Source organism: Desulfuromonas sp., assembly GCF_002868845.1.
In the GTDB taxonomy this organism is placed as follows: Bacteria; Desulfobacterota; Desulfuromonadia; order Desulfuromonadales; family BM501; genus BM501.
In genome coordinates this window covers 3,483-189,011 of sequence record NZ_PKUB01000018.1, presented here as the reverse complement: position 1 = coordinate 189,011, position 185,529 = coordinate 3,483, and the positions used below count along the sequence as shown (strand labels likewise).

The window sequence follows — 185,529 nt, the reverse complement described above, 5'->3', positions numbered from 1 at the left end:
TTGAGTTCTCTCACAGAGAGGCCGGATATACGGCAGCAATCCTGTCCCTGTCATTCAGTTCACAAGCCCTTGCAAAGCGGGGGGAGACCATATATGAGCAAAGCGAACGGGCGTGAGAAAAGAGTCCGTGACAAGTGACGCGTGACGGGTAACGAGAAAGAAAAGTGCGCCATTCCGGTTCACGGGTCGCGGCCACCGGTTTTCGACTGTCCCTTTGCGTCCTCAGCGACCTTGAGAGAGCGCAAGCGAACGGGCGTGAGGCCGATCTTGACTTTCCCGAGCCCCCTTCCCCGCCTCGCCTTGCGCCCCCGCTCCCCTCATCTACAATAAAAGCATCCCGGGCCACGATACCACTGCGGCCCGCAGCCAGGAGGGAACCGTGCTCGACGCGCTTGCGGGAATCAAGGGGCTCTACCGCGACTTCGCGGTCATCGGCGGCGAGCTGGCGATCGTCGTGGTCGCCCTGCTGCTGCTCGACGCCGTCGTCCGGCTCGCCTTTCGCCGCCTCGACGCGATCCCGCCCCTGCGCCGGTTTCAGGGCCGGGCCAAGGCGCTGCGCCGATCGGTGCGCTGGGCCCTGTTCGGAGCCGGGCTGTTGCTGTGCGCCGCAGTCGCCGCCTACAACGGCCTCCTGATCTACCGCGGGGTCGACGTCTTCACCGCCACCCGGGACCAGTTCGCCCGCATCCCACCCGATTTCTGGAAGCAGCTGGGGATCGGGGCGGCCAAGGTCGTCGCCCTGGTGATCGCCGCCCGCCTGATCGTCCGCTGGCTCCGGAAACTGATCGGCGTCCTCGAAGGGCGGGCCATGGCCTTCGAGCAGCTGCGGGCCAACGACGAGGCGATCACCGCCTTTTTCGCGGCGCTGCGGCGCATCGTCAGCAACGCCATCTGGCTGAGCCTGCTCATCGTCGCCAGCGGCCTCCTCCCCTTCCCCGCCGCGGTCCCCGGCTACCTGACCATCGCCCTGAACATCTACCTGGCAGTCGCCCTCGGCCTCCTTCTGGTCCACACCATGGCGGTGATCATCGACAGCCTCGAGGCGCTGAGCAAGAAGTACTGGTACCGCGAGGGCTACCTCGGCTGGTACGAGCGGCTGAGCGCCCTCGTCCCCCTGCTGCGCCGCTGCCTCGAATACGTCATCTACGTCGCGGTGGCGACGGTGGTCCTGAGTCAATTGCAGTTCATCGCACACCTGGCGGTCTACGGGCCGAAGGTTGTCAAGGCGATCGGCATCGTCTTTCTCGCCAAGGTGGCGGTGGAGATCGCCAACCTCCTCGTCGACCGCTCCCTGTCCGGCGAGGACGACGCCTCGGAGGTGGAGCGGCAGCGGCGTCTGACCATCGGGCCGATCGTCAAGAGCCTGCTCGGGACCACGGTCTACTTCGTCGCCTTCGTCCTCATCCTCCGAGCCTTCGACCTCAACCCCCTGCCGATCCTCGCCGGGGCGGGGATCCTCGGGGTGGTCATCGGCTTCGGGGCGCAGCCCCTGATCAACGACGTCGTCTCGGGATTCTTCATCCTCTTCGAGAACCTCTACCTGGTCGGCGACTACATGGAGACCGGCAACGCCCGCGGCACGGTCGAGTCCATCGCCCTGCGCACCACGCGCATCCGCGACCCCAACGGGCAGGTCCACATCCTGCGCAACGGACTGATCGGCGAGGTGGTGAACTTTTCCAAGGAGTACACCCACGCGGTGGTCGAGGTGGGGGTGGCCTACGAGTCGGACCTGAACCAGGTCTACCGGGTCCTCGGCGAGGTGGGCAGCCAGTTCCAGAAGGAATGCGCCGACGTCCTCGAACCGACCCAGATCAGGGGGCTGAAAGACTTCGGCGACTCGGCCCTGCTGGTGCGCACCGTGACCCGGGTGAAACCGGGCCGCCACCGCCAGGCCGGGTTCGCCCTGCGAAAACTGATCAAGGAGGCCTTCGACCGCGAAGGGATCGAGATCCCCTTCGCCCAGCGGGTGGTGTCTTTCAAGGAGGCCGGGGGCAGGGAAACCTTCGAGGAAGAAGGGTCCGCCCCGCAGCCGGAAGATGGATGAAAAAGGCCCTGCCCTTCGAATCCCGTTAATGCAAAACGATGAAAGGGGTAGACCGCAGATGTGATCTATCCGAACCGGTGGCGGGAGATCGCCAACTACGGATCGGGCATCCCGCCCTCCCCTGCGCAGGCCCCCCTCCGCTCGCTGACGCGGCCGTCCCTGGCCGCTCTTCTGACATTAAGTCAGCGCTCGCTTCGCTTCGATTCCCGCCCTTTGCAAAACGGTGAAAGGGGTAGACCGCAGATGCAGTCTACCCCTTTCAAAATGGTGGAGGTGGCGGGAATCGAACCCGCGTCCGAAAATCTTTCACGTAAGGCTTCTACATGCTTAGTTCGTGTATTGAATTAACCCTTGAAACTCCCACGAACAGGATTTCCTTCGGGCGAGCCTGCTTGATTTCGCCCCAGTGCCGCAGACACTCACTGAAACTATCCCGCTGAATAACGTTTCAAGTCCCACACGGGCGATGGGTCAAGAAACGTGGTCGCTTATTTAAGCGGCCAGTGCGTAACGAACGTCAGTATCGGCGTTTGTATGTGTTGGGCTTTTTTACGGAGCCTGCCCACTCCGGCATGCAACCTTCGCTTCCAATCCCCGTCGAAACCTTGGCACCCCCATTCTGTTGGTTAAAAAAATGGTGAGGGTGTGGAAGGAACGATGGAAAATATGCTCGTCTGATTCGCTCGATTTTTCGAGTCACAGAGGATGTCTTTTCCACTCAATTCCTTCCGCCTTCTCACATGTCCATTATGGCACAACCTGACCGAAAAACCAACCCTAGCGGTGGTGCTCGCGAATGGCGCGGGCGGTCTCGCGGTCGTGCTGTTTGCGCTTTAGGGTCTCGCGCTTGTCATGCAGTTTCTTGCCTCGGCCGACGCCGATCTCGATCTTGGCGCGGCTGTTCTTGAAGTAGATCTTTGTCGGCACCATGGCGAGGCCCCGCTCATCGACCTGCTTGGTCAGCTTGAGGATCTCCTCCTTGTGCAACAGCAGCTTGCGGACCCGTGTTGGATCGGGGTTTTCCCGATTGCCGAACTCGTAGGGGGTGATGTTCATGTTGTTGATAAAGACCTCCCCCCCCTTGATGCGGCAGAAGGACTCCTTGATGTTGACCTGACCGAGACGCAGCGACTTGACCTCGGTGCCGGTGAGGACAAGTCCCGCCTCGTAGACGTCCTCGATGAAATACTCGTGGTAGGCCTTTTTGTTGGTGGCGATGATCTTAATGCCCATGCGTTTCTTCCTCGGCGGTCAGGATCTGGATAATGCGGGGCATGAAGGTCTCCTCGGGGATGGCCCTGCTGCCGACGCGAATGACAAGAAACGTCCCCACCAGGAAGGCGGTGCCGATGAGCGCCGCGAGCAGATTGGGGTCGGGGCCGTTTTCCAGCTGCATGCCGATGACCTGGCCGAGGCCGGCGCCGACGATGAGGCCGATCAGGGGCACGATGTAGAGGAAGAAGGACGACTGAAGAAAGTTCTTGGTGGTCGTGGCGATCTTGACCCGGTCGCCGACCCGGGCGCCGATCTGGTTCTGCGCCTGGACCAGCATCGACTTTTCGTCGTCCCCCATCCGGCACAACCCCGAAGAGGCGCAGTGTTCGCAGAAGCTGCCCCTTTTGCAGAGCACCACCGCCCGCTGCTTCCCCTTCAGTTCGACGACGGTTCCGATCTCTTCGAGCATGGGACACCTCTCCCCCTGCGGGTCTTTTTCCTCCAGTCTATCACCGGGCGGAAATCGGGGGGCATTATAGGGGGAGATCACCCCTTTGGCAAGACCTCCCTCCCGTCCAGGACCAGGGCCGCCACCTCGGCGCCGCGCCCCGGGGCGCAGAGGAAAGAAAATAACTCGTCAAGGGGAGGAAGGACTTTCGGCCTCAGCACCTGAAAATGCCCCCCCCAGCCGGGCTGCAGGGCGCCCATCTCCCCGTCGAGGCCGAGGGCGCGGGCGCCGCCGAGGGTCGCCGCTTGCAGCAGTGCCTCGGGAGGGGCCTCCTCCAGCCAGGAGGCGGCGAAGGCGAGCTCGTCCCAGACAGACAGGGAGTCGTTGCTGGCCAGGCTGTCGGTGCCGAGGGCGAGGGGGATCCCGGATTTCAGGTAGCGGGCCGCGGGGGGCCTGCCGACCTTGAGACGGGCGTTGGAGCGGGGACAGAGAACGACCGGTGAGCCGGCCGAGGCCAGCGCCTCGAAGTCGGATCCTTCGACCTGGACGCCGTGGGCGAGAAGGTTCCAGGGGACCAGCCCTCCCCTTTCGGCGAGGTAGGGGGCCGGCCGGCGCCGGGCAGGGGGCGGGAGCATGTCCCCCCAGCCGACAAAGGGGTAGAGAACCCGGGCGAGGTCCCCCTCCGATTCAAGCAGGAAGGCGACCTCCTCGGGGGATTCGGCGAAGTGCATGCTCGCAGGCAGGCTGCGGCGCCGAACGAAGTCGAGGACGTCTTCGAGATACTCGGCCGAAAGGGTGTAGGGGGAATGGGGAGAGACCCCGAACTGGAGGCGCCATGCGCCGCCCTTGTCGAGAATCCTTCCGATGGTGCCGAGAACCCTGCGGCCGATCTCCGGGTCGCGGCCGAGTGTTTCGAGAAAGAGTCGGCCGTAGAGAGGGGAGTCTTGGTAGGCCTCGCGGGCGGGAAACCAGGAGAGGACATCCCCGACCGCCCCGGTCCCGGCCAGCAGAGAACGGCGGATGCCCTCCTCCAGGGACGGCCGGTAGCGTTCGGGATCGATGCCGCGCTTGACCCGGATGACCCGCAGGACCCAGTCGGTGAAGCTGCCCGGCTCCCCGGTCTCGCCCAACTCCTTCGCCCAGCGGGGGAAATCGGTCAGTTCAAGGTGGGTGTGGGCGTTGACCATCGGGGGAAGAAGAACGGCATCCCCGAAATCGTGCACCGCAGCCCCGGCCGATGCGGGTGGCAGGTCTTGCCGGCGGCCGACGGAAACGATGCGGCCGCCGCGGATAGAGACGGCACCGTCCTCGATCGGCGCGCCGACCATGGGCAGGAGATAACGGGCAGTGTAGACCATGTCCATCGGTGATCGATCCATGGGTCCGCCATCGGAAATTCCGGTCGTGCCGGCATATTCCGGCGCTGCCCCCGGAGGAAAACGGGCGGGATAGAAGGGATATGACGGAGAGCTTAACGGCCCGCGGCGGCGAAACGGGGGGAGGAACCCGCTGCATCGATCTCCGCGCAGAGAGCCTCGAGTTCCTTCATCAGGGAGGGAATCTCGGGCTGCTGGACGATCGCGGACTGCTCGGCAAGAACCTCGGACAGGATCTCGTCAGTCGTCAACGGGTTGGCAAGGACCACCCGCAGGACGGTAATGACCTTGGATCCATAGGCGTTCGCCCGCAAGCGGGTCCGGGAGACAAACGTTTTGCCGGCTTCGCGCTGATATTTCTGCAAAAGCTGGTTGACTTCGTCGAGAACCGCGTTGATGCGGCAGCTCTGTTTCACCGTCGCGTGCGCCAGCCCCTGCTGAACCGCGGCCGGGCAGTAGCGATAGGTCAGGATGTTCAGTTCCGGGTCGCTGGTCAGTTCGAAGTCGGGGTGCTGCCTCACCATCCCGGCGAAAGTCCGGGCTTTCTCTATCCCCATGTCGATCAGCAGTTCGTACCCCTTGCGCCCCATGATCGACAGCCCGGCGTGGACCAGCATCGCTTTTCCGGGACGGGATCCCTCCAGGGTGTGGCTGCCGAGGTCCTTGGAGCCGTGGCGCAGGATATAGGCGGCGTGATGTTCGATGGCTGAAAGGGCCGTGGGGTCTTTGAAGACGACCATCCCCGCCCCCATCGGCACGTAGAGCTGCTTGTGGGCGTCGAGGGTGACCGAGTCGGCCCGGGCGATCCCGCCCAGCAGGTGGCGGAAGCGGTCCGAAAAGAGGGTCGGCCCGCCCCAGGCGGCGTCGACATGAAAATGGCAGCCAATCTCGCCGGCGAGGGCGGCCATCGCCTCGAGGGGGTCGACGTTGCCGGTTTCGGTCGTCCCGGCGATGCCGACGAGCGCCAGCGGACGGATGTTCTCGTCCTGCAGACGGCGACACTCCTGCCTCAGATGATTCAAATCGATGCGGTTGTTCTGGTCGGTTTCGATCAGCACGAGGTTGTCCCGCCCGATGCCGAGCAGATCGGCCGCCTTGCCGAGAGAGTAATGCCCCCGCCGGGAGGTCAGAACGGCAATCCCGTCGCAGTCGAGGTGTTTCAAGGACCGGGCAAGCCCCTCCTGGGCGATTCCGCGGAACTGCCCGTCAGGGGCGAAAAGACGGTTGCGCGCGACCCACAACGCGGTCACGTTGGCGATGGTGCCGCCGGAGCAGAAGGCGCCCAGAGCATGCCGGCTGTCGTGAATCCATTCCCCGTAGAAGGCGTCGTCGCCCCGGTAGACAAGGTGGTGGAGCATGGCGAGGACCTGGCGCTCCATCGGCGTAAAAGCCTTCGAGGTCTCGACCTTGACCAGGTTCTGGTTGAGGGCGGTCATGATCCTCGAGAGCGGCAGCATGAAATAGGGAAGCGCCGAGGTCATGTGACCGATGAATCCGGGGGCCGCGGTATGCACCGACTGGGCCACCAGCTTTTCCTTGACGAACTCGGTGTATTCGGAGACGTAGGTCGGCTCTTCGGGGATGGCCGAGGTCGAAAAATCGGCCTCGATCTCCTCGATGGTGCGCTCGAGGGCGACGATGTGGGTCTGCAGAAACCCGGCGACATCGTCGGAGATCGCATGGTCGATGGCGCCGAGGGTCGAATCGGGCGCCTCGGGGACGGTGAAGATCCGGTAAAGATTTTCAAGATTTGCGCGTGCAGCTTCTCTGTTCTTGGGCATCGTTGTATCCCACTCGTCGCAGCGGCCGGCGAAACGGCCGCCGTGCGATCGCTAAAGCAGAAAACTGTTGTCGATCAGCCTCGTTTTCCCGACAAATACCGCCATCAGCAGGACCGAATCGCCGTCGATCCGCGCCTGCTCCTGCAGCGTCAACTGGTGACAGATCTGCAGGTAATCGATCCGCGCGTCCTTTTCCCCGTCGATCAGGGCGCGCAGGGCCGCGAGGATTTCACCGCCGTCCTCCACCCCGTCGCGGGCCATCTGCCGCGCCAGCGCGATCGCCCGCGACAGGGCCAGCCCCTGACGCCTCTCGTCGTCGGAGAGGTAGACGTTGCGGGAGCTCATCGCCAGACCGTCGGCTTCCCGCACGATCGGCATGCCGACGACCTCCACCGGCAGGTTGAGATCGAGGGTCATACGGCGGATGACGGCGAGCTGCTGAAAGTCCTTCTGGCCGAAGAAGGCCAGGTGCGGCTGGACAATGGCGAAGAGCTTGGCCACCACCGTCGTCACCCCCCGGAAGTGGCCAGGGCGGCTCGCGCCGCAGAGGGTGTCGGTGATCCCTTCCACGTCCACGTAGGTGGCGTACCCGCCCGGGTACATCGACTGCGCCTCCGGCGCGAAGATCAGATCCGTGCCGGCGGACTCGGCCATCTCCGCGTCCCGGGTCAGGTCCCGGGGGTAGGCGTCCAGGTCCTCCCCGGCGCCGAACTGGGTCGGGTTGACGAAGATGGAGAGGACGAGCAGGTCGCCCCTCCGGCGTCCCTCGCGCAGCAGGGAGATGTGCCCTTCGTGGAGGTAGCCCATGGTCGGCACGAAGGCGATGCGCCTCCCGGCCTCGCGGGCCGCGAGGCAGCGCTGCTGCATCTCGTTGACGTCGGTGATGATATGCATGTTAAGCAGTATCCAGTATCCAGGAAATCAAACCTTCAATCCACCTGCTTTCACAGCTTAAACTTTCAGCTGACAGCTTCCAGCTTACAGCTATGTTTAAAAACTGTGTTCTTCCCCCGGGAACTGACCGCCCTTCACTTCGCGGATGTAATCGGAGATGCCGCCGCTGATGGTGCCGGAGACGTCGGCGTAGCGCTTGACGAACTTGGGCGAGTACTTCTCGCACAGCCCGAGGATATCGTGGATAACCAGCACCTGGCCGTCGCAGTCGATCCCGGCGCCGATGCCGATGGTGGGAATGCTGACGGCTGCGGTGATCTCCCGGGCGAGGGCCGCGGGGATTCCCTCCAGGACGAGGGCGAAGGCCCCGGCCTCTTCGACCGCACGGGCGTCGGCCAGCAGCTGCCGGGCCTGCTCCTCCTGCTTGCCCTGGACCCGGTACCCCCCCATGCGGTGGATCGACTGGGGGGTCAGACCGATGTGCGCAACGACGGGCACGTCCATGGCGACGATGGCCCGAATGGTCTCGGCGACGTTCTCGCCGCCCTCGAGCTTCACCGCCTGTGCGCCCCCCTCCTTGACGAGTCGCCCTGCGTTGCGGCGGGCCTCGACGGGGTCGACCTGGTAGGAGAGGAAAGGCATGTCGGCGACGACGAGGGCGTTCCGGGTCCCCCGCACCACGGCCCGGGTGTGGTAGACCATCTCGTCCATGGTGACAGGCAGGGTGGTCTCGTAGCCAGAGACGACCGACACGACGCTGTCGCCCACGAGGATCACGTCGATGCCGACCTGGTCCATCAGCCGGGCGAAGGGATAGTCGTAGGCCGTCAGGACGGCGATCTTCTCCCCTTCGGCCTTCATCCGCTGGATATCGATAACTGTTTTCGGTTTATTCACTCGGTTCGCGCTCCGTAAAAACCGCCGGGCCGAAAAGCAAAAATGCCCTCCGGACGAGGTCCGAAAGGCATGCATTGATCCATGAAGGGCAAGCCCCCCAACGGTCGCTATCGCCTTCCGTCCCGGTCCGTCAGATCCAGGCGGTATGGGTTTAAAAAACGCTCGGCAACGGTACTGGCTCCGGCACTCGTTCCGGGCCGGCTGCCGAGGTTTTTCAAAAAGCGTTCTATGCTATAGCATAGCCTTTTTAAGGGTGTCCAGAAGAAATTTTCATTTTAAATTAAATTTTTTCCCGAGACCAAAATAAAACGGGCCTGCAACCGTAAACAAGAGGGATCAACCAAAACCGAGAAGGATGCGTCGGCGGCGCGAAGACAAAAGGAACCCTGATTTTGAGTCCCCTTTTTTTTCTTGCATGCCGGAAGATATCGCCCGGGACCACGATCCTAGCGAAACAGCTTCGTCCCGTCCCGGTAGGCGTCGGCCTTCTTCTGCCCCAGGTTCCAGTACTCCCGGATTCCCCCCAGGTAGACGAGAGGGTCGAAGGTTCCCGCGTCCATTGTACCCGATTCCCCGAAGGCCGCCTCGTCGGCATGGATTTCGAGTATCTCCCCGAGCACGAGACGGTATTCCCCGAGCGCCACCTCGCCGGTCACCCGGCACTCGACGTTCAGAGGCGACTCGGCGATGAGAGGCGCCGCCACGTGGGCCGCTTCGACGGCGGTCAGGCCTGTCCGCGCCAGCTTGTCCTCGTCCCGGCCGGATTTCAGGCCGCAGTAATCGGCTTCCACGGCAAGGGATGCGGGCACCATGTTCACCACGAAACACCCCGTCTCCTTCAGTTGCGCGTAGGTCAGGCGCCCGTGGTGAAGGGATATGCCCATGGTCGGGGGGGTCTTGCTGACAACCCCGGCCCAGGACGCGGTCATCAGGTCGATGCGCCCGTCGGTGCCGACCGTGGTGACGAGAGTGGTCGGCTGGGGGAAAAAGGTGACGCAGGGTCCGAGGGTTCGTTTTTTCATATCTTTCTCCTGAGAACAGTATAGAGATTAATAATCGCCCAAATCGGCTTTCCCCGTCAAGTTTCCCCTTCCCCTCCCCCCTTGCAGGGCAGGCCTTGCCAACGGGATTCCAAGGGATAGAATTTCAGGAGAGGAAAGATTTTCAACAGAGGGGAGGTGCCCCATGAAAGGGTTGCTCATTGAGGACGAATTCCACTGGCACGACAGGTGGTCATCGGAACTCGGCCAACGCCTGAGCATAACGGACAGTTCCAACAACCTGTTCATCTTCGACGAAGCCTGCACCCGGGAGGAAATCCTGTCGGTCATCCGAGACGTGCCCCGGGACCTGTACCGCATTTTTGATCTGCAGGAGACGAGCGAAGAGTACTGCGACTTCATGGCCGACTCCGGCACATGCTATCGAAAAATCGGAACCCTGCACTGATACGGCATCCTGAGCGGATGCGTGGGAACGGGGCGCCAGTGGCGCCCCGTTTTTTTACCGCGAAAACCACAACAAATAGTTTTTGGATTACAGGTCCGTTTTATCTATCTTAACGTAATGAACTTCAGCGAAGCAGGCCGCCGAGGGCGTCGGCGAGGACCGAGAAGGGATGCAGGTTCGGCGGCACGTTCTCCCCCAGCCGCTCCCGCATCCGGCGGTAAAGGTTCACCTTGTGCCGCCGGGGGGCGATAAACCCTTCAAGGTTCCCACCCGCTTCGGTGAGAACCGCGCGTGTCAGGTCAAGGGCGGTGGCGCTGAAGGCATCTTTAAGCGCCCTTTGTGCCTGGCGGTCCCAGCGATCGCGGACTTGAACCTGTCCCAGCAAATTGACGACCTGCCGCGTACCGAAAGACTCCCCGACCTCGCGCAGGGCCGACATGGTCGAATAAAGGTCCACCCCGGCATTTTCCGCCAGAGAGACGGCCGGCAGAAAGTCCTCCATGAAGGGCAGGAGGGTGATCCACCGCGCCAACTCGGGGTCGAGGCCGGCCTCCTCCAACTGCGAAGCCTCCTGCTGGCACCCCTGCCACCTTTGCTCCGGCACGATCCCGCCCAGGTTCTTCTCGAAGACCCTCAGACTCTCCCGCAGGGCGCCGATCGCCTTGTCCTCCAGGGCGACGGGCATTCCCTGAAGAAGGGCCCACTCGCACAACCCGACGAGAGTTCCTTCGAGAAGGCGCAGGCAGCGATGCTGCTCCGCCGCCGCCATCCTGTTGTCCAGGTCGAACACCCCCTGCCGGATCTCGGCCCCGCCCAGGATCCGGTCGAACGCAAGGTAGGTGCGGGTGACCTCCACGATGGAGCGGCCCGTCCTGCGGGACGCCTGGTGGGCGAAGGAACAGCCGGCCTGGTTCACCAGGGCGTTGGTGATGACGGTGGCGGTGATTTCCCGGGCCAGGGGATGGTCTCCGAGTTGCTCGAAGAACGCCTCCCGCACCCCGTCGGGAAAATAAGACTCCAGGTATCCCCGGGCGCCCTCCCCCTGGGGAAGGTCGCTCTCGAGCAGGGCCTGGTAAAGCTGCATCTTTGCGTAGGCGAGCAGGATCGCAAGCTCCGGCCGGGTAAGGCAGTGCCCGGCGCGGGCCGAGACTTCCTTGACAGTCGGCAGAAACTCGCCGCGGCGATCGAGCAGCCCGACGCTCCCGAGGCGGTCGGCGAGGTCGAGGAAGGGCTCGACGTCTTCGGCGCACCGCAGCAGGTCGAGGGAGAGGCAGAGGCTCTGGCCGTAGTTGTTGCGCAGGACGTCGGCGCAGACCTCTTCAGCCATGGAGTCGAGAAGCCGGTTGCGCTCCCCGGCACCGGAGAGCCGCCCCTGCTCGGCGAGTTTGGCCATGAAGATCTTGAGATTGACCTCATGGTCCGAGCAGTCAACCCCCGCCGAGTTGTCGATGGCGTCGGTGTTGATCCCTCCGCCGCCGAGGGCGTACTCGATCCGGGCCCGCTGGGTGAAACCGAGGTTCCCCCCCTCCCCCACGACCCGGGCCCGGAGCTGGTTGGCGTCGATCCGCACCGCGTCGTTGGCCCGGTCGTCGGCGTCCTCGTCCTTCTCCGAACTCGCTTTGACGTAGGTTCCGATGCCGCCGTTCCAGAGCAGGTCGACTTCGGCGCAGAGCAGCAGGCGGATGAGCCCCGGCCCGTCGATCGACGCGTGCCGCACCCCGAGCCACTTGCGGATCTCCGCCGAGAGGGGGATGTCCTTGGCGTTGCGGGGGAAAAGGCCTCCCCCGGGGGAGATCAGGTCCTTGGCGTAGTCGTCCCAGCTGGAACGGGGCAACCCGAAGAGCCTCTTCCTCTCCCGGTAGGAGATCGCCGGATCGGGATCGGGGTCGAGAAAGATGTGCCGGTGGTCGAAAGCGGCGAGCAGCCGGATCTGCTCCGACAGGAGCATGCCGTTTCCGAAGACGTCACCGCTCATGTCCCCGATGCCCACGGCCGTGAACGGTTCTTTCTGGATATCGCGGCCGAGTTCCCGGAAATGGCGCTTGACGCATTCCCAGGCCCCCCGGGCGGTGATGGCGAGTTCCTTGTGATCGTAGCCCTGGGAGCCTCCGCTGGCGAAGGCGTCCCCGAGCCAGAATCCGTACTCGGCGCTCACCGCGTTGGCCGTGTCGGGCAGGTGGGCGGTTCCCTTGTCGGCCGCCACCACAAGGTAGGGGTCCTCCTCGTCGTAGGCTACGACGCCCACCGGACGCACGACCCTCCCCTCGACCAGGTTGTCGGTCAGATCGAGAAGTCCCCGGATGAACATCTGGTAGGCGGCTTTGGACAGGGCCGCCCCCTCTTCCCGGTCGGCGAAGGGCGTCTTGACCACGAAACCGCCCTTGGAGCCGACGGGGACGATAAGGGCGTTCTTGGTCATCTGGGTCTTCATGAGGCCGAGGACCTCGGTCCGGAAGTCGTCGGGCCGGTCCGACCAGCGAAGGCCTCCGCGGGCCACCTTGCCGCCGCGCAGGTGAATCCCCTCCATCGTCGCCGAATGGACGTAGATCTCGAACATCGGCCGGGGCGCCGGCATATCGATGATGCCGAGGGCGCTGATCTTGAATGAGAAGAAATAGTCATCGCGGTCGAGACGCAGAAAAAAATTGGTGCGCACCGTGGAATCGATGAGGTTGAAGAGGGTCCTCAGGATGTTGTCTTCGTTGATGTCGGAGACCGACTCGAGGGCGGAGATGAGTTCCTGGCGGATGGGGTAGAGGGCCTCCTCCTGACGGCGCAGGAGGTCCTCCCATTCCGGCACGACCTTGAAGCGGGCCTCGAAGTAGCGGTAGAGCAGAAGCGCCACCTGGGGGTTGTGAATCAGGGCGAAGGCCACCCGGCGCTTGGTGTAGGGGGAGCCGAGCTGGAAATAATAGTTCCGGTATCCCCGGAAGATGTCGATCTCCCGCCAGGACAGCCCGGTCATCACGAGAAGGCGGTTAAGGTAGTCGTTCTCCAGTTCGCCGCTGCGCAGGGCGCCGAGGCCCTCGAGGAGAAGGTCCTTGATGGCGGAGAGGGGTCGACCCTCCTCCGGGGCGCGGCGCACCGAGAAGCTCTTGATGTACAGAACCTCCCCCCCGACGCTCAGGTTGAAATCGGCCTCCTCGATAACGCTGAGATTGAGGTTCTCGAGCAGGGGCATGAGCTCGTTGAGGTAGCTTTCCCGCTGGCTGTAGAACTGGAGGCGGTAATGACGGGGTTCTCCGCCGAAAGGGCCCCACAGGTCGAGGACCTCCTTGCCGGTGGCGCGGACCGCCTCCAGGTTGCGCACGTCCCGGATGGCGAAGCGGGGATGAACCATGGCCCGGTATTCCTGGGGGAATGCCTCCCGGTACTCTTCCCACAGGGAGGTGGCGCGGCGGCCCCTGAAGCTGCTCTCGACCAGGTCCCGCAGCTTGAAGTCCCAGGGCCGCGCGATGTGGGTCAGGCCACGCTCGAGGCGCTCGAGATCGAGCCTGACCTCCTCGCGCTCGGGCTGGACCCGGACATGAAGGCTGAGATATTCGGAGGCGATATGAATGACCCGGGATGAGACCCCGGGCACCTGGAAATGACGGCACAGGTAGGCCTCGTAGCGGTGCATGGTCTCGGGCGAGTAGAACTCCCGCGGCATGAGCACAAGGAGGGTCAGGCTCTCGCCGTCCATGCTCGGCATGGCGGCCACCTTTATCCGCCCCCGCCGCAGCAGCAGCGTGAAGGAGCGCACGGCCTCGACGAGTTCCTCCGGGGCCATGAAGAAGAGTTCGATCTTGGGGAAGTTGTTGAAGATCTCGACGGTTTTGCGCCAATCGTGGCAGCCGGGGGGCACCCAGAGGGTCTTCAGCGCCTCCTCGATGCGCCGCCTCAGGGGAGGGACGTTAAAGGCGGGCTCGTCGATGCTCTTCTCGGTGAAGAGCCCGAGGAAGGCGTGTTCCCGCCACTCCTCTCCTTCGCCCTTTTCCCGGAATCCGAGGTATACCAGGGGATCGGAGCGCAGCACGGGACTTCGCCGCTCCTCCTCGCCCACCACCACCTGCTCCCGGCGCAGAAGCCGCTTCCGGAAAGTCGGGGAAAAGTCGAGGAGAGGGCGTTCATTGCAGCAAGAGGGCTGCTGGGGATCGAAGGGGATGCCGAGGGCCGCCCCCTCCGTCTCCAGGACCGTGGCGCTGGTGGCGTCCCGGCCCCGGACCTCGAGGCCGCGGCAGCCCAGGGGAACGAAGTTGCCGTCGCGCAGCCAGCTCCAGAACTCCCGAGCGCTCTCCGTCTCGGCATCCGCCTCGAGGGCGTTGAAACGCTCCCAGATGGCGGCCTGGTCCCGTTCGACCTCGAGAGCGGTGCGCAAGGCATCCTCCACCCCTGCCGCCAGAGCCGGATCCTTGTCCCGGTCGCCCCCTTCGAGTTCGACGACCATCAGGGACTCGCGGGGCCCCTTCAGGTCGAGATCACCGATCTGAATCGCTTTGCCGGCGCTACGGTTTACGGTGAGGATGGGGTGTGTGACGATGTGAAAATGCCGTCCCTGCCTGCTTAAATAGTCCTGGACAGAATCGACCAGGAAAGGGGCGTCGGGGGCATTCGTCACGAGCAGGGCGTACCCCTCCTGCCCGAATGGCAGGAATCGCACGGCCACCTCGTCCGTTCGGGATTCGATCAGGTCGAAAAGGGCCCTCAGCCATTCGACGGCCTGGCCGGTGTCCGGGGCCAGCAGGTAGGACAGCGGAGTGTGGTCGCGAAGGGCGTCGACCAGGGATTTGAGGGACTCCAGCCTTCCCCCGTCGTACTCGGCCTCGACAAGAGCCAGCACCCGGGAGATCTTCTCCGCAAGGTCCAGACGGTCGGCCAGGTGTCGCCGAGATTCGGTGATGATTTTCATGTCTACCCTCCGCGTGGCGTGAAAACCGCCGGGGACGCGGCGACGTCAAACCCACCGGGTCGGTGAACCAGGGGATCGCCCCGTTTCCAACATTTCCATTAAACCCTAATTCATCGGAACGCACCTGACAAGCGGGTCGGCGCCACCCATTCGGCTCAAGGTTCCTCCTCGATAACGGCCCGCGACCGCAGCCCGGCCACCCAGTCTTTCAGGTGCCTGGCCCCGGCTTCGTCCTTCAGAAATTTCCTGATCTTCGGTTCGGCCTCGGCCAGGTCGAGCGGAGCCGCCTCCTGGCGGTCGATAAGCTTGACCAGGTGGAAACCGAACTGGGTCTCGACCACCGGGCCGACCTCACCGACCTTCAGGGCGAAGACCGCCTCCTCGAAGGCCTTGACCATGGTCCCCTTCTGGAAGAAGCCGAGGTCGCCCCCCCGGGCCCCGCTCGGGCACTGGGAATGCTCCTGGGCCAGCTGGGCGAAATCCTCGGACCCGAGCCGCTTCTCGATCTCCGCGATGCGCTCCAGGGCTTTGTCCCGCCCCTCCTCCCCGAACTTCGCCAGGATGTGGCAGGCGCGCACCCTGCAGGGCTTCTGCATCTTGTCCGGGTTCTCCCGGTAAACCCGCTCCACCTCTTCGGCGCTCGGCTCTTCAACCTCCGCCGCCTGTTGCTCGGTCAGCATATTCACCGAGAGGTCCTGGCGGATCATCCGGTGATAGGCCGTCCGGTCGAGTCCGGCCTTCTCCAGGGTGGCGTAGAACTCCTCCTCGGAGGGGAAGTTGCGCATGATCTTCGCCTCCTCCTTCAACACCGCCTCGTCGTCGGCGACCATGCCCCGGGCAAGGGCCTCCTGGTAGATCAGCTGGCGGGCAACGAGCTTTTCCCTGGCGAGCGCCTCGATCTCTTTGCGTTCGTCGGCGCTGAGCTGGTCCATGGTTTTGCGGTGCAGTTCCATGGCGTAGCCCTGCACGGCGTTTTCGAGGTCGGTATCGCTGATGGGGGTTCCGTTTACCCGCAGAATGGGCTTGGACATCGATTCTCTCCTCCGGGCGCCACGCGGGCGGCCCGGTTCGGGCTAGGGGGCCTCTGCCAACTCATCGGCGAGGCGGGCGAATTCCTTTAAATCGAGGGTCTCTCCGCGGCGACCCGGATCGATGCCGGCTCGAACCAGGGCGGCCTCGACCGCCTCACGCGGGAAACCGGCGGCAATCAGGGTGTTGCGCAGGGTCTTGCGGCGCTGTGCGAAGGCGGCCTTGACGACCCGGCGGAAAAAAGCCTCGTCGCCGACGGAGGCACGGGGGGTCGCAAGCGGGTCGAAGGCAAGGACCACGGAGGTCACCTTGGGCGGCGGGAAAAAGGCTCCGGGAGGGACGGTCACGACTTTGCGGATATCGAACCAGAGCTGGCAGAAGACGGAGAGCACCCCGTAGTCCTTGGTTCCCGGAAGGGCGCAGAGCCGGTCACCGACCTCTTTCTGAAACATCAGCACCAGCCGCCCGAACCGGTCCCGATGATCGAGAATCCGGAACAGGATCTGGCTCGAGATATTGTAGGGCAGGTTGGCGACGAGCTTGTAGGGGGGGTGGGGCAGCAGGGCCGCCCAGTCCATCTGAAGGGCGTCGCCGAGGTGGACGGTCAGGCGGGGGTCGGGCCGCTTCTGCAACTGCTCGGCCAGGTCCCGGTCGATCTCGAAAGCGACGACCTCGCCGGCGAGGCCGAGGAGCCGGTCGGTCAGAACGCCGAGACCGGGCCCGACCTCCAGAACCCGCTCGTCAGCGCCAAGATCGGCGGCACCGAGGATACGGTCTACAATGCGCGAATCCCGGAGGAAGTTCTGCCCGAAGCGCTTTTTCGGCCGATGGTTCATTAGCTGAGGGACCTTTGCCATCCGTTGGCGTGGGGCGCCGGGCCGCTTATCCCTTGCGGGGCCTGCGGGGCCAGCGCGGAATGCGCATCGCCCGCACCGAGGGGATCGTGCGCAGGGTCAGGGCGAAGCACAGGGCCCCACAGATGAGGCCGCAGACGAGACTTCCGATCCAGAGGGGCGCGAGCACGTCCCAGCCGAGGGTTTTCAGCGCACTGAATGTGAACTCGTCGGGCAGGCGGACCCGCTCGAGGCCGAGCATGCTGCGACCGGCCTCGTATTCCAGGGCGTAGATAAAGGGAGCGGTCACCGGGTTGGAGATCCAGACCCCGAGAATCGCGGCGAGCTTGTTCTCGCGCAGCAGCATGGCGAAGAAGACGGCGAGGACCATCTGGATGCCGAACGTGGTGGTCATGCCGATGAAAATCCCCAGGGCCAGCCCCTTGGCGATTTCTTCGGGGCTCCCCCTCAGGCGCACGAAGCGCAGCAGGCCGAGTTTGCCCTGTCGAATTAAGCCGAGTCTCTTCCACATGATCGCTGCTTCGCCCGCCCCCTATCGCGCGCCCGACTCGTCCACGACTTCGTCGAGAACCCAGCTGGACAAGGCGTTGAGCTTCAGGTCGCCCCGCACTCCCCGGGACAGGTAGAAGTCCCCGCCGACGCCGAGCATGGCGGCGTTGTCCCCGCACAGGGCCGGGCTCGGGAAGTGAACCGCTAGACCCTCTTTCTCGCCGAGAGAGCGCAGGCGCGTCCTCAAGCCGCTGTTGCAGGCCACCCCGCCGGCCACCACGATCCGCTCCAGCCCCTCCTGGCGGGCGGCCCGCAGGGTCTTTTGGGACAGCACGTCGACGACCGCCTCCTGGAAGCTGGCGGCCACGTCGCGAAGCAGCTGCCCCTCGACGGGTTCTTTCTGCTTACGCACCCAGTTGAGCACCGAGGTCTTGATGCCGCTGAAGCTGAAATCGAGGTTGTCCTTGTGAAGCAGGGGGCGCGGAAAAGCGACCGCCCCGGCGTCGCCCTCGGCGGCGAGGCGATCGATGAGGATCCCGCCCGGATAGGAGAGCCCGAGAAGCTTGGCCACCTTGTCGAAAGCCTCGCCAGCGGCGTCGTCGAGGGTCCGGCCGAGGGTCCGGTAGCGCCCGATCCCCTCCACCCGGTAAAGGTGAGTGTGGCCCCCGGAGACAGCCAGGGCCAGGTAGGGGAAAGGGACTTCTTCTTCGAGGTTGACCGCGAGGATATGCCCTTCCATGTGGTGCAGCCCCACCAGGGGCAAGTCCCGGGCAAAAGCGATGGCCTTGGCGGCCGATAGCCCGACGAGGAGCGCCCCGACGAGGCCGGGCCCCCGGGTCACCGCGATCCCCTCGATGGCGTCGAGGTCGGTGCCGGCCTTCTCAAGGGCCTCCTCGACGACCACGGAGATGGCCTCCACGTGCTTGCGCGAAGCGAGCTCGGGAACCACGCCGCCGTAGCGGGCGTGGACGTCGACCTGGGAGGCGACGATGCTGGAGAGGATCTGGCGGCCGTCGCGCACCACGGCGGCGGCGGTCTCGTCACAGGAGCTTTCGATGCAGAGCAGAAGCATAAAAATCCGTAATCGGTGACAGGTGATCGGTAAAACCCGGGCAAGCTCGATAATTCCGCTTGCCGTTCACGGCCCGCGGTTTAAAGCAGGTTGGCAGCCAGTTCGGCGAGGGCCGAGCGCTCTCCCTTGGTCAGGGTCACATGGCCGGCGATATCCTGACCCTTGAATTTTTCCACCACGTAGGTCAGGCCGTTGCTCGAGGCGTCCACGTAGGGGTTGTCGATCTGGTAGGGGTCGCCGGTGAGGATGATCTTGGTCCCCTCCCCCGCCCGGGTGACGATGGTCTTGATCTCGTGGGGGGTGAGGTTCTGGGCCTCGTCGACGATGAGGTACTGCTTCGGGATGGAGCGCCCGCGAATATAGGTGAGCGCCTCGATCTCCAGGATCCCCATGTCCACAAGCTCCCGGTAGCCGCGCTTGCGCTTGCCCCTCTCCTCGACGCCGGACAGGAGCAGCTCCACGTTGTCGAAGATCGGCTGCATCCAGGGAGCGAGCTTCTCCTCCACGTCCCCGGGCAGGAAGCCGAGGTCCTTGCCGAGGGGAAAGACGGGCCGCGAGACGAGCAGGCGGCTGAAGACGGCCTCGTCGGCGACCTTGAGCAGGCCCGCCGCGATGGCGAGGAGGGTCTTGCCGGTGCCCGCCTTGCCGACCAGGGTGACGACCTGGACATCGTCGTTGAGCAGCAGGTCGAAGGCGAACTGCTGCTCCCGGTTGCGCGGCAGGATGCCCCAGACCCCCTCCTTCGGGGGGCGCACGAGGGGAATCATGCGCCTCGTCGATGCCTGGTAGCGCCCGATGGCGGTGTGGGAGGAGTTGCCCCGGTCGGTCAGGGTCATGCACTGGTTGGGATAGAAATCCCCTTCCATGTCGATGTAGCCCTGTCCGTAGAACCGGTCCACATCGTTGGCGTCCACCTCCAGCTCGGCGGTGCCGGAATAAAGTTCGTCGAGGCTGACCTTGTCCGACTCGTAGTCCTGGGCGAGCATCCCCACGGCGTCGGCCTTGATGCGCAGATTGGTGTCCTTGGTCACGAACACGACCGGGCCGTCGCAGTTGGCCTGCTTCTCCATGGCGACGGCCAGGATCCGGTTGTCCCCCCGCTCCACGGTGAGTTCGGGGGGGAGGCGCCGCAGGGTCTTTTCGGTGAAGAGCACGACCTTGAGGATTCCGCCCTTCTCCAGGGGGACGCCGTCGACCAGGGAGGCCTTCTGCCGAAAACCGTCGAGGATCCGCGAGACCTGGCGGGCGTTGCGCCCCGTCTCGCTGAGATCCTTCTTGAAGTGGTCGATCTCCTCGATCACGGTGATGGGAATGACGAGGTCGTTGTCCTCGAACTTGAAAAGGGCCTGGGGATCGTGAAGCAGGACGTTGGTATCGAGAATGTAGGTCTTTTTCATCACACCCTCCAGAAGGATTGACACATGGTGCCGGGGACGGGTCGGATCAGGACGCCTTGGACCGTGCCAGGGCGGCGAGGCCGGTCAGCGCCCGGTCGATCTCTTCGCCGGTGGTGAAGTAGCCCGGACTGAGGCGCACCGTCCCACGGGGGAAGGTGCCGATAGTGCGGTGGGCGTCGGGGGCGCAGTGCATCCCGACCCGGCACAGGATGCCGTGTTCGCGCTCCAGGCGGAAACCGGCCTCGGAGGGGTCGACTCCCTCGATATCGAGGGAGAGGGCGCCGCCGTGGCGCCCGGGGTCGAGGGGACCGTAAAGGGTCACCCCGGCGATCTGACCCAACCCGTCGATGAGCCGGCGAAGCAGTTCGGCTTCCCGGCTGCGGACGGCGTCGATCCCCTCGCCGAGGAGGAATTCCACTCCGGCCCGAAGCCCGGCCAGCCCCGGCGTGTTGAGGGTTCCGGCCTCCAGGCGCTCGGGCATCGTCTCCGGCGGCAGGTCCGAGGCGGAGTGCCCCCCCGTTCCGCCGTACATCAGCGGGGTCAGCTCCAGCCCCTCGCGCACGTAGAGCGCCCCGGTCCCCTGGGGGCCGAGCAGGCCCTTGTGCCCGGGAACGGCGAGCAGGTCGATCCCCATCGCTTCCACGTCGACGGGAAAGACCCCGGCGCTCTGGGCCGCGTCGAGCAGGAAGAGGATTCCCTCCTTGCGGCACCACGGCCCGATCTCCTCGACCGCCTGGAGCGTCCCGGTGACGTTGGAGCAGTGGCTGAGGACCACCATGCGGGTCTTCTCGGCGCAGGCCCGGCGGATCTCTTCGGGATCGACGAAACCTGTCCGGTCGGCGGGAACCTTGACCACGGTGACGCCCCGACCCTCGAGAACCCGCAGCGGGCGGGTCACGGCGTTGTGCTCCATAGTCGAGGTCACGACCCGGTCGCCGGGGAGGAGCAGGCCGAACAGAGCGGTGTTGATCGCCTCGGTCGCGTTGGAGGTGAAGGCGATTCTCGCCGAATCGGGCGCCCCGAAGAGCGCCCCGAGCAGCTCCCGGGTCTCGAAGATCAGGCGCCCGGCGGCGATGGTCATGCCGTGCCCTCCCCGCCCCGGATTGCCCGCCGAGCGCAGGGTCTTGTCGACGGCGCGATAGACGCTCTCGGGCTTGGGGAAGGAGGAGGCCGCGTTGTCAAGATAGATGGGCATAAGGTCTCTGGAAGGTGGCGGAAACATAGGGCTTCCCGGATGGTCAGAAGCTACCATCCGTCATGAGCTTTGGCAACTTAAAACTGCCTTATACTCGCTGAATTATACCCCAAGAGAGGAGGCCGGACGAGGGGGCCACGGGGTCAATGGCTCCAACCATTCACCCCCTCACCCTGACCCTCTCCCTCATGGAGAGGGAACTCTTTTCGCGGCAGTGGAATATTGATGCTGATCGGGAAATCCGATCTGATCGGATCTGATCCGTGTCCGAATGAAGTCGTCTCTGGAGAGGGGTGGTTCTCGAAAGGAGTGAAGAAGGAAGCGGGCCGGGACCACGGAGTAGGCCACGGCTGAAGGCGCCCGGAAGGGTTCAGAGCTTGATGCGCCCATTCCGGATGGGGGGCGGAAACTCCTTGGCGATGAAATTGACCCGGTTCTTCCCTCACCTTTTGGACCGGTAGAGGAGGCCGTCCACGACCCGGAGCAGCTCTTCGGGGCCCCGGGCGTCCCGGGGAAAGGACGCGACCCCGACGCTCGCGGTCAGCCCCTCGAAATCCATCCCGGCCAGGCGTTCCGCCGACATCTCCGCAAGAGCGCTCCGGCCCCGCTCGGCGGCGACCAGGGCCTCGTGGAGGCTCGTCTCGGGGAGAATCGCCATGAACTCCTCGCCGCCGTAGCGGAAGAGCAGATCGCATTCGCGCAGGGCATCCCGCAGGATCTCGGCCACGATCATCAGCGCCTTGTCTCCGCTCGGGTGCCCGTGCGCGTCGTTGAAAGCCTTGAAGTCGTCGATGTCGAACATGACCAGGGAGAGGGGCTTGCCGTAGCGAGCCGCACGGGCCGTCTCGACTCGGAGCTTTTCCTGAAAATGGCGATGGTTGAAGAGTCCGGTCAGGCCGTCGGTGTGGGCGAGCCGGCTCATTTCCTTGTGGAGCCGCGCGTTGGCGATGCTCATCGCGGCGAAGCTGGCGAGGATGGAGAGGTCGCCGCGCCTCTCCGGATCGATGGCGCGGGGCCTGAAATCGTCCAGGTAGAGAATGCCGACGATGGCGTCCTGTACTTTAAGGGGAACGGCGACGATGGAGCGGATTCCCTCGGAGCGGGTCACCGGGTCGAGGTTGAACGAGAGGCGGTCGGTGTCCTCGACGCTCAAGGGCTCACCGGAGCTCAGGATGTGGTGGGACAAGCCCCCCTCCTTGACTCTCCAGCTCTGACGCCCCGTGAACGCCCGGCTCAGTCCGTCGTGGGCGTGGAGGGAAAGCTTCTCCATTTTCGGGTCGTAGAGGGCTATGCTTCCGGCGGGCATCTCCATGATGCCCATGGCGCTGCCCAGAATGTTCTGCAGGACCTCGTCCAGGTCGAGGGAGGAGACGACCGCCTGGGCGACGCGGAGCAAGTCCTTGAGCCCGCGGACCTGCTCCTCCAAATGTCGATTTTCAGACCCTCGTCCCGCCATCGCTCTGACCCGCCCGAAATAAAAGGAAAAAATGTGAAGGGCATTTTTATCACTACGCAGGTTAATTTGTAAAGCTCAACCTTGATCTTTTTTCATCCCTGTCCGATTCCAATATTCTTTCCGATTTTCGGACCGGGGGCTCTTGACTCCCACGAGATATTGTGGTTTAAATGCCACGGTCCACACAATATTGTGCCACCGACTCATTAGAATGCATTATCTCCAAGAGGAATTCACGCCATGAACAACGCGTCCGCCGCCGAAAAGCAGGCCCCCGCCCTGCCCCTGTCTCCCAACGCCATCACCGTTCTCGAGCGCCGCTACCTGAGGCGCGACGAGGAGGGCAAGCCCCTCGAGACCCCCACGGACATGTTCCGCCGGGTGGCCGGGGCCATCGCCTCCGCCGAGACGGTCCTCAAGACCGGGGTCGATCCCGTCGCCCTCGAGGACGAGTTCTACCGCATGATGACCTCCCTGGAGTTCCTCCCCAACTCCCCGACCCTCATGAACGCCGGGCGGGAACTCGGCCAGCTCTCGGCCTGCTTCGTCCTGCCCGTCGGCGACTCCATGGAGGACATCTTCGAGGCCATCAAGAACACCGCCCTCATCCACAAGAGCGGCGGCGGCACCGGCTTCTCCTTCTCCCGCATCCGCCCGGCCAACGACGTGGTCCGCTCGACCAGCGGCGTCTCCTCGGGCCCCCTCTCCTTCATGAAGGTGTTCGACGCCGCCACCGAGACGATCAAGCAGGGCGGCACCCGGCGCGGCGCCAACATGGGGATCATGCGGGTCGATCATCCCGACATCATGGACTTCATCATGGCCAAGCGCGACCAGACCGTGCTGACCAACTTCAACATCTCCGTCGGCCTCACCGAGGCCTTCATGGAGGCCGTCGAGAGCGGCGGCGACTACGACATCATCAATCCCCGCGACGGCAAGCCCGTCAAGAAGATGCCCGCGCGCAAGGTCTATGAGCACATCGTCGACCTGGCCTGGAACAACGGCGAGCCGGGGATCATCTTCCTCGACCGGCTCAACCGCGACAACCCGACCCCCCACGTCGGCGAGTTCGAGGCCACCAACCCCTGCGGCGAGCAGCCCCTGCTCCCCTACGAGTCGTGCAACCTCGGCTCCATCAACCTCGCCGCGATGCTCACCGAGGGCGGCGATATCGACTGGGACAAGCTTCGGGAGACGGTGCGCCTGGCCACCCGCTTCCTCGACAACGTCATCGAGGTGAACAACTACCCCATCCCCCAGATCGACGAGATGACCCGCTCCAACCGCAAGATCGGCCTCGGGGTCATGGGCTGGGCCGACCTGCTCATCCTCCTCGGCCTCCCCTACAACTCGGCCGAGGGCGTGGCCCTGGGCGAGAAGGTCATGAAGTTCGTCACCGACGAATCCCGGGAGATGTCCTACGAGCTGGCCGCCGAGCGCGGCGCCTTCCCCAACTTCAAGGGGAGCGTCTTCGACACCAAGGGCGGCAAGAAGATCCGCAACGCCACCTGCTCCACCATCGCCCCGACCGGCACCATCTCCATCATCGCCAGCTCCTCCAGCGGCATCGAGCCCCTCTTCGCCGTCTCCTACGTGCGCCAGGTGCTCGACGACGACATCCTCGTCGAGGTCCATCCCCTCTTCGAGAAGATCGCCCGCGACCGCGGCTTCTACTCCAAGGAGCTGATGAAGAAGATCGCCGAGCACGGCACCGTCAAGGACATCCCCGAGGTCCCCGAGGACCTGCGCAAGATCTTCGTCACCTCCCACGACATCACCCCCGAAGACCACATCCGCATGCAGGCCGCCTTCCAGAACCACACCGACAACGCGGTCAGCAAGACGGTCAACTTCTGCAACGACGCCACCAAGGACGACGTCTCCACCGTCTACCGCCTCGCCTACAAGCAGGGTTGCAAGGGGATCACCATCTACCGCGACGGCTCCCGCGACAACCAGGTCCTCTCCGTGGCCAAGGAGAAGGAGACCGAGAAGGTCGTGCCGATGGAGAGCCGCAAGCCGGCCCGCAAGCGCGACCGGCCCCGGGCACTCAAGGGCGCCACCTACCAGATGGAAACCGGCTGCGGCCCCCTCTACGTCACCGTCAACGAGGACACCAGCGGCCTCTTCGAGCTCTTCACCACCATGGGCAAGGCCGGCGGCTGCGCCGCCAGCCAGTGCGAGGCCATCGGCCGCCTCGTCTCCATCGCCTGGCGGACCGGCGTGCAGGCCCGCCAGGTCGTCAAGCAGCTCATCGGCATCACCTGCCACAAGCCCTCGGGCTTCGGCGACAACCGCGTCCTGTCCTGCGCCGACGCCGTGGCCAAGGCGATCCAGATGCACATGGCCGAGAGCGTCGATGCCGACGCCCACACCCAGAACGGCGGGGCCTGCCCCGAGTGCGGCGGCGCCGTCGAGCACGAGGGCGGCTGCTGCGTGTGCCACGCCTGCGGCTACTCCGAGTGCGCCTAGACTTAACTCGTTGAACTTTTCGCTGATCGGTGCTATACAAATGAACGGTTTTAAATGTTTTTATTGATCGACCGGAGGGAAGAGTGATCTGACTCGCACCATGACCTGCCAAGGCCGCCGGGAGCAACCACTGCTCCCCGGCGGCCTTTTTCTTTGTGTGCGCTGCACTAAAGACACCAAGAGAATTGCATTATTGTAGGCCTGACCCTCGACACTCCACTCGACACTCCAGATGGCTATTTGAGACTTTTGTTGTAATTTCGGACACTTGCCTGAGTCCGTTTTCTCTTGATTTTCTTTCACTTTAAGAGTAAAAAGAAACACTCTTTTGCCATGGTACCGCATGTGGTACAATATGGGAGTAAAATGTGGCACCTGATGCACTTGCACTATACATGGCTTTTAAGGCTTCACCGAACAACGTGAAGTTCTCGGACTTGTGCAGATTAGCTGTTCTGGTAGGGTTTCAGTTCGCCCGCCAACAAGGCACCTCTCACAAGATATATAAACACGATATTTACACTGGAACACCGATGAACTTTCAAAGCGTCAAAGGCAAAGGGAAGCCCTATCAGGTCAGACAATTGATTGAATTCATAGACAGGTATGACCTGCTTAGCCTTGGAGAATGAGGATGCCAGAATACGGTTTTAATGTTTTTTGGAGCGATGAAGATGAAGGGTTTATTGCAACCTGCCCAGACTTTCCTGGCCTCTCTGCTTTTGGAGAAACGCAAGAAGAAGCATTGGTTGAGGCGAAAGTCGCACTAGAGGGGTTTATTGAAATTTCAAAAGAATCAGGAAATGCCCTGCCTGAGCCTACACAAATCTCATCCTATAGTGGTCAAACTCGATTGAGAATGCCAAAATCTCTACATGCCCATCTTGCCCAAAATGCACAAACTGAAGGCATGTCTCTGAACGCTCAAATAGTTTGGCTTCTTACTGAGGGGCTTTCTCAAAAGCATTCTTCTCAGCGCCTTGAGAAAAGAATATCAACAATCGAAAACCAAGTCGGACAAGTTCTTGACATCCTCCTCACTGAAAAAGCGAAAAAAGCAAAAATGACGAGTGTTTCATCTTGGAAAAACAGTATGGTTTTCGATACAGAGGGAGTGACCAGCTATGATTTCGACCAAACTTACAAAAGGACCATTCCTCAAACATTGTCACTTCACGAGGAAGGATTTAAAGGAACAAGGAACTAATAAAATAAAATTGCCAATATCATTTGAACTTGAACACTCTAACACCATAAATAGAGACAAGCTTAAGGTTTGTCTTCATATACTTATATCAAACGGGGATTCTCCTTTTTAACTCGATATGGCAGTAGATGCCGAATTTGAGATTAAAGGGGAAGCATCGGACGACAAGATTAAAGAGTTATCATTCCTTGAGGCCCTACCCGTAATTTACACTCTTGCAAAAGATATGGTCTCTACCTTTACAGGAAAATCATTCACAACCCCAGTGACCTTGCCACAACTAGACTATAATGCTTTTTGTGAGGAGGCAGAACCAAAGGAAGCACTGCCAGAAGAAGGCTCTTAATCGTCCCCCTTGGCTCAATTATTAGAAAAGTCCAGAAGCCCCTGGGGAACCGCATTCCCCAGGGGCTTCTTGCATGATGGAACTCAAGCCCGGGGTGGTGCACTTGCAATTTGAATCTACCATCTGCATGTTTCGTCGATCAGGGCTACCTCTTGCAGACATTCAAGGCCCCCGAGGGGGACAGGCACCTTTTAATGAATTATCGGCTATTTGGGTGAGAGGGACAGGCAACTTTGCAGACCGCGCAAAGTAGCCACGGGGAGTTCCGGGGACACCATACTTAATTCGACTAGGACGATCGGAACACCCACGGCACCAACCGAAAACAACTATCAGCAAATCAAGAAGTAGAGGATATACACCATGAGTGATTTACCCAATTGCCCTGAATGCAGCTCAGAATACACCTACGAAGACGGAGCCATGTACGTCTGCCCGGAATGCGCATATTAATGGTCCCAAAATGCGCCCATCGAAACCGCCGAAGCCGCGAAAGTCATCACCGACGCCCACGGGAACGTCCTCCAGGACGGCGACACGGTCACCGTGATCAAAGACCTCAAGGTCAAGGGCTCGTCATTGGTGGTCAAGGTCGGTGCCAAAGCCAAGAACATCCGCCTGGTCGACGGCGATCACGATATCGACTGTAAAATAGACGGCATCGGCGCGATGAAGCTGAAATCCCAGTTCGTCAAAAAGGCCTGAAAAGCAGGTGCGGCAGAGAATCCCCCCGACATCCCCGGAAGAGCTATCCCCTTGAACCTGATCCTCCTCTTCGAAGAAGACTTCCTCCCCGACGGCCGGCAGGTTCGCCTGACCGGCCGGCGCCTGGAGCACGTGCGCACGGTGCACCGCGCGAAGACCGGGGACGAACTCACCGTCGGCCTGCTCGGCGGCAGGATCGGCAGCGGCCGGGTTCTGCGCCTCGACAAGGAGGCGCTGGAGATGGAGGTGGCCCTCGACAGGGACCCGCCGCCGCCCCTCCCCCTGACCCTGCTCCTCGCCCTGCCCCGCCCCAAGGTTCTGCGGCGGACCCTTCAGACCGCCGCCTCCATGGGGGTGAAGCGGATCGTCCTGCTCAACGCCTACCGGGTGGAGAAGAGCTACTGGCAGAGCCCCATGCTCGGGGAGGAGGCCCTGCGTGAGCAGCTCGTCCTCGGCCTGGAGCAGGCCCGCGACACGGCCCTGCCCGAGATCGAGCTGCGGCCCCGCTTCAAGCCCTTCGTCGAAGACGAACTGCCCGCCCTGGCCGGCGGCACCCGCGCCCTCGTCGCCCACCCGGCGGCCGCGGGGCCCTGCCCCCGCGCCTCCGAAGAGCCCGTCACCCTGGCGATCGGCCCGGAGGGCGGCTTCATCCCCTACGAGGTCGAAAAGCTCTCCGAGTGCGGCTTCGCCCCCGTCACCCTCGGAGAGCGCATCCTGCGGGTCGAGGCCGCCGTCCCCGCCCTCCTCTCCCGNCCCGGTTGTTCTAAGCCCTCCCGAAAGAATTCTCCAGCGTGAGCCCCCCCTCCCCTTGATCCCCGGGAAAAACAAGGCTGGCCACGCAGGACAAGAACGTCATGACGTCGGCTTCGGGCAACGAACCGTAGATTATTGTTTTGCCTTTGCGTGGCCCAGAAGGTACATTTAATGCCACCAAAGTTGCAAACCCCGCCCATCGGGGCATCCCGGCCTGTCGGGTATCTTGGGAGAAAGGCAACAACCCAGTGGTTCCTGGCGCAAGACCCTCCATCATCGATGTCGAAGCCTCCGGGTTCGGCCCGTTCAGCTACCCCATCGAAATCGGCCTGGCCCTCTCATCCGGCGAGCGTTTCTGCACCCTCATCGCTCCCCACCCCGAGTGGACCCACTGGGACGAGGAAGCCGAGAAGGAGCACGAAGTCACGCAGGAGATCCTGACGGCCCACGGCAGACCGCTTCAGGCGGTAGCGGCCAATCTCAACGAAATACTCGAGGGCCAAACCATCTACTCAGACGGATGGGTGGTGGACAAACCCTGGGTGGACAAGCTTTTTTACATGGCGGGCGTCCCTTGCAAGTTCAGCGTCAGCGCCCTGGAGCTGATCTTGTCGGAACCCCAGATGGACATCTGGCACACGGCAAAAAACCGGGTCATCACCGACATGGACCTGAAGCGCCACAGGGCGAGTTCGGACGCCCTCATCATCCAGGAAACCTACGCCAGAACCCTCGCCCGAACGACCTCCTGAGCCCTTCCGGGACGGCCCACACCCCACGCCCCATTCCCCTCCCAAGCTTGCCGCTTCGTCCCGGCCCGCCCACGTTCGCTGGACAAAAGACCGCGACAGGGCTACCCTTTTCACCTCCTCCCGTTTTAAAATGAGCGGGTGTAACGATCGACCCCAAACCCAACACCCGTGTCTCACGCAAAGCCGCAAAGACGCCAAGAAGGGCAAAAAAGCGATTCCTCATGATTTTCTTTGCGACTTTGCGGCTTGAGTGAGCGAATGCGAACGGGCGTGAGGCCGATTTTGAGTTCAATCGCCCCTGTTGCCCTGGCAGAAGGCAACTTTCCGCAGCACATAACCTGAGAGATGCTCACAGAAAGGTATTCATGGCCTACAGTGAAGAACTCGCCGGGAGGATCCGGGTCGAACTGATCGCCCGCGAGGGATACGTTGAAAAGAAGATGTTCGGCGGGATCTGCTTCATGCTGAAGGGCAACATGGCCTGCGGCATCGTCGGCGACTTCCTCATCGCCCGGGTCGGCCCGGTGAAGTACGCCGAGGCCCTGGACGAACCCCACGCCGCATTATTCGACTTCACCGGCCGCCCGATGACCGGGTGGGTCAAGGTCGCCCCCGAGGGGTGGAACGCCGAGACCGACCTGAAGAAGTGGGTTCAGATGGGGGTGGACTACGCCCTCTCCCTGCCTCCGAAGTAGACCAGGGGGAGACAATCCCACGGACGCAGACTCAATCCCATTGCCTGCTTTGCATTCTTTTTCAAAGACTTGAAACCCAATACCTAATGGACATTATCATGCCGCGCGCCTCCTCTTTTCTCGCCCCCATCCTCCTTCTCCTCTTGTTTCTTCCCTCTCCCGCCATCGCCTGCGAAGTCGAGAACGGGAGCGGCAAAATCCAGCTTTCGGACAGTTCCGTCTACGAGGGAGAGTTCCGAAACTGCCTCTTCGAGGGCCATGGAAAACTAACCTGGCGGGACGGGTCGAGCTTCGAGGGGGAGTTCCACCGGGGCCTTCGCCACGGCTCCGGCCGCCACACCCACGCCAGGGGCTGGACCTACGAGGGCGAGTACCGCGAGGGCCTGAAGAGCGGCAGGGGCCGATTGACCTACCGCAACGGCGACCTCTACGAGGGCCAGTTCGAAGAGGGAAACTTCAACGGCACCGGGGTCTTCACGAGCGTTTTCGGGGAAGTCTACGAGGGGGAATTCAAGAACGGCCTTTACCATGGCAGGGGCATCCAGACCTACGAGGACGGCTCCAAGGTCGCCGGGGATTTCCGCGAGGGGCTCTGCAACGGCAAAGGGCTTGCGGCCTACGCCAACGGGGACCGTTTCGACGGCGAATTCCGGGACGGCTACTGGGACGGGTTCGGCCTCGCGATTTACGCCAACGGGGACACCTACGAAGGTCAGTTCAAAAAAGGGCTCTTTCACGGCTCGGGCCGCTTCACCTATGCGGACAACGGGGAGGTCCTGCGCGGGCGCTGGGAGAACGGCGAATACCTCGACCCGGCCGGGACGGCCTACCTGGACGAGTCGCCGGCCCCGATCGAGATGTAGCCCACCTTCCCCCGATGACAGAAAGCGCAAGACTCGGTATAATGGCGGGGTATCCAAAAAGAGCCTGCCAAGACGGAGAATCGCCATGGAGACGAACCATGTGTCCGGCCTTAATCCACCCGACACCTGCAAGGGGATGACCATCCGCCTCGGTTACGAACTGGTCTTCCACTTTACCGCGCCGACCCCCCTGCTCCTGATGCTCAAAACACACCCTTCCCGGGCTTCCTCCCTGCTCGAACCGGACCACCTTCACACCGACCCGTCAGTGGAGATCACCGAATTCATCGACTGCTTTGGCAACCGCTGTGGCCGCACCGTGGCCCCGGCGGGCCGCTTTCGGATATGGACCGACGCCCTCGCCAGCGACAGCGGAGAGCCGGACCCGGTCTGCGCCGAAGCCCGTCAACACCCGGTGCCGGAACTGCCGGTAGAGACGCTGCCCTTTCTTGCCGGCAGCCGCTACTGCGACACCGACCGGCTGACCGAGGCGGCCTGGGACATGTTAGGGTCGGCCCCCGAGGGATGGGGGCGCGTCCAGGCGATCTGCGACTGGGTGCATGCCAACATCCGCTTCGGCTACGAGTACGCCCGGCCTACCATGAGCGCCTGGGACACCTTCACCGAACGGGTCGGGGTCTGCCGCGACTTCATGCACCTGGCCATCTCCTTCTGCCGCTGCATGAACATCCCGGCCCGCTATGCCTGCGGCTACCTCGGCGACATCGGCGTCCCGCCGGTTCCCTACCCGATGGATTTCAGCGCCTGGTTCGAAGCCTACCTCGACGGGCGATGGCACACCTTCGACGCCCGCCACAACATCCCCCGCATCGGGCGGGTCCTGATGGCCCGGGGCCGCGACGCCGGGGACGTCGCCCTGACCACCGCTTTCGGCCTCAACACCCTGGTCGGCTTCACGGTCTGGACCGACGAGGTCCGCCACTGACCGTGGGCCGTCCCGGCCTGCGCCGCCCCATTTTCGCCCCGTTCCATTGCTCCTTCGCCGATGCGAGTTATACTAATATACTTAGGTTCGGATATCCTTTTTCATCTCCCCAAAGGAGGGGCTCGCCATGGGCATCATCGAAACCGTTCTCGCCGTCATCGCAACCGTCATTTTCGCCGTCATCGCCGTCATCCCTTTTGAAATCATTGCAAAATTAATGGAACGTCGCGAAAAGCGCGGGCCGAAGTAACCGGTCGCTGCGCCCCTGAAGTTCTCCCACCATCCACCCCGGCCATCGGCTTCCTCCCGGCCAGAAAGGCGAACCTCCATGACGACAGGCACCCAGACCCACATCAAGGCGATCGGCTACATCCTGTGGCTGTTCGGGTTCACAGGATCGCACCGCTTCTATTTCGGCAGGCCGATCTCCGGGACGATCTACTTCTTCACCCTCGGCCTGCTCGGCATCGGCTGGCTCGTCGATCTCTTCCTGATCCCTTCGATGGAACGCAGGGCGGGCCGTCGGTACAGCGCCGGCGAAATCGACTATACCGCCGCCTGGATCCTCCTGACTTTTCTCGGCCTGCTCGGCGTACACCGGATGTATATGCGCAAGTGGATCACCGGCATCCTCTACCTGGTGACCGGAGGCTTGTTCGGAGTGGGATACCTCTACGACTTCTGGACCCTCAACAGCCAGGTCGCCCTTGTCAACAAGCCCGATGCGGAGAAAGCGCCTCCCGCCATAGCAACGCCACTGTAAAGCGGCCCAGGAGACCACCATGACCAGAACCGCCGTTCCGATCCTGTTTCTGCTCTTCTGCCTCCTCCCCGCCGTCGCCTTCGCGGCCTCCTACATGAAGGTGGAAATCGACGATGGGGAGGAAGGGACGATGATCGAGGAGTTGTGGTTCGAGAAGGCCAAAATGCGCCAGGCCTTGGTCGGCCGCCCCGAATACATGCTCCTCGACAACGACCGGCGCCAATTTTTCGTGGTCAACCCGCAGGAGCGCACCGTCATGGACATGAGCGGGGCCATGGCGGGCGGGAAAGACAAGGGGAAAGGAAAACGCCTGCGGGCGACCTTCGAGAAAATCGGAAAGGGACCGAAGGTCGCTGGCCTGCCCACGACAAGGTTCCACATAAGCGCCGAGGGAGAAAGCTGCGGGGAATTCCTGCTTTCCAAAAAGGCCCGGGAGTTTGCCGAGCACATGTCCATGCTCGAAGATTTCGGCGAATCGGAACAGCAGCAGGAGATGCTCTACGGTGCGGAAGAAGACCCCTGCGACCGGGCTTTCGGAAACACCCGGGAGATCTACGAAAAGCACGGCATCCCCCTGCAGGTGGAGGACCCCCAGGGAATGGTGGTGTACCGGGTTCTGCAGCTGGAGCGGAACGCATCGACTCCGGAGGGGTGGTTCACCGTTCCGGCGGGGTATGATGTGGTCGATGTCGGGAAGACGATGCGGGAGGCCATGGAGGGGCTGAACGAGGCGATGAAGGAGGGGCTCCCCCCGATGGAGGGAATGGACGATCAGGGCTCCATGGAGGGGGTGGAAAATGTGGAAGAGATGATGCGCCGCCTTCAGGAAATGATGCAACAGGGACAGTAGCCCTCCGCGCAGTCCGCACCATTTCCCCCTTCCCCTCGGCACGGCCAGGGGGTATCATGGGCGCATGGAAACCCCGCCCCGACACGAGTCCCGGAACCGGCTCGAGATGTGCCGCCAGGCCCTGGAGGCCAACGGCTTCGAAGCCTTCGTTTCGGCCACCCCGGCCGAGGCCGGGGATCTGGTCATCGGGGAGATCCTGCCCCGCCTCGAGGCGAAGTCCTTCTCCTGGGGGGACTCCCTCACCATGCAGGCGACAGGCATCCTCGACAAACTCCTCGTCCGCCCCGGGCTGGAGGTGATCCGCACCTTCGAGCCGGGGGTGGAGCGCGGAGAGGGCATCGAGCGCCGCCGCCGAGCCCTGCTGGTCGATCTGTTCCTCACGGGCAGCAACGCCGTCACCGAGGGGGGCCAGCTGGTGAACCTGGACATGGTCGCCAACCGGGTTGCGGCCATCGCCTTCGGTCCCAAAAGGGTGATCATCTTTGCCGGGCGCAACAAGATCGTGCCGAGTCTCGAGGCGGCCATGGACCGGGTCCGCGAACTGGCCGCCCCGGCCAACGCCATGCGCCACGCCTTCGCGACCCCCTGCGCCCGCACCGGCTGCTGCCACGACTGCGACAGCCCCCAGCGCATCTGTAACACCTGGACCATCACCGAGAAATCCTTTCCCAGGGGACGGGTCACGGTGATTCTCATCGACCAGGACCTCGGGCTATGACACCTCCGGCTCCCTCCCTGGGACAGATCGCAGGAACCCTGTCCGTCCACCAACCGAAGACGCATGCACCGGCCCATCGTACCCACGCCGCGGTAGCCATGATCCTGCGCCCGGCCAAGGGCGGCCCGGAGATCCTCTTCATCGAACGGGCCCACCACGAGGGAGACCCCTGGTCCGGGGATCTCGGCTTTCCCGGGGGCCGGATCGAGCCGGAGGACGGCGGCGCCCGGGACGCATCGATGCGGGAAACCCGGGAGGAAATCGGCGTCGATCTCGCCGGCGCCCGCCTGCTCGGCCGTCTGGACGACCTGAGCGGCGCCCACCTTCCGATCGTCGTCTCCTGCTTCGTTTTCGCCCTGGAGGGGCCCGTAGACTTTTCCTTGAACGAAGAGGTGATGGACGCCTTCTGGGTCCCCCTGGAAAACCTGATCGCCCCTGAACGCCACGCGCACGCCACGGTACACTTCCGGGGGACGGCCCTGGTCCGCCCCGCCCTTCGCCTGCTGGAGCCCCCCCGCCCTGTCCTTTGGGGCATCACTTACCGCCTGGTGAGCCGTTTTCTGACCCTGCTCGGCCGCCCTCTCCCCGCCACCGGCTAGGCCGCCTCTTCACGGTAGTCGGCGACAGTCCGCAAAAAAACAAAAAAAACACCCCGAAAGTAGGAGGGAAACCTTTCGGGGCGAAAGCGGAAGCCCGCGTCCGGGCCTCCTTTGAATTCTTTAGTATATTTATAACCTATTGAGTCCCCTTTTGTCAAGCCATTCCGCAGCCCCCGACATCGCATTCCGCAGCGCTTTTCTTTTTTCCCAATTTTCTCAACCCTTAAACAAAAACAGCCAGGTCAAAGCCTGGCAATCCCGAACGCTTGCAAAGGAACAAAAAAGAGGTGCGGAAAAGAATCAAAGAAGGTCTACTGTTTAAAAGATCCCGTTCAGAAGGACCCTGCCGAGCAGGTAAGCAAGGGCCGGCCAAAAAATCACCAGCGCTGCGACCAACCCACCCAGGCAAATGAGAACATTACCGACGATCCGCAAGGTTGCCTTCAGGTATTTCTCCGAAAAGGCATCCTCGCCTACCAAGTAGCCCTTATATTCTCCAGTATTGTTCATAAGCACCTCCTTTTCCGGACGTTATCTCATTGCAACATCCAGCATGTGCTTTTTTATCGACCCCCGATGTTCTTTTGTCCGCGCCCCTAGTTTTGTTTTCACACGGCGCTTTTCTTTCTTTTCACACCTACATATTATCACCCTTCAATATTTTGCAAACAATTTAAATGCGCCATTCGCATCTCAATACAACAGCAATTTACAACATTTTCACAGATTTCCTCTATTCAATATATGGATCAAAATACTCGTTTTTTAACCTTTAGCTTGATGGCCACTCAAAAACATTTTTTGAAATAGAATGAATCTTATAGTGGGTTTAACCTAACTAGCATTATACCTGTGGCTTCACGCCCAGAAAGCCTCGAACCCCAGGCATCTACGGGAAATCAAAAACCATGTTAAAATGGTAAACAAACTGACCTTTCACCCTCGGGAGACGACATGGAACACCTGAATCAGATCTCCAACACCCTTGCCCTGACCATGGGTGTCGCCTGGGCCAGCGGCATCAACCTTTATGCCGCGATCCTGATGCTCGGCCTGCTCGGCGCCACCGGAAACATCGCCCTCCCGCCGGATCTCCTGATTCTTACTCAGCCGATCGTGATCTTTGCCGCCGGAGCCATGTACCTGGTCGAATTCGCAGCGGACAAGGTTCCCGGCGTGGACACCGGCTGGGACGGGATACAGACATTCATCCGCATTCCGATGGGGGCGCTCCTCGCCGCGGGGGCCGTCGGCGAGGTCACCCCCGCCCTCTCCCTGGCGGCCGCCCTCTTCGGCGGCGGGCTCGCAGCAGCGACTCACGCCACCAAGGCGGGAACAAGAATCATGATCAACACCTCCCCCGAACCGGTGACCAACTGGGTCGCCTCCCTCGGAGAGGACGTGGCCGTCATCGGTGGACTCTTCCTGGCCCTCAACTACCCGTGGGTTTTCCTCGCCCTGCTGGCAGGCTTCATCGTGCTGGTTGCCTGGCTCCTCCCCAAGATCTGGCGGGGGGTCCGAAGCTTTTTCGCATTTCTCGGGCGGATATTCCGTGGCCCAGCGCCTCCGCCCGCATCCGGATAACCGAACAGTCATCGATGAGGAGTAAGATCCTCCGATTTCCGCAAAAGACACTCAACAGGCTCCGGTGCCTATGAAACCTGAACTGATCGTCCTGATTATTTCCATCCTGCTGCAACTGACGGCGGCCCTCTTCGCCCTGCGACTGACCCGCCTCACCTCCCGACCTTTCGCCTGGATTCTGATCTCGACAGCCCTCGGCCTGATGGCTCTTCGAAGGGGCGTGACCCTGTACGCCGTCATATCATCCGGAGGCGGCCACTCCCACGACCTGGCGGCGGAGTTGGTTGCCGTTATCATCTCATTCCTGATGATGGCTGGCATTTTCGCCGTCGAACCGATCTTCCGTGCCCAGAGAAGGTCCGAAAAAGAGCTGAGAGAGAGCGAGGCCAAGTACCGCGACCTGTTCGAGAATGCCGAGGACGCCATTTTCATCGTCGACTCGGATTTCCGCTACCAGGACGTCAACCGAAAGGCGATCGAGACCTTCGGCTTTACCCGGGAGGAGTTTCTGCGCATGTCCATCATGGACGTTATTCCTCCGGATCAGGTTCCCGCCACCAAAGCCGAGTTTGAAAAACTTCGCGCCAAAGGATCATACGAAAAATTCACCGGCAAGATGCTCTGCAAAACAGGGAACTACCTGGATATCGAGGTGAGTTCTTCGGCGATCGTCCGGGACGGAAAGGTGGTCGGATCCAGAGATATCGTGCGTGACATCACCGAGCGCCGGCACGTCGAGGAGGAGTTGAGGCGCCTCAACAAGGTTCTCAAAAAGCAGGCCACCCACGACGGCTTGACCGGGCTGCCCAACCGCCGGTTGCTCTTCGACCGGATCAACCAGGCCATCGCCCGAAGCCGCCGATTGAACGAGAATTTTGCCGTCATGTTTATCGACCTCGACAATTTCAAGCAGATCAACGATCGTTTCAGCCACCAGGTCGGTGACGAGGCCCTGCGCCTCTTCTCCGAGCGGCTCAAGCAGGGGCTGCGCGAGGTCGATTCCATCGGCCGCCTCGGCGGCGACGAATTCGCCATGGTGATCCAGGGGATCAAGGGCCCGGAGGATGCCGAGGAGGTGATCCAGAAGGTCTTCCGTGAATTCGAACAGCCCTTGCTGGTCCAGGGGCACGAATGCTCCATGGGTTTCAGCATCGGGATCAGCATTTATCCGACCGACGGAAGAAGCCCAGAGGCCCTGATTGCCAGTTCGGACCGGGCGATGTACGAAGCCAAAAGAAACGGCAAGGGCACCTTCGGCTTTGCCTCGCCTGCCTCCTCCGATTAAATGACCTCCAAAACCCCCTTCGGGCTTCCCCGCCAGTTGTTTTTCTGCTAAGAATGGTTTTCGTTTCCACCCCCGTTCGCAGGGGGCCTCCCTCAACGGCCGCCCGAAAGCAACGGGGGCGGCCCGCAAAGGACTGGACGCAGACCATGATGGCCTGGGAAAGGCTCTGCCGCCGCTGCGGAGAGTGCTGTTTCGAAAAGTGGATCGACGATGACGGCACCATCCACCCGACCTCCATCGCCTGCCGCTATCTCGACATCGTCAGCCGCAAGTGCAAGGTCTACCCCCATCGCTTCGAAGTGGGCGAGGGGTGCCTCAAACTGACCCCGGAGGTCGTTTCCACCCTCCAGTGGCTGCCCGAGGGATGCGGCTACAGGCAGTGGTGGGAAAGCCGTTCCTCCTCTCGATGACTCCTCCCCCTCTCGGCAGGCGCCCGATGGATTCTTCCCGAAAAAATCGCTTATGGTTCGGCTGGTGCATGTACGACTGGGCCAACTCCGCCTTCGCCACAGTCATCCTCGCAGCCGTCCTTCCGGTCTACTTCGCCGCCCTGGTCCCCGCCTGGGGGGCAAGAATCACCCTGTTCGGCCTGAGCCGCACCGTCCCTGCGACCGCCCTGTGGGGCTACGCCGTCTCCCTCTCGATGCTCCTGGTCGCCCTCTGCGCCCCCTACCTCGGCGCCCTGGCCGACCGCGGGGGCAAGCGCCGCTCCTTCCTGGTCGTTTTCGCCCTGACCGGCGCCGGCGCCACCGCCGCGCTCTTTTTTGCTGGGCCGGGCAACTGGCCCCTGGCCGCCGGGCTGTTCATCCTCGCCAATATCGGCTTCGCCGGCGGCAACGTCTTCTACAACGCCTTCCTGCCGGTGCTGGCCGAAAGGGAGGAACAGGACCGGCTCTCCGCCCGCGGCTTCGCCTTCGGCTACCTCGGCGGCGGACTCGCCCTGCTTCTGGTCTTCGTCCTGATCCAGGCGCACGCTTCCTTCGGCATCGCCGACAAGGCGGTCGCGACCCGGATCGCCTTTCTCTTTACCGGCCTGTGGTGGGCGGTTTTCGCCCTGCCCGCCTTCCGTTCGCTGAAGCAGGTCCCGGCAGTCCCCCCAAAATCGCCGGGCGAATCGACCGGTTACCTGAAGGCCTTTCTCGAAATCCGAGGACGCAGGGACCTCCTCCTCTTCCTGGTCGCCTTCCTCTTCTACAACGACGGCATCCAGACCTTCATCGCCGTCTCGGCCATCTTCGGCCGGGAGGAGCTCGGCCTCTCCCAAGGGAGCATCCTCGGCTGCTTCCTGATGATCCAGTTCGTGGCCATGCCCGGCACCCTCCTTTTCGGCCGCATCGCGGAGCGCTCCGGGGCGCGGCGTTCGATCACCCTCACCCTCCTGGTCTTCATCGCCGCATCGGTCTACGCCTACTTCATGCGGGCCGGCTGGGAGTTCTGGCTCCTCGGCTTCGTCGTCGCCCTCGTCTACGGCGGCGCCCAGGCGGTCAGCCGCTCCCTCTTCAGCACCCTCATCCCCCCGGAAAAGTCGGCCGAGTTCTTCGGCTTCTACGCCATATCCGCCAAGTTCGCCTCGATTTTCGGCCCCCTGATCTTCGCCATCATCGCCGACCTGACCGGGTCGGCCCGGACAGGGATCATGGCCCTGGCGGCCTTTTTCATTGTCGGCCTGATCCTGCTGACCCTGGTCGATGTCGACCGCGGACGGGCCCAGGCCCGGGGAGAGAACCCGTGAACAGCGTCTACCTTTGCCCGCCTGCGCCGCGCCTCTTCGCCCATCGCGGCGCTTCGGCGGCCTCCCCGGAGAACACCCTGCCAGCCTTTCGGTCGGCGGTCGCAGCTGGACTGCCCTACCTGGAAATGGATGTCTGGTCGACCGCCGACGGCGTCGTGGTCGTCCATCACGACGAGACGGCCCTGAGGCTCTGCGGCGATCCCCGCCGCATCAGCGACCTGAGCCTGGCGGAATTGCAGAATCTCGACGCCGGGCACACCTTTTCCCCCGACGGCGGCCGCTCCCACCCCTTCCGGGGGCGGGGGGTCATCGTCCCCACCCTTCGGCAGGTCCTCGATGCCTTCCCGAAAGCACGGTGCAATATCGAAATCAAGCAGGCGGAGCCGGCCGCCGAGGAGTTGACGGTGGCGACGATCCGGGAGGCGGAAGCCGAAGAGAGAGTCCTTCTGGCCGCCGAGCAGGACGCGGTCATGAAGCGGATTCGGGAGTGCTGCGGGGAGATCCCGACCAGCTTCAGCCGGGGAGAGGTTGCCGCGTTCCTGGAATGGATTCAGGGGGGATGCCTCGGAAGCTACCGGCCGGAAGGGGTGGCCCTGCAGATCCCCGAGGTCTTCGGGACGACGCGCCTGGTCTCCCCGGAAACGATTCGGGCCGCCCACCGAGCGGGGCTGGAAGTCCACGTCTGGACCGTGAACGAGGCGCAGGACATGGAACGCCTGCTGGGATGGGGGGTGGACGGACTCATGAGCGACCATCCGGAGCTGTTGGCGGCGACGGCGGGGAAAATCCTCTAGCGATTCAGCACCAGGCGACCCCGAAGCCCTTCGGGGCCACATGCCTCGATCAGCACCTCTGCCAACCTTCCCGCCTGGCCCTCCCCGCCGGGAAACTTCACTGTTAGGTAGTTCCGGGTCAGGCCCGATCGCAGGACGCCTCCCTCCCCTTTCTCCACCACCACCTCCAGGATCTGACCGACATAGCGTTCGGCGAAGGCCCGGTTTTTCTCCTCCCCCATGGCCCTCAGCCGCGCCGCCCGGGACTTGGCGACATCTCCGGGGACCTGTCCGGGCATGTCCGCCGCCGGGGTCCCCGGCCTGCTACTATAGGGAAAGACGTGGAGGTGGGTCACGGGAAGAGCCCCGACCAGGGCCAGGGTCTCCGAGAACTCCTCCTCCGTCTCCCCCGGGAAGCCGGCGATGACGTCGAGACCGATGGCCGCATCGGGGAGGCTTTTGCTGATACGCAGGACCAGGTCCCGGAAAAAGGCGGTGTCGTAGTGACGGTTCATGCGGGCGAGGACCGAGTCGCTGCCGGCCTGCAGGGGGATGTGAAAATGGGGGCAGAGGATCTTCGAGGAGGCCACCGCCTCGATGAGCCGATCCGGGATCTCCGTCGGCTCCACCGACCCCAGCCGGAGCCGGGGGATGGCCGTTTCGGCCTCGATGCACCCGGCCAGCTCCAGCAGGGAGGTTTTCGGCGACAGATCGGCTCCGTAGCCGCCGATGTGGATTCCGGTGAGAACGGCCTCGGGGTATCCCCCTTCGGCCAACCGCCGGAGCTGGGCGAGAACCTGTTCGGGCGGCACGGAGCGGCTGCGCCCCCGGGCATAGGGGATGATGCAGTAGGAACAGAAGGCGTCGCACCCGTTCTGGATCTGGACAAAGGCCCGGCTGCGTTCGGCAAAGCTCGATATGGGCAGCGGCGAGGCCTCGGCGCTTTGCCGGATATCGGATACTGCGACGGGCGGCCTGCCGACTTCGTCCTGCCCCAGCTCCTGGAGATATCTGAGAAAGTCTTTCTTTTCCTCGTTCCCCAGAACAACCGCAACCCCGGGAATGGCCCGGAGCGCCTCGGGGTCGACCTGGGCGTAGCATCCGGTCACCATCACTCGCGCCTCGGCGTTGAGGCGGCGGGCGCGGCGGATGAGGTTACGCGACTGGGAGTCGGTGGCGGCGGTGACGGTGCAGGTGTTGACGAGGACGAGATCGGCCCCTTCCTCGAAGGGAACGATGCGGTAGCCGGAGGAGCGAAGGCGCTCCTCGAGGGCCGCCGACTCGAACTGGTTGGTCTTGCAGCCGAGGGTGGCAATGGACACAGTCCTGCTCATTCGATCGAGCCTCCGCCGATGACCCTGTCCCCCTCGTAAAAAACCGCCGCCTGCCCCGGAGTCACGCCCTGCTGCGGTTCATCGAACTGCACCCGGGCGCGGCCGTTTTCCAGGGGGGTGATCAGGGCGGGTTGCTCCCTGTGCCGATAGCGGATGCGGCAGAGGGCCCGCAGGGGGCCTTCAGGAACCTTCCCCGGCCAGTGGGCCTGGTGAACCGTCAACTCGGACCGTTCCAGGTGTTTCCTTTCCCCGACGATCACCCGGCGCTTTTCTGCGTCGATGCCGACCACGAACAGGGGTTCGCTCCATCCGATCCCCAGGCCGCGGCGCTGACCGACGGTATAACGGTAGGTGCCGCGGTGTGTGCCGAGCTTTTCCCCGGAGACGTGGACGATGTCCCCGTCCATCTTGCCGGCGCCGCGCTCATCTTCCAGGAACCGCACGTAATCGCCGTCGGGGACGAAGCAGATGTCCTGGCTTTCGGCCTTTTCCGCCACCCGCAGGGAGAACCGGGCGGCATGGGCCCGGACCTCGTCCTTGCTCATTCCTCCGAGGGGGAAGAGGACCCGCTTCATCTGCTCCTGACTCAGGGTATAGAGGAAGTAGCTCTGGTCTTTGCGGTCGTCGAGTCCCTTGCGCAGGGAAAAAGCGCCCCCGTCCTCGACGATGCGTGCATAGTGACCGGTCGCCAGCCAGTCCGCCTCCAACTCCCGGGCCCGGCGCAGAAGCAGTTCGAACTTGAGGACCTGGTTGCAGAGAACGCAGGGGTTAGGCGTGCGCCCGGCAAAGTAGTCGTCGCAGAAAGCGTCGATGACCTGCTGCTGGAAGTCCTTCTCGAAATTGACCACGTAAAAGGGGATGCCGAGGCCTTCGGCGACCCGGCGGGCGTCGTGGACGTCATCCAGGGAGCAGCAGGAGCCGAAGGTGTCGCCGTGTTCGGCGGTAAATCGGCCGTAGTCCCAGATCTGCATGGTCATGCCGATGACTTCGTGCCCCTGCTCTTTCAACAGGGCGGCGGTCACCGAGGAGTCGACCCCGCCGCTCATGGCGACGACGATGCGTTTTTTTTCAAAAGCCATAATATTCGTTCTGCCGCAAGGGCAGATTCATCGGTTTGCAGATGAAACAGAAGAGGGCAATCCGGACGTCCCGAAGGCCCTCTCCCTGTTAAAGCATATCCTGAACAATCATCGCCTAGGAGTGCGTTTCCTGGTAGTTTTTGATCGCCTCGTGGAGGGCGTCAGCGGCCAGGTTCGAGCAGTGCATCTTGGCCGGCGGCAGGCCGTCGAGAGCCTCGGCCACGGCCTTGTTGGAGAGCTCCATGGCCTCCTCGAGGGTCTTGCCGATGGCCATCTCGGTCACCATGGAGGAGGTGGCGATGGCGGCCCCGCAGCCGAAGGTCTTGAACTTGACGTCCTTGATGACGTTGTCCTCGACCTTGAGGAAAATCTTCATGATGTCGCCGCAGGAGGCGTTGCCGACCTCCCCGACCCCGTCGGCGTTCTCGATCTCCCCGACGTTGCGGGGGTTGGTGAAGTGGTCCATCACTTTGTCAGTGTACATTTTCGGCTCCTTTTAATGCAGATGGTTCGCCCCGGCCCGGCCGCGGGCATCGCCAACATTTCTTCGTCATTTTCGCTTGATGATCCGGCATTGCTCGCAGGTCATGCTGCCGTCGCGCTTGTAGAGAGGACTCATCTCCCGCAGGCGCTGAACGATGGGGGGCAGGACCTCGAGGACGTAGTCGACGTCCTCCTCGGTGCTGTCGGGACCGAGGCTGAAACGGGTGCTGGAGTGGGCCAGGGTGATTTCGACGCACATCGCCCCCATGACGTGGGAGGGCTCGAGCGATCCGGAGGTGCAGGCGCTGCCCGAGGAGGCCGCAATCCCCTTCATGTCGAGGTTGAGCAGCAGCGACTCCCCCTCGATCCAGGCGAAGCTGACGTTGAGGGTGTTGGGCAGGCGCAGGTCCGGATGGCCGTTGAGCTTGACGTCGGGAATCGCCTCGAAGATTCCGTCTTGTAGCTTGTCGCGCAGTCTCCTAAGCCGCGGGGCTTCCTCATCCATGTGCGCCACGGCCAGCTCGCAGGCGGCCCCGAGAGCGACGATGCTCGGCACGTTGTGGGTGCCGGCGCGCCGGTTGCGCTCCTGGTGCCCGCCGTGGATCAGCGAAGTCATCTTGGTCCCCTTGCGAATATAGAGGGCGCCGACCCCCTTGGGGGCCCCGAGCTTGTGGCCGGAGATGACCAGCAGGTCGACAGCCGCCTTCTCCATGTCGACGGGGACCCTGCCGATCGCCTGGACGGCATCGGTGTGGAAGCGGACCTTGTGCTTGCGGGCGATCCGGCCGATCTCCTCGATGGGGTAGATGTTTCCCGTCTCGTTGTTGCCCCACATGATCGAGATGAGGATCGTGCGCTCGGTGATGGCCTTTTCCAGGGCCTCCAGGTCGAGCATCCCGTCATGGTCCACGGGGAGGTAGGTGACCTCAACCCCTTGTTTTTCCAAAAACTTGCAGGTATTGAGCACCGCCGGGTGCTCCACCGTGGTGGTGATGATGTGGTTCCCCTTGCCGCGCAGCGCCTCCACAGTCCCCTTCAGGGCGTGATTGTCACCCTCGCTGCCGCAGGACGTGAAGACGATTTCCGCCGGTGAGCAATTGATGGCCTTCGCCACCTGCTCCCGGGCTTTTTCCACGGCTCCGGTCACCGCCCTGCCGGCCCAGTGGACGCTGGAGGGGTTGCCGAACTCCTCGCAGAAGAAGGGGAGCATCGCCTCGAGCACCTCCGGGCGTACCGCGGTGGTTGCGTTGTTGTCCATGTAGATCTTTTTCACCGGTGTTTCCTCCTCGTTCTCTTCATCTATTAGACATGGTCATGTCTATTCGCTGGCGGGTCCGGGCCCCGCGACAATCTTTGTCCGTAAACGGTCAGGACTGCTCCTGCCCTATTTTTCCCCGCGCCTCGCGGGTGAGGTCTTCCAGGGTGATGGAGGACAGAAAGTTGCGGATCCGCTCTCCGAGCCCCTGCCAGACACTGTGCGTGACGCACTGGGATGTGCAACTGCAGGTGCCGTCGTCGTCCATGCAGGAAACCGGCACGAGGGTTTCCTCGACGCTGTCGATGATCTGGTCGATGCGGATATCCCGTGCAGGCCTGGCCAGAACGTAGCCGCCGCCGGGACCACGCACGCTGTTGACGATGTGACCCCGGCGCAGTTTGACGAAAAGCTGCTCAAGGTAGGTCAGGGAGATCTCCTCGCGGGCCGCGATTTCCTTGATGGAAATCGGCGAGCCCTCGTCGAAGAGGTTGAGACTGACCAGGGCGCGCACCGCGTACTGTGCTTTGGTCGAAAGGCGCATGCGTCAGGCGTTCTCCTTGGCCTGCTCGGCGTCGGCCAACTGCTTCCGCAGCCGGACCTGTTCCTCGGTGAGGTCCTGCAGCTTCCCCTCGAGGGTGCGGATCTGGTCGAACAGGCAGGAAACGGCCTTGGCCACCGGGTCGGGAAGCTCTCCGTGCTCCAGGTCGGCCCTGGCGCTGTCGACCTTCTGCCCGGCCGCAAGGACCATCCGGCCGGGAACGCCGACCACCGTGCTGTTGTCAGGAACCTCCTTGACGACGACCGAGTTGGAACCGACCTTGCTGTTGTCTCCGACCCTGAAAGGCCCGAGAACTTTGGCGCCGGAACCGATAACGACGTTGTCCCCGAGGGTCGGATGCCTCTTTTCCTTGGCCCAGGAGGTGCCTCCGAGGGTCACGCCGTGGTAAAGGGTGCAGTTGTCGCCGATCTCCGCCGTCTCCCCGATCACCACTCCCATGCCGTGGTCGATGAAGAACCCCCGCCCGATCCGGGCGCCGGGGTGAATCTCGATGCCGGTAAAAAACCGCCCCATATGGGAGAGGAGGCGCCCGAGAAAGAAGAAGTTTCGCCTCCAAAGGCCGTGGGCCAGGCGATAAAAGAGCAGCGCATGAAACCCCGGATAACAGAAAAGGATTTCGAATACGCTGCGTACGGCCGGATCGCGCTCAAATACGACCTTCAAGTCCTCTTTAAGGGTCTGGATCACGGGCCATTCTCCTCTGACGTTAGAAATGCTGAAGACCGGGCTGCCTCTTGCCAAGCTGATCGGAGCAGACAGGGCCAGAACCATGATTTCCTGATATGGTTAACATACCTGAGCGATTCTGTCAATTATTTCCGCACGGGATTAAAATGGTTGCAAGGGATAGGATACACGGCGCAGAATACCAATAAAACAAGAACCGGAAAAGCTGCCTCACGCCCGTTCGCTATGCTCTCTCAAGACGCAAAGCCGCAAAAAAAATCGGGCCCTCTTGTTTTCAATCCCTCCCCCTTTTCGCCGCCGCCGAAGCGGAGTGGATGGGTGTTGACAAAAAGAGACGAGGCTGACTGAGCCCCGGCTCTTCCGAAAGACCCTCTGTTACGGTTCTCCGCCTTTCAATTAACCGCAGCCCAAATCCCTTGAGCGCTTAAAGAAAGAGCCGGTAGGCGGGGTTCTTCGTCTCGGCCTGATAGCGATAGCCGAGCCTTTCCAGAAACGCCTGAAAATCGGACTCGTCTTCGGCAGGAATCTCCAGCCCGATGAGGACCCGGCCGAAATCCCCTCCGTGGTTCCGGTAGTGAAAGAGAGAGATGTTCCAGCTCTCCCCCATGGAGGCGAGAAAGCGGGTCAGGGCGCCGGGCCGCTCCGGAAACCAGAAACGGTACAGCACCTCCCCGGAGACCTCCGAGGAGCGCCCGCCGACCATGTAGCGGACGTGAGTCTTGGCCAGGTCGTTCTCGGTCAGGTCGAGGCTCTCGAAGCCGATATTGGCCAACTGCCGCCCGAAAGAGGACCGTTCCCCCTCGTCCCCGACCGAAATCCCGACGAAAATATGGGCCTGCCGCCTCCCGGCGAGACGGTAGTTGAACTCGGTGATGTTGCGTTCCTGAAGCACCTCCGTGCAGAAGCGCCGCAGTGAGCCCGGCTCCTCCGGAAGGGTGACAGCGAACAGGGCCTCGCGGCGCTCGCCGAGGGTGGTCCGGTCAGCCACGTAGCGCAGCCTTTCGAAATTCATGTTGGCCCCGGAGTTGACGGCGACCAGGGTCTTGCCCCGCACCCCTTCGCGGCGCACGTACTTCTTCAGCCCCGCCACGCCGAGGGCCCCGGCCGGTTCGACGATGGAGCGGGTGGCATGGTAGACATCCTTGATGGCGCTGCACACTTCGTCCGTATCGACGAGGACGATCTCGTCCACGTAGCGACGGCAGAGTTCGAAGCTTGCTTTCCCGACCTCCCGCACCGCCACCCCGTCGGCGAAGATCCCCACCGAATCGAGCCGCACCCGGCGGCCTTTCTCCAGGGAGGCGGCCATGGCGGCGCTGTCGAGGGGTTCCACCCCCACGACCCTCACCTCGGGACAGAGGGCCTTCAGGTAGGCGGCCATGCCGGCGATCAGCCCTCCGCCGCCGACGGGGACGAAGACCACGTCGAACCTCCCCGCCGTCTGCCGCACCAGTTCGTCGGCCACCGTGCCCTGTCCGGCGATGACCAGCTCATCGTCGAAAGGGTGGATGAAGGCCATGCCCCTTTCGGTGACCAGGCGGTCGCAGTGATCCTGCGCCTCGGAATAGTTGTCTCCGTGGAGGACGACCTCGGCCTCCATCCTGCGTACCGCGTCGATCTTGATCTGTGGCGTGGTGGCCGGCATGACGATGACCGCCGGAATCCCCAGCATCCTGGCGGAATAGGCGACCCCCTGGGCGTGATTTCCGGCCGAGGCGGTGATGACCCCGCGCCGGAGATCTTCCCCGGGAAGGTGGGCGATCTTGTTGTAGGCCCCGCGAAGCTTGAAGGAGAAGACCGGCTGCAGATCCTCCCGTTTGAGCAGGACCTTGTTCTCCAGGGAGGCGGAGAGGGTCGGGGCCTCCTCGAGGGGGGTTTCGACGGCGGCTTCGTAGACCCGTGAGGTCAGAATCCGCTTGAGCATCTTTTGCATAAGCTAAAGCCTTGGAGAATCTGCCACAGAGACAGAGAACCACGGAAAAATACAAAGAAAAGGACCAGGATTGGTGCAAATGTGTGACTTAACATAAAAAACGGGAAACAACAACCTTGGGTGCCATTGTTTCCCGCCGACCGTTCTAAGGAGTAGATTCCCTTCGCTCCTCCAGGACTCCGTGCCCCCCCGGGATCAGGGGCTTTCGAGAATCATCGCCGCCGCCATCGCCCCGGCGGCGCAGACCGAAACGAGGCCGTAGCGGCTGCCGCGCCGTGCCATCTCCCCCGCCAGGGTGGAGACAATGCGAGCGCCGGTGGCCCCGAAGGGATGCCCGACGGCAATGGAACTGCCCAGGGGGTTGAGCCTTTCCCGGTCCACGCCGCCGATGGCCGGCTCCTTCCAGCCCTTTTCCCAGGCCGCGAGGTTGCAGGCCACCTGGGCGCCGAAGGCCTCGTGCACCTCGACGATGTCCATGTCGTCGAGGGTCAGGCCGACCCGTTGCAGCAGGCGGGGCACCGCCACCGCGGGAGCCATGAGCAGGCCTTCGGCGGGATCGATGGCGGCATATTCGACGGCTTTGACAAAGGCCAGGGGCTTCAGCCCTTCGGCGGCGGCCCGCTCCTCCGACATGAGGAGCACCGCGGCGGCCCCGTCGGTCAAGGGGCTGCTGTTACCGGCGGTGATCGTTCCTTCCTCCGAGCGATCGAAGCCCGGTCTCAGGCCCGCCAGCTTCTCCAGGCTCGTACCGCCTCGGACGATAGTGTCCTGGTCGATCCCCCGCAGAGGATGGATCTCCGCCTTCAGGCGCCCGTCGACGGTTGCCGCGGCCGCCCGGTGGTGGCTCGCGAGGGCGATTTCGTCCTGCTCTCGGCGGGAGGCATTCCACTCCTTGGCGGTGACTTCGGCGTGCTGGCCCATGGTCAGCCCCGTAGACGGCTCCTTGAAAGAGAGGGGTTCGGGGAAGAGATGGCGTGGACGCAGGCGAAGCAGACTCTTGAAACGCTCCCCTGCGCTCTTCGCCATGCCCGCCCGCAGGAAGATGGCCCCCGCCTCCTGCCCGAAAAGGACCGGGACGGTGGACATCGACTCGACCCCGCCAGCGACGCCGATGTCCGACCGCCCCTGCTCAATGGCGTCGGCCACGTCGGTAATGGCGTGAATGCTCGTGATGCAGTTGTTGGAAACCAGGTGAGCCCGAATCGAAGGAGGCAGGCCGAGGTCGAAGACGATCTCTCTAGCCAGATTGGAAATCCGCGGGTCATGAAGGACGCGGCCCCAGACGAGCAGATCGACGTCCTCCGCCCTGACCGGAAAACGATCGAGCAGCCCCCGCACCGCGTGGGATGAAAGCGTCAACTGGGACAGGTCGCTGAACGCCGTTCCGGCCTTGACAAAGGGGGTTCGCATTCCCCCGACCACCGCCACCCTCTTCCGCGCTTCAATGTCCATGGCATTCCTCCCCACCCGACAACCTCGTTAATGAGTCTCCTTCCTACAACAGTAACAGAAACGAGAAAATTTTCATTTTTGGCCTCAGCCAGGTGTCGACAAGTGTATACGCTTTCTATATAATGCTGCGCTGGAATTGATACAATTGACGGCATTTGAGCCGTCCGATGTCCATAACAATGCAAAGGAGAGAAGAGATGCCGGATTTCACGTACCAGGATCCTTTCCCGCTGGCAAAGGACGAGACCAAGTACTACAAGATCGAAGGCTCGGAGAAGTTCATTTCGGTCGCCAGCTTCGACGGCCAGGACGTCCTCAAGGTCGACCCCGAAGCCCTCACCGTCCTCGCCAACCAGGCGATGAAGGACGTCTCCTTCATGCTGCGCCCCGAGCACAACGAGCAGGTCGCGAAGATCCTGCGGGACCCCGAGTCGTCGATGAACGACAAGGGGGTAGCGATGGCTTTCCTGCGCAACGCCGAAATCTCCGCCAACTTTGAACTCCCCCTCTGCCAGGACACCGGCACCGCCACCATGGTCGCCAAGAAGGGCCAGAACGTCTGGACCGGCGCCAACGACGCCGAGTACCTCTCTCAGGGGGTCTACAAGACCTACACCGAGGAGAACCTGCGCTACTCCCAGACCGTCGCTCTGGACATGTACAAGGAAAAGAACACCGGCACCAACCTGCCGGCCCAGATCGACATCATGGCGACCGAGGGCGAGGCCTACAAGTTCCTCTTCATGGCCAATGGCGGCGGCAGCGCCAACAAGACGATGCTCTTCCAGGAGACCAAGGCGCTCCTCACGCCCGAGAAGCTTTACGACTTTCTCGTCGCCAAGATGAAGACCCTCGGCACCGCCGCCTGCCCCCCCTACCACATCGCCTTCGTCATCGGCGGCACCAGCGCCGACGCCTGCATGAAGACGGTCAAGCTCGCCACCGCCAAAGAGCTCGACGGCCTCCCCAGCGAGGGGAACGACCACGGCCGTGCCTTCCGCGACACGGCCCTCGAGGCGAAGCTCCTCGAAGCGGCCCAGAAACTCGGCATCGGCGCCCAGTTCGGCGGCAAGTACTTCGCCCACGACGTCCGCGTCATCCGCCTCCCCCGCCACGGCGCCTCCTGCCCCGTCGGCATGGCGGTCTCCTGCTCCGCCGACCGCAACATCAAGGCGAAGATCACCCGCGACGGCCTTTTCGTCGAGGAGATGGACCGCAACCCCGGCCGCTTCATCCCCGAGCAGTACCGCGGCAAGCACAGCCACGGCACCCAGATCGACCTGGACCGGCCGATGAGCGAGATCCTCGCCGACCTCACCAAGCTCGAAGTCGGCGCCCCGCTCCTGCTCAAGGGGACGATCGTCGTCGGCCGCGACATCGCCCACTCCAAGTTCAAGGAGATCCTCGACTCGGGCAAGCCCCTCCCCGACTACCTCAAGAAGCACCCGATCTACTACGCGGGACCCGCCAAGACCCCTGCAGGTAAGGCATCCGGCTCCTTCGGCCCCACGACCGCCGGGCGCATGGACTCCTACGTCGACCTGCTCCAGGCCAACGGCGGCTCGATGGTGATGATCGCCAAGGGCAACCGCTCCCAGCAGGTCACCGACGCCTGCAACAAGCACGGCGGCTTCTACCTCGGCTCCATCGGCGGCCCCGCCGCTGTCCTCGCCGAGGAGAACATCAAGAAGGTCGAATGCATCGACTTCCCCGAACTCGGCATGGAAGCCGTGTGGAAGATCGAGGTCGAGGACTTCCCCGCCTTCATCCTCGTCGATGACAAAGGGAACGACTTCTTCAAGAAACTCGGGCTGTAGGAAACAGGTCCTCCTCATCGCAAAAAGCCCCGGTTCCGCAAGGAGCCGGGGCTTTTTGTTTCCGGTTTCGGCGGAAAACAAGTTTCTTGAAAAAAATCACCCGAAAAATGCGACAATATGAACTGGGCGGTCCGGACAGCAGGAAGGACCCTCGCCTTTAATTTCCCAGGCGTCTTCGAACAGGGAGGAACCGATGGAAAGCCGCTACATCATGACCGCCTTCGGCAGGGACCGTCCGGGCATTGTTGCCGACGTGACCAAGATTCTCTACGAAAACGGCTGCAACCTTGAAGACAACACCATGACCCTGCTGGTGGACGAATTCACCCTGATCCTCCTCTTCACTTGTCCGCGAAAGGACATCGAGGAACATTTGAACAGGGAGTGCAGACGACTCGAACGGGACAATGGCATCTCGGCCTTCATCCGCCCCCTGGAAGAACGCCGGGAGGTCAGTCGGAGCAAATCCCAAGACTGTACCCTGCATGTCGAGGGGATGGACCAGGCGGGCATCGTCTACAAGATCAGCCGATACCTGGCCGACAACGCGGTCAATATCGTGGACATCAAGTCCACGGTCAAGGCTTCACCGGAAAGTGGAACCGCCGTCTACACGATGGAGATTCTGGTACAGGTCCCCGGGGGTTCCTCTCCGAGCCAGTTGGAGGACGGTCTCGCCGCTGTCGCCGAAGAAGTCCATGTGGACATTACGGTCTCCCGGTAGCGGTTCCCAATAAAATCGTTTTGTCCCATTCGAAAGCCCCGGATCGGTCGTTTCAAGTTGCAAGTGCACCACCCCGAGCGTCATCGAAGACCTCCTGGGGTGTCCGGTACCCAAGACACTTTCGAGGGCGGTTGTTGAGCCTATCGACGGCCCTGGCCAAGGCGACCCATTCAGGTGGGGTCGACTTCGACCTCGGCGGCGGCTCGGACAATCTGGACGATGAGCTCCAGAAGAGCTAGCGGAACCTCGCCCCTTTACCGCAAGAGGCGGCCCTTTCGGGTCACCAAAACGCAGAAAGCCCCGGGCCGAATGGTCCGGGGCTTTCTGCCAGAGTCTGCAGTTGACGGAAGGTTCTTACCCTTGTGCGGGGCCGCGCACCAACCTCTCCATCAGTTCGTGCCCCCGGTCGATTTTCACCCCGGTGGCCAGGGCGGCCTTTTCGCTGTAGCCCTCCACCCCGGAGGCGGGAGGGAACTCCCCCCCGGAACCGCAGAGAATATAGGGAACCGGGTCGGTGGTGTGGGTCATTTTCTTCACCGGGGTCGGGTGGTCTGGCAGGACCGCCAGGCGGTAGTCACCCAAATCTCCCAGGCCGTCGACGACAGTTCCCACCACCAGTTCATCAAAGGCCTCGATGGCCTTGATCTTTTCTTCGACGCTGCCGGCGTGGGCCGCCTCGTCGGGGGCCTCGACGTGCACATAGACGAAGTCGTGGTCCTTGAGGCAGTCCAGGGCGTACTCGGCTTTCCCCCGGTAGTTTGTGTCGAGATAGCCGGTGGCCCCGGGCACTTCGATGATGTCGAGGCCGGCATACTTGCCGATCCCCTTGATGAGATCGACGGCGGAAATCACCGCACCACCCGTGATGCCGAACTTCTCCTTCATCGTCTCCATCCGGGGAGCCCGGCCGTGGCCCCATAGCCAGATGGAGTTGGCAGTGGCCTCTCCCTGCGCCTCGCGCTTTTTGTTGACGGGGTGGTTGTGCAGCAGCAACTGGGAAGCGTTCATGAGGTGGATAAGCTGGTCGGCGCCGTCGCCCTTGGGCATATGGTCCTCGACCCCCTGCCCTGACAGGTCATGGGGCGGGGAGAAGGTCAGTTTCTCCTTGCCCCCCTTCCAGACCATGAGGTGACGGTAGGAGACCCCGGGATAGAAGCGGAACTCGCCTCCACCGTACTCCTCCTCAAGAGCCTCAACGAGCTCTCGAGCCTCGGGAGTCGTAATGTGGCCGGCGGAGAAGTCCCCCATGTAGAGCCTGCCGTAGTGGGCGACGAGGTTGACCAGGTTCATGCGAAAGGCGACGTCCTCGGGGCCGAGTTCCACGCCCATGCTGGCCGCTTCGAGAGGGGCGCGCCCGCTGTAGCAGGTTGCCGGGTCGTAGCCGAAAACCGAGAGATTGGCCACGTCGCTGCCGGGGTGATAACCCTCGGGAACGGTCTCGACCAGACCGAACTGCCCGGCGCGGGCCAGAGCGTCCATTCGAGGAATGCGGGCCGCCTCCAGAGGGGTCTTCCCGCCGAGTTCTTCGATCGGTTCGTCGGCCATGCCGTCGCCGAGGAGAACGATGTATTTCATGACTATCCTTTCAATAACGGCCCAAAGGGCTATCGACTTTCGAGTCTTTGCCGTCAGGCTGAATCTTCAACCCCGAGGATGGAACTGGCCGTGCACCTTCTTCAGCCGCTCGCGGGTGACGTGGGTGTAAATCTGGGTCGTGGAGATGTCCGCATGCCCAAGCAGGGTCTGCACCGAGCGCAGGTCGGCGCCGTTCTCCAACAAGTGGGTGGCGAAGGAATGGCGCAGGGTATGGGGGCTGACCTCCTTGACGATTCCAGCCTGTTGGGCGCGGCGCTTCATCATCTTCCAGAAGCCTTGCCGTGTCAACCCCCGGCCGGAGCGATTAAGAAAGACCGTCCCGCCGCCCACCCCCTTTTCGAGCGCAGGTCGCCCCCTCTGAAGGTAGTTCAGAAGTTCCGCACGGGCAACCTCGCCGGTGGGGACGATGCGCTGTTTTCCCCGCTTGCCGAGGGTCATCAGGTATCCGACGTCGAGCTGCAGATCCCCGAGAGCGAGCCCGACCAGCTCGGAAACCCGAAGACCGGTGGCATATAGGATCTCAAGCATGGCCCGGTCGCGCAGGGCGAGGGCCCCCTCCCCCTTCGGAGCAGCGAGCAGCCCCTCCACCTCGGCGGTGGAGAGGGTCTGAGGCAGGGCCCGCAGGCTCTTGGGAGCTTCGAGCAGGGCGGTCGGGTTGCTGCGAGCGTGCCCCTCGGCGATCAGGAACCGGTGAAACATGCGCAGGGCGACCAAAGCCCGGGCGCGGCTGCGAGAGCCGAGGCCCCGCCCTGCGAGCAGACCCAGAAAACGGAGGACGACGGCCGGCGTGACCTCGTCAGGCCCCTTCACCTTCTCGCCGTCAGTCAGGAAATCGAGATAGCGGGCCAGATCGCGCCCGTATCCGTCCAGAGTGTGGCGCGACAGCCCCCGCTCGACAGCCAGATAGTGAAGAAACAGGTCGAGGTATTGGTTCATAACCCATCTAAGTAATGGCGGTTTTGCCGCTCTTGCGATAAGCCCGGCCGGACCCCGCGAAAGACTCCGGGAGGAGACCCTCAGGGCCCTTTGCCGACGGACCATTTTGATCGATCGTACGAGCCGAAGGGAACTCTAGCTTCCGAGTTCGGCGTCGAGGCACTCGAGAAGCCGTCGGTTGAGCTCCTCGAGCTTGTCCTCAAAGGTGACCTTCTGGGCGAAAATATCCTGGATGTAGAACGTGTCGGCGATCTGGTCCACCTTGGTCGAAATCTTCGACACCCCGATGTAGTACCCAAGCTCCTTCAGCGTTCTGGTGATCTGGTAAAGGAGGCCGACCTTGTCGTGGGCGTAAATATCGACCACGGTGTACTCGTCGGAGACCTCGTTGTCGATCTCCACCCGGTTGGTGAACCGGGGTTTGGGGCGCTCACCCACGAAGGAAGGTTCCTTGCAGCGTTTGACCAGCTCTTTGACCCGGAGGCGTCCCTCCACCACTCCGACAAGGTCCTTCTGCACCCGGCGCCACTTTTCAGGGTTGACGATAATCTCGCCGGTGAGACTGCTCACCTGCAGGATGTCGAGGGCCACCCCCTGGTTCTGGGTATAGATCTGGGCACCGAGGATGTTGATGCCGTTTGCGGCCATAACTCCCGTGATCTTGGAGAAGAGCCCGGGGATGTCGACGGTGGAAATGGTGAGCTGGGTATATTCGCCCTGGGTTCCCTGCTCCACCTTCATGGCCAAAGGCTTTTCCCCCCGCCCGAGAAAAACCCTCAGGTGTTCGGCGATTTCGGCCGAGCGGTGGGAAAGGAGGTAGCGGGTGTTCATCCCGCGCAGCACCCCCTTGATGACCTTGGTGCCGAACTCCTCCTCGAGCAGGCCGACGACCTTGCGCTTGCGGTTGCGAACTTTTTCCGAGCGCTTTTCGAGGCGGAAATCGCCCCTTTCGAGAACGTCGTAGGTCTTCTCGTAGAGTTCCTGCAGGAGAAACCCCTTCCACTCGGACCAGACCTCCGGGCCGACGGCCTTGATGTCGGCAAAGGTCAGCAGGTAGAGCATCTTGAGGTTCTCGCTCATTCCCATGGTGCGGGCAAACTGAAGAATGAGCTTGTCGTCGTGCAGATCGCGGCGCTGGGCGTTGTGAGCCATGAGCAGGTGCTGACGGACCAGGAACTCGAGGCGCTGGCTGTCCTCCTTGTTGAGGCCGAGGCGCCGCGCAATGGTGGGGATCATGTCCGCGCCCTTGTTGCAGTGGTCCTTTCCCTCCCCCTTGCCGATGTCATGGAGAAGAACCGCCAGCAACAGAAGTTCACGCTTCTCGATATCGTTGGCGATTTTGGTCAGCAGGGGCTTCTTCCGGGCGTAATCGCCGCGCCACAGTTTGGCAATCTCCTCAAGGGCGAAGATGGAGTGAATGTCCACCGTGTAGATATGATAAAGATCGTGCTGGACATTGCAGTAGATGCGCTCGAACTCAGGGATGAAGCGGTTCAGAAAGCGCAGGTGATGCATGACCAGCAGGGTGTCCCCGACCCCGTGGGGCTTGCGCAGGATACCGAAAAAGTCGTCCGTCATAGCCCGGGAGCGACGCACCCGGTCGTTGATGCGGTGAAGGTTGGCGCGGATCAGCCCCTTGAGAGGAACACTCAGGCGCACTCCGTGGTTTTTTGCCAGGAGAAAGGCGCGCATCATGAGAGCGGGATCTTTTTCGAACAGGTCGTCGACGGAAACGCGCAATTCCCCCCTCAGGACATAGAACCCGTCCTCGAGGTTCCTTCGGGTGAAGTAGCCGAGAATGCGCGTGGTCTGCTCCTCCTGCTGGGTCGCCTTGGTGATAAGGGTTGAGGCGAGGTGCTCGACCTCGGTGGCGTGGGCGTAGTAGTCCTGCATGAACTGCTCGACGGCCAGGGCCCGCTTGCTGTCCCGGTAGCCGAGGAACTTGGCGATCTGCTCCTGCTGGTCGAAATGGATCTGTTCATTCTTGCGCGGGGAGATGTAGTGAAGCTCGTTGCGAATCCGCCAGAGATAGTCGAAGGCCTGCTCAAAGGCGGCCTCCTCCTGTTCGGTCAGAACGCCCTTGATGAGGAGATCGCGAAGGGAGCTCGCCTTGAACTTGACCCGGGCCATCCAGATGGCGGTGTGGAGGTCGCGCAGCCCCCCCTCCCCCTCCTGGATGTTGGGCTCCAGGAGGTAGACCGAAGAGCCGTACTTGCCCAGCCGCCTGTCATTCTCTTCGATTTTCTCGCGAAGGAAAGCCTTGGTGTTGCGCCCCATCACCGGCTTCAAGACCGATTGCTCGAACTCTCTGTACAGGGTTTCTGAACCGACCAGGTAACGGCCGTCGAGCAGGGCGGTGCGAGCGGTGATGTCTCGCTCGGCCATGTCGAGGCAATCCTTGGCCGTGCGCACGCTGTGCCCTACGTCGAAACCGAGGTCCCAGAGGAGGTAGAGCATTCGCTCGGAGACCTGCTCGGCAAAAGTGCGGTCCTTGCCCCCGTAGAAGAACATGAGGTCGATGTCTGAACCGGGGTTGAGCTCGGCCCGGCCGTAGCCGCCGAGGGCGATGAGGGCGCAATTCTCAAGGTCCTGCTCGACCAGGTCCGCGGAGAGGCTACAGTAAAGGTTTCGAAGCAGGGTGTCGGTAAAGGCGGTCAGGCGCCCGACGATCTCCCGGCCGGAGGCGCCTTGCCGGTGCTTCTCCCTGATACAGTCCCGGAAATATCCGAGGTATTTGCTGGAGGCCTCCAGCAGATTGGCCCTGCGCTCCTCGAAGGGAATGCCGGGATCGGTCAGTTCCTTCGGAGAGAAAAAAGGTTTAGCGGTCTTTTCTGGGCACTCCTGGGGGTTCTCTATAGAAGTCATTTGGCTGCGATCAGTTTAAGGGCGGTTGCGTAATTGCGGATGCCCCGCACGATGGCGGAGCCGGTCTTCTGCTGGAAGCGTCGGTCGGTGAGCCGCTTCTCCTCGCGTTTGTTGCTGATGAAGGCGGCCTCCACGAGAACCGAGGGCATGGTCGCTCCGAGCAGCACGTAGAAGGGCCCCTGTTTGACTCCCAGGTCGCGGATTTCCTTGTACTCCTTGCCCAGGTCATTGACCAGGGCCCTCTGAATCTCCGAGGCAAGCCGGCTCGACTCGTTGATCTTGGCGTTGGCCATCAGGTCGAACAGGATCAGTTCCAGATCGCCGACCTGCTTCAGGGACGTCCCGTTTTCCCGGGCGGCCACTGCGGCCGCCTTGTCGTTCTTGGAAAAGTTCAGGTAAAAGGTCTCGACACCGTAGGCCTTTCTGTTGCGGTTGGCGTTGGCGTGAACCGAGATTAACAGGTCGGCATCGACCTTGTTGGCGATGGCGGTTCGTTCCTCGAGGGGCAGGAAGACATCCCGGTCCCGGGTGAGGATCACCTCGCAGCCGAACTCCTTCTCCAGACGCTTGGCCAATTCCTTGGCCAGAGCCAGAGTCACGTCCTTTTAATAGGTTCCACTCGGGCCGACGGCCCCGGGGTCTTTTCCGCCGTGGCCGGCATCGACCACGATGCGTCGCAAGCCCCCATGGGATTGGGTTGCGGGCAGCTTGATCTTCAGGGGCCTCTCCCGGGGGCTTTGATCGAGAATCCGGTCGATCCCGTCGCTCGACGGGGGCGGGTAACTGATCTCGGGATGGGTAGCCTGGGCCTGCCGCTGCCCCTCCCCCCCGATGTCGATGACCAGGCGGTAAGGGTCCTGAAGGGGGAAGACCTTGTAGTCGTTCATGCTGACCAAATCGAGCACCACCCGCACCGTCCCGCGCTCGGGCTGGCCCGTGCGGATCCTGCGCAGGAGACCGTCGTCCACACTCATCGCCTGGGGCAATGCTTCGCCGGGGGCGATGCCATGAAGGTCGAGGAAAATCTTGGGGGGATCCCCCCGCTCGGGCTTGGCCGGCAGAACATTGGAGCTGTAGTTCGCCTCCTGGCTCAGGTCGAGAACCACTCTGGTGTAGCCGGGATTGGACCAGAAGCGCACTCCTCTCAACCGGCCTGCCTGCTTTGGCGCAGCCGGGGCCGGAGGCGCGTAGCGGGCCAGCTCCTTCTTCTTCTTCAACGCCTTGCCGGCCATATCCCCTTCGGGAAATCGGTCGGCCGCCCTTGCGAAGCGCAGGTAAGCCTGCCTGGGCTCCTTCAGGGTTTCCTGGTAAATCTCCCCGGCCAGGACCAGCGCGTCGTCTGCGAGGGAACTTGCCGGATAGGTGTCGGCGACGGCATCGAAGAGCCCCGCTGCACGACGCGCGTCTGGGGCGATGCGGGAGACGCCATAGAGGCCTCGGCACGCCTTGCCGGCCATGTAGAGTCCGGACGGGGCCAAGTCGTTGCGGGGATAGGTTTCCTTGACGGCGAGGAAGCGGTCGATGACCCGCTCCCAGTTTTCCCGGTAGAGTTGCTTCTTGGTCGAGCCGAGCAGCCGACGGTAGCTCTCCCGCGCCTTTTGGTAATCGGTTTCAGCATCCCCGGCGACGACGGCCCCTGGGATGATCAAAAACAGGGCAAAGATGAGGCTTAAAAGGCGAATTAAGGGCATCATCAGACCAGTCTTTTCAGTTCGTCGAGGATATTGAGGGCCTCAAGAGGGGTGAGCACGGAGACATCGACCTCATCCAACCGCTGTCTCAGGGAAGCGTCCCCTCCATCGAAGAGGGACAACTGGGGGACATCCCTGGCCGGAGCGGGACGGGCACTGCGGGCCAGGCGCGGCTGGCCCTCCCTCTCGAACTCACCCGACTCCAGGTTTTTCAGCACTTCCTTGGCACGGTCGATCACCTCCAGGGGCAGCCCCGCAAGACGCCCCACCTGGATTCCGTAGGAATGGCTGGTGCCCCCCTTGACGATCTTGCGAAGGAAAATGATCTGGTCGTTCCACTCCTTGACCGCGATGTTGAAGTTCTTGACCCGCTCTCGGGTCAGGGTCAGATCGGTCAGTTCGTGGTAATGGGTGGCGAAGAGAGTCTTGGCCGCCACCGGGGCATGGTCGTGCAAATACTCTGCCACCGCCCAGGCGATACTGACCCCGTCGAAGGTCGAGGTGCCACGGCCGATTTCGTCGAGTACGATCAGGCTGCGCGGGGTGGCGTTGTTGAGGATATTGGCGGTCTCGGTCATCTCGACCATGAAGGTGGACTGGCCCCGGGCGAGGTTGTCGCTGGCCCCCACTCGCGTGAAGATCCGGTCGACCGCGCCGATGCGGGCGGAGCGCGCCGGAATCAGGCTTCCCATCTGGGCCATGAGGGTGATGAGAGCCACCTGGCGCATGAAGGTCGACTTGCCGGCCATGTTGGGGCCGGTGATGATGAGGATCTGGTTCTCCACGGTATCGAGTAGCACGTCGTTCGACACGAAGCGTTCCGAGAGGCTCATCGTTTCGACCACCGGGTGGCGTCCCTCCTCGATGACCAGTTCATCGCTCTCGACGATCTCGGGGCGAACGTAGTTGCGCTCGTGCCCCACCTCGGCAAGGCAAAGGACGACGTCGAGGGTGGCGACGGCTTCGGCGGTCGCCTGGATGCGCCCCCCGTGAAGAGCGGCCTGCTGCCGGACCTGCTGGAAGAGGTCGAATTCGAGCTCGACCAACTTTTCCTCGGCCCCCAGGACCTTGCTTTCGTATTCCTTGAGGGCGGGAGTGATGTAACGCTCGGCGTTGGCCAGGGTCTGCTTGCGCTGGTAGTCCTCGGGAACCCGGTCGAGAAAGCTCTTGGTGATCTCGATGTAGTAGCCGAACACCTTGTTGAAGCGCACCTTGAGCTTGGCGATCCCGGTGCGCTCTCTCTCTTCGGTCTCCAGGCGGGCGATCCAACCCTTCCCCTCCCGGCTGATGGCCCTCAGTTCGTCCAGGGCTTGGTCGTATCCGTCCCGGATCAGTCCCCCCTCACGCAGGATGAAGGGTGGATCATCGACAATGGCACCGGCGATGAGCACCGCCACGTCCTCGAGGGGGTCGATCCCAACCCGGAGCCCGGCGAGAAAAGAGGATTCGGGGGCGCAGAGACAGTAGATAATCGCCGGCAGTCGCTCAAGGGAGCCCTTCAGGGCGACGAGGTCCTTAGCGTTCGCGGTCCCCATGGCAACCTTGGAGTGAAGCCGCTCGAGGTCGTAGACGCCGTCCAGGAGTTCGCGCAATTCGGCGCGGACCAGGCTCTTTTCGACCATCTCGGCCACCGCCTCGTGCCGGCTGCGGATCCTCTCCACGTGAACGAGCGGCTGCTGGATCCACTGGCGAAGCTTGCGCCCCCCCATGGCGGTCACCGTCCGGTCGAGAACCCCGAGCAGCGACCCGCGCTTGCGGCCGTCATAAAGGCTGGAGGTCAGCTCGAGGTTGCGCCGGGTGGCCTCGTCCAGAATCATAAACTGTTCGCTGTGATAGGTCGACAGGGGCTTCAGGTGATCGACGGCACCCTTCTGGGTCTCCTCCAGGTAGTGCAGAATGACGCCGGCGGCGCGAACCGCCCCGTCAAGACCTGAGCAGCCGAATCCGTCGAGAGACGCGCAGCCGTAAAATCCGCACAGCAACCCTTCGGCACGATCAGTTTCAAAAACCCATTCGGGAAGGCGGTTGACCATCCGTCCATCCAGGACGGGGGCGAGCGCCTTGAGCTTCCCTTCCCCCTCCTCCCCCTCTGAGAAGAGGATCTCGCTGGGAGCGAGCGAGGCGATCTGCCCGCGCACTGCGTCGAGGTCTGAAACCTGAGTGACCCGGAACTCGCCGGTGGTGATATCGACAACAGCCACTCCCAAGGCATCGGCAGCGTCCCCCGAGGCGACGGCCATGAGGTAGTTGTTTTCCTTGGGTTCGAGGGTGTCGGTGTCAACCACCAGGCCGGGGGTGACCACCCGGACCACCTCGCGCTTTACGATCCCCTTGACGGTCTTCGGGTCCTCCACCTGTTCGCAGATGGCGACCTTGTGGCCGTGCTCCACGAGACGCGCAAGATAGGGCTGACAGCTATGGTAAGGTATCCCACAGAGGGGGATTTCGTCGTCAGACCCCTTGTTGCGCGAGGTCAGGGTGATATCGAGAACCCGCGAGGCGGTCACCGCGTCGTCCAGAAACATCTCGTAGAAATCGCCGAGTCTGAAAAAAAGAATAGCGTCGGGATACTGGGACTTGATCTCCAGATACTGACGCATCATGGGGGTGGCTTGAGCCATGGGGATTTCGGGCCTCGAGGAGTTGAAAAACAGCCGTATACAGGGACGGGGAACAACCCGGCGCTGAGGGCGCCGGCCCTCCCCCGAACAGAGGATGCCATCGTATCAAACCCCCCTGTTGATGTAAATACCCTGTCCGGGCCCGGTCGCCCCGCAAAGGGCCTTGACCCGTGGTGCGCCGGATGTTAAGAAAGCCCCAGTCAAAGGAGGTATTATAATGAACAAAGACACGCAGAATGGTGACCGGGAACTCTTCGAGCAGGAGAGTTTCGAGGTTCGGGACCTTCAGGACGAGATCCGGGTGGACGGCTTATGCGAACGATTGCTGAACCTGTTCTATGCCGATCAGGTTCAGCAATCAGGCCTCCAGCCCGAAGAAGCCAGCGTCTTGGCCTACGGAGCGTCTTATTTCCTCAAGGAGTTCGTGGTCCCAGCTCTCCGCGAGAACATCTATGCCCTGAAACCGGGCCGGGTCCGCCAGTTCGCAGGGAACTGGTATATTGTCAAAAACATGGAGCCGAACATGGCGGAGTTAAAAGGAATTCTCGAGGGGGTCGAAGCCTTTTACGAATTCGCCCACCGGGCAGGCAGGGTTCCCGCCGAACTGCTCGAGGCGATCCGCCGGGACTGCGCCGACCTGGACTACTACCGGGGGCGCATCGAGGATTTCTGGAACATCGGCGACGGTGGATACCCCGAATGGGAGCGGCAGTGTTCCCTCAAAGGCTGACATCTCCGCCCCACCCCCTGGACGACCATGACCCGAACCAATCCCAAAATCAAGGCAGCACGCTTCTCAATCGTCACCGCGACCGGCCTCGCCGCCCTCAAGTTGGTCGCCGGCCTCCACACGGGATCGATGGCGGTCCTCGCCTCGGCGATCGACTCCCTTCTCGACATCCTCATGTCGGGGGTCAATTACCTGGCCATCCGCCAGGCCGAACAGCCCCCTGACGAATCCCACCCCTTCGGTCACGGCAAGTTCGAAACGGTCGCCACCCTGGTTCAATCGCTGTTCATCGCCCTCTCCGGAGGGTGGATCATCTTCGAGTCCCTCCGGCGCCTTCTGCAGGGCTCAAGCCTCGTCCACCTCGAGGGGGGCATAACCGTCCTTGCGCTGAGCGCCGCGGGTTCCTGGGCCATTTCCCGCCACCTGCGCCGGGTGGCCCGCCAGACGGACTCGACGGCCCTCCAGGCCGACGCCCTCCACTTCTCCATGGACGTCTACACCAACCTGGCCCTGCTGGTCGGCCTGGGGCTCATATCCCTGCTGAAGACCCCCTGGCTCGACCCGATCCTCTCCCTCCTGGTGGCCGGTTATATCCTCTACGAGGCCTTGCGCCTCGTGCGCCACGGCCTCAGGGACGTTCTGGACGAAGAGTTGCCCGAACAGATCCGCCAGGAGGTCGCGCGGCTCATCAAGGAACACCGGGAGCACCTGCTCGATTTCCACAACCTGCGCACCCGCCGGGCGGGATCGCAGAAAATCATGGATTTCCACCTGACCGTCTGCAAGCATCTCTCGGTGGAGGAAGCCCACGCCATCTCCGACCACCTTGAAAAAAGGATTCAGGAGGAAATCCGCGGCTCCGACGTCACCATCCACATCGAACAGTGCGTCGAAGAAAAGTGCCCGGGGCGCGAGAAATGCCCGGCGGAAAAGACCCGCGATCTGCACTCTCCCCGGCCCAAAGAGCCATAAAAAAAGGAGGGGCGAGCCCCTCCTTGTCGTTTCCGGTTTTCTGTCGCAGCTCAGGTCGCGCCGGAACTGCCCTTCTTGAGCCTTTCAAGGTTCTCCAGAACCTCCCGGCTGCCCTTCTGCCGCTCTTCCATTTCGCTGAAGATCTTCCTGGTCATTTCGCTGACCGCGGTGACCGCGAGTTCGATCTCCCGGGTGTTGCGCTGCTGTTTTTCGGTGGCATGGACCATGTCGTCGGCCATGTTTTTCACCTCCTCGACCGACTGGACGATACTGCGCGTCCCCTGGGCCTGCTCCCGGGTCGCTACCGTGACCTGTGAGGACATGTCGCCGAGGTTCTCGATCGACTCGCTGACCGACTCCACGCTGCGGGCCACCTCCTGGGTAGCCTTGCGGATCTCGTGGGTTCGTTCCATGGCGAGCACTGAACTGTCGAGAATCTGGTGCAGGCTTGCCTCCATCCCCTGCCCGAGGACGAGTCCGCCCTGAACAAGTTGCCGGGTCTGATCGATATGCTCGACCGTCTCCCGGGTGTACTGCTGAATTTCCTGGATGATCTGGGCGATGGCGCCGGTGGAGTTGGCCGCCTCCTGGGACAGGCTGCGCACCTCGTCGGCCACAACCGCGAAGGAGCGGCCGTGTTCCCCGGCCTGAGCCGCGATGATCGCCGCGTTGAGAGCAAGCAGGTTGGTCTTCTGGGTGATCTCGTTGATCACCGAGGTAACGCTGTCGACCTCCTCGCCCTTCTCCGAAAGCCGCCCGATAGCGGCAACCGCCCCGTCGACCGCCTCGGAAATGCCGTGCAGCCCGGCCATGGCGTCGCCGACCGCCCGGGATCCCTCCTCGGCCTGTTGCTTGACCTTTTCGGACATGCCGTGGGAACGAATCCCGTTCTCTTCGACCTCCTTGATGGTGTTGGAAATCTCGGTCATGGCCGAGATGGAGTTCTCCATGAACCCGCTGAGCTGGTTGAGGTTCTGGGAGACCTCCTCAATGGAGACGGAAATCTCCCCGACCGAAGAGCGGGTGACATCGACCGCCTCCCGAACCACGTCGGCGGCACTGGCGATGTCGTTGGTGGCGTCGCTGGTGGAGGCAGTGGCCTGTTTAAGGGAAAGGTCGTAACGGGAATGCTCTTCCCGGTTTCTGAGAAGTTCTTCGAAAGTGTGCTCCAACTCCTTGGTCAGAGTCTCGACCGCCTCCAGCAGGTTGATCTTGGTCAGGGTCGAGGCGACCTGGTCGGCGAAAAGCTTGACCGTATCGACATCGGTGTCGTCAAGCTCCTTGCGCTTAACCTTGTTGTCCACGCCGAATACCCCGACGACCTCGTCCCGAACGACGATCGGGCAAAGGATGAAACTCTTGGATCGCAGTTGATGAACATCGTCACAGGGAGGCTGGAGGTGGTAGTCCTCGGGCATCCTCCCGATGTCCTCTACGAGAAGGAGACGGTTCTCGTTCACCGCCTTGAAAAGAGCCCCGGCCCGGCCATCCAGAGGGATGCTGATCCCGGAGACGTCGTCATTGCCGCAACCGCGACTGGCGACGAACTCGAGGCAGTTGCGCTCCAGGTTGACCATGAGGATGTTGACCCGGTCGTAGCCGAGGATTTCGTGCAAGCCGTTCGCCGCAAGGCGCAGGACCTCCCGGAAATCGATCGATTTCTGGATGTGATTGTTGATGGCGTGAAAGTTCTTGATACCGTTGTTGAGGTCGATAAACCGGCTTTCGTAGCTTTCCTTCTGCTGGGCGATGGCCTGATTCAGCTCGTCGAGGTTACGGGCTCTCTGGTGAATCTGCTCGGCCCCTTTGCCGATGAGAAAACCGACCACGCAAAGGACCAGGGCGGTCCCGCCCCCCATGTAGGCGTAGAGGAGCATGTTCTCGCTGGAACGGACCACATCACCGAAGATCTGGCTCCACAGGGTCTCCCCCGGCTGCCAGAACAGGATCAACCGAAGCACGATCCATCCGGAAGGAGCAAGGATCCCGAGGAAAAAGCCGAACAGCGCGTAGAGCCAACTCCGACCGACGCCGCCAAAAGAAACTTCGTTATTCATTTTGCCTGGCCCCTCTTCAGCATGCCAGGGGGGAACAAGCCCCCTGGAGTCCGTTCCCGGACAGGTTGCACCTTTCTTAACTTTCCTACACTAGCGACCCCAATGCCGTTTAGTCAAGGCAAAAGTCTCATTAATTACACCGACCTAACCGTCAAAAAGAGTCCGGGCCGCCCGCCCCGTTTACCATTCCCTCACTGCCCTCGAAATCCAGCAATGCGCTCCGGAACGTTTTGGGAAGCCTTCTCGCCTTCCGGGCCCGGTAATCGAGGCAGACCAGTGACGTTGTCCCCTCTCCGCTGACCTCGCCATCCCTTTCGATCCTGTAGCGCATGACGAAGGACGAGTTGCGCACTTCCTCAACCTTGACCCCGATCTCCAAGCGGTCGCCAAGAAACATCTCCGCAAGGTAACGCACATGGGCCTCGGGAAGGATGATCCCGCAGCCCTCTCCGATATCCAACTCGTCATAGGGGCCGATTCGGGCCAGATAAGCGATGCGAGCGTCCTGGAAAAAATTGAGAACGGCCGAGTTGGCGGCATGACCGCCGTAGTTGACGTCGGCGACCCGTACGATGTAGGGCAGAGTGAAACGATACCCCTCCATAGAAAACCTCCTTTTTTATCGACCGGGCAGAACCCTCACCGCCGGCTTTTACGGTACCAGTAGGTGGGGCGCTGCCCAAGCATAGTTCGAACGACGACCCCCTCGCATCGCGCACAATCCTTCCCTTCCCTGCTGTAAACCTCTAGATCTGGGACACCGTGGCCTGGCCTCCCTTCCTGATCGGTAAAGGCCCGCAGGGTGGTTCCCCCGCGTTAACGGCCCACCGAGCACACCGCGAATGGACCGGGCCATGCCATCAACGCGATCCCCGGGGGGTCGTCTCGACCTCGGGCAATTCAGGCATGGCCGATAGCGCTTCGGGTAAGGGAGGGGGAGACGCTGCAGATGATTGAGGGAATCATTTCCTGCCTATTCAAAACACACCGATCTGATTAAGCAGGATCAACAGAACGGCAGACGGGGCGACATACCGCAGAAGAAAGTGCCAGAGGGGGAAAAGCCAAGCCCTGTGCCTTCCGCCGAGCAGTTCTTCCTTCTCCCCCTCCCCCTTCCAGAACCAGCCTGCGTAAAGAGCGACGAACAGTCCGCCCAAGGGGAACATGTAGGAGGAGACAAGGACATCCATCAGGTCAAAAAAGGTTTTGCCGAACAGGGGGGTGACCTGCGCCCAGACGTTGAAGGAAAGGGCCGAGGGCAGTCCGACCAGAAAGGCCAGGCTGCCTATCAGGAAGGTGGACCTCTTTCGGCCCCAGCCCTTCTCGTCGATGAGATAGGCCACCGAGACCTCGAGCATGGAGATGGAGGAGGACAGGGCGGCGAAGGCCAGCAGAACAAAAAATACAAAGGCCAGCAGGGAGCCGAAGGGAAGCGAGGCGAAGACGATGGGAATGGTCTGGAAGACCAGGCCCGGACCGGCGGCCGGTTCGAGGCCCGCGGCAAAGACCACGGAAAAGATGGCCAGGCCCGACAGCAGGGCCACCAGGGTGTCGAGAACGGTGATCCGAACCGAGAGGGAAAAAAGATCGGATTTGGGATGAAGGTAGGAACCGTAGGTGATCATGGTTCCCGCACCGAGGGACAGGGTGAAGAACGCGTGGCCGAGGGCGTCGAGGAGAGCCTGCGGCGTCAGCCGGCCGAAATCAGGCCGGAACATGAAGTCGAGGGCGGCGCCGGCGCCGGGGGAGAGCATGCCCCGAACAAAGAGCAACACAAGGAGCATGAAGAGGACCGGCATGAGGACCTTGCTCCAGCGCTCGATCCCCCCGCGGATGCCGCCGAGTACGATGGAGACGGTCGCTGCAACGAAGAACCCCTGCCAGAAGACAACCTGCAGGGGCGAGGAGACGAGCCCCCCGAACAGGGCGTTGATCTCCCCGGCGCTCCGTCCAGGGAAGGTCCCCATGGCCGACTTGACCACGTAGTCGAAGCTCCACCCGGCAACCACGGCATAGAAGGAGAGGACGATGAAAGAGGCTGCCACCCCCCCCCAGCCGACCAGGCACCAGGGGCTGCCTTTGCCTTCCAGGGCAACAAAGGAGCCGACGGCGTCCCGCTGGCCGTGCCGCCCGATGAGGAACTCGGCCATCATGATGGGCAGACCGACGACGACGATGCACCCGAGGTAGACGAGGACGAAGGCTCCGCCCCCGTTCTGCCCCGTGATGTAAGGGAACTTCCAGATGTTCCCGAGCCCGATGGCGCTCCCAGCCGCGGCCAGGACGAATCCGAAGCGGCTCGCCCAATGGGCGCGGCCGGCGCGTTGATCAGCCATCCTCCCACCTCTGGTAAAGTGTCATGCGCAGGAATCCGGGGCTTTCCCCGGGCCGGGCATCTCGTCGACGGCCCGCCGCATGAAGGCAAGATATTCCCCGGATTCGGGCCTCCCCTCCTCCGGCGCCCAGGGAGCGAAATCCTTGTCCGACAGGGGTTCGTAAGGCCCCGGCTTGGCCTCGAAAAAGACCGACCCCCTCTCAAGGCAGACAATGGAGTGCCAGACCCCGGGAGGGATGTCGGCACCCAGGACGGGGCCTCCGGCCCCGAACAGGACCACGTCCGCGACGGCGCCGCCTTCATCGAAAATCAGAAGTGCCATTCTCCCCCGCAGTGCGACGAAGGATTCGGGCTTGGGAGGAGTCAGGTGTCGGTGAGGCCGGACATAGGTGTCGGGCTCCAGAGCGTTCAGAAGTCGCTGGCAGGGGTCGCCGTAGCTGGTGTGCAGGTTGAGGTTCTTCCGTCTCCGGGGGGTTCGGCGGGCCTGGTCGGCCAGATCCTTCAGAAGTTGTTCATCGATGATCCGCATCAGAAAAAGACCTTGTCCTTGCCCCTGTCGAAGTCGTCCCAGCCGATGTCCTCTATCTTGCCGGGATACTCGTCCCGGGTCATCTTCTGGCTGGAATGATAGCGCCACCCCTTGCCGGTGCGAAGAAAACGGGAGAGTTCCAGGCTTTCGACCCTCTGTCCGCCATACTCGGATGCGAGAAGGAAAAGGACCCGGGCCGCATCCTCGGCAATCTCCTCGCGGAGAATGCGGCATTCAAGGATACGGTAGTCGGCCGCCAGCGAGCTTGCCCCGTAGCGCAGGTACTCCTGGCGGTCGGGGAACTGCTGACGGAACATCGAATCGGGATGATAGGTGTCGTAGATATAGGCGAAGTCCCCCCGGTCGAAGGCCTCCCGCCTCGCAAGGACAAGCTCCGAGGGGGCAAGGTCCGACCGGGTGCCGGGACTGCCGGTGAGATTCATGCAGCATTTTTTGAATTTGCGCCCGCTGCCGCAGGCGCAGGGATCGTTTCGTCCAACCTTCATCTATTCCTTCAGCCTCGGATCGAATGCGTCCCGAATCCCCTCCCCCAACAGGTTATAACCCAGCACGGTAAACAGGATCGCCAGCCCGGGAAACGCCGAAAGCCACCAGGCTGTGCCGAGGGTCTGCTTGCCGGCAATAAGCATGTTCCCCCAGGACGGGGTGGGCGGCTGAACGCCGATCCCCAGGAAGGACAATGCACTTTCGGTGAGGATGGCGCCGGCCACCCCCAGTGTCGCGGAGACCAGCACCGGAGAGAGGGCGTTGGGCAGGATGTGTTTGAAAATAACGCGGGAGTCGCGGGCGCCGAGAGCCCGGGCCGCCTGAACGAAATCGCGTTCGCGCAGGGAGAGAAACTCGGCACGGACCAGCCTGGCCACCCCCATCCAGCTCGTCAGGCCGATAATGATCATGATGTTCCAGATGGAGGGCTCCAGGAAAGCGATCACCGCCAGGATCAGAAAGAAGGTCGGAAAGCAGAGCATGATATCGACGAAACGCATAATGACGGTGTCGACCAGGCGNCCGTAGTACCCCGCCAGCGCACCGAGCACGATGCCGATGATGGACGCGATGCCGACGGCCACGAACCCCACGAGGAGGGAGATCCTCGCGCCGTAGAGAATGCGGGTCAGGACGTCCCGGCCCAGGTCGTACGTCCCCAGGGGGAAGTCCCAGCTTGGCGGGTGCAGCCGGTGGGCGATGTCGATGGCCCCCGGGTCCTTGCCCGTCAGGGGCGCCAAAAAGGCGAGCAGGAACATGGCCAGGACGATGAACGCCCCGGCGAGGGCCAGGCGGTTGTGGCGAACCCGCCCCCAAAGAATGTCGAAAAAGAAGGTGTGCAGCATGCTATGACCTTCCTACCAGAACCTCGGTTCCCGGGCACTCCGCCTGCAGGCGCGCCTTAAGGGCGGCCTTGGCCTCCTCGTCCCCGTGGATAAGGATGACCCTGCTCGGACGATGCCGTATGCGCCGTACGAAGTTGACCAGGTTCCCATGGTCGGCATGGGCCGAATAGCCGCCGATTGTATGCACCCCGGCCCGGATCGGGTAGCGATTGCGGTCAAGAACCACATATCCCCCTTCGGGACCGTAGCGCTGGATGTCCCTGCCCGGGGTCCCGAAGGCCTGGTATCCGACGAAGAGGACATCGGTGCGCGGGTCGCCGAGCAGGGCCTTGAGATAGTTCACGATGCGGCCGCCGCTGCACATGCCGCTGGCGGCCACCACGATGCAAGGATGGCCCGTCTTCTTCAGCCTCTGCACCGTGGCGAGGTGCTCGCGATGATTGCCGATGGTGGTCAACTGGGTAAAGGTGAGGGGGTGACGGCCGCTCTCTTTGCGATGACGGGCTTCCTTGTCCCAATAGGGGACAAGCTGCCGGTACACCTCGGTAAAGCGCGAAGCCAGCGGGGAGTCGACGATCACCTCCAGCTCTCCCCAGGGCAGATCCCGGGATGCGGGACGCTGCCTGTACCGGTGAATCAGATCCTCCAGCTCGTAGAGCAGTTCCTGGGTACGGCCGATGCTGAACGCGGGGACGAGAACCACGCCGCGGTCGGACAAGGCCCGCTCCACCACCGCCATGAGGCGCAAGCGTCGCTCCTTGCGGTTCTCGTGCATACGGTCGCCGTAGGTACTCTCCATGACCACCGTATCGGCCCGGTAGGGCGACCGGGGCGAGGGCAGAAGGGGGGCGTAGGGGGCTCCCAGGTCCCCGGAAAAGACGACCCGGTGTTCGCCGGCGGAACGGCCCTCCGACCGGCGCCGCAAGCGGCACTCGACATAGGCCGAGCCGAAGATGTGCCCCGCCGGCTGCAGTTTGACGTCCAGCTCCCCCCCCGCGGCCTCGGCCGCCCTCTGCCACTGTCCGTAGGGCAACCCCACGACCTGCTTTTCCAGCCTCTCCAGGACTTCTTTCGTCAGGGAGGATTTGCGTCCGAAGCCGATTTTGACGGCATCTTCCAGGACCAGGGGCAGTAGCAGGGCCGAAGGCTCGCTGCAGTAGATGGGCCCTTCGAACCCGGAGGCCAGGAGTTGGGGAAGGCGCCCCACGTGGTCGATATGAACGTGGGTCACAACAAGGGCTTTCAGGTGGGCGATGGGAAAATCGACTCCCAGCCGTGACGCGTCGGCTCCACCGGGCGACTTGTCGCCCCCCTGGAACAGGCCGCAGTCGATGAGAATCCCGGCGTCATCGTCGAGCCGCAGCTCGTGGCAGGATCCGGTCACCCCTTCGGCGCCTCCGTGGTGCAGGATTTTCGGCGATTCAATCATCCCCTGCCCTTTCGTTTTCCCTTCCGGCCCGGTTTCGGAATCTCGACCGGTCAATTCTGGCGGATGCGCGGATCGGCCAGGGCGTAGCTGACGTCGGCGATGAGATTCCCGACGAGGGTCAACCCCGCGCCCATGACCAGGATCCCCATGATCAATGGGTAGTCGCGCATCATGACCCCGTCGTAGAACAGCTTGCCCATGCCTGGAATGGCGAAAATGGTCTCGAAAATGACGCTCCCCCCGATGAGCCCCGGAACCGACAGGCCGAGAATGGTGATCACAGGCAGCAGGGCGTTGCGCAAGGCGTGCTTGTAGATGACCACCCTTTCGGAAAGGCCCTTGGCCCGGGCGGTAAGGATATAGTCCTGCCGGATCACCTCCAGCATGTTGGAACGCATGTAGCGGGAGAAGCCGGCCAGCCCTCCGAAGGCGGAGACGAAGACCGGCAGGATCAGATGGTGCAGGATGTCCCAGATTCGTCCTCCCCACCCGAGGTACTCGTGCCCGAGGGACTTGATCCCGGCGACGGGAAACATCCCGAGGCGCACCCCGAAGTAATCCATAAGGAGCAGGGCCAGCCAGAAGGAGGGCATGGCGAACCCGATAAAGACGAAAACCGTGGTGGCCCGATCGAAGAAGGAGTTCCGCCGCACCGCCGACAGGATCCCGATGGGCACCGACACCGCGAGGATCAGGGCGATCGAAAGGACATTGATGAGGATGGTGATCGGCAGGCGCTCCAGGATCTTCTCCGCCACCGGCCGACGGTCCTGAGAGAAGGAGTCCCCGAAATCGAGCCGTCCAAGGCGTCCAAGCCAGCGCAGGTACTGGACATGAAGAGGCTTGTCGAGTCCGTATTGAACCCGGAGCCGCTCCTGCAGCTCGGTGCCCGCATCGGGGTTAAGCTGGGTCTGCATATCGGTCGGCTCCCCCGGAGCCAGGTGAATGACCACGAAAGAGATCAGGGTGATCCCGAGAAGCAGGGGAATCATCAGCAGCAGACGTTTGGCGAGATAGCGCAGCATGGGCTTAAATCCCCTCAGCGGGAGTATTTCTGCTCTTTTTTGGGCACATACCACTTGATGAAGTTGTGGCGAATGCCCGCCGCCGAGGGTTCGATGCCTCGGAAACGCCGGGCCACGGCGGGCAGGCCCTCGGAAACGTAAAGAAATGTGTAGGGCTGCTCCTCGGCAAGGATGTCCTGAAAGCGGTCGTAGTACTTCTTGCGCTCGGACTGATCGAAGGTGCGCCGCCCCTTCTCCAGAAGCTCGTCCACTTCGGGGTTCTGAAAACCGATGAAGTTGAGTTCCCTCGGCCCGGTCTTGCTCGAGTGCCAGATATTGTACTGGTCGGGCTCCGGGCCCCCACTCCAACCCAGGATGGTGGCGTCGAAGTTGCCGGGGTTGATGAACTCCTTCAGGAAGGAGGCCCACTCGATGACCCGCAGGTTGACCTCCACCCCGATCTCCTTGAAGCGACGCTGGACGATCTCCCCGGTCTTCACCCGAAGGTCGTTCCCCTGGTTGGTGACGATGGTGAAGGAGAGGGGTTTTCCGTCCTTGTCCAGGATCCCGTCGCCGTCGCTGTCGCCCCAGCCCGCCTCACGAAGGAGGGCCTTGGCCTTTTCCGGGTCGTAGGGGTAGCGTTTGACCCCGGCATTGTAAACCCAGGTGTCGGGCTTGTAGGGCCCGGTGGCCGCCTGTCCCAGCCCCAACAGGACGCCGTCGATGATCTCTTCCTTGTTGATCGCATAGGTGAGGGCCTGCCGGACCCGCCGGTCCTGGAAGAGGGGGCGCTTGAAGTTGTACCCGAGATAGGTGTAGCCGAATACCAGGTAGCGGTACTTGTTGAAGCGGCGCTTGAACGCGGTGTTGTCGGTCTGGGTCTGGTACTGGATGGGGGTCAGCCCCATGAAATCGAGGCCGCCGGAGCGCAGTTCGAGGAACTGGGTGGAGAGATCGGGAATGATCCGGTAAAGGACCCGCTTGATGTAAGGCGGTCCCTCGAAATAGTCGGGGTTGGACTCCAGGACGATCTTTTCACCGCTCTTCCACTCCACGAACCGATAGGGGCCGGTCCCGACCGGCGCACGGGAGAGTGGGCTCTTGGTGACGTCGACTCCCTCGAGCAGGTGCTTGGGATGGATGGAAACACTCCAGCTGATGAGAGCGGGGGCGAAGGGCTTTTCGTAGGTGACGCGAAAGGTATAGGGATCCGGGGCCTCGGCCTTGGCGACCTGCCGGTAGCGCTCCGCGTAGGCTGTGGGGGTTTCGGGATCGATATAAAGCTGGTAGGTGAAGAGAACGTCCGCGGAAGTGAACGGGGCCCCGTCGTGCCACGTGACCCCTTTTCGCAGGTGAAAGGTGATGGTCAGGTTGTCCTCGGAGATCTCCCACGACTCGGCCAGCTCCCCCTCCATCTGGAGATCCTTGTCGTATCGGACCAAACCGTTGTAGATAAGGCCATTGATGTCCGAGGAGGCGGAGTCGGAGGCCAGCACAGGCAACAAGTTGCTGGCGTCGCCGATGGACGCCTCGATAAAGGTATCTCCGAAGGCCGGCTTGGCGTCCTCCCCCTCTGCGGGAAGAGGAATATCCTCCTGCTTGCATCCGGCCAGCAGCATCACGGCCGCCACAATGGCGATCCACTTGGTCACGCGCGTCCTCCTTCTATGCAATTCTTCGGCGGAGAAGAGTGTCAGGGTATGGGCCGCACCTCGATCCCCGCAGGGGGATCGAGGCTGAACCGGTCCCCCGGTATGACCACGTTGGTCAGCGCCTCGGAGAAGACCAAGGAAGCCACCGCTCCGTCCTGGGGGGCCGACAGGCGCTGAACCCTGGGAAACCCCGGCCGGTCTTCGCTGAACTTCTCATATACTACCTCAAGCTGGAGGTCCTTGCCGACGAAGTAGGCGCTCCCCGTGAGCCGTAGACCTGCGTCGTAAGTCAATTCCTGCCGGACCTCCCCCTCCCCGTACAGGCTCAGCCGGTAGCCCCCCTCCCCGCTGGAAAGAAGCGTCTCTTCGAAGGGGAGGACGGGGACGTCGTAAAGAATCAACCGAACGAGATCCTCGAGTTGAAGTGGAAGACGGGTAAAACGCGCCAAGTTGCCGGCTGTGGCCTGCCCTTCGTAGTACCGTCCTTCCCTCGGGACATAGACCTCAAGCTTATCACCGGATGCGGCGACCTGAAGCAACGACTGGCCGAATCCGAGGGGATTCAGGGTCTCCGCTCGAAGGCGGTCCGGTTTTTCTGCGAACAGCACCTGGGTTCCGGACAGGGTCCGGCCCCCGGAACTCACCCGGACCTTGGCCACCCCCTTCAGGGACCGGAAGGCCCTCCCGTAATCGTAAAGCCGATCGAGGAGTGTCGTCTCCATCCCCGGCACTACGACCGCGGGCGGCGGCGGGGGAGCTGGGACGCAAGCCTGGAGGAAAAAGATAAACAGGAGGAAAATCGGAAGGAGACGTCTCCACGTCCCCCCACGCTTATTCGGACCGGGTCCTCTTCGGAACCGGGCATGAAGAGCTGCTGCCGTCTCCCGATGCGCCATTCTCCCTATTCCTGCCCGCCGAGGTCGTGCAACTTCTGAAGGACCTCGCGGTCCTCCGGGGTTGCCCTCAGCACCCGTTGGTAGATCTCGCGGGCCCTTTGGCGCTCCCCCAGCATTCGGTGAGTGTCGCCGAGATGCTCCAGAACGACGGCGTCCTCGGACAACTGGTCCGCCGCACGCAGAAGTTCTTGCTTTGCCTCGGCGTAGCGGCCCATCTTGAAGTAGACCCATCCGAGGGTGTCGATGATATGGGCGGAGTCTTTCATGCTGAGCGCACGTTTCACCATCTGCAGAGCCTCGTCGAGGTTCTCACCCCGCTCGGCGTAGTAGTACGCCAGAAAGTTGAGCGCCTCGGCGTGATCGGGGGCGAGGCCGATAGCCATGCGCATGGCCTCGACGGCGGCCAGATGATCTCCACGCTTTTCCAGGAGAACCCCCCTGTGGTAGGCAAGGTTCCCGTCTTCCGGAAAGGCCGCCTGCCCCCTGACCAGTGCATCGAGGGCTTCATCGAGCTGGTCTTGCGACTCGTAGAGGGAGGCCAGGTAGGAGAAAAACTCGGAGCGCTCCTCGGCCGAACTGCTCCGCTCCTCGATCACTTCAATGGCCTCCCCGGTACGGCCAAGCATGTGGAGGAGGTAGCTGACATGGGCAATGGCGTCACTGTAAAGGTCGCTCCCTTCGGGGATGGACCAGAATGCCTCAAGAGCCTCCCCCCAGAGTTCCTTGCGTTCCAAAGCGGTCCCCAGGTAAAACCGGGCCTGGTAAAAATCGGGCTTGAACTGCAGTAGAGTGGTGAAGGTCGCGGCGGCAGCATCCCAATTCTCCTGCTCGAGATAGATCAGGCCTCGTTTTCGGTGGGCCTCAAGGTCGCGTGGATTGAGTTCAACGATGGTGTCAAGCTCCCCCAATGCCTCATCGATGCGACCTTGCCCGATGAGCAGGCGTGCGATGTGATGGCGGATCCCGAAATTCCGGGGAGCCTCCTGCAGGGCCAGGCGGTAGAGTTCGAGCGCCTTTTCCACCCCTCCCTTGCCTTCAAGCATCCCCCCCAGCTCAAGGTAAGCCGATTCGAAACCAGGTTGGCGGACGAGGACCCTTCGGTAATACTCCTCAGCCAAGTCAGAGAGATCCATCTGGCGATAGAGGCGGGCGAGGGTGAATGCCCCCATCACCGAATCGGGGTTTTTCTCGAGGAGAGACTTCAACACCTCGACGGCCTGCTGCAGATCCCCGGTCCGGGCATGGGCTACACCAAGGTGCAGGTAGGCGTTTTCCTGCTCCGGATCAAGAGCGAGCGCTTTTTCATAATGTTCCGTCGCCTTGTCGTCCTCCTGCCTTCCGAAGTAAAGATTGCCCAGAAGGAGGTGGGCCTTGACCGAATCGGGCGCCTCGATGAGAGCTTCCTCGGCGGACTCGATGGCCTCATCCTCCCGCCCTGCCTCCAGGTAGACCTCGGCCAGGGACAGACGCAGGAAAAGGGACCGTGGGTCGAGGTCGACGGCCTGCCGCAACGCCTCAACAGCCCCCTCGGGATCCTTGGCGTCAGCCAGCAGGCGGGCCCGGCCGTAATGATAAAGCGCCTTGGCACGGGCATCGTCAAGCCGGGATCGATACTCTCCTTGACGGAAATGTGCCCCTGTCCCGTCAGGGGCAAGAGCGGAGGAGTTAAACATGCACCCGAAGAGCCCGAGGCACAGAAACATAGGAAGTAGAAGCGATATGCCGTTTATGAATATTCGGAAGGTCATGGAGGTAAACCGCCCTGGGGATTATTGCCCTGCCGGACTGGATTTGGAGCGGTAAGGCCCGCCGAGGCGTCGTTGCTCCGTCGGACCTGAAGAATTAAACGGCCTCTTTATTAATAGCTCAATAATTATCATACCCTATTCGGACCGTCAATTCCTTTGCCCCCTCTTGAAAACCTTTACACCCCTCCCGGATATGGTAGTGTTTTAAAGTAATATCGTAGAGTTAGCATCGGGGGTCAGGATGGATGCCCAGCGACTGCACGAAGCCCTTCTCCAGCCGGAGAGTTACCCTGGAGTGAGCGGCCCTATCGGTTTCAGGGAGACCCACGTCTCCAGGATCTATTTCACTCCACGCCATGTCTACAAAGTCAAAAAGTCTGTCGATTTCGGTTTCCTCAACTTCACCACCCTCGACCGCCGGCGCTTCTATTGTAACGAAGAGGTGCGCCTCAACCGCCGCCTTTGCCCCGACACGTACCTGGGGGTCGTGGAGCTTCGCATGCAAGGAGATCGTTTAAGGGTCGGAGGAAAGGGAGATATCGTCGATTACGCCGTTCATATGAAAAGACTCCCCGAGGAACTCATGCTCGAGCGGTGCCTGTCCCCGGACTACCCCGCGTTGAGGGAACAAATGGGCAGGGTTAGCCGGCGAATCAGCCGGTTCCACCGGGAGGCAGAGGTCGACAACGGCGAAGGTAGCGACGATCTGGCCAATGTGGAAAGGAACTGGCGGGAGAACTTTTCCCAGACCCGTCCTTTCGTCGGCCTCACCCTGACAGAAGAGGCTTTCAATCTGTGTTTTACCTACGTGGAACGGTTCCTGAGTGCCAACGCGCCTCTTCTGCGCCAACGCCAGACCGATGGCTGGGTTCGTGACGGCCACGGGGACCTGCACGCCGAACATATTTGCCTTTCGGACCCGGTGCGCATCTTCGACTGCATCGAGTTCAATCGACGTTTCCGGGTGACCGACGTGGCGGCGGACCTCGCCTTTCTCCTCATGGATCTGGAATTCCGAAGCCGCAAAGACATGGCCGATCACCTCCTGTCTGTCTACAAAGAAAACCTCGCTCCGGGTTCGGGCCTCGACCGGGTCCTTCCCTTCTACAAACTGTACCGGGCCTACGTGCGCGGCAAGGTCGACTCCTTCCTGGCCGTGGACCCGAACGCCGCGCCTGAGACCAAGACCATGGCCGGTCAAGTGGCGCGACGGTATTTCAACCAGGCATTGGGCTACCTCTGCCCGGTCCTGCTGGTTGCAACCTGCGGCCTTATGGGTACCGGCAAGACTACTCTTGCCCAGGCCCTTGCCCCGGTCCTCGGAGCGCAACTGCTTCGCTCAGACCAGCTTCGCAAAACCCTTGCGGGACTCCCGGAGCATGCCCCCTGCAGCGCCCCCTTCGGCGGTGGTATCTACTCCCCCGAATTCAGTGCAAAAACCTACGACGACCTTCTGCAAAGAACAGTGTCGAAGCTGAAGACCGGCGGGTCGGTGATCGCCGATGCAAGTTTCATTAAGCGGGCAGACCGGGACCGTTTCCGCATGGCGGCCGAGGCCGCGGGCATTCCCTTTGTTCTCATCCAGGCTGACTGCCCCGCCGATACCGCTTTGAGCCGACTGGCCTTCCGCAGGGCTCGGGAACGGGACGCCTCCGATGGAAGGCCCGCCCTTTTCCGAAAACAGGAGGGAGCCTTTGAATACCCCGGAGAAATGGAGAAGGCCATTCATGTCGACACGACCGCAGATGTGGACTATAATGTGCAACTCATCATCTGCGAAATTCTAGAGCGCGCGGGAACAAGGTCATGAAATCCCCCCATGCCGTCCACTTCAGGGAAGTCTGGGTCATCTTTTTCATCCTGGGCGTCATCATGCTCAACTTCCCCTTTATCCATATTTTCAACAAGGGGTCCCTGTTCCTCGGCATCCCCATCCTCGTCCTCTACCTCTTTGTCGGCTGGCCCCTGTCCATCGTGGTTGTTTACTTCTTCTGCCAGGGCCTGAAAAAGGCGAATGAGGCCCGTCGGGACGACGATTCCGAAGGAGACGAGGCAGAATGATTCCGGTCGGCATCGTCGCTCTCATCTCCCTGCTCTACTTTGCCGTGCTCTTCGGGGTGGCCTACTATGCCGACCGCCGCCGGGAAAGCGGCCGCAGCATCATCTCCAACTCCTACATCTACACCCTCTCCCTCGCGGTCTACCTCACCTCCTGGACCTTCTACGGAAGCGTCGGACGGGCGGCCACCCACGGGCTCGACTTCCTCCCCGTCTACCTCGGCCCGACCTTGGTTGCTTTCACCTGGTGGTTCCTTCTGCGCAAGATGGTCCGCATCAGCAAAGAGCAGAACATCGTCAGCATCGCCGACTTCATCTCGAGCCGCTACGGCAAGTCGGCCTCCCTCGGGGCCCTCGTCACGGTCATCGCCGTGGTCGGGATCATGCCCTATATCGCCCTGCAGCTCAAGGCGGTCTCCCACACCTTCGACCTGCTCTCCTCCCCCATCGGCGTCCTTGGTTCCCAGGTCAACGAACTCCTTCCCGCCTTCCCCCTGCACCAGGAGTTCGACACCGCCTTCGCGGTCGCCATGGTCCTGGGCCTTTTCAGCGTCCTGTTCGGCGCCCGGCACCTGGACGCCTCCGAACGCCACGAAGGCCTTGTGGCCGCCATTGCCCTGGAATCCCTGGTCAAGATCCTGGCCTTCGTGGCGGTCGGCCTGTTCGTCACCTTCGGCCTGTTCGACGGCCCCGGCGACATCTTCGCCCGATTCCTCCAGCAGTTTCCCGAACGCAGCGGCCTGCTCCTTCTCGATACCGAAAAGGTCCCCTACACCCACTGGTTCACCCTGACCTTCATCTCCATGATGGCCTTCATGTTCCTGCCCCGGCAGTTTCACATCATGGTCATCGAAAATTCCGACGAAAAACACATTCAGGATGCCATGTGGCGCTTCCCCGCCTACATGTTCCTGATCAACCTTTTCGTTCTGCCCATCGCCCTTGGGGGACTGCTCCTCAACAACGGCAGCACCGCCAACGCCGACTACTTCGTCATCCACCTCCCCCTCCAGACCGGACATCCCTGGCTGGCCATGCTCGTCTTTCTCGGTGGATTCTCCGCCTCGGCCGGGATGGTCATGGTCTCTTCCGTGGCCCTCTCCACCATGATCCTCAATCACCTGATCATGCCCCTCATCCTCCGCTTCAAGATCGAGGCGGCCGACCTTTCGGGCCTCCTCATCAACCTCAAGCGGCTGGGCATCCTCGCCGTCATCTTTCTCGGCTACCTCTTCTACCGCCTCATCGGGGAGTCCTACGCCCTCGTCAACATCGGCCTTATCTCCTTCGTCGCGGCTACCCAGTTCGCCCCCGCCCTCATCGGCGGCCTGTATTGGAAACACGCCACCCGCCGCGGTGCGACAGCGGGACTGTTGCTCGGTTTCATCGTCTGGTTCTATACCCTCCTGGTTCCCTCTTTCGTCCGCTCGGGCTGGTTGGAGGCCGACATTCTGGAGAAGGGGCTGTTCGGCATTGATGTCCTGCGCCCCCTGGAGCTCTTCGGCCTGACCGGTTTCGATATCTGGACCCACTCCCTGTTCTGGACCATGTTTTTCAATCTCGGAACCTTCCTCACCCTTTCCATTCTGACCAACGCCGAGGAGGGGGAAAGGGAACAGGCCGGGAAGTTTGTGGAGGTGTTCCAACCCCAAACGGAACCGACCCGGCTGAAGAGAATCAGCAAGGCTCCGACCATCATGGAATTCGTCAACCTGATGGCCAAGTTCATCGGGGAGAAGCAGGCTCACTCAGCGATAGCCGAATACCTGGGCGACCGGGAAATCGACGAGCGGGGCAGCCTTTCAGAGTATGAAATTCCTCACCTGAAACGCTTTACGGAAAAGACCATGGCTGGCTCCGTGGGGGCTGCCCCGGCTCGAATCATCATCGAAAACTATCTCGCCACGCGGGGCAGCCAGATGGAGGATGTCTTCGACATTTTCGGTTCTGTCACCATTGCCCGCAAGGCGAGCCGCGAACAGCTGGCCGTCCTTTACGACGCAGCCCGCACGGTTGCCAGCGGGGCCGACCAGGAGAAGGTCCTCGACAATATCCTCGAACTGCTTATCCAGCAGTTCAAGTTCGACCTGGTGGTCATCCGCATTCTGGACGAAGAGAAGAACACCCTGACGGTCAGGGGCCAGAAGGGGATGACCTCCAAGCATCTGGGCGAGTCCGAACGCAAACTGACCATGAACACCTGCATCGGTTCCGCCTTCCTGACCAATTCCCCCGTAGTGGTCAACGATACCGACTTCATGGACAAGCCGATATCCGCTCAGGTCATTCACCGGGAGGGCATCAAGTCGCTGGCCCACGCCCCGATCACCATCGAGGGGCAACCCATCGGGGTCCTTTCCGCCTTTTCCCGATCGGCCAAGGGCATATTCCGGCGCGAGTTCATTGAGCTTTTCGCAAGCCTGGCAAGCCAGATCGGGGTCGCCTGGCGCAACGCGCAACAGACCCAGCGGCTCATAGAAGCCCGGCAGCACGAACGAGAGATGCAAATCGCCAAAACCATCCAGATGAGCCTCCTCCCCGCCAAGGTCCCCGAATCCGAAGGTGTAGGGCTGGCAGGGATCTGCGTCCCGGCACGCCAGGTAGGAGGCGACTATTACGATTTCTTCAGCCGTGAGGAGGGCTACCTGGACCTGGTCATCGGCGACGTTTCGGGCCACAACATCGGAGCCGCCCTGATCATGGCCGAAACCCGAACCTTCATCAAGGCCAGGGCCCAGAGCCTGCACAGCGCCAGTGACGTCCTGTGCGCTCTCAACGAATTCTTCTACGACGATCTGACCCGCTCCGAACTGTTCATCACCATGTTTTACCTGAAATACCACCTCGCCACGCGGCGCCTTCACTTCGCCAACGCTGGGCACAATCTGCCCCTTGTATTGCGGGCCCGAACCGGGGCCTGTGAACGGCTCGATGCCGAGGGCCTGATCCTGGGGGTGAAGCGGGATGTTCTTTTCGAGGAAAATGAGATCCAGCTCGATCCCTGCGACCTGCTCCTGCTGTACACGGACGGCATCACCGAAGCGATGGACAAGGAAGGGAACTTCTTCGGCGAAGACCGCCTGTTCGCCATCCTGGCGCAGCTGAAAGATGCTTCGCCGCAGCAAATCATCGACGACCTGCTTCACCAGGTCCGGCTGTTCAGCGGAGCCGAGAACTTCCAGGACGACGTCTCCCTCGTGGTCATGAGGGCACAGGATGGGCCCATCTCAGGAGATTCCGAAGAAACCGTTGATGAGCGTCGTTAGTCCGGCGGGGAATGTGCTATGTTAATAAGGCAAATCTCAGCAGATAAGGGAACCTTCAAAAAAATCCACATTTAGAAGGAGGATTCAATGATTGTGCGCATCGAAGAAAAAGGCTCTGTGGTTCTGATCGAAGTCAAGGAGGAACGGTTGGACGCCCACAACAGCGGAGAGTTGAAGGCTCAGATGCTGAACCTTTTCGAGGAAGGCAAAAACGACATCATCATCGATCTCAAGGAAGTGCGCTTCATCGACTCGTCGGGCCTGGGTGCTCTGGTTTCGGGGTTTAAAAACGCAAGCGCCCGGAGCGGAAACCTCAAGCTCTGCAACCTTCAACCTCAAGTCAAGTCAATGTTCGAACTCACGCGTTTGCACCGGGTCTTTGAAATATTTCCCGATGCCGAAGAGGCGTTTGCCAGTTTTTAGGACCTGCTGCAGACCGTTCCTGACCGGGCCGCAACCGCTTCGGCCGCTATTGTGACCACCCCAGGAATCCATCTACCCTCGGGGAGCATATGCCTGACAAGATCGAAGTGACCATCAAAGTTCCCAACCAAACCCGCTACCTGAGCCTCATCGGGAAGATCGGGGAGGATATCGCCCGGACCCTGAAGAGGTACAAGGGCGACCGGGAGGAACTGGCCTATCACATCAACCTGGTCCTGACCGAAGCCATGGCCAACGCCATCCGCCACGCCAACCTGGACGATCCGGAAAAAGAGGTCCGCATTACGATCCGCATTCTGGACAGGATTTTGAACATCAAAGTCTACGATCAGGGCCGGGGCTTCGACATCGGCACCCTGCCGGGCCCGGACATCAAGGGGCTCAACGAGAGGGGGCGCGGTGTCTATATCATCCGTTCCCTCATGGACCAGGTAAGCTATCGGAAATACAAAGGGGGGCATGTCCTGGAAATGAAAAAATCACTCCAGTAGCCCCCCGGACCCGACCCCGATTGTCAATAGACCGTTTTACCCCTCCAGCATCCTCACCAGGTCCTGGTGATGGTCTATCCTGACGTCGCCGTCCACCCCACCTTGATAGGCTGCGAAACAGATCCCTGCCTCGCCGGCGGCATCGCGGTCCAGTTCCGAATCACCGACGAACAACAGAGAACTTTCCGGAAGGCCCAGTTGCCTTGCCGCCAAGTGGAGCATGTCGGGATGCGGCTTCGGCCGGGCCACGTCGCGACTCGTCACCACGGCGCGAAAGAACCGGGTCAGGTCGAAATGGGCCAGAATTTCAGGCATGCTGGTGCCCCGGTTGGTGGCCACGGCGAGGGGCAGGAACCGTGACAGGGCGGCCAGACTCTCGACCATCCCGGGCTCTGGAGTCATGTAGGGAATAAAGGTCCGGTAATCGAGGCCCGCGGCAAAAGCCAGGGCATCCTTGCGCCGTTCCGGCCCGAGGAGAGTCTCGAAGACCTGCGGACTCGCCGCTGTGTGACAGAGATGGGCCTTCTCACGGTCCGCTGAGCGGACCGGAGCCTCGCCCAAATGCTCAAAAATGGCATTGTAATAGGCGAGGTTGGCCCGCCGGCTCTCGAAGAGAACCCCGTCGCAGTCAAAAATGACCCCGCGAATCCCTTTCATCCCTTTTTCCCCCGACGCGCGAAAACAACGATCCCCGCAATCCCGAGAAGGATCATCGGCAGCGACAGCAATTGGCCCATGGAGGCCCCGGCCCAGAGAAACCCGAGGTGGGCGTCGGGCTGACGGAAAAATTCGACGGAAAAACGGAAAACTCCGTAGAAGAGGAAAAACGCGGCCATAGGGACACCCGCGGGCACCTTGCGATGTTGAAGAATCCAGAGAATCAGGAACAGGACCCCGCCCTCGAGAAACGCCTCGTAAAGCTGGCTTGGATGCCGGGGAGCAGCCCCTGCGCCCGGGAAGACCATTCCCCAGGGAACGTCCGTTACCCGTCCCCACAACTCGCCGTTGATGAAGTTTCCAATCCGTCCGCACCCCAGTCCGATGGGTGCTGCGCTGACAAGAATGTCCCCGGTCAGCAGGATCGGCAGCCCCTTTTTCCGGCAAAAGAGAATCGTCCCCACGATGACGCCGATCAGGCCACCATGAAAACTCATCCCACCTTCCCAAACGGCGAAAATCTCCAGGGGGTGCTGAAGGTAATAAGAAAGGTTGTAGATCAGGGTATACCCCAGGCGCGCCCCGAGAATAACACCGAGTACGGCATAGAACAGCAGGTCGGACAGCTCCTCCCCCTTCAGGGGAAGATTCCTAAGGCGGGCCAGACGCCGGATAATGAAATACCCCGCCACGAAGCCCACCAGGTACATGAAACCGTACCAGCGAACGGCGAGGGGGCCGAGGTGAAAAATGACCGGATCGATCTGGGGATAAGTCAGCATGGAGATCCTCGATTGTCCATTTTAGAAAATGCAGGGAAGGCCGTCCGAAGCCCCCTGCTGAAATCGCAGTCGAATGGCTAGCCGCCCAGCGCGCGCATGAGCCTTGCCATGTCCTCCGGAGGAGATGCCTCCAGTTCTAGTTTTTCCTCCCCCACCGGGTGGCGGAAATCGAGACGCCAGGCATGGAGCATCTGCCGGGGGACCTCGTGCTCACCCAGGCGTCGAGTGCCACCGTAGCGCGTATCTCCAAGGATGGGATGGCCCGCTTCGGCGAAATGAACTCGGATCTGGTGTGAACGGCCGGTAAGGATTTCCACCTCAACCAGGGAGGCTTCGGCCCCCCCCTCGACAACCCGGTATCGTGTGATGGCCTCTTTTCCCCCTTTTTCCACGGACGTCATGAGGTTGGTCGATCGTTTACGCGCCAACAGGGATCGGAACTCCCCCTGTTTCGGTTCGGGGCATCCTGCCACCAGGGCCAGATAGACCTTGTGGACCCGCCGTTCGGAAAATGTCCCCGTCAATCCCCGATGGGCCCTGGGATGTATGGAAAAGACCATGATTCCCGAAGTCTCACGGTCGAGTCGCTGCACCATCCCGAGTTCCGGTCGGTCATGAGGACGATAGGGATTGTGCAAAAAACGCAACAGGGCCTCGTAGAGGGTACCCCGATAACGGGCCGGCGTTGGCTGGGTTTCAACTCCGGAGGGCTTGGCGAGGGCAAGGAGGTACGGGTCCCTGAATACAATGTCCTTCTCCGACAGAGAAAAGGCGTCCAAGGGACCGCTATCCAGAAAGACTTCCACCTTCTCGCCCTTTTTGACCGGGTAAGAGCAGCGCCGCAGGCGACGACCTCCCACATGCACCCCACCCAAGTCGATCACCTTTCGCAGGACGGTGCGGGAGAGGTCCTTCATGCTGAGAAAAAGGAATTGGTCGAGACGCGTCCCCGCGTCATCGTGATCTGGAAAAAATAGATAACGGCTTTTTGCCACCGATCCGTTCCTTCGAAGAAAAGTCAAGCAAAAGTCCCCCAGGGGTTCAAGCACCTCGACCAGACAAGTGGATCACGATTCCCATCGCCATGGTTGGATACGTGACATATTACTGCTGGCGGAAGGCGGGACTTCGAAAGGGACCATCAAAAAAACTCACGGGCCCCTTTGACAGAATCTGCGCATATGCTACCATGAAATCAAGTTCAATCAAAAAGCTCTTTGACATTCTCTGGGATGTTCGATTTGCGGCCTTGGGGGGTTGACCAACAGACCGCAAGCTTGAGACCTCGGCCAAAATCGCGGTGAGCCAGCCCACCTCCGAGTGGGACGCCTGAAGTGATTTTCAGAGGCAGACGATAAATTCAAGGTCAAAACCGCAAGAAGGAGAACGGCATCCCGGAGCGAAATTGAAATTGGCATTGCGTGGCCCGGCATACCTTGTAAAACCCTTCTATCCGCAGGGAGAGAGCAACATGAATCTCCCCAAGGGTCGGAAACGAAAGATACGCTACCGGAACAGATCGATCATGATCTGTTACCGGGGCCTTCGAGTAGACTCCACCACAGGATAGAAAACACTGGACCCGCAATGCCAATTGTTTTTTCAACGCAGAGGCCCCGTCCAATCGGACGGGGCCTCTGCGTTTTCCTTGGTCCTGCGAAACCGGGGGTTCTATGTAAAGGTTAAAGGAAAATCCCGCTCACTGGTCCAACACATGCCCCGGAAGGACGAAACAGGTAAACGTCCCGACAAAAACCTCCCGGTCGGAAGTCACGGAGCAGGTCACCAGGCGCTTCTTTCCGTTCTTCTCCTCGACTTGAGCTCGCGCCGTAAGGGTTTCCCCGCAACGAACAGGTGCAAGGAATTTCACCTCTGCTGCGCCGAGAACGACATGAGGGTCGTTGACTGCCAGCATGGCCGCATAGTCTGCCAGGCCAAAAGCGAACCCTCCGTGTACCAGTCCTCTGCCGTCCGCGCACATCTCCTGCCGTGTCTGAAGACGGGCCACAGCCCTCCTGGGAGCGAGTTCCACCGGTTCGCCGACCCATTGGGCCGAAATGGACGGATGGGTTTTGAGATCCATGTGGCCCTCCGAAAAGGCTGCGAGGTTCGGCCAGGAAGAACTTTAGCTGTTAACTCTTTCCCGAAGTTCTTTGCCGGTCTTGAAGAAAGGGGTTTTCTTCCTCGGGATCTTGACGACCTCCCCGCTCTTGGGGTTTCTGGCTTCCCGGGCATCCCGAAGCCGAATGCTAAAGTACCCGAAGCCCCGGATCTCGACCCGGTCCCCACCCACCAGGGCATTGCCGATACTGTCGAAGATCGTATTGACCACCAGCTCGGCCTCTTTTTTGTTTAACTCGTCATTGGATAGCGAAAGCCGCTCCACTAGTTCACTTTTCGTCATCGGACTCGATCCTCCTGCACTATTCAACTCCGGGCCAAAGAAACTGCAGACCCGTTCCCGTTCGTTCCTGAAGGCCGCGCCCGAAACCGCTGACGGCCTCCTGGATGAAATATTCCAGAACCTCCCCCTTGTCCTTCGGGGGATAGACGATTCTCGGCTCCCCGTCCAGACCGGCATACTCTGCGGCCGCCACTACGGCATCCTGCATGTTGCCAAGGTCATCGACCAGGCCAGCTTCCATCGCCTGCCTGCCGGTAAAGATGCGTCCATCGGCGAGGGATGCGACTTCCTCAACGGGAAGACCACGCCCCTCGGCGACGGCATGTACGAATTGCACATGCACGTCGTCAATGACCCCCTGAAGGATGGTGCGGTCCTCTTCAGTCATTTCTCTCAGAGGTGATCCGATGTCTTTGTGCTGGCCACTCTTGACAACCTGACTGCTCAGACCGATTTTCCCAAGGAGCTCCTGAACACTGGTGAACTCCATGATGACACCGATACTGCCTGTGATGGTCCCCGCATTGGCAAATATGCGCCGGGCGGGAACCGCTACATAGTAACCTCCCGAAGCGCCAACAGACCCCATCGAAACGACGACGGGCTTGACCTCAGCAAGCTTACGAACCTCATCGTGGATCTCCTGAGAGGGTCCGACCCCGCCGCCGGGAGATTCGATGCGCAGAACGATGGCCTTAACCGAATCGTCCTTTTTGAATTGATTCAGGTGTTCGATGGTTTTCTTCGAGGACGTAATTACCCCAAGGACCTCGACCACCCCGACTTTCTCACCCAAAGGGAAGCTCGTCGTCCGCCCCATGAAACCGGCAAGAAGGTAAATGAGAACTAGGAAAAACAAAAAGATGGCGCCAAGGAGCGCCAGGGCCATCAGGAAGGGTCTCTTTTTCATGGGGGCAAGGCCAAGAAAAAGGGCCCCCGTGGACGGTCCCACGGGGGCCCCAGAGTTAGGACAGGATTACTCTTCGTCCTTCTTGCCGCTTTCCTTATCCATGGCACCCTGCAGCAGGGCTCCAAGATTGGAGGTGGCGCTCTTCTGCGCGCCAAGGAAGGCGTCCACTTCGGCCTTCTCCTTCTGATCGGAGAGGTGCTTGATGGAAAGTGCGATCTTGCGATCAACCGTATCGACGTTCAACACGACGGCCTCGAGATCGTCCCCAACATTGGCGAAGCTCTTGGGAGTATCGATCTTCTCCTTGCTGATTTCGGAGACGTGGATCAGACCCTCGATCCCCTCCTCAACCTCGAGGAAAATCCCAAAATCGGTAACCGAGGTCACCTTGCCGCGGAGGATGGTTCCGGGTGCGAATCGGTTCGGAATCGCTTCCCAGGGATCAGGGGTCAACTGCTTGATCCCGAGGGAGAAGCGCTCGTTTTCGCGATCGATATTGAGCACGGCGGCCTTGACAAGATCCCCCTTCTTGTAGAGTTCGGAAGGGTGCTTGATCCGCTTAACCCACGAAAGGTCGGAGATGTGGACCAGACCATCGATGCCCTCGTCGACGCCGACAAAGATACCGAAATCGGTGATATTCTTGACCTGTCCCTCGATGACCGTGCCGATCGGGAACTTCTCCCCGATGACCTCCCAGGGATTGGGTTCGATCTGCTTGAGGCCGAGAGAGATGCGCCGATTGGGCACATCGAGAGCCAGCACAACGGACTCGATCTCGTCGCCGATGCTCAGGGTCTTGTTGGGATGCTTGATCCGCTTGGTCCAGCTCATTTCCGAGACGTGGATCAGGCCCTCGACACCCTCTTCGAGCTCGACGAAAGAGCCGTAATCGGTCAGACTGACGACCTTGCCATTGACCCTGGAGCCGACGGGGAACTTCGCTTCGACCTCCAGCCAAGGATCGGGCGCGATCTGTTTCAGGCCGAGGGAGACGCGCTCCTTTTCACGGTCGAACTTGAGGACCTTGACGTTGATCTTATCGCCGACGGAAAGGATATCCGAAGGATGGGTGACCCGCCCCCAGGACATATCGGTGATGTGCAGCAAGCCGTCGATCCCGCCGAGGTCGATAAACGCACCGTAGTCGGTGAGGTTTTTAACGACCCCTTCGACCGTCTGCCCCTCTTCGAGAGTCTTGAGCGTATCGGAACGCTGGCTCTCCCGCTGTTCTTCCAGAAGGATGCGCCTCGAGAGGACGATGTTTCCGCGCCGCTTGTTGAGCTTGATGATCTTGAACTCGAAATTCTGCCCCAGCATCTTCTCCAGATTGCGAACCGGGCGAAGGTCCACCTGGGAACCGGGCAGAAAAGCGTTGACGCCGATGTCGACGGAAAGCCCGCCCTTGATGCGGGAAACGATCCGGCCCTCCACGTTGGCCCCCTCCTCGAGGGTGTTCCAGACCTTTTGCCGGTCGGCCTTTTCCTTGGAGAGACTGATCAGCCCACTTTCATTCTCGGTGCGCTCGATCAGGACGTCGAATTCGTCGCCGACTTTGAGTTCCAGCTGCTTATCTTCAATGCGGAACTCATTGGAGGGGATCACCCCTTCGGATTTGCCGCCGACATCGACGACCACCGAATCGGGGTTGACCTGCACAATGGTCCCTTTGACCACGTTGCCGGCCTTGAGCTCCTTGAGACCGCTCTCAAGCATGTCCTCGAAGCTCATTTCCATCTCCTCCATGTCCATCTCTTCCATGTCCATGGATTCTTCTTCGTTTTCTTCGTTGATTGTTTCGTTGTTTTCCACCATTAAGAACCTACCCCCTAGCGATTTTCCTGCCGTGTCCCGGCAGGTTATGGCTTTTAGCCATGAAGCGGGACGATAACATAAATTTTTTAAAAAACAAACCTTTATTTTCCCCGAAAACGAACCTTTTCCAAAACCTCATCGATAATCCACAGGGGAGTGGAGGCACCGGCGGTAATTCCGACCGATTCGACCCCATGGAACCAGTCTGGATCGATCTCGGCGGCGGTCTCCACATGGTGGGTCCGCGGCTGGATATTCAGGCAGATCTCAGCAAGACGGTTGGTATTGGCACTGTTGTAGCCGCCGAGAACCAGCATGACCTCGACCTGCCGGGCGATGGCCTGGGCCTCGTCCTGCCGCAGGGCGGTGGCGTCGCAAATGGTGTTAAAAACCCTCAACTCCTGGCTTTTCTCCAAGCAGACCTCCACCACCTGCCGCAGGTTGTCGAGAGACTGGGTGGTCTGGGCAACCACCCCCAACCGTTTCTTCCGTGGAAGCCCCTCCGCCTGCTTCCGGTCGGCCACGACGAAGACCTCTCCCCCGCCTTCGGCGTAGGAGAGGATACCCTGAACCTCGGGATGCTCTTCTTCCCCGACCAGAACCACGGCGTAACCCTCGCGGTTCAAAGAGGCGGCATGTTCCTGCGCCTTCTTGACGAAGGGGCATGTGGCATCGACAATCTCCAGCTCGAAGGAGCGGGCCTTTCTCAACTCTTGTGCGGTGACCCCGTGAGAGCGCACGATGACCGCACCTTCGGTACCTTCCTCAAGAGACTCAACATCCCGCACCCCCTTCTCCCGGAGTTTTTCCACGACCTGGGGAGAGTGTATAATCGGCCCCAGAGAGCAAAGATGTTCATGCTTCTCGGTAGCCTCGTAAGCCATATTAATGGCCCTCTTGACCCCAAAGCAAAACCCGGCGCTCTTGGCAAGGAGGATCTTCAAACCGTGCTCCCCCTGGGCATATCGGGCAATCCCGAATGGCGACGCCGCGCGCGCACCACCTGCAGCATCTCCTCCAGAACCTGTTCGATACTCAGACCGGTGGAGTCGATAGCGACGGCGTCCTCGGCCTGCAGAAGAGGCGAATGCTACCGAGCTCCGTCGGCTGCATCGCGTTCTTCCACCTCGGCGATGGTCTGTTCCAGGTCGACCACCAGCCCCTTCTCCTTCAGTTCCAGGTAACGCCGGTGTCCCCGCTCCCGGGCGGAGGCGAGGAGAAAGAATTTAGCTTCGGCCCGGGGAAAGACGACCGTGCCGATATCCCTTCCCTCAAGAACCACCCCCCCCTGCTCTCCCAGGGACCGCTGGAGGCGAACGAGGGCCGTACGCACGCATGGGCAAGCCGCGACCCGGGAGGTCAGAAGGCTGACTTCGGGAGTGCGGATGGCCTCGGAAACATCCTCACCATTGAGAAGCACCCGGTCGCCCGCCTCGCTCCGTTCGAATTCGATGCGCAGGCCTTCGCAGAGACGCCCCAGCCCAGCGGCATCCTCCGGGGAAACATTCAGCCGGTGGGCCTGCAGGGCCACGGCCCGGTACATGGCGCCGGTATCGATGTTGACGTACCCCAGGATCCGTGCCAGAAGGCGACTCAGGGTACTTTTGCCTGCACCGGACGGCCCGTCGATGGCAATGATCAGTTCTCGCTGTGACACACTTCGTCCTTATCAGATCGGTTCATTCAGATACTCGGCGGTACAGGATCGGCACCTACCTCTCTGCCCTCACCCCGTCCAACAGAGACCAGAAGCTTGGAAAGGATGTGGCGGTGCATCCGGTGTCGTCGATCGTCACCTGCGCTTTGCTCCGAAGGCCGGCCACGGCCAGACTCATGGCGATGCGATGGTCTCCCCAGGAGGAGACGCTGCCGCCTTCGAGTTCTTCGACCCCGGTAATCTCCATGCCATCCTCAAGGGCCACAATCCGGCCTCCCAGCTTGCCGAGTTCCGATGTCATGGCAGCGATACGGTCGGTCTCCTTGACCTTCAGCTCACGAGCGTCCCGAATCACGGTCGTCCCCTCGGCAAAGGCGGCTGCGACGCTGATGACGGGAAATTCGTCGATGGCGCGGGGCACGAGGCTCCCGCCGATCTCGATCCCCTTGAGGGTGCTGCTTTTCACGAGAATGTCCGCGACCGGCTCCCCGGAGACCTCACGCTGGTCGAGGAGTTCCAACCGGCCACCCATCCCCTGCAGAATGTCGATGATTCCGCTGCGGGTGGGATTGACCCCCACATTGCGGATCACCAACTCGGTATCGGGACAGATCAGGGCGGCCACCATGAAAAAGGCCGCCGAGGAGATGTCACCGGGGACGGAGACCTCCCTTCCCTCAAGGCGCGGCCCGCCGTTCAAGGAGACCCCGTCGTCGAAGACCTGAAGATCAGCGCCGAAATAATCAAGCATTCTCTCGCTGTGGTCCCGGGAGAGGTGCGGCTCACGGACCGTCGTTGTGCCATCGGCATACAACCCGGCAAGGAGCAGAGCCGACTTGACCTGGGCACTGGCGATGGGCGATTCGTACTCAGCCGCCCGAAGCCCGCCGCCCCGGATAGCCAGAGGAGCGAGATCCCCCCCTCCCCGCCCCCAGATAGAAGCGCCCATGGATGCAAGGGGGGAGACCACCCTTTTCATGGGACGGCGCCGCAGATAGCGGTCCCCGGTGAGCACCGAAAAAAAGTACTGCCCTGAGAGCAAACCGGTCATGAGCCGAATGGTGGTGCCCGAATTGCCGCAGTCGATGACGTCCTCAGGTTCGGTCAACCCGTGAAGGCCCCGCCCTTCGATCCGGAGCTCCCCGCCGGCACGTTCCTCGATGGAAATCCCCATGGCGCGAAAAGCATTAAGGGTGGCCAGGTTGTCTTCTCCCCGCAAAAACCCGCGAACGATCGTGGGTCCCTCGGCGAGAGAGCCGAACATCACGGATCGATGGGAAATGGACTTGTCGCCCGGAACGGTGATCTCGCCGCCAAGGCGCTGTGCGGGGCGAACGGACTGGGTCTCTCTCTTCATAATTTCCCCCACCGGTAGAATGACCTTAAAGGATCGCGTCCCGGCTCTTCTTTGAGCGCAGGAAGAACTCGAACAGCCTGGAGCCGTCACCGCTACGGACGTCTTCCTTGAGTTCGGCAAAGGTTGTTTCAAACCGCTCCATCATCTCGACCAGTGCGTCGCGGTTGGTCATGGCGATGTCCCGCCACATCGTTGGATCCGAAGAGGCGATGCGGGTAAAGTCCCGAAACCCTCCGGCGGAATATTCGAGGATGTTCTCTTCGTAGCGATCATAAGAGCCCATGGCGTTGACCAGTGAATAAGCGACCATGTGCGGCAGGTGGCTGATGGCCGCCAGCACCCGATCGTGCTTGTCCACGTCCATCACCACAACCTCGCTCCCTGCAGTCTCCCAGACCCGGTGAACCAGGGCGAGGGCGTTCCGGTCGGTCCGCTCCGTGGGGGTCAGGATACAGCGGCGGTTTTGGTACAGGGTTGCAAAGGCGGCCTCGGCCCCGCTCTTCTCGGTGCCCGCTATGGGATGACCGGGGACGAAGTGAACCCCCTCAGGAACCAGGGGCTCGATAGCGGCCACCACCGACTTCTTGACGCTGCCGCCGTCGGTGAGAACGGCGCCGGGCTTCATCCGGGGCAGCACGGCAGCCGCCATCTCCGGAAGAGTGAGAACCGGAGTGGCGAGGAAGACCAGATCAGCGTCGCCGACGCCTTCCCCGGGGTCCCGGGTAATGCGGTCAACAACCCCCAGTTCGAGGGCTTTCTCCAGGTTGGGGAGGCCGCGGCCGATGCCGATGACTTCGCCGACGGCTCCGGCGGACTTGAGGGAGAGGGCCAGAGACCCCCCTATGAGACCGACGCCGATGACGGCCAGTTTCGGGATGAGCGGTTGGTTCATGAACGAAGTCCCTTCGCCAGCAAAAATGCCGGTATCTATTTGGCCACCGGGTAGGAGCCCAGCACCTTGAGGAATTGACAATGCCCCCTCAACTCCTCGATGGCGTCGCTGACGTTGTCTTCGGCAACGTGGCCTTCAATATCGAGAAAGAATATATATTCCCAGGCTTTTTTCTTCAGCGGCCGGCTTTCGATCTTGGACAGGTTGATGTCCCTCTTGCTGAAGGGCTCCAGCATCCTGTAAAGGATTCCCGGTTCGTCCTTTACGCTGAACATAATGGTCGTCTTGTCCCGGCCGCTGCGATCGGGCGTTTTCCGCCCGATGACCAGAAAGCGGGTAAAATTGTTGGGGTTGTCCTCGATCTTCCGCTTGGCCAGCTTGAGACCGTAGAGGGTGGCGGCCATCTCGCTGGCAATGGCCGCCGCGGTCTCGTCCTCGGCAACCATCTGAGCGGCAAGGGCGGTACTGGCCACATCGACCAGGGGCACATCGGGAAGATTCTCTTCCAGCCAATTGCGGCACTGGGCGAGAGCCTGGGGGTGGGAAATGACCTTCCGGATCACCTCGAGACTCCCGGAACGGGACAGCAGGTCGTGGGAGATTTCCAGGAGGATTTCCGCGTTGATCTGGAGGTCCGACTCCATGAACATGTCGAGAGTATGGGAGACAATCCCCTCGTTGGAGTTCTCCACCGGCACAACCCCGTAGTGGACCCGCTCCCTGGCGACCTCCTCAAAGACAGCCGAAATGCTTTTCTGCGGGACCAGTTGCGCGGAGAAACCGAACTGGCGCATGGTCGCCACATGGGTGAACGTAGCCTGGGGACCGAGGAAAGCCACCTTCATCGGCTGTTCGAGAGAAAGGCAGGCGGAGATGATCTCGCGAAACACCCTCCGGATGCCCTCGGGAGGAAAAGGGCCTGGATTGCCCGAGATGAGCCGTTCGTAAATGGCCCGCTCGCGGCTGGCAACGTAGAACTCCTTGCTCTGCCCGGCCTTGAGCTTGCCCACCTCGACCACGACGTCGCCGCGACGGTTGAGCAGGTCGAGGATCTGGTCGTCGATGCTGTCAATCTGCCTTCGGTAATCGTCAAGAATTTTCTTGGCCACCTTGTCACCCCCTGAATAAACTTTTAAGGAATCGAGAATCTAGCCTATCCTCTTAGAAAAATCAACGCCCCCAGTACAACGGCCCCCGTCCAGAAGCCCCCGCCCTTTCCCCTTGACCCGCTTTCGGTGCCCGGCTAAACTGCCAACAATTTCATGAAAGCTCGGAGGAACAGACCATGACCATTTCCGTCAAGGTAATGAACTACATCGAACGGTCCTCCTGGATCCGCAAGATGTTCGAGGAGGGTGCAGCCCTTCGCAAAATCCACGGCGCCGAAAACGTTTTCGATTTCAGCCTCGGCAACCCCTCAACGGAACCGCCCGAGGACTTCCGCCGGGAACTTCAGAGCCTGGCCCAATCCTGCGAACCGGGGATGTTCCGCTACATGGACAACGCCGGCTACCTGGAGACTAGGGCTGCGGTGGCCGAGGTCCTGACCGAGAAATCACCCCTCCCGGTAGAGGCCCGCCACGTGGTCATGACCTGCGGGGCCGGCGGGGCCCTCAACGTGGTCCTGAAGACCATTCTCAACCCCGGGGAGGAGGTCATCATCCTCGCCCCCTACTTCGTCGAGTACAAGTTCTACGCCGACAACCACGGCGGCGTCACTCGAGAAGTGCCCACCGACCCGGCAACGTTCCAGCTCGACATTGCGGCCATAGAGAAGGCCATCGGCCCCAACACCCGGGCCATCATCGTCAACTCCCCCAACAACCCCACCGGGGTTATCTATTCGCGGGAGAGACTGACTGCCCTCGGCGAAGCCGTGGAGCGCAAGGGGAAGGAACTGGAGCGGCAGATCTACGTCATCTCCGACGAGCCCTACGCCCGCCTGGCCTACGACGGCCGAGAGGTGCCGGGCATTTTCTCCTGCGTCGAGAACGCCATTGTGGTCACTTCCCACTCCAAGGACCTGGCTCTGCCCGGAGCCCGGATCGGCTACCTTGCCGTCAATCCGGCCATGGGCAACGCCGCGCAGTTCATCGAGGGGGCGGTCTTCTGCAACCGGGTGCTCGGGTTCGTCAACGCCCCCGCCCTCATGCAGCGCCTCGTTGCCAAGCTGCAGCGTTCGAGCGTGGATGTTTCCGAGTACCAGGCCAAGCGGGATCTGCTGTATGACAACCTCACCACCATGGGTTTCCGAATGGTCCGGCCCGAGGGGGGATTTTACCTCTTCCCCGAGTCCCCGCTGGCCGACGACGTGGAATTCGTCGGCCTGGCCCAGAAGCACAATATCCTCCTGGTCCCCGGAGTGGGATTCGGCGCCCCGGGTCATTTCCGCATCGCATACTGCGTGGATGCGGAAATGATCCACCGCAGCCTCCCCGCCTGGGAGCGGTTGGCCCGCGAAGTCGGGCTGGGTTGAAGGCAGGGATAGACAAGATGGAAAAACGTTTCCTCACGCCACGCGAAGCGGTTCAGGCCATTGTCGACAACGGTCAGCGGGTCATGACCCAGTCTTTTGCCCGCACCGTCGTCCTGAGCCTCCTGGCTGGCTTCTATATCGCCTTCGGGGCACAGCTGGCCACGGTGGTGACCCAGGACGCAGCGCCGTTTCTCGGCACCGGGGTGGCCCGCCTGCTTGGAGGCAGTGTCTTTTCCGTAGGACTGATGCTGGTGGTGGTCTGCGGGGCGGAACTCTTCACGGGAAACAGCCTGCTGACCAAAGCTGCCCTTCTCGGGCAGATCCCATGGTCCAAGCTCGCCGAGAACTGGATCGTGGTCATCCTCGGCAATCTGGTCGGCTCTCTCTTTTTCGCCTGGCTGATGTACCGATCGGAACTCTGGCAGGCAGGCCAGGTCGCCGAACACGCCGTCAACATCGCCTCAGCCAAGTGCCGCCTTCCCTTCGAGGTCGCCTTCATTCGCGGCATTCTCTGCAACTGGCTGGTCTGCCTGGCCGTCTTCATGGCCACGGCCGCCCGGGACGTTCCCGGAAAACTGCTGGCCTGCTATGTTCCCATCATGACCTTTGTGGCCAGCGGATTCGAACACTCGGTGGCCAACATGTACTTCATTCCCACCGGCCTGCTTCTGGCCGATGCCCGCCAACTGGTTGAACCCGGCCTATCATGGAACAATTTCTTCCTGGCCAACCTGCTGCCGGTCACCCTCGGCAACATCGTCGGCGGCGTGGTTTTCGTCGCCTTCGCCTACTGGTTCATCCACCTGCGGGGCGGGCGCAACGGCAGGCCCTAATCGCCGCACTCCCCTGGCCGCCAGTCCTTGACCTTCAGCTGAACCGAACTGCGTCCCCTCCACCGATTCAAGGATGGAGCAAAGAGCAGGTCGATCGGCCCAGACAGTTCCGCCTGCCGGTCGGCCAATCCGAAAGCGATACAGGGAAGGCTTACCCCGCCCTGCCGGACATCAAAGGCGAGGTGCTGCTGCCCGGCCTTGCGCACCCTCTCCACCTCGACCCCACGGGCCACAAAGGCCGGTTCCGGATTGCCCATTCCAAAGGGAGCGAGGCCCTGCAATTCTGAAACGGCCTCAAAACTCAAGGTATCCAACGCCACCTCCCCGTCATGAACGATCCGCTGGTGCAGGTCCTCCTCACAGAGGGCGTCTCGGGCCTCCTCCTCCAGACGATCGGCGAAAGCGCCAACCTGGCCTGACTCGATTGTCAGCCCCGCGGCATATGCATGCCCTCCGAACCCGAGCAGATGGTCGCGACATTGGTCGAATGCCCGGTAAAGGTGAAAACCGCTGATGGATCGGGCCGACCCCTTGCCCCGCCCGTTCTCCAGGGAAATCAAGACGGTAGGGCGATAGTACCTCTCCACCAACCGGCTTGCCACAATCCCGATCACCCCCGAATGCCAGCGCGCATCGGCCAGGACGATGGAACGCCCCAACCCCTCGGCTCCCTCCCCTTCCAGGCGTTCCAATGCCTGTTCCAAGGTTTGCGCCTCGATGCGCCGGCGTTCCTGGTTGAGAGCGTCCAGATCCTGCGCCGCGCTCCTGGCCTCGTCGGCCGATCGCGTGAGAAGAAGTTCGACACCCCGGCCCGCATCGACCAGACGCCCTGCTGCATTGAGCCGAGGCGCCAGCTGGAACCCGACGTTTCCACTGCTGACCTCCTTGACGCCGGAGACCTCCTTGAGGGCTTCTATTCCAACGCGTTCCCCGCCGGAGAGGACCGACAGCCCCGCCTTCACCATCGTGCGGTTGACCCCCGTCAGGGGAACGAGGTCGGCAACCGTTCCGAGGGCCACAAGGTCCAGGCAGAGACGCAGGTCCGGTTCGGGACGGGAGACAAACCACCCCCTTTCCCGCAGGACCTTGCGCAGCGCTATCAGCAGAAAAAAGGCTACTCCGACCCCTGCTAGTGCCTGAAAGGGAGTCCTCCCCTCATCCAGGTGAGGGTTCACCAAGGCGTAAGCCCGGGGCAGACCAGGAGGGGGTTGATGGTGATCTGTGATGATCAGGTCCAGCCCGAGAGAGGCTGCGAGTTCGGCCTCTTCGATCGCCGAGATACCGCAGTCAACGGAAACGACGACCCGGGTCCCTGCCATGGCGGAATCTTTCAGCGCCTGCCCAGAAAGGCCGTAACCGTCCTTGAGCCGTTCGGGAATGTGATAGTCTACCCGCCCGCCGAATGCCCGCAGAATCTCGACCAGAAGGGCGGTTCCGGTCACACCGTCCACATCATAATCGCCGTGAACAGAGATGGCCTCCTCCCCCTCGATGGCCTTCACCAACCGAGCCACGGCACGATCGATCCCGGCCAGACCTGAGGGATCCGGCAAATGGGCCAACCGGCTCTGGAGAAAAGCCCGGCCGGCCTCCGCAGTGGTGATCCCCCTGCGCAGAAGCGCTTCAGCGGTCAGGGAACCGACCTCAAGCCGCGATCGCAGCCCGGCCAGGGCCTCCTCGCCGAATCGCTCTCCCCGCGTCACCCACCTGCGTTGCGTCATCTTCTTCACTCTTTCACGTCCATCATGGCACCCGGCGTCCTTGGCCGTCCAGTCAAGGCAAGGGGATGGCCGCTCCGCCCCCAACGGTTTCGGTCATATAACCAGAAAGGCACTGGAGTCGAAACAATCAAGCATCAACCAACAGAGACAGGCGGCAAAAAAACGCTTTTCCCGATTGCCCCTGCGTCCTCTTCGCCTCTGTGTAAAGAAAAAGGATTCGATTACAGGTCAAAAAAAACGGGCCGGGGAAATCCCCGGCCCGATGTTCTCTGGCTACCGACCCGGCGGTGGAGCCGGGAGGGTCTCAAGGGCCCTGAGTTCGGCACGGACCTGGTCGGCAGTCGGACCGGTCGAAACCACGGTCAGGAATTTTTTCCAGACCTCCCTCGCCTTGGGGAAGTCCTGCAGGTCATACCGGTAAACAACCCCCAGATTGAACATGCTCTGGGGATGTGTCGGATCGACCTCCTGAGCTTTCAGGAAATTCCCCACAGCCCGATCGTACCATCCGAGCCTGCGAAACATGACCCCCTGGTCGGTCAGAACGTTGGGATTCGAGGGTTGAAGCTCCAAGGCCTTGTCGTATGCCTCGACCGCTTGCATGTGCTGCCCGAGATCGAAGTAGAGATGCCCGAGTTCCACCCAGGCGTTGCTGTTGCCGGGGTCGTCGGCGACGACCCTTTCAAGCATCTGGATCTGTTTCTGATAATCGACCTGCGGTACTGCCTGCGGAGAAGTGACAGTAGCCGGTCTGGAACGCCGCGCACTCTGGTTGACGAGGATTACGACAAGGAGCCCCACCACCAGAGTGACAACAACAAGGAGAATGGTCTCTTTTTTCATAGCCGACTCCTTTAGGCTGCGGTCGTTTCTGCCTTTTGGCTTCTGCGTTCTTCCCAGAAAATCAGCAGGGGACTGGCAACGAAGATGGAGGAGTAGGTCCCGACAACAACCCCGACCAGAAGGGCGAAGGCAAAGTTGTGAATCACCCCGCCGCCGAGGACAAAGAGGGCCAAAACAACCAGCATGGTTGTACCCGAGGTCAGGATGGTCCGGGAGAGGGTCTCGTTAATACTGCGGTTGACCACCGCCGTGAAGCCCTCTCGACCGTGCTTGCCCATGTTTTCCCTGATACGGTCGTAGACGATAATGGTGTCGTTCAGGGAATAACCGATGATCGCGAGAAAAGCGGCGATGATGGGCAGGTCGATCTCCTTGCCAAAGAGGGAAAAGACCCCGAGGGTGATGAGGACGTCGTGGACAAGGGCGATGATTGCCCCCACGGCGAAGCGGAATTCGAAACGCATGGTGATGTAGATGAGAATGCCGATCATGGCGTAGACCAGGGCCATCATCCCCTTCGCACGCAGGTCCTTTCCGACCTGGGGGCCGACCATTTCGGTGCGGCGCATCTCCACCTTTCCGTCGCCGTAGCTTTTCTCGAGAGCCCCGGAGATCCCCTGGGAAATGCCCTTGAGCTCCCCGCTGGTGTTCTGGGCGCGGATCAGGAACTCGTTGGCCTCGTCGCCGAACTGCTGAACCACGACCCCGCCGAGGTCCAGTTCTTCCAAGGCGTCCTTGATGTCGCCCGCACTGGCCTTGTCCTCGAACTTGACCTGAACGAGGGTGCCGCCGGCGAAATCGATGCCGTAATTAGGCCCGCCCTTTACCATCAGGGAGATGAGGCCGACCAGGATGAGCACCAGGGAGAAAATGGCGGCCGCCTTGCGCTTGCCGACAAAATCGACGTTGATGTCTGGCTTTACAAACTGCATGGTGCCTCCTTATATGCTCAGTCGCTTGACCTGGCGGCGTTCCAGGAAGAAGTCGAAGATGACCCGGCTGACGAAAATCGCCGTAAACAGCGAGGCGAGAATGCCGATGGACAGGGTGACGGCGAAACCTTTGACCGGACCGGTACCGAACTGGAACAGGACCAAAGCCGCGATGAGGGTTGTGACGTTGGCATCCACGATAGTCAGAAGGGCCTTGCTGTAACCTGCATCCAGGGCGATCTTGGGAGTCTTGCCGAGGCGCAGCTCCTCCCGGATGCGCTCGAAAATGAGCACATTGGCATCGACCGCCATGCCGACGGTCAGCACGATGCCGGCGATGCCCGGCAGGGTAAGAGTCGCCTTGAACAGCGACAGCATGGCCATGATGAAGATCAGGTTCAGGGCCAGGGCGATGTTGGCCACCAGGCCGGAGAGATTGTAGTAGGCGAACATGGCCAGGATCACCAGGACCCCGCCGACGACAACCGAGAGGATACCTTTGTTGATCGAATCGACCCCCAGGGAGGGACCGACGGTGCGGTTCTCGAGGATATTCACAGGTGCAGGCAGGGAACCCGCCCGAAGCACGATGGCCAGGTCGGTCGCCTCCTGCTCGGTAAAGGAGCCGCTGATCTGGGCGGATCCGCCGGAGATCCGCTCGCGGATGACGGGCGCCGAGTAGACGCTGTCATCGAGGACGATCGCCATGCGCTTGCCGACGTTGGCCGCGGTGATCTGGTCGAAGCGCTTGGCGCCGACGGAATTGAAGTCAATGGCCACGTAGGGCTCATTGAAGCGGGTGTCGATACGCACCTGGGCGTCGGCGAGGAGGTCGCCGGTCAGAGCCGTCTTGTCGTAGACCACGATGGGGGTTTCGGTCACCGCGTCGGTGGTGCTGTCTACCTTCCGCTCGTAGAGAAGCTGGGTGCCGGGTGCGAAAACGCCCTTGAGGGCGTCCTGGGGGTTGGCGTCCTCGGCGACCATCTTGAATTCCAGGCGGGCGGTCTTGCCGAGCAGTGCGATGGCCCGGTCAGGATCCTTCACGCCAGGCAACTGGATCAGGATGCGGTTGCCGCTTTGACGCTGCAGGGTCGGCTCGCTGACGCCGAACTGGTCGACCCTGTTGCGCAGGGTCTCAAGAGCCTGACGCACGGCGTAGTCCTTGATGTTGGTCACCTCCCGGTCGCTGAGGCGGTAGTTCTTCTGGATGTAGCCCCCCTCGTCAGTAAGGGTCAAGGCCTCCAGGTAGGGAAAGTTCTCCTCCATCAGGGCGTCCACCTCGGCGCCCGCCGCCTGATCGTAGACGGTAATGGCGAGGCGCTCTCCGGGCTGGCGCTCGATGCGCTTGAAGATGATGTCCTTATCGTTCAGGAGGGTCTCCCCCTGGTCGACGACGGTGTCGATGCGGCTCTCAACGGCCTTGTCCACATCGACGCCCAGAACAAGGTGCATTCCCCCCTGGAGGTCGAGCCCCAGGTGAATGGGATCAAAGGCATTTCGCCAGAATTCGGGCAGCCCCCCTTTGAACAGGGTGGGCCCCAGAGAGACGAGCGAGACCAGGATGCAGCCGAGAACCAGCACCCCCCTCAACTTGATGCTTTTGTACATGGTGCCAACCTTCTCCTTTCAGGTTCATTTTCCGGATCCGCCATGAGCGGCGTTTCCGGGGAGGTTCGCCACGAAGCGGAATTACTGCTCCTGCTTGGCGCCCACCACGGATGAGCGGTTGACCTTGATTTTCACCCCGGTCGCCACCTCCAGAGTCACGACCGTCTCCTGAACGGCCGCCACCTTGCCGTGGACCCCACCGGCGGTCACCACCTGATCGCCGACCTTGAGTGATTCGACGAGCTGCTTGTGCTGCTTGGCCCTCTTCTGCTGGGGACGGATAAGCAGGAAATAGAAAATAGCGAACATGATGACCAGCATGATGATCCCCTCGTAACCGGGACGACCCCCCTGCTGAGCGGCGGCGTTATTCGCCATGGCGTAGGCTTCTGAAACCATGAGACGTTACCTCCTTGAATGGTTTGGATCAAAATGACCGGCCGAAAAGTCGGCCGACTGAAGTTTCCTGTGATTCCGCGTCAATCCTTATCGCCGCATCCCTCGCGGCGACGGTAGAACTCCTGCTTGTACCGAATGAAAGCGCCCTCTTCGATGGCCTTTCTCGCCCCCTTCATCAACTGCAGGTAGTAATGCAGATTATGATGAGTGTTGAGAACCGAAGCGAGGATCTCGCGGCCCTGGTAAAGGTGCCGCAGGTAGGCCCGACTGTAGTTTCGACACACGTAACATGCGCAGTCGGGATCGACCGGCCGGGGGTCTTCCGCGAACCGTGCCTGCTTGATACTGACTTTACCAAAAGAAGTGAATAATACACCGTTGCGGGCGTTGCGCGTGGGCATGACGCAGTCGAACATGTCCACCCCCCGGGAAACCCCCTCCATCAGGTTCTCCGGGGTGCCGACCCCCATCACGTAGCGCGGACGGTCGGCGGGCAACAGAGGCAGGGTGCAGTCCATGACCTCGTACATGAGGCTGGCCTCCTCTCCGACCGAAAGCCCCCCTACCGCATACCCTTCGAAACCGGTCTCCAGCAGGTCCTCAACGCTGCGGGCCCGTAGGTCGGCATGCATCCCCCCCTGCACGATGCCGAACAGGGCGGCCCCGTCGCCCTCCCTGCGAGCCTCCCTGCAGCGTCGGGCCCAACGACTGGAACGCTCGGTGGATGCGGCGACGTAGTCCCGGGAGGCGGGATAAGGAATGCATTCGTCGAAAGCCATTATGATATCGGCCCCGAGCGCCTCCTGGATTGCGATCGAACTCTCCGGAGTCAGCACATGGGCCGACCCGTCCAGGTGGGATTGAAACCGGACCCCCTCTTCGCTGATCTTGCGCAGCTTCCCGAGGCTGAAGACCTGGAACCCTCCGCTGTCGGTGAGAATCGGCCGGTCCCAGTTCATGAAGGCGTGGAGCCCTCCGAGCTTACGAACCAGTTCGTGGCCCGGTCGAAGGAAGAGATGGTAGGTATTGCCCAGGATGATCTCGGCCCCCAGTTCCCGGAGGGCTTCGGGCAGCATCGCCTTGACCGTCCCCTGGGTCCCGACGGGCATGAAGACCGGCGTCTCGATCGTCCCGCGCCGGGTGGTGATTCTTCCGCGCCGGGCGGCGCAATGGTCATCGGTATTTAAAAGAGCGAAGTCAAAGCTGTTCAAAGTCGTTCGATCCTGAACCGACCTCACGAAAAAGAGAGGTCATCGTGGTGAAACGCACGCCCGTGGCAATCAGAGAATCACCATGCAGTCGCCGTAACTGAAGAACCGAAACCCCTCCTCCACGGCCCTGCGGTACCCCTCCAGGATCAGTTCTCTGCCCGCAAAGGCGGATACCAGCATCAGCAGCGTAGAACGAGGCAGGTGAAAATTTGTGATCAGCGCGTCAACGATCCGGAAGTTGAACCCGGGATAGATAAAGATATCGGTGGTGCCGCTTCCTGGAACCAGACGTCCGCTTCCGTCCACAGCATGTTCGAGGGTCCGGGTCGCCGTTGTGCCGAGCGCAAAGACTCGTCGTCCCTCCTCCTTGGCCAGGTTCACCGCCTCCGCGGTGGCCCGGGGCAGGTGGTAGGTCTCCTCGTGCATCCGGTGCTCCCGAGTGTTATCCACCCTGACGGGAAGAAAAGTGCCCAGCCCCACGTGCAGGGTCAGGGAAACGATTTCCACTCCCCGCTTCCGCAGGGCTTCGAGAATGGACGGGGTGAAGTGCAGTCCCGCGGTGGGGGCGGCCACAGCGCCCTTGGCCCTTGCGAAGACCGTCTGGTAACGGTCCCGGTCAAGGGGGCCGTCTTCCCTCCGGATATAGGGGGGAAGCGGAATTCGCCCGACCTGCTCCAGCGCGGCGTGAAATTCGCCCTCGCAGTCAAACCGGATGTGCCTGAAGGGCGCGTCCCCCCCAACCACCATAGTCCCTTCGATGCCACCGCCGAGGATCAGGCGGGATCCAGTCCGGGGCGGCTTGGAACTCTTGGTCAGACAGGCCCAGGTTTCCTCCTCGCCGACCAGCCGACGCACCAGAAAAACCTCGATTTTCCCTCCGGACTCCTTGTTCCCCAGGAGCCGGGCCGGGATGACCCGTGTATCGTTAACGACTAGGACATCGCCTTCGACGAAAAGGTCGAGAATCTCGGGAAAATCTCCCGTCCGGATCGCCCCTCCCCGGCGAGACAGGGTCATCAGCCGGGCGTCCTCGCGGGACGGTGGAGGTGTCTGGGCGATTTGTTCTTCGGGAAGTTCGAAATGGAAGTCATCAAGTCGCATGGCGGATACGTCCATCGACCTTTCCTCCCCCGAAACACAGGGTCTAACACAACCACATATGGGGGGGAAAGTCAATTATTTTCGGCAACCTAGCCGATAGTCAGGTAGACCAGAAAAAGGCCCGCCAGCATGAGAGAAAGACCCAAAAAACGAAGGACATACTCCGGGGTGGTCGCCGCCTGAAGCAAAAGCCTTTTGACTCCCCGAGGGGAGAGGAACCAGGGGACCCCCTCGACAATCATAACCACCCCGATAACTGTCAGAAAAAATTCCATAGGCTTTTTGGATACCCCAGGCGCGCCCCGTCAACGAGGGCAAAGAGGAGCGCATCTTAAACCCTACCCAGGGGACTGTCAAGCCGAAGGAACAGCCTTGAAAGCGTCCCCGAAGGTATAGCTTTTGCCCTCCGTTCCAAGGGTGAGGAGTTGCCTTGAGGGATAACAGGATGGGCTCATTTCCATTGACACCCCGGCCCGCAGACAGCTAAATTACTCGATGTCTCCGCTAATACTGAACTCAGGGCATGAATGAATTCGCTCAAAATCAAAATCCTGGGTCTGACCGCAGTCCTCCTCGTCCTCACCCTCGGCCTTTCCGCGTGGCAAAACCTTCATAGCCAAAAATCCGCCCTCTCCCAGGTCATCACCCAGGACTCCCAACTCCTGGGGGAGACCGTCCGCAATGTCATCATCGCCCACATGACCAACGGACAGAGCATAGAGGTGCCCACGATCCTGGAGAAAATCCACAAAGAACCGGCTTTCGAAACTGTGCGCATCTTCGATGAGACCGGCCGGATCCTCATCTCCGCGCAACCGGAAGAGATCGGCGACTCCGTGCCGACGGCTGAATTCCTCGGGTTCCGATCCGGAAAACCCTTTATCTCCAAAAAGATCATGGGAAAGGAATACCACGTCACCCTGCTTCCCATCCACAACACGCAGGCGTGCCACAGCTGTCACGAACCTGCCCGCCAGGTGCTCGGCGTTCTCAATATGCACCTCTCTATGAGCGCCCTCGATCCCCTGCGGGACGAAAGCCGCTCGGCAGCGCTGACATCCTCAGCCGTCATGCTCCTGGTTCTGATGCTCTCCATCACGCTGTTCATCCTCGTCTACGTGGACCTTCCCATCCGCAAACTGGTGGCGGGAATGCAGCATCTGGAACAGGGGGATTTCGAGCATGCGACCACGGCCATTGACAGCTCCGCAGAGATGTCCCTCCTCTCCTCAAAATTCAACCAGATGGTGGACCGCCTCAAGAGCCTTATCGAGACCAAGCTCCGCCAGGAAAAGGAAATCACCGTCTCCCAGGAGAAGCTCGCCTACCACGAAGAGATCCACAACATGAACCTCACCCTGGAAGAGCGCCTCCGGGAGATCGAATATCTTAATACCACCCTCGAGAGCCGAATCGAGGAGATCGAGAGCGCCAACCTCAAGATCGCCGACCTGGCCGGAGACCTGGAGGCCAAAAACACCACCCTTCGACAGGCGGTCACCCGCTTGTCGGCCCTCAACGAGATGGGTTTGACCATTAACTCGGCCCGGGAGTTGGAAACCCTCTTCCCCCTCCTGATCAAAAAAACCCTGGAAACCCTCCAGGCCCAAGCTGGCTATATCCTTCTGTTGGGCCAAAACCCGAAAGAACTCCGCCTCGTCAACGCCGTCGGCCTGCCCGAGAGGCAAAACCCCGGAGCCCATCTCCCTCCGAGGGCTGTCAACATATCCCACCGGGTGATCGAGGACCGGAAGCCCTTGCTGATCACCAGCGACGACCAACTCCAGGACGCCGCTGACGGCCCCTTCGGCTTCACCAACGAAACAGTCATCTGTGCGCCCCTGGTCATCAAGGCTGAGGTGATCGGCACCATCACCATCACCAACAAGACGGACATGTCTTCCTTCACCAACGAGGACCTGGACCTTCTTTCGACCATTTCCAACCAGGCCAGCGTGGCCATTTACAACGTCCGTCTCTACCGGGAACAGCAGAACACATACCTGAACACAGTACAGGCCCTCGTTTCGGCCATCGAGGCGAGCGACGCCTACACCAGCGGCCACTCCGAACGGGTCACCCGCTACAGCCTCGCCCTCGCCCGTCACCTCGGCATGCGGCAGGCCGCCCTGCGCCGCCTGGAACAAGCCGCCATTCTCCACGACGTCGGTAAGATCGGCATCGCCATAGAACTGCTACATAAAAAGGGCGTTCTCTCCGAGGAAGACGTTGGCCTGTTGCAGCAGCACCCGGTCATCGGGGTCCGCATCCTGGAGCCGATCGAGTTCCTGGACGGAGTTCGGGATATCATCGCCCAACATCACGAACGTTACGACGGCGCCGGCTATCCCTACGGCCTCCGGGGGGAAGAGTTGCTCATCGAGGCGCGCATTCTCGCCGTGGCCGACACCTATGACGCCATGACCTCCGACCGCCCCTATCGCAGCGCCCTCTCCCACCAAACCGCCCTCCTTGAGATCGAGAGCCAAGCCTGGGCACAGTTTGACCCCAGGGTGGCCAAGTCCTTCATCGACCTCTTCCGGGACACAGGCATGCCGAAGACGAGTCCCCACGCCTGATCCCCTCCCGACGCGCTCGCAGCCTCCCCCACCCACCCGTCCCCGGACAGATTCGTCCGGGATTGCCACATCGAAGCGGGCCGAAAGGCGAAGACACGGCCCTCCGCCCCTTCGCTTAATGAGAGGCAAGGCCGGGTATCGGAAAAAAAACCGGGCCAAGCCTTTCGACCTTGCCCGGAGAGAAAAACCAAATATTTTGGACCCATGCTTGCCCGGTTTGTACAAGCGAACCGGGTGCGGGTGCAGCCCTAAAGGGGGCGACCCGCGCCGCATTCCATGTCTCGGCCCTTCACGACACGAGTTCGTACTCGCCCGTCCGGCAGTTCTAGGGGAAAAGAGGGACAGCGGTCAAACCGGTATCCTCCTCGATGCCAAGCATGAGGTTCATGTTCTGCACCGCCTGGCCGGCAGCGCCCTTGACCAGGTTATCGATGGCGGACACCACAATCGCCCTTCCGGTCCGGGGGTCGCTCACCACCCCGACGTCGCAGTAGTTCCCCCCTTTGACAAAGGCCACATTAGGCAGACTCCCCACCGGATGCACGCGAACGAAAGGCTCGCCGCGATAGTGGTCCTGGTACAGTTCCACGAGGTCCGCGGTCTGCGCCGGTGCGCTGAGAGTCGCGTAGCAGGTGGAGAGAATGCCACGATTGACCGGAAGCAGGTGGGGGGTGAAGGTGACCGTCACATCACGGCCGGCGAGCTCCCCCAGGGTCTGTTCGATTTCCGGCGTGTGCCGATGCGCGGCGACCCCGTAGGCCTTAAATCCCTCGTTGACCTCGCAGAACAAGCTCCCCGTCTTAGCGCCCCGCCCCGCTCCGCTGGCACCCGATTTGCTGTCGATGACAAGGCTGTCGAGGACGATGCGTTTTCCCAGGAGCAGAGGCGCCAGCCCCAGGGCGACGCTGGTAGGATAACAACCGGGGTTCGCCACAAGGCGGGCAGCCCCGATCTTCTCCCTGTAGAGTTCCGGAAGGCCGTACACCGCTTCTTCCAGCAGGTGGGGGCTGCTGTGAACCTGATACCAGGCTTCGTAGAGCGAGCGGTCCTTCAAGCGATAGTCCGCCGAAAGGTCGACGACCTTCTTGCCGGCGGCCAACAAGTCAGGGACGACCTCCATGGCGGTCTTGTGGGGCAGAGCGGTAAATACGAAATCGGCCCGGTCGGCGATCTCCTCAGTTGAAACCGGCTCGCAGACCAGTTCGGCCCGATCGCGCAGGCTGGGGAAAACCGCGGCGATCTCCTCCCCGGCGTGTTGCCGCGAGGTGACGCAGGCCAACTCCACCGCGGGATGGTCACAGAGCAGGCGCACGAGCTCAACCCCCGTGTAGCCACTCGCCCCGACAACAGCGACTTTAACCATGGCAACCTCCCAAAAAACGAAAAGGGAAACCCTCGGGTTTCCCTTTTCTCGTAAAGTGCAATGCCGGAAACCGGCATTTCGAACCGATTAACGCTTGGAGAACTGGAAGCTGCGGCGGGCACCGCGGCGACCGTACTTCTTACGTTCCTTGATGCGGCTGTCGCGGGTAATGAACCCGGCCTTCTTAAGAACCGCGCGCAATTCGGGGTCGGCCTCGAGCAGGGCCTTGGTGATGCCGTGCTTGATCGCACCGGCCTGACCCGAGGGGCCGCCGCCCTGAACGTTGACGGAGACGTCGAACTTGCCGACGTTGTCGGTCAGTTCCAGGGGCTGGTTGACCACCATCTTGGACGTTTCCCGGCCGAAGAACTCGTCGAGCGGACGCTTGTTGATGATGATGCTACCGGTTCCCGGACGCATCCAGACGCGGGCAACAGAGGTCTTTTTCTTTCCAGTGGCGTAGAACTTTTCCTCAGCCATTTATATCTCCTCGTTCCCCCTAAAGGGTCTTTTCTTTGGGCTGCTGGGCGGAATGGGGATGTTCGCCGCCTGTGTAAACCTTGAGCTTCTTGAACATCTGCCGTCCCAACTTGTTCTTGGGCAGCATTCCCTTAACCGCCTTCTTGATCAACTCCTCAGGCTTTGCCTGTTGGAGTTTCTCGGCATTGACGCCTTTTATCCCCCCAGGGTAACCGGAATGACGGTAGTACATCTTGTCCGCCATCTTTTTCCCGGTCAACTTAACCTTGTCGGCATTGACAACGACGACGAAATCACCGGTGTCCACACTCGGGGTATAAATAGGCTTGTGCTTGCCTCGCAGAATGCGAGCAATTTCCGTCGCGGCCCTGCCGAGGACCTTGTCCTCCAGGTCGACAACGAACCAATTCCGTTTAACGTCTGCTTCTTTAGCTACTTGGGTACTCATGAATTTCCTCTCTCAGCCGATCTGTGAATGGGTATCGGGGCTCACAGAAGCCGTGAATGTATCGAAAAGGTTTTGCCATGTCAAGAGTTTTTTCCGGACTGACGGCACAGGATCTAACGATCGTCAATCTTCCCCGCGCAGGACCCGGGGGGTCACGCTCAAAACCGGACAGGATGCATGTTGAACCACCCTTTCGGCATTGCTTCCGAGCAGAAGATGGGGAAGACCGGTGCGACCGTGGGTCCCGAGGACAATAAGGTCGAATGACTCATCCTCGGCCAAACGGCAGATCTCCCGAAAGGGCACGCCGGCGGAGACCCGGCACACGATATCGGGCGCGCCTTCCCCTCCCGAGCGGTTCCGCGCCTCCTTTTCAAGGCGTACCAGGGCCTCCTTACGGATTTTCGAAAACCCCTCCTCCGGTCCCCCACCGAGGGATGCGAAGGTCTCCACCTCACCGCTCGGCACCACGTAGAGCAGGGTAAATTCGGCTCCGCCCAACCTCTCCCGGGACAGGGCGAAGTCCAGGATTTGCAGGCTTGACGGGGAAAGATCGATGGGCACCAGCACTTTGAAAGGTCTCATGACTCCCTCCTCCGGTTTCGGATTATACCGCAGGGGAACTATAGAACCTGCGCGGCAATTTTCAACCCTCGATACCGGGCGTCTCGTACCATACCTCCTTCAGGCACAGCCCCTGGGCCGGGGCGGTGCAGCCGGCCCCCTCCCGCCGTCCCTCCCGCAGCAATGTCTCCACATCGCGGACAGAGCGCTTCCCCATTCCGATCTCCACCAAGGTTCCGACCATGATCCGTACCATGTTCTTCAGGAATCCTGAACCTTTCACATCGACGAAGAGGAGGTCGCCATGGGGGAGGATCTCCAGGGAAAAGATCTCCCGAATCGAGGTGCGAGCCTCGCATGATGATGATCGGAAGGCGGCAAAGTCGTGGCGACCGACCATAGACCTGGCCCCCAGGGCCATGGCAGCCACGTCGAGGGCGGAGCGGATGTGCCAACTGGTCCGTTCCCGCAGCGGGGACCGGACAGGTCCCTGGTAAATGATATAACGATACCACTTGCCCCGGGCTGAAAAGCGGGCATGGAACCCTTCGGGGGCGATGGCGGCCTCGGTCACCGCCACATCCCGGGGCAGGAAACGGTTCACCCCTTCGCGATAGGCGGACAACGGAAGTGCCCTCTCGGTCTGGAAGTGGGCTACCATGCCCAGAGCATGCACCCCGGCGTCGGTACGGCCGGAGGAGTGCAGACGCACCGGCTCCCCGACCACCCGGGCCAGGGCATCCTCCACCACCTGCTGAACAGAGAGCCCGTTGGGCTGGATTTGCCAGCCGGCGTAGGCCGTCCCGTCGTATTCCAAGGTCAGGCGAACAGTTGTCATGGGAGCATCGTCCATAGGGCCGCCAGGCCGAAGCCGACGGCAATCAAAAAGAGCCATTCAAAGAGCTTCAATTCGCCCACCGCCCGCAGCCGGGGCAACTCGCCCCCGACATTCTCCCCCGCCGCTTCGGCGCGAGCCAGGGCATCGGCATGGTCCACAAGGCCGAGCACCAGGGGCGCGACGAGTCGCCCGGCAAAACGTCCACGCCCGACGAGGGTCGCGCCCCCCGGGTCGAGACCGGCGGCCCGCCCCTCCTCGGCGACCCTGAGGGCCTCGTCCCGAAGAATGGGAATAAACTGAAGGACCAGCAGAAGGAGTCTCGTGGCCTCCTGAAGGGGAAAACCGATCCGCCGCAACGGCGCGAGAAGGGCCGCGAAGGAGGCGGCCAGCTCCCGGGGCGTCGTCGTCAGGGTCAGCAGAGAGGCGAACACCACGGTCAGACCAAGCTGGGCGCAGACCAGCAGCCCCCTCAGCAGGCCGTCCCTGGAGAGCCAGGCGGTTCCGAACAGGGTATGGCCGGGAGACAGCAGCAGGTGGAGCAGGAGGGTGAAGAGAAAGAGCCAGCGAAAGACCCACAGCCCCCGCCCCCAGACCCGCCAGCCGATGCCCGAAGCGAGCAAACAGGCGAACGCCAGGACGGCCAGAACGGCCACGCGGGAGAAGCTTGTCCCCGAGAAGGAGGCCACCACCAGCAGGGGCACTCCCGCGAGCTTGATCCTCGGATCGAGCCGGTGGAGGAGAGAGTCCCCGTCGAGGTAGCGCCCAAGGGTGAGATGTTCCAATACCGCCATGGCTTATATGCGCAAAAAGGGGGCAGAGCCCCCTTCCCGCAATCGTTCGGTATTATCCGGCAAGGCTACAGGTACTTCTCCGCGAGGATTTCGGCGATCTGCACGGCGTTGGTCGCCGCCCCCTTGCGGACGTTGTCGGCCACGACCCAGAGATTGAGACCGTTGTCCACGGACTCGTCCTCGCGGATGCGCCCCACGTAGGTGAGGTCCTCCCCGGCGGAAGCGACCGGCATGGGGTAGACGCCTTTCGCCGCGTCGTCGAGAACCTCCAGGCTGGGGAAGGCGGCGAACAGTTCACGGGCCTTGACTGCGGTGATCTTCCCTGTCGTCTCCACGTTCACCGACTCGCTGTGACCGTAGAAGACCGGCACCCGCACCGCCGTCGCCGTGACCCTGATGCCATCGTCCCCCAGGATCTTCCTGGTCTCGTTGACCATCTTCATCTCTTCCTTCGTGTAGCCGTTGTCGAGGAAGGCGTCGATCTGGGGCAGACAGTTGAAGCCGATCTGGTGGGGGTAGACCTTGCACTCGATGGGCCGGCCGTTGAGCAGTTCGCCGGACTGGATGCGCAGTTCATCGACGGCCTTCTGGCCGCTGCCCGAAACCGCCTGGTAGGTCGAGACGACCACCCTCTTCACCGGGCTGAAGTCGTGCAGCGCCTTCAGCGGCAGCACCATCTGGATGGTGGAGCAGTTGGGGTTGGCGACGATCCCCTTGTTTCGGAATCGGGCGATCTCCCCGGGATTGACCTCCGGGACCACCAGCGGCACCTCAGGGTCCATGCGCCACGCGCTGGAGTTGTCCACGCAGACCGCCCCGGCGGCCGCCGCGACCGGGCAATACTCCTGACTGAGCTCCCCCCCGGCGGAGAAAAGGGCCAGATCAATTCCCCCGAAGGAATCATTGCCGAGGGCCTCGACAACGATCTCCTCCCCGCGGAATTCGAGAAACGTCCCCTCGGACCGCTCGGAGGCGAGCAGGCGCAGCTCCTTCACGGGGAACTGGCGTTCCTCGAGCACTCGCAGTATTTCGTTGCCAACCGCGCCGGTGGCGCCGACGACGGCCACGCTGAATTCCCTGGACACGTCTATCTCCTCGCCGAAAGCCTCTAAAGCTCGGCTATTTTTCCATCAGGATGCGCAGCATGCGCCGTAGCGGCTCAGCCGCGCCCCACAGCAGCTGATCGCCGCAGGTAAAGGCCGAAAGGTACTGCGGCCCCATCTTCATCTTGCGCACCCTGCCGACGGGAACGGACAGGGTTCCCGAGATGGCGGTCGGGGTGAGTCGGGCCAGGGTGTCGGCCTTGGTGTTGGGGACCAGCTCGACCCAGTCGTTGTCGTTTGCGAGCAGCGCCTCGATCTCGGCGATCGGCACGTCCCGGGTCAGCTTGATCGTCAGCGCCTGACTGTGGCAGCGCATGGCGCCGACCCGCACGCAGATCCCGTCGACGGGGATCGGGCTTGCACCGCCGAGGATCTTGTTGGTCTCGGCGAAGCCCTTCCACTCCTCCCGGCTCTGGCCGTCCTCCACCTCGCGGTCGATCCAGGGCAGCAGGCTGCCGGCCAGGGGAAAGCCGAACTCCTTCGCCGGCAGGGCGTCTCCGCGCAGGGTAGCGGTGACCTTCTGGTCGATGTCGAGGATGGCCGAGGCCGGGTCGGCGAGCAGGCCGGCCACCGAGCCCTCCAGGACGCCCATCTGGGAGAGAAGCTCGCGCATGTTTGGAGCGCCGGCTCCCGAGGCCGCCTGGTAGGTCATGGCGGAGAGCCACTCCACCAGCCCGGCGCGGAACAGCCCGCCGAGAGCCATCAGCATGAGGCTGACGGTGCAGTTGCCGCCGATGAAGTCCTTCTGCCCCTTGGCCAATGCCGCGTCGATGACACCCCGGTTGACCGGGTCAAGGATAATGACGGCGTCGGGCTCCATGCGCAGGGAGCTGGCCGCATCGATCCAGTACCCCTGCCAGCCGGCCTTGCGCAGTTCGGGGTGGACCGACTTTGTGTAGTCGCCCCCCTGGCAGGTGATGATGACGTCGAGCTTCTTGAGCTCGTCCAGGTCCGATGCGTCCTTGAGAGTCCCGGCGTTCATCGGGGCGGGATCCCCGGCCTGGGACGTAGAGAAGAAGACGGGCTCGATACCCGCGAAATCGTCCTCCTCCTGCATGCGCTGCAGGAGGACCGACCCGACCATGCCACGCCAACCGACAAGTCCGACGTTCATTCGAATGTTCCTTTTCTGCGATGGAATAAGAGAAGTCTGAGCGCCGGGCTACAGAGCCGCGACGATCGCGTCGCCCATCTCCTTCGTGTTGACTTTCTTTTCGCCGTCCAATCCCTGATAGATGTCGCCGGTTCGGTAGCCGGCGTTGAGGGTCTTCTCCACGGCGGCATCGACGGCGTCGGCCGCATCGAGCATGCCGAAGGAGTAGCGCAGCATCATCGAGGCAGAGAGGATCTGAGCGATGGGGTTGGCGATTCCCTGGCCTGCGATATCCGGAGCGCTGCCGCCGGAGGGCTCGTACATGCCGAAGCTGCCCTCGGCCAGCGACGCGGAGGGGAGCATGCCGAGGGAGCCGGTGAGCATCGCCGCCTCGTCGGAGATGATGTCGCCGAACATGTTGCCGCAGAGCATCACGTCGAACTGCTTCGGCCAGCGCACCAGCTGCATGGCGGCGTTGTCGACGTACATGTGGGAGAGCTCGACGTCGGGGTATTCCTTGGCGACCCGCTCGACCACCTCGCGCCACAGCACCGAGGTCGAGAGAACGTTGGCCTTGTCGATGGAGCAGACCTTGCTGCCGCGCTTGCGGGCGGCCTCGAAGGCGACGTGGCTGATGCGCTCGACCTCGGCGTCGGAATACTTCATGGTGTCGAAGCCGGTCCTGGCGCCGCCCTCCCCTTCGATCCCCTTCGGCTCGGCGAAGTAGATGCCGCCGGTCAGCTCGCGGACCACGAGGATGTTGAAGCCCCCCTCGATAACCTCTTCTTTCAGGCTGGAGGCGCCGGTCAGGGCGGGGAAGATGATCGCGGGGCGCAGATTGCAGAAGAGACCGAAGATCTTGCGCAGGGGCAGCAGAGCGCCGCGCTCGGGCTGCTCGTCGGGGGGAAGAGACTCCCACTTGGGTCCGCCGACGGAGCCGAACAGAATGGCGTCGGACGCCTTGCAGGTCGCGACGGTCGACTCGGGCAGCGCCTTGCCGTCCTCGTCGATAGCGATGCCGCCGACGTTGGCGAAATTCCGCTCAATCCGGACATCGAATTTCTGCTCCACCGCATCGAGAACCTTGAGGGCCTCGTCCATCACCTCGGGGCCGATGCCGTCACCCGGCAGAACGGCAATCTTGAACTGCTGCGCCATGTCTGATCGTCTCCTTTTATTGTGAAAAAAATCGATTTCAGGCGGGGAAAACACTAGAAAAACCACGAGTTTTCAAAACGGAAGTCACTATAGGAAGGGAGCAATGGTTTGTCAAATATTTTTTAGCGGGGAACGCCCCGACTGACAGCAACTGGGGCACTTCTGACCCACGGGGCGAGCCGGGCCGTACACGGCCGGTTTTCTACTCCCCGACCAGAAAAATCGTTGTCCCTGAAGGGCCCACTGGCCGGCAGAATCAGTGCAGCCCGTTCTCGTCGTAGGGAAAGGACTTCTCCACGTCCCGGCTCATCAGCTCTTTCATGCGCAGGACGGCATTGTGGCTGGCTTCGGCCCGCTGCAGCAGTTCGTTCTGCAGCGGCATGGGGAGCGCCCGGTAAAAGCGCACCAGATCCTGCTCCTCACGGCTCAGCGGTCCTAGCAGTTTTCTCAACATAGTTGGCTCCATGGGGACTCTGCATCGTTCGTTCGTGGGATTATAAGTCTACCTCAAAAGGACCCATTTTCACTCGAAAGAGTGAAATTATCGCCCCTCCTTATGCCTGCTGACAAAAGAGGAAGGCCCTCTTCTCCAGGGCGAGGGCCTTCGCTACTTCGGTGCCGGAAAGGTATCGACCCCTCTCCTACTCTGTCACCAGTTCCAGTTCGAATTCGACATCGTCGAGTTCGGCAACGAGGGGATCGAGGGCAACCACGTTTGTGGGGACGAAATCCTCGGCCGCAACCTCGTCCCCAAGTACCAGGTCGAGATCGATCGTCACCAGCTCCCCCGAGCCTAACCCCTCGAAACTGAGGAAGGTCAGATTGAGGGTCCCGGCGGCCATGTCCCAGAAGGCCCCCCAGCCCCAATCGGGGTCGATCCCCTCAGCGAGGAGGGTGACGTCGGCCTCCCCTTCTGCATCCAAAGCGACGAAGGCCTCTTCCGGAATCACCAGGTTGAGCTGCAGGGCGCCGATGCTCCCGGCCGGAAGGTCCCCCCCGACGAAGAGGGTCAGGGTCGCCGGGGTGCGTCCCACGGAGGCCAGTCCGGTGCCGGCCGTTCCCGCTAGGCCGGTGGCGTTGTCCGGGTTCTCCGGGTCGAGCAGGGCCGCCGCGGCCGCGTCGAAGGCAGCCAGGGTCGCGGCGCTCAGGACCCCGTCGACTGCCAGTTCATCGGCCAACTCGGCGAGCAGAGCGTCGAAGTCCAGGTTCCAGTCGAAAGCGAGCCGGGAGAGGGTCGCCAGGGTCAGGGCGTAGTCGACCTCGGCGTCACTGGCACCGGCCAGGGCGGCGGAGACGGGTGCGACCGGCGCCGTCGTCTCGGCCTCGAAGCCGAAGACCTCTTCGAGCTGATCGTAGGCGGCGGCGATCGTCTCGAGGGAGAGGCCTGCGGCCTCGGCGACCTGCACCGCCAGCTCGGTCAGTCCGCTCACGTGCAGGGTCACAACCCCGCTGGCCGCCGAGTGGACCGCTCGCAGTGAGGCGTCCGCCGGGATGCTCAATGTCTCGCCGCTCCCCTCGTCGAGGTAGCTGCCGCCGGTCGCCTCGGCAAGGACCGGACCCTCGTACTCGCCGAGATCGGCGAGGTATGCGCCGCTACCGTCAGTGGTCGCCTCGGCGAGCAGCTCGCCCTTCACTCCCACCTCGTCAAGGGCGTAGATGGCCACGGCCGCACCAGCCACCGGGCCCTTGGAGACGGTGCCGCCTACCTCGGTGAGAGAGCCGGAGCCATCCCCTCCCCCGCCGCCACCGCCGCAGGCGGTCAGCAGGCCGAAGCCGAGTAGGAGCAGGAGGGTCGCGATCTGTTTCAGTCCTCTGTTTCTCATCTGGTGTATTCCTTTTCGCATCGTTCAACGGGGACGCCCCCGTGATCCTGTTGTGTTTTCCGCCCCGGCTCACGGGGCGGAGCGAACGAAGGGGTCCCCTTAACCACCTGACCCGGAGTTGAGGTGATTGATGATCATCAGGGCGTCAATGGCGGTGATGTAACCGTCGTGGTTGACATCCCCTGCGGCAAACGCCTTCGGGGTCGGAGAGGATCCGTTATTGTTGAGGAAGTTGATCACGAGCAGCACGTCCAGCGGGGTGACCTTTCCGTCCCCGTTGACGTCCATGAGGATCGGCGGGTCGTAGATGACGTTGCGCACCGCGCTGACGGTCTCTCCCGAGGCGTCCGTGGCGGTAACGATCACGGAGAAGGTTCCGGCCTTCGGGAAGGTCAACTCCTGTTCGAAGGCGCCGCTCTCGCTGAGTTTCGGGGAATGGGTCGTCTCGCCGACGGTGACTGTCACCTTCTCCGGGTCGGAACTATTCACGGTCCCCTTCAGGGTCATGCTCTTGCGGTAGACCGCTCCGTCCTTGGCCGGGTCGGTGATCGCCAGGCTGAGCTGCTTTTCGCCCAGGGTGACCGAACGCTTGGCGCTGCTCGTCTTGCCCTTGGCTTGGGCGGCCACGGAGATGGTGTTCATGCCGGGCTGCAGGGTGACAGTCGCGGAGAACTTGTCCCCGACCCTCACGGCCTGCTCGGCGTCCCCGCCGTTGAGTGCGACGGTCACGGTCGCGCCCTCATCGGCGCTTCCGCTCACCGTGACCAGCTCCCTGTCGACCACGCTGCCATCGGCCGGAGCGGTAACGGTCAGTTGGGGGGCCTTGGCGTCCCGGGTCACGCTGAAGGTCTGGCTCGCCTGTCGCCCGACCTGATCGGTGGCCAGGGCGGTGACGCTGTTGGCCCCCTCCTCGAGGGCGACCGCGGCGCTGAAGCTGCCGTCGGAGCCGAGGAGAACCTCCTGCTCGTTGACGGTCAGGCCCTTCACGCCGACATCGTCGGTGACGGTGCCGGAGACGTTGAGGACCTCTTCGGCGGTGACGCTGCCATCGGCCAGGGTGGACAGGACGATGACCGGCGCCTCAAGGTCGATGGTGAAGGCCGCCTCGGCCGTCGCGCTGCGGTTGCCGTCGGCGTCCTCGGCAGCGAAGCGCAGGGTCAGGCTCTCCTCGATATGGATGGCGCCGCCGTCATAGGGAGTCGCCGGGGCGCCCCCGTCGAGGCTGTAGGTGATGGTCGGGTTGGCATCCTCGTTGTCCTCGGCCGACAGGATCACGCTCACATCGTCCTTGAAGAGCCCGCCTGCCGGGTCGGCAGTGACCGTCGGGGCGGTGCCGTCGGTGACGATGAGGGTGACGGCGAAGAATTCGCTGGCGGTAGTGCCGTCGTGGACCGCCACCGGGACTGTCAGGGTTCCTTTGGCGCCGGCTGCGGCGGTCACGGTCGTGCCGTTGACGCTGTAGCGCAGGCCGTCGCGCACCCCGAGGGTGAAGGCAGTGTCGTCGGGGTCCGTCACAAGCAGGTCGGTGACGGCCAGGGTGAGGCTGCCCCCTTGGGCGACGCTGAGTTCGAAGGCCTGCCCGGTGATCACCGGCCGGTCGTTGACCGCGGTGACGGTGACGCTCACCGTGGCGCTGTCGGTCGCCTTCCCGTCGCTGACGGTGTAGGAGAAGCTGTCCGGGCCGTTATAGTTTGCAACAGGGGCGTAGGTAACGGTTCCGTCCTGACCCATGCTGACACTGCCGTGGGCCGCCTTGGAAACACTCGCCACGGTCAGAACGGCGCTGTCCACGTCGCCGTCGTTACCCAGGGGCGAGAAGGTCACGCTGTTGTCCTCCCTGGTGGAGACCGTGTCGTCCCCAGCGACCGGCGGGTCGTTGACGTTGATCACGGTAATGACGAAGGTGTCGGAGACCGTGGCGCCCTCCCCGTCGGTGGCGGTCACCTTGACCTCCAGGATGGCGACGTCGTCGTTTGTAGGGGTGCCGGTAAAGGTGTTCTGTTCGAAGGCCAGCCACGCCGGCAGCGCTGAACCGTCGGCCAGGGTGGCGTCCAGTATCAGGGTGTCTCCTTCGTCCACGTCGGCAAAGGACCCGGCCGGCACGGTGAAGACAAAGGGCTCGTCCTCGGTCGCCGGCAGGTCAGGGATTTCCGTCTCCACGGTCGGGGCGTCGTTGACATTCGCCACGGTAATCTCGAAGGTATCGGAAACCGAAGCGCTGTTGCCGTCGGTGGCGGTCACCTTGACCTCCAGGATGCCGACGTCGTCGTTTGTAGGGGTGCCGGTAAAGGTGTTCTGTTCGAAAGCCAGCCACGCCGGCAGCGCCGAACCGTCGGCCAGGGTGGCCACCAGGGTCAGGCTGTCGCCTTCGTCCTCGTCGGCGAAGGTCCCCTCCGGCACGGCGAAGGCGAAAGGCTCGTCCTCGGTCGCCGGTTGGTCGGCGATCGGTGTCGCCACGATGGGGGCGTCGTTGACGTTGGCCACGGTGATCACGAAGGTGTCGGAGACCGAGGCATTGCTGCCGTCGGTGGCACTCACCTTCACCTCCAGGGCCCCGACATCGTCGTTGGTCGGGGTACCGCTAAAGGTGCCGTTAGCGAAACCAAGCCACGCAGGCAGCGCCGAGCCGTCGGCCAGGGCAGAGTTCAGGGTCAGGGTATCGCCTTCGTCATCGTCTGCGAAGGTCCCGGCGGGCACGATGAAGGAGAAACGCTCATCCTCGATGGCCGGCATGTCGGGAATCGGCGCCGCCACGGTCGGGGCATCGTTGACGTTCGCCACGGTAATCTCGAAGGTATCGGAAACCGAAGCGCTGTTGCCGTCGGTGGCGGTCACCTTGACCGCCAGGATGCCGACGTCGTCGTTGGCCGGGGTGCCGCTGAAGGTGTTCTGCTCGAAAGCGAGCCACGCCGGCAGCGCCCCGCCATCGGCCAGGGTGGCGCTCAAGGTCAGGCTGTCACCGGCGTCCACGTCGGCGAAGGTCCCCTGCGGAACGGCGAAGTTAAACTTCTCGTCTTCGTTCGCCGGCTGGTCGGAGATCGGCATGGCCACGGTCGGGGCGTCATTGACGTTGGCCACGGTGATCTTGAAGGTATCGGAGACCGAGGCGCTGCGGCCGTCAGTGCCGGTCACCTTGATCTCCAGAACCCCGACCTCGTCGTTGCCCGGGGTGCCGCTGAAGGCGTCGTGAGCGAAACCGAGCCACGCCGGCAGTGCCCCGCCATCGGCCAGGGTTGCGCTCAGGGTCAGGCTGTCCCCGGCGTCCTCGTCGGCGAAGGTCCCTTGCGGAACCGCGAAATGGAACTTCTGGTCCTCGACCGCAGGCTGGTCGGGGATCTCCGTTTCGAGGGTCGGGGCCTCGTTGACGTTGGTCACGGTGACGCTCAGGACGGCCTTGCTCTGGTTGCCGGCAAGGTCGGAGGCGACGACGGTGATGTCGTGGCTCGTGCTCGTCTCGTAGTCGAGCTTGTTATCGTCGACGACGGTGACCGAACCGGCAGAGTCGATGGCGAAGCGCCCATCGGCGTCGTCCGCGAGGGAGAAGCCCAAGGCCTCTTTGGCGGTCACGGTGCCGACAGCCGTTCCCTTGGCCGCGTTCTCGGCGACGCTGAGAGCCCCGGCGGGCTGCTCCGGCGAGGTCGTGTCGATGGTCACGCTGATCGACTTCGACTCGTTGCTCCCATTGCCTGCGGTGTCGACGGCGGTGGCGTAAACCGCGTAGTCGCCGCCGGCCTGCTCGGAAAGAGTCAGGGTCCATTCCCCGTCGCCGTCGGCGACGGTCGTGGGCTGCAGCTTGAACGGAACGGGACCGCCATGCTGGATGGGGGCATTGTTTGCCTGAAGCACGAAATGGACAGACACCGTGGCACCCGGTTCGGCGGTGCCGCTGAAGGTGGGGGTGTTGTCGGCGGTCACGTCGTCAGCGTTCGAAGCGCCGGTGTCGCTATCCTGCACCAGGTCGGGGACCGAAGGGGCATCGGGAGCAACGGTGTCTTTTGTCGCCGTGTCGGTGACCGGGGCGGCGACATTGTCCGCCTTGTCGGAGAGGGTCACGCTTAGGGTCAGAGTGCCGTCGGCCAATTGGGACACGTCGATCCCCTTTATGGTCTCGGTGGCTCCCTGGACCGTGCCCTTCCCGCTAACGACCGGAGCAGGGGCGTTGGCTAGATGGGCCGGGGTTTTGTTCGAACTGCCGCCGGAGGTGACCGTATAGCTGTAGATAGCGCCCACCTCGGCGCTGCTGAAGGTGAAAGACATCATCGTGGAGTTGCCGGCGTTGATCGTCTGCTGGTCGATCGCCACCGAGTGCTGGCCGGGCGCGGAGGCGTCCTTTTCGACCTGGCCGGTATACGGCTTGCTCTTGTTGCCGAACTTGTCCGCCAGGGTGACGGTCAGGGTCAGGGTGCCATCGGGAAGGCCGCTCACGTCGACCTGAGCGACCTTCTGCGGGGACATCGACACCGTGCCGCTGCCGAAGACGTCGCCGCAGGCCGGTTGGGGTTGGTGGGTGCTGGTCAGCGCGTTGTTCCCGCAGCCGCTGGATGTCATGGTGTAGTCGAAGCTGGCCCCCACCTCAGCCCCGCTGAGGGTGAAGCTCAGGGCGCGGCTCGTGGCCGCGTTGATCAGCTGCTGGTCGATGGTGACCCCTTTCATGCCCGGGGCACTGGCGTCCTTGATGACTTCGGTGACGGCCTTCTTGCTCACGTTGCCGGCCGCATCGGCCAGGATCACGACCAGGGTCAGGGTGCCGTCGCTCAGACCGCTCACGTCGATGGAACCGAGTGTTTGGTCGGCGCTTTTCAAAGGGCCCTTTCCAATTACCGGTTTTCCGCCTTTGTCAGATTCAACCGTATATACATAGGTCGTGTCGACCTCGGCCCCGCCAAAGGTGAAACTCATCGCCTTGGCGTTGGCAGCGTTGATGCGCTCCTGATCGATCGCCACGGAGAAAACGCCCGGGGCGACGGTGTCCTTGATCGCCGTGTCGGTGACCGGGTCGGCGCTGTTGCCCGCCTTGTCGGTCAGGGTCCCGCTCAGGGTCAGGGTGCCGTCGGCCAGGCCGCTCACGTCGATCGACCCGACCTGAAGAGTCCCCGAGGTCACAGTGCCGGCGCCGCTGACCTGGCAGTTCGGCAGGCCTTCGAGGGGAAGGCTGGATTGGACGTTGCTGCCGCAGTCGCCGGAGGTGATGGTGTAGCTGTAGTCGGCCTCCACCTCGGCGGCGCCGAGGGTGAAGCTGACCGCGGCGGCGCCGGCGGCGTTGATGTAATCGCTGTCGAAAGTCGCGCTCTGGATCGCCGGCGCGGCGTTGTCCACGAATACGGTGGCGCTCGGGCCGGCGGCCGCAGCGCTGTTGCCGGCCGCGTCGGCCGCGGTGTCGGCGGCGAGGCTGATCCCGAGGGTGCCGCTTCCGGTAACGGAGGTGATCTTCACGGTTCGGCTCTGTGTACCTGTGCCGGAGACCTCGACGGAGCCGCTGGCCGTCCCCGTGGTGGACAGGGTGACGTCGCCGGCGGCCAGCGAGACGCTGTCGGCCCCTGCGTAGGTGACGGTGTAGCTGACCGGCCCGCCACGGGTGAGCTGAACGTCGGGCGCACCGATGCTCGCCGTCGGGGCCTTGGTGTCGATGGTGAAGGTCGAAATGGCGAGGGCCTCGCTGGAATTGTTCGCAGCGTCGGTGACCTTCAAGGTGCAGTCGTCGTAGCTCCCGTCGGCCAAGGCGCTGTGGTTATCGGGTTTGGTCAGGGTGACGGTAACGTTCCCCGCGGCAACGGAGGTGCTGCTGCTGGTGCCGCAGCTGCCGCCGACGGCGAGGGTGCCGGCCTCGTCGGTGCTGAAGGTGTACGAAGGGGTGGTGTTCTTTGTCGGGGTGTCCACCTTGGTCACCTCGGCCAGGGTCGGGGCGGTGGAGTCGGCCGGTTTGTAGCCGAAGTCGGCGACGTTGGAATCCTCACCGGAGGCCAGGGTCACGGCCAGGGGGTCGTTGTCGGTAGTCACATTGTAGCCGTCGAGGACGCCCTCGGTGTCGGTAACGTCGACGACGTATTTGCCGGCGGGGAGATTGGTAAAGTCGTAGGCCCCGCCGACGGCGGTGGTCGCAGTATCCACGGCAGATTCTCCGCCGTCAATTCGCCCGTTTTCGTTGGCATCAGCGATGAGGTCTATCGTGACGCCGTCGATGCCGGTTTCGCCGCCGTCCCGCGCTCCGTTGCCGTTCGAGTCGTTCCAGACGAGGTCGCCGATGGAGGCGCTGCCCACGAGGACCCCGGAGGTGTCGCCGACGCTGTTCAGGGTCAGATCGGCGGCGTTGCCGGCCCCATCCACGATGGAGCCGTGGTTCAGGGCGAGGGCCCCTACGGAGATGCCGTCCCCGTCGTCGTCGCCGTCCTGCACCGTGTACCGGTAGACCACCGAGGCACCTTCGCTCGACAGGTAAGACGCCTCCTTGGAAATGCTGCCCACGGTCAGCCCGAGTTTCGAGGCCGTCCCGCTAACGGTGACCGGCTCGCCGAAGGTGACGGTGAAGTCGAGGGTGTCGAAGACGCCGTAGGTGCCGGCGGCGGGGACGCTGACCGAGGAAACGGTGGGCTTGACGCCGTCGATCACGATCGCCTTGCCGGCCCCGAGGGAGCCCGAGGCCCCCGGGGAGGCAAGGGTCAGGACCGCGTCGATGTTGCCTTCCCCCCTGATGGTGCCGGCGTTGAGGGCGAGGGCGGCGGTTCCGGTGTAGTCGAGATCAACACTGGCGTGGCCCGCCGCAACGGTGTAATTGAAGGTCAGGGTGTTCGCCCCCGAGCCGGAGGCGTAGTTCACGACCGCGTCGGTGGCGCCGGTCTCCAGGGTCAGCTGGGGCGCCCCGGTCACGGTGACCGCCTGGTCGAAGGTGACGGTCACCGCCACCGTGTCGCCGGCCTTATAGGTGCCGTCGGCAGTCGTCGAGGAGACCCCGGTGATCTTCGGGGCGGAGACGACGTCAAGGGTCATGGTATAGGTGGCGACGCTGTCGTCGGTGCCGTCGTTGACCTTGAAGGTGAAGGAGGAGTCGGTGCTCCCGCTCGGGGTGTATCTCAGGCTGCCGGCGGCGAGTTCCTCCTTGGTGACTGTCGCGCCATTGGTAAGGGTTCTCTCCCTCCCACCTTCAGCGGGTATCACCAAAGTCCCTGCAGCCGGCACGGTGACGATGGTCACCTTGGCCAGGGGGTCGCCGTCGGCGTCTTGGTACCCGAAATGGGACGCATTGAAGCCAAAGCCCTCCCCCGCGAGGGGGTAGACGGTGTTGTTGGCGGCCGTCGGGGGGGCGTTGAGATTTACTACGCCTTGCGTGACGACATTATCGATTTCCGGGTACATCCACCCATTGCCGGCTCCCGAAATTTCAAATTCCAAACGATCGACATTCTGGTTGATCGTCAAAGTGGAATAAGCGGTTTGTGTGTACGTGATTGTGGTCGAGTAGACCACGCTGCCTTGGTAAGAGACCCGCAGTGTAAAGTTATTCCCGGTACCCAGATAAGAGCGAATCTGAAGGCTCTGAATGTAGGCCGCTGCCGGGGGGGCAAGGTTGATGATAGGGGAGTTTGTGGGGGCAGAGATAGCACCATCCCACCACCCAAAACGATCACCCGTCCAGCCCTCCTTATCGGAGTCGAAGGTATAGGTCGTGGTGGATGCAACCAGGGTGTGGGAATAACGGCTCAGACCAGCGAGCACCTCACTCGTGACCCTGCCGGTGGAGAATTCCAGTACGCTATCGCCCCCCCCGTCCCGGGATCCGGTGATGTCGGTCGAAGCCGCGACGGTTGCACCGGTCGCCTCGGCCAGTGCCGAGACAAAGGACGCACCGCGCGCGCCCCTCGCCACGTTGCAGCCATAGAGCAGAATCTCGGCGTCCCCGCCTAAGGCACGGCCAACAGCCTCCAGCGCGGCAGAGTGTCCAAAGAGGTTCTTTTCGGTCAGGGTTTCTGTCCCCAGGTGGATGCCCCCTTCCGAACCGTGGGTGACGAGGTGAAGGGTGCGGATGCCGCTTTTCCCCTCCAGGATCTTCGCGACCTGCTCAAGACCTGGTAGGGTCGGATTGAGGATGAAATACTCTTTTCCAGGGGCCCTTCCTTCTACCAGACTCGGGTAGTCGGCGACGTCCCCCTCGATAAAAACCAGCTCCCTCGGCCCCTCTTCCGACCGGCCCGCGCTCGTGTTTAGGTCAAGCTGTGCCGTCGCCGCCCCGTACCGTTCATGGCCAGCGACCACGGAGTTATTGCTTCCCGGGTTTGCATCGACCCCGGATGTTCCGTAGGTCCGGTCGCAAAGCAAAGACGCGCTTGCATCAGCGGCAGTAAAAACGGAGCCCGACAGAATCATCAAGAAGACAACGCAAGTTCGCATCCAATAGTGCATGGGATTTCTCATGGTTTGGGGCACGGCTTTACCCCCCGTGGGATTACACCGCGAGGGATACTCAGACGATGTCAGGTATTTTATAAAGGACAAAAAACCGACCATCTTGAACGTCTGAAAAATATGCGACTCGAAAAAAAACCCGCCTTCGAATCCGAAGGCGGGTAGAGATACTCCCTGGCAAAAGCGGGGCAATCGACTCTCTTCGGCAGCCCGGCCGTCCCTTTCGGGACCCGTGGCATTGCGTCGCCGGGTTGCCCCGGTTTTGCTCTTATCGGAGGTATGTGGTTTATTCTTTAACGGTGTTTTAGCGCCCAATCTAAAACTAAAAAAGCCTCGATAATACTTACATTCTTCTAACACTTCCCAATTTTTGGGCGCGCCAAACCGCGTCCCCTTCGGCCAAACCCTACGACAACCCGACGGTCCCACCCCTTCCCTTCGGCCCCGTAATTCCGGCGGTGGGGAAAATCGAACCCTCTCCCCCGACCTCGGTCGGAAAGGGAGAAAAAAACGGGGGCCGGACATGGCGTCCGGCCCCCGCTTCGGTCTTCCCTGCGATCTGCCGCCGGCTAGTAACGCGCGTCGGCGAACTCCACCCAGCCGCCGGCTTCCACCAGGGCCTTGTCGAAAGGGGTGATTTCGAAAGCGAAGCTCTCCGTCTTGCCGCCGGCCTTGGCGACGACGGCCTGCTTCTCCAGATCGACGGCGATCTCCACCTCCCCTGCCCCCTCCAGAGCAAAGAGCCGGTCGAGGTCGTCTTTCGGCAGCTCGATGGCGAGCATGCCGCCGTTGAAAGTGTTCTGGCGGAAGATGCGGGCGTAGCTCTGGGCGATGATGGTATGCACCCCGTTGACCTCGAAGACCCAGGGAGCGTGCTCGCGGGAGGAGCCGCAGCCGAAATTCTCGCGGCTGACGACCACCCGGGCGTTCTTCAGTTTCTCCCCCTTGGGATCGAAGCCTTCGAGCTTGAGATCCTCGAGCATGTAGGGCTGAAGGGCCTCCTTGGTCACCTCGGTGAGGTACTTGGCGGGAATGATCTCGTCGGTGTTGATGTCGGACCGGTCGAGGAAGATCGCCGGGCCGCCGAAGGTTTTTTTCATCTGAAACTCCTTTGCAAAATCCGATCTCACGCCCGCTCGCGGCGCTCGCTCAAGCCGCAAAATCGCCAAGCAAACAAAAGCGAACCGCATTTTTTTCGGCGTTGCGTGAGACGGCCTTTTTAGATTTTTCGAGCGTCGGCGATAACCCCGGCGACGGCCGAGGCGGCGGCGGTGGCGGGGCTCATCAGGTGAACCATCCCCCCCTTGCCCATGCGGCCGTTGAAGTTGCGGTTGCTGGTGGAGGCGCAGACCTCCCCTTCGGCCATGACGCCGTTGCTCATGCCGAGGCAGGCGCCGCAGGTCGGGTTGGTGACGCAGAAGCCGGCGTCCATGAAGACCTGGATGATCCCCTCTGCAAGAGCGTCGTTGAAGATCTTGGGAGTGGCCGGCGAAACGATGCCGCGCACGCTGTCCGCGATGACCTTGCCCTTCAGCACTTCGGCGGCGACCCGCAGGTCTTCGATGCGGCCGTTAGTGCAGGTGCCGATATAAACCTGGTCGACGGGGGTGCCGGCCATCTCGCCGACGGGCTTGACGCAGTCGGGCTTGAAGCCGTAGGTCACCATCGGCTCGATGACGCTGACGTCCAGGTCGAGCACTTTCTCGTAGGCGGCGTCGGCATCCGAGTGCCATTTCTGGAAGTCGGCCAGGGCGGCTTCCCTGCTGTCGTACTCGCCCTCGATAAAGGGCCACAGGTAATCGACGGTGACGCTGTCGGGCAGGCAGATGCCGCTGGTGCCGCCGGCCTCAATGGCCATGTTGCACAGGGTCATCCGCGCCTCCATGCTCATGGCATCGACGACCTCGCCGCGGAACTCGATGACCCGGTCTGTGGCGCCGTTGACCCCTAGCTGGCCGATGACGTAGAGGATCACGTCCTTGGCGTAGACTCCCTCGGGCAGCGAGCCGTTCAGGTTGACCCGGATAGTGGCCGGTTCGCGAAAGGCGCAGACCCCCTTGAGAATTCCGACCTCGAGATCGGTGGTGCCGATGCCTGCGGCGAAGGCGCAGAAGGCCCCGTGGGTGCAGGTGTGGCTGTCGCCCATGATGACGGTGAAGCCGGGGCGGATGTAGCCCTTCTCGGGGAAGATGGCGTGACAGACGCCGTTGCGGCCGACGTCGAAGAAATCCTGGATCTCGTGGCGGCGGGCCCAGTCGCGCAGCATCTTGGCCTGAATGGCGGTCTTGCTGTCCTTCGAGGGGGTCACGTGGTCGATGACCGCCTTGATCTTCTCGCGGTTGAAGACCCGGTCCTTGCCCCGCCACTCGAGGTCGGCGATGGCCACCGGGGTGGTGATCTCGTGGCACAGGACCCGGTCGATGTCGAGAACCTTGGTCCCGGCAAAAGGCTCGTCCCGCAGGTGAGCGTCAAAAATCTTTTCGGCTATCGTCTTTCCCATGGTCACTCCTTGGCTATAAATCTTCTGAAACAACGGTCGGGATTCTAACCCAAGTCGGGAGGATCGCGCAAGGCCCCGACTCGGCGCAGGAAAAGGCCGGCGGAGAGGCGTCTGCCTCTCCGCCGGCCGGGAGCCTCGGGCGGTCCCGCCCGTTACAGGTGGATGCTGGTGCGCTGGGCCACGGTTGCCATCTTGTTCAGGGCGTTGATGTAGGCCTTGGCGCTGGCGACGATGATGTCGGGATGGGCGCCCTGCCCGAGCACCTCGCGGCCGTCGAGCTCGAGGCGCACGGTGCACTCGCCCTGCGCGTCGGTGCCGCCGGTGATGGCGCCGACGGAGAAGTTGAGCAGCCGGGCCTTGGTGCGCGAGAGCTTCTTGATCGCCTTGAAGGTTGCGTCGACGGGGCCGTCGCCCATGGTCGCGGTCTTTTTGACCTTGCCGTCCACCTCCATTTCGACGGTGGCCGTCGGTGCTGCGAAGGAGCCGGAGGAGACATTCATCTGGAGCAGCTTGTAGGTCTCGGGAACCCGGATGATCTCGTCGGCGACGATGGCGTCGAGGTCCTCGTCGAAAATCTCCTTCTTCGCGTCGGCAAGGGCCTTGAACCGCACGAACGCCTTCTCGATGTCCTCCTTGGAGAGGTCGTAGCCGAGTTCGCCGAGGCGCTGGACGAAGGCGTGGCGCCCCGAGTGCTTGCCGAGCACCAGCTTGTTCTTGCTGAGGCCGATCGACTCGGGGGTCATGATCTCGTAGGTGGACTTGTCCATCAGCATGCCGTGCTGGTGGATGCCCGCCTCGTGAGCGAAGGCGTTGGCACCGACGATGGCTTTGTTGGGCTGCACCACGATGCCAGTGATGGTCGACAGGAGCTTGCTGGCGGCGTAAATATGCTCGGTCTGGACCCCGGTCTTGAAGGGCATGATGTCGTGGCGGGTGCGCAGGGCCATGACCACCTCTTCGAGCGAGCAGTTGCCGGCCCGCTCGCCGATGCCGTTGATGGTGCACTCCACCTGCTCGGCCCCGGCCTGGACGGCGGCCAGGGAGTTGGCCACGGCGAGCCCGAGATCGTTGTGGCAGTGGACGGAAAGAACCGTTTTTTCGATATTTGGGACGTTGTCCTTCAGGTACTTTATGATGTTGAAATATTCGGAGGGGATGGTGTAACCGACCGTGTCGGGGATGTTGACCGTCTTGGCCCCGGCGTCGATGACCGCCTCGACCACCCGCGCCAGAAAAGGCAGCCGGGTGCGAACGGCGTCCTCGGCGGAGAACTCGACGTTGGGGGTGTAGCCGGCGGCGCGCTTGACCGCCTTGACCGCGGCCTCGACCACCTGCTCCTCGCTCATCTTGAGCTTGAGCTCCATGTGAATGTCGCTGGTGGCGATAAAGGTGTGGATGCGGCCCCGCTCCCCGGCGTACTGGAGTGCCTCCCAGGCGCGATCGATGTCCTTGTTGCTGGCCCGGCACAGCCCGGCGATCTGCGGCCCCTTGATGGCCTTGGCGACGCGCCGGACCGCCTCGAAGTCGCCCTCGGAGGCGATGGGAAAACCGGCCTCGATGACGTCTACATTCATCTTTTCGAGCTGGTGGGCGATGCGCAGCTTTTCCTCGATGTTCATGCTGGCGCCGGGGGACTGCTCTCCGTCTCGGAGGGTGGTGTCAAATATCGTGATGCTCTTCGCCTTGCTCATGGAGCCTCCTTTTTCGACTTCCGCCACGGCCATTCAGGCCGGATGGGGCAGCACGTGATTTATCAATGTTTCCAGTTTAACCGACTGTTTTAAGGCCATCAGGTCACCTAGGTCCGATTCCACGTCACCACCCCCTTTCGCTTGGAGAGCCGCTGACAGGAATCGACTGCCAGCGGGTTGGGTCATTCCGGAGCGCGCAAAATAAAAAACTCCCGCCCCGTACAGGGGCGAGAGCTTGCGCTTCGCGGTACCACCCTGTTTCGGCCCTGCAGGCAGGGCCCTTGTTTTGACCGTTAACGCAGGTTCACGTCGAGGGCTAGTTGGGTCCGAACGGGATCCGGCGGTTCACCCTCGCGGCTCCGAGGCGAGTTCGACCCTCTCCTGTACCGACTCGCACCAAGCGCCGGTTCTCTGAGACAGGGGGCAGGGCCTACTACTCCTCTTCACAGCCTTTAAAGAATTGTTATATTCACTAGACCAGACAAACACCCGGGATGTCAAGAAACTTTAAGCTTTCCGAGGGAAAGGGACTCGTTTTTTCGACTATGCCATACAACGTTTGGTCAGGCGGAAACCTTGCCTCCCCCCCGGGGCTTGCGGAACAGCTTGAGCAGAAACCCGAGCGGGCCGGAAACCATGTAGGCCAGAAAGAGCAGGAACAGGACGATTTCCGGCTGGGCAACGATGACGATGATAAAGATGACCGCCATCACCAGGATGCCGAAGGGCTGGCGCTTGACCAGTTCGGGGTCCTTGAAGGAGTAGTAGCGGAAGTTGCTCACCATGAGAAAGGCGAGCACATAGATAAGGATCAGGACCGAGGCCTTCTTGATCGTCCCGGAGCCGCCCAGATGGTAAAAGAGCAACACGCATGTGGCGACTATGCTCGCCGCGGCCGGAATCGGCAGGCCCAGAAAGCGCTTCGATTCGACGGTCGTGACCTGTACGTTGAAACGGGCCAGGCGCAGGGCGCCGCAAACGACGTAGACGAAGGCGGCGAGCCAGCCGAGCTTGCCGAAAGGCTTGAGGGCCCAGGTGTACATGAGAATCCCGGGGGCGACGCCGAAAGCCACCATGTCGGCCAGCGAGTCGTACTCCACGCCGAAACGACTGGTGGTGCCGGTCATCCGAGCCACCTTCCCGTCGAGGCCGTCGAAGATGGATGAGATCAGAATGAACCAGGCGGCAATGTTGTACTGGCCGTTCATGCTTGCCACGATACAGTAGAACCCGGCGAACAGGCTCCCCGTGGTAAACAGGTTGGGCAGAATGTAGACCCCTTTGCGCAGGCTCTCGCGCCGGTCTATGGGCGGACGCTCGTTGGTCATCGCAGGTACCCGAGTACGGTCTCTCCGGCGCAGGTCCGGTCGCCGACCTTGGCGGAGACCTCGGCACCGGAGGGAAAATATACATCGACGCGGGAGCCGAAGCGGATCAGGCCGTAACGTGCGCCGCGCTCGAGCAGGTCTCCGACGACGGGATAGGTAACGATACGCCGGGCCACGAGGCCGGCGATCTGGACGAAAAGAAGCCTCTGGCCCCCTTGCGTCTCGAGGAGGATCCCGCCCTGCTCATTCTGCATGCTGGCCTTGTCGAGGGAGGCGTTGAAGAACTCCCCCCGGTTGTAGAACATGTCGATCACTTTCCCGGCGGCGGGAGCGCGGTTGACGTGAACGTTGAAGACCGACATGAAGATGCTGACCTTGGTGACCTCGGCATGAAAGTAGCGGTCTTCGGGAACCTGGCCGACGAAAATGACCTTGCCGTCGGCCGGGGCGACCACGGCGCCCTCTTCGTCGGGAATGCATCGCTCGGGGTTGCGGAAGAAGTAGATGGCAAAAAGGGTCAGGGCCAGCATGACGAAGGCAAGGAAATCCCAGTCGAGCAGGCCGAAGACCAGGGTCACGAAGGCGAAGAGCCCGATAAAGGGGTACCCTTCACTGGCGACGGGCTGGTTTTGGTTTTTCATGGGGCAAACCTCTGAATGTGTAAAAAATAAACGGGGGCAGGTCACCCTGCCCCCGTCGTTGGGTAATAATTTCTAGTTGCGCTCTTTGTCGGCCATCTTGTTCTTGCCGATCCAGCTCATCTTGCCTCGCAAATCCTGGCCTACCTTGTCAATGGGGACGGTGGCAGCCTGGCGATGCAGGCGTTGACCGGAGCATTGACCTTGGCCCCGGCGCCTCGGAGACGTACTTCCCGATCCGGACCTGAATTTATATCACAACGAGGTGCCGATGCAAAAGCAATTTCCGCAGGTTGCACCCTGTTAAATCGGTTTTCCCTCAAGCACCTGCTCAGGCTGATTTCCAGCCCTTGGCGCCGCGACCAAGGACGACCGGGCCGGAGCGGACGATCTCTTTAATCCCCATGGGCCGAAGCAATTCCATGATCGCGTCGATTTTGCCCGGGGCCCCGGTGACCTCGATGGTATAGGAGCGGGGGGTGATATCGACCACCTTGGCCCGGAAGATGTCGGCGATGCGCAGGACCTCGGCGCGGGTGTTCTCCTCGGCGGCCACCTTGACCATGGCCATCTCCCGTTCCACGTAATCCTGCCCGGTGAAGTCGATGACTTTAATGGTATCGATCAGCTTGTTGAGTTGCTTGGTGATCTGCTCCAGAATCGCGTCGTCGCCGCTGGTGACAATGGTCATGCGGGAAATGGTCGGATCGAGGGTGGGGGCCACAGAGAGGCTCTCGATATTGAATCCCCTCCCCGAGAACAGCCCGGCCACCCGGGTCAGCACCCCGAACTCGTTTTCCACCAAAACCGAAATGGTATGTCTCATAGGATCATTCTCCTCGAAAAAATTTGCACTCAATCGCCCTCCTAGGAGGCCAGGACCATCTCGTTGAGGCCCGCACCGGCGGGCACCATGGGAAGGACGTTCTCCTCGCGGGCGACCTTGAACTCCATGATCACAGGCCCCGGCGTCTCGAGGCCCTGGCGGATGACAGACTCCACCTCCTCCGGCTTGGTGGCCCGGAACCCGTTTGCACCGTAGGCCTCGGCCAGCTTGATGAAGTCGATAGGCAGCTCCATGCAGGTCTGGCTGTAGCGCTTATCGAAGAAGAGCTGCTGCCACTGGCGCACCATCCCAAGGAAATTATTGTTAAGGATGACGATCTTGACCGGCAGGCGGTACTGAACGAGAGTGGCCAGTTCCTGGGAGTTCATCTGGAAGGAACCGTCGCCGGAGATGTCGATGACCTGCCGCTTGGGGAAGGCCGCCTGGGCGCCGAGGGCCGAGGGGAGCCCGTAGCCCATCGTCCCCAGTCCGCCGGAGCTGAGGAAAGTCCGCGGCTGGGTGAAGTCGAAAAACTGGGCGGTCCACATCTGGTGCTGCCCCACCTCGGTGGTGATGATGGCGTCGTCGTCGGTCAACTCCCGGATCTTCTCGATGACGAACTGGGGCTTGATGACGGTCTTGGAGGCCTTGTAGCCCATGGGGTGCTCATCTTTCCACACCTGGACCTCGTCGCGCCAGGCGGCGCCGTCGGCCACCAAGGCCTTGAGCTCGTCCTTGTGGCCTTTTACCGCCTTGGTCAACTTGCCCAGGACGTCGCACAGGTCGCCGACGATCGGCAGGTCGACCCGCACGTTCTTTTTAATGGAGGTCGGGTCGATGTCGATGTGGATGATCTTGGCGTGGGGGGCAAAAGTGGCAATCTTGCCCGTGACCCGGTCGTCGAAGCGGGCCCCGACGGCGATCAGCAGGTCCGAGTTGGTCACCGCCATGTTGGCGTAGTAGGTGCCGTGCATCCCGAGCATACCGAGGGATAGGGGGTGGCGGCGAGGGAAGGAGGCCATCCCCATCAGGGTGGTGGTCACCGGGACCTGCACCGTCTCGGCAAAGCTCAATAGTTCGGCCGGGGCGTCGGCCAGGGTCGCGCCGCCGCCGACGTAGATGACCGGCTTCTTGGCGGCCAGAATCATCTTGGCCGCCTTCTCGATCTGGCGCACGTTGCCGCTGTAGGTCGGCTTGTAGCCGCGCAACTCGACCTTGTCGGGATACTCGAACTTGATGGAATCCATCTGGACGTCCTTGGGCAGGTCAATGAGGACCGGCCCGGGACGCCCGGTGCGGGCGATGAAGAAGGCCTGCTTGACGATGCGGGCCAGGTCCTTGACGTCCTTGACCAGGTAGTTGTGTTTGGTGACGGGCCGGGTGATGCCGACCATGTCCGCCTCCTGAAAGGCGTCGTTGCCGATCAGGGGAGTGGGAACCTGCCCCGTGATAATCACCATCGGGATGGAATCCATGTAGGCGGTGGCAATGCCGGTCACCGTGTTGGTGGCGCCGGGGCCGCTTGTGGCGATCGCCACCCCGACCTTGCCGGTGGCCCGGGCGAAGCCGTCGGCGGCGTGGACCGCTGCCTGCTCATGGCGGGTGAGGACGTGAGTGATGGGAGAATCCATAAGGTCATCGTAGATATTGATAACCGTGCCCCCGGGGTAGCCGAAAACGGTCTCCACCCCTTCCAGCTGAAGGCATTCCAAGAGAATCTGCGATACGGTCTTTTTCACAAAAAGCCTCCTCCAAAAAAAGATCCGACGCCCATCGCACCGCCGGCCAATTGCGCCGGGGGCGAACCAGGGGCATCGTGTGTATGCCTACTCCTGCTCGCCCTTGCAGATGGCGCCGGTATTTGCCGAGGTCACGACCGCGGCGTAGCGAGACAGCCAACCGCCCTTGATCTTGGGCTCCGGCTTCTGCCAGCGGGACCGGCGCGCCTACAGGGTCGCCTCGTCCACCGACAGTTCGAGGCGCCGGTTGGGGATGTCGAGAACGATGGCGTCGCCGTCCTCGACCAGGGCGATGGGCCCGCCCTCGGCGGCCTCCGGGGAGATGTGCCCGATGCAGGGCCCCCGGGTTCCACCGGAGAAACGCCCGTCGGTCACCAGGGCTACGCTGTCGCCAAGACCGAGCCCCATGAGGGTGGCGGTCGGGGCGAGCATCTCGCGCATCCCTGGACCGCCCTTCGGCCCTTCATAGCGGATGACCACAACATCGCCAGGGACAACGACCCCGCCCATGAGAGCCTCCATGGCCGCCTCCTCGGAATCGAAGCAGCGGGCCCGGCCCTCGAAATTCATCATTTTCTCGGATACCCCCGACTGCTTGACGACGGCCCCGTCCGGGGCGAGGTTGCCGAAAAGAATGGCGATGCCCCCTTCGGGACGCACCGGGTCGGTGACTGGGTGGACGACGTCCTCCTCGACGGAGGCGACGCTGTCGACGATCTGCCGGACCGTGGGACCGGTCAGGGTCGGGTTGTCCTTGATCAGGTCGCGCAACTGATAGAAAACGGCAGGCACACCCCCGGCGGCATCGAGATCTTCCATGAAATGCACCCCTCCGGGGTTCATGGAGGCGAGCTGCGGGGTGGTGCGGCTCAGGCTGTCGAAGGTCTCCAGGGGCAGTTCGATGCCCGCCTCCTTGGCGATGGCCAGCAGGTGCAGGACGGTGTTGCTCGAACCGCCCAGGGCGAGATCGACCCGGATGGCGTTCTCGAAAGCTTCGCTGGTCAGGATCTGCCGGGGGGTGATCCCCTCCCGGACCAGGCCGACGATGCGCTCGCCCGAGGCGAAAGCGATGCGCCGCTTGAGAGAGGAAACGGCCAGTGCAGTGCCGCAGCGGACCATGCTCATTCCGAGGGTTTCTGTGATAATCGCCATGGTATTGGCGGTGAACAGCCCCTGACAGCTTCCGGTCGTGGGGCAGGCGTGATCTTCGCAGATCTTGAGTTCATGTTCGTCAATGACCCCGGCCTTGTACTGGGCCATGGCCTCGAAGGTGTCGGTGACGAAGGAGAAGCGGCGCCCCTTCTGACCGGCGCCGGTCATCATCGGACCGGCGGTCACAACGATGCAGGGAATGTCCAGGCGCGCGGCGGCCATCAGCATGCCGGGGGTGATCTTGTCGCAGTTGGTGAGCAGCACCAGGCCGTCGAGGCGGTGGGCCTCGGCGATCGATTCGATCATGTCGGCGATGAGCTCCCGGGTGGGCAGGGAGTAGTGCATCCCCTTGTGACCCATGGCAATGCCGTCGCAGACACCGGGGATGCCGAACAGGAAGGAGTAGCCCCCCCCAGTGTGGACCCCCTTCTCGATGTACCGCTCCAAGTCCCGCATCCCGGTATGACCGGGAATCAGGTCGGTGAAGGAGGTGGCGATACCGATGAAGGGTTTGCCCATCTCGGCCTCGGGAACTCCGGTCCCCTTGAGAAGGGCCCGGTGGGGGGTGCGTTCAAAGCCTTTGGTGATGGCGTCGCTGCGTTGGGCTGTCATGAGTTCACTGCTCCCTGATTCGTATAAAGCTGAAAATAAATGAACAGGGACCATAAGATCCCTGTTCGCCGGACAATTAAAGGACCGGCAAATTTTTGTTTAGGCCGAACAAACGGGCCTGTTTACGGAGAAAGGGTTCGAGCGCGGCCCGAACCCTTCCAGAATATCTTCAGGTCACTGGCGGAACTTGCTCAGGATTAGCTCCATCTCATCCTTGCCGGCCAGCTTCATTTTTTGCACCTTTTTTCTTTCGACTTCTTCTTCGGGCGTCAAGTAGGATCTTTGATCAAGGTCCTCCAGTTCCCTCTCGAGCAAAAGGTGTTCTTCGTAGAGCAACCGGAAGCGGGGATTATTGTCAAACAGTTGTTGAACAAAGGCCTGATCGCTTTCCTCCATCGAGCACCTCCACGAAAAAGGTTAATAAGACCCGAAACGATATTTTAAAATAACCAATGGATTTTTCCTTGTCAACCGTCAATCACCCCTTCGGCCCGACGCCTTGCCCAAGTGATTTCCGCCTCGGAGAGACGAATATAGCTGGGGGTGAGAAACTCCAGGGGAACGGAACGGCCCTCTCTCATCTCCAGAAGGGCGAGAACGGCGGCATTCGAGGCCCGGGGCGCGTGAAGGGGCCAGGGCGCGAAGTGGGCCCGATCGCCCATCTGCCGGGCGATGAGGGTCCGATAGACGGTCGCCCCGTCACCGAGAAACAGGACCTCCCCCTCGAGCGCCGAGAGAAGTTTTTCCGGGGGCAGCACGGCCTCGGGACCGAGGGGGGCGGGCAATCCGCGCTCCCAACCGTAGACCCCGGCGTAGACCTCTTTTTTCCGGGCGTCGAGCAAGGCGCAGACCGGATGTCGGGCCGCGGGGGCCTGCAGGGCCAGAGCCCTCAGCGAGGAGACCCCGAAAACCGGCTTTCCGGTGGCCAGGGCCAGCCCCTTGACGCTGGCAACCCCCACCCGGACCCCGGTGAAGGAGCCGGGCCCGAGGACCACGCCGAGGCCGTCGACATCTCCGATGCCGAGGCCAGCGTCTTCGAGAAGCCGGCCAATGGAGACAAGAACGCTGTCGGTCTGGGTGCGCGGCCCGTTGAGAAGATTTTCACCTAGGAGCACCTCTCCCCGGGACAGGGCGACGCTCCCCACCTGGGTCGAGGTGTCGATGGTCAGCAGGACTTCGTTCATCACTGGCCCCCGAAGAAAATCCGCATGATGTCATTGTAAAAGGCGAGAACCATCAGCAGCAGGATCAGGATCAGGCCGATCTGCTGGGCGACCTCTCTCGCCCGCAGGGACATGGGACGGCGAAAGACGAATTCGAAGAGGTTAAAGAACAGGTGCCCCCCATCGAGAATCGGGATGGGAAGGAGGTTGAGGATTCCCAACTGGATGCTGAGAAAGGCCAGGACGGTCAGGATGCTGGCCAGGTCGGTCTGGGCGGCCTGCCCGGCGATCTGAACAACGGTGATGGGGCCGCCGATGCTTTTGGTTGAGACGTGTCCGGCAAAGAGTTTTTGAATGAAGACGAGGGTGAGTTTGATCAGCTCGACGGAGCGATCAGCCCCGGCCTTGATGGAGTCGTAAACGCCGAAGCGTTTAAACACGGTCTGCTGCCTCGGAGCGATTCCAATAAGGAAATCGGGGCCGTTCCCCTCCTGCGTGATGGGCTGGATGGAGAGGGACAACTCCTCGCCGTTGCGATCGAGGACAAAGGTCTGCGGTTGGCCTTGAGACTCCTGGATCAACCCCCTCAGGTCATACCAGGAGCTGACTGGCTGGTTCTCGATGGCCACGATCCGGTCACCTTCAAGGAACCCGGCCGCCTGGGCCGGCATCCCCGGGGCCAGGGCCCCAACCACCGCCTCTTGGGGCGGAAGCACGCCGAGGGACTGGAGCCCCTCGATGCCGTCCTCTGATTTGGGAATGGACAGGGTCATCCCCTGCCCCCCCCGCTCAACGGCAAACTCCAGGGGAGACCCCGCGTTGGAGATCAGAGCCTGGTTGGTATCGGTCCAGGTCTCCACCGCCTCGCCGTTGATCGCAACAATGCAATCGCCAGCCGCAAAGCCGGCGGAGCCGGCTTCGGACTGGGCCACCACGTAGCCGACACAGGGGGAACCCTCGAGAAAGGCCGGCAGGTTGACCCCCACCATGTAGGCCAGCGGCAGGACCAGAAAGGGCAGGAGCAGGTTCATAAAGGGCCCGGCGGCGACGATGGCGGTGCGCTGGGACACCGCTTTTTCACCAAAGGAGCGCTTCCTCTCCTCGGGGGTCAGCTCGGCCTCTTCGCCCTCCTCGCCGGTCCCCTCCCCGAGCATCTGGACATATCCCCCGAGAGGGACGGCGCAGATCATGTACTCGGTCTCGCCCCAGGTCTTGGAAATCAGACGCGGCCCGAAACCGAGGGAGAACTTGAGAACCTTGACACCGGTCAGCTTGGCCACGCAGAAATGCCCGAATTCGTGGACGAAAACGAGGATACCGAGCATGATGATACCAACAATCACGGTGAACATGAAGCCTCCGTTCAGGCAATAAAAGTTTGAATAATCCGCCGGGCCTCGGCCCGGCCCCAGCGATCGGCCCGCTGGGCCGCCTCGATGCTGTCGAGCGGTTCGCTCCGATGACGATCGAGAGCCGCCCGGATCACCTCGGGAATCTGCAGGAACGCGACCCGCCCCTCCAAGAACGCCTCGACCGCAACTTCGTTGGCCGCGTTGACGACCGCAGGGGCCGTTCCGCCGGACTCCAGCGCCTGGTAGGCGAGGGAGAGGCAGGCGAAACGTTCGGTGTCGGGCTGGTCAAAGGTCAGGGTCCCGACGGCGCAAAGGTCGAGGGGAGGAAGTGGCAGGGAAAGTCGTTCGGGATAAGACAGGGCGTAGGCGATCGGGGTCTTCATGTCGGGAATGCCCATCTGGGCGATCACCGAGCCGTCAACGTATTCGACCATCGAGTGGACAATGCTTTGAGGGTGGATATGCACGCCGATCCGATCGGCAGGCAGGTCGAAAAGCCATCGTGCCTCGATCACCTCCAGCCCCTTGTTCATCATGGTGGCCGAGTCGATGGAGATCTTTCGCCCCATGTCCCAATTGGGATGGGCAAGGGCCTGGGCGGGGGTCACCCCCCTCAGCTCTTCCAGTGAACTGTCCCGGAACGGCCCCCCGGAGGCGGTCAGGATCAGGCGCTGCACGTCCGCTCTGCGGTGCCCGGTCAAGGACTGAAAAATGGCGGAATGCTCGCTATCGACGGGAAAGAGGTTCACCCCCCGGCGGCGCACGGCCTCCATGACGAGAGGGCCGGCTGCGACCAGGGTTTCCTTGTTGGCCAGGGCAACGTCCTTGCCCGCCTCTATGGCGGCCATTGTGGGGACCAGCCCGGCGGCGCCGACAATGGCAGAAACGACCATGTCGGCCTCCGAATGGCTTGCGCAAGCGGCCATGCCCTCAACCCCGGCAAGGATTTCGGGCGCCTGGGCCCCGAGGGATTCCTTCAGGCGAAGGGCGTCTTGCTCGGAGACGACCGCAACGACCTTGGGCGAAAAGCGCAGGGTCTGCTCCCGAAGCCGTTCCAGGTTGTTCCCCCCGGTCAGAGCCACAACCCGGTAGCGTTCTGGATGAGCGGCGACGATGTCGAGGGTGCTGACGCCGATGGAGCCTGTCGATCCGAGTATACAAAGGTTCTTCATGGCAAGCGATTCTATCCGACCATTCGCCAGAGGGCGAAATAGTAGACGGGTGCGAAGGAGAAGAGCAGGCTGTCGAGCCGATCGAGAAGCCCTCCATGCCCGGGGATCAGGGTTCCCGAGTCTTTGACTCCGAAACTGCGCTTGAGCATCGACTCAAAGAGGTCCCCGACCTGCCCGAAAAGACCGAGCAGAAGACCGAGGACAAGGCAGTCGGAGATGGCGAGAGCAGGAAAAAACAGAAACTTGGCCAACAAGACGCCACAGAGACTGCCGACCAGGCCGCCGAGGGCGCCCTCGATGCTCTTTTTGGGACTGATGGCTGGATAGAGGCGACGCCGACCGAAGGAGGTTCCGACGAAGTAGGCCATGGTGTCGCAGGCCATCACCGCGAACAGAACCAGGAAGATCCACTTTTGCCCATGAGCGAGGCCGCGCAGCAAGGACATGTGACCGAGGAGCAGGGGCAGGTAAAGAAAGCCGAACAGGACCAGCCCCAGTTGCTGGGAGACGGTGGTCAAATCCCGATAGCGCAGCAGGAAAAGGACCGCGAAAAAGAGCAGCGCCGCGGTGAGGGCGCCCTGAAAAAGGACCGGCTGCCCTGCCCCTACAAGAGCCACGAGCCCCGTCCCTGCAAGGACCGCCAGGGCCTTCTCCAGGGTGCGCCCCTCGGGCAGACTCATTTCGAGGTATTCCCAGAGAGCCAGAGAAGTGAGCACGCAAACAAAACCCAAAAAGAAGATGGAATTGGCGTAATGAATAAAGAGCAGCAGCAGGGGAAGCCCGATAATGGCCGTGATGATTCGCTGTTTAATGGTTTTTCTCCCCCTGGCGCCGGGCCGGCTTTTGGACCTGGGCGCCGGTCAGGCCGAAGCGTCTCTGTCTGCGCCCGAACTCCTCTAGGGCCCGGTGCAACTCCCGGGAGCTGAAATCGGGCCACAGGGCTTCGGTGAAGTAGAGTTCCGCATAGGCAAGTTGCCAGAGCAGGAAATTGCTGATGCGCATCTCGCCGCTGGTGCGAATAAGGAAATCCGGGTCGGGAAGCTCGGCGGTATCCAGGTGCCCGGCAAAGCAGGACTCGTCAATCGCTTCGGGCTCGACCCTCCCCGCCCGCACCTCCTCGGCGACGTCGCGCACCGCCCGGAGCAGTTCGTTCCGGGCCCCGTAGGAAAGGGCGAGGGTCAAGACCATTCCAGAGTTGGCGGCGGTGCGGGAGACGGTCTGCTCCAGAATTTCGCGAACCTTGCCGGGCAGTCGCCCGACCTCGCCGATGACCTTCAGCCGGATGTCGTTGGCGAGCATAGTCTGCAATTCCCTCTTCAGGAAGAGGCCGAGCAGTTCCATGAGGGCTCCCACCTCATCATGCGGACGCCCCCAGTTCTCCGAACTGAAAGCGTAGAGGGTCAGGTGGGGGATGCCAAGAGAACGGCATTCCTTAACGATTTCCTGAACGGTCTCCACACCCCTGCGATGCCCGGCAATCCGGGGCAACCGGCGTTGTTCGGCCCAGCGGCCGTTCCCATCCATAATAATGGCCAGGTGCTGTGGGTAAGACATGTGCAACACTCACGCAGAGGGGCTGTCGAAAAGGGGATCACCCTAGCATGAAACATGCTTCCGGGCAAGTGGAGCGGGGTCTGTTGGCAAGGGAAAAAACAGGCCGCCCCTGAAGGGCTGATGTTCAGAAAAAATGAGCGGCCAGCCCGTTAAAAGCTGAGGAATCAAGATCCTCCCAACGCTCAAACCCTTCCAGACAAAAAGACCCCGTCGCTAGACGGGGTCTTTTTGTCATTGTTTCTGGATTGCCGTTGCTCAGGCCGAGGCGATCGCCTGCATGCCCTCCATAACCTCACGCAGTTCCTCGCCGACCTCTTCGATCAGGGTTCCGCGAATCTCGGCATTGACGGCCACCAGCATCTGGTTGTCGACGCCGTTGTCCTTGAGCTCGAGCCCCTTGCCGATCACGTCGGTACCGACCGTGTCCATGAAGTCCTTCAGCAGCGGCACGGCGGCGTGAGCGAAGAGGTAGCAGCCGTACTCGGCCGTGTCGGAGATGACCTTGTTCATCTCGTAGAGCTTCTTCTTGGCGATGACGTTGGCGATCAGAGGCGTCTCGTGCAGCGACTCGTAGTAGGCCGACTCCTCCTTGATGCCGGCGGCCACCATGGTGTCGAAGGCCAGCTCGACACCCGCCTTGACCATGGCCACCATCAGGATGCCGTTATCGAAGTACTCCTGCTCGGGGATCTCCGCGGTCTGCGCTTCGGCTTTTTCAAAGGGCTCGTTGTTGGTCTCTTCACGCCAGCGCAGCAGGTCCGCGTCGTTGTTGGCCCAGTCCGCCATCATGGTCTCGGAGAAATGCCCGGACATGATGTCGTCCATATGCTTCTCGAACAGAGGAGTCATGATCTCCTTCAGTTCGTCGGCCAGCGCGAAAGCCCTCAGCTTGGCCGGGTTGGAGAGCCGGTCCATCATGTTGGTGATGCCGCCGTGCTTGAGAGCTTCGGTGGTGGTCTCCCAGCCGTACTGGATCAGCTTGGCGGCATACCCGGAGTCGATGCCGGAGGCGACCATCTTGTTGTAGAAGAGGATGGAACCGGTCTGCAGCACGCCGCAGAGGATGGTCTGCTCGCCCATCAGGTCCGATTTGACTTCGGCCACGAAGGAGGACAGCAGCACGCCGGCCTTGTCGCCGCCGGTACCGCAGCAGTACGCCTTGGCGATATCGAGGCCGTCGCCGTTGGGATCGTTCTCACCGTGGACGGCGATCAGGGTCGGCACGCCGAAACCGCGCAGGAACTCGGCGCGAACCTCCGAACCGGGGGACTTGGGCGCAACCATGATAACCGTCAGGTCCTTACGGATCTGCATCCCTTCCTCGACGATATTGAAGCCGTGGGAATAGGAGAGGCAGGCACCCTGTTTCATCAGGGGCATAATGTGGTTAACGACCGGGGAATGGTACTTGTCCGGGGTCAGGTTCAGGACCAGGTCGCCCTTGGGGACCATGTTTTCGATGGTGTCGAACTCGAAGTTGTTCTCGGTGGCGTTCTGCCAGGAGATATGCTTTTCGTCGATCTCGACCTTGCGCAGGGCGTAGGCGACGTCGAGACCGCTGTCGCGCATGTTCAGGCCCTGGTTCAGGCCCTGGGCGCCGCAGCCGACGACGACGATCTTTTTCCCCTTGAGGTAGTCGACGCCGTTGAACTCGCTGCTGTCCATGAAATGGCAGGTCCCGAGTTCCTCCAGCTGACGACGCAACGGCAGTGTGTTGAAATAATTCTGACCCATGGTGAATTCTCCCTTATTTATGGCTGTGTGTGAACGGCAGGCAAGAGTGGATGGTGCGTACCATAGCGGAAAGTTAACATTGCGTAAATTGATTTTTTATGCACACAATGTTGCCCTCACCGCAACACCATATTCTCCGGCGGCTGAAAAGTGACCCCGACAGTGCAACAGCATAGCAGAATCCGACCGTTTATCTTTTCATCTCAGTGACGCCTGTAGAGGTGGCCATCGGCAGAGAGGTCCTGCATGGATATCCGCGAACTCGAAATTTTTCTCACCGTCGCCGACCTGCTCCATTTCAAGCGGGCCAGCCAGGCGTGCAATCTGAGCCCGTCGGCTCTGACCCGAACCATCCAGCGGCTCGAAGAAGAGGTCGAACAGCCGCTTTTCCTGCGGGACAACCGGACGGTCTCCCTCTCTGCGGCTGGAGAACAGTTCCGCATCTACGCCCGCCAGGCGCTGCAGGAGTGGCAGCGTTTCCATGCGGAGATCCAGGCTGAGCAGGCGATTGCCGGGGCGCTCTCCATCTATGCCTCGATCACCGCCGTCTACAGCCTGCTGCCGAACCTGCTGGAATCGTATCGCGGTGCCTATCCCAAGGTCCAGCTCGATCTGCGCACAGGCACGGCCGAGCAGGCCGTGAGCCAGGTGCAGACCGGAGAAATCGACCTTGCGGTGGCGGCGCTGCCCGACCGGGATCGTTCGCAGATCGAGTTTCTGCCGATCACCACCACCCCGCTGATCTTCATTGCCCCGCAACAGCCGGACGATTCGATCGCGGCGGCCATCCAGGGGCAACTCGACCTGTCGCGGGCGCCGCTGGTTTTGCCCCGGGCCGGCCTGTCGCGCCGGCGGCTCGACAAGTGGCTCAAGAGCAACCGCATCACGCCGAATATCAGTTCTGAAGTCTCCGGCAACGAGGCGATCATTCCAATGGTCAGGCTCGGTTGCGGCGTCGGCGTTGTTCCGCAACTGGTCCTGGACCGCAGCCCTTTCCGCGACGAGATCCAGATCCTGGGGAAAGCCCCTCGACTCGAACCGTACGTGGTCGGGCTCTGTTCGACGAAACGCAATCTGCAACGTTCCAGCGTGCTGGCTTTCTGGAGGTTGGCGGAAGAAAAATCGCTCTGAAGGAACCGGGATTTGTATGTAAAAGGCCAAAAAGAAACCCCCTTCAAATCTGAAGGGGGTTTCTTTCATTGATGTCATTTATGCCAACATCTGTTCTCAACGGCTGAGCCCGTGGGCGCAGGGATCATCGATTACTCGACGATGGCGCTTACGGGGCAGCTGTCAACACAGGCCTGGCAATCGGTGCAGTCGTCGTTGATGATGTAGGTGTCCCCGGATTCGACGATGGCGCCAACCGGGCAGGTGTCAACACAGGTGCCACAAGCAATGCATTCTTCATTGATTTTCATGTTTTGTTTCCTCCTTTGGGGTTGTCGGACGGAGAGACTAAATCTCCATCACTTCGTTTTCCTTGGCCGCTACGACTTCGTCAATCTTTTTCACATATTTATCGGTGAGATCCTGGATCTCTTTTTCACCGCGTTTCTGTTCGTCTTCCGAGATTTCCTTTTCCTTCTCGAGCTTTTTCAACCCCTCGTTGGCATCTCTCCTGGAATTCCGGATGGCGACTTTGGCCTCCTCGCCCATCCGTTTGATCCCCTTGACCATCTCCTTGCGGCGCTCTTCGGTCAGCACCGGAAAGGCGATCCTCACCAACTGGCCGTCCGAACTGGGGTTGAGCCCAAGGTCCGACTTGAGAATGGCCTTTTCGATTTCGGTAATCAGCTGTTTTTCCCACGGCGTGATAGTGATCAGCCGCGGCTCGGGAACTGCCATGGTCCCGATCTGATTGAGGGGCGTCGGGGTTCCGTAGTAGTCAACCCGAATCTCGTCCATGAGGGTGGTGGAGGCACGTCCGGTGCGGACCTTGTTGAACCCCTTCTTCAGCGCCTCGATGGCCTTATCCATTCCACCCCGGGCTGCCTTGACGACGTCATCATACATGGATCTCACTCTCCTTTGACAATTGTCCCGATCGGTTCGCCGAGAACCACCCTTTTGATGTTGCCCTTGTGGGTCAGGTTGAAAACCACGATCGGCAGGTTATTGTCCATGCACAGCGAGGTCGCTGTAGCATCCATGACTTGAAGACCCTTCTTCAGTACATCCAAATAGCTGAGGCTGGCAAACTTGACGGCGTCCTTGACCTTGGCGGGATCGGCACTGTAGACGCCGTCGACCTTGGTCGCCTTGAGAATGACGTCGGCACCGATCTCCATGGCCCGCAGACTTGCGGCCGTATCGGTCGTGAAGTAGGGATTACCGGTTCCGGCGCCGAAGATGACCACGCGCCCCTTCTCGAGGTGGCGAACCGCCCGGCGCCGGATATATGGTTCGGCGACGGCCTGCATCTCGATCGCCGACTGAACCCGGGTGACCACACCGACCTTCTCGAGAGCATCCTGCATCGCCAGGCTGTTCATGACCGTGGCAAGCATCCCCATGTAGTCGGCGCTGGAGCGGTCCATCCCCTGGGAAGCCGCGGCCACGCCGCGGAAGATATTGCCGCCCCCGATAACGAGAGCCACCTGAACGCCAAGCTCGCCCACCTCCTTGATTTCGGTGGCGATGGAGGCGATGACTTCGGGATCGATGCCGTAACCCTGCCCGCCGGCCAGGGCCTCACCGCTGAGCTTGAGCAGGATGCGGGAATATTTGGGATTATCTGCTGTCATGCTCCTCGCCGGTCTATTTGGTGAGTTCGGCCACTTCCGCGGCAAAATCGTCGGCACGCTTCTCGATCCCCTCGCCGAGCTGGTAGCGGACATAGTTACTGAGTTTCACTTCGCCGCCCATCTCCTTGGCCAGGGCATCAATGACCTTGCCGACCTTCTGGTCGGGGTCGATGACGTAAGCCTGCTCGAGGAGGCAGACCTCTCCGAAATATTTGTTGATCTGCCCTTCAATGATTTTCTCGACGATGTTGTCGGGCTTGCCGCTGTCCTTGGCCTTGACCCGCATGATCTCCTTCTCTTTTTCCACCACGTCGCCGGGGACTTGATCCCTGCTCAGATACTGGGGATTGGCGGCCGCCACGTGCATGGCAAGCTGCCGGCCCAGGGTAGAGAGACGCTCGTCGTCGCCATTGGCGCAGGTCAGCTCGACCAGGACCCCGATCTTGCCGGCACCGTGAACATAGGAGACGACTGCCCCCTCGGGGACCTCGGAGCGGGCGAAGCGACGGACGTTGATATTCTCGCCAATGGTGGCGACCTGATGGGTCTGTTCCTCCCCGACGGTCCGGCCGGTGCCGGGGAAGTCAGAGGCCAGGAGTGCATCCAGGTCGGCAGGCGCCGCATCCAGAGCGGCCTGTGCCACACCGGCGGCAAATTTCTGAAAGCCCTCGTTCTTGGCCACGAAGTCGGTCTCGGCATTCACCTCGACCAACACGCCGCAGTTGCCGTTGCCGATTGCTGCGACCATGCCCTCGGAGGCGATGCGCCCCGATTTCTTGGCGGCGGAAGAGAGTCCCTTCTTGCGCAGGAAATCGACAGCCTCCTCGATGTTCCCGTTGGTTTCGTTCAATGCCTTCTTGCAGTCCATCATTCCTGCGCCAGTCTTGGCACGCAGTTCAGCAACCATCGATGCAGTTATTTTGGCCACTGGTTCCTCCTCTATCGTGTTTAAGTCGGTCAAATTAGGGATATTGAGCGTTCAAGGACATTCGGAAAAAAGGCGACCAGGGGGCCCGGTCGCCTTTCATGTCCGTCTCGAACAACTTATCAGGATTCGGTAGCAGGCTTTTCGGGAGCGGCCTCTGCGGCTGCCGGAGCGGCCTCTGCGGCTGCCGGGGCTGCCGGGGCTGCCGGGGCTGCCGGGGCTGCCGGGGCTGCCGGGGCTGCCGGGGCTGCCGGGGCGGCCTCTGCGGCTGCCGGGGCGGCCTTCTCCTCGACAGCGGGCTCCTTGCCTTCAGACTCGGTGCGCAAGGCGGCCTGACGAGCCTCCGCACCATCGATGCAGGCATCGGCCATGCGCGAAGCGAACAGGCGGATGGCGCGAATCGCGTCATCGTTGCCCGGGATGATGTAGTCGATGTCCTGGGGATCGCAGTTGGTATCGACAACGGCAACGACGGGGATACCGAGTTTGCGGGCTTCTTTGACGCCGATGGTCTCTTTCTTGGGGTCAATGACGAAAATGGCACCGGGCAGCTTGGTCATTCCCTTGATCCCGCCCAGGTTCTTCTCAAGCTTGATTCGCTCGCGCTCCAGCTCCAGCGCCTCTTTCTTGGTCAACAGGTCGTAGGTGCCGTCGCTGGCCATGGTTTCGATCTTCTTGAGACGATCGATGCTCCCCTTGATGGTAGCAAAATTGGTGAGCATGCCGCCAAGCCAGCGGTTGTTTACGTAATACTGATCTGCGCGGGCCGCCTCTTCGACGATGGAGTCCTGCGCCTGCTTCTTGGTGCCGACGAAGAGGACCTTGTCCCCCTTCTCGACGATACCCTGTATAAAGCTGTAAGCGGTCCTGAAGTAACGAACCGTTTTCTGCAGGTCGATGATGTAGATGCCGTTGCGAGCCCCGAAGATATAAGGCTTCATCTTGGGGTTCCAGCGCTTGGTCTGGTGGCCGAAGTGAACGCCGGCCTCCAGGAGTTGCTTCATTGTGATCTGTGCCATGGTTTTCTCTCCTTCTTTCGGTTGGTAGCCTCCGCCCTCCGTCTTCCCCGCCGGAACCCCGAAAAACAAGGGCACCATCCGGTCGGATCAGGAGAACGTGCGATTTTTGGGACAGCAAACGTATATATCATGGCGCCTCTACCCTGGCAAGGGAAAAATCGCTGCAAATCCGGTTTACAACCCCCCTTAACTGTAATAACATCTGCGCCCATGTCGGCCACTCGAATCCACCGCTATATCGCCCGAGAAGTTACAGTCCCTGCGGGGTTGGGCTTGCTGATTTTCACCTTCGTTCTCCTCATGGGGCGCGTCCTGAAACTGGTGGAGATGGTCATCAACAAGGGGGTGCCCGCCGGAGAGATCGTAGAGCTTTTCCTCTCCCTGATGCCTGCCTTCCTGGTCATAACAATCCCCCTGGCTTTCCTCCTCGGGGTTCTCCTCGCCTTCAGCCGCCTTTCCGCCGACAGCGAAATCATCGCCCTTAATTCGAGCGGCGTCAGCCTCGCGCAGATGTTCAGACCGGTTCTGGCGCTGTCCGTTCTGGCCAGCCTGGCAACAGGTTACCTCACCCTGTGGGCCGAACCCACGAGCCGTGCCAGCTTCCGCCATCAGGTATTCAAAATCGCCTCGAGCAGGGCCAGCGTCGGCATCCAGCCCCGGGTCTTCAACGATGAATTCGAAGGCCTGGTACTGTACGCCAACGACATCCAGGAACGAACCGGCACCATGGAAGGCCTCTTCATCTCCGACGAAAGAGAAGGGAGCACCCCAGCCATCATCCTGGCCCGTGGAGGGCGCATCATATCCGACCGCGAAGCCCTGACCCTGACCCTGCGCATGGAGGACGGGGCCATCCACCGCAGGCCTCAGGACAGAGAGGGCGACTCCTACCAGATCGTCAGCTTCGATGTCTACGACGTCAACCTCAACATGGGCCGAGAGTTGGCCCCGTCGAAAACCCGCCCTCAAAAAGCCAAGGAAATGACCACGGCGAAGCTTCGCGCGACCCTTCTCGACGACAATAACCGGGCCAACGACCCCGGCCTCACCGCAGAGCTGCACAAAAGGTTCGCCCTGCCGATGGCCCCTCTGCTCTTCGCCCTCATCGGGGTCCCTCTCGGCGTCCATTCCAGTCGCACCGGGCGAGGGGCCGGATTCTCTCTGGCCCTGGGGGTCGCCCTGATCTATTTCCTCCTTTTTTCCGGAGCAAAAACCGTAGCCGAAGAGGGGATGTTTCCACCCGCCCTCGCCATCTGGACACCAAACATCCTTGGCCTCATAGCCGGGGTGGTCCTTTTTCGCCTGACCGCCCAGGAGAAACGCCCGGCCCTCATGGACTGGATTCCCGACCGCCTGAACAAGGCCAAAACCTTCTTCATCCGCAAGGCCGGGAGATAAACCGTTGACCCTCCTTACCCGCTACATACTGGGCCATTTCCGGCGCTTCTTTATCCTTGCCCTCGGAGCCTTCACCGGACTGTACCTTCTCGTCGATTTTTTCGAGAAGGCCGATGACTTCATCGAGCATCAGGCGCCCCTGGCCGCCTACTTTGTCTATTTCGCTAACAGTATCCCGGTCATCGTCGTTCAGATCGTTCCCCTCGCAGTCCTGCTCGGGGTCTTCCTGACCCTCGGAGGCCTGTCCCGCACCAACGAACTGACGGCCATGCGCTCCGGAGGTGTGGGCCTGTGGCGACTGACCATGCCCCTTCTTCATGTTTCCCTCGCCATCTCCGTCGTGGTCCTGCTGAGCAACGAGTTCCTGGTTCCGGTATGCGCCCGACAGGCCAACCACACTCTCCGGGTGGACGTCCAGGGAAAACCTGAGATCTCTGCCAGGCGGGACAGGATCTGGTATCGAGAGGGAAACACCATCGTCAACATTCGCCTCGCCCAGCCCGAGCAAAACGCCCTGCAGGGAATCTCGCTTTTCGAATTCGACCCCCAGTTTCATCTGCAGCGCCGCATCGACGCCCCCGCCGCAAGCTATTCCGCCGGAAGCTGGACATTCCGGAACATTACCGAACGCTCCATCGCTCCGCCTCCGATGGGCATCTCCGGGGTGGACCGTTACCCCCTCATGACCATTTCCTTGAGCAAAACCCCGGAAGATTTCAGGACCCCTCGTCCGCGCACCGAGGAGATGGGATACCGCGAACTGGCAGGGCAGGTCCACAAACTGGAAAACGAAGGCTTCAACCCCACCCGTTTCAGAGTCGATCTCCAAGCCCGCCTGGCAACGCCCTTTGCCAACCTCATCATGGCCTTTCTCGGAATCCCCTTTGCCCTGCACAAGGGACGCGGGGCCAATCTTGCCGTGGGAATCGCCCTGAGCGTCGGCATCGGCATCACCTACCACATCATCCAGGCAATGCTCCTGGCCTTCGGCTACGCCGCCGTCGTCCCTCCCCTGGTCGCGGCCTGGTCCGCCAACCTTCTCTTCGCCCTGATCGGCGTCTGGCTCCTGCTAACAGCAAGAGACTAACCCCCCCCAGGCCAGTTGTCGCGGATTTCCCCGTACCGCCCGCGCTCCACCTACACGAAGCATGGAGAAGCGGCAATTGCCTTGTGGGCGCCCCTTTTTGTGGTTCAATTAGAACAGAACCTCAACTCAAGGATGGCGCCATGCATTTTGTCCGAATATTCCTTGCCCTGGGGCTGGTCCTCCCGGTCGTCTCCCTGGCCCAGGAAATCACCGCCGTCTACCCGGCCAGAACGGTCCCCGGAGGGTCCGTAACGATCACCGGCGGCCCCTTTGGCGAAGACGCCCTGGTGGTCCTCGGCGACCAGGCCGTGGAGCCGAAAGACAGGCAGACGGACAAGCTTGTTTTCACCGTCCCGGCCCTGCTGGAGGGCGAATACACCCTGCTGGTACAGGAGGGCGAGTCCGTCTCGGCAGGCACGCACACCCTCACGGTCATCGAACCGACCCCCCGAATCATCTCCCTCGACCCGCGCAACCTCGAAACCTGCTCACTCGATCCCGACCACCGTGTGGTCGCGGAGATCCACCATGTGCTCCCCGGCGCCAGCCTCCTGCTGGACAGCAAGATCCTGCCCCACGAAAGGATCGACCAGGGCCGTCTCGCCTTCAGGCCCCCTTCCCTGGCGGCCGGCATCTACGGCATCCAGGTGGTCAATCCCGGCGGAGCCCGCTCTCTCCCCCAATCGCTGTGGGTCAACGACATCCCGAAAATCGACAGCGTGACCCAGGGCGAGGATTTCGTCAGCTACTACCAACTGATCATCACCGGGAAGAACTTCTTTCCCAACTCGGCCCTCGTCGTCACCGAAAGCGCGATCGGCTTCTCCGACACCCCTCCCCAGCAGAATTTCATCTTTTCAAAGGCACCATCGACCGCGCGGGGATTCCAGAGAATCGGTGACCACACCGTCTACGTCGACTGCGCCACACTCATCTACAACCGCTATCCCTACAGCAGCCAACCCAAGGACCTGACCCTGCTTATCGTCAATCCCGACGGCAAGAGGACTGCAAACCACCACCTGTCGGCCCCCTGAGAACTTCGTGGCGCCGTGTCTCAGAAGCTGGCCATCCGTAATAGGGGCTCGACTTTCTTTCAGGTAAGGAGCCGGGCAAAACAAGAAAGCCCCGCCGGATCGGCGGGGCTTTCTTGTCCTCGGGTATCTGAGCGGCCTAGTAGCGGTAATGGTCGGCCTTGTACGGCCCCTCGACGGGGACACCGATGTAGTCCGCCTGCTCCTGGGTAAGAGTGGTGAGCCTCGCTCCGAGCTTGTCGAGGTGCATCCGGGCGACCTTCTCGTCAAGATCCTTGGGCAGAACGTAGACCTCGTTGCCGTAATTCTCCCCCTTGGTGAAGAGCTCGATCTGGGCGATGACCTGATTGCTGAAGGAGTTGGACATCACGAAGGAGGGGTGGCCGGTCGCGCAGCCGAGGTTGAGGAGGCGTCCCTCGGCGAGGATGATGACGGCGTGGCCGTCGGGGAAAACCCACTGGTCGAGCTGGTTGCCGTGCTCCTGGGGGTTTTTGATATTGATCTTGCGGATCCCCTCGACCTTGGCGAGACCGGCCATGTCGATCTCGTTGTCGAAATGGCCGATGTTGCCGACGATGGCGTTGTGCTTCATCTGCGCCATGTGACCGGCGGTGATGATGTGGTAGTTGCCCGTGGTGGTGACGAAGAGATCGGCCTCGGAGACGACGTCGTTGAGGGTCTTGACCTCGTACCCTTCCATCAGCGCCTGCAGGGCGCAAATCGGATCGATCTCGGTAACGATGACCCGAGCGCCCTGCCCTCGCAGCGACTGGCAGCATCCCTTGCCGACATCGCCGTAGCCGCAGACGACGGCGACTTTTCCGGCGAGCATGACGTCGGTGGCGCGCATGATGCCGTCGACGAGGGAGTGGCGGCAGCCGTAGACGTTGTCGAACTTGCTCTTGGTCACCGAGTCGTTGACGTTCATCGCCGGGAAGGGGAGTGAGCCCTCCTTGGCGAGGTGATAGAGGCGGTGGACGCCGGTCGTCGTCTCTTCGGTGACCCCTTTGATCGAATCGCGCACCGCCACCCAGTCGACCCGTTTTTTTGCGATGGAGTCTTTGAGGCACGTCACAAGCTCGACCCAGTCCTCCGGATCATCGGCCCCCAATTCGGGTACGCCGGAGGCCTGCCAGGTTGCCCCTTCGAGAACCATCATGGTCGCGTCGCCGCCGTCGTCGAGGATCATGTTCGGCAACTCGCCGCCGGGCCAGCTCAATGCCTGTTCAGTGCACCACCAATACTCTTCAAGGGTCTCGCCCTTCCAGGCGAAGACCGGGATGCCGGCGGCGGCAATGGCGGCGGCGGCGTGGTCCTGGGTCGAAAAGATGTTGCACGAGGCCCAGCGAACTTTGGCCCCAAGGGCGACAAGGGTCTCGATGAGGACCGCGGTCTGCACCGTCATGTGAAGCGAACCGGTGATGCGCGCCCCGGCGAGGGGCTGGGAGGCTGCGTACTCCTCGCGCAGGGCCATGAGCCCCGGCATCTCCACTTCGGCCAGTTCGATTTCCCGACGCCCGAACTCGGCCTGCCCCAGATCGGCCACCTTGAAATCTACTGCTTTTTTAATTGTTTGCATGGTCATTCCTGCTCCTTTTTCTTAAATTTCAGATCCCTTAGAAAACCTGCACTAAACAGGGCCATCCTTGCGGGCCGAAAGGAGAAACACGCCTTGGCCCCCCGGGCTGTCAATGTCCCTGTACCGTTCCACCTGAAACCCGCCTGCCGCCAGCCAACCCTCCAGTTCGGACCGTTCAAAACCGAGCCACTGATCGGCGAGGCGCTCCCGTACCCATTCCATGTCGTGTCGCCGCAGGTCGGCAATGACCAGGACGCCGGTCGGGGAAAGCACCCTGCTCAACTCCTTGAAGACCACGGCCGGCCGCGGAGAATGGTGGAGCACCATATTGAGAAGAGCCACCTCCACCTCCCCGTCTGAAAGTGGGAGATGAGACAGCTCGCCGAGCCGAAAATCGACCCCTTCGAGGCATTCTTCGTCTGCGCGTTCCCGGGCCTTTTCGAGCATCGCCGCGGAGTGGTCGACGGCAACGACCAGCGGCGCCTTTTCACACAGCCCCCCCAGCAAGGCTCCCGTGCCGACTCCGGCTTCCAGCAGAGCCCTGCAGGGCCGAATGCTGTCGAGAAGGTCACGACGGTATGGGGGCAAGGCCAGGATGCGTGAGGTCAACTCGTCCCATTGCCGGGCATGCCGATCGAAGAACACCCGACTCTTTCGGCGCCTCTCTTCGAGAACGCGCGACAATCCTTCGAGGTCCTGCAGATGCCCCTCCAGGTTGCCCTGTCTCGATTAGAGACTCGGCCAGATCTCGCCAAGCAGGCTGTTGCCCCCAGCGAGCCGATAATATCCCCAGGTCCCCTGGCGCTTGACCGAAAGGATTCCGGCCTCGAGGAGAATCTTCAAATGCCGGGAAATACGCGACTGCCCCATGCCCAGGATGGTGGTCAATTCCTGCACGGTGAACTCTCCGCGGGAGAGAACCCCGACCAAACGCAAGCGGGTCGCATCGGATAGAGCCTTGAGGGTGGTCAACACATTCATCCGCCTTGTCGATTTAGATAAATCAATTTTTCTTGATATATCACGACTTCGTCGGACCAACAAGCAAAAACCGGTCAAAACCGGTCGTCAGATAGGAGGGCAATCCCCCTCAGATAGGTCATGAAACATGAGGAGCCCGCCAGATACACCCTAAAAGCAAGGGCAGGCTGACCCGCACTATCGTTTCATTCTGGTGGGGTTCACGGCTTGTACGGCCACATGAAAAGGCGGAGCACGCGATCCGCCTTTTCATGAATTACATGTTCTTACCCGGAGCCCTAGAACAGAGACAGGTTGACCGTGTGGATTCTCCCGGTATCGACCTCCCGGAGCTGCAATCTCAGTGCGCTGGCCGTGGGCGCTTCCCCCGGGAAGAAAAGGAATCCTCGACCGAGGCTGCCCGGCTGCACGGCCTGATTCACCAGAGACTTGTTGGCCAGATCGCGGGATATCTGCCGGCCGGCCTCCTCGGAGGACCCCTCCTGACTGCCGCCGATCACGGCCCCGCCGGCGCCGCCGACAGCGGCACCCTTTGCCGTGCTCGTCCCGACGTTCTCGCCGGTCAGGATGCCGATAGCGGCACCGACCACGGCGCCGCCGGCCGCGCCGAGCAACGACCCCTTGCCGGCCCCCTTGGCAATACGGGCATATTCAGAGCTGCCCTCTACCCGCTGATAAGCGGTCCGGCTGTCAAGAAGGTTCCACAAATTGCCCTGATTATCGATCAGGAACGTCTGCTCTGGCACTACGGTCAGGCTGTGGGGGCCTGCGTTGTCCATGACAACCTGGACCGGCAGTAGTCCCGCGCTTCGGATATCGAAACCGAAGGCCTCCTTGGCGGCCGCCTTGTCGGCATAAGGCTGGGCGCCGATCTGGGCCCCAGCGGCGGCCTGCATGTTGGGATAAGCGGCCGGGAGACGGAAGGAGACCTCCTGGCTCTTGTAGGAGGTGCAGGAGAGGATCAACAGGGAGGCACAGAAAATGACCGCAACGAGCAGGGTGTGCTTTTTCATATCGAGGGCCCCTTTTGTAATAGCGTTGAATTCTTTCCTCTACTCTAGCACACCGGCCCTCGTCGGCAACACCCCGCCACCCTTCCGGGAATGCCGAAAACTCATTAAGACTAATGGGTTATCCAAGGTCGGCCGCCCCGGCCAATACGATCAGGGTCGCCGTGCCGTGAGCGACGAGTTGCCCCTGCCTGTTTTCAACACTAACGGACAAAGAGGCGGTACGCCGGCCGAGGTGAAGGAGCTCGGAGCGTGCCACAAGACGCTCCCCGAAGCCTGCCGGGCGCNGCGTTGGCCGATTCCATGGTCGCGGGTTTCATTCCCCCTCCTCGTCCTTGTTCTCGACGTTGACCGACCGCGGGGTCGACTTCGCCGCGCCCGCTTTCCTTCCCATAGTGCCCTCCACCGCCAGGGCATAAAGATGAGCGCAGCAAAACCATATGCGGGTCAGCAATGCGGCGGCCGCCCTCCCCGGAGGATGGTCGGTCAACCGCTCAAACCACGGTTCGAAGGCATCCAGTACGGAAGTCCGCCCCTCTCCGGGAGGGATTCCCTTCCGGAAATTGCGCCGCACATCGAAAAAAAAGGCGATCTGCCACGCGTTGGGCCGCACATAGCCACCGGTGCGATACCAGATGAGAAGTCGCTGGCGCAGGGGGAGGGATTTCAGAATTTCGCGGAATTTCCGTAGAAAGGGAAGCAGCCGGAGCCGCTCGGTGCGGCCCTGGCTTCGATAGAGACCAGGGAGTTCGGCAAGGCATGCGGTCCAGCCGATAAAGACTGAATTCATGATCAGCGCGTTCAGCACCTGCCTCTCGAACAGCCCCTCGGCCTCGAAGCGTCGGGCGGAGGTCGAGATTTCCAGGGGCAGGAGCACCCAGGCCCCCTCCCGGCGGATCGTCTCGGCCAGAAGAGTGTCCTCAAGGAGCCCCAAATCGGAATCGAACGGGCCGACGTCCTCAAAGAAGGAACGTCCCATCAGAAACCCCTGGTCGCCGTGGGTGCAGCCCGGCCTGTCCAGACACGCCTTGGCTTCGTAATAGTAGTAAGAGAGGGAGGGAGAATCGCCAAGCCTTGAAAAACGGAGGGGGAAATGACCCGCCACCCGGCGGCTTCCGCGCAATTGACACTCCTGCTTCAACGCCGCCAGGCCGGTCGCCAGGGCCTCGGCCCTCTCGAAACGGGAGTCAGCATGAAGAAAGAGCAGGTATTCCCCACGGGCGATTGCGACCCCTGCGTTGAGCTGCCGGGCCCTGCCCCGTTCGGAGCGAAGGATGCGAAAAGGAAAATTCGCCTGCGCCGCAAGACCTTCCAACGCCTCCAGGCTGCCGTCGTCCGAGCCCCCGTCAACGGCGACCACCTCGAAGGCCACCCCCCGCTGGGCGTCCAGGCTAGCGACCAGCGCCGGCAGGGTGTCACGCTCGTTGAGGACGGGAATAACGATACTGAGAACGGGTTCGGCCACGTCTTGCCCTTTTCAGGAGGTTACCGCCCATCCTAACCGCCTGAAATCATTCCCGCAAGACCTTCAAGGTAATTCTTTATGTTGGGCCGGCCGATATTTTTTCAGCCAGAGAAGAAAACAGAATAAAAAAAGGGCGCCCCATATCGGTTCGCCCTTTCGCATTGCAATTCTTTTCTTTTGGCCCTACAGCCCGGCACGCGCCTTCAGCGACTCGGCCCGATCGGTCCTCTCCCAGGTGAACTCGGGGAGTTCTCGCCCGAAGTGGCCGTAGGCCGCGGTCTTGCGATAGATGGGCCGCAGCAGGTCGAGAACCTGGATGATCGCCGCGGGGCGCAGGTCGAACTCTTCCTGGGCGATGCGGGCGATGTCGTTGGAAGGGATCTTCCCCGTGCCGAAGGTGTTGATCATCACCGAAACCGGCTCGGCCACACCGATAGCGTAGGCGAGCTGCACCTCGCACTTATCGGCGAGGCCGGAAGCAACGATGTTCTTGGCGACATAGCGGGCCATGTAAGAGGCGCTGCGATCGACCTTGGAGGGATCCTTGCCGGAGAAGGCGCCGCCACCGTGGGAGCCCTGCCCGCCGTAGGTGTCGACGATGATCTTGCGCCCGGTCAGGCCGCAATCGCCCATCGGCCCGCCGATCACGAAGCGGCCGGTAGGGTTGACGAAGTACTTGGTCCTCTCGTCGAGCAGTTCGGCGGGAATGACCTTTTTGATAACCTCCTCGACAATCCCCTCCTTGAGGGTCTCGTAGGTGACCTCGGGAATGTGCTGAGAGGAGACGACCACCGTATCGACGCGAATCGGCTTGTCGTTGATGTATTCGATGGAGACCTGGGACTTGCTGTCGGGACGCAGGAAGGTCAGCAGACCGCTCTTGCGCACCTCCGCGAGGCGCTGGGTGAGCTTGTGAGCGAAGGTGATCGGCATCGGCATCAACTCGGGGGTTTCGTTGCATGCGTAGCCGAACATCAGGCCCTGGTCACCGGCGCCCTGCTCGAGGAACATCCCCTCCCCCGCGGTCACTCCCTGCGAGATATCGGGCGACTGGCGATCGACCGAGGTGATGACGGCGCAGGTCTCCCAGTCGAAGCCCATGGAGGAGTCGTCGTAGCCGATCTCCTTGATGGTCTGGCGCACGATCTCGGGATAGTCGATGCGAGCGTTGGTGGTGATTTCCCCGGCGATCATGGCCATTCCGGTGGTCACCAAAGTCTCGCAGGCGACGCGGGATTTGGGATCCTGGGTCAGGATGGCATCGAGGATGGCGTCGGAGATCTGGTCGGCAACCTTGTCAGGATGCCCTTCGCTGACGGACTCGGAAGTGAAGAGAAAATCGGTCATGGCCATGAAATCGGCTCCTCCTAAGAAAGATTTCGTTTTATTCCAAGCTAAACAATCTAGTGGGAACCCGGGCTTTTGTCAAGATTTTCCCAGCGATAGACGCTAGTTGGGGATGAAGGCCTGGCGACTTTCGATGCGGTAGAGCAGTCCGGTCAGCAGACGCACCGTATTTTCAAGATCGGCAAGACAGAGGAGCTCAACCGGCGAATGCATGTAGCGTAGCGGAACGCTGACCAGCGCCGTGGCCGCCCCCCCGCGGGAGACCTGCATGACGTTGGCGTCGGTGCCCGTGGCCCGGGGCGCGCCGGCGACCTGGAAGGGGATCTCCTCCTCCCGGGCGACGCGCAGCAGCAACTCGAAGAGGGCCGGGTTGATGTTCGCCCCCCGGGCGAGGATGGGGCCGGCGCCGACCTTGGTCTCACCGGCCTCTTTTTTGTCAATGTCGGGCACGTCGGTGGCGACCCCCACCTCCACGGCGATCCCCACGTCGGGGTTGACCCCGTAGGCGCTGGTGGTCCCGCCGCGCAGGCCGAGTTCCTCCTGGACCGTGGAGACCCCATAGAGCTCAACGGGGGCGGGACCGCGGCGGCGGACCTCCTGAAGGATCCTGGCCACGATGAAGGCTCCCATCTTGTCGTCGAAGGCCCGGGAGGTGACCCGGTCGCCCTGCAACCGCTCGAGGCCGACGGCAAAAGTCGCCGGGTCGCCGACGGCCACGATTTTCTCCGCCTCTTCCCGACTGGAGACACCGATATCGATGAACTGGCTCTTGAACTTGACCACCGTCTCGCGGTCCTTGGGATCGATGAGATGAATCGGCTTCTTGCCCACCACCCCCAGCACGGGCCCGCCGACAGTGTGAACGGTGACCCGCTGACCCGGCACGAGGTGGGCGTCCACCCCCCCGATGGGGGCGAAATAAAGGAACCCGCCCTCGTCGATGTAGCGGATCATAAAGCCGATCTCGTCGCAGTGACCGGCCAGCATGACCCGGGGCAGGTCCTCGCCTTGGCCCCCGATGCGGGCAATGACGTTGCCCATCACGTCGGTGCGCACCTCGTCGGCGACACCGCCCAGCTCACGTCGCACAATGCGCTGGGCAGGCTGTTCGAAGCCCGAGGGGCTGGGGGTCTCGACGAGTTCCTTGAAAAAGGCGAAGTCCTTGTCTTTCACGGGGAAATTCCTCCTGGAGGATTGAGTATAATTCGATATCAGAAGAAACCGGGTCCGCAGCCCTCCCTCACGCAGAGGCGCAGAGAAAAGCTATTACTGGGTCTGGATCCCAAGATCCTTTTCCTGTCAGGTAGTTCAAAAAAAATCGGCCTCTCGCCCGTTCGCTATCGCTCACTCAAGTCGCAAAGCCGCAAAGTAAAACTTTGAGACTGGGGTTTTTTGCCCTTCTTGGCGTCTTTGCGGTCTTGCGTGGGGCGGGTTCAGCCCTGGGCCTTGCGCACCAGTTCCTCGGCGTTGCGACGGGCCTGCTCGAACTGCTCCTCCGTCATTCCCGCCCCAAGAGCGACCAGGCGGGCGGTCTCCAGGGAAGAAAGGTCGCCTGGGCTGTGACTGTCAGAGTTCACCACCAGTTTGGCGCCGGCCTCCAGGGCGACCCGCGCAACGTGGCCGTTGGTCAGGCTGTGCCCCTTGCGGGTGGTGATTTCCAGGCAGATGCCGCGCTTTGCCGCGAGAGCGGCCTCCTCGGCGCTGATCAGGCCGGGGTGGGACAGGATGTCGATGTCGGCCTCGAGGGCCGCCCGGTTGGTCCCGGGAGCGACGGGCTCGACGATCGTCTCGCCGTGGCAGACCACGATCCGCGCACCGAGGGCCCGGGCCTCCCGGGCGACCCCGGCGATCATGGACGGGGGCACGTGGGTCAGCTCGATGCCGGGCAAAACGGTCAGCCCCCATGCCGCGCCGAGATCGGCGACCACCTTCACGATGCGGGGGATGATCAGGTCGATATTGGAGGGATCCCCGTGGTCGGTGAGAGCGATCGCTCGGTACCCTGCCACCGCCGCACGCCGGGTCAGCTCAGCCGGAATCAGCTCTCCGTCGCTGAAGATCGTATGAGTGTGCAGATCGATCATGGTGCCTCCTCAGGCCGCCTCTCCCAGTTGGGAGTTGCGGAAGTCGGTGGTGATGCGGACGGGAACGACCTGGCCCACGAGTGTCTTTTCCCCCTGGAAATTGACGATCCGGTTCCAGGTGGTGCGCCCGAATATCTGGTCTCCGCCCTGACGGCTCTCCCCCTCGACCAGCACCGGCAGAACACGGCCCACGTCCTGGGCCCAAGTCTGGCGGCTGATCTTCTCCTGCAGGGCGAGCAGCCGATCGAAGCGGTCCTGTTTCGCTTTCGCCGAGAGGGAATCGGGCATCTGAGCCGCCGCGGTTTGGGGCCGCGAGGAATAAAGAAAGGAAAAGACGTCGGCGTAGCCCACCTCCTCCATCAGCTCGAGAGTCGCAGCAAAATCGTTCTCGGTTTCCCCGGGGAAACCGACAATGATATCGGAGGTCAGTCGAATCTGCGGGCAGGCCGCCTTGAGGCGGGCGACCTTGGCCAGGTAGTCCTGGCCGGTGTAGCCGCGGTTCATCATTTCGAGAATCCGGTCCGACCCACTCTGGACCGGCAGGTTAATGTGCTTGCAGAGCTTTTCCAGGTCGCCGAAGCAGTCGATCAGTTCATCGGAAAGGTCCCTGGGGTGGGATGTGGTGAAACGGATGCGCTCGACCCCGTCCACCTCGTGGACACGGCGCAGAAGATCGGCAAAAGAGACCTCGCCGGGCTCCTTGCGGCCGTAGGAATTGACATTCTGTCCGATAAGGGTGATCTCCCGCACCCCCCCGGCAGCCAGTTCGCATACCTCTGCGAGAATCTCGTCGCTGGGCCGGCTGACCTCCCGTCCGCGCACATGAGGCACGACGCAGTAGGAGCAGAAGTTGTCGCACCCCTGCATGACGGTCACAAATCGGGAGACCGTGTCCCCCACGGCCCTCTTCGGAAAGAGTTGCAGACGGGTCTCCCGGTCGAGGAACTCCGTCTCGATCCTGCGTACCCGGCGCCCCTCGACCTCCTGCACCATGTCGGGGAGCTTGTGAATGTTGTGGGTGCCGAAGACCAGATCGAGGTAGCGCACCTTCTCCAGCAGGCGTTCGCCTTCCTGCTGGGCGACGCACCCCCCCACCCCGAGGATCAGACCGGGGTTGCGGTCCTTAAGGGGCTTGAAGCGGCCGAGGTGGCCGTACACCTTGCGCTCGGCCTTGTCCCGAATCGAGCAGGTGTTGAGCAGGATCAGGTCGGCCTCATCGGCGGCCTCGACCTGCCGATACCCGATGCCCTGAAGCAGGTCGACGATCCGCTCCGAATCGACCACGTTCATCTGACACCCGAAGGTCTCCAGGTAGAATTTCCTGTTCGTTTCCCTGTCCACTCGGAATAATTCCTTCTCTTTAGGGTCAAAAGTGAAAGGGTAATCAACAGGAAGGGCAAAAGTCAAACCAAAAGGCCCCGCGGAAGGGCCAGAACGGGGGAATTCATCAGATATAGAGCTCCCGGGGCATGGCTTCCTCGACCAGGTCGGTCATCTTGCGGGGGTACTCGATACAGCAAAGAACCAGGGTGAGCGGCGGTGTTCCGCCCCGAACCCGCACCGTCCCGAGGTGTTCTCCCAGGGGGTTGAGCCGAAAACCGGTCACCTCGCCCAAGGCAAGGCTCCCCAGGCGCCGGCGGAAGAGCCCCCTCTGGACGAGGATCCTCCTGTCGGTCACGGCGTAATAGACCCTCTCCCATTCCAGGCGGGCAACAACCAGGTGACCGAAGGCCATGTATATGGAAAGAAGCAGAAAAGGTATCGGGATCAGTGGATAAAGCCGGGAACCGTAGTCACGCCCCAGTTCGATGCCTGCCCAGGTCCACCAAAGACAAATAGCCAGCAACAACAGACCGAACAGTGAATGCCGCCAGTTGCGGAATGAATAGCAGCGCGGTGCCGGACGCCCCTGCCAGCGCACCTCCTCCCCGGGATCGAGGTGGACGGACCAGTTCATCGACCTCCCTCCAGGGCCCGGCTCCGCTCAGCGGCGGCCTGTCCCATCTCGCCCCTGGGATCGGCCTGGGCCACGGCCCGGTACAGCTCGAGGGCCTTCTGCACCTGGCCCTCTTTTTCGTAGGCCTGGGCCAAGAAAAACGCCCCCTGCATGGTCGGCAGGAGCTGCATGCTCGATTCGAGTTCGCGGACCGCCTGCGCGGCCTGGCCCCGTTGCAGCAGGACGTATCCGAGCCCGAGCCGAGACTGGTAGTACTTCCCACCGAGTTGAACGGCCCGGCTGAGGTGAATGCGGGCCGAGTTGAGATCATCGGCCTTGAGATAGGCCAGGCCCAGGCCGGTGAGGATCAGGGACTCGTCGGGCGCCGCGGCTGCGGCCTGCAGATAGGTGGCGATGGCTTTGTTCAGGTCGCCTTCCTGCTCCAGGCGGCGGGCCTGGTCGTAGATCTCGTACCCCCCCTTTGCCTGGCGCAACCGCGCCGTCGCCGATTCAAAGGGCTGGCGCAGAAGAGAATAACGCTCTTGGGTCAGGGCCTGGGGATAGGCGCTTCGGATGTAGTCCTGGTTGTCCAGCATGCGATCCTTGGAGAAGGGATGGGTTCGAAAAAGTCCCGTCAGCCACATCGGCTCCGCACCGCCCTCGAGCTGCCGGTAAAAGTATTCCTGGACCTGGACCGCTCCCAGAGGGTTGTAACCGGCCTGGACCATGTAGTCAATGCCGAGCTGGTCCGACTCCCTCTCCTGGCCGCGGCTGTACGAATTCTCCAACAGCCCGGCGGTCAGCTCCCCGGCCTGCTGGGCCAATGGCCCGTAGGCGGTGTTGCCTGCGACCCCGGAGAGAACCGCCAGGCCCACGTTGAAGAGGGTTCCCCGCTGCAGCCCCTGCACGGAATGCCGGGCGGTGACGTGACCGACCTCGTGACCGAGCACCGACGCCAGCTGGGCCTCGTTCTCCAGGTTGCTCAGAAGCCCGCGACTGATGGCGATAAACCCTCCGGGCAGGGCAAAGGCGTTGGGCGAAGAGTCGTTGACCACCGCAAAACGATACGGCAAGTCGGGCCGGTGGCTGAGCCTGCCCAGGCGTTCACCGACCCGGTTCACATAGGCGCTCAGCTGGGGGTCGGGATACTCCCCCCCCATCTCCTGCACAGCCTGGGGGAAGGCCTTCTCGCCGAGGGCGATCTCCTGGGGAGTGGACACCGATACAAGTGACAGTTCCTGCTTGCCGGTCACCGGATTAACGGCACATCCGGCCAGGACAGCGAAACCGCCGATCAGCAATACGGACAGCAGACACCGGAAGAAACGCATGGCGAAACTCCTTGGCAGCAGTGGAAGGTTTCTCGACTGTAAAAGATTATAGGGCATTGCCCGGCCGCGCAAGAGTGTTCGGTCGATTTGAAAGCCCTCCCCCTCTTCGACAAAGACAGCCGGCTATTTTTTTCTGGCCTTTCATTCGCATTCTGACATATAGTCGTAAGGTTTGCCGGACGGAGGATCTCCCCCGTCCAATACCACCATAGGAGCTTTACCCCCATGCCGCAAAACATACGCAACATCGCCATTATCGCCCACGTCGACCACGGCAAAACCACCCTCGTGGACGCCATGCTCAAGCAGTCCGGCGTGTTCCGGGAGAATCAGGTCATTACCGAGCGGGTGATGGACAGCAACGACCTTGAGAAGGAGCGGGGAATCACCATCCTCTCCAAGAACCTCTCTATTCACCACGGGGGGCTCAAGATCAACATCGTCGACACCCCCGGCCACGCCGACTTCGGCGGAGAGGTGGAGCGGGTCCTGAAGATGGTGGACTCGGTCCTGCTGCTGGTCGACGCCTTCGACGGGCCGATGCCCCAGACTCGCTTCGTGCTCAAAAAGTCCCTCGATCTCGGCATCCGGCCGATCGTGGTCATCAACAAGATCGACCGCCCCGGCGCCCGGCCCGAGGAAGTCGTGGACATGGTCTTCGACCTCTTCTGCGAGCTCAACGCCGCCGAAGAGCAGCTCGACTTCCCCGTCGTTTACGCCAGCGCCAAGCAGGGCTTCGCCAAGCGCGAACTCGAAGACGACTCGGTCAACCTCGAGCCCCTCTTCAAGATGATCGCCGAGCGCGTCGCTCCCCCGGAGGCCGACCCCGAAGCCCCCTTTCAGATGCTGGTCACCACCATCGCCTACAACGACTATATCGGCCGCATCGCCACCGGGAAGATTTTCAACGGCCGGATCCGGGCCGGGGAGACGGTCGCCCACGTCGACAAGGACGGTACCGTCAAAAAGGGACGCATCAGCAAGCTCCTCGGCTACGAGGGGCTCAACCAGGTGGAACTCCAGGAGGCCGTCGCGGGGGACATCGTCACCATCGCCGGCTTCGAAGAGATCAGCATCGGCGAGACCCTGGCCGCAGCAGACAACCCCATCGCCCTGCCCTACCTCGCCATCGACCAGCCGACCCTGTCGATGAACTTCATGGTCAGCGACTCCCCCTTCGCCGGCAGAGAGGGGAAGTACGTCACTTCCCGCAACATCCGGGATCGCCTGATGAAGGAGTTGCGTACCAACGTTTCCCTGCGGGTCGAGGACACGGAGACCACGGACACCCTCAAGGTCTCCGGCCGCGGGGAGTTGCACCTGTCGATCCTCATCGAAAACATGCGCCGCGAGGGGTTCGAACTCTCCGTCTCCAAGCCCGAGGTCATCTTCCGGGATATCTACGGCGTCCGTTCCGAACCGATGGAGTACCTGGTCATCGACGTCCCCGAGGAGCACCAGGGGACCGTCATCGAAAAACTCGGCACCCGCAAGGCGGAGATGGTCTCCATGCAGCCGATGGACGGCACAAATCGCCTCGAATTCGTCATTCCCGCCCGGGGACTCATCGGTTTCCGGACAGAGTTCCTCACCGACACCCGGGGAACCGGCGTCATGAACCACACTTTCCACGAGTACGCTCCCTACAAGGGCCCCATTGCCGGACGCAAGAACGGCGTACTGATCTCCATCGACACCGGTGACACGGTCTCCTACTCCCTGTTCAACCTGCAGGACCGCGGGACCCTCTTTGTCGGTCCCGGAACCGCTGTCTACGAAGGGATGATCATCGGGCAGCACGCCAAGGACAACGACCTGGTCGTCAACGCCTGCAAGGGCAAGAAACTGACCAACGTCCGCGCCTCCGGAACCGACGAATCGACCAAAACCTCGACCCCGACCACCCTCTCCCTGGAGCAGGCCCTGGAATACATCGCCGAAGACGAACTCGTCGAGGTCACCCCCGAGTCGATTCGACTGCGCAAGAGGTACCTCGACGCCACCGAAAGAAAGAAAAGAGAAAAGAAAAAGCCTTGATCCCGGCCGCGCCTTGGAACATGAAAAGCCCCGATTTTCGGGGCTTTTTTTTTGTTGACGTTGTTTTAAACCGGAAAGCGAAAAAAAAGTTTATTTTTTTTGCGCGCTTTTCACCACTTACCACGAAATTCGAAGGGTTAAATCATAATACCGGTTTATAGGGTCGAATAATCAATGGTTTCAGCCAGTTAACGTTTTCCCGCCTCCCCCTTGTGGGTATTTTTAACGTATACAATAAACAGTCGGTATGTACAACAAAACAAAATAGGCATAACAAGCTGTTTTTAAAAGGGTTTTAGGTTTTTTTGTCCTTGCGCTCCGGAAATGTGCCTAGTATATTCATTACAAGTTATAGGGAATATCAACAGAGTGGCACACAAAAAACACGGAGAACGGTCATGGAATGCCCCATCTGCAAGAGAAAGAATCACGTAGAGATCGACACACATTCCGACGGCTTTGCTGAGAACCTGCAAGAGTGCGGTGACTGCGGGGCCCTCTGGACCAGCAAGGAGGGCAAGGAGATCATCGTCCACGGAGCTACCCAGCTCGCCGCATCCAACAGCTGAGACCAAGAGCACGCATCCTAATCGTCATCCGTACAGCGGCCATCCTGAACCACGGCTTTCGGTGCGGAAGGGGCTCCCCCCAGAGGGAGCCATTGCATCGCTCGCGCCTTTTCCGTCGGCGAAAGAAAGTGCGGCCCCGATTGAGCTTACCCTGACGCCCCGGGAGAACCCCGGGGCGTCTTGTATTTTCGGGCTTCATGATCGAACCCCCATGGCTAACCCTAGAGGTTCTCCCCTTTACGGCCGTATCGCCCGAAGGAGTGGCGCTCCGGCATGAACCATGGTATGAATCAAAGGACGATCGCCGCAGGGAGAGACCATGAACAAGACCCTTTTCGATACCGTCGCCATCGGCACCCTGAAAATGGCCAACCGTTTCGTGCGGAGCGCCACCTGGGAGGGGATGTGCGAACCCGACGGAACCCCCACCCGGCGGCTGGCCCAATTCTACGCCCGACTGGCCCGGGGTGGAGTCGGCCTGATCATCACCGGTTACACCTTTGTCCGCCCCGACGGCAAGCAGCTGCCGGGAAAAATGGGGATCCACTCCGACGCATTGATTCCAGCCCTGGCCGCCCTTCCGCATGCCGTTCACGAGGCCGGAGGGCGCGTCTTCTGCCAACTCGTGCACGCCGGAGGCCAGACTTCCTCCAAGACCATCGGCACAACGCCCCTGGCCCCCTCATCCGTTTCCAATCCCAATTTCCCCGAAACCCCACGGGAGCTGTCTGAAGAGGACATCGCCGCCCTGGTCGAGGCCTTCGCACAGGGGGCGCGCCGGGCCAAGGAAGCAGGTTTCGACGGAGTACAGCTCCATGGTGCCCACGGCTACCTCATCAACCAGTTCCTTTCCCCTCTGACCAACCGCCGCAGCGACCGATACGGCGGTTCGCTTTTAAATCGCATGCGTTTTCTCGAAGAGACTTTCCTGGCTGTGCGTCGGGCCGTCGGTCCCGGCTACCCTGTCACCATCAAGCTCAACGCTGCCGACAACCTCCCGGGCGCTCTGGAGATAGACGACAGCGTTCGGGTGGCGATTCGCCTTGAGGAGATGGGCATTGATGCCATCGAGGTCAGTTCAGGCACCGCCGCCTCGGGGGATCTCTCCCCGGTGCGCCAGGGAATCGAAAGCGAGGAAAAAGAGGCCTACAACGCACCTTTTGCCCAGAGCATCAAGAAGAAAATCAACATCCCGGTGATGGTCGTCGGGGGTCTGCGCTCCTGCTCGGTCATGCAGAATCTCCTGCGGGACGGCGTCGCCGACATGTTCGCCCTCTCCCGCCCCCTGATCCGCGAACCTGACCTCGTGTCGCGTTGGCGGCAGGACCCGACCCACCGTGCCACATGCACCTCCTGCAACGGGTGCTTCCGACCGGGTCTCAAGGAAGGAGGAATATACTGCGTCCTCGACCGCAAGGGCTAAAAGTACCTTGGCCCGCGAAAGCCGGCGCCCCTCCCATCGTCTTGGGAAACATGGCTTTTCTCTGCCTTCCCGTTCCCCGCTAAATTCCTTGAAAATCTTCTCGAATCCGACTATAGTGTGTCCGCTTCCCCGCCAGAGATGCGAAGTATAATGCTTTCCAGGAGGCTCCGTGGAAAAAGCTCTGACCGCCAAGGAAAAGACCATTCTGCTTTCCATCGCCCGCAAGGCGATAGAAACCCAGGTTCAAACCGGCCAGGAATACGTGGAGCCACGCGAGGAAAAAGCCCTCAACATGCGTAACGGCTGCTTTGTCACCCTCAAAAGGGATGGTGAACTCCGAGGCTGCATCGGCAACTTCCAATCAGAATTGCCCCTCTTTCGCGAAGTCGCAGAAATGGCCGTGGCTTCGTCAACAAAAGATCCTCGGTTCTACCCTTTCAAGGACGAGGACCTTAAAGATTTCACCATCGAAATCTCTGTCCTCTCACCCTTGACCAAAGTAGAGAACGTCGAAGAGATCGAGGTGGGAACCCACGGGATATACCTGGAAAAGGGGTACTACCGCGGGGTTCTTTTGCCCCAGGTCGCCACCGAGCATGGTTGGGACCGGGAGACCTTTCTCATGCAAACCTGCATCAAGGCCGGCCTGCCTACCGACGCCTGGCAGGCCGAGGATGCCGAAATCTATACGTTCAGCGCCCAGATATTCGGGGAAAAGGCCTGACTTTTCTCTGCGCCAATCGCACCGAAAACAAAAAAAAGAGGAGGCCGCCAACCCGAAGGGTTTGGCGGCCTCCTCTTTTTCAATATGTTTCCCCCCTAGGACACCCGGAACGGACAAACCCCCTCCCGAGCCAGGCCTTCCTGAAGCAGGCGGGTAAAGTCCTCCCTGGCCAGGGGCTTGCTGAAATAGAACCCCTGCATCTCGTTGCAATCCCTGGCAAAGAGAAATTCGAGCTGTTCCCTCGTTTCGACCCCCTCGGCGATGACCTTCAAATCGAGACTCTTCCCCATGACGATAATGGCCTCGACAATCGCCGCATCGTCTGAACTGGTGGTGATGTCTCTGACGAAGGACTGGGCGATCTTGATCCGATCGAAAGGGAAATTCTTCAGATAACTGAGGGAGTAATAGCCCGTGCCAAAATCGTCGATAGAGAGGTGGATTCCCCTCACCTTCAGATCGGTCAGAACCTCGATGCTTTCCGCCGCGTTCTCCATGATGATGCTTTCGGTCAACTCCAGCTCCAGGAACCCGGCATCGAGCCCGGTCTCCATGATGACCTCCTCGACCAAATCGACGAAATTGGGCTGTTTGAATTGAAGTCCGGAGATATTGACGGCCAGCCGTAACGGCGGGAAGCCCTGTTCCTGCCAGGCCTTGGCCTGGGCGCAGGCGGTTCGCAGAATCCATTCCCCAAGGGGAACGATCAGCCCCGCCTCCTCGGCCAGGGGCACAAAGGTGCCTGAGGAGACGAACCCCCTCTCCGGATGTCGCCATCGAACCAGGGCCTCCATCCCGATGACCTTGCCCGTACTCAGTTCCATCTGGGGCTGATAATGGAGGAACAGTTCGTCCCGCTTCATGGCCCCGCGCAGGTCGGTCTCGAGTTTGAGCCGCTCCATGGCCCGGATGTTCATCTCCTCGGAGAAGAACTGGTAGGTGTTTCGTCCCCGCTCCTTGGCCACGTACATGGCGGTATCGGCGTTTTTGAGAAGATGGTCGACATTTTTTCCATCCATGGGATAGAAGGCAATGCCGATACTCCCGGTGCTGTATACCTCCCTGCCCTCCAGTTTGTGGGGCAGGGCCAACTCCTGGAGAAGGTTCTGGGCGAATCCGGGCAGGCCCTCGGCGTCCTTGACGCCGGACAGGACCATGACGAACTCGTCCCCCGCCAGGCGGGCCACCGTGTCGCTCTTGCGAACCGCATCGCGCAGGCGTCCGGCCACGGACTTGAGCAGCTTGTCCCCGAAGGGGTGCCCGAGGGTGTCGTTGATGTCCTTGAAACGGTCCAGGTCGAGAAACAGGATCGCTACGACTTCCTTGCTCCGATCGGCCTGAGCCAGGGTCAGGTTCAGGTGGTCGTGAAGGAGGGTCCGGTTGGGCAGGCCGGTCAGGGTGTCGTAATAGGCCAGCTGCTGGATCTCGTTCTCGGCCCGCTTGCGGTCGGTGATATCCCTGGAGACGTGCACCACCTGCAGGACCCGCCCGGTCTCGTCCACGATGGGCGAGGTGGACACCTCCACATATTTGGTCCGTCCACCCGCGCCCCGATGGATATGCTCCACGGAGGCGTACTGGGCCTTGGCGGCCGTATCCATAAGCGGGCAGAAGTGGTCGGGAAGGGCGCAGGGGGTGTCCCTGTCATGGGTGATCTCATAGCAGGTCTTGCCGATGACCTCCTCGGCCTTCATCCCCAACTCTTCCAGGAAGACCCGGTTGACCCCGACCAGCCTGTAATCGCTGACGTCGATGATGCTGACCGCATCGTTCATGCTGTCGATGACGGTCTTGGAAAATTCGTAAGAACGCTTGAGGGCCTCCTCGGTGGCGCGACGCGCGGTGATGTCGCGGAAAATCCCCCGTGAGGACACGGGCCGTCCGTTTTCAAAGGAAAAATTAACACTCCCCTCGACGGTGATCGTCCGCCCGTCCTTGGTCTGGAAATTGGCCTCCATGCGTGCGGTCTTTTCCACGGACAGCAGGCTCTCGAACGTAGCCATGCAATGGTCGAGGCAGTCAGGGTGAATGATATCCATGACCGAGAGCTTGGAAGTTTCCTCTTCACTGTAACCGAGGGTTTCCCGCCACGCCCGGTTGGCGTAGAGGATCGTTCCATCGGGAGCAACACTCTGAATCAGGTCGCTGGCGTTTTCGAACAGATCCCGGTAGCGTGATTCGCTTTTCTGAAGGTCGCGGGTGTATTTTTTGATTTTGAAAAACCAGAATCCCAAGGAAAACCCGGCCAGCCCACCGACAAGGACAGGAATGATAAAGTTACGGCCGGAAACATCGACTCTCAGGACAAAGATATATTGAAAAGTTGCAAGGAGGCAGACGACCAACGCACCAACGACGCAGGAAAGCCCGATCTGGAACAACTCGTTTCTTCGTTTTTGGCTTTCGAATGAAGTCATTTCGATATCAATGCGCAACAGGTCAGGGGAAAGACTCAAGGGCTAAGAAATTGCACTCATTGCAGCATCAACCACCCCGCCTCAACTCGAAACGGATCGGCAACCGCACCACGCTGGCCACCGGACGCTTGCCCTGCAGGGCAGGACGAAAGCGCCACCGACCAACTGCGTCGAGGGCGGCACGGTCGAGAACCGCGTAATCAGAGTGCTCTTCGACCCAGGCCTTGGAGACCCGGCCGTCATCGCCAACCTGGGCCCGAATCCAGACCTCCCCCTCCCAGCCCCTCTGCCGGGCAATCGGCGGATAGGCCGGCGGAGCGTTTTGGCCAGGGACGATTTGAGCCTCGACCAGAACCTGTCCTTCTCCTGCGGAAGAACCCCCGTCATCCCCCTCGGGTGGGGAACCGGGCCGGTCAACGCTCTCCCCCTGTTCACTGGCATTGCCCGGGGAGGCCGCCTTGGCAGGCAGAGACATTGCGCCAGACTGTTCGTCCAAGAACCCGGCGGAAGGGACGGGCAGACTGGAAACCTCTTCTTCGACCGCCCCCCCCGATCGTTCCGACAGGACCGCCGGAATCGACTCTACAGGGGCTGAGACGGCCTCCTTGCTGGTTTCGGTGGCATCCTGCAGTTTGGACGCCACCGTTAAGGATACCTTCTTGGCGGGGCCGGGAACAACTATATTGTTCTGCCGGGCGACAGAGTCAACCGGCATGGGTCCCACGCCGGGTTCGGGGTCAATGGATGGGGAAGCGTTCCCGGGGGTCACCTCGATGAGGCCCACCTCAAGGGGCAGAGGCGTTCTGTCCCAATCATGAGGAATCCTGTAAAGGAAGACCAAGACCACCAAATGAAGGCCGAATGAGGCGAACATCCATATTCCAAGGGACTTTCCTCGCATGCCGACCGATCTCTCCCCCATACCGTGACGACTTTTTTATACGCCGTAGAATCCGGCCGGTCAAGCATTAGTCCAAAAGACGGAAGAATTCTTAAACACGACCAATCTTAAACCTGCTGAATCTTTTCAACAATCATGGTATATTCCAATCTTTTTTAATGGAGGATACTCAATGGAATGCCTTTCCCTGCGCTCGCTTCCCGCTGCCGGCACCCTGCTCAAATCGCTGAACCATCGTCTTTGCCTGTCGCTTCTTCTCGCCCTTTTCCTCGGAGCCTGTGGCGGCGGAGGAGACGGCACTGACTCGAGGCCCGGTGCCCTTTCCCTCGCGGGAACCGTCGAGGACGGGCCTATCGCAGGAGCGATCGTTCGAATCGTTGACACCGATACGGATGAAGTTTCACGCCTCTGCGGCCCCAGCGGTACGGGGCGCTGCGAAACGAAAACGGGTCCCCATGGCGCTTTTTCCTTCGAAATGGCTGAAGGGGCGAGCCTCGAACCCCTCGAAGTTGTCGCCACCGGCGGCCTGGACACCGAAACCGGGGCCGACTTCACCGGGATCGCCCTGCGGTCGTCCCTGGCCCACTTTGCAGGACTGGAGGAGTCCATCACGGTAACTCCGGCGACCTCCCTCCTGGCCGCCTCGCTTCACAGCGGGGAGAGCCCCGCAGAGGCGGAGCAGCGTATCCGTTCGTGGCTCGGGCTGAAAGCCGGAATGGCTCTCGGTGCATCGCCGTCGAGCGATCCGGAACTGCTCAAACGCTCCCTGCTCCTGAGCCGGTTGGCTCTGGAATTGAGACAGGTGGGGATAGCCGACCCCCTGGCGCACCTCGCCCGGCAGGCGGGGGAAGAGCCTCTGGTCACCGGAACCGGGTCGCTTGACCCCGGCCTGCTCGCCGATCTGGGCCTCGATGACGCCCAAATCCATTCGGCGCAAAAGCTCTACAGCGCTCTCTGCGGCGGAAGCCAACTCTCACCGGCGACCATCTTCAAACAAGCGTCGATCGCCTCCGGCTTTGCCGACGCCCTCGGCAGCCTACTGGAAGCCGGCCCCGGCAGCAGCCTCTCCGAAGAGACCCGCCTCGCGGTCGATGAAAAGTCAGACCTCATTGCAGACATGGTTTTGACCGCGGCGGCGGAGAAGACCATCCCCCTCGACGGCGTCGCGCTACAGCGCATTACCCGCTATGTCCTCTTCAGCTACGGCCTATCTTCCCTGGAGTGGCTGGAGGCGGAGCCCGCCGACTTTTCCGCACTTCTGGTCAAGGAGGAAAATGGCCTTCCCGTCCCCCTGGAGGCCGACCCGCAGATCGCATCACTGGCGGAGACGGATACCCTCTACAGCAGCGCGGAGCCCCTGCTGCTGCACGAGATTCCCGGTGACGACAACGCCAAGCGCCTCGCCTACTACTACGGTTCGGACCTCTCCCACCTGTACCGGGCCGAGCAGTTGACGGCCATGGTGTTCGACGACGCCGCCAACGACCCCATCATGCGAGAGGTCGCCGGGGGCAAGGCCCAGGCGGGTCTCCTTGACGAGGCGGCATCCCTCATCGCGACCCAGATCTACCAATCCCAGGTCCGTGCCGATGCCTACCGGGATTTGGCCAAGAGCCTGAGGGACTTCGGCAGGCCCATGGAAGCGGTCGAGGCCCTCGACCTGGCCTTTGCCCTCTACCTGGACATCATCGAGGCCAAGGGCAAAGCCAGCGTCGGCAAAGATGATATTTTGAACCTTCAATTTCTGGGAGCCGATTTTCGCAGAGCGGGCGCTCTTGAGAGGACCGAGGAGGTCCTTAAATACATCGAGAGCCTGGTCCCTTATCTCGGCACCTACACAACCTACAGCCGCCTGCTGACCGGGACCCTGAAAGTCCTCGATGCCCATCTGGAAGATGGGGACCTCGCAGGCGCCATGCCCCTGCTCGACTCCCTCTACGCTTATGCTCTGGAGACCCCCCCCAACGAGTCCAAGGGCAAGAGCTACTACGGGCTCAAGACCTTCTACCTCCTGGAAACGGCCGAGCGCTTCGCGGACCTGGGTGAGTCTGAGGTCGCCCTTGAAATCTGCGACCAGCTCATCGCCATCCGGGAAGATGACGGCCTGGAAGGGCTCACCTTGGACGCCACCTGGGTCTATGTGCCCGCCCTGGTGGAACTCCTTTACCGGGCCGGCGAGGCTGAAAGGGCCTTCGCCCTGGCCGAAACCATCCCGGACACCTATGTCAACCAGTTCGGTTCTACGAGGAACGGCACCAGTTACCAGACCAAAGCCTACAAACTGGTGGCCACCTATGAGGCCCTCATCTCCGGCTTCGACGCCGCCCTGGTCATCGTGAACGAACGCCTGCCGGCCGACACGGACAAGATCGAGGCGCTGACCTATTTCGCGGTCAACAAGGGAGCCGAATACATCGCCCTGGCCTACATCCTGGACGGGGAGTTCGCCCTGGCAAAACGGGCGCTCGACGCGGCGACCCAGCTTCTTGCGACCCTGGAACCTTCCAGCGACAAGGACAGGTATGTCCAATTGATCCAACAGGGCTATGCCAAGGTGGCCGACCTCTACGGGGAGATCGGGGAGAGCGACATTGCCGCCGAGTTGCTGGCCCGGGGCGAAGCGGTCCTCGGCGAGATGGCCGAGCCCGAATACCTCGTCAAGGGATCTGCGGACCTCGCCCTCGTTTACGACCTCCTCGGCCACTATTCGACGGCGGCCGGCCTGATGGAAGGAGCGTTCGTTGCCGCCGAGAGTTTCGGTTTGGGGGCGAGCGCGGAGGACGGAGCCGAGCTTTTCGAGGTCCTGGCACGGGCCTACCTGGAGATGGAGGACTTTACCGGGGCGGAGGCCGCCATCGAGCGCTTTGCCGATCGGTCGATGGCGATCTTCGACGAGGGGACGGACTACACCGGCGACGACCATGACGACCTGGCCGAGGACGAGGTCGACAATCTTCTCGACGCGGCCCGGTACATGGTCCAGGCGGGCAACCGGGCCGGGGCCCTGGCGATCGTGGACGCCGCGCGCGACACCGCCGACCAGATCTTCGTCGAGGCCACCCGGATTGAAAAATACGTGGACGACAAAAAAGACCATATCGTCGGCGGCTACGCTGACGCCGGAGACATGGAACGTGCCCTGGATCTGGCCAACGCCATCCCCTACGCCGAGGACCGCTACCTGGCCATCCAGGCCATCGCCGAGGCCTTCGCCCAGCAGGACGCCTTCGCCGACACCTGGGTGGCCAACGTCGACACGGACGGGGACGGCCGGCCCGACTTTTTCAACCCCCTCGCCTCCGAAGAGGACATCCTCGCCTCGGGCCTCGAACTGGACGAAGACAGCGACGGGGACGGCATCTCCGACGCGGAGGACCTGCGGCCCCTCTTCGCCGACTGATGCCCCCGTCTCCCCGCTTTGCATCCCTGCCTTTCTGGGCGGCCCTGGCATGGGGGGCCGCCCTGCTCTTGGTCCCCCTCGGTCCGCCGCCGCAGGCCCAGGAGGCTTCGCCGGTCCAGGAGCTTGCGCCGGTCACGGTCATCGGCCACATTCTCGACATCGGGGCCGCGGGCCGTACCACGATCGGCAGGGAGGTGCTCGAGGGCTTTCCCCGGGGCAACGGAAGCGTCAACGAAGTCCTCGACGTCCTGCCCGACGTCCAGCTCCGTGACCCCGCCCGCTCCTCCCTCACCGGGGGGGAGATCCTCCCTCCGGACGTCTCCATCTCCGGGGGGAGGGCCTACCAGAACGTCTTCACCATCGACGGGATCGGCAACAACAGCCTTCTCGACCCCACGACCCGCAACCCGCACTCGGTCGGAAACGTCCCCGGCCACCCCCAGGAAATCTTTCTCGACACCTCCCTGGTGGAGGAGATCACCCTCTACGACACCAACGTCCCGGCCCGCTTCGGCGGCTTCACCGGGGGAGTCGTGGAGACCACGGCCCGGGGCCCCCGCAAACGATATGGGGGGAATCTCTTTTTCCGCACCACCCGTGACGGCTGGACAGAGTTTCACCTCGACGACGCCGATCGGTACGATTTCGACCACTCGAACACGGCGAGCCGCCAGCCGCGCTTTGAAAAACAGCACGCCGGCATCAGCCTCGACCTCCCCCTGACCGAGCGCCTCGGCCTACTGCCGGCCTACCAGCTCCTCCACTCGCGAATCCCCCTCGCTCACCTCGGCGGCTACCGGGACCAGATCAGGCGCCTGGAGAACTACACCCTGAAGGCCACCAGCGACCTTTCCCCGGACGATCTTCTCGACCTGACCGCCGTCTACTCCCCCTACCGGAGCGACCATTTCATTCCCAACGCCCTCGGCAGCGACTTTCGCATCGAAGGCAGCGGCCTGTTGAGCGCCCTTCGCTACTACCGCTTTTTCCCGGCGGGAGACCTGGACCTGAGGGCGGCCTATCGCCAGAGCGAGAACAGCCGCGACGCCCCCCGGCATTTCCGCAGCTGGGCGGCGACCGACACCAAGGACTGGGGACGGGCAGCTGGATCGGACTACAGCCAGGAGGGGGGCTGGGGGGACATCGAAAAAACCCAGCGGACCTGGCAATTCAAGGGGGATGTCACCCTCGCCCCCCTGCTCGCCGGACCGGCCGAGCACGGCATCGGCCTCGGCTGGGACATGGAGAACACCCGGGGAACCTACGACCGCCCGCTCACCACCTACGACTACCGACAGGCACGGATCTCCCCCGACATCGTCTGCGGGGAGGACCAGTTCGCCTGCGAGGAGGGCGAGCAGTTTTTCACCGAACGCAAGGTCTACCGCAAGAGCTCCACCGAGGCGACCATCACCCAGGTCGCCCTTTACGCCGAGGACCGCGCCCGGTTCGGGAACTTCCAGGCCCTTCCCGGGCTGCGCCTCTCCTACGACGACTTCATGAAAAACGCCAACCTGTCCCCCCGGCTCAGCCTGAGCTACGACCTGAAGGGCAAGGGACGAACGGTCATCACCGGGGGGCTGAACCGCTACTACGGCCGGACCCTGCTCACCTACAAGCTGCGCGAGGCCATCGCCCCGCCGGCCGCCGAGACCCGGACTTCCCATCAAAACCGCCTGACCGCCTGGGAGCCGGCCCCTTTCCAGGGAACCAATGTCCATCGCTTCTCCCGCCTCGACACGCCCCGCTCTGACGAGGCCACGCTAGGGCTGGACCAATCCCTGATGGGAGGGCGCCTGAGCCTGAAGTACGTCTACCGCGAGGGAAGCGACGAGTTCGCCCGCCAGTACGGCCCCCTGCAGCCGGACGGTCTCCGTTACTACAGGCTGACCAACGAGGGCTGCAGCCGCCATGACAGCCTGCGCCTCTCCTGGGAGCGCTACTGGCCCGGCCACTCCCTGGCCCTCAACGCGGTCTGGCGCCAGACCCGCTCGACCAACACCGACCTGGACGAGATCATCAACGAGGAGGAGGGCGAGGCGCGAGTCTGGTTCGGAAACGAGATCGTCTACCTGGGCCAATTGCCCGAGGAAAACTACGAGCGCTGGGAGGGCAAGCTGACCTACATCGCCCGCCTGCCCTTTGGCCTGACCTTCACCAATTTCACAAAATACACCGGCAGCTACCGTGACGTGGCCAACACCGATGAGGAGAAACCGGTCCCTGAGGGCGAGCGCCGCATCGACCCGGGAACGGGGGAGGAGATCGTTGAATCCCTGGCGGTCTACGAAAGGGTCAAAAGGCCCGACGCCCTGACCTTCGACTGGAAGCTCGCATGGCAGAGAGAGCTGGGTCCGGCCCTCCTCGCCCTGAACGCAGAGATCTCCAACGTCTTCAACAGCAGAATCAGGATCGAGGAAGGGGCTGGATACCGGCTGGGTCGCCAGTTCTGGGTGGGGGTGGAGTGCTTTTTCTAGTCTGCGGGCAGACGAAGGACGTCCGGAAACGCACTGGAACCGAAACGATTGAACAGACGGAGGGAATAGGCCAAAGAGGGATCGAGGCCGGTGACCTCAAAAGTGACCAGGTTCCGGTTCTGGACATCGACGCAGGGAACTTCCATCGGAGTTGGCACGGACAAAACGCCGCCCCCTCCGTTGGCAACGAGCAGATAGCCGCGATGGACGGCCACGTCCTGACCTTCGGTGATGCCCAGGTAAGAAGCGACAAGGACGGGTCGCCGCGGGTCGGCCACGTCAACGACGACCACCCCTCCATGGCCGGAGGCGAGGTAGGCCCGCTCCCCGTCAATGGCCACGGCGCGAGAGAAGCCAGGAATGCCCAGTTGGCTCATCAGCTTCGGGCGAAGGGGGTCGCGAACGTCGACAACGGTCAGCCCTCCCCGCCCGTGGGCGACATAAGCCAGCTCCCCGGAAACGGCCACATCAAATGCGAAGCCAAATGCCTCCTCGGGCCAGGGCAATGAAAAGGTTGCAAAGAGTTTTGGCTGGGCCGGTTCCCTGATGTCGATAATGTGCAACCCGCCTTTCCCGGCAGCCAGGTAGGCCCTGCCGTCTTTCACGCAGACCCGCCTTGCATACCCCGCGGTCCCGAGCCGCCCCGCCAGCCGCAACCCGGCCCGCCCCTCCGGAGCGAGCACGAAGAGGCCGTCACGGCCGCCGGCCACGAAGAGATGACCGTTTCCCCGGTCAATGCCGTGGGCCAGCCCTTCCAACGCCAGAGACCCGGTTAAAACCGGACGCTGGGGATCCTCAACGTTCACCGTTTTTACTCCCTCGGCCCCCGCGGCCAGGTAAACCAGGTCCCCTGCCAGTACCAGGTCGTTGCCTTGGGCCGAAACAGGAAGACTGCCGACGATTTCGGGGTGGAAGGGGTCTTTGGCCTGGACAACCCGGATCCCGAAAAGCGAATCGACGAGATAGACCAGATCGTTTGCCAGGCAAACCTCGACAAAACTGCTTGCTGCGGGCGACGATCCGATGATCCGCGGAATGCGGGGGTCACTGATATCTGCGATCCGCAGTCCGCCCCTTCCGCAGGTGACGTACATCTGGCTCCCGGCGAGGGCCACCTTCAAGGCGTTTAGGGGGACATTCAGCCGCCCGAGTGGCAGGGGCTTCATGGGATCCAGGAGATCAAAAAGCTGAACCCCTTCAGTCCCACAGGCGACTGCGGCCAGGTTCCCTGCAACGGCAACCCCAAAGGCCCTGCCCTCGGTTTGGACCGTTCCGAGAAGACGAGGCCGTGACGGGTCTTCCACCGAGACCAGGTGCACCCCGCCCTCCATGGCGGCCACCAGGACCAGGTTCCCGGAAACGGCCACCTCCCTGGCCACCCCCCGGGTCTGAAGCCGACCTAGCGCCTTGGGGCGGAGTGGGTCCTGAATGTCCAGGACTTGCAGCCCCCCCTCCCCGTCGGCGAGATAAGCTCGAGGACCGTCGAGGGCAACCCCCCAGGCTCTGCCGGGAGTCTCCACGGAACCCCCGAGACGGGGGTGACGCGGGTTGGTGAGATCGACAACCTGAAATCCGGAATCTCCGTCGGCCAGATAGGCGACATCCCCGCGAAGCGCAACACCAATGGCTGTGCCGGGGGACTTGACCGAACCGACGACCGAAGGCCCCCTCGGGTCGTGAAGGTCGATGGCCATCACATGCCCATCGTTAAGGAAGCAACCGAGGTTCCCGTCCACGTCAACATCAACGGAAGCTGTCGGGCTCCTTACAAGGGCATCGCCCTCTCGCCCTTTCTGAAACGTACCTGTCGAGCCGATAAGTTTCGGCGTTTTTAGAGTTTTCAGATCAAAAACCTGCAGGCCGTGATGATCACTGGCAACGTAGGCCAAGTCTCCGGCAGGTGCCAAGGCGCCGACGCGACCGGCCGTGGGGGCCGTTGGGAGTTCTGGGCTTTCTGGCAGAGGCAGTTCCAAGATTTTCAGCCCCGTCCTGCCGTCCGCCAGAAAAGCGAAGTCCCCGTCGAGGGCCACCCCACGGACTATGCCCTTGGTATCGACCACTCCCTCGATCCTGGGTCTGGCCGGATCATCCAGATTCACGACGACCAGCCCTGAGGGCCCGGCAGAGATATAGGCGCGCCCCCCCCGGCAGGTGACCTTCGTGACCCAGTTTGGGATATCCGCGTGACCAATAATTGCGGGCCCCTGCGCCCCGGACAGGCTGACAACATGCAGTCCCTCACGAAAGTCGGCAATCAGTGCCAGGTCCCCGGCCGAGGCCACGCCCCTGGCTATCCCCGGGGTGTCGACCTCGGCAACCTTCCGCAGGCAGGACGGATTCCCGATGTCCAGGATCAGAAGACCTTTTCTGTCATTGGCGACATAAGCTCGGTCCCCTTCAATCGAAACGGACCAGGCGAACCCCTCGGTGTCAAACCGGGACAGGAGCTTCGGTTCGGAGGGATCGGCGACATCGACGACATGGATTCCATTCTTGCCGTTAGTCGTCAACACCAGGTCGCCTGCGACGGCAAGCTCCCAGGTCACCCCGGGAAGGGGAACCGTACTGACCAGGGTTGGATTTTCCGGGTCGCTGACATCGACGATCAGCAGACCGCCCTCGCCGTCCGCGACATAGGCCCGATCCCCCTGAAGGACCACACTGATCGCCTTTCCGGGCGTGCTCATGGCCCCGAGAAAATGGGGCCTGGAGGGGTTTGAAACATCGACAACCTGCATCCCGTAATGGCTGCTGGCCAGGTAAGCCCTGCCATCGGCCACCGCCACCCCCGTAAACAACCCGAGGGTGTCCAGCGAGCCGACGATGGCCCGGCTGTTGGAAAGGTCCGCGTAGAGCGCGGCCCGGACCGACTCATCGAGGCCTTCCCCCGTAACCGAAACCTCCAGCAGCGCGCCGTCATCGACCGTTCGGGTCGAGACCGCGGTCATGACGGGTGCGCTCGGCACGCCGTCGGCCTCCATGGCAAGCCGAACCAGAAAGGCCAGCAGGCCTGACCAGGCAGCAATACCGATGACAATCAAAAGGAAGAGTTTCTTGCTCATGGTCTCGATAATGGAAAACCGCAGGGGGGCGGTTTCACGCCGCGGGAGAAGCATCCAGCCACTTGTGCACCATTCCTTGAAGCTGCTTCTGCTTAAAGGGCTTTCTCAGGTAGTCGTCCATCCCCGAGGCGAGACAGATATCGACGTCCTCCTTCAGGGCGCGGGCGGTCAGGGCGACGATCGGAACGGAGATGCCCCGTTCCCGGATCTTGCGGGTCGCCTCCAGGCCGTCCATCTGGGGCATCTGCCCGTCCATCAGGATCAAGTCGAACCCCCCCCCACCGGCCGATTCGACGGCCTCGAGGCCGTTGTCGACGATGGTCACCTGGCAGCCAATTCCCTCAAGCAGGATTTTCAGCAGGCGCTGGGTGGTGGCGTTGTCCTCGGCAATCAGGATTCGTCACCCAGAAGTTTTCCGATCGTCCGCTGCCCCCTCCCCGGCGAGCGGGGAAAGGGGCGAGGGCGCATTTTCGTTTTCTTTGCCAACGCGGGCGAGAAACTGGGCCAGTGTCGCTGTCCGCACGGGCTTGTACAAACATTCGACGTCCGAACACCTCCCCCTGTCCAGATCCTCGTAGCGCCGATCCTGCCGGCAGAGAAGAACCAGGCGGGTGCCGGCTGCCGAGGCCTCCATGGTCAGTGCGGAGTCCAGACCCCCGCCTGGCCCCGTCGCCAGATCGGCATCGATCAGGACGACCCGGTAGGGACGCTCCTCCCGAGCGCCCTGGCGCAACAGATCGAGAACCCGGGGAAGATCGGGGGCGCTGTCCGCTGCCACGCCGAGAGCTGCGGACTGACTCAGGAGCATGTCACGGGTCCCCCCGTGGCGGCTCCCGAGAAGGAGACGGCCCCCCATGAGTTCTTCTGGCAGCGGCCGATGGCACAACCGGAGGCGCTCCTGCTTCTCCAGCCGAACCACGACGATAAAGGACGCCCCCCTTCCCTCTTCGCTCTCCACCCAGATCTCCCCGCCCATCAGGCTGACCAGCTGCTTGGTGATAGCCAGCCCGAGCCCGGTCCCTCCAAACTTCCTGGTGGTGTTATTGTCGGCCTGGGAAAAGGATTCAAAAATCGTCTCCTGGACCTCCCGGGGGATTCCCACCCCCGTGTCGCAGACCTCGAAGCGCAGCAGGAGAGAGCCGTCTTCCTCGCTGAGGGAGGAAAGCCGGATCGCCACCTCCCCCTTCTCGGTGAACTTCACCGCGTTTCCGACAAGGTTGAGCAGAACCTGGCGCAGGCGTGCCGGATCGCCACGCAGGGACTCGGGGGTGCCCGGCTTGATCTGGCAGGAGATTTCAAGCCCCTTGCCATGGGCCTTCTGGGCAAAAAGAGCGACAGCGGCCTCGGCGGTCTCGCGCAGGTCGAAGTCGACCCTTTCAAGTTCCAGCTTGCCCGCCTCGATCTTGGAATAATCGAGAACGTCGTCGAGAATGGTCAGCAAGGCGTCCCCTGAATTATGTACGGTCTCAACCAGGCTGCGCTGGTTGGAATCGAGTTTACCCTTCAGCAACAGTTCGCTCATGCCGAGGACCCCGATCATGGGGGTGCGAATCTCGTGGCTCATGATGGCAAGGAAATTCGACTTGGCCAGGGTGGCGGACTCGGCCTCCGCCTTGGCGCGTTCGAGTTCGTTGACGACCACTTGCAGTTCATCGTTAGCGGCGGCGGTAGCCTCGTTGGCCCTGCCCAGGTCGAGAACGGTTTCCTGCAGTTCCACGTTGGCCATGAGCAGTTCCCCGGTCCGAAGATCGACCATTTCCTGCAGGTGGTGCTGGTGCTGGTGAAGCTCTGAGTCGCGCTCCTGAATGCGGGCCAGCAGATCGTTGAACCCGTCGATCAACTGCCCGACCTCATCCCCGCTCCCCCTTCGGGCCCGCAATGCGAAGTTTTCCTCATCGGCCACGGCTTTCACGGTATCGAGAAGATTGAGAATGGGACGGGAGACCAGATTCTGCAGTTTGGCCCCGATGAGAAAGGCCAGAAGGATGAGCAAACCGAAAATGGAGACGGCAGCAACGCCGAACCAGAGCAGACGCTTTTGCAAAACGCTCAGGTCTCTCTGCAAAAGGACCATGCCAAGGTGCTGCCCGTCGTGTATGACCGGCGCCGCCAGGGTCAGGTGGTCGGAGGTGAAAAGGTGGGCACCCCGACTCGCCTCGATAGCCTGAAGAACCTGTCCGGGGAGAGAACCCCGCGAGGAATCCCCTTCGGTCAGGTGGACAGAGGTTTTGGCGTACCGGGAAAAGAGCCGGGCCTTTCTGTCGAAAAGATAGGCCAAACGGATACTTGGTTCTTCGGCAAGGGCTGCCAGCATCTTGTCTGCCCCGGCCCGGTCACGAAAAACCAGCATCGATCGGCTGTTGGCTCCGATGATTTCGGCCAGAGAGGAGAGTTCAGAAATAGCGGCTCTCTTGTAGGAGACCGTTTCGATAACAATAAACGCGACTGTGGTCAGCAGCAGGATGATGACGCTGACGAGCAGAATGAGCAGGTTCAGTTTGTGCCTGATCGGCGCTTGCCGGAAAATTCCCATGGAATTCAAAGCCCCTGAGCAACCACTGGCCGGGACGGCACCGGCCCTCCCCAAAAAACAGAAAACAGTGCCCGACCCGACGGGCAGGAAAGGAAATTGTGAAATATTAACAATTTGTATCATTTTAGGGAAGAGCTTTCTGGCCCAGCAACAAAAACAAAGGCCACCTTGGGGAGTGGCCTTTGATGGAGGGAGACAGAAGAACTCGGGCAGGGAGGAAAGAGACTACTTTGATCCCTTGATCAGGCCGTCCTCGGCCAGTTTGTCCACCACCACTTCGCTGAAGGATACGATCTCATCCTGGACGACTCCCTCCACGACCGTCTCCGACAAGGCGGACCACACCGGCCGCTCGCTCGCGGCACCGTAGAGGTTGGTTTCCAGGGTCACGACCTTGTATTCGATGATGTACTCGGTCCTTCTTATGGACCCGTAACTGCCCGCGTAGTCCCCGTACCAGTCGCGATAGGCAGGACGCACCCCTGGGTAGTACGATCCGCTCGGAGGATAGCTCCGAGCGGAGACGTCGGTGATTCTTTCCCTCTCGGTCTTGCTGCGGACCAACTTCGTGACGATGACCCCGTCGACCCCCATCCCCTTCACCCTCGAGGCGATCATGACCTTCTCCAACCTCTCCCCTTCAGGCAGTACCCGGTGCCCCGGCGTTGCCTGCACCCCGCGCAGCTCGAACTGCCTGGCCAGTTCGGTCTCGAAAATCCTTCGGACCACAGCGTCTTCGGCGAACCCGATCACGAGTACCTTTTTCAATGATCTTTCCTTGTAGGCATCATCCATCCAGGTTCCGGTCAGGGTGGTGGACTGCGCGCAGCCAGCCAGCACCCACAACCCGATGGCCGCGAAGAGACCCAAATAAATGAGTTTATTTCTCATCGTTCGCCTCCCTGATATTTATGAATTTTGATTATTCACTCGACTCCAACAATAATGAATGAGCATGACGGTCGGAAGCAAAACCAAGATCCGTGTCTCACGCAAAGCCTCAAAGACGCCAAGAAGGAGGGCTACAAACCGAGGCTCAATGTCATTCTTTGCGGCGTTGCGGCTTGAGTGAGCGAATGGGAAGGGGCGCGAGGTCGATTTTGATTTCAATCGTCCAGATTTCTCTGGCAGAGGGTAAGTTCCTGCAACACCTCTGAACTCGACTTCCGCGGAATACGTAACCAGATTTCAATTTTACGGCCCGACCAGCCGACAGACATGCCGACTGGCCTCCCTCGGGCAAGGATTTTAAAAATGCCGCACCGTCGCTAGAGAAGTTCGTAGAAGGATATTTTCTGAAACCGGAAGGAGTCGACGAAGCGGTCGAAGTCTTCCACCAGAGCCAGGTCGTACGCCTCATCGGCGGCCCGCCATTGGGTAAAATGAAAGGCCACCACACGCTCACCGCGCCGAGCCAAAAGAACCTTGCAGTACACCTTGTGCCGAAGGACCGGTTCAATCCCCTCGGTCACCACTTCGAGCCCCTCTTCTCCGAGGATCTGAAGTGGCCTGAGTTGAGGAGGCTTGAAGTCAACCCGGGCCGCCCAGAGAAATCGCTTGAAGAACTCCTCCTGGCGCTGAATAAGTTCCTTCGAATAACCAAAGGGCTCCTCGGCATAAGCGAAAGTGCTTTCGCAGGGATAACTGCCAGGGTCATCCCCCTTGCAGCCCCGGAAGAAGGCGAGAGAGATGTCGGTTTCGTCCAAATCGAGGATCCGCCAGGGTAAGGGAGGGGGCTCGAAAGCGTATTCCTCCTGCCATACGACACTCCCGTCAACTTGGCGCATGGTGCCCCAGGGGTCAAGAGAAGGATTGACGGATGAAGCACACCCGCCGAGAACCATCAGGCCGACCAGTAAGAAGGGTAGACTCCCCATGATCTGTCGTTTCATATCTCCTCCTCCCGGTGGAGTTTCTTCAGCACCAGAAGGATCTCCCGGTAATCGGGAGAACCGTCGCGCATATAGCGGATCCTCCCCCACTTGTCGATCACCACCGACTTGCGGGAAAACATGGGGTAACCCTCTCTCAGGGTGCCGAACCATATCCCCAGGTGTCCCACCGAATTTGACAGGATGGGAAAGGTCAGGCCCAACTCACGGGTCCAGAACCTCAGGGTCTCGACATCGTTGCGACTGACACCCGCCACGCGGGCGTTGAAGCGGTCATAGAGGTCGAGGTTCCTCTGATGACCCTCCATTTCCCCCGTTCAGACGGGGGTGAAGGCCGCGGGGAAGAAGGTCAGAACCAGGTGGTGCTGCCCGTAGTAGTCGCGGTCGTAGTCGACCAGGCGGTCCTCGGAGGAAGCCAGGGCGAAGATCGGGGCTCGGTCCCCAACCTTCTTGGCCATGTCAGGACGGGCACGGGCGGCCCAGGCAGGGTCGCAAACGACCAATCCCAAAACGAGCAGCAGAAGCCAGGGGGCCAGATATGGCGGTTTCTTTAAACCCATGGTGTCCATCTCCTTTCTTAAGGAACAGGAGCATCTTTCAACCTCTCCGTGGTTCCCTGATGTCGGGCGCCCCAATATTTCGGGAAAACTGTCACTTATGAAAAGATTCAATCACAAGCCTATCCTTTGTCCATATCGATTTTCGGATATACCGGAGGGGAAAACCAGATTCGAAGGGGCCATGACGAAGACTGGGGACTCAGCATCCTGAGTCCCCAGTCTTCTGGCAGGCAAAATTACGGAGCCTTTATGGTCGATCTGAATCTCATCCCCCGCGGCCGTTATTAGACAGACCGTATCCATTTCCGCGAGGCGGTTTCGCCTTCCCGTTGTTGGGAATGTTGCCCCGGCCCGGATTCCAGGACTTCGCCGCGTTGGCCTTCTCCACCAGCATGGCCATAATCACCGGGGTCGCATAGGCTGCGTAAGCGCTTTTTCGTAAAAAATCCCGGCGCCCCTCATCCGCTCCCTCCCTTTTCTTCGTTTCATTCATGGCTTTTTTCCTTTCCTTCAATGCGATTGGGAGTGCTTTGCCCAGCTAATATATTTGAGTCAGCCGTTTCAAAAGGCACATACGGCATGTACCGTGACAGGAAACAGATTCGATTTCGAGCACTGCTTCTTTTCGAACCCCCCTCACAAAAGATCAAACATTGCCCACTTGCCACACTATTCATTGTCTAAAATTTAAACGATAAAGGGTTTTACACAATTGCTTTAAAGTTATACTTTTAAAAAAAAATGGTTTCAAACAAACTCATACTTTAGTTTGGCTCAGAAAAAACACACACCCCTGCTACTCGTTGTCTAACCTTCTCGAAGCCCAGACCGTCTGTGACCCCCGGCAAGAGACAAAAACGCTCTGAACTTTCACCAGAATGGCCACGGGCCTCCTTCCCAAAGTATCTCCCGAAAACCGGTTTGTGACACTGCTCCTTCGGTGGTTATTTGCCGATGTCAGCAAAACTTGAATTATTGAATTAAACCCATATGATAAATAGGTAATAGATGTTCAAGTCTCTGATATTACATAAATACAGGAGGCCTGTTTTTCATGCATCAAACCGCCTGCCACGAATGCGACCTCCTTCAGCACGTCCCCGACCTGCAACCGGGAGCGAGCGCCCGTTGCCTGCGCTGCGGCTCTCTCCTGTTCCGACACAAGGCTGACAGTATCAACCGTACGCTGGCCTGGACGCTGGCGGGCATGGTGCTCTTCCTCGTCGCCGTCACTTTCCCCTTCCTCGGAATGGAGAGCGGCGGCATCAAGCGCCACACGGCGCTGTTGACCGGGATCATGGAAATCTACCGGCAGGGGATGCTCGGCCTGGCGTGCCTGGTGCTGCTGACCTGCGTGGTGGTGCCCCTGGTCCAGATGATTGGCCTGTTCTACGTATATATTCCGCTCAAGTTGAACCGGCGGGCCCCTTTTGCCATGCAGGTGTTCCGGCTTTTTCAGCACCTCCAGCCCTGGAGCATGATGGAGGTCTTCATGCTCGGCATCCTGGTGTCACTGGTGAAACTGGGGAAAATGGCGACCATCGTGCCTGGCCTGGCGGTCTTCGCCTTCGCCCTGCTGATCTTCGCCCTGACCTTTGCGGTCTCGTCGGTCGACTCCCACCTGGTCTGGGAGCGCCTGGAGGACAAGTCGTGAACCGGCCGCTGGCCTCCGCCCGGCAGCTCGGCCTGGTGCTCTGTCACGACTGCCATCTCGTGGTCCGCCAGCCGTCGCTGATTCGCGGTCAATCGGCCCTCTGCCCCCGTTGCGGCGCGGCGCTCCACCAGCGCAAGCCGAACAGCCTCGCGCGCACCCGGGCGCTGTTGATCGCCTCTTTTATCTTCTATATCCCGGCCAATGTGCTGCCGATCACCATCTCGTCCACGCTCGGCAGCGAGCAGGCCGACACCATCATGAGCGGCGTGATCTACTTCATCAAGAGCGGTTCCTGGGAGATCGCAGCGGTGATCTTCATCGCCAGCGTCTTCGTTCCGCTGATGAAGCTGATGATCCTGACCTCTCTGCTCCTCTCGGTGCAGTTCAAATCGCAATGGCGGCCGAAGGAGCGGACCCAGCTCTACCGGATGACCGAGGCCGTGGGGCGCTGGTCGATGGTCGACATCTATGTCGTCACCATCCTGGTGGCCCTGGTCAAGCTCGGGGCGCTGGCCAATGTCGATGCCGGTCCTGCGGCGGTCTACTTCGCCGCGGTGGTCGTGATCACCATGTTCGCCGCGGAGAGTTTCGACCCACGGCTGATCTGGGATGCCCTGGAGGAAAAGCATGGCTGAGGAAAAGACTCAAAGAAACTCGGCAGAAAATGCTCCTGAAGCGGTCGTGCAGGCCCGGCGCTCCATTTCGAT

General features: G+C 61.7%; 153 protein-coding genes, 2 other RNA genes, 7 pseudogenes, 1 riboswitch and 1 other annotated feature. Of the genes and pseudogenes, 46 read left to right on the top strand and 116 right to left on the bottom strand.

Annotated elements, in window-relative coordinates; genetic code table 11:
• Nucleotides 1-379 precede the first annotated feature (379 nt).
• Entirely contained in the window at nucleotides 380-2,047 is a 1,668-nt protein-coding gene (locus C0617_RS05930) for a mechanosensitive ion channel family protein (RefSeq protein ID WP_291316091.1), read from the top strand.
• 265 nt (nucleotides 2,048-2,312) lie between these two features.
• On the opposite strand, the gene ssrA is transcribed toward C0617_RS05930, so the two are convergent.
• From ssrA to C0617_RS05890, 8 genes are all read right to left on the bottom strand, one after another.
• Nucleotides 2,313-2,663: a transfer-messenger RNA gene (ssrA, locus tag C0617_RS05925) on the bottom strand.
• Nucleotides 2,664-2,824: 161 nt separating this feature from the next.
• A complete protein-coding gene (gene smpB, locus C0617_RS05920; protein WP_291316090.1) occupies nucleotides 2,825-3,280 on the bottom strand; it encodes an SsrA-binding protein SmpB in 456 nt (151 codons plus the stop codon).
• Complete coding sequence (locus C0617_RS05915) at nucleotides 3,270-3,731, bottom strand: SoxR reducing system RseC family protein (RefSeq protein ID WP_291316089.1); 462 nt, start codon at nucleotides 3,729-3,731, stop codon at nucleotides 3,270-3,272. Before C0617_RS05915 ends, smpB begins: the two co-directional genes overlap by 11 nt.
• A gap of 77 nt (nucleotides 3,732-3,808) precedes the next feature.
• Nucleotides 3,809-5,089, bottom strand: a complete 1,281-nt coding sequence (locus C0617_RS05910; RefSeq protein ID WP_291316088.1) for an amidohydrolase family protein — start codon at nucleotides 5,087-5,089, stop codon at nucleotides 3,809-3,811.
• Nucleotides 5,090-5,181: 92 nt separating this feature from the next.
• A complete protein-coding gene (gene panP, locus C0617_RS05905; protein WP_291316087.1) occupies nucleotides 5,182-6,867 on the bottom strand; it encodes a pyridoxal-dependent aspartate 1-decarboxylase PanP in 1,686 nt (561 codons plus the stop codon).
• A 51-nt stretch (nucleotides 6,868-6,918) separates the two neighbouring features.
• Nucleotides 6,919-7,761 carry a pantoate--beta-alanine ligase gene (panC, locus tag C0617_RS05900; protein ID WP_291316086.1) on the bottom strand — a complete coding sequence of 281 codons (843 nt, stop codon included), beginning with the start codon at nucleotides 7,759-7,761 and terminating at the stop codon, nucleotides 6,919-6,921.
• Nucleotides 7,762-7,857: 96 nt separating this feature from the next.
• Nucleotides 7,858-8,658, bottom strand: a complete 801-nt coding sequence (gene panB, locus C0617_RS05895; RefSeq protein ID WP_291316085.1) for a 3-methyl-2-oxobutanoate hydroxymethyltransferase — start codon at nucleotides 8,656-8,658, stop codon at nucleotides 7,858-7,860.
• 446 nt (nucleotides 8,659-9,104) lie between these two features.
• Nucleotides 9,105-9,680 (bottom strand): flavin reductase family protein, encoded by a 576-nt coding sequence (locus C0617_RS05890; RefSeq protein ID WP_291316084.1) that lies wholly within the window; start codon nucleotides 9,678-9,680, stop codon nucleotides 9,105-9,107.
• 163 nt (nucleotides 9,681-9,843) lie between these two features.
• Between C0617_RS05890 and C0617_RS05885 the strand changes: the two genes are divergently transcribed.
• Nucleotides 9,844-10,107 (top strand): hypothetical protein, encoded by a 264-nt coding sequence (locus C0617_RS05885; RefSeq protein WP_291316083.1) that lies wholly within the window; start codon nucleotides 9,844-9,846, stop codon nucleotides 10,105-10,107.
• Between the two features lie 124 nt (nucleotides 10,108-10,231).
• Here the strand turns inward: C0617_RS05885 and C0617_RS05880 are convergent, their stop codons facing one another.
• The 8 genes from C0617_RS05880 to C0617_RS05845 all read right to left on the bottom strand — a co-directional run bounded on the left by C0617_RS05880 (nucleotide 10,232) and on the right by C0617_RS05845 (nucleotide 22,460).
• Complete coding sequence (locus C0617_RS05880) at nucleotides 10,232-14,998, bottom strand: NAD-glutamate dehydrogenase domain-containing protein (RefSeq protein WP_291316082.1); 4,767 nt, start codon at nucleotides 14,996-14,998, stop codon at nucleotides 10,232-10,234.
• A gap of 155 nt (nucleotides 14,999-15,153) precedes the next feature.
• Nucleotides 15,154-16,029, bottom strand: coding sequence for a peptidylprolyl isomerase (locus C0617_RS05875; RefSeq protein ID WP_291316081.1), 876 nt, complete (start codon nucleotides 16,027-16,029; stop codon nucleotides 15,154-15,156).
• Nucleotides 16,030-16,071: 42 nt separating this feature from the next.
• Nucleotides 16,072-16,863: a 16S rRNA (adenine(1518)-N(6)/adenine(1519)-N(6))-dimethyltransferase RsmA gene (rsmA, locus tag C0617_RS05870; RefSeq protein WP_291316080.1), complete on the bottom strand. Its 792-nt coding sequence runs from the start codon at nucleotides 16,861-16,863 to the stop codon at nucleotides 16,072-16,074.
• Nucleotides 16,864-16,909: 46 nt separating this feature from the next.
• Nucleotides 16,910-17,392, bottom strand: a complete 483-nt coding sequence (locus C0617_RS05865; RefSeq protein ID WP_291316079.1) for a DUF2062 domain-containing protein — start codon at nucleotides 17,390-17,392, stop codon at nucleotides 16,910-16,912.
• A gap of 21 nt (nucleotides 17,393-17,413) precedes the next feature.
• Nucleotides 17,414-18,442, bottom strand: a complete 1,029-nt coding sequence (gene tsaD / locus C0617_RS05860) for a tRNA (adenosine(37)-N6)-threonylcarbamoyltransferase complex transferase subunit TsaD (RefSeq protein ID WP_291316078.1) — start codon at nucleotides 18,440-18,442, stop codon at nucleotides 17,414-17,416.
• Nucleotides 18,443-18,522: 80 nt separating this feature from the next.
• Nucleotides 18,523-19,839, bottom strand: a complete 1,317-nt coding sequence (locus tag C0617_RS05855; RefSeq protein ID WP_291316077.1) for a PhoH family protein — start codon at nucleotides 19,837-19,839, stop codon at nucleotides 18,523-18,525.
• 46 nt (nucleotides 19,840-19,885) lie between these two features.
• On the bottom strand, nucleotides 19,886-21,034 hold the full coding sequence (locus C0617_RS05850) for an aminotransferase class V-fold PLP-dependent enzyme (protein WP_291316076.1): 1,149 nt from the start codon (nucleotides 21,032-21,034) through the stop codon (nucleotides 19,886-19,888).
• Between the two features lie 442 nt (nucleotides 21,035-21,476).
• Nucleotides 21,477-22,460, bottom strand: a complete 984-nt coding sequence (locus tag C0617_RS05845) for a sensor domain-containing diguanylate cyclase (protein ID WP_291316075.1) — start codon at nucleotides 22,458-22,460, stop codon at nucleotides 21,477-21,479.
• A gap of 270 nt (nucleotides 22,461-22,730) precedes the next feature.
• Between C0617_RS05845 and C0617_RS05840 the strand changes: the two genes are divergently transcribed.
• From C0617_RS05840 to C0617_RS05770, 14 genes and pseudogenes are all read left to right on the top strand, one after another.
• On the top strand, nucleotides 22,731-24,965 hold the full coding sequence (locus tag C0617_RS05840) for a vitamin B12-dependent ribonucleotide reductase (protein ID WP_291316074.1): 2,235 nt from the start codon (nucleotides 22,731-22,733) through the stop codon (nucleotides 24,963-24,965).
• Between the two features lie 634 nt (nucleotides 24,966-25,599).
• On the top strand, nucleotides 25,600-26,172 hold the full coding sequence (locus C0617_RS05835) for a type II toxin-antitoxin system HicB family antitoxin (RefSeq protein ID WP_291316073.1): 573 nt from the start codon (nucleotides 25,600-25,602) through the stop codon (nucleotides 26,170-26,172).
• 118 nt (nucleotides 26,173-26,290) lie between these two features.
• Nucleotides 26,291-26,518 (top strand): hypothetical protein, encoded by a 228-nt coding sequence (locus tag C0617_RS05830; RefSeq protein WP_291316072.1) that lies wholly within the window; start codon nucleotides 26,291-26,293, stop codon nucleotides 26,516-26,518.
• A gap of 363 nt (nucleotides 26,519-26,881) precedes the next feature.
• Nucleotides 26,882-27,223, top strand: a pseudogene (locus C0617_RS05820) (zinc ribbon domain-containing protein YjdM).
• A gap of 51 nt (nucleotides 27,224-27,274) precedes the next feature.
• Nucleotides 27,275-27,975, top strand: a pseudogene (locus tag C0617_RS05815) (16S rRNA (uracil(1498)-N(3))-methyltransferase); the annotation flags it as partial.
• A gap of 249 nt (nucleotides 27,976-28,224) precedes the next feature.
• Nucleotides 28,225-28,728 (top strand): hypothetical protein, encoded by a 504-nt coding sequence (locus C0617_RS05810; protein WP_291316070.1) that lies wholly within the window; start codon nucleotides 28,225-28,227, stop codon nucleotides 28,726-28,728.
• 365 nt (nucleotides 28,729-29,093) lie between these two features.
• On the top strand, nucleotides 29,094-29,423 hold the full coding sequence (locus tag C0617_RS05805; protein ID WP_291316069.1) for a TfoX/Sxy family protein: 330 nt from the start codon (nucleotides 29,094-29,096) through the stop codon (nucleotides 29,421-29,423).
• A 98-nt stretch (nucleotides 29,424-29,521) separates the two neighbouring features.
• On the top strand, nucleotides 29,522-30,286 hold the full coding sequence (locus C0617_RS05800) for a hypothetical protein (protein ID WP_291316068.1): 765 nt from the start codon (nucleotides 29,522-29,524) through the stop codon (nucleotides 30,284-30,286).
• Between the two features lie 136 nt (nucleotides 30,287-30,422).
• Complete coding sequence (locus tag C0617_RS05795; RefSeq protein ID WP_365888955.1) at nucleotides 30,423-31,232, top strand: transglutaminase family protein; 810 nt, start codon at nucleotides 30,423-30,425, stop codon at nucleotides 31,230-31,232.
• 127 nt (nucleotides 31,233-31,359) lie between these two features.
• A complete protein-coding gene (locus C0617_RS05790) occupies nucleotides 31,360-31,482 on the top strand; it encodes a hypothetical protein (RefSeq protein WP_291316066.1) in 123 nt (40 codons plus the stop codon).
• A gap of 78 nt (nucleotides 31,483-31,560) precedes the next feature.
• A complete protein-coding gene (locus C0617_RS05785) occupies nucleotides 31,561-31,995 on the top strand; it encodes a TM2 domain-containing protein (RefSeq protein WP_291316065.1) in 435 nt (144 codons plus the stop codon).
• A 19-nt stretch (nucleotides 31,996-32,014) separates the two neighbouring features.
• A complete protein-coding gene (locus C0617_RS05780) occupies nucleotides 32,015-32,845 on the top strand; it encodes a DUF4412 domain-containing protein (RefSeq protein WP_291316064.1) in 831 nt (276 codons plus the stop codon).
• Nucleotides 32,846-32,909: 64 nt separating this feature from the next.
• Nucleotides 32,910-33,563 (top strand): lactate utilization protein, encoded by a 654-nt coding sequence (locus tag C0617_RS05775; protein WP_291316063.1) that lies wholly within the window; start codon nucleotides 32,910-32,912, stop codon nucleotides 33,561-33,563.
• Nucleotides 33,560-34,162, top strand: a complete 603-nt coding sequence (locus tag C0617_RS05770; RefSeq protein ID WP_291316062.1) for a CoA pyrophosphatase — start codon at nucleotides 33,560-33,562, stop codon at nucleotides 34,160-34,162. The genes C0617_RS05775 and C0617_RS05770 overlap by 4 nt, the downstream gene beginning before the upstream one ends.
• 318 nt (nucleotides 34,163-34,480) lie before the next feature.
• Here the strand turns inward: C0617_RS05770 and C0617_RS05765 are convergent, their stop codons facing one another.
• Nucleotides 34,481-34,672 carry a hypothetical protein gene (locus C0617_RS05765; RefSeq protein WP_291316061.1) on the bottom strand — a complete coding sequence of 64 codons (192 nt, stop codon included), beginning with the start codon at nucleotides 34,670-34,672 and terminating at the stop codon, nucleotides 34,481-34,483.
• 444 nt (nucleotides 34,673-35,116) lie between these two features.
• Between C0617_RS05765 and C0617_RS05760 the strand changes: the two genes are divergently transcribed.
• From C0617_RS05760 to C0617_RS05740, 5 genes are all read left to right on the top strand, one after another.
• Nucleotides 35,117-35,746, top strand: coding sequence for a DUF4126 domain-containing protein (locus C0617_RS05760; protein WP_291316060.1), 630 nt, complete (start codon nucleotides 35,117-35,119; stop codon nucleotides 35,744-35,746).
• A 70-nt stretch (nucleotides 35,747-35,816) separates the two neighbouring features.
• On the top strand, nucleotides 35,817-37,031 hold the full coding sequence (locus C0617_RS05755) for a diguanylate cyclase (protein WP_291316059.1): 1,215 nt from the start codon (nucleotides 35,817-35,819) through the stop codon (nucleotides 37,029-37,031).
• 146 nt (nucleotides 37,032-37,177) lie between these two features.
• Nucleotides 37,178-37,441 carry a YkgJ family cysteine cluster protein gene (locus tag C0617_RS05750; protein WP_291316058.1) on the top strand — a complete coding sequence of 88 codons (264 nt, stop codon included), beginning with the start codon at nucleotides 37,178-37,180 and terminating at the stop codon, nucleotides 37,439-37,441.
• Between the two features lie 26 nt (nucleotides 37,442-37,467).
• Nucleotides 37,468-38,763, top strand: a complete 1,296-nt coding sequence (locus tag C0617_RS05745) for an MFS transporter (RefSeq protein ID WP_291316057.1) — start codon at nucleotides 37,468-37,470, stop codon at nucleotides 38,761-38,763.
• Complete coding sequence (locus C0617_RS05740; RefSeq protein WP_291316056.1) at nucleotides 38,760-39,557, top strand: glycerophosphodiester phosphodiesterase; 798 nt, start codon at nucleotides 38,760-38,762, stop codon at nucleotides 39,555-39,557. The genes C0617_RS05745 and C0617_RS05740 overlap by 4 nt, the downstream gene beginning before the upstream one ends.
• Here the strand turns inward: C0617_RS05740 and mtaB are convergent.
• The 8 genes from mtaB to C0617_RS05700 all read right to left on the bottom strand — a co-directional run bounded on the left by mtaB (nucleotide 39,554) and on the right by C0617_RS05700 (nucleotide 48,321).
• Entirely contained in the window at nucleotides 39,554-40,870 is a 1,317-nt protein-coding gene (gene mtaB / locus C0617_RS05735) for a tRNA (N(6)-L-threonylcarbamoyladenosine(37)-C(2))-methylthiotransferase MtaB (protein ID WP_291316055.1), read from the bottom strand. The genes C0617_RS05740 and mtaB overlap by 4 nt on opposite strands.
• A complete protein-coding gene (mnmA, locus tag C0617_RS05730) occupies nucleotides 40,867-41,949 on the bottom strand; it encodes a tRNA 2-thiouridine(34) synthase MnmA (protein WP_291316054.1) in 1,083 nt (360 codons plus the stop codon). The genes mtaB and mnmA overlap by 4 nt, the downstream gene beginning before the upstream one ends.
• A gap of 115 nt (nucleotides 41,950-42,064) precedes the next feature.
• The gene (nifU, locus tag C0617_RS05725; protein ID WP_291316053.1) at nucleotides 42,065-42,433 is read right to left on the bottom strand and encodes a Fe-S cluster assembly scaffold protein NifU; all 369 of its coding nucleotides are present in this window, start codon (nucleotides 42,431-42,433) and stop codon (nucleotides 42,065-42,067) included.
• 66 nt (nucleotides 42,434-42,499) lie between these two features.
• Nucleotides 42,500-43,705, bottom strand: a complete 1,206-nt coding sequence (gene nifS, locus C0617_RS05720) for a cysteine desulfurase NifS (RefSeq protein WP_291316052.1) — start codon at nucleotides 43,703-43,705, stop codon at nucleotides 42,500-42,502.
• 94 nt (nucleotides 43,706-43,799) lie between these two features.
• Nucleotides 43,800-44,231 (bottom strand): Rrf2 family transcriptional regulator, encoded by a 432-nt coding sequence (locus C0617_RS05715; protein WP_291316051.1) that lies wholly within the window; start codon nucleotides 44,229-44,231, stop codon nucleotides 43,800-43,802.
• A 3-nt stretch (nucleotides 44,232-44,234) separates the two neighbouring features.
• Entirely contained in the window at nucleotides 44,235-44,936 is a 702-nt protein-coding gene (cysE, locus tag C0617_RS05710; protein WP_291316050.1) for a serine O-acetyltransferase, read from the bottom strand.
• 424 nt (nucleotides 44,937-45,360) lie between these two features.
• Complete coding sequence (gene ilvA, locus C0617_RS05705) at nucleotides 45,361-46,869, bottom strand: threonine ammonia-lyase, biosynthetic (protein ID WP_291316049.1); 1,509 nt, start codon at nucleotides 46,867-46,869, stop codon at nucleotides 45,361-45,363.
• A gap of 195 nt (nucleotides 46,870-47,064) precedes the next feature.
• Entirely contained in the window at nucleotides 47,065-48,321 is a 1,257-nt protein-coding gene (locus C0617_RS05700; protein ID WP_291316048.1) for an acetyl-CoA C-acyltransferase, read from the bottom strand.
• A 197-nt stretch (nucleotides 48,322-48,518) separates the two neighbouring features.
• On the opposite strand from C0617_RS05700, the gene C0617_RS05695 reads away from it, so the two are divergent.
• Both C0617_RS05695 and C0617_RS05690 read left to right on the top strand, forming a co-directional pair.
• The gene (locus C0617_RS05695) at nucleotides 48,519-50,138 is read left to right on the top strand and encodes a fumarate hydratase (protein WP_291316047.1); all 1,620 of its coding nucleotides are present in this window, start codon (nucleotides 48,519-48,521) and stop codon (nucleotides 50,136-50,138) included.
• A 193-nt stretch (nucleotides 50,139-50,331) separates the two neighbouring features.
• Nucleotides 50,332-50,862, top strand: coding sequence for an ACT domain-containing protein (locus C0617_RS05690; RefSeq protein ID WP_291316046.1), 531 nt, complete (start codon nucleotides 50,332-50,334; stop codon nucleotides 50,860-50,862).
• Between the two features lie 354 nt (nucleotides 50,863-51,216).
• On the opposite strand, the gene C0617_RS05685 is transcribed toward C0617_RS05690, so the two are convergent.
• The 6 genes from C0617_RS05685 to mutS all read right to left on the bottom strand — a co-directional run bounded on the left by C0617_RS05685 (nucleotide 51,217) and on the right by mutS (nucleotide 60,571).
• Entirely contained in the window at nucleotides 51,217-52,437 is a 1,221-nt protein-coding gene (locus tag C0617_RS05685; protein ID WP_291316045.1) for a cofactor-independent phosphoglycerate mutase, read from the bottom strand.
• Between the two features lie 66 nt (nucleotides 52,438-52,503).
• Nucleotides 52,504-53,394: a site-specific tyrosine recombinase XerD gene (gene xerD / locus C0617_RS05680; RefSeq protein WP_291316044.1), complete on the bottom strand. Its 891-nt coding sequence runs from the start codon at nucleotides 53,392-53,394 to the stop codon at nucleotides 52,504-52,506.
• A 135-nt stretch (nucleotides 53,395-53,529) separates the two neighbouring features.
• Nucleotides 53,530-56,259: a [protein-PII] uridylyltransferase gene (gene glnD / locus C0617_RS05675; RefSeq protein WP_291316043.1), complete on the bottom strand. Its 2,730-nt coding sequence runs from the start codon at nucleotides 56,257-56,259 to the stop codon at nucleotides 53,530-53,532.
• The gene (locus C0617_RS05670; protein WP_291316042.1) at nucleotides 56,256-56,858 is read right to left on the bottom strand and encodes an N-acetylmuramoyl-L-alanine amidase; all 603 of its coding nucleotides are present in this window, start codon (nucleotides 56,856-56,858) and stop codon (nucleotides 56,256-56,258) included. The genes glnD and C0617_RS05670 overlap by 4 nt, the downstream gene beginning before the upstream one ends.
• A 6-nt stretch (nucleotides 56,859-56,864) precedes the next feature.
• Nucleotides 56,865-57,953, bottom strand: coding sequence for an AMIN domain-containing protein (locus C0617_RS05665; protein WP_291316041.1), 1,089 nt, complete (start codon nucleotides 57,951-57,953; stop codon nucleotides 56,865-56,867).
• Nucleotides 57,953-60,571, bottom strand: a complete 2,619-nt coding sequence (gene mutS, locus C0617_RS05660; RefSeq protein ID WP_291316040.1) for a DNA mismatch repair protein MutS — start codon at nucleotides 60,569-60,571, stop codon at nucleotides 57,953-57,955. The genes C0617_RS05665 and mutS overlap by 1 nt, the downstream gene beginning before the upstream one ends.
• Nucleotides 60,572-60,788: 217 nt before the next feature.
• Between mutS and C0617_RS05655 the strand changes: the two genes are divergently transcribed.
• On the top strand, nucleotides 60,789-61,301 hold the full coding sequence (locus C0617_RS05655) for a hypothetical protein (protein ID WP_291316039.1): 513 nt from the start codon (nucleotides 60,789-60,791) through the stop codon (nucleotides 61,299-61,301).
• Between the two features lie 27 nt (nucleotides 61,302-61,328).
• Nucleotides 61,329-62,273 carry a cation diffusion facilitator family transporter gene (locus C0617_RS05650; RefSeq protein ID WP_291316038.1) on the top strand — a complete coding sequence of 315 codons (945 nt, stop codon included), beginning with the start codon at nucleotides 61,329-61,331 and terminating at the stop codon, nucleotides 62,271-62,273.
• 50 nt (nucleotides 62,274-62,323) lie between these two features.
• On the opposite strand, the gene C0617_RS05645 is transcribed toward C0617_RS05650, so the two are convergent.
• The 12 genes and pseudogenes from C0617_RS05645 to C0617_RS05590 all read right to left on the bottom strand — a co-directional run bounded on the left by C0617_RS05645 (nucleotide 62,324) and on the right by C0617_RS05590 (nucleotide 75,200).
• The gene (locus C0617_RS05645) at nucleotides 62,324-64,330 is read right to left on the bottom strand and encodes a methyl-accepting chemotaxis protein (protein ID WP_291316037.1); all 2,007 of its coding nucleotides are present in this window, start codon (nucleotides 64,328-64,330) and stop codon (nucleotides 62,324-62,326) included.
• A gap of 151 nt (nucleotides 64,331-64,481) precedes the next feature.
• On the bottom strand, nucleotides 64,482-64,934 hold the full coding sequence (locus C0617_RS05640; RefSeq protein ID WP_291316036.1) for a thioesterase family protein: 453 nt from the start codon (nucleotides 64,932-64,934) through the stop codon (nucleotides 64,482-64,484).
• Nucleotides 64,935-65,307: 373 nt separating this feature from the next.
• On the bottom strand, nucleotides 65,308-66,666 hold the full coding sequence (locus tag C0617_RS05635) for a sodium-dependent transporter (protein ID WP_291316035.1): 1,359 nt from the start codon (nucleotides 66,664-66,666) through the stop codon (nucleotides 65,308-65,310).
• Nucleotides 66,667-66,687: 21 nt separating this feature from the next.
• Nucleotides 66,688-67,194, bottom strand: a complete 507-nt coding sequence (locus tag C0617_RS05630) for a WbuC family cupin fold metalloprotein (RefSeq protein ID WP_291316034.1) — start codon at nucleotides 67,192-67,194, stop codon at nucleotides 66,688-66,690.
• Nucleotides 67,194-67,700, bottom strand: a complete 507-nt coding sequence (locus tag C0617_RS05625) for a YchJ family metal-binding protein (protein ID WP_291316033.1) — start codon at nucleotides 67,698-67,700, stop codon at nucleotides 67,194-67,196. Before C0617_RS05625 ends, C0617_RS05630 begins: the two co-directional genes overlap by 1 nt.
• Nucleotides 67,701-68,222: pseudogene (locus tag C0617_RS05620) on the bottom strand (ABC transporter permease); the annotation flags it as partial. It abuts the gene before it with no gap.
• 1 nt (nucleotide 68,223) lies between these two features.
• Nucleotides 68,224-68,546, bottom strand: a pseudogene (locus tag C0617_RS05615) (peptide ABC transporter permease); the annotation flags it as partial.
• 1 nt (nucleotide 68,547) lies between these two features.
• On the bottom strand, nucleotides 68,548-69,975 hold the full coding sequence (locus tag C0617_RS05610; RefSeq protein ID WP_291316032.1) for an MBL fold metallo-hydrolase: 1,428 nt from the start codon (nucleotides 69,973-69,975) through the stop codon (nucleotides 68,548-68,550).
• 50 nt (nucleotides 69,976-70,025) lie between these two features.
• Nucleotides 70,026-71,000, bottom strand: coding sequence for an ABC transporter permease (locus C0617_RS05605; protein WP_291316031.1), 975 nt, complete (start codon nucleotides 70,998-71,000; stop codon nucleotides 70,026-70,028).
• A gap of 14 nt (nucleotides 71,001-71,014) precedes the next feature.
• Nucleotides 71,015-72,598, bottom strand: a complete 1,584-nt coding sequence (locus C0617_RS05600; protein WP_363324338.1) for a peptide-binding protein — start codon at nucleotides 72,596-72,598, stop codon at nucleotides 71,015-71,017.
• Between the two features lie 74 nt (nucleotides 72,599-72,672).
• Nucleotides 72,673-73,353: a hypothetical protein gene (locus C0617_RS05595; RefSeq protein WP_291316029.1), complete on the bottom strand. Its 681-nt coding sequence runs from the start codon at nucleotides 73,351-73,353 to the stop codon at nucleotides 72,673-72,675.
• 179 nt (nucleotides 73,354-73,532) lie between these two features.
• Nucleotides 73,533-75,200, bottom strand: a complete 1,668-nt coding sequence (locus C0617_RS05590; RefSeq protein ID WP_291316028.1) for a tetratricopeptide repeat protein — start codon at nucleotides 75,198-75,200, stop codon at nucleotides 73,533-73,535.
• A gap of 316 nt (nucleotides 75,201-75,516) precedes the next feature.
• On the opposite strand from C0617_RS05590, the gene C0617_RS05585 reads away from it, so the two are divergent.
• From C0617_RS05585 to C0617_RS05565, 5 genes are all read left to right on the top strand, one after another.
• The gene (locus C0617_RS05585; RefSeq protein ID WP_291316027.1) at nucleotides 75,517-77,085 is read left to right on the top strand and encodes a bifunctional aminoglycoside phosphotransferase/ATP-binding protein; all 1,569 of its coding nucleotides are present in this window, start codon (nucleotides 75,517-75,519) and stop codon (nucleotides 77,083-77,085) included.
• Nucleotides 77,082-77,336, top strand: coding sequence for a hypothetical protein (locus C0617_RS05580; RefSeq protein ID WP_291316026.1), 255 nt, complete (start codon nucleotides 77,082-77,084; stop codon nucleotides 77,334-77,336). The genes C0617_RS05585 and C0617_RS05580 overlap by 4 nt, the downstream gene beginning before the upstream one ends.
• The gene (locus C0617_RS05575; protein WP_291316025.1) at nucleotides 77,333-80,599 is read left to right on the top strand and encodes a SpoIIE family protein phosphatase; all 3,267 of its coding nucleotides are present in this window, start codon (nucleotides 77,333-77,335) and stop codon (nucleotides 80,597-80,599) included. Before C0617_RS05580 ends, C0617_RS05575 begins: the two co-directional genes overlap by 4 nt.
• A gap of 87 nt (nucleotides 80,600-80,686) precedes the next feature.
• Nucleotides 80,687-81,022 (top strand): STAS domain-containing protein, encoded by a 336-nt coding sequence (locus C0617_RS05570; RefSeq protein ID WP_291316024.1) that lies wholly within the window; start codon nucleotides 80,687-80,689, stop codon nucleotides 81,020-81,022.
• An 89-nt stretch (nucleotides 81,023-81,111) separates the two neighbouring features.
• The gene (locus C0617_RS05565) at nucleotides 81,112-81,534 is read left to right on the top strand and encodes an ATP-binding protein (RefSeq protein WP_291316023.1); all 423 of its coding nucleotides are present in this window, start codon (nucleotides 81,112-81,114) and stop codon (nucleotides 81,532-81,534) included.
• Between the two features lie 36 nt (nucleotides 81,535-81,570).
• Here the strand turns inward: C0617_RS05565 and C0617_RS05560 are convergent, their stop codons facing one another.
• From C0617_RS05560 to C0617_RS05550, 3 genes are all read right to left on the bottom strand, one after another.
• Entirely contained in the window at nucleotides 81,571-82,191 is a 621-nt protein-coding gene (locus C0617_RS05560; protein WP_291316022.1) for an HAD family hydrolase, read from the bottom strand.
• On the bottom strand, nucleotides 82,188-82,970 hold the full coding sequence (lgt, locus tag C0617_RS05555) for a prolipoprotein diacylglyceryl transferase (RefSeq protein WP_363324337.1): 783 nt from the start codon (nucleotides 82,968-82,970) through the stop codon (nucleotides 82,188-82,190). The genes C0617_RS05560 and lgt overlap by 4 nt, the downstream gene beginning before the upstream one ends.
• Nucleotides 82,971-83,050: 80 nt before the next feature.
• A complete protein-coding gene (locus tag C0617_RS05550) occupies nucleotides 83,051-83,968 on the bottom strand; it encodes an RluA family pseudouridine synthase (protein WP_291316020.1) in 918 nt (305 codons plus the stop codon).
• A gap of 226 nt (nucleotides 83,969-84,194) precedes the next feature.
• Between C0617_RS05550 and ssrS the strand changes: the two genes are divergently transcribed.
• Nucleotides 84,195-84,378, top strand: a non-coding RNA gene (ssrS, locus tag C0617_RS05545) — 6S RNA.
• A 294-nt stretch (nucleotides 84,379-84,672) separates the two neighbouring features.
• Here the strand turns inward: ssrS and C0617_RS05540 are convergent.
• From C0617_RS05540 to pheA, 9 genes and pseudogenes are all read right to left on the bottom strand, one after another.
• Nucleotides 84,673-85,056 (bottom strand): hotdog domain-containing protein, encoded by a 384-nt coding sequence (locus C0617_RS05540; protein ID WP_291316019.1) that lies wholly within the window; start codon nucleotides 85,054-85,056, stop codon nucleotides 84,673-84,675.
• A 42-nt stretch (nucleotides 85,057-85,098) separates the two neighbouring features.
• A complete protein-coding gene (locus tag C0617_RS05535) occupies nucleotides 85,099-85,377 on the bottom strand; it encodes an integration host factor subunit beta (RefSeq protein WP_291316018.1) in 279 nt (92 codons plus the stop codon).
• 19 nt (nucleotides 85,378-85,396) lie between these two features.
• Entirely contained in the window at nucleotides 85,397-86,287 is an 891-nt protein-coding gene (gene sppA / locus C0617_RS05530) for a signal peptide peptidase SppA (RefSeq protein WP_291316017.1), read from the bottom strand.
• A 66-nt stretch (nucleotides 86,288-86,353) separates the two neighbouring features.
• Nucleotides 86,354-88,102, bottom strand: a complete 1,749-nt coding sequence (locus C0617_RS05525) for a 30S ribosomal protein S1 (protein WP_291316016.1) — start codon at nucleotides 88,100-88,102, stop codon at nucleotides 86,354-86,356.
• A gap of 101 nt (nucleotides 88,103-88,203) precedes the next feature.
• A complete protein-coding gene (gene ispH / locus C0617_RS05520; protein WP_291316015.1) occupies nucleotides 88,204-89,046 on the bottom strand; it encodes a 4-hydroxy-3-methylbut-2-enyl diphosphate reductase in 843 nt (280 codons plus the stop codon).
• Nucleotides 89,043-89,759: pseudogene (gene cmk, locus C0617_RS05515) on the bottom strand ((d)CMP kinase). The gene ispH and the pseudogene cmk overlap by 4 nt, the downstream one beginning before the upstream one ends.
• 55 nt (nucleotides 89,760-89,814) lie before the next feature.
• Nucleotides 89,815-91,116, bottom strand: coding sequence for a 3-phosphoshikimate 1-carboxyvinyltransferase (aroA, locus tag C0617_RS05510; protein WP_291316014.1), 1,302 nt, complete (start codon nucleotides 91,114-91,116; stop codon nucleotides 89,815-89,817).
• Nucleotides 91,117-91,141: 25 nt separating this feature from the next.
• The gene (locus C0617_RS05505; RefSeq protein ID WP_291316013.1) at nucleotides 91,142-92,008 is read right to left on the bottom strand and encodes a prephenate dehydrogenase/arogenate dehydrogenase family protein; all 867 of its coding nucleotides are present in this window, start codon (nucleotides 92,006-92,008) and stop codon (nucleotides 91,142-91,144) included.
• A gap of 35 nt (nucleotides 92,009-92,043) precedes the next feature.
• Nucleotides 92,044-93,117 (bottom strand): prephenate dehydratase, encoded by a 1,074-nt coding sequence (gene pheA, locus C0617_RS05500; protein WP_291316012.1) that lies wholly within the window; start codon nucleotides 93,115-93,117, stop codon nucleotides 92,044-92,046.
• Nucleotides 93,118-93,293: 176 nt separating this feature from the next.
• On the opposite strand from pheA, the gene C0617_RS05495 reads away from it, so the two are divergent.
• Both C0617_RS05495 and C0617_RS05490 read left to right on the top strand, forming a co-directional pair.
• Nucleotides 93,294-94,484 carry a pyridoxal phosphate-dependent aminotransferase gene (locus C0617_RS05495; RefSeq protein ID WP_291316011.1) on the top strand — a complete coding sequence of 397 codons (1,191 nt, stop codon included), beginning with the start codon at nucleotides 93,294-93,296 and terminating at the stop codon, nucleotides 94,482-94,484.
• Between the two features lie 17 nt (nucleotides 94,485-94,501).
• Nucleotides 94,502-95,317, top strand: a complete 816-nt coding sequence (locus C0617_RS05490; protein WP_291316010.1) for a formate/nitrite transporter family protein — start codon at nucleotides 94,502-94,504, stop codon at nucleotides 95,315-95,317.
• Here the strand turns inward: C0617_RS05490 and recJ are convergent.
• From recJ to C0617_RS05450, 8 genes are all read right to left on the bottom strand, one after another.
• A complete protein-coding gene (gene recJ, locus C0617_RS05485) occupies nucleotides 95,314-97,038 on the bottom strand; it encodes a single-stranded-DNA-specific exonuclease RecJ (protein ID WP_291316009.1) in 1,725 nt (574 codons plus the stop codon). The two genes, C0617_RS05490 and recJ, sit on opposite strands and share 4 nt — an antisense overlap.
• Before the next feature lie 273 nt (nucleotides 97,039-97,311).
• Nucleotides 97,312-97,881, bottom strand: a complete 570-nt coding sequence (locus tag C0617_RS05480; protein ID WP_291316008.1) for a tetratricopeptide repeat protein — start codon at nucleotides 97,879-97,881, stop codon at nucleotides 97,312-97,314.
• Between the two features lie 11 nt (nucleotides 97,882-97,892).
• On the bottom strand, nucleotides 97,893-98,813 hold the full coding sequence (gene secF / locus C0617_RS05475) for a protein translocase subunit SecF (RefSeq protein ID WP_291316007.1): 921 nt from the start codon (nucleotides 98,811-98,813) through the stop codon (nucleotides 97,893-97,895).
• 9 nt (nucleotides 98,814-98,822) lie between these two features.
• Nucleotides 98,823-100,421 (bottom strand): protein translocase subunit SecD, encoded by a 1,599-nt coding sequence (secD, locus tag C0617_RS05470; protein ID WP_291316006.1) that lies wholly within the window; start codon nucleotides 100,419-100,421, stop codon nucleotides 98,823-98,825.
• Between the two features lie 81 nt (nucleotides 100,422-100,502).
• Complete coding sequence (yajC, locus tag C0617_RS05465; RefSeq protein WP_291316005.1) at nucleotides 100,503-100,820, bottom strand: preprotein translocase subunit YajC; 318 nt, start codon at nucleotides 100,818-100,820, stop codon at nucleotides 100,503-100,505.
• An 80-nt stretch (nucleotides 100,821-100,900) separates the two neighbouring features.
• Complete coding sequence (tgt, locus tag C0617_RS05460; RefSeq protein WP_291316004.1) at nucleotides 100,901-102,031, bottom strand: tRNA guanosine(34) transglycosylase Tgt; 1,131 nt, start codon at nucleotides 102,029-102,031, stop codon at nucleotides 100,901-100,903.
• Nucleotides 102,032-102,100: 69 nt separating this feature from the next.
• Nucleotides 102,101-103,132, bottom strand: coding sequence for a tRNA preQ1(34) S-adenosylmethionine ribosyltransferase-isomerase QueA (gene queA, locus C0617_RS05455; protein ID WP_365888953.1), 1,032 nt, complete (start codon nucleotides 103,130-103,132; stop codon nucleotides 102,101-102,103).
• Between the two features lie 89 nt (nucleotides 103,133-103,221).
• A complete protein-coding gene (locus tag C0617_RS05450; RefSeq protein WP_291316002.1) occupies nucleotides 103,222-103,407 on the bottom strand; it encodes a DUF2065 domain-containing protein in 186 nt (61 codons plus the stop codon).
• Between the two features lie 252 nt (nucleotides 103,408-103,659).
• Between C0617_RS05450 and C0617_RS05445 the strand changes: the two genes are divergently transcribed.
• The gene (locus C0617_RS05445; protein ID WP_291316001.1) at nucleotides 103,660-105,711 is read left to right on the top strand and encodes an HD domain-containing phosphohydrolase; all 2,052 of its coding nucleotides are present in this window, start codon (nucleotides 103,660-103,662) and stop codon (nucleotides 105,709-105,711) included.
• 325 nt (nucleotides 105,712-106,036) lie between these two features.
• On the opposite strand, the gene argC is transcribed toward C0617_RS05445, so the two are convergent.
• From argC to ilvC, 27 genes and pseudogenes are all read right to left on the bottom strand, one after another.
• Nucleotides 106,037-107,074 (bottom strand): N-acetyl-gamma-glutamyl-phosphate reductase, encoded by a 1,038-nt coding sequence (gene argC, locus C0617_RS05440; RefSeq protein WP_291316000.1) that lies wholly within the window; start codon nucleotides 107,072-107,074, stop codon nucleotides 106,037-106,039.
• Nucleotides 107,075-107,161: 87 nt separating this feature from the next.
• Complete coding sequence (gene rpsI / locus C0617_RS05435; RefSeq protein ID WP_291315999.1) at nucleotides 107,162-107,554, bottom strand: 30S ribosomal protein S9; 393 nt, start codon at nucleotides 107,552-107,554, stop codon at nucleotides 107,162-107,164.
• Nucleotides 107,555-107,573: 19 nt separating this feature from the next.
• Nucleotides 107,574-108,002 carry a 50S ribosomal protein L13 gene (gene rplM / locus C0617_RS05430; protein ID WP_291315998.1) on the bottom strand — a complete coding sequence of 143 codons (429 nt, stop codon included), beginning with the start codon at nucleotides 108,000-108,002 and terminating at the stop codon, nucleotides 107,574-107,576.
• Between the two features lie 123 nt (nucleotides 108,003-108,125).
• Nucleotides 108,126-108,587, bottom strand: a complete 462-nt coding sequence (locus C0617_RS05425; protein WP_291315997.1) for a universal stress protein — start codon at nucleotides 108,585-108,587, stop codon at nucleotides 108,126-108,128.
• Nucleotides 108,588-108,648: 61 nt separating this feature from the next.
• Nucleotides 108,649-109,404, bottom strand: a complete 756-nt coding sequence (gene truA, locus C0617_RS05420) for a tRNA pseudouridine(38-40) synthase TruA (RefSeq protein WP_291315996.1) — start codon at nucleotides 109,402-109,404, stop codon at nucleotides 108,649-108,651.
• Complete coding sequence (locus C0617_RS05415) at nucleotides 109,401-110,195, bottom strand: energy-coupling factor transporter transmembrane protein EcfT (protein ID WP_291315995.1); 795 nt, start codon at nucleotides 110,193-110,195, stop codon at nucleotides 109,401-109,403. The genes truA and C0617_RS05415 overlap by 4 nt, the downstream gene beginning before the upstream one ends.
• Nucleotides 110,196-110,260: 65 nt before the next feature.
• On the bottom strand, nucleotides 110,261-111,280 hold the full coding sequence (locus tag C0617_RS05410) for an aspartate-semialdehyde dehydrogenase (RefSeq protein ID WP_291315994.1): 1,020 nt from the start codon (nucleotides 111,278-111,280) through the stop codon (nucleotides 110,261-110,263).
• 34 nt (nucleotides 111,281-111,314) lie between these two features.
• A complete protein-coding gene (asd, locus tag C0617_RS05405) occupies nucleotides 111,315-112,412 on the bottom strand; it encodes an aspartate-semialdehyde dehydrogenase (RefSeq protein WP_291315993.1) in 1,098 nt (365 codons plus the stop codon).
• 48 nt (nucleotides 112,413-112,460) lie between these two features.
• Nucleotides 112,461-113,549 carry a 3-isopropylmalate dehydrogenase gene (gene leuB, locus C0617_RS05400; RefSeq protein WP_291315992.1) on the bottom strand — a complete coding sequence of 363 codons (1,089 nt, stop codon included), beginning with the start codon at nucleotides 113,547-113,549 and terminating at the stop codon, nucleotides 112,461-112,463.
• Between the two features lie 256 nt (nucleotides 113,550-113,805).
• Nucleotides 113,806-114,003, bottom strand: a complete 198-nt coding sequence (locus C0617_RS05395) for a hypothetical protein (RefSeq protein WP_291315991.1) — start codon at nucleotides 114,001-114,003, stop codon at nucleotides 113,806-113,808.
• Between the two features lie 187 nt (nucleotides 114,004-114,190).
• Nucleotides 114,191-115,372 (bottom strand): hypothetical protein, encoded by a 1,182-nt coding sequence (locus C0617_RS05390; protein WP_291315990.1) that lies wholly within the window; start codon nucleotides 115,370-115,372, stop codon nucleotides 114,191-114,193.
• A 99-nt stretch (nucleotides 115,373-115,471) separates the two neighbouring features.
• Nucleotides 115,472-123,619: a putative Ig domain-containing protein gene (locus C0617_RS05385; RefSeq protein WP_291315989.1), complete on the bottom strand. Its 8,148-nt coding sequence runs from the start codon at nucleotides 123,617-123,619 to the stop codon at nucleotides 115,472-115,474.
• A gap of 351 nt (nucleotides 123,620-123,970) precedes the next feature.
• Nucleotides 123,971-124,046, bottom strand: a riboswitch (cyclic di-GMP riboswitch).
• Between the two features lie 292 nt (nucleotides 124,047-124,338).
• Complete coding sequence (gene leuD / locus C0617_RS05380; RefSeq protein ID WP_291315988.1) at nucleotides 124,339-124,869, bottom strand: 3-isopropylmalate dehydratase small subunit; 531 nt, start codon at nucleotides 124,867-124,869, stop codon at nucleotides 124,339-124,341.
• 119 nt (nucleotides 124,870-124,988) lie between these two features.
• On the bottom strand, nucleotides 124,989-126,269 hold the full coding sequence (locus tag C0617_RS05375) for a 3-isopropylmalate dehydratase large subunit (protein ID WP_291315987.1): 1,281 nt from the start codon (nucleotides 126,267-126,269) through the stop codon (nucleotides 124,989-124,991).
• Nucleotides 126,270-126,421: 152 nt separating this feature from the next.
• Complete coding sequence (locus C0617_RS05370) at nucleotides 126,422-127,960, bottom strand: 2-isopropylmalate synthase (protein WP_291315986.1); 1,539 nt, start codon at nucleotides 127,958-127,960, stop codon at nucleotides 126,422-126,424.
• A gap of 220 nt (nucleotides 127,961-128,180) precedes the next feature.
• Nucleotides 128,181-128,416 (bottom strand) — a binding site (T-box leader).
• Between the two features lie 107 nt (nucleotides 128,417-128,523).
• Nucleotides 128,524-129,288 (bottom strand): CDP-diacylglycerol--serine O-phosphatidyltransferase, encoded by a 765-nt coding sequence (gene pssA, locus C0617_RS05365; protein WP_291315985.1) that lies wholly within the window; start codon nucleotides 129,286-129,288, stop codon nucleotides 128,524-128,526.
• Nucleotides 129,285-129,929, bottom strand: a complete 645-nt coding sequence (locus tag C0617_RS05360; RefSeq protein WP_291315984.1) for a phosphatidylserine decarboxylase family protein — start codon at nucleotides 129,927-129,929, stop codon at nucleotides 129,285-129,287. The genes pssA and C0617_RS05360 overlap by 4 nt, the downstream gene beginning before the upstream one ends.
• A gap of 328 nt (nucleotides 129,930-130,257) precedes the next feature.
• Nucleotides 130,258-130,752 carry an acetolactate synthase small subunit gene (gene ilvN, locus C0617_RS05355; protein ID WP_291315983.1) on the bottom strand — a complete coding sequence of 165 codons (495 nt, stop codon included), beginning with the start codon at nucleotides 130,750-130,752 and terminating at the stop codon, nucleotides 130,258-130,260.
• Between the two features lie 41 nt (nucleotides 130,753-130,793).
• Entirely contained in the window at nucleotides 130,794-132,491 is a 1,698-nt protein-coding gene (gene ilvB, locus C0617_RS05350) for a biosynthetic-type acetolactate synthase large subunit (protein WP_291315982.1), read from the bottom strand.
• Between the two features lie 87 nt (nucleotides 132,492-132,578).
• Nucleotides 132,579-134,255: pseudogene (gene ilvD, locus C0617_RS05345) on the bottom strand (dihydroxy-acid dehydratase).
• A 174-nt stretch (nucleotides 134,256-134,429) separates the two neighbouring features.
• Nucleotides 134,430-134,651: a DUF465 domain-containing protein gene (locus C0617_RS05340; RefSeq protein WP_291315980.1), complete on the bottom strand. Its 222-nt coding sequence runs from the start codon at nucleotides 134,649-134,651 to the stop codon at nucleotides 134,430-134,432.
• Nucleotides 134,652-134,722: 71 nt separating this feature from the next.
• On the bottom strand, nucleotides 134,723-135,439 hold the full coding sequence (gene tsaB, locus C0617_RS05335) for a tRNA (adenosine(37)-N6)-threonylcarbamoyltransferase complex dimerization subunit type 1 TsaB (RefSeq protein ID WP_291315979.1): 717 nt from the start codon (nucleotides 135,437-135,439) through the stop codon (nucleotides 134,723-134,725).
• On the bottom strand, nucleotides 135,439-136,770 hold the full coding sequence (rseP, locus tag C0617_RS05330) for an RIP metalloprotease RseP (RefSeq protein ID WP_291315978.1): 1,332 nt from the start codon (nucleotides 136,768-136,770) through the stop codon (nucleotides 135,439-135,441). The genes tsaB and rseP overlap by 1 nt, the downstream gene beginning before the upstream one ends.
• Before the next feature lie 11 nt (nucleotides 136,771-136,781).
• Nucleotides 136,782-137,942, bottom strand: coding sequence for a 1-deoxy-D-xylulose-5-phosphate reductoisomerase (locus C0617_RS05325; protein ID WP_291315977.1), 1,161 nt, complete (start codon nucleotides 137,940-137,942; stop codon nucleotides 136,782-136,784).
• Between the two features lie 11 nt (nucleotides 137,943-137,953).
• On the bottom strand, nucleotides 137,954-138,739 hold the full coding sequence (locus tag C0617_RS05320; protein ID WP_291316093.1) for a phosphatidate cytidylyltransferase: 786 nt from the start codon (nucleotides 138,737-138,739) through the stop codon (nucleotides 137,954-137,956).
• A 10-nt stretch (nucleotides 138,740-138,749) separates the two neighbouring features.
• Nucleotides 138,750-139,496, bottom strand: a complete 747-nt coding sequence (locus tag C0617_RS05315) for an isoprenyl transferase (RefSeq protein ID WP_291315976.1) — start codon at nucleotides 139,494-139,496, stop codon at nucleotides 138,750-138,752.
• Nucleotides 139,497-139,751: 255 nt separating this feature from the next.
• Nucleotides 139,752-141,230, bottom strand: a complete 1,479-nt coding sequence (gene ilvC / locus C0617_RS05310; protein WP_291315975.1) for a ketol-acid reductoisomerase — start codon at nucleotides 141,228-141,230, stop codon at nucleotides 139,752-139,754.
• Between the two features lie 246 nt (nucleotides 141,231-141,476).
• On the opposite strand from ilvC, the gene ilvY reads away from it, so the two are divergent.
• On the top strand, nucleotides 141,477-142,361 hold the full coding sequence (gene ilvY, locus C0617_RS05305; RefSeq protein WP_291315974.1) for an HTH-type transcriptional activator IlvY: 885 nt from the start codon (nucleotides 141,477-141,479) through the stop codon (nucleotides 142,359-142,361).
• 131 nt (nucleotides 142,362-142,492) lie between these two features.
• Here the strand turns inward: ilvY and C0617_RS05300 are convergent, their stop codons facing one another.
• The 5 genes from C0617_RS05300 to rpsB all read right to left on the bottom strand — a co-directional run bounded on the left by C0617_RS05300 (nucleotide 142,493) and on the right by rpsB (nucleotide 145,921).
• On the bottom strand, nucleotides 142,493-142,651 hold the full coding sequence (locus tag C0617_RS05300) for a 4Fe-4S binding protein (RefSeq protein ID WP_291315973.1): 159 nt from the start codon (nucleotides 142,649-142,651) through the stop codon (nucleotides 142,493-142,495).
• 37 nt (nucleotides 142,652-142,688) lie between these two features.
• Nucleotides 142,689-143,246: a ribosome recycling factor gene (gene frr / locus C0617_RS05295; protein WP_291315972.1), complete on the bottom strand. Its 558-nt coding sequence runs from the start codon at nucleotides 143,244-143,246 to the stop codon at nucleotides 142,689-142,691.
• Between the two features lie 5 nt (nucleotides 143,247-143,251).
• On the bottom strand, nucleotides 143,252-143,977 hold the full coding sequence (gene pyrH / locus C0617_RS05290) for a UMP kinase (protein ID WP_291315971.1): 726 nt from the start codon (nucleotides 143,975-143,977) through the stop codon (nucleotides 143,252-143,254).
• 13 nt (nucleotides 143,978-143,990) lie between these two features.
• Nucleotides 143,991-144,905 (bottom strand): translation elongation factor Ts, encoded by a 915-nt coding sequence (tsf, locus tag C0617_RS05285; protein ID WP_291315970.1) that lies wholly within the window; start codon nucleotides 144,903-144,905, stop codon nucleotides 143,991-143,993.
• 119 nt (nucleotides 144,906-145,024) lie between these two features.
• Nucleotides 145,025-145,921 carry a 30S ribosomal protein S2 gene (gene rpsB / locus C0617_RS05280; protein ID WP_365888933.1) on the bottom strand — a complete coding sequence of 299 codons (897 nt, stop codon included), beginning with the start codon at nucleotides 145,919-145,921 and terminating at the stop codon, nucleotides 145,025-145,027.
• Nucleotides 145,922-146,050: 129 nt separating this feature from the next.
• Here rpsB and lptF point away from each other — a divergent pair, with 129 nt between their 5' ends.
• The 3 genes from lptF to C0617_RS05265 all read left to right on the top strand — a co-directional run bounded on the left by lptF (nucleotide 146,051) and on the right by C0617_RS05265 (nucleotide 149,443).
• Entirely contained in the window at nucleotides 146,051-147,319 is a 1,269-nt protein-coding gene (lptF, locus tag C0617_RS05275) for an LPS export ABC transporter permease LptF (protein ID WP_365888932.1), read from the top strand.
• A gap of 4 nt (nucleotides 147,320-147,323) precedes the next feature.
• Nucleotides 147,324-148,406: an LPS export ABC transporter permease LptG gene (gene lptG, locus C0617_RS05270; protein ID WP_291315968.1), complete on the top strand. Its 1,083-nt coding sequence runs from the start codon at nucleotides 147,324-147,326 to the stop codon at nucleotides 148,404-148,406.
• Between the two features lie 140 nt (nucleotides 148,407-148,546).
• Nucleotides 148,547-149,443 (top strand): IPT/TIG domain-containing protein, encoded by an 897-nt coding sequence (locus tag C0617_RS05265; RefSeq protein WP_291315967.1) that lies wholly within the window; start codon nucleotides 148,547-148,549, stop codon nucleotides 149,441-149,443.
• Between the two features lie 136 nt (nucleotides 149,444-149,579).
• On the opposite strand, the gene ahcY is transcribed toward C0617_RS05265, so the two are convergent.
• The 12 genes and pseudogenes from ahcY to C0617_RS05210 all read right to left on the bottom strand — a co-directional run bounded on the left by ahcY (nucleotide 149,580) and on the right by C0617_RS05210 (nucleotide 161,173).
• Nucleotides 149,580-151,025, bottom strand: a complete 1,446-nt coding sequence (ahcY, locus tag C0617_RS05260; protein ID WP_365888930.1) for an adenosylhomocysteinase — start codon at nucleotides 151,023-151,025, stop codon at nucleotides 149,580-149,582.
• A 45-nt stretch (nucleotides 151,026-151,070) separates the two neighbouring features.
• Nucleotides 151,071-151,664, bottom strand: coding sequence for a methyltransferase domain-containing protein (locus C0617_RS05255; protein ID WP_291315965.1), 594 nt, complete (start codon nucleotides 151,662-151,664; stop codon nucleotides 151,071-151,073).
• Nucleotides 151,665-151,748: 84 nt separating this feature from the next.
• On the bottom strand, nucleotides 151,749-152,000 hold the full coding sequence (locus C0617_RS05250) for a metalloregulator ArsR/SmtB family transcription factor (protein ID WP_291315964.1): 252 nt from the start codon (nucleotides 151,998-152,000) through the stop codon (nucleotides 151,749-151,751).
• A gap of 278 nt (nucleotides 152,001-152,278) precedes the next feature.
• Nucleotides 152,279-153,013: a hypothetical protein gene (locus tag C0617_RS05245; RefSeq protein WP_291315963.1), complete on the bottom strand. Its 735-nt coding sequence runs from the start codon at nucleotides 153,011-153,013 to the stop codon at nucleotides 152,279-152,281.
• 118 nt (nucleotides 153,014-153,131) lie between these two features.
• Nucleotides 153,132-153,297: pseudogene (locus C0617_RS17025) on the bottom strand (hotdog domain-containing protein); the annotation flags it as partial.
• A 29-nt stretch (nucleotides 153,298-153,326) separates the two neighbouring features.
• Nucleotides 153,327-154,475, bottom strand: coding sequence for a TIGR04283 family arsenosugar biosynthesis glycosyltransferase (locus tag C0617_RS05240; RefSeq protein ID WP_291315962.1), 1,149 nt, complete (start codon nucleotides 154,473-154,475; stop codon nucleotides 153,327-153,329).
• A gap of 183 nt (nucleotides 154,476-154,658) precedes the next feature.
• Nucleotides 154,659-155,828, bottom strand: coding sequence for a methionine adenosyltransferase (gene metK, locus C0617_RS05235; RefSeq protein ID WP_291315961.1), 1,170 nt, complete (start codon nucleotides 155,826-155,828; stop codon nucleotides 154,659-154,661).
• 96 nt (nucleotides 155,829-155,924) lie between these two features.
• Complete coding sequence (locus tag C0617_RS05230; protein ID WP_291315960.1) at nucleotides 155,925-156,995, bottom strand: M42 family metallopeptidase; 1,071 nt, start codon at nucleotides 156,993-156,995, stop codon at nucleotides 155,925-155,927.
• Between the two features lie 260 nt (nucleotides 156,996-157,255).
• Nucleotides 157,256-157,906 carry a histidinol phosphate phosphatase domain-containing protein gene (locus tag C0617_RS05225; RefSeq protein WP_291315959.1) on the bottom strand — a complete coding sequence of 217 codons (651 nt, stop codon included), beginning with the start codon at nucleotides 157,904-157,906 and terminating at the stop codon, nucleotides 157,256-157,258.
• A gap of 9 nt (nucleotides 157,907-157,915) precedes the next feature.
• Nucleotides 157,916-159,247, bottom strand: a complete 1,332-nt coding sequence (miaB, locus tag C0617_RS05220) for a tRNA (N6-isopentenyl adenosine(37)-C2)-methylthiotransferase MiaB (RefSeq protein ID WP_291315958.1) — start codon at nucleotides 159,245-159,247, stop codon at nucleotides 157,916-157,918.
• A 106-nt stretch (nucleotides 159,248-159,353) separates the two neighbouring features.
• Nucleotides 159,354-159,863, bottom strand: a complete 510-nt coding sequence (locus tag C0617_RS05215; RefSeq protein WP_291315957.1) for a PH domain-containing protein — start codon at nucleotides 159,861-159,863, stop codon at nucleotides 159,354-159,356.
• Nucleotides 159,860-161,173 carry a M48 family metalloprotease gene (locus tag C0617_RS05210; RefSeq protein ID WP_291315956.1) on the bottom strand — a complete coding sequence of 438 codons (1,314 nt, stop codon included), beginning with the start codon at nucleotides 161,171-161,173 and terminating at the stop codon, nucleotides 159,860-159,862. The genes C0617_RS05215 and C0617_RS05210 overlap by 4 nt, the downstream gene beginning before the upstream one ends.
• A gap of 225 nt (nucleotides 161,174-161,398) precedes the next feature.
• Between C0617_RS05210 and typA the strand changes: the two genes are divergently transcribed.
• The 4 genes from typA (at nucleotide 161,399) to amrA (ending at nucleotide 165,926) form a co-directional block, all read left to right on the top strand.
• Entirely contained in the window at nucleotides 161,399-163,210 is a 1,812-nt protein-coding gene (gene typA / locus C0617_RS05205; protein ID WP_291315955.1) for a translational GTPase TypA, read from the top strand.
• Nucleotides 163,211-163,608: 398 nt separating this feature from the next.
• Nucleotides 163,609-163,779 (top strand): hypothetical protein, encoded by a 171-nt coding sequence (locus C0617_RS05200; protein ID WP_291315954.1) that lies wholly within the window; start codon nucleotides 163,609-163,611, stop codon nucleotides 163,777-163,779.
• Nucleotides 163,780-164,098: 319 nt separating this feature from the next.
• Nucleotides 164,099-165,202: an NADH:flavin oxidoreductase gene (locus C0617_RS05195; RefSeq protein WP_291315953.1), complete on the top strand. Its 1,104-nt coding sequence runs from the start codon at nucleotides 164,099-164,101 to the stop codon at nucleotides 165,200-165,202.
• A 169-nt stretch (nucleotides 165,203-165,371) separates the two neighbouring features.
• The gene (gene amrA, locus C0617_RS05190) at nucleotides 165,372-165,926 is read left to right on the top strand and encodes an AmmeMemoRadiSam system protein A (RefSeq protein ID WP_291315952.1); all 555 of its coding nucleotides are present in this window, start codon (nucleotides 165,372-165,374) and stop codon (nucleotides 165,924-165,926) included.
• A 95-nt stretch (nucleotides 165,927-166,021) separates the two neighbouring features.
• Here amrA and C0617_RS05185 read toward each other — a convergent pair whose 3' ends face one another.
• Together C0617_RS05185 and C0617_RS05180 are read right to left on the bottom strand one after the other, a co-directional pair.
• Entirely contained in the window at nucleotides 166,022-168,160 is a 2,139-nt protein-coding gene (locus tag C0617_RS05185) for an EAL domain-containing protein (protein ID WP_291315951.1), read from the bottom strand.
• 250 nt (nucleotides 168,161-168,410) lie between these two features.
• The gene (locus tag C0617_RS05180; RefSeq protein WP_291315950.1) at nucleotides 168,411-168,986 is read right to left on the bottom strand and encodes an energy transducer TonB; all 576 of its coding nucleotides are present in this window, start codon (nucleotides 168,984-168,986) and stop codon (nucleotides 168,411-168,413) included.
• A gap of 430 nt (nucleotides 168,987-169,416) precedes the next feature.
• On the opposite strand from C0617_RS05180, the gene C0617_RS05175 reads away from it, so the two are divergent.
• Nucleotides 169,417-172,644 carry a hypothetical protein gene (locus C0617_RS05175; RefSeq protein WP_291315949.1) on the top strand — a complete coding sequence of 1,076 codons (3,228 nt, stop codon included), beginning with the start codon at nucleotides 169,417-169,419 and terminating at the stop codon, nucleotides 172,642-172,644.
• A 68-nt stretch (nucleotides 172,645-172,712) separates the two neighbouring features.
• Nucleotides 172,713-175,121, top strand: a complete 2,409-nt coding sequence (locus tag C0617_RS05170; RefSeq protein ID WP_291315948.1) for a hypothetical protein — start codon at nucleotides 172,713-172,715, stop codon at nucleotides 175,119-175,121.
• On the opposite strand, the gene C0617_RS05165 is transcribed toward C0617_RS05170, so the two are convergent.
• The 7 genes from C0617_RS05165 to C0617_RS05135 all read right to left on the bottom strand — a co-directional run bounded on the left by C0617_RS05165 (nucleotide 175,118) and on the right by C0617_RS05135 (nucleotide 183,168).
• On the bottom strand, nucleotides 175,118-178,183 hold the full coding sequence (locus tag C0617_RS05165; protein WP_291315947.1) for a hypothetical protein: 3,066 nt from the start codon (nucleotides 178,181-178,183) through the stop codon (nucleotides 175,118-175,120). The two genes, C0617_RS05170 and C0617_RS05165, sit on opposite strands and share 4 nt — an antisense overlap.
• Nucleotides 178,184-178,217: 34 nt before the next feature.
• On the bottom strand, nucleotides 178,218-178,574 hold the full coding sequence (locus tag C0617_RS05160) for a response regulator (RefSeq protein WP_291316092.1): 357 nt from the start codon (nucleotides 178,572-178,574) through the stop codon (nucleotides 178,218-178,220).
• A gap of 9 nt (nucleotides 178,575-178,583) precedes the next feature.
• Nucleotides 178,584-180,716 (bottom strand): ATP-binding protein, encoded by a 2,133-nt coding sequence (locus C0617_RS05155; RefSeq protein ID WP_291315946.1) that lies wholly within the window; start codon nucleotides 180,714-180,716, stop codon nucleotides 178,584-178,586.
• Between the two features lie 225 nt (nucleotides 180,717-180,941).
• Nucleotides 180,942-181,607: a hypothetical protein gene (locus C0617_RS05150; RefSeq protein WP_291315945.1), complete on the bottom strand. Its 666-nt coding sequence runs from the start codon at nucleotides 181,605-181,607 to the stop codon at nucleotides 180,942-180,944.
• 377 nt (nucleotides 181,608-181,984) lie between these two features.
• A complete protein-coding gene (locus C0617_RS05145; protein WP_291315944.1) occupies nucleotides 181,985-182,608 on the bottom strand; it encodes a hypothetical protein in 624 nt (207 codons plus the stop codon).
• Nucleotides 182,605-182,916, bottom strand: a complete 312-nt coding sequence (locus C0617_RS05140) for a redoxin domain-containing protein (RefSeq protein WP_291315943.1) — start codon at nucleotides 182,914-182,916, stop codon at nucleotides 182,605-182,607. The genes C0617_RS05145 and C0617_RS05140 overlap by 4 nt, the downstream gene beginning before the upstream one ends.
• 9 nt (nucleotides 182,917-182,925) lie before the next feature.
• Nucleotides 182,926-183,168, bottom strand: a complete 243-nt coding sequence (locus tag C0617_RS05135) for a hypothetical protein (RefSeq protein ID WP_291315942.1) — start codon at nucleotides 183,166-183,168, stop codon at nucleotides 182,926-182,928.
• 1,054 nt (nucleotides 183,169-184,222) lie between these two features.
• Between C0617_RS05135 and C0617_RS05130 the strand changes: the two genes are divergently transcribed.
• Nucleotides 184,223-184,822, top strand: coding sequence for a paraquat-inducible protein A (locus C0617_RS05130; protein WP_291315941.1), 600 nt, complete (start codon nucleotides 184,223-184,225; stop codon nucleotides 184,820-184,822).
• Nucleotides 184,819-185,457 (top strand): paraquat-inducible protein A, encoded by a 639-nt coding sequence (locus C0617_RS05125; protein ID WP_291315940.1) that lies wholly within the window; start codon nucleotides 184,819-184,821, stop codon nucleotides 185,455-185,457. The genes C0617_RS05130 and C0617_RS05125 overlap by 4 nt, the downstream gene beginning before the upstream one ends.
• Nucleotides 185,458-185,529 lie beyond the last annotated feature (72 nt).

Bases quoted from the DNA above. Each gene is read 5' to 3' on its own strand.
- smpB (WP_291316090.1), bottom strand. From the start codon at position 3,280: ATGGGCATTAAGATCATCGCCACCAACAAAAAGGCCTACCACGAGTAT.
- C0617_RS05915 (WP_291316089.1), bottom strand. From the start codon at position 3,731: ATGCTCGAAGAGATCGGAACCGTCGTCGAACTGAAGGGGAAGCAGCGG.
- C0617_RS05910 (WP_291316088.1), bottom strand. From the start codon at position 5,089: ATGGATCGATCACCGATGGACATGGTCTACACTGCCCGTTATCTCCTG.
- panP (WP_291316087.1), bottom strand. From the start codon at position 6,867: ATGCCCAAGAACAGAGAAGCTGCACGCGCAAATCTTGAAAATCTTTAC.
- panC (WP_291316086.1), bottom strand. From the start codon at position 7,761: ATGCATATCATCACCGACGTCAACGAGATGCAGCAGCGCTGCCTCGCG.
- C0617_RS05890 (WP_291316084.1), bottom strand. From the start codon at position 9,680: ATGAAAAAACGAACCCTCGGACCCTGCGTCACCTTTTTCCCCCAGCCG.
- C0617_RS05885 (WP_291316083.1), top strand. From the start codon at position 9,844: ATGAAAGGGTTGCTCATTGAGGACGAATTCCACTGGCACGACAGGTGG.
- C0617_RS05880 (WP_291316082.1), bottom strand. From the start codon at position 14,998: ATGAAAATCATCACCGAATCTCGGCGACACCTGGCCGACCGTCTGGAC.
- C0617_RS05875 (WP_291316081.1), bottom strand. From the start codon at position 16,029: ATGTCCAAGCCCATTCTGCGGGTAAACGGAACCCCCATCAGCGATACC.
- rsmA (WP_291316080.1), bottom strand. From the start codon at position 16,863: ATGAACCATCGGCCGAAAAAGCGCTTCGGGCAGAACTTCCTCCGGGAT.
- C0617_RS05865 (WP_291316079.1), bottom strand. From the start codon at position 17,392: ATGTGGAAGAGACTCGGCTTAATTCGACAGGGCAAACTCGGCCTGCTG.
- tsaD (WP_291316078.1), bottom strand. From the start codon at position 18,442: ATGCTTCTGCTCTGCATCGAAAGCTCCTGTGACGAGACCGCCGCCGCC.
- C0617_RS05855 (WP_291316077.1), bottom strand. From the start codon at position 19,839: ATGAAAAAGACCTACATTCTCGATACCAACGTCCTGCTTCACGATCCC.
- C0617_RS05850 (WP_291316076.1), bottom strand. From the start codon at position 21,034: ATGCCCATCTATCTTGACAACGCGGCCTCCTCCTTCCCCAAGCCCGAG.
- C0617_RS05840 (WP_291316074.1), top strand. From the start codon at position 22,731: ATGAACAACGCGTCCGCCGCCGAAAAGCAGGCCCCCGCCCTGCCCCTG.
- C0617_RS05835 (WP_291316073.1), top strand. From the start codon at position 25,600: ATGCCAGAATACGGTTTTAATGTTTTTTGGAGCGATGAAGATGAAGGG.
- C0617_RS05830 (WP_291316072.1), top strand. From the start codon at position 26,291: ATGGCAGTAGATGCCGAATTTGAGATTAAAGGGGAAGCATCGGACGAC.
- C0617_RS05805 (WP_291316069.1), top strand. From the start codon at position 29,094: ATGGCCTACAGTGAAGAACTCGCCGGGAGGATCCGGGTCGAACTGATC.
- C0617_RS05800 (WP_291316068.1), top strand. From the start codon at position 29,522: ATGCCGCGCGCCTCCTCTTTTCTCGCCCCCATCCTCCTTCTCCTCTTG.
- C0617_RS05795 (WP_365888955.1), top strand. From the start codon at position 30,423: ATGACCATCCGCCTCGGTTACGAACTGGTCTTCCACTTTACCGCGCCG.
- C0617_RS05790 (WP_291316066.1), top strand. From the start codon at position 31,360: ATGGGCATCATCGAAACCGTTCTCGCCGTCATCGCAACCGTCATTTTC.
- C0617_RS05785 (WP_291316065.1), top strand. From the start codon at position 31,561: ATGACGACAGGCACCCAGACCCACATCAAGGCGATCGGCTACATCCTG.
- C0617_RS05780 (WP_291316064.1), top strand. From the start codon at position 32,015: ATGACCAGAACCGCCGTTCCGATCCTGTTTCTGCTCTTCTGCCTCCTC.
- C0617_RS05775 (WP_291316063.1), top strand. From the start codon at position 32,910: ATGGAAACCCCGCCCCGACACGAGTCCCGGAACCGGCTCGAGATGTGC.
- C0617_RS05770 (WP_291316062.1), top strand. From the start codon at position 33,560: ATGACACCTCCGGCTCCCTCCCTGGGACAGATCGCAGGAACCCTGTCC.
- C0617_RS05765 (WP_291316061.1), bottom strand. From the start codon at position 34,672: ATGAACAATACTGGAGAATATAAGGGCTACTTGGTAGGCGAGGATGCC.
- C0617_RS05760 (WP_291316060.1), top strand. From the start codon at position 35,117: ATGGAACACCTGAATCAGATCTCCAACACCCTTGCCCTGACCATGGGT.
- C0617_RS05755 (WP_291316059.1), top strand. From the start codon at position 35,817: ATGAAACCTGAACTGATCGTCCTGATTATTTCCATCCTGCTGCAACTG.
- C0617_RS05750 (WP_291316058.1), top strand. From the start codon at position 37,178: ATGATGGCCTGGGAAAGGCTCTGCCGCCGCTGCGGAGAGTGCTGTTTC.
- C0617_RS05745 (WP_291316057.1), top strand. From the start codon at position 37,468: ATGGATTCTTCCCGAAAAAATCGCTTATGGTTCGGCTGGTGCATGTAC.
- mtaB (WP_291316055.1), bottom strand. From the start codon at position 40,870: ATGAGCAGGACTGTGTCCATTGCCACCCTCGGCTGCAAGACCAACCAG.
- mnmA (WP_291316054.1), bottom strand. From the start codon at position 41,949: ATGGCTTTTGAAAAAAAACGCATCGTCGTCGCCATGAGCGGCGGGGTC.
- nifU (WP_291316053.1), bottom strand. From the start codon at position 42,433: ATGTACACTGACAAAGTGATGGACCACTTCACCAACCCCCGCAACGTC.
- C0617_RS05715 (WP_291316051.1), bottom strand. From the start codon at position 44,231: ATGCGCCTTTCGACCAAAGCACAGTACGCGGTGCGCGCCCTGGTCAGT.
- ilvA (WP_291316049.1), bottom strand. From the start codon at position 46,869: ATGCAAAAGATGCTCAAGCGGATTCTGACCTCACGGGTCTACGAAGCC.
- C0617_RS05700 (WP_291316048.1), bottom strand. From the start codon at position 48,321: ATGGACATTGAAGCGCGGAAGAGGGTGGCGGTGGTCGGGGGAATGCGA.
- C0617_RS05695 (WP_291316047.1), top strand. From the start codon at position 48,519: ATGCCGGATTTCACGTACCAGGATCCTTTCCCGCTGGCAAAGGACGAG.
- C0617_RS05690 (WP_291316046.1), top strand. From the start codon at position 50,332: ATGGAAAGCCGCTACATCATGACCGCCTTCGGCAGGGACCGTCCGGGC.
- C0617_RS05685 (WP_291316045.1), bottom strand. From the start codon at position 52,437: ATGAAATACATCGTTCTCCTCGGCGACGGCATGGCCGACGAACCGATC.
- xerD (WP_291316044.1), bottom strand. From the start codon at position 53,394: ATGAACCAATACCTCGACCTGTTTCTTCACTATCTGGCTGTCGAGCGG.
- glnD (WP_291316043.1), bottom strand. From the start codon at position 56,259: ATGACTTCTATAGAGAACCCCCAGGAGTGCCCAGAAAAGACCGCTAAA.
- C0617_RS05665 (WP_291316041.1), bottom strand. From the start codon at position 57,953: ATGATGCCCTTAATTCGCCTTTTAAGCCTCATCTTTGCCCTGTTTTTG.
- mutS (WP_291316040.1), bottom strand. From the start codon at position 60,571: ATGGCTCAAGCCACCCCCATGATGCGTCAGTATCTGGAGATCAAGTCC.
- C0617_RS05655 (WP_291316039.1), top strand. From the start codon at position 60,789: ATGAACAAAGACACGCAGAATGGTGACCGGGAACTCTTCGAGCAGGAG.
- C0617_RS05650 (WP_291316038.1), top strand. From the start codon at position 61,329: ATGACCCGAACCAATCCCAAAATCAAGGCAGCACGCTTCTCAATCGTC.
- C0617_RS05645 (WP_291316037.1), bottom strand. From the start codon at position 64,330: ATGAATAACGAAGTTTCTTTTGGCGGCGTCGGTCGGAGTTGGCTCTAC.
- C0617_RS05640 (WP_291316036.1), bottom strand. From the start codon at position 64,934: ATGGAGGGGTATCGTTTCACTCTGCCCTACATCGTACGGGTCGCCGAC.
- C0617_RS05635 (WP_291316035.1), bottom strand. From the start codon at position 66,666: ATGGCTGATCAACGCGCCGGCCGCGCCCATTGGGCGAGCCGCTTCGGA.
- C0617_RS05630 (WP_291316034.1), bottom strand. From the start codon at position 67,194: ATGCGGATCATCGATGAACAACTTCTGAAGGATCTGGCCGACCAGGCC.
- C0617_RS05625 (WP_291316033.1), bottom strand. From the start codon at position 67,700: ATGAAGGTTGGACGAAACGATCCCTGCGCCTGCGGCAGCGGGCGCAAA.
- C0617_RS05610 (WP_291316032.1), bottom strand. From the start codon at position 69,975: ATGATTGAATCGCCGAAAATCCTGCACCACGGAGGCGCCGAAGGGGTG.
- C0617_RS05605 (WP_291316031.1), bottom strand. From the start codon at position 71,000: ATGCTGCGCTATCTCGCCAAACGTCTGCTGCTGATGATTCCCCTGCTT.
- C0617_RS05600 (WP_363324338.1), bottom strand. From the start codon at position 72,598: ATGCTGCTGGCCGGATGCAAGCAGGAGGATATTCCTCTTCCCGCAGAG.
- C0617_RS05595 (WP_291316029.1), bottom strand. From the start codon at position 73,353: ATGGAGACGACACTCCTCGATCGGCTTTACGATTACGGGAGGGCCTTC.
- C0617_RS05590 (WP_291316028.1), bottom strand. From the start codon at position 75,200: ATGTTTAACTCCTCCGCTCTTGCCCCTGACGGGACAGGGGCACATTTC.
- C0617_RS05585 (WP_291316027.1), top strand. From the start codon at position 75,517: ATGGATGCCCAGCGACTGCACGAAGCCCTTCTCCAGCCGGAGAGTTAC.
- C0617_RS05580 (WP_291316026.1), top strand. From the start codon at position 77,082: ATGAAATCCCCCCATGCCGTCCACTTCAGGGAAGTCTGGGTCATCTTT.
- C0617_RS05575 (WP_291316025.1), top strand. From the start codon at position 77,333: ATGATTCCGGTCGGCATCGTCGCTCTCATCTCCCTGCTCTACTTTGCC.
- C0617_RS05570 (WP_291316024.1), top strand. From the start codon at position 80,687: ATGATTGTGCGCATCGAAGAAAAAGGCTCTGTGGTTCTGATCGAAGTC.
- C0617_RS05565 (WP_291316023.1), top strand. From the start codon at position 81,112: ATGCCTGACAAGATCGAAGTGACCATCAAAGTTCCCAACCAAACCCGC.
- C0617_RS05560 (WP_291316022.1), bottom strand. From the start codon at position 82,191: ATGAAAGGGATTCGCGGGGTCATTTTTGACTGCGACGGGGTTCTCTTC.
- C0617_RS05540 (WP_291316019.1), bottom strand. From the start codon at position 85,056: ATGGATCTCAAAACCCATCCGTCCATTTCGGCCCAATGGGTCGGCGAA.
- C0617_RS05535 (WP_291316018.1), bottom strand. From the start codon at position 85,377: ATGACGAAAAGTGAACTAGTGGAGCGGCTTTCGCTATCCAATGACGAG.
- sppA (WP_291316017.1), bottom strand. From the start codon at position 86,287: ATGAAAAAGAGACCCTTCCTGATGGCCCTGGCGCTCCTTGGCGCCATC.
- C0617_RS05525 (WP_291316016.1), bottom strand. From the start codon at position 88,102: ATGGTGGAAAACAACGAAACAATCAACGAAGAAAACGAAGAAGAATCC.
- aroA (WP_291316014.1), bottom strand. From the start codon at position 91,116: ATGAAGAGAGAGACCCAGTCCGTTCGCCCCGCACAGCGCCTTGGCGGC.
- C0617_RS05505 (WP_291316013.1), bottom strand. From the start codon at position 92,008: ATGAACCAACCGCTCATCCCGAAACTGGCCGTCATCGGCGTCGGTCTC.
- C0617_RS05495 (WP_291316011.1), top strand. From the start codon at position 93,294: ATGACCATTTCCGTCAAGGTAATGAACTACATCGAACGGTCCTCCTGG.
- C0617_RS05490 (WP_291316010.1), top strand. From the start codon at position 94,502: ATGGAAAAACGTTTCCTCACGCCACGCGAAGCGGTTCAGGCCATTGTC.
- recJ (WP_291316009.1), bottom strand. From the start codon at position 97,038: ATGACGCAACGCAGGTGGGTGACGCGGGGAGAGCGATTCGGCGAGGAG.
- C0617_RS05480 (WP_291316008.1), bottom strand. From the start codon at position 97,881: ATGAAAAAAGAGACCATTCTCCTTGTTGTTGTCACTCTGGTGGTGGGG.
- secF (WP_291316007.1), bottom strand. From the start codon at position 98,813: ATGCAGTTTGTAAAGCCAGACATCAACGTCGATTTTGTCGGCAAGCGC.
- secD (WP_291316006.1), bottom strand. From the start codon at position 100,421: ATGTACAAAAGCATCAAGTTGAGGGGGGTGCTGGTTCTCGGCTGCATC.
- yajC (WP_291316005.1), bottom strand. From the start codon at position 100,820: ATGGTTTCAGAAGCCTACGCCATGGCGAATAACGCCGCCGCTCAGCAG.
- queA (WP_365888953.1), bottom strand. From the start codon at position 103,132: ATGCGACTTGATGACTTCCATTTCGAACTTCCCGAAGAACAAATCGCC.
- C0617_RS05450 (WP_291316002.1), bottom strand. From the start codon at position 103,407: ATGGAATTTTTTCTGACAGTTATCGGGGTGGTTATGATTGTCGAGGGG.
- C0617_RS05445 (WP_291316001.1), top strand. From the start codon at position 103,660: ATGAATTCGCTCAAAATCAAAATCCTGGGTCTGACCGCAGTCCTCCTC.
- argC (WP_291316000.1), bottom strand. From the start codon at position 107,074: ATGGTTAAAGTCGCTGTTGTCGGGGCGAGTGGCTACACGGGGGTTGAG.
- rpsI (WP_291315999.1), bottom strand. From the start codon at position 107,554: ATGGCTGAGGAAAAGTTCTACGCCACTGGAAAGAAAAAGACCTCTGTT.
- rplM (WP_291315998.1), bottom strand. From the start codon at position 108,002: ATGAGTACCCAAGTAGCTAAAGAAGCAGACGTTAAACGGAATTGGTTC.
- C0617_RS05425 (WP_291315997.1), bottom strand. From the start codon at position 108,587: ATGAGACCTTTCAAAGTGCTGGTGCCCATCGATCTTTCCCCGTCAAGC.
- truA (WP_291315996.1), bottom strand. From the start codon at position 109,404: ATGACAACTGTTCGCCTGACCTTGGAATACGACGGGACGGCCTACGCC.
- C0617_RS05415 (WP_291315995.1), bottom strand. From the start codon at position 110,195: ATGGCGGTATTGGAACATCTCACCCTTGGGCGCTACCTCGACGGGGAC.
- asd (WP_291315993.1), bottom strand. From the start codon at position 112,412: ATGAACGTCGGACTTGTCGGTTGGCGTGGCATGGTCGGGTCGGTCCTC.
- leuB (WP_291315992.1), bottom strand. From the start codon at position 113,549: ATGGCGCAGCAGTTCAAGATTGCCGTTCTGCCGGGTGACGGCATCGGC.
- C0617_RS05395 (WP_291315991.1), bottom strand. From the start codon at position 114,003: ATGTTGAGAAAACTGCTAGGACCGCTGAGCCGTGAGGAGCAGGATCTG.
- C0617_RS05390 (WP_291315990.1), bottom strand. From the start codon at position 115,372: ATGAGAAACAGAGGACTGAAACAGATCGCGACCCTCCTGCTCCTACTC.
- leuD (WP_291315988.1), bottom strand. From the start codon at position 124,869: ATGAAAAAAACCTTCGGCGGCCCGGCGATCTTCCTCGACCGGTCCGAC.
- C0617_RS05375 (WP_291315987.1), bottom strand. From the start codon at position 126,269: ATGGGAAAGACGATAGCCGAAAAGATTTTTGACGCTCACCTGCGGGAC.
- C0617_RS05370 (WP_291315986.1), bottom strand. From the start codon at position 127,960: ATGAGCAAGGCGAAGAGCATCACGATATTTGACACCACCCTCCGAGAC.
- pssA (WP_291315985.1), bottom strand. From the start codon at position 129,288: ATGACCAACGAGCGTCCGCCCATAGACCGGCGCGAGAGCCTGCGCAAA.
- C0617_RS05360 (WP_291315984.1), bottom strand. From the start codon at position 129,929: ATGAAAAACCAAAACCAGCCCGTCGCCAGTGAAGGGTACCCCTTTATC.
- ilvN (WP_291315983.1), bottom strand. From the start codon at position 130,752: ATGAGACATACCATTTCGGTTTTGGTGGAAAACGAGTTCGGGGTGCTG.
- C0617_RS05340 (WP_291315980.1), bottom strand. From the start codon at position 134,651: ATGGAGGAAAGCGATCAGGCCTTTGTTCAACAACTGTTTGACAATAAT.
- tsaB (WP_291315979.1), bottom strand. From the start codon at position 135,439: ATGAACGAAGTCCTGCTGACCATCGACACCTCGACCCAGGTGGGGAGC.
- rseP (WP_291315978.1), bottom strand. From the start codon at position 136,770: ATGTTCACCGTGATTGTTGGTATCATCATGCTCGGTATCCTCGTTTTC.
- C0617_RS05325 (WP_291315977.1), bottom strand. From the start codon at position 137,942: ATGAAGAACCTTTGTATACTCGGATCGACAGGCTCCATCGGCGTCAGC.
- C0617_RS05315 (WP_291315976.1), bottom strand. From the start codon at position 139,496: ATGTCTTACCCACAGCACCTGGCCATTATTATGGATGGGAACGGCCGC.
- ilvC (WP_291315975.1), bottom strand. From the start codon at position 141,230: ATGGGTCAGAATTATTTCAACACACTGCCGTTGCGTCGTCAGCTGGAG.
- ilvY (WP_291315974.1), top strand. From the start codon at position 141,477: ATGGATATCCGCGAACTCGAAATTTTTCTCACCGTCGCCGACCTGCTC.
- C0617_RS05300 (WP_291315973.1), bottom strand. From the start codon at position 142,651: ATGAAAATCAATGAAGAATGCATTGCTTGTGGCACCTGTGTTGACACC.
- frr (WP_291315972.1), bottom strand. From the start codon at position 143,246: ATGTATGATGACGTCGTCAAGGCAGCCCGGGGTGGAATGGATAAGGCC.
- pyrH (WP_291315971.1), bottom strand. From the start codon at position 143,977: ATGACAGCAGATAATCCCAAATATTCCCGCATCCTGCTCAAGCTCAGC.
- rpsB (WP_365888933.1), bottom strand. From the start codon at position 145,921: ATGGCACAGATCACAATGAAGCAACTCCTGGAGGCCGGCGTTCACTTC.
- lptF (WP_365888932.1), top strand. From the start codon at position 146,051: ATGGCGCCTCTACCCTGGCAAGGGAAAAATCGCTGCAAATCCGGTTTA.
- C0617_RS05265 (WP_291315967.1), top strand. From the start codon at position 148,547: ATGCATTTTGTCCGAATATTCCTTGCCCTGGGGCTGGTCCTCCCGGTC.
- ahcY (WP_365888930.1), bottom strand. From the start codon at position 151,025: ATGACCATGCAAACAATTAAAAAAGCAGTAGATTTCAAGGTGGCCGAT.
- C0617_RS05250 (WP_291315964.1), bottom strand. From the start codon at position 152,000: ATGAATGTGTTGACCACCCTCAAGGCTCTATCCGATGCGACCCGCTTG.
- C0617_RS05245 (WP_291315963.1), bottom strand. From the start codon at position 153,013: ATGAAAAAGCACACCCTGCTCGTTGCGGTCATTTTCTGTGCCTCCCTG.
- metK (WP_291315961.1), bottom strand. From the start codon at position 155,828: ATGGCCATGACCGATTTTCTCTTCACTTCCGAGTCCGTCAGCGAAGGG.
- C0617_RS05225 (WP_291315959.1), bottom strand. From the start codon at position 157,906: ATGATCGATCTGCACACTCATACGATCTTCAGCGACGGAGAGCTGATT.
- C0617_RS05215 (WP_291315957.1), bottom strand. From the start codon at position 159,863: ATGAACTGGTCCGTCCACCTCGATCCCGGGGAGGAGGTGCGCTGGCAG.
- C0617_RS05210 (WP_291315956.1), bottom strand. From the start codon at position 161,173: ATGCGTTTCTTCCGGTGTCTGCTGTCCGTATTGCTGATCGGCGGTTTC.
- typA (WP_291315955.1), top strand. From the start codon at position 161,399: ATGCCGCAAAACATACGCAACATCGCCATTATCGCCCACGTCGACCAC.
- C0617_RS05200 (WP_291315954.1), top strand. From the start codon at position 163,609: ATGGAATGCCCCATCTGCAAGAGAAAGAATCACGTAGAGATCGACACA.
- C0617_RS05195 (WP_291315953.1), top strand. From the start codon at position 164,099: ATGAACAAGACCCTTTTCGATACCGTCGCCATCGGCACCCTGAAAATG.
- C0617_RS05175 (WP_291315949.1), top strand. From the start codon at position 169,417: ATGGAATGCCTTTCCCTGCGCTCGCTTCCCGCTGCCGGCACCCTGCTC.
- C0617_RS05165 (WP_291315947.1), bottom strand. From the start codon at position 178,183: ATGAGCAAGAAACTCTTCCTTTTGATTGTCATCGGTATTGCTGCCTGG.
- C0617_RS05155 (WP_291315946.1), bottom strand. From the start codon at position 180,716: ATGGGAATTTTCCGGCAAGCGCCGATCAGGCACAAACTGAACCTGCTC.
- C0617_RS05150 (WP_291315945.1), bottom strand. From the start codon at position 181,607: ATGAGAAATAAACTCATTTATTTGGGTCTCTTCGCGGCCATCGGGTTG.
- C0617_RS05145 (WP_291315944.1), bottom strand. From the start codon at position 182,608: ATGAAACGACAGATCATGGGGAGTCTACCCTTCTTACTGGTCGGCCTG.
- C0617_RS05140 (WP_291315943.1), bottom strand. From the start codon at position 182,916: ATGGAGGGTCATCAGAGGAACCTCGACCTCTATGACCGCTTCAACGCC.
- C0617_RS05135 (WP_291315942.1), bottom strand. From the start codon at position 183,168: ATGGGTTTAAAGAAACCGCCATATCTGGCCCCCTGGCTTCTGCTGCTC.
- C0617_RS05130 (WP_291315941.1), top strand. From the start codon at position 184,223: ATGCATCAAACCGCCTGCCACGAATGCGACCTCCTTCAGCACGTCCCC.